We start from the raw sequence: 224,092 nt of genomic DNA on the forward strand, positions 1-224,092 counted from the left end.
TCCATCGCACCTCAAGCTGAAACGCTACGTTGTCGGCATAATGCATACATCGCAGGTGCAAGACGTCCTGCTCTTTTTTCAGGTCGAGGCGTGATGCCAGCCAGGACGGTGCGTGTTGCACCTCTCGGTCCACCAAAGAGTACCGATAGGCCGCACCGGTGGCCGTTATCTCGTCACGCACCAAAGGGATCGCAAATTGCGCTTTTCTGATGGGAGAATTCAGAACCCGCGTGCCGGCCTTGCGTTTTCTTTCCAGGTATCCTTCTTCGGCAAGCTCTCTCAACGCCCGGTTGACCGTTGTTCGTGTACTTGAGAATTCAGCGGCCAAATCCATCTCGCTTGGCAAAATGGAATCCGGGCTCCAGATACCGGTTTGGATTCGATCCAAAACCACCTGCTTGATGTCCCGAAAGCTCATGTTCCCCTGAGGTCTTGCCATAAAACTCCCCAACTCAAAAACCGGCCTTAATTGGCTTATACATACACATAAGACATCTGCAATGAAGCATGTAACTCTGCCCCGCACCTAAGACCTCTACCTAATTTGCCTCCAAGAAGGCGGCTTCGGCGCGATGCCTTTCATTATTTTGTGTACACATTATACAGTAATCAGTATACCTATTTCAGAAGCATTACAACTTGGGATCAGATTCTCATGACTGGTAAAACAACCCTTCGTGGCGCAAAAATTGCAACACAAGCCAGCCAGCAGGGCCCTTATGGGCTAATCGAGGATGGCATCATCGTAATATCAGGTGAGTTTATCGAATGGGTCGGACCCAGACGCGATCTGCCCGATGAATATACCGAGCTTGAGGCCGAGGATCTGAACGGACGCCTAGTGACGCCAGGTTTGATCGACTGCCACACCCATGTTGTATTTGGCGGCGACCGCGCCCAAGAGTTTGAAATGCGCCTGAATGGTGCAAGCTATGAACAGGTTGCGCGCGCCGGAGGCGGTATTAACGCAACCGTTCAAGCGACACGGGCCGCCAGCCTGGAAGAGCTGATAGAAAGTGCATTGCCCCGCGTCGACGCGATGATCCAAGAGGGCATGACCACTATCGAAATCAAGTCCGGCTATGGGCTAGAACAACAGACAGAGCTGAACATGCTGCGCGCCGCGCGCGAAATTGGAAAACGTCGCCCAGTTTCTGTTCAAACCACATATCTGGGCGCCCACGCGACTCCGCCAGGGTACAAGGGGCGCGATGACGCCTATATCGACGAGGTCGTCATTCCGACCTTGCGGGCCGCCCATATAGAAGGGCTGGTCGATGCGGTTGACGGATTCTGCGAAGGGATCGCCTTTCAGCCCAAACAGATCGCCCGTGTCTTTGACGCCGCCGCTGCGCTTGGCCTTCCGCTTAAACTGCATGCCGAGCAGCTTTCTAATCTGGGCGGGGCGCAGCTTGCCGCCTCCTATGGCGCATTGTCTGCGGATCATATCGAGTATCTTGACGAAGACGGCGTGATCACCATGGCCCAGGCGGGAACAGCGGGCGTAATCCTGCCCGGTGCGTTCTATACTCTGCGTGAAACGCGTCAGCCTCCGATTGAGCTGCTGCGCAAACACGATGTCCCAATGGCACTGGCAACCGATTGCAATCCGGGATCATCCCCCCTGACATCTCTTCTTCTGACCATGAATATGGGCTGCACGCTGTTCCGCATGACGCCAGAGGAAACACTTGCGGGCGTGACCTGTAACGCCGCGCGTGCCCTTGGTTTGAGTGATCGCGGTATGATCGCCGCGGGTCAGCGGGCCGATCTGGCGGTCTGGAATGTGGGCCGTCCGGCCGAGCTTTCTTATCGTATCGGGTTCAACCCGCTTCACAAACGCATCTTTGGAGGTCAAGCGTGACAACTCTCACTCTGGCGCCCGGGCAGGCTACTCTGCCTCAGCTTGAAACCATCTATTGGGATGAAGCCTCGGTCATACTTGATCCGAAGTGTCGTCCTGCGGTCGAGGCGGCCGCGAAACGGATCGCTATCGCCGCTGCGGGTGATGTACCGGTTTATGGCGTCAACACAGGTTTTGGCAAATTGGCCAGTCTCAAGATCAAATCTGAAGACACCGCCACTTTGCAGCGAAATCTGATCCTCAGCCATTGCTGCGGCGTAGGAAACGCGATGCCCCGCCGGATGGTTCGGCTTATGATGTCTCTTAAGCTATTGAGTTTTGGCCGTGGCGCATCTGGCGTCCGCTGGCAACTGATCGAGCTTATGCAAGACATGCTGGAAAAAGGCGTCACCCCTGTTGTTCCAAATCAAGGATCGGTTGGCGCGTCAGGCGATCTGGCACCTCTTTCACATATGACCGCAGTGGTGATCGGTGAGGGAGAGGCGGAATATAAAGGCGAAATTCTTCCGGGTGCCGAGGCGCTTGCAAAGGCTGGCCTGTCCCCGATCGAGCTTGGCCCCAAGGAAGGTTTGGCCTTTATCAATGGCACACAGTTTTCAACGGCCTATGCGCTTGCCGGTCTGTTCGAAGTCTGGCGTGCTGTGCGCAATGCGCTGGTCATCTCGGCCATGTCCACCGATGCCATCATGGGTTCAACGGCTCCGCTGCAGCCCGAAATCCATGCGCTGCGAGGACATCGTGGCCAGATCGAAGCGGCAGGTTCGATGCGTGAGATACTGGCGCAATCCGAAATTCGAGAAAGCCACCGGGATGATGATACACGTGTTCAGGATCCCTATTGCATCCGCTGTCAGCCGCAGGTGACTGGTGCGGCGATGGATGTCCTGCGACAGGCCGCACAGACCCTTTTGATCGAAGCGAATGCTGCAACAGACAACCCACTTGTGCTGACCGAAGCGGATATGATCGTGTCCGGTGGTAATTTTCACGCGGAACCCGTTGGGTTCGCTGCTGACATGATTGCGCTGGCATTGTCCGAGATTGGCGCGATCAGTCAACGGCGTATTGCTCTGATGGTCGATCCAACGCTCAGCTTCGATCTTCCGCCTTTCCTGACACCTGAACCCGGATTGAATTCCGGCCTGATGATTGCCGAGGTGACGACAGCCGCTTTGATGAGCGAGAACAAGCATCTGGCCAACCCATGTGTCACCGATTCAACACCCACCTCCGCCAATCAGGAAGATCACGTCTCGATGGCAGCGCATGGTGCGCGGCGGCTGGCCCGCATGGTCGAAAACCTCAACCATATCCTTGGGGTCGAGTTGCTCTGTGCCGCGCGTGGCATCGAATTCCGCGCGCCCCTCCAGACCAGCCCTTTGCTGCAACAGGCCATCGCACGGCTGCGCGAGGATGTTTCGAGCCTGCAAGAGGATCGCTATATGGCGCCCGATCTGAAAGCGGCAAAGGAATTGGTCGCGTCGGGTGCGTTGCTGAACGCACTGAACGCCTCTTTGCCGGGCCTTACCTGATGGCGGTCTTTGCCATGATGGCGCGCGACCGCAGCCGAGACACATGATTGAAAACTTCAATGCCCTTGCCCTGTCGGGCTCTATCCAATCTGAAGGGAATGATCGATGAGCGATCCTCGTAAGAACAGCCGGGACATCTATCCGCCAACCGGGACCGAACTGAATGCCAAAAGCTGGTTGACCGAAGCACCACTGCGGATGCTGATGAACAACCTGCATCCTGACGTGGCAGAAAACCCGCACGAGCTGGTAGTATATGGCGGCATTGGCCGGGCCGCGCGAACCTGGAAGGATTTCGACCTGATCGTCGACAGCCTGAAAGACCTGGAAGCGGACGAAACCCTGGTCGTGCAGTCGGGAAAGCCCGTCGCCATCGTCAAAACCCACAAGGACGCACCGCGCGTGCTGATTGCCAACTCGAACCTGGTGCCGCATTGGGCGAATTGGGATCACTTCAACGAGTTGGATAAGAAAGGTCTGGCGATGTATGGCCAGATGACTGCGGGTTCCTGGATTTACATCGGGTCGCAGGGCATCGTCCAAGGCACCTATGAGACCTTCATGGAAGCAGGACGCCAGCACTATGGTGGCAGTCTGAAAGGCCGTTGGATCCTGACCGGGGGTCTGGGTGGTATGGGCGGTGCTCAGCCACTGGCTGCTGTGATGGCGGGTGCCTGCTGTCTGGCCGTGGAGTGCGACGAGAAATCCGCCGATTTCCGACTGCGCACGCGCTATGTCGACGAGAAAACCCACAGCCTGGACGAGGCGCTGGATATGATCGAGCGTTGGACCAAAGCGGGCGAAGCCAAATCCGTGGCGCTGATCGGCAATGCCGCCGATATCTTCCCCGAGATCCACAAGCGCGGCGTCAAGCCCGACATCGTCACCGATCAGACCAGCGCGCATGACCCGATCAATGGGTACCTGCCTCAAGGTTGGACCGTAGCCGAGTGGCGATCCAAGGCTGAAACCGCTCCGAAGGAAGTGGAAAAGGCAGCCCGCACCTCGATGAAGGTGCAGGTCGCGGCGATGGTTGCCTTTCACAATGATGGTGTTCCAACCGTCGATTACGGCAACAACATCCGGCAAATGGCGCTTGAGGAAGGTCTGGAAGACGCCTTCGCCTTCCCGGGCTTTGTGCCTGCCTATATCCGTCCGCTATTCTGCCGTGGCATTGGCCCGTTCCGCTGGGCGGCCCTGTCGGGGGACCCCGAGGACATCTACAAGACCGATCAAAAGGTCAAAGAACTGCTGCCCGATAACACGCATCTGCACAATTGGCTGGATATGGCGCGCGAACGGATCGCATTCCAAGGCCTTCCTGCGCGTATCTGCTGGGTTGGTCTGGGTGACCGACATCGCCTGGGTCTGGCGTTTAACGAGATGGTCAGAACGGGCGAGCTAAGCGCGCCGGTAGTCATTGGTCGTGACCATCTGGATTCCGGTTCAGTCGCCTCGCCCAACCGCGAGACCGAAGCGATGAAGGACGGGTCTGACGCGGTCTCGGACTGGCCTCTGCTAAATGCACTAGTCAACACTGCCTCAGGCGCGACATGGGTATCTCTGCACCATGGCGGCGGCGTTGGCATGGGCTTTTCCCAGCATGCGGGTGTGGTGATCTGCGCCGACGGCACCGATGATGCTGCCAAACGCCTGGAGCGCGTTTTGTGGAACGACCCTGCCTCGGGCGTGTGGCGTCACGCCGATGCGGGTTATGACCTGGCCAAGGATTGCGCTCGTGAACACGGGCTGCGCCTGCCTGGAATTCTGGGAAACTAAGCTTGGATCAAGCGGAACAGATCCCGGCCCTTCATTTGTGAAGGCCGGGATTGAACGATCACCAAACACCGTGCGCGCCGGTTGCTTTTGGAAACGGTGATCTAATGGACAAAGCACAGCGTATTGAACGCGCGTCTCCAGGCTGAAACCTCGGAGGCAATCGGCGCGCCTTGCAGACCTTGTTTGATCAACCCCGCCAGACGATCCGCATCGCCTGCGGTCATCCCCCAGCGGACAAGCTCGGGCGTGCCAATTCGCAGACCGTTCATATCACCTTCAACCGCCGCCACAGGCAGACCGATGCCGCAGGCAAGGAACCCAGCTTGGCGTAAGGTTTTTGAGGCCGCTTGCCCACCCCCGAATGGCTCGGCCAGCACAGCGAACTGGTGAGAGTTGGTAAAGCCCTCGGCCCCAGCGAACACAGGCACATTTTGTGCATCCAAAGCCGCAGCCAATGCCTGCGCCATAGCGATCATCTCTTTCGCATAGGCCGCGCCAAAGTCTTTCCAGCCCAGCATCGTGACCGCAAGTGCGGCAGTTTTCGCCGCATCGAAATTGGCCGTCATGCCGGGAAAGGCGATAGCGTCCAGCGCTTTGGCGATTTCTGCATCATTCGAAACGATCAGCCCACCTGCAGGGCCACCAAGGCTTTTATAGGTGCTCATCGTCATGAAATGCGCGCCCTCGGCCAGCGGGTTGGACCAGGCGCGCCCGGCAATAATGCCGCATTGATGGGCCGCATCGAACATGACCTTGGCCCCGACTTCATCGGCGATGGACCGCACTTCGGACACGGGATGCTCGAACAGGTTCAGGCTGCCACCAATCGTAATCAGCTTGGGCCGCTCGGCTCGTGCCAGCGCCCGCAGTTGGTCCAGCTCAACGGTATAGCCATCGGCACTCACCGGGGCCTCTATGGTGCGCAAGCCGTATAAGCCGGCGCAGCCATCGACATGATGCGTCACATGCCCGCCTAGGGATGCGGGCGGCGCAATGATTGTGTCGCCCGGTTTGCAGGTGGCCATAAAGCCATAGAGGTTGGCAATCGCACCAGAAGGCACACGAACCTCGGCGAATTTGGCATCGAACACATCCGCGCAAAGCTGGGCCGCGATCACTTCGATTTCCTCGATCGCTTCCAGTCCCATTTCGTATTTGTCGCCGGGATACCCCAAAGAGGGGCGCGACCCGATGCCAGAGGATAATAGCGCTTCGGCTTTCGGGTTCATCACATTGGTCGCAGGGTTGAGGTTAAAGCACTCTTCCTCATGGATCACTCGGTTCTGCTCGGCCAGCTGCTCGATACGGGCCAGCAGATCGGCAGACGTTGCGGACGCCGTCGTGGCCGCTATGTCTTGAATCAGGGTTTCACTGGTGCTCGGCACCCAATCTCGTTGTGCAAGCGTCATTGGACGTCCTCCGTTTTGCAGCATGGTGGCAGCCATTCCGTGACAGCGCAAAGCAGATTTGCTATTTCTTGGCGTAGAAAAACTAAGGCTTGAAATGAGTGTCATGCCCAAACGCCCGAAAGGGCCCCCGCTGAATGCAATGCGCGCCTTTGAAGCTGCCGCACGTCATGACAGCTTTGTCGCCGCCGCTGAGGAATTGAGCGTTACGCCCGGAGCGATTTCGCAGCACATCAAGACACTGGAAGGCTGGGCAGGTACCGCGTTGTTTCGGCGCAACGCGCAGGGGGTGGAACTGACCAAGGCCGGGGCTTCGCTGGTGGCTGAATTCTCTGCGGCCTTCGACGGGTTGGCCGAGGCGACGCGTGCCCTCCGCAACCTCAAACCCAACGCCGATTTTCATATCGCCGCCTTGCCATCTGTTGCGCAGCTTTGGCTGCCGAAACGGCTAAGCCGGGTCAGGGCGCAGTTTCCGCATATCAATTTTTCGGTGACCGCGATGGAAAACCCACCCAGTCTTGATCGGGAATTGTTCGATCTGGCCATATTCATTGGCGAACCGAATGCTGAGCCCGAGCAGATTTGCATTTGCCCCGATCTTATCTCTCCAGTCGGCGCGCCTAGCCTGATCGAACGTATGAACCACTTTGGCGACACCGTCCTTCTGCATGACCAGACCTGGAACGACGATTGGACAATCTGGTCACAGAACACGGGAATTGAACTGCAAGATGCGCAGACCGGGCCGAAGTTTTCTCTGTACAGCCTGGCCGTGGAGGAAGCGAAGGCAGGTGCGGGTATTCTGATGGGGCATCTATGTTTGCTTGAGGATGCCCTGGCAAGCGGCGCTCTTAAGTCTGCAAGCGAATCCACCTGCCCAACGGGCCGCTTTCTGTTCGTCCAGATACCTGGCGCAACGCGACAAAGACTCGAAACGCAACAGGTCGTGGCATTGCTGAACGAAGATAGTGCCTAACAACCGGCCTATTCTGCGGGCTTTAGATCCAATCGCATGAAGGCACTGTTGGGGTCGGCCTCATAGCCGTAGATCGGGCCGCAATAGGAATAGCCCAGCGCTTCATACAGCCTGCGCGCGGCGTCGTAGTAGGACAGATGATCGGCGCCCGTCTCAAGAACCAGCGCCGAGGTCCCTTCGACCCGTGCGTGATCAGCAAGATGGGTCATCATCACTCGCGCCAGACCGCGGCCACGTGCGGTGGCAAGGATATGCACGGATTTGACTTCGGCGGTCCCATCCGGCAGCGCCTTTAGCGCGCCGCAGCCCAGCACCTTGTTACCCTCATACAAAGCCCAGAACCGCATTCCGGGCCCGGCCAAGGCACTGGCATCCATCGTGTGATTGCTCTCGGCTGGCCCGGCGGTTTCGCTATGGGCAAAATGCGCCTCGACCACGGGGCGCAATGCGTCGGAGGTTGGGTCAGCCTCGCGAATGTCGATCATTTAATGCGTCCAGGGTGCGCGCCGATCGGTGGCAAAATTCTCGCCATAACCGCGCGCGCGCAGGTTCGGCTTGCGTTTATGCGGTTCACTGACCTGTGCGTCGATACCGTTGTCCTTGGCGTAATCCAGCGCCTCTTCCTTGGTGTCGAAATTCAGACGCACCTGAGTCTGGGTGTCACTGGAAGACGTCCAGCCCATCAACGGATCAACCTCGCGCGTGGATGCTGGGGCATATTCCAACACCCAATGCCGGGTCTTGGCCGTACCCGATGTCATCGCATTCCGCGAAGGCTGGTAGATCCGTGCGCGCATGTCGCCTCTCCGTACTCACTTGGCTGAGGTTGTTTATGCGTCAGAGCGAGGCCTGGGACAAGGTGGCAAATGTCGCGGAGGACAAGGATGTTCTGATGACGAAAACTGTCATTAGGGGAATGGTATAATCATTCAAACGCCACAACAAGGACAGCAAGATGATCCACCACGAACGCAGCCTCGACATTGATACCCGACCCGAAGATATCTGGGCCATTCTGAGCCGGTTCATGCATATCGACGATTTCGCCCCGCAGGTGACTTCAGTAGATGCGCTAACACAAGGTGCGGATGGGGTGGGATCGAAACGACGATGCCATTTTGAAAATGGGACGTCTCTGGTCGAAGAAGTCACGGATTGGCAAATCAACCGGGGCTATCGTGTCCGCTTGTCTGAGATGTCTGCAATGCCTCTGACCCAAGCACATGCAGCAATCGCCGTTGAACCCCTTGCCAACAACCAATCCAGAGTAGTCTGGAGCATGGATTATCAAATGAAGTTTGGTCCATTGGGATGGCTTATCGGGCAGACTGTGCTGAAAGCGATGATGGGGCGTGTCCTGGGTGACAACCTGAAAGCGCTTGAAGAAAAGGTGCGTTCGGATCAAATTCCGGATCATCGGTTTGCGTATTACTGAAACTGCCGTTTCTATCTCGGATCAGGTCTTGCAGTTGGACAAAATAAGAACAAATGTAGGGGCCTGACCTGGAGCCTGCCCATGCCTTACGCCCATTCCGACAAGACTCAGCTGACTGCTGATGACGTCCGCGCCCGCCTGAAACTGGAAGGCGGTAAAGAATTCGTCATGCATACCGAGTTCTCACCGGCAGGCGACCAGCCCACCGCGATCAAAGAGCTGACCAACGGCATCTTCGACGGCGAAAGAGAACAGGTTCTGCTGGGCGCGACCGGGACGGGCAAGACCTTCACAATGGCCAAAGTGATCGAGGAAACCCAGCGACCCGCCATTATCCTTGCGCCCAACAAAACGCTCGCGGCGCAGCTCTATGGCGAATTCAAAGGCTTCTTCCCGGAAAACTCGGTCGAATATTTCGTGTCCTACTACGACTATTACCAGCCCGAGGCTTATGTCGCACGGTCGGATACCTATATCGAGAAAGAATCCCAGATCAACGAACAGATCGACCGGATGCGCCACTCGGCCACGCGGGCGCTGTTGGAACGCGACGACGTAATCATCGTCGCCTCAGTGTCGTGCATCTACGGTATCGGCTCGGTCGAAACCTATGGGGCGATGACGCAAGACCTGAAGGTTGGCGGCGAATACAACCAGCGCCAGATCATGGCCGATCTGGTCGCTCAGCAATACCGCCGAAATGATCAGGCATTCCAACGGGGCTCGTTCCGAGTGCGGGGTGACAGCCTTGAAATCTGGCCCGCCCACCTTGAAGATCGCGCTTGGAAATTCTCGTTCTTCGGTGAGGAATTGGAAACCATCACCGAGTTCGACCCGCTGACCGGTGAACGCGCCGCGAATATGGAACAGGTGCGGGTTTACGCCAACTCGCACTACGTGACCCCGAAGCCAACGATGAACCAGGCGATCATCGGCATCAAGAAGGAACTCCGCATCCGACTGGATCAACTGGTCGGAGAGGGCAAACTGCTGGAAGCGCAACGTCTGGAACAACGCACGAATTTCGATCTGGAGATGTTGGAGGCCACCGGCGTCTGTAACGGAATCGAAAACTACTCGCGCTATCTGACAGGCCGCGCACCGGGCGAGCCGCCCCCGACCCTGTTCGAATTCATCCCCGATAACGCCATCGTCTTTGCCGACGAATCCCACGTCAGCGTGCCGCAGATCGGCGGCATGTACCGGGGCGACTATCGGCGTAAATTCACCCTGGCCGAACACGGGTTCCGCCTACCATCCTGCATGGACAACCGACCCCTCAAGTTCGAGGAATGGGACGCCATGCGCCCGCAGTCCGTGTTCGTTTCTGCCACGCCTGCCAAGTGGGAGATCGAACAGACCGGCGGCGTCTTCACCGAACAGGTGATCCGCCCCACCGGCCTGCTGGATCCCGAGGTCGAAATCCGCCCTGTCGGCATGCAGGTCGACGATCTGCTGGACGAGGTGCGCAAGGTCGCCGCCGATGGCTATCGCACGCTGGTCACCACCCTGACCAAACGCATGGCCGAGGACCTGACTGAATACATGCACGAACAGGGCATCAGGGTCCGTTACATGCACTCGGATATCGACACGCTGGAACGCATCGAGATTCTGCGCGACCTGCGACTGGGCGCGTTTGACGTACTGATCGGTATCAACCTGCTGCGCGAGGGGCTCGACATCCCGGAATGCGGGCTGGTGGCCATTCTGGACGCCGACAAAGAAGGCTTCCTGCGGTCCGAGACCTCTCTGGTTCAAACCATCGGCCGCGCCGCGCGGAACGCTGACGGGCGGGTGATCATGTATGCCGACAAGATCACCGGTTCCATGGAGCGTGCGCTGAACGAAACCGATCGCCGCCGCGCCAAGCAGATCGCCTATAACGAGGAACACGGCATCACCCCAGCAACGGTGAAGAAAAACGTCGAGGATGTTCTGGCCGGTCTCTACAAGGGCGACGTCGACATGAACCGCGTCACCGCCACCATCGACAAACCGATGCACGGCGCGAACCTTGAGGCGCATCTGGACGGGCTGCGCGACAAGATGCGCAAAGCCGCCGAGAACCTGGAATTCGAAGAGGCCGCCAACATTCGGGATGAGATCAAACGCCTGGAAGCGGTCGATCTGGCCATCGCCGACGACCCCATGGCGCGGCAGTGGGCAGTCGAGAAAGCCTCCGAAGATGCGGTGAAATCGCGTGGACGGTCAACGGCTGGCAAGCCGGGCCAGCGGGGTGGGAATGTGAAGCGGAGGAAGCGGTAAGCCTTGTCAGGATACCTGTGGGTTTACCGACAAGCGCAATGCATCAGGCTAGCTGTCCTCAGGTCTGAAGCGATTTTTAGATATGTGAATGTCAAAACTCTTTGATACCAATTCGCTAATTGACTCGAGCATCTGAACCTTTCTCGCTAACTCATTGTTATTTAAAAGATTTTTTAACTCTTTACGCCCTGACCCACGAGGCAAGATTTGCACAATTAAATCTATTGGTCTCGCAACGGCTGATCCCACCTCGCTTTGATTGCAAAATCCATGCCCTACGATAAATTTGGAGACCAAACTTATGTGCAATTGGGTTATTTCTTTCCAATCGGATTCGTCCAAATCACCTCCTGGTTCACTCAATCTTTCCTCAAGTAATCGGATGAAATTCCTTAACTCCAATAACAGTTCCTGTGAACAGCGGTAAACAATCTCAGCGTGACCCTTTTCACCTTCTACATCAAATTTTTTCTGCCTCTTTATGAACAAACTGGAAAAGTCTTTGTACATTGCGTCGGTAAACATTTTCTCCTCCCGAAAGCTTTTATTTGACACTCAAATACAGCTTTTCAGCACTAGGATTAATGCATGAGGCCCAAAGCGCCGTTCACCGGGTGCGCGGCACCCGTGTGGTGCTGGCCGAGGATCTGGCACAGTTTCCTTCGCAAAAAAAGGTGGGCGGGAATATCCCGCCCGATACCTTACCCCTTATCCCAATGGGCAATCACATCATACCCAACCGGCGTTGGCGGGCTTTCCATGAACTCGGCGAAATGGCCCCACAGCTCGGCCACTTTGGGTGCGTTTGCGTTCGAGGTCGCCTCGCTTTCAACAACCGAGATCACATAGCCCGACCCGTCCTCGTTCATCACATTGGTAAAGCTGTGCATGCCGGGCATGCCCATGATTTCTGATTTCAATGCGTTCATTTTCGCCGTCGCCATCTCACGCGTGCCGGGCTTCATCTTGAATTGAGTAATACGTGCGAACATGATCTTCCTCCCTCGTCCGGCGATATCGCCATGTGGCGCGGTCGGAACGACCCCGCCGCACGCAACCTAGCACGGCAGCCCGAAATCTCACATTGATACGCGTGATTTGTGGCCATTTTCAACCATACGCCTCACTGTATTTGGGCCACTGACACGCCAGAGTTGCTGCCCAGTGCGGAAGGCTCGACATCTGAATTCACATATTGTGATTCCACAGCCGCAGCCAGATCGAACCCGAACTACCAAAGCGCTGTTCACCGTGTTTGCGGCCTGTGCTAATTGCCGGCCTGTGACAAGCCAGCTTTCAGCTTCTCCAGCGTATTCAAAAGGCGGTCTAGGTCAGGTTCGTCCAGCCCGGTATCGGCGATCATGCAGGCGGTGATCTCATGCGCCACAGACCGCAATGCCGATCCCGCCCCGGTCAGAGAAACAACAACCTGGCGTTCGTCCTCTTTGCTACGGGTTCGGTCGACAAGCCCGTCGGCCTCAAGGCGTTTCAGCAGCGGGGTCAGCGTACTGGTTTCCATCGACAACGCGTTGGCCAACTCACTGACATTTCGCCGGTCTCTCTGCCACAGCAGAGTCAGGGTGATGTATTGCGGATAGGTCAGCCCTAGCGGGCCGAGGTGTCTCTTATAAGCGCGGTTGATCACATGCCATGACGTATAGACCGCATGGCAAAACATCTCGTCGGTCTTCGGTTGGGTCGGAGAATCTGTCACGGCAGCACCTTCGCTCGCTTATATCGTGCACGATATAATTCATTGACCCACACCCACAAGGTTGTTTATATCGTGATCGATATTATCGTGCACGATATAGGAGGCAGCACATGTCCTGGCTACCAACGCTCATCACCGAGACACCCGAGGAGGGATTTGACCTGGCAATCAAACTATCACGGATGGCGGTTAAGAAGACGCAGCCCAATGACGAGATCCGTCAGCGCCTGAGGCCGATCTACGAAAACGATGCGGACAGCCTGACTATGGTGTCGCATGTCGTGGCGACAAATTACCAGACCGTGGCGGCGGCGAACAACTATTGGCGCAAGTGAGTAAAGGTGAAATGGGCTGGGTGGTGGATGGGATGACCCATTCCTATACGCCCAGTTCCGCCCGCATCTTCTTGGTCAGCTTGGCCACGACCAGATCATAGGACGTCACGATATGCTCGCGCAGCGACGTGTCGCTCATCCCGCGGTCCTCATAGACCTGCAGCCATTTCATCCCGCGCGAGGCCAGATATGGCGCAGGGCGAATTCCGGGTTCGTCGCTCAGCACCTCAAAGGCCAGTTCAGTGGCTTTGAAGGTGAAGGCGGCCTGACCGTCGTTCCAGCCGCAGATCGCAAACACCTTGCCCCCCACTTTCCACACGTCTGCATTGCCCCATTGAACCACATGAGAGCTGGCCTTCAGGCCCGCGCAGAAACTGTTGAACTCTGCTCGCGTCATCGGCTCAGCCTCTTTGTTCCGAAGTCCTTACCCACCTGTCAGGGCCTCACGAATTTGGCATTGCCAACGCGTTTTTGAGGGGCAGCGCTTTGTTCTGCATTCGGGGCAATCACTCCACAGGCCACACCATCCTGATCGGGATCGTTTTGCAGGTGATAGCCCGGCTCGCCCTCCAGAAACGGACCAGGAAGAACTGAGAGCGCAGCACCACATCCGGCAAGAGCAACAAGATGTAAAACCGCCTCATCACGCTCGAATTCGGAAGTGCGCAACCAGACGCTCAGGGCAATGATGCCTGTCGTCAGCGGCAACATGAGGACCATCAGCAGAATCCGCACCGGTGACAATGCGCGCCGGCGCAGAGCTTCGGCGCGTTGAACACGTTTGGCCGATTTCGGATCCGTGAACAGCGCCTTTGGAGTGGTCTTTTCTGGCTGCATTCCCGATCAATACACCAGTATCCGTGGGATGCCGATACCTAAGGGACAAACATATCTGTGAAACTCTGTCACGATGCAGGACGCTCTACGAGCCTGGGCCAAGCAAACAAGACAGACCGCCAAATTCTTGGCTGCTCGCTTGTGATCTGGCAGAGACCTAACGCACCACGTGCACTGAGCATGCAGCGTGGCGGACAACATGGGTAGCGGTGGAGCCCAAAAGCAGGTCCTGCATACCTGGTCGATGAGACGCGATGATGATCAGATCCGGCTTATTCACGTCGGCCCAGTCAAGGATCGTCCGACCGGAATGCCCCTCGACAACGACTCCGCGGGCGCCCGAAATATTTTCCGCCAGCGCATCCAACTCGGCCTGAACGGCCTTGCGCGCATCGTCCAGATACCCGACCGGCATATAAGCGCTGGCATAGGCCGGTATATGTTCGACCACGTGCAGCAGCGTGACCTGTGACTCGGGTGCTGCCAACAGTTGCGCCAGTTTCAATGCAGACGGCATATCACGCGCGTCGTCGAATGATATTGGTACAAGAATATTGTGATACATGGCACGCGCCTCCTTGGTTGCTCAAGTATACTGGTCGATTACCAGACGCGTGACCTTGATCCAGGTCAGGATCAGTTGAAGGTTTCCGCAACATCGTACATGACGGGCTCAAAACTCTTGCACAACTCGTTGATTTTACGGTTTCTATCACGCATTTCTGACGTACGCAGCATGGCCAGAAAATCCTCGCGACGCTCCCATTGGGAATAATTGGCAATCCGGGTCTGGGCGTCATTCACGTGCAATCCCGCTGCAACAAATCCAGGTTGCTTTGAGATGAAGCTGGCATAGGCATCCGTCAACGCCTCGAGCAGATCCTGGCAGGTGCCAGGCGTCATTTCAAATGTCGTGATTACGGTCTGCACAGTAGCGTTTTTGGAAATCTTTGGCATCTTGAAACTCCCTTGTCTGTCTCAAACCTAACACAGGATTCTGAAAGGTCTTGTGTTTCCTTTTGGCCTAGGCGCGCTCTTTTCAATTCGAAAAATGAACAAAACACTAACACTCCGTTAACCATGCTGACGGAAGCTGCAAGCATGTATCGCATTGCCCTGATATTGCACCTGTTGCTGATGGCCTCTCCTGCCTTGTCAGGTGCATGGCTGCGAGAAAAGGATGCAGCATTCACAGCCGCCTCACTGACAGCTTTTCGGCTCCCTGAGGATGGGTACGACTATAAAACCTCTCTCTATGCGGAATGGGGATACAGCCAGAACCTGACGGTCGGCTTTGATTTCGAGCAAAACCAAGACCTCTATGGCCATGCACTCATCTTTGCCCGTGTCCCAGTAGCGGATTTGGGCCAATGGGGTCGGTTCGCTGCTGAATTTGGTGCCGGTGCATATCACAAACAAGAACGGGCCTGGGCACAGTACAAAGTGACGCTGTCTTACGGCAAAGGATTCCAGAGCGCCTTGGGAAGCGGTTGGATCGCGATCGATGCCGCCATCGAAAACCGAACACATGATGACATCTATCGAAAGCTCGACCTGACAACAGGGCTTTCATCGGACAGGTTGATCAATCCCCTAATCCAAATCGAAACGGCCTACAGGTCTGGGCACTCAATATATTGGAAGGCACGCCCCTCGGTCATGATCCGAACCAAAGACAGTTCTACTACCTGGGTTCTGGGGGTGGAAAGAAACGATGCCCGCAAAAACACGGGCATCAGACTGGCTTTGTGGAACGAATTCTAAGTCCAATCCGTTCCTACATTAATTCAGGCAGACGCCCGCACCGTCAGCGCTCCATCCTCAGGATTGCTGAAACCTCGCCCTTCAGACCCTCAGGCCAGCGTAACTGGATATCAGATCCATCCACCCCGTGCTCCAGCAGGACATAGGGGTGCGAATATTTGGTTGACCCAAGCGCTGTCTTCAAAGGTCCCAGAACGGTAACCGAGTCACAACTGCGCGCCTTGCCACCGAAGGGCAACCGATCCTCAGAAGACACCGTCCAAGCCGTTGCAGCGGTGTTCTGCGTGTGCCGTACCCTCAGTGGATTTGCGGTTTTAGCAGTTACACCATGGAACGTATTGTTTTCAAACGTCACGTTCAAATGGGCTGTGTTGTTCAGATCAGCGAATGTCGTGTCCACGCGTTCGGCCCGGGCGATCCCTCCGTTGATGGACCGAAATTTGTTCCCCGTCACGACGACGCCGTTCAGGAAATGCCCGGCGCCATAGGGACGAATGACAATGCTGCTGAACCAGGGAGCGACCTCGTTCGAGTAGAAGATATTGTCGGTAATGCTCATGGCGCTGAACGAGAAGCCAGCGGTGTAAACAGGGTCTGAATCCCGCTCATTTGTCCATTCGACAAAACAGTTATCGACATAGTTCTCGGCAATGGTCGAGCTGTTGTAAGTTCCGATCATGACCAAACCGGCCGAGCGCACGCCCTGAGCGATGCTGTCTCCCTGGAAAAAATGGTTACCAAGGACCATGTTGTTGGTCCCTGCCAGCACCGCAAAATGCAGGAAACGAACCGCGCGATTGTGGCGCAACTTGATGTCATTGGCCGTTGAGTTCAACGCAATCGACTTGCGATCCGAGACGTCAAAGGACTCTTCAGAAGACAGGAACTGACAATTATCGACCAACATGCCCTGACACCCTGTACCGATCGAGGTGATACCACGATCCAAAGGTCGGCTGATAAAACAGTTCGTTATGGCAAATGTGCTGCCTGACGGCGCAAGGCGGATTGCGCTACAGCGGCCATTGCATTGAAACTCGATCTCTTCCATTCCGAACTTGCGCAACGTGCTGAAACCGCTGAAATCGAGCAGATATTTGAAAGACAAAAAGGTGAACGTTTGCGTCCCGGATGCGTTATAGATCGGGGCGTTCAAAGTGATCTCTCCCGCCCCCTCATCCTTGGACCGGACATAGATCTCGCGGCCTACGCCGCTGCCCTGCACCAGCGCGCCGACAGGAATGTTGGCCACATTCGCAACATTGGTCAAACGCGTTGGGTCCGACGGGCTGTAGCTTGCCAGAGATGTGAATGTCTCGGTGTCCCAGGCCGAACTGCTTTGAACATCGAACTGGCCATTGCGGATGATCCGCCGTGTAGAAAACCCTGTCTGTTTGTTGGGAACCGCCGCCGCCATATCAATCGGCTCGCTCACCGAAATCTTGCGTCCGCCCAAATCCAGCGATTCATGATCCGAGTTGTTCAGCAAAGCCTGAAAGGCCTTTTTGAACGCCAGATCTTCGGCGCCGAAGGCGGTGATATAGGCTGGCAGGTTAAAATCCTTGGTCAGCAAGAGCATCTTGTCATCGGGCATCGTGACCGTGCCCTCAAATTCAATCTCAGACGAGATCGTCGTGTTCTCCGTCAAAAGGTAAGTGCCATTCGAGACAAAAACACGCCGCCCATTCGCCGCCTGATCAGCCGCGACAAACGCATCCGTGTCATCTGCCACGCCATCGCCCACGGCCCCAAAATCGCGCACATCGACCAGAGAGATCATGTCGCGCAGGAACACATTGGTAACATCCGTGATTTCGATGTCGTCAACCCGGACCACAGCCCCGTTGGTGCCCTCAATATCCAACCCGAAATGCCCGTACAGGGCGGAAACACCCCAGGGCATATCCACGCCCATCCGTTGCCCCGCGCCAACAATCGCATTGATTTCATGCACGGTGCCGTACCCGGACAGCTGTGTTGCCGGGCCCTGTTCGACCACGCCCGGCACCTGAACATCACCTGCCCCGCCCGCCCAGGCGGCGATACGAACTTCGGGCAAGGGGCCGCTAATCGCTTTTATCCGGGCTTTGATCTGTAAGTAGCACCCGGGCAGCAGCGGTGTCTGACCCATATAGCGCAGCTGTTGTGTTGCGTTCACCTTCAGAATTTCCAGACATCCGCCAAAATCCGCGTCCGCCGGAACAAATACACCATTCCCCGATCCATGATAGGTTGGCGAACCCGGTGTTCCGTCACCACTTGACCATACGTTCAGACCGTTTGCGAAAGCAGGCGGCATGAACACGATGCCGTCGGTGATTGCCTTGTTCATAGAAATCCCTTTCCCATTCGCGCAGCGGCCAATCACCACGCGCATAAACCCAGTGTTCGGGGTCGGCCCCGAACGCAAAAGCCTGAGTATCGAAAAGGAATTAACCGCCGCTCATATCACCGTGACGGTGGTGTTGCGTTACGCCGCCGGATCCGAATTGCCCAAAAGCTGCACGCCATTGATTTTCCAGCTCTGTCCCTGAGGGATCATCTCGTAGTCCAGAATGTGAACCTGCCCGTCGCCATCCGTGATCATCACCTTCTGCCACAACGCCCCTGAAATTTCGCGAAGTTCCAGAAACCGCACGTCCGCAGGCCGCCAGACCATCGGATAGCCACGCCGGACCATCACCCCGAAATTCTCAGGCGTTCCGAACAGGCGCTGGATAGTGGGGCTGGCAAATGTAAAGGCGGTTGCGAAATCATCCGCCTTGAACGCCTGTATCTGCCCCGCGATATTCGCCTCGATCTCGGCGTTTTGGGCAATGGCTCCGGATGCCAGTCCGGCACTCAAAGATACAGCAAGCAATAAACGACGCATGGGGCCACCTCCTGATCGAAGGATAGCCCCACACGCGATCAGGTCAAATCAGACCAGCTCTCCAGCCAGCGCCTTGTCGATCAGCGCAATGGTTTCCGGCACGCCGTAAAGCGCGATAAACCCGCCAAATCGCGGCCCCTGGGATGCGCCCAACAACACCTCGTAGAGCGCGGTGAACCAGCCCCGCATAGGGTCAAACCGCTCGCGCCCGACAGAGTAGACCACCGATTGCAGCGCCTCATCCTCGATCGGTCCGTCATATGCCGCCAGCTCTGCTTTCAACGCCTCCAGCGCTTCGCGCTCTTGATCCGTCGGCGCCCGGTGCTGGCGGGTGGGCTTGACGAAATCGTTAAAGTAGCGGACCGCAAATCCCGCCGCCTGATCCAGATCAGGATGCGTCTCTGCCGTAGCCTCGGGCGCATAGCGGCGGATGAAGCCCCACAGCGCTTCTTTGTCTTCGGCCCCCGAAACTGACGCCAGATTCAACAGCATCGCAAACGGCACCATCAGCGTCGATTCAGGAACATCGCCACCGTGGATATGCCACACGGGATTGTTCAGCTGCGCCTTCAACTCTTGCCCCGGATAGGCCCGCAGTTGCTGATGATATTCATCATAGGCCTTGGGGATCACATCAAAATGCATCCGCTTGGCGGTCTTGGGCTTTTGATACATAAAATACGCAAGACTCTCAGTCGGTGCATAGGTCAGCCATTCGTCGATCGAGACGCCATTGCCCGAAGATTTCGAAATCTTCTGACCGTTCTCATCCAAAAACAGCTCATAACTGAAATGCTCTGGCGCACGGCCACCCAACGCCCGGCAGATCGCGTCATAGATCTTTTCGTTGGTGGCATGTTCCTTGCCATACATTTCAAAATCAACGCCCAGCGCGGCCCAGCGCGCACCGAAATCCGGCTTCCACTGCAGCTTTACGTTGCCCCCCGTGACCGGCAGCGTCCATTCCTTGCCGTCGTCGTCATCAAAGGTGACGGTATAGGTCTCGGCGCAGACCTTTTTCATCGGCACGTACAGAACCCGACCCGTTTCGGGGTGGATCGGCAGAAAGATCGAATAGGTCTGCTGCCGCTCTTCTCGCAGGCTTTTCAACATGATGGCCATTACGGCATCATAGTTGTCGACCGCCCGCTTCAGAATCTCGTCAAACTGACCCGAACGATAAAAGTCGCGCGCCGAATAGAAATCATACTCGAACCCAAAAGTGTCGAGGAACCGGCGTAACATTGCGTTGTTGTATTCGCCAAAGCTTGGGTATTCGCCGAACGGATCAGGGACCGAAGTCAGAGGACGCTGCAAATGCTCTTCAAGCGCTTCGGGATTCGGCACGTTGCCGGGAACTTTGCGCATACCGTCCAGATCGTCCGAGAAACAGATCAGCTTAGTCGGAATATCCGACAGCGCCTCAAACGCACGCTTGACCATGGTGGTCCGCGCCACCTCGCCAAATGTCCCGATATGCGGCAAGCCGGACGGGCCATAGCCCGTCTCGAACAACACATACCCCTTGTCCGGAGCCCCTTTCTGATAGCGTTTGAGCAACCGGCGCGCCTCTTCAAAAGGCCAGGCCTTGGACGACATCGCGGTTTCACGCAGTTCAGACATTTTCTTTAAGCTCCATCGGGAAAACAGCGTCGGCTTTCGTTTGCCGCCGACCGACCCCTCCTATTGTGCCGGTGCAGCATGAGTCAATAAAGCAAGCTGTTTTTCCTGTCTGGAAACTGGCCTCAGACGACTAACTGATCCAACTTGGCCGCCCAGATGAAATCATTCTCACTAAGGCCGTCAATTTCGTGGGTCGTCAGCTGAACATCCACATATCCCCATCCAAATCTGATATCGGGATGATGCCCTTGCTGATCGGCAAGCCAGGCGCAAAGGTTTGCCAGATAGGCCGCCTTGGCAAAACCTTTGAGTTTGAAATGACGGCTGAGTGTTTTTGCCTCCGCATCCAGCGACCAGTCCGGGGTCAACTGGGCCAGATGCGCGCTTGCCGCATCACGGTTCAAAGCTGGAATGCCGCCGGAACAAGGGGCACAGGTCCGATCCGATAGGGTGCAGGTTTGTTCTGATGTGGTCATATCCAGCTTACTCCGCCGCTGTTGCCTTTTCGGGAAACTTATTCGGCAACAGGCCCAGTGATTGCGCCTTATGCACATCCGCCAGCAAATCCCGATCGGCGACAGCAAACAGTTCCTCGGGGTCATCCAGCACGAAATAGCCCATCTGGTGCATATCAATCCGGTAGGGCGTGCGCAGGATCGTCAGAACGTCAAAGGGATCGCGGTCGGGTATTTCGCTTTCCACCGCGTAGACAAGTTCGGTCGGGGATGAGGCAAGCCCCGATCCCAGCGCCTTGATCACCCCATCCTGACGCCGCAGGCCAAATTCGATCGAGAACCAATACAGCCGGATCAGCCAAGCATAGTCTTTTTCACCGGCCTGCACCCCCGCCAATCCGATAGCGTGGCTGAAGGCGGCAAATCGCGGATCGCTCAGCAGTGGGGTATGGCCGAAAATCTCATGAAAGATGTCAGGCTCTTCGATGTAATCGAAATCCTCGCGGGACCGGATGAACGAGGCCGCCGGGAAAACCCGGTCGGCCAACATGTCAAAGAAGGTCTTGAACCCGATCAGCGCGGGTACAGGCTGCACTTTCCAGCCTGTCATATCCAGAAGCCTCTCAGAAATATCAGCGCATGATGGAACACGGGTTTTCGGAAGCTCCAGCCGGTCCAGCCCCTCAAGATAATCACGCGCCATATAGCGCTGTACGTTCTCTTGCTGAGCGGCATAAAGATCAGCCCAGACAGCATCCTCTTCGTCGGTATATGTGATGTGACCATTGGCATTGGCCACCTTGGCGACGTATTTTGTCGACTTTGGCATGGAAGCTCCTCCTGAAAAGAGCATAGCCAGCCATCGTGAAAAATTTCATTTGAATGTTTTTCAGGATCACACAATATGAACGAAACATTTCACAAACTCAAAAGATATGACGCAAATGCTTCAAAACGCGGATATCGCCATCCTGCAAGAGCTTCAGACCGATGGCCGTCTGTCTATGCAAGAGCTCGCGGATCGTACCGGCCTGTCTGCCTCGCAATGTTGGCGGCGGGTTCGCGATCTCGAAGCTGCCGGGGTTGTGGCAGGCTATACCGCTCGTGTGCCCGCCAAATCCGTTGGCCTGAACGCAATAGCCTATGTTCATGTTGCGCTGCGCGATCATCAGGAAGACAGCATCACTTCGTTTTTGCGGCTGGTTGAGACCGAGGCTCAGATTGTCGAGTGCGCCTCAATCACCGGGGATCATGACTTCATTCTGAAAGTCTATTCGAAAACACCCGAAGATCTTGAGGCGTTCATCATGCAAAGGCTGTTGAAATCGGGGTTAGTCCGCGACACTCGCAGCAATTTTGTACTGCGGCAGACGAAAACACGTGGCCCTTTGCCCATTCTTTGATCTATCGCTCCAAAATCCGTTGAACCTATTCCCTGCCCCACCTATCGTGCGGGATCAGAACAGTTCAATCAGGACACCCCTATGACCAACCAAGTGCCACACCCGATGTCTCCTCAAGATTGCCTCGTGGCGATTATGGTTGCGATCTCTGCATCAGATGAGACCATCCGCACCGCCGAGCTGGTCAAGATCGAGGGCGCGGTCAACATGCTGCCTGTCTTTGCAGAATATGACATCGACCGGATGTATCGCGTTTCCCAGATCGTCTTCGATCTGTTTGAACAAGAAGATGGCCTGGATGCCCTGTTTGGACTGATCCGGGACAACCTGCCCGAACGCCTGAACGAAACCTCCTATGCGCTTGCATGTGATGTTGCTGCTGCAGATGGTACGCTGGCAGAATCCGAATTGCGGCTGCTCGAGGAAATCCGTTACGAGTTGGACATCGACCGTTTGCATGCCGCTGCCATCGAGCGCGGCGCGCGGGCACGGCACACGACCTGACGTCAACTGCTGCCGGCCAGCTTCCCCCACCTTTCGATCAGTGCGCGCTGCAATTTGCGCGACCTGTTATTCCAGCTCCGCCCGCCTTCGGGCCGTTCACGATACGCTCGGGGGATCGTTGCGCGATGCTCTATGTCAGCCGTGAATATCGCAAAGGCCAGCTCTGCCCCATCCGGTGAGGTTATGAACCCGCCTAGGCCCGAGACAAAGTTCAGGGTTCCGGTTTTCGCATTCACTCTGATCGGATGATCCTTGACCGGCCGCCCCTGACTGTCGGCAAGGGTAAATTTCTTCAGCAAAGGCCGGAGGTCTCCGGCTTTCTGCGCCGCCAGCAGCGCGACCACCAAATCCTCGGGCGCTACGCGTGAATCGCCCCCAAGCCCTGAATGATCGACCATCGCAACCCCGGTCACACCATAGGTCTCTGTGGCCCATCTGTTCATCTCGGCGGCTGACTCCGCCAAAGTCTGCGGTCGCGTACCGCGCGCCCTCGAGGCAGCGAGCCCTACCATCTCGGCAGTGAGGTTGGTCGAGTATTTCAGCATGCCCTGCAATATGCTCTCGAGCGGGTCGCTTTGATGAATGACCAAAGGGGTTCCATTCGGCATCTGCCGCGTGACCTGCGTCCGCCCCAGCACAATTCCGTTGGATCGGGCCAATGTTCTGAAAACGTCACCTGCATAAAGCGCGGGCTTGCGGACAGGCAGCCACCGCGCCCCATCGCTACCTAACGCGCCTTTGGCAACAGTCCACCGGTCCTGACGGGCGCTGGGTTCGTAGGTATAGATCGGCAGGTTGCGGCCCTCGACCTTCATGGACGCCACTTCCACTGCAGGGGTATAGCGCGTGCTTCGGGCATCCATGGTCACGTCATAGCTGGCGCCCTGCTTTTTCCACTCGAAATGCACGCGATTGAAATTCAGAGAAATGCCGCTGATCGCAGGGCTGTACCCCAAATGATCTGGCTGCCCCGGATCAATGCTGAACACGTAAGGCAACGCGCCATCATAAACTTTGAACGCGCCGCGAACCTCGGTGATTCCGGCCTCGCGCAAGTTTGCCGCCATCGTGGCCAGCGCATCCGTATCCAGCAATGGATCACCACCGCCAACAAGAACAAGATCGCCGTTCAATATGCCGTTTTCTATTGGCCCCTCGGCGACCAATGCAGTCTCAAACCTGTAATCGGCACCCAGCACATTCAGCGCATAGAGCGCGGTCAGAGCCTTGCCAACGCTCGCCGGAGGAAGGCTCCGGTCGCCACCATAGGTCTCAAGCACTACGCCTGTATTGGCGTCCGCTACGGCAAAGGCGACCTCGCCGCGCAGGTTCGCGGCATCGACCAAGCGCTCAACACCTACGATCGGCTCATTACGAAGCTGAGGCCGCAGTGACGTCAGCGGGGCCTCGGCCACAACAGCTACAGGGATCAGGGCCGCACCCAGCCCTGCAATAAATCCTCGTCGCGAATAACGATCATTCATGGGTCAATTAAAATCCCAGAGATCACAGGCAAACAACCTGAGATCCGAATTATGGGCCCACAGGGGCTATTCAGGCAACACCTTGTTGCCCCAAACCCCCTGAATGCGCAACTGGGTCGAACTGACATCCAGCATCGGTACATTCACAAAGCACCATGCCGGGGCCTGTGCCCGGCCCAGTAAATGCCGCGCCTGCCCGTCAATTCGGTACTCGGCGTAGCGACGCGCCGCAGGGGACATACGTGCAGAGATGCGGTCTCCGGGACGGGCAACAACGCCAACCGGTACGGATTCAATAATCGACTGCCAATCCTGCCACTTATGGAATTGCGCCAGGTTATCCGCGCCCATCAGCCAGACAAACCTGACCTGCGGATAAAGCTTTTTCAGGGCGGCGACAGTATCCGCCGTGGCGCGCGTGCCCGTCTGGGCCTCGATATCCGTCACCTCGACACGTGGATGCTGCATCACAGCTTGCGCTGCCTTCACCCGCCGCGCCAATGGCGCAGGCCCGCGCTCTTTCAACGGATTGCCCGGAGAGACCAGCCACCACACCCGATCCAGCCCAAAGGCCTTCATTGCCTCGAGTGTCACATGCACATGGCCCTTATGCGGCGGATCAAATGACCCCCCGAACAACCCCACGACCTGCCCGGGCCGTACATATGGGATAGAGCTACGCTGCATCTCTTGCTGATGTTCAGAACTCGGCGGGGTTGTCAATCAACAGGTTGCACCGAGTCGCCCAACCTCACGCGCCCGGGCCGCACCACCTCGGCGCACCAGCCTGCTATGAGATTTCTCAGGGACATTCATCACTCCGTCAGATTACTGATTGACGCTTACACAACTATCTGTTGATTTGCCTTCAGTCAGAGCGCACTTCAAGATTGTGGGAAACCACATTCTGCGGGGCTTCCCCGCGGCTAAAAACTTAACCGCTGCATTCGGCGCATGACCGTGACTTGCCTCCGGCAAGTGCGGGTCATGCTGAACAGAGACTAGGTTGAAGGGCGGCTCTGACAAAACCAGAATTAAAGCCAATGTCATTTAAACACGCTATCCATTCTCTTGCAGCATCACTGGCACAGGCTGACTGGAACCATTTTGACGCAACACTGATCCTGCAACACCGGTTGCCGGCCAAACTGCAATACCTTGCACCAAAACTTGCGCGTCACCTGCTGTATTGCCTGCCACAGCCCTATGCACCACCAACGGCCACGATTGCCAAAAAGCTCGAAGAATGTCCAGAAATCGAGCTGATTGAGCGATATGTTCAATCCCGAAAACTGAAGATCGCTCCGCCCCTAACCTCGCAGAAATTTTCACCCGTTAGCTGCTTCCATGATCTTCCACTGCCCGATTTGTCCTGCAGTGACGATCTGGCCGACTGGCTTTCCCTCAGTCCAACCCAACTTGTCCGTTTTGCAGACCTCAATGGGTTGTCCAATTCGACAAACAATGCGTTTGCGCCGCACTACCGGTTCCATACCGTTCCCAAGAAGAACGGAGGCCTGCGCCTGATCGAAGAACCCAAGCCAGTTCTCAAACGCCTGCAAAGACGCATCCTGCACGCGATGCTGGACCTAGTCCCCAGCAGCCCGCACGCTTTCGGATTTGTCCCGGGGCGCAACTGTATTCAGGCGGCGTCCCGGCATGCAGGGGAACAAATGGTTGTCTCGTTCGATCTGAAAAGCTTTTTTCCTTCGATCAGTTATCCGCGCATTCTTGGCCTGTTTCGATGCCTTGGGTATCCAGCGGTTGTATCCCGCCAACTTGCAGGTCTCGTAACCTTGGCGACCCCATCCCATGTCCTTGTGCAGCTTGGCCCAAATGCGGAACATGGACTAAATCAACGCCACCTTCCACAAGGTACCCCGACCTCGCCCGCGCTTGCGAATTTATGCAGCTTCAACCTTGATCGCCGCCTCGCCGGGCTGGCGAAGCGCATCGATGCGAACTACACCCGATATGCCGATGACCTAACATTTTCAGGAGATGCGAGCATCGCGAAAGTTCTGCGTGGCGCAGTTCCCGACATCGCAAAGGACGAAGGTTTTACCATCAACCCAGACAAAACTCGGGTGATGCGATCGCATGGGCGCCAGATTGTGACCGGCATCGTCGTCAACCAACATGTCAATTTTCCACGCCGGGATTTTGAACGCCTTAAAGCCCAGATTCACCGCCTGCAAAATTCCGATCAAACCGACTTGGCAAACCAGACGGTTTTGAGCCAGTTGGATGGCAAAATCGCTTGGGTCGAACAACTCAACCCTCAGAAGGGTCTAAAGTTGCGAAATCTCTTTGAAAGAGCTTTGCTTTGAACTCGGCAATTCCATTGCCCCCACCCCACGCATCCGCTATCACACCGTCCAACCAAATTCCTCCGACCCAAAGGACGCGACATGGCCGCCTATCAATATGTCTACCACATGCAGGGTGTCTCCAAGACCTATCCCGGTGGCAAGAAGTGCTTTGAAAACATCCACCTGAGCTTTCTGCCCGGCGTGAAAATCGGTGTCGTCGGTGTCAACGGCGCGGGCAAATCGACCCTGATGAAGATCATGGCCGGCCTCGACAAGGATTTCACGGGTGAGGCTTGGGCGGCCGAAGGCGCCAAAGTCGGTTACCTACCGCAGGAACCGAAGCTGGACGAAAGCCTCAGCGTGCGCGAAAACGTCATGCTAGGCGTGGCCGAGAAAAAGGCGATCCTCGACCGCTATAACGAACTGGCGATGAACTACTCAGACGAAACCGCGGATGAGATGGCCAAGCTGCAGGACGAGATCGACAGCCAGAACCTCTGGGATCTCGACAGCCAGATCGACGTTTCGATGGAGGCGCTGCGCTGCCCGCCAGACGATGCCAATATCGCCAACCTCTCAGGCGGTGAAAAACGCCGCGTCGCGCTGTGCAAATTGCTGCTCGAAGCGCCCGACATGCTACTGCTCGACGAGCCGACCAACCACCTGGATGCCGAAACAATCGCCTGGCTGCAACAGCACCTGATCGATTACAAAGGCACCATCCTGATCGTCACTCACGACCGCTATTTCCTCGACAGCATCACGGGCTGGATCCTCGAACTCGACCGAGGTCGTGGTCTGCCGTATGAGGGCAACTATTCCGCGTGGCTGGAACAAAAGGCCAAGAGGCTGGAGCAGGAAGCCCGCGAGGACAAGTCTAAGCAGAAGACCCTGCAACGCGAGTTGGACTGGATGCGCCAAGGCCAGAAGGCCCGTCAGGCCAAATCCAAAGCCAGGATCAACGCCTATAATGATTTGGCGGAACAGTCCGAGCGCGAAAAGCTGACCCGCGCACAGATCGTCATCCCCAACGGCCAGCGCCTTGGTGGTAAGGTGATCGAGGTCGAAGGCCTGTCCAAACACATGGGCGATAAGCAACTGATCGAGAACCTCGACTTTTCCCTGCCCCCCGGCGGTATTGTCGGCGTCATCGGTCCCAACGGTGCCGGTAAATCGACACTGTTCAAGATGCTCACCGGTCAGGAACAGCCCGACGCAGGCACCATCACGCTTGGCGACACGGTTGAACTGTCCTATGTCGACCAGTCCCGCGATGACCTGAAGGACAACGACACCGTATGGGAGGCGATCACCGGCGGGGCCGAGATCATCCAACTGGGTGACGCACAGGTCAATTCCCGCGCCTATTGCTCCTCCTTCAACTTCAAGGGCGGCGACCAGCAGAAAAAGGTCTCGCTGCTGTCAGGGGGCGAGCGCAACCGAGTCCACATGGCCCGCCTACTGAAAGAGGGCGGCAACGTCCTGCTGCTCGATGAACCGACCAACGATTTGGACGTCGAAACCCTGCGCGCGCTGGAAGACGCGCTGGTCGATTTCGCCGGCTGCGCCGTGGTCATCAGCCACGACCGCTTCTTCCTCGACCGGATCTGCACGCATATCCTGGCGTTTGAGGGTGATGCCCGTGTCGAATGGTTCGAGGGTAACTTCGAGGATTACGAAGAGGACAAAAAGCGCCGTCTGGGACCAGACGCGCTGGAGCCGAAGCGGTTGAAGCATAAGAAGTTCGCGCGGTGACCCTGGCTGGGATCAAATTGAAAACCTATGCGCCAATTCTCAGGCTTCAAATGGTCCCAATTTTGCGTTTAGTAACTTTAGTGGTAATATCAAGAATTGATTTTTTCTTGTGAGCTGCCAATGTCACAAAAAAGTGGATTCGATAGAGAATTAGGAATTCTAAAGCAGGCCGAACGTCGCGTTCCTGCTTTGAAATATGCTTACGGTTTAATTGGGATTGCTGCAGCCTCAACAGTAGTTATCGGCTTGGTCGGAGACGATTTTAGCGCTGTAACTTCGATTGGCTTAGCAATGCTCGGAACGATGTTTGTTTTTGTTTTTGCGATGATGGTTTCGCATGGCGAAAAAGCAGCCGCGTTTGCCGGTGTCGTTCTGATTTGGTCGGTTACGCTAGCATTTGTCTTCGTTGTGGTGATTACACTGTCCGCTTTGGCTTTTGGCCAACCGGCTCGCTGGATGAACGTGGTTAAATACGTAAACAGCATGGTACAGAAAAGCCCGACTACGCCGATGGCCGCATCTACAGATAGCTATAAGCTAGATTTCCTTTCAGACTCAAACATTATTGTATTTAACGCTAGTTCCGACTTTTGGCTTCCAGATAGGTTTAGTCGCTACGTGAAGTCAAATTCCGAAGGAGCCATTGTCAATTTGGATTATGCGAATGACTGGGAGGATATGTACGAGATGTACTTTACCCGGATTTATTATATCGGCGAATCAAATCGAGAACTTGCAGAAAAACTTGATCGCAGTCTCCCCGGTGAACAGTTCTTAGTCGACTATCGCAACCAACACCTTACGGCTGATAATCCCGAATATTGGCCTGACCATGCAGAAGGTGACTATCTATGGGTAATCGACAACCTCGATCCTAGCAGAGATTTGGCAGTGTTTATTGGCAACGATATTTCCGGTCAGCTTATTAATTGACAAGCGTAACAAGCGTAGAATGGGGTTTCACCCCAACTCTCACTCAACGATCGTACCAGAAGACTCGCACGATCCATTCGCACGCACCAAACCTGTTCCAAACTCCAACTTCTCAAATGATGGGGTGAAACCCCATCCAACGGCACTCCGAACGTGCCATCGGTGACCACACCACTCCACTCCGGATCAACCCGACCCGCGCAGATATCGCGATGGAGAGACGAATGCAACCTTGCCGACGGTGATTCTTGGTCGGCGAATTCGCGTTCAAATCGCCGGCTATGCCCTGAATTCACAGAACATCCTGCTCAATCCACCCTTGTCACACGCGCAACTCAATGCCATATCAAATGTGCTACCGTTTTTCTATTTCGACCCACTGTCTCCTTCTACGGCGTTCAGTCTATCGATACAGACGACGACGCCAGGCTGCCGCAACTCCGTGGGCAGCACCAGATAAGGAGAACATGGATATGCCTTCAGGCACCGTAAAATGGTTCAACACCACCAAAGGCTACGGCTTTATTGCACCCGAAGATGGCGGCAAAGACATCTTCGTTCACATCTCGGCCGTCGAACGCTCGGGCCTGACCGGTCTGGCCGACAACCAGAAAGTCACGTACGAGCTGCGCTCGGGTCGTGACGGTCGCGAAAGCGCCGACGACATCCAGCTGGCGTAAGCCGCTGTAAGGGCAGGGTTTTCCTCTGCCCTTTTCTATTTGCGCCTGAGCGACCACCTGTAAAAGTGTGTCCCGGCGATTACATCACAATTCAGTTACTCTTCCCCGACGATTGACCGGATCGGATATCATCCGGACACTATGGTCATGATTTTTCTGTTGTATTGAAGAGAGCTGATATGTTGACACGCCGTACATTCCTGACTGCAACAGCAGCAGCAAGCCTTGTTTCGACCGCCGCGTCGGCAAAGAAAGCCGTCGAATACGACCCCACTCCACAATTTGTTCGAATCAAAAAGCAATTCCTGCCAGGCCAGCTTCTGGTGGTTCCACGCTCGTTCTATCTGTACTTCGTAACAGAACCTCGCAAGGCAATCCGTTACGGGTGCGGGGTGGGCAAAGCCGGGCTGGAGTTCACCGGAACAGCGACCATAGACGTCAAAAAGGAGTGGCCCACCTGGCGCCCCACCAATGAAATGATCGAGCGTGAACCAATTACATATGCTCGTTTCAAGGATAACGACTATGTGCAGCCTGGCGGTGACGGCAATCCGTTAGGTGCACGGGCGCTTTATCTGTTCCAGAACGGCGTTGACACTTATTTCCGAATTCACGGGACCACTCAGCCGCAGACAATAGGCCGTGCGGCCTCGAACGGATGTATACGCATGCTGAACACGCATGTCATCGACCTGTACCAGCGGGTGCCGATTGGAACAGTTGTGACGGTCGTCTGATCAATCTTCTGCTGATTTCACAAGTTCCAAAACCTTTGGTCCAAGGTCTTCAACGATGAGGGCCACACCACTGGCGTTGGGATGGATGCCATCTGCCTGCATGTGTTCCCGTACTTCTTCGGGGTTTCCTGCCGCAGTCAAACCTGTGAAAAAACTTGGCGCATATCCAGTCTGATATCGATCCGCCAGATCGGGGTAGATCGCATCAAATGCGGCTTTGTAATCTGGGCCGTAATTCCCCGGCGCCTGCATCCCGACCAACAACACGGCGACCTCAGCGCCATCTGCTGCTTTCAGGATCGTCTCAAGATTTGCGCGTGCAACTGCCGGATCAAGCCCTCGCAACAGATCGTTCCCGCCCAATGCGACGATCATCCCATCCACGTCGGGCGTCAGTGTCCAGTCCACACGCGCGGCCCCTCCGGCAGTGGTATCTCCGGATACGCCCGCGTTGATCAGGCGCACATCCGCTCCGTGATCTTTCAACCAACGATCCAGCTGCGGAACAAATCCGTCTTGCTCGGGCAGGCCGTACCCTTGAGTCAAAGAATCCCCGAGAGCTGCAATCACTACGGTTTCTGCTGTGGCCGCAAAGCCGCAACACGTGATAAGCACCGGCATCAAAGCCTTGCGCAACATCTCAACTGCTCCATATCCCATTTGATTACCTCGGTTCGGACCAACCCATGATCGCAACTGTTCTATCGCTTGAAAATGCCGCTTTATCGCTGGATGGCAATGCCGGTCAGGTAGATATCCTGCACGACATCACGCTTTCCGTACACAAGGGCGAGACACTGGGTCTGATTGGGCCGTCCGGGTCAGGAAAATCGTCGTTACTAATGCTGATGGGCGGGCTGGAACAGGCGACGGGCGGCCAGGTAACCGCACTCGGGCAAAGTCTGACCCGCATGAACGAAGACGAGCTCGCGCGATTCCGACGCAACAGCATGGGCGTTGTATTTCAGAATTTCCACCTGATCCCCACGATGACTGCCCTTGAGAACGTGGCCACACCGCTGGAGTTGGCCGGTCACAAAGATGCCTTTCAACGGGCCGAAGCCGAATTGGAGTCCGTAGGGCTGACGCATCGACGCGACCATTATCCGGCGCAGCTCTCCGGAGGAGAGCAGCAGCGCGTCGCGCTCGCCCGTGCCTCTGCCCCGCGACCACAGATCCTGCTGGCGGATGAGCCTACCGGCAATCTGGACGAAACAAACGGAGCCGCCATCATTGACCTGCTGCTTGGCCTGCGCGACAGGCATGGTGCTACTTTGGTTCTGGTGACCCATAGCCACAGCCTTGCGCGCAGATGTGACCGTGTTGTTCGGCTGCGCGATGGAAGGATTGCCGATGACACAAGGCAAGAGGCTGCCGAATGAGCCTGCGGATGGCCGGGCGGCTGGCGCGGCGGGAACTGCGCGGAGGTCTGCGCGGTTTTCGGGTGTTTCTGGCTTGTCTTGCACTTGGGGTCGCTGCCATTGCCGCTGTGGGTTCGGTCCGCCACGCCATCCAAACCGGACTGACGCAAGAAGGCGCGGCTCTGCTGGGCGGGGATGCACAGCTGGAATTCACCTATCGCTTTGCGGATGAGGCTGAGCGTGCATGGATGAACGACGCGGCCTTAGCCATCTCCGAAGTCGTCGATTTCCGGTCAATGGCAGTCGCGCAGCAGAATAGTGACCCACAGCGGGCGCTTACGCAGGTCAAATCCGTTGACGACTCCTATCCATTGTTGGGCAAGCCAATACTAGAGCCTCAGATGCCCCTGCGTGACGCCTTTACAGGCCAGCAAGGGGCGCCCGGTGCCGTAATGGCTCCTGCTCTGATCGACCGGCTTCAGCTATCGGTTGGGGATCGGTTTTCACTTGGAACTCAGGAATTTGTCCTGATGGCAGCCCTGATCCACGAACCGGACGGGGCGGCAGACGGGTTTGGATTGGGTCCGCGCACGCTGATCCGCACACAGGACTTGCTGAATTCCGGATTATTGGCACCGGGTACTCTGTTTTCCACCAAATACCGTCTGGATCTGCCGCCGGGGTCTGATCTTACAGCTCTTTCGGCGCAGGCAAGCGAAGCCCTTGAAGGCAGCGGAATGCGGTGGACCGATGCACGGAACGGTGCCCCTGGCATTTCAGAATTTGTTGCCCGGCTCAGCGCTTTTCTGGTTCTGGTTGGACTATCCGGGCTGGCTGTTGGCGGCATCGGCGTATCTGCAGCGGTGCGTGCCTATCTGGCGCAAAAGACTGAAACCATTGCTACCTTGCGTACTTTGGGTGCCGATCGGGCGACCGTGTTTCAGACTTATCTGATCCAGATCGGTATTCTCTCTGGCATCGGCATTTTTCTGGGCATCATATTGGGTGGATCGGTGCCTCTGCTGCTTGCGCCGCTGATCGAAACTCGCCTGCCTGTGCCCGCAGTGTTCTCGTTCTATCCGCAGCCTCTGGCTGAAGCCGCGCTTTACGGCGTGCTCACCGCCTTTTTATTCACACTCTGGCCCCTTGCCCGTACTGAAGAAGTCCGCGCAGCGACCCTGTTTCGCGATGCGCTGTCTTCGGCGCGCTTCCTGCCCCGTGCAAAATACATCCTAGCGACAGGCATCGGGCTTGCGGCGCTGATCGGCGCAGCTGCCTTTTTCAGCGGATCGGCGCGCCTGACCCTTTGGACCAGCGGCGGGTTGGCCGGAGCGTTGGTTCTGCTTTCGGTGGCGGCGCTGGCAATCCGCAAACTGGCACGCTTGACCACAAAACCCGCCCGAGGGAATCCGCCCCTGCGATGGGCCCTGTCAGCCATTTCCGACCCACGCGAAGGAGCCGCATCGGTTGTCCTGTCGCTGGGGCTGGGCCTGTCGGTTCTGGCCGCAGTCGGGCAGATCGACGGCACGCTGCGAAACGCGATTTCAGGAAACCTGCCCGATGTCGCCCCTTCTTATTTCTTCGTCGATATCCAGAAAGAGCAGATGCCTGGCTTTACCGAACGGCTGGAAAACGACCCTGCCGTAAGCCGGATCCAAAGCGCGCCCATGCTGCGCGGGATCATCACGCAGATTAACGGGCAGCCCGCGATTGAGGTCGCCGGGGACCACTGGGTACTGGAAGGCGACCGCGGGGTCACCTATTCCGACGCCCCGCCCTCGAACGCACGGGTCACCGCCGGGGAATGGTGGTCCGAAGACTATTCCGGAACGCCTCAGGTCAGCTTTGCCGCTGAAGAGGCCGAAGAGATGGGCCTGAAGCTGGGTGACCAACTGACCATCAACATATTGGGGCGCGACATCACCGCAGAACTCACCTCTCTGCGCGAGGTGGATTTCTCGACCGCCGGGATGGGTTTCATCATGTCCATGAACCCGTCGGCCCTGGCCGGCGCACCGCATAGCTTCATTGCCACCGTCTATGCCGAAGAGCAGGCCGAAGCCGCGATCCTTCGTGATCTGGCGGGTAAATTCCCCAATATCACCGCAATCCGTGTCCGCGATGCGATTGACCGGGTCTCGGGTCTGCTGGCCGGGTTGGCCGCTGCGACGTCTTATGGGGCTGGTGTATCGCTGCTAACCGGCTTTCTGGTTCTTATCGGCGCCGCGGCTGCGGGTGAACCAGCCCGGCGGTACGAGGCCGCAGTCCTGAAAACCATCGGCGCCGACCGGCGGCGCATATTGATCAGCTTTGCCCTTCGGGCTGTTCTGCTGGGGTCTGCCGCTGGAATTGTAGCCCTGATGGTGGGCATCCTCGGCGGCTGGGCGGTTGCGACATATATTTTCGACACCAGCTTTGACGTCATCTGGCCATCTGCCATCGGCATCGTATTGGCCGGGATCATCGTAACGCTAGGCGCGGGGCTGATCTTTGCCTTGAAACCCCTTGCCGTTCGCCCGGCGCGCATCTTGCGCGCCAGCGACTGAGTTTATCGGACGCAGGCGACGGGCTGCAAAATCGTCAGCAGATTTGCATTGTCACACACCAGCGAATCCAGCGTGATTTCGTCCAGCGAGGCATAAAAAACCTCGGCCGCGTCCCGCAGCGCAAGGCGCAGCCGGCAGGCGTTGGTGAGCGGGCATGTATTGTCGGCATCCGCAAAGCACTCGGCAATCGGCAAGTCGCCCTCGATATGTCGAAAAACCGAACCGATCCGTATCTGATCAGCAGATCTAGCGAGTACCATACCACCATTGCGACCGCGATGAGTGCTCAGATAATCTAACTGGCTGAGTTGGTTGATCACCTGCGCCAAGTGGTTTTCCGAGATATTGCAGGTCTTTGCGATCTCGGATTTGGTCACCAACCTGTCTGGATTTGCTGCACAATACATCAGTAGGCGCACAGCAATATTTGTCCGCTTGGTTATCCGCATGTTTGCCTCCCTAAGTTCAACATGCTGCCTTATTGCATGTTGGGCAAAAAAGCGGTTTGACATACATCAATTCCCGGTCAGAAGTGATCCCGCATGGCAGACCCCTATTTCTTTGGCTACGGCAGCCTCGTGAATCTCGCGACCCACGATTTCCCCGACCCGCATCCCGCGCAGTTGAAGGGATGGCGGCGGGCCTGGCGGCATACCGATTTGCGCCCGGTCGCTTTCCTGACTGCTGTTCCGGATCCCACTTCTGAAATCGACGGCATGATTGCCCATGTCCCGGGCAATGACTGGGACGCGCTGGATCAACGTGAGTGGGCCTACGACCGCGTTCCAGCGACTAAGGCCGTCACCCATTCTCTGCCACACGAGGTTGAGATCGCTGTTTATGCCGTACCTGATGACCGTCAATCCGCGACCAGCTGGCGCCACCCTCTGTTGATGAGCTATATCGACGTCGTTGTGCAAGGCTATTTGCGTGCGTTCGGGTCCGAGGGCGCCGATCGCTTTTTTGCCACCACTGATGGCTGGGACGCCCCGATCCTGAATGACCGGGCAGAGCCGCGGTATCCACGCCACCAGGCATTGAAACCGGATGAGACTTGTTTTGTGGATGATCGGCTGAAGCGAATAGCAGCCCAGATCGTAAAGACCTTATAGAAAAAAGGCGCGGCCAGCAGACCACGCCTTATCACAATCTAAGGCGCTAAGATCAGCCGCGCGCGCGGATCACCTGCAGAAGGGGCAACAGGGTGGCCATCTCGGGGCCGCGTTCCATTCCTGTCAGTGCCTTGCGCAAAGGCATGAACAGACTCTTGCCCTTGCGGCCTGTCGCGTCTTTCACCGCGCTGGTCCACTGCCCCCAGGTCGCGCCGTCGAACGGGCCTTCTGGCAACAACGCCACGGCCTCGGTGATGAACTCTCGGTCTTCATCGGCAATCAGTGGTTCGGCGCCGTTAAGGCACAGCTCCCACCACCCTCTCAGGTCTGCCAGAGTGGTGATGTTCTCGCGGGCCATGGCCCAGAACGGTTCGGCCAATTCGGCCGGTACGCCCGCATCTGCCACAGAATCCGCAACGTCGGCCAATGACAAAGATTGCAGGTGTTTTGCCGTCAACGGAAACAGGTCCTGAACGTCAAACTTGGTCGGTGCGGCACCAAAACGACCAATGTCAAATCCATCGATCAGCTCGGCCATCTCTGTCCGCAACTCAACCGGGTCGGATGAGCCCAGACGCGCCATCAAGCTGAGCAATGCTAACGGCTGTACGCCCTGCTCGCGCAGATCACGCAGAGCCAGCGTGCCCAGTCGCTTAGACAGCGCCTCGCCCTGGGGGCCGGTCAGCAGCGAATGATGTGCAAAACGCGGGCAAGTACCACCCAGCGCTTGGATGATCTGAATCTGCGTCGCGGTATTGGTCACATGGTCCGAGCCACGCACCACATCGGTCACACCCATTTCGGTATCATCGACCACCGACGCAATCGTGTACAGAACTTGACCGTCGCCCCGGATCAGAACCGGGTCAGAGACCGAGGCCGCATCAATCGAAATATCGCCCAGAATGCCGTCGGTCCACTCGATCCGTTCATGATCCAGCCTAAAGCGCCAGACTCCGTTGCCACGTTCTGCCCGCAGCGCGTCTTTCTCGGCGTCGTTAAGGTTCAATGCTGCGCGGTCATAAACCGGCGGCTTGCCCATATTCAGCTGCTTCTTGCGCTTGAGGTCCAGCTCGGTCGGGGTTTCGAAAGCCTCATAGAAACGACCCATCTCGCGCAGCTTGTCGGCTGCCTCGGCATAGCGGTCCAGACGCTCGGACTGTCGTTCGACCCGGTCCCAATGCAGGCCCAACCACTCGAGGTCCTGCTTGATGGCATCGACATATTCTTCCTTCGATCGCTCGGGGTCTGTGTCGTCGATACGCAGGATGAAGGTGCCGCCAGCCTTGCGGGCAATCAGGTAGTTCATCAGAGCTGTGCGCAGGTTGCCCACATGGATGTAACCGGTGGGTGACGGGGCGAAACGGGTGGTTGTCATAGGAGTCTCCTGTTGGCGCGGCTCTTCTCACAGGATGGGCAAATTGTCCAGCCACCGCACCGGTTCACGCCAACGTCAGGTGGCAATCCTCGGGCGATACCCTATCTTCAAAGTGCTGGCACACACAGGGAGATCTCAAAATGACCGTTACACTAACTCGTAGGGCCGCACTGGGCGCGGCGGCAGCATTGCCTTTTGCATCAGCTGCTACCCCAATCCTGGCTGCAGCAAGCGATACCAAAGCGAATTCAACCATCGCGAAATCGTTCCAGCTGGGCGATTTCACCGTAACAACTCTGTTGGATGGCAGCCTGCCGCGCGATGGCGCCAAAGAGATTTTCGGCGGCGGTGCCACGGATGAGGAATTTGCAAACGTATCGGCCCAGAATTTTATTCCTGCCGATAAAGCCCAGTTCTTTTTCACACCAACGCTGGTCAATACCGGATCTGAACTTGTGCTGTTTGATACTGGCCTTGGGCAAGGCGGCATTCAGGCGGCATTGGCAGATGCAGGCGTGAACCCGGATCAAATCGACGTCGTTGTCATCACCCATATGCACCCTGACCATATTGGCGGCATGACCACAAAAGACGCGCCGACTTTCCCGAACGCGCGCTATGTCACCGCATCGACCGAATATGACTTTTGGGCCGCACAGGATTCCGGCAATCGGGTCGGCGATCTGGTCGCCGCGAAAGTTACTCCGTTGGCCGAAAAGATGACCTTTGTCGGGGATAGTGGCCAGGTTCTTTCCGGAATAACGGCCGTTTCAGCGCACGGGCATACACCCGGACACACAGTCTTTCATCTGGAAAGCAATGGCCAACGCCTGGTTCTAACGGCCGATCTGGCCAATCACTATGTGTGGTCTTTTGCTCGTCCCGAGTGGGAGGTAAAGTTCGACATGGACAAAGCCGCAGCCGCCGCTTCTCGTCGTAATGTGTTGGGGATGCTGGCAGCAGACAAAATCCCGATGATCGGATATCACATGCCCTTCCCCGCAGCCGGTTACGTCGAGACGCGCGGCGATGGGTTCAGGTTTGTCCCGGTCAGCTATCAGATGATGGGTTAACGTCTAATACCCCGGGTCCGGCCGGATTTTCGACCCGTCCGCAAAGCGGGACAGGCGGAAAACGGCCGGATTAACACAGGGGGCATTGCCCGAGACCAGATCAGCCATCAACCGCCCGGCACCGGGCCCGATTCCGAACCCATGACCCGAGAAACCCGTAGCGATGAACAGGCCGGGCCTGTGGTCCACGTGCGAGATGATCGGGATCGCATCCGGCGTTACATCAATCATCCCTGCCCAGCTTTGAACGATTTCAGCCTGCTTTAGCGCGGGAATGCCAGTGATTGCGCTTTTCCAAGCCCGCCGCAACACCCGGCGCGATGGTTCGGGATCCAGAGTGCGGCAAAGTTCGAACGGTGTCACATCCGTGGGCAACCACCTCCGATCTTGTCGCGCCTCTTCGGCCCACCGCTTCGACACCCGAAACCGCAGAGACCGCCACTCCTGACGAAACGCAGGAAGAAATTGCCACGCCAGACGAAGGCTATCCGGCACGATATCAACGGTGTTTTCGTGCCCGGACGCAATCGTATACCCTCCGTCGTCCCGCTTGCGTATTGCAAAATCGTCCGACCACAAGGCGGCCTCAGGACCGGAAACCGGAGAGGTTCGGAATACGGTGTTCAGCACCTTCAGTTGTGGAAAATCAACTCCGGCATTCCCTGCAAACAAGCGCGACCACGCACCGCCCGCCAGTACGACATTGCCGCAGGCCACGCGACCGCGTTCTGTGAACACACCGACGACACGGTCCGCCTCTGTATCCAGACTGCGCACTGCACAGTTGGTCATCAACAGAGCCCCCCGGTCACGCGCAGCTTCGGCGATTGCGGGTGCAGCCCATTGCGGTTCCGCCCTACCGTCTTGCGGCATAAACAATGCGCAATCCAACCCCGTCCGATGGTCTGGCATTAGTTCCGCCAACAGAGCCCCGGACACCATCCTTGCCCCAGTATTCAACCCCTCCACATGGCGAAGCCAGCGTTCAAGATTGCCCTGTTCCCGCTTGCCAGAGGCGCCGAACAGGATACCTGCCTGTGTGAAACCTGTCTTGCGCCCGGTGCGTTGATCGAGCTGCGCCCAGATACGCTGTGATTCCTGCATCAGCGGGATTTCCCGAGGATCGCGCATACCCAAACGCACCCATCCCCAGTTCCGTGAACTCTGCTCGGAGGCAATTTGTCCCTTTTCGCACAGAAGGACAGACATTCCCCGCTCTGACAGTTCGAGGGCGGTTGATGCCCCAATAATTCCTCCACCAATGACAACAACATCAACGGCTTTTGGCAGCTTTAGATCGGGTTCAACAGCATTAGGCTTGGGGCCAGGCATCAACCGCTCATAATTCATTGCACGGACCGCAATGAAGGCGCGGGATCACGACAGACGCAACAGAAGAAACTTTGCGTCAATGACTATTGCTCAGGCCTGTGACCATTCGGCCAACGTGGCAAGCCAGCGCATCTAATTCAGGATTTTGAAAACTTCAGGCCGCGCCGCACAATTCAGCCAGTTTCTGACGCAAAGAGGTAGCGATACCGCCTTCCGGCACCTCGGCTTCTGTTACCAGAAACTGCGCGCCGGGGCCCACCGTCGTGGATTCCTCTTTGGGCACCTCTTCATTCAACAAATTGGCAATGGCAGCATCTACCTTTGCCTCATCCAGAGACCGACCTTCGGATTGCATAGACCGCCATTTTGGCGGTGAATGAAGCGGTTTATCGTATTCATCGTACATAATGGCACCAAATCGTTAACTCAGACATCCAATTTCGGACGCGTCGCTAAAGACCGAAGGGAAAGCTCATTAACACCTATTTCCCACAATGCGTCGCATCCGCCCCACATGGGGCAACAATCAAGCTAAAATGTGGCAAAAAAAAGACCGGGTATCAAGTGGAGCTCGGATACGCCCAAGAGAATCTAAGCCACTGCACTCAAAAATAAAAACAGTTCCAGAAGCAAGCGGTTATTGCCCATAAAATGGAAACAGTTTTCGCGTCAAAATGGTGATTCCTGTAAGGCGTCAGGTCCTGTCGCGCCAACGATTCACGATAGGATACCTGCGATCCAGCCAGAATGCCCGCTTGGTCAAACGTGTCCCCGGGGCGGACTGAAACCGTTTGTATTCGCTGATATAGACCAAATGTTCGATCCGGCGCGCAACGGCTTCTTCGAACCCGGCGGCCACGCAATCCGCGATCGACCCATCCTGATCAACCAATATATCCAGAATGGCGTCCAGAACCGGATAATCCGGCAGGCTGTCACTGTCCTTCTGGTCTTCGCGCAACTCGGCACTAGGAGGTTTGTCGATGACCGAGGGTCGGATGACCTCACCCTCGGGGCCTTTCATCCAGCCGCGATGATTGGCATTGCGCCAGCGACAGGTCTCGAACACGCGGGTTTTGTACAGGTCTTTGATCGGATTATAACCACCGTTCATATCCCCATAGATCGTGGCATATCCAACGGCGACTTCGGATTTGTTGCCTGTGGTCAGCAGCATCTCGCCGAACTTGTTCGACAGGGCCATCAGCAACAGCCCCCGCAGGCGGGACTGGATGTTTTCTTCGGTCAGATCTTCGTCTCGCCCGGCAAACAATGGGGCAAGCGTATCCGTGATCGCCGCGCGCCCCTGTGCGATAGGGACGAAATCATAGTGAACACCCAACGCCTTAGCCACCGCTTCGGCATCATCCAAAGAATCCTGGCTGGTATATTCCGACGGCAACATCACGCAGCGAACATTTTCAGCGCCAATCGCATCAACCGCTATTGCCGCGACAAGGGCTGAATCAACGCCGCCAGACAGACCCAGAACACCCTTTTTGAACCCGGTTTTGGCCATGTAATCACGCAGAGACTGGACCATCGCGCGATAGTCCTGCTCCCAAGCATCTGGCTGCGGCACAATCTCTTCCGGAATTATGCGCCAACCTGCGTCGCCGCGTTCAAGATCCACATGCGCTATCGCTTCGTCGAACACAGGCATACGGAATGCCAGTTCTCCGCCTGGATTCAACCCGAAGGTCGCCCCGTCAAAGACCTGATCGTCCTGCCCTCCGACCATGTTCAGGTAAATCAGCGGCAATCCGGTCTCAACCACGCGCGCCACCATATGGTTCAGGCGCACATCATATTTGTTTCGGAAATAAGGCGAGCCGTTGGGGATCAGCAGAAACTCGGCTCCTGTCTCCTCCAGCGTCTCGGCAACATCCGGATGCCAGCTGTCCTCGCAGATTGGGCTGCCGATCCGAGAGTTGCCAATCGAATAGGGACCGCCCAGCGGGCCGGAATCATACAGGCGCACTTCGTCAAAGACTGTCTCATTCGGCAGGTGATGTTTCAGCACTTTACTGCTGATCCTGCCGTTCTTGAGGATGAGATAGGCGTTATACAGCCGGTCATCTTCGAACCACGGCCCACCGATCGCAATCGCAGGTCCATCGGCGCAACGTTCCGCAAGCGCCTCAACAGCTTTCATTGCGGCTTTGTAGAACGCGGGCTTGATCACAAGGTCCTGCGTATTATAGCCGGTGATGAACATCTCGGGGAAAGCAACAAGTTGGGCACCAGCCTCGCGCGCCTGCTCCCACGCAGAAAAAGCCTTGGCCGCATTGCCTTCCAAATCCCCGACAATGGGATTGAGTTGCGCCAGAGTGATACGGAAACGGTCGGCCATACTGCCCTCTTGCCCTCGTCTGTCCTATTGCCATTTACCAGATCGCACCGCGAGTGAAAGACCAATAAGGCAAAAGCCGTTGCCCTGCCTGCGTCGGTATCCTAGTTTTGCGCAAAAGCACGATGCTCGCGCAGACAGGACCAAACATGAACGTTTTTCGCACTTCAATCGCCGCAGTTGCATTGACCCTGTCAGCGCTGACCGCCTTCGCGCAGAACGATCAGGTAGTCGTGGCCGATGACGAAGTGGGCGGCGTATACGAAGGCACGTTCCTAAATGGCCTGCGGCACGGAACCGGCACCTACCAGTTGCCAGATGGTTTCGAATACGAAGGCGAATGGATCGAAGGCGAAATTCAGGGTCAGGGTATCGCGCGCTATGCTAACGGGTCGATCTATCAGGGCGCCTTTGCCAACGGTCAACCCGAAGGGTTCGGAACGATCATCTATGCTGATGGTGGCAGCTATGAAGGGGAATGGGCCGATGGCTCGTTCAACGGCCAAGGAGTCGCCGTCTATGCCAACGGAGCGAAATACGAAGGTGGGTTCAAGAATGCCCGGCACCACGGCAAAGGCACTCTGACCGACCCGACCGGAGAGGTGTACGAGGGCGACTGGGTCGACGGGGTCAAGCAGGGCAAAGGCAAGATAACCTCAGCCAAAGGCAACGTGTATGAGGGCGATATCAAAGACGGCAAGCGTCATGGCACAGGTAGCCTGACGCGGCCGGAAGGTATGAGTTATACGGGTGACTGGTCCGAAAATCGCATGACCGGAAAAGGCCGTCTACTGCAAGCCAATGGCGATTTGTATGAAGGCGACTTCTTTGATGGGCGCCGACAAGGCAAGGGCAAGGCAACCTATGCCAGTGGCGCCATTTACGAAGGTGACTATCACGATGATCGCCGCCACGGCAAAGGCCGTTTTTTGGGCACGGACGGGTTTGACTATACTGGTGAATGGAAAGACGGCCAGATTGAGGGCCTCGGAGAGCTGACCTATCCTGACGGTTCGACCTATGTCGGTGATTTCAGTGCAGACCTGCCCCATGGCAAAGGAATGCACACCTATCCTGATGGCCTGATTTACGACGGCGACTGGATCGCCGGCGTCTTCGAGGGTCAGGGCAAGGCCACTTACCCGAACGGCGCCATCTACGATGGGCAGTTCAAGAACGGTCTGAACCACGGCACCGGTGTTCTGACATTTGCAAACGGGTACAAATATGAAGGCGATTGGGTCGACGGTGCGCGCCAGGGCGAGGGCACAGCCAGCTTCCCGGACGGAACGACCTACAAGGGCGATTTCAAAGATGGTCAGCGCCACGGGCAAGGATCGATAACCACACCGCGCGGCTTCACCTATACAGGCGGTTGGGTCGAGGGGAAGATCAGCGGCACCGGAACCGCTACCTATGCGACTGGTGACGTGTACGAAGGTGGGTTTTTGGACAACAAACGCCACGGTGACGGCACGATGCGCTATGCAGACGGCAAAGAAGAAACCGGCGTCTGGGAAAACGGTGTTCTGCCGGGTGAAAACACCAGCGAGCCGCAGGAGAGTGCTCCGGCAGACGACAGCGCGACAACGGCAACCAGCCCTGCCTCTGACGGTTAGCGGGTCTCACCACGGCACAGGTTTTCCAGCCCAGTCGAAGAACCCGCCAGTGTCTGCGGGCACAAGCGCCCTGGCGACGCTCAGCAGGTTACGCGCGGCTTCATCCGATTCAACGGTCGGGTGTCGCCCGACATATTTGCGCGTGAATTCTGTACGCACTGTGCCCGGATGCAGGGCCACACAGATCGCCTGTTTGTGGGTGCGGGCCAGCTCAATCGCGGATGTGCGCACAATCTGATTGGCCGCAGCTTTTGAGGCCCGATAGCTGATCCATCCCCCCAGCTGGTTATCTCCGATTGATCCGACGCGGGCGGACAACACCGCCACGACAGATCGCCTGCCCCGTGGTAGCAGCCGCGCAGCGTGTGACAGCACAAGGGCCGGACCAACCGCATTCAGGGCAAACTGGTCCATCATTGCTTGCGCTGAAATTGATCTGATGGACTTCTCTGGCTGTGCACCATTGATTTCCAAAGCACCCGTCGCAATGAAGATCATGTCAAACGGGCATTGCAATGCTTCCAGAGCCGGGCCGACAGCTTCGACATTCGTGAGGTCGAAACCATCAGCAGAACGCGACAAGGTGGTTACGTCTACGGATTGCATGGTCAACAGCCTTTGCAGCGCGGCACCGATACCACCCGAGGCACCTATGATGAGAGCTTTCTCCATTCCGGATCAACTAGCGGTCTTCATTCGGCAATCAACCGTCACGGTTCGTGCAGGTTTTGACGTCTGCATGAAATTCCTACTTTTCATTCCCCGCATGCGCTGTATAAGCTCAACCCCATGATCAACCGCGCAGATATCCTTGTTGCCGACACCGCCCCCTGCGGTGCGTCTCTGCGTGGCCTACTGATCCTAATCCGCCTCTGAGCGTGCCACCCGGCGCGCCCGCTCAGAGGAGGACGCCCGCGCGCCATAGGCTTTAGGACAGAAGAAGAAAGAGAATCCCATGACCAATGTGACCGACCAAGACCGCGTCTTGATCTTTGACACCACTTTGCGCGACGGCGAGCAGAGCCCCGGCGCGACCATGACCCATGCCGAAAAGCTGGAAATCGCGGAACTGCTGGACGAGATGGGTGTCGACATCATCGAGGCCGGTTTCCCGATCGCATCAGAAGGCGACTTCAAAGCCGTCAGCGAGATTGCCGAGCGATCACAAAACAGCCGCATCTGTGGGTTGGCCCGTGCGAATTTCGCTGATATCGACCGCTGCTGGGAGGCGATCAAACACGCTGGCAAGAACCGCATCCACACTTTCATCGGCACCTCGCCGCTGCACCGTGCCATTCCGAACCTGACCATGGACGAGATGGCCGACAAGATCCACGAAACCGTCAGCCACGCCCGCAACCTGTGCGAAAATGTACAGTGGTCGCCGATGGATGCGACCCGGACCGAGTGGGATTATCTGTGCCGTGTGATCGAGATCGCGATCAAGGCCGGTGCCACAACGATCAACATCCCCGACACTGTCGGTTACACGGCACCTGTCGAATCCGCTGACCTGATCAAGCGCCTGATCGAAACGGTTCCGGGCGCGGATGAGGTGGTGTTTGCCACCCATTGCCACAACGATCTTGGCATGGCGACGGCGAACTCACTGGCGGCTGTCGCTGGTGGTGCGCGTCAAATCGAGTGCACCATCAATGGCCTTGGCGAGCGTGCGGGCAATACTGCGCTGGAAGAAGTTGTGATGGCGCTGCGCACCCGCAATGACATCATGCCGTGGCATACCGGCATCGACACCACCAAGATCATGCATATCTCGCGCCGGGTTGCGACGGTTGCGGGCTTCCCGGTTCAGTTCAACAAAGCCATCGTCGGCAAGAATGCCTTTGCGCATGAAAGCGGAATCCATCAGGACGGCATGCTGAAGAACCGAGAGAATTTCGAGATCATGCGCCCTGAAGATATCGGTCTGTCGGGCACCTCTCTGCCGCTTGGCAAACACTCGGGCCGGGCTGCGTTGCGCGACAAGCTGGAAACGCTCGGCTTTGAGGTCGGTGACAATCAGCTCAAGGACATCTTCGTGCGGTTCAAGGATCTGGCCGACCGCAAGAAAGAGGTTTTTGACGACGACCTGATCGCGTTGATGAGCCAGGATGATGAGGCCGACGATCGCCTGCAGTTGGTTTCGATGAAAGTCACCTGCGGCACCGGCGGTCAGGCGGAATCGACGGTCGAGCTGGAAGTGGATGGCAAGGACATTGTCGCGACCGAACATGGCGACGGTCCAGTCGATGCCACCTTCAAAGCCGTTCGCCGAATCTATCCCAACACCGCCCGCCTGCAACTGTATCAGGTCCATGCTGTGACCGAGGGTACTGATGCGCAGGCAACCGTATCGGTTCGGCTGGAAGAGGACGGCATGATCGCCACCGGTCAGTCAGCGAATACCGATACGGTCGTGGCATCCGCCAAGGCCTATATCCACGCACTGAACCGCCTGATCATGCGCCGTGAAAAGGCCGGGCCAGGTGCAGACACGCGTGAAATCAGCTATAAGGACCTGACCTGACCGCCAGATGAAACTCCCAAGGGCTCCCGCACCCGCGGGTGCCCGGCTACACCGGACGCCCTTGCGGCTTTGGGCCCGGCAGCGCGCATGCGGCGCGCTGCCGGGCCCAACACGTTTGACGGCATCTTTAGATGCTGGCAGATGAGGCGGGAGAACCTTGTGGTCCGAAATCAGACTGGCGTCACAGCCCTTTGAACAGCTCTGACAGACGGTCCATTTCATCTTGGATGCCAAAGGGCGCGTTCAGCAGAAACATCCCTGATCCGACCATTCGGTGACCTTCCCGCGCAGGTGCAAACCGGACTTCATGACGGATCGCCTTGGGAAAACCCTGCGCCTTCAACGCGGCAACCATCGGGGCCTGACGTTGATCGGACAGGATCGGATACCACAGCGCGATGACGCCCACATTCCATTTACGGTGCAGTTTTGAGATCACGCCCGGTAGCCGGTCATAATCCGCCTTCACCTCATAGCTGGGATCAATCAACAGCATCCCGCGCCGCGGCGTTGGTGGCAGCAAAGACTGCGCCAGCTCATACCCGTCCTGTTTGTACTCCTTTGCCCCAAAGGGGGACATGGTCATCGACAATGCCGCGTATTCCTGCGGGTGCAGCTCTGCGAAATGCAGACTGTCCTGATCCCTCAGCAGGTTGGCCGCGATCAGCGGTGAACCGGCATAGCTGTTTTCTCCGTGCCGTTCATGGACCTTGGCCAACGCCAGAGACAAAGGATGATCAGATGGAAACCACCCTTCGCGCTGCGCTCGCTTGATACCTACGGCTGCCTCGCCTGTGCGCACGGCTTCTGCTGCGTCTAGCTGGTACAGGCCACGCCCGGAATGGGTTTCCAGATAGGTTATCGGCTTATCTTTTCGCGTCAGATAGTCCAGCACCCATGCCAAAAGAGCGTGCTTTTGAACATCAGCCAGATTCCCGGCGTGGTAAATGTGTTGATAAGAGAGCATGTTGCCTTCTAAAGTCCCTCTCAATAAGGCGGAAAGGTGCTGAGTTACGCGGAATCAGCCCTTTTACCGGGCGAGATGGCACCCTATAAGACATCCGTCCCGGAACCGTCGAGTCGCGGGCAGTAGAAATTCTGACGAACGGGATCAGTACAACATGGGCATCTTTGGCAATCTGGGCGGCTTGTTCTCAGCGGACATGGCGATCGACCTTGGAACAGCAAATACGCTTGTTTATGTCAAAGGGCGCGGTGTGATCCTGTCGGAACCTTCAGTTGTGGCTTACCACGTCAAGGATGGGGTTAAGAAAGTCCTCGCCGTCGGTGAGGATGCCAAGCTGATGCTGGGCCGAACCCCTGGTTCGATCGAAGCGATCCGCCCCATGCGCGAAGGCGTGATTGCGGATTTCGACACCGCTGAAGAAATGATCAAGCACTTTATTCGTAAGGTGCATAAACGCTCCACATTCTCAAAGCCCAAAATCATTGTCTGCGTCCCCCATGGTGCTACGCCTGTTGAAAAACGGGCCATTCGCCAATCGGTTATGTCCGCAGGCGCTCGCCGGGCGGGCCTGATCGCCGAACCCATCGCTGCGGCTATTGGTGCAGGAATGCCCATCACTGACCCGACCGGCAACATGGTCGTAGATATCGGCGGCGGTACCACCGAGGTTGCCGTTCTGTCGCTGGGTGACATTGTCTATGCCCGTTCGGTCCGCGTTGGCGGAGACCGAATGGATGAGGCGATTATCTCATACTTGCGCCGCCAGCAGAACCTGTTGGTGGGTGAATCCACCGCCGAGCGGATCAAGACCACCATCGGAACCGCCCGTATGCCGGATGACGGGCGCGGCCAGTCGATGCATATCCGTGGCCGCGATCTGTTGAATGGCGTGCCCAAAGAAATCGAGATCAGCCAGGCGCAGGTCGCCGAGGCCCTGTCGGAACCGGTTCAGGCAATCTGCGAAGCCGTTATGACCGCACTTGAAACTACGCCGCCTGATCTGGCCGCAGATATCGTGGACCGCGGCGTCATGCTGACCGGTGGCGGTGCTTTGTTGGGCGATTTGGATCTGGCACTGCGTGAACAGACAGGTCTGGCCGTATCGATTGCTGATGAAAGCCTGAACTGTGTGGCTTTGGGCACCGGCAAGGCACTGGAATACGAAAAACAGCTGCGCCACGCGATTGACTACGAAAGCTAAGGCGCGCACCCTCTAAAGGGTACATTCGGGCGCGAGCAGCACGGGAAGGAGTCCTGTGGCAAAGGACCGATCACAGCGCGATGAATACACCACCCCGCTCCGCCGTCTGCTGCTGGGGATCGTGGTTCTGTGCCTTCTGGGCATCTTTCTGGTCTGGCGCATTGACAGCCCTCGCGTCGAAAGGTTTCGGGCGCAGGTTGTCGACAACGTGGTGCCCTCGATGGATTGGGCGATGGTTCCGGTTACCGCTGCGGTCAATCTGGCACGGGATTTTCAGAGCTATCAACGCCTGAGCGAGCAGAACCAGGAATTGCGCAGCGAGTTGCGTCTGATGCGCGCCTGGAAAGAGGCCGCACTGCAACTTGAGCAGGAAAATGCCCGGCTTCTGGATCTAAACAATGTGCGTCTCGATCCGCGCCTGACCTATATTACCGGGGTCGTCATGGCCGATAGCGGTTCTCCGTTCCGGCAGTCGGTGCTGTTGAACGTGGGCGAGCGTGACGGAATTATGGATGGATGGGCCACCATGGACGGGATTGGCGTTGTCGGTCGTATCTCGGGTGTTGGTCCAGATACCGCACGGGTGATCCTGATGACCGACGCATCCAGCGCGATACCTGCCACGATTCAACCGTCGGGGCAGACCGCTCTGATTGCCGGGGACAACACCGCCGCGCCTGTGGTTGAGTTTCTGGAGAACCGCGAACTGGTACGCCCGGGCGACAGGGTTGTGACCTCGGGGGATGGCGGCGTTTTTCCTGGCGGCCTGCTGATCGGTCAGATTACCGCTGATCCGGGTGGCCGCCTGCGGGTGCGGCTGTCTGCAGATTTTGAACGGCTCAAATTTCTAAGAGTGCTGCGCTATCAGTCTGCGCCACTTATTCAGGACCCCGGAGGAATTGTCGGCCCACGCCAGCCCGAGGCGGCACTGACACCGACGGAGACCGGCGATGGATAGTGCCGCGTCCAATCTGTGGCTCAAACGTGGCCTGTATCTGCTGTTGGCGCTGCTGGTCTTGTTCCTGCACCTGCTGCCACTGGACACGCAGCCGGATCGCTGGCCGTTTCCGGATTTCCTGATTGCGTTGACCTTTGCCTGGGTTCTGCGGCGCCCCGAATACGTGCCAACCCTGCTGGTCGCCCTAATCATGCTGGCAGCCGACCTTCTGTTTCAACGTCCCCCCGGCTTGCTGGCCGCGCTTGTTGTGTTGGGTACTGCCTATCTTCGGTCCGCAACTCCCGGGTTGCGCGACGCGGGCTTTTTGGGCGAATGGACCACCGTTGCCGTCGTGATCACAGCTGTTTTTTTCCTGAATCGCGTCATTCTTGCTATTCTGTCCGTGCAACAAGCGGCATTGGGGATGGTCGTGGTGCAAGTGGTTCTGACAATCGGGATCTACCCATTGATCGTTCTGCTCAGTCAGAACGGTTTTGGTGTGCGTCGTGTCGCACCTTCTGACCCTGGCCTGTCGGGAGGGCGGTAATGAAACAGCGCAAACCTAAGTCACAGGGCCTCGCCTATAAACGTTTGCCACGCCGTGCGCTGATCCTTGGAGGCCTGCAAGCCGCTTTTATCGGGGGTCTGGCTGCCCGGATGCGGTTTATGCAGGTAGATCAGGCTGACGAATACCGCCTGTTGGCCGAGGAAAACCGGATTAACATCCGCCTGATCCCGCCCACACGTGGTCGAATATACGATCGCAATGGGCAGATCATCGGGCAAAACTCTCCGTCCTACCGTATCGTCATGGTGCGCGAAGATGCGGGCGATGTTGAAGCCGTCATCTCCAAGCTTTCTGAACTGATCCCGCTGACCGAGGATGAGGTCGAACGCGCCATGACCGAAATGCGCAGATCGGCCCCGTTCCTGCCGGTCACTCTGGCCGATCAAGTCACGTGGGAAGATATCTCGAAAGTTGCCGTCAACGCCCCCGCCCTGCCCGGTGTCACACCCGAGGTCGGGATGACCCGGCAATATCCCAGATATGAGGATTTCGCGCATATCGTCGGCTATGTCGGACCGGTCAGCGATTACGACCTCAGTCAGATAGAAGATCCGGAACCCGTTCTGCGCATTCCCCGTTTTCAGATCGGCAAGGTCGGGCTTGAGGCCAAACAGGAAATCAGTCTGCGTGGCAAAGCAGGCGCCAAACGCGTCGAAGTGAACGCCACCGGCCGCGTGATGCGTGAACTTGACCGTCAAGAAGGTTTGGCCGGGGCCGATTTGCAACTGTCGGTCGATGCCGATCTTCAACAATACGCTCAGGCCCGTTTGGCTGGTGAAAGCGCCGCAGCAGTGGTGATCGATTGTGAGACCGGTGATATCCGCGCCATCAGTTCCGCACCCAGCTTTGATCCCAACCTTTTTGTGCGCGGAATCTCGGTTGCCGATTACCGGGCTCTGACACAAGACAACTATCGCCCGTTGGCCAACAAGACAGTACAGGGCACCTATCCACCCGGCTCGACCTTTAAGATGATCACTGCCATGGCAGCGCTTGAGGCTGGGGTCATCGGTCCTGGAAACACTGTTTACTGCCCCGGCCACTTGAAAGTCGGCAGTCGCCGGTTCCATTGTTGGAAACGCGGCGGGCATGGTACGGTTGATCTTGGTCTGTCTCTGAAACGCAGCTGCGATGTGTATTATTACGACGTTGCCCTGCGCACAGGCATCGACAATATCTCCGACATGGCTCGTATCTTTGGGCTGGGCGTGAAACACGATATCCCGATGTCCGCAGTGGCTGCAGGGCTTGCCCCCAATCAGGCTTGGAAAGAGCGTGTCCACGGCGAAGAATGGCTGGTAGGTGACACTGCCAATGCCTCAATCGGTCAGGGCTTTATGCTGGCCTCACCGCTGCAACTAGCCGTCATGACAGCCCGGATTGCAACTGGGCGTGCGGTCTCGCCACGCCTTGTGCGTTCGGTCAATGGGGTTGAACAACCCTCGGGCGCGGGGGAACCGCTCGCGGTCAATCGGACTAATCTGGAATATGTCCGCAAGGCAATGTTTTCGGTCTCGAACGACCGGCGCGGCACGGCTTATCGCAGCCGTATCATCTCGGATGAGTTCCGTATGGCGGGCAAGACCGGCACCAGCCAAGTCCGCAATATCACCAAGGCAGAACGTGCGGCTGGCGTTATCCGCAACGAAGACCTGCCGTGGGAACGCCGTGACCACGCGCTGTTCGTCAGCTTTGCCCCCTATGACAACCCGAAATACGCCGTAGCCGTCGTGGTGGAACATGGCGGCGGGGGGTCGAAGGCCGCGGCACCGGTTGCACGGGATATCATGCTGCAGGCGCTGTACAACGGTACGCCACCACTCGAAGCCTATCCGGCCGCCGATCGTGAGCGTATCAAGGAACAGCAAAAACGGCTGGAGGGCGACCGCCGCCCCAAAGCGCGTCCGCCCCAGAAGGACCGCGCATGAGCTATCTTGAATATGCCGTCAAATCCACGCCATCGGGGTTCCGCAAGTTCCTGTATATGAACTGGCCCCTGACCCTGCTGCTGATCAGCGTGGCCAGCGCAGGGTTCCTGATGCTGTACTCGGTGGCGGGTGGATCATGGACCCCTTGGGCCGAACCTCAGATGGAACGCTTTGGGTTGGGCTTGATCGCGATGTTCATTGTGGCACTGGTCCCGATCTGGTTCTGGCGAAATATGTCGGTTCTGGCTTATCTGGCCGCGATCGCTCTACTTGTGGTGGTCGAGTTGTTCGGAACGGTTGGCATGGGCGCGCAACGCTGGATCGACCTGGGGTTCATGCGCCTGCAGCCATCAGAGGTGATGAAAGTAGCACTGGTGATGGTGCTTGCGGCCTATTACGACTGGCTCCCATCGCATAAAACGTCACGCCCCCTTTGGGTTCTGATCCCTGTCATCCTGATCCTGATCCCCACCTTCATGGTGTTGCGCCAGCCGGATCTCGGCACCTCGATCCTGCTGCTGGCGGCGGGGGGAGGCCTGATGTTTCTGGCCGGCGTTCACTGGGCCTATTTCGCTGCGGTTATCGCCGCGGGTGTCGGTCTGATCGCCACGGTCTTCAACAGCCGCGGAACCGAGTGGCAGTTGCTCAAGGATTACCAGTTCCGCCGCATCGACACCTTCCTTGATCCCTCCACCGATCCGCTGGGCGCGGGGTATCACATCACCCAATCCAAGATCGCGCTGGGGTCCGGAGGCTGGAACGGGCGCGGGTTCATGCAGGGCACACAATCGCGCCTGAACTTCCTGCCCGAGAAACACACAGATTTCATCTTTACGACGCTGGCCGAAGAATTCGGATTTGTCGGCGGCATCACCCTGCTGGTTCTCTATGGGCTGATCCTGATCTTTTGCCTGGTTACGGCCCTGACAACCAAGGACAGGTTCTCCTCTTTGGTCACGCTGGGTATCGCACTGAACTTCTTCCTATTCTTTGCCGTGAACATGTCGATGGTCATGGGCTTGGCCCCAGTCGTAGGAGTTCCCCTGCCGATGGTCAGCTATGGCGGTTCGGCCATGCTGGTTTTGATGGCAGCTTTCGGCATCGTCCAAAGTGCCCATATTCACCGCCCCCGCTGATCCGAAAGGCCCGTTATGACTGCAAACATCCTGTTCTCGGCACGCCCCGAACTATGGCCCGTGTATCAACCCTTGATGACACAGTACCTGACTAATGCCGGGGTCGCGTTTCAGCTAGGCACCACGTTTGAACCAGATCAGGTGGATTACGTCGTCTATGCGCCCAATAGCGGCTTACGGGATTTTGCACCTTACACCCGCCTCAAGGCCGTGCTCAGCCTATGGGCTGGGATCGAAAGCATCGTCGAGAATGACACTCTGACTGTGCCGCTGGCGCGAATGGTGGACCACGGGTTGACGCAGGGGATGACCGAATGGGTCGTCGGTCACGTGCTGCGCTATCATCTGGGTATGGACCGACACATCACGGTTCAGGATGGGGTTTGGGCCCCAGATCCACCACCGCTGGCCTCGGACAGAACCGTCTGCATCCTGGGCCTTGGCGCATTGGGAGAGGCCGCAGCCCTCGCGCTGTCTGTACTGAATTTCAACGTTACCGGCTGGAGCCGCTCGGCCAAGGCCATCCCCGGAGTCACCTGCTTTCACGGTGAGGATGGGTTGCGTGCGGCACTGACACAGGCCGAGATCGCGGTTCTATTGCTGCCCGATACACCTGCCACGGAAAACACACTGAACGGCGAAACCCTGTCCCTGATGCCCAAGGGTGCGCATATCATCAACCCGGGCCGAGGGCCGCTGATCGACGATCAAGCCTTGCTGGCAGCTCTGGATACGGGCCAGATCGGTCACGCAACGCTGGATGTTTTCCGGGTCGAGCCGCTGCCTGCGAGCCACCCGTATTGGACGCATCCAAACGTCACGGTGACGCCTCACGTTGCCTCTGAAACCCGCCCCGTTACATCGGCGCAGGTGATCTGTGAAAATATTCGCAGAGGTGAGGCGGGCGAGCCTTTCCTGCACCTCGTTGACCGCGAATTGGGATATTAGGCTGCGATAAGGCCGCGCCCCTTCAGCAGGGCCTCAACCCCCGGCAAACGACCGCGGAAGGCCAGATACAGGTCTTCGGCTTCGCGGGAACCGCCAGTGGACAGGATATTTTCCTCCAGCGCTTTTGCGCGTTCGGAATCAAAGGCGCCCCCCGCCTCTTCGAACGCGGCGAAGGCGTCTGCATCCATGACCTCGGACCACATATAGCTGTAATAGCCTGCGCTATAGCCGTCACCGGCAAACACATGCGCAAAATGCGGCGTGGCATGGCGCATCCGGATTGCCGCGGGCATTCCCAGATCCGCCAGAACTTCTGCCTGTCTCGCCATCGGATCGTCGGGCACAGCGCCCTCATGAAAGGCCAGATCAACCAGCGCCGAGGCCACATATTCTACAGTCTGGAACCCCTGATCGAAATTGGCGGCCTTGAGCACTTTCTTTAGCATCTCCTGCGGCATCGGCGCGCCGGTTTCGGCATGAGTGGCGAATTCGGCCAGAACCTCTGGGACTTTAAGCCAGTGTTCGTATAGCTGGCTGGGAAGCTCGACAAAGTCGCGCGCAACGGAAGTGCCCGAGATGCTTTCATAGGTCACATTCGACAGCATCTGATGCAACGCATGGCCAAATTCATGGAACAAGGTCCGCGCATCGTCATATGACAACAGCGCCGGATCGCCTTTGGCAAAATTACAAACGTTGATCACGACCGGAGCCTGCACCTTGGGAAACTTGGCCTGCCCGCGCATCGCACTGCACCAAGCGCCTGACCGTTTGGAGCCGCGTGCAAAGTAATCCCCGATGAACACCGCGATATGCTGCCCGTTCCGAGTCACGTCCCAGGCCCGGCAGTCCGGATGGTACAACGGCACATCCAGCTGCTTGAACTCCAACCCGAACAGGCGATTTGCGCAGGCAAAAGAGGCCTCGATCATCCGATCCAGCTGTAGATACGGTTTCAGCGCCGCCTCATCCAGATCGTGTTCCGCCTTGCGGCGTTTTTCTGCATAGTAGCGCCAGTCCCATGCCTCCAGAGGGCCATTCACTCCATCATTCTGCATCATCTGCGTCAGGATTTCAGCATCAGCATTGGCACGCGTCTTTGCAGGCTCCCAAACCTGCATCAGCAGATCACGGACGCGGTCGGGCGTGCGGGCCATTTCGGTTTCCAGTTTGAAATCGGCAAAACTTTCATAGCCCAGCAACTTTGCACGTTCCTGACGCAACTGCAGAATTTCGGCGGCAATTTCCCGGTTGTCAGTCTCGCCGCCATTTGCCCCCCGGGCAGTCCATGCACGATAGGCTTTCTGGCGCAAATCCCGGCGCGGTGAAAACTGCAGAAACGGTACGATCAGTGACCGGGACAGGGTGACAACCGGTCCTTTTGCACCCTTTTCCTCACCCGCTGCCCGGGCAGAATTGACCACAAAATCAGGAAGCCCCTGTAGGTCATCTTCGGACAATTCCATGAACCAATCGCGCTCATCGGCAAGAAGGTTCTGGGTGAAGGACGTCCCCAGCGAGGCAAGCCGCGCTTTGATCTCTTGCATCCGCGTGTCTTCGTTTCCCTCAAGCGCCGCACCAGCGCGCACAAACCCGCGATGCGACAGCATCAGAACGCGTGCCTGCTCATCCGTCAGGCCCAGTTCATCCTTGCGCACCCACAGATCGGCAACCCGCTGAAACAACGCCTTGTTGGACGAAATCCCCGAGAAATGCGCGGCCAGCTTGGGTGAAAATTCGCGCTGCAACTCCTCACGCAAGGGATTGCTGTCTGCGCCCGCGACCGTGAAGAATACCGACAGAACCTTGTCCATCATCTCTCCTGCAGCTTCCAGCGCTTCGACCGTGTTGGCAAAAGTCGGGGCCTCCGGGTTAGAGGCAATCGCGCCAATCTCAGCGTTATGGGCCTGCATGGCCGCGTCCAGGGCCGGGGCGAAATCCGTGTCGGATATCGTGTCGAACGGTGCAATTTCGAACGCGCTGGTCCAGGCGGACAGAATCGGGTTGGTCATTGAAGTCTCCTTTGTCCCCTACCTAAGAACGACGGCGCGTTCGATCCAGAGCAGGGGGGTTATCCTTTGCCACAAACGGGGCAATCTGCACGGCGAGGCAGTGTAATCTTGCGGCTTTCGCCATAGAGAGCGTCGTAAATCAGCATCTCACCCCTCAGTGCCAGACCCGCCCCGGTGATCACCTTGATCGCCTCAACAGCCATCATCGAACCGACGACGCCAGGCAAGGGGCCGATCACCCCAGCCTCGGCGCAGGACGGGGCCAGACCTGGAGTCGGAGCCTCGGGGAAAATGCACTGATAACAAGGCGCATCGTTGGCCGGGTCGAAAACGCTGAGCTGGCCTTCCCATTGCGACAGAGCCCCCGAAATCAGCGGCTTGCCCAACGCGACCGCCGTGCGATTGGCCAAATAGCGCGTGTCGAAATTATCAGTTCCGTCCAGGATGACGTCAAAATCGGAAAATAGCTCGGTGGCGACCTCTTCGGTCAGTCGGCGGTGATAGGGCAGAACAACCACATTCGGGTTTTGCGCCAGCATGGCCTGCTGGGCCGAAAAAACCTTGGGCATGCCGATATCCGCATCCTGGTGGATCACCTGACGCTGAAGATTGGCGTTCTCAACCTCATCATCATCAATCACCCCGATCGTGCCGACCCCGGCCGCAGCCAGATACTGCAAAGCGGGCGCCCCAAGCCCCCCGGCGCCGATCACAAGCACGCGGGTCTGCTTCATCTTTTTCTGCCCTGGCCCACCAATTTCGCGCAACACGATATGGCGGGCATAGCGGTCAAGCTCGGTCTCGGAGAATTTGTCTGAGGGCATGGCTGGCTCCTTGTTCGAGGCCGGCGCCGCGCGTTTTCGCAGCGCTTTCAGTCCCCTTCCATAGATCAGAACCAGAACCCCCGTACCAATCAAAATCAACCAGGTCGCAGCAGAACCACCCGTGGCCTGACGCAGGGGGTTGCCAAGGGGCAAAACCAGCTGTGCCGAGATTACCCCCAGCAACAACACCCCAACCGAAATCATCCGTGCATTGCGTGACACGCCAGCCAGATAGCCGAGCCCCCAAAGTGCTGCGGCGATGATCAGGACAAGTAACATCAGCCGCGCCCGGTCGAACCGAACCCGCCTGCACCGCGGTCAGTATCGCTGAGTGTATCCGTGGCCTCGAATGACGCCTGCACCACCGGGGCGACGACCAGTTGGGCGATACGTTCCCCATGGGTGATTTCAAAGCTCTCCTGCCCAGCGTTCAACAGGATCACCCCCAGAGGGCCGCGATAGTCGCTGTCGATCGTACCCGGCGTATTGGGCAGCGTGATCCCGTATTTCAGCGCAAGGCCCGAGCGGGGCCGGACCTGCACCTCATACCCATTTGGGATTTCAATCCGCAGTCCGGTGGGAACCAGAGCCCGCTGACCGGGCAGCAACGTGATCGGTGTCTTGCCCGGGAAGTTTGCACGCACATCCGCGCCTGCCGCTCCGGTGGTTTCATAAGATGGCAAGGGCACCGAAGGGTCGGCCCCGTCCTCACGGATCACACGAATTGCTACCATCGGATATCCTCTTGTCTAACCGGCCAACGCGTCGGAAATCTTGCGTGCCAGTTTTTCGGCCACTGCGTCTTTGCCCATGCGTGGCCATTCCTCGGCCCCATCGTCGGAAATCAGGATCACCGCGTTTTCGGCCCCTCCCATGATCCCGGTCGCAGGGCTGACATCATTGGCAACGATCCAGTCGCACTCTTTGCGCTCGCGTTTGGCGGTCGCATGTTCGATCACGTTGTCGGTTTCCGCAGCAAAGCCAACAACTAGCGCGGGGCGTCCATCGTCCAGCTTGGCGACCCGCTTCAGAATGTCCGGGTTTTCAGCAAAATCCAGCGCCGGAAGACCGTCGCGCGTCTTTTTCAGCTTGCGGTCCGACGCGCTGGCCACCCGCCAATCCGCCACGGCTGCGGCAAATACCCCGGCATCGACAGGCAATGCTGCATCCACCGCGTCTGACATCTGCTGGGCTGTTTCAACCCGCACAACCTCGACCCCATCGGGTGCGGGAACCTCAGCAGGTCCGGTCACAAACACAACCTCTGCACCCAACGCAGACAGAGCACGTGCAATCGCTGTGCCCTGCGCCCCGGATGAGCGGTTCGCGATATAGCGCACCGGGTCAATCGGCTCGTGCGTGGGACCCGAGGTCACAAGAATGCGTTTACCGCTGAGGGGTCCGCTGCCCAGCCACGCCTCAATCGCGGCGACAATCTCAAGCGGTTCCGACATGCGGCCCGGCCCAAATTCGCCACAGGCCATGTCGCCTTCGTTCGGCCCGACAAACCGAATGCTGTCCGCCTGCAACTGTTCAAAATTACGACGCGTCGCCGGGTGATCCCACATACGGACATTCATCGCAGGCGCACACAGAACCGGTGTGTCAGTCGCCATCAATAGGGTCGAGGCCAGATCATTCGCCAACCCACCTGCCATTTTGCCCATTAAATCCGCAGTCGCCGGAGCGACCACGACAAGATCGGCGGAACGGGACAGCTGGATATGCCCCATCTCGGCCTCATCGGTCAGATCGAACAGATCGCGATAGGCTTTCTCACCGGCCAGCGCGGCGACAGACAGAGGGGTCACGAATTCTTCGGCCGCGCGGGTCAGGACCGGGGTCACAGCGGCGCCGCGTTCCTTCAGTCGCCGGATCAGATCCAGCGACTTATAGGCAGCGATACCGCCACCGATGATCAGCAGAATCCGTTTCGATGCCAGCATGTTGTGCCCTTCCCGTCTCGGTCGGCCCCGACATTAGGCAAGCGCGCCCAACAGTTCCAGCGGTTAATTCTGCGGCTGAAAGGCCAGGCAGGGGTCTTCTCGGTCAGCGGTCGGGCTGTCGATGACCGCATCATACTCGCCTTGGATGCTGCCGTCTTCGGACTGACCCAGGACATAGACCTTAAGACCCGGACGCAGGCGCGACAGGAATGTCGGAATACCGCGATCCTTTCGGGCATGGCCATTTCCGGTGATTACCGCAACCGGGCCACCAGTTTCGTCAACGGCACGCAATATGGCCCGTGCCAGCACCGCATCGCGCAACCTTTGGATCGCAACCAGCTGCGGCAGAGCGCTTTCCGGCAGCGCATCGCAATGCGCCGCCATCTGGTCAGCCTCGCGCGCCGCCTGTTCCGCCTTTGACAGAGGAACGGTCAACCCAAACCGCGCTGCGTCAGCGCCCAGCGCAGTTGCAGCGCCACGTTCCATCGCTGTACGCGCTGCCTTACGCGGGACCATTGCGCCATAGACCGGCGCATCCGTGGCCTGAAAGATCGGGTAATACAGGCTGAGAGGGGGCCAGCCGGATTCCGCCCAACGCAGGATGCGTGACAGTTCTTCGGGATCGGACGCCGCTTTTTGCGCCAGGCGCTGCGCGCCTTCCTCGGTGACCATTTCCCAGACCACGGCGGAGGGGTCGATCAATGTAATCGCCCGTTCCTGAACCAGATGATGGCGGGGATTGTCATGGGTTTCGCCCAGCAAAACAACGTCTGCCATTCGCATCGCTGCCGCAACATCGTCAGGGATCAGGTCATCGGCATGACCGGACCCAGCCATAACCATCAGCGTACACATCAGAATCGCAATCTGTTTCATGCGATGAAGTGTTGCACCTCGCGCGATTGAGCTTCAAGGTTCTTACGCATTTTTACAAAAGCCGCGGCTTCAAGCTGACGCACCCTCTCTTTCGACAGGCCCAGTTCCTGACCCAGGCTTTCCAGTGTGCGCACCGGTTCACGCAGCTTGCGTTCGCGCACGATGAAGCGCTCTCGGTCGTTGAGGGCCTGCATCGCCATCACCAACCATTCGCGCAACTGTTCGGTGTCGTGCTTGTTTTCAACGGTTTCAGCGGCCTGTTCCCGGTCATCCTCTAACGCGTCGATCCATTCGCGCCCGTCTTCATCCGTGGATTGCACAGCGTTCAACGAGAAATCCGACCCTGCCAGCCGGCCTTGCATCATCTCAACGTCGCGCAACGGAACACCAATCTCGGCTGCTATCATCTGGTGCAACTGGTGACGGTCCAGCGCCATCCCATCAGTGGCCGCTTCGCGTTCAAGCCGGGCCTGGACGCGACGCATGTTGAAAAACAGGGATTTCTGGGCAGAGGTGGACCCGGTCCGAACCATTGACCAGTTTCGCATTACATAGTCCTGGATACTCGCCTTGATCCACCAGACGGCATAGGTCGAGAACCGAACCCCGCGATCCGGGTCAAATTTGTCAGCGGCCTTCATCAGACCCAATCCGGCCTCTTGGATCAGATCGTTCATCGGCGCGCCATAACGTTTGAACTTGGCCGCCATCGAAATTGCCAGTCGCATATAGGCGGTGATTAACCGGTGCAGCGCCTTTTCATCGCGCTGGTCGCGCCAGGCATAGGCCAGCTTCAACTCGGTTTCTGCATCCAGTAACTCGGCCTTCATCGCCCTGCGCGACATCGAGAAATCATTTGCGCTGTCCAGTGCCATGGAAATCTCCCTTTTTCGCTGGCGCGGCCCGGGCTTGCCTTGCCGACCCATGGTCGATACGCAGAACAACACCAGGTGGATCACTTAAAAGGTAATGATCGTGGGTTCGGATTTAACCTTTGTGCTGGGCGGAGCAGCCTCAGGAAAGTCGGCATTCGCCGAGCAACTTGTTGTTTTATCAGGGAAAAGCCGCGTTTATCTGGCCACATCACAAGTGTTTGATGATGAGATGCGCGATAAGGTTAAGCGCCATGTTTCACAGCGCGGCAGCGGTTGGGACACGATCGAGGCCCCCCTGGACCTTGGCGCAACGCTGGCCGAGCTGACCCCGGATCAGATCTGTCTGATAGATTGTGCTACCATGTGGCTAACCAATCACCTGCTGGCGGAACACGACCTGCAGCAGGCCCAGACAGCACTGCTTGATGCGTTACGAGACTGTCCTGCCCCGGTCGTCATCGTCTCGAACGAGGTTGGCCACGGGATCGTCCCGGGCAACGCCCTGTCTCGCCAATTCCGCGAGGCGCAAGGCCGCCTGAACATCGCGCTCGCCGCGCAGGCAGATCTGGTGGTTCAGGTCACCGTCGGGCTTCCTGTGGTGTTGAAAGGGCAACTGCCATGACGCGCCTGCATCTGGTCAGGCACGGTCCAACCCATGCCAAAACCATGGTCGGCTGGTCCGATCTGCCTGCTGATCTAAGCGACCACGCCGCCATTGGTCGGCTACAAAGCTACCTGCCGGCCAACGGGTTGTTGATCTCATCCGACCTGTGCCGTGCCGCTGACACGGCTTCGGCGGTACAGGGCACCCGACACCGCCTGCCCCACCACCCCGACCTGCGAGAGATCAATTTTGGCAGTTGGGAATTGCGGGGCTTCGAGGAAATCGAGGCCGAAGACCCCGAATTAACCTTCGCCTACTGGGACAATCCCGGTGAAGTTCGCCCGCCAAACGGCGAAAGCTGGAATGAAGTCCGAGCCCGCGTCAACGCGGTTATTGACAGGTTGATTGGCGATCACACCGGCCAGGACCTGATCATTGTTGCCCATTTCGGCGTCATCCTGACACAGGTCCAGCGTGCCATGGATGTGGACGCGCAAGAGGCTTTCGGCCACCGGATCGACAATCTTTCCGTGACGGAGATCACCCATCACGGCGACCGTTGGTCGGTCGGTCGGATCAATCACTGCCCGTGATCAGGCCGCGCACAAATCTCTGTTTTACGGATTGATTAGCCTGAGCCATCCTAGGCCCATGACCTATGATTTGTTTATCGGAGACCGCCTGTTTTCCAGTTGGTCCTTGCGTGGTTGGTTGATGCTGGAAAAGTTCGACCTGCCCTATCGAAACCACATGATCGGCCTTTATTCAGGCACTATGGCCGAGGATATGAAACCCCTGTTCCCGGCGCGTCTGGTGCCTGCTCTGCGCCTGCCAGACGGAACTGTGGTTGGTGAAAGCCTTGCCATGGCCGAGACCTTGGCTGAGCGCCACCCACAGGTCGGATTGTGGCCCTCTGACGCGGCTGCCCGCGCCACTGCACGGTGGCTTTGCACCGAGATGGTGGCCGGGTTTTCAGCCCTGCGCGGGGAATGCGCGATGCAGCTGCTTCATAGTTGGAAGGGGTTCGAACCGGCGGCCGAAACGCTTGCTGACCTGCGCCGGATCGAAACCCTTTGGGATCATGCGCGCCAAGTGTCTGGGGCGAACACCGGACCTTTGTTCGGTACATATTCTTTGGTGGATGTGTTTTACACGCCCGTTGCCGCGCGGATCATCGGTTATGGGCTGCCTGTTTCGGACGCCAACCGGGACTATTGCCTGACCCTCCTGTCGGATCCGGTTGTCAGGCAGTGGCGTGCGATGGGTCTGACAGTCCAGTACGACCCTTTCCCGTATTCGCTGGACCTTCAATCGGATCCCTGGCCAATCGGCGGGGCATCGTCTGCTGTGGCCGCCCAGAGCGGCCCCTCGGTCAACCAGACCTGCCCCTATTCCGGAGAGCCCGTCACAGATTTTCTGGACCTGGACGGTCAGCGCTGGGGATTCTGCAATCGGTTCTGCCGCGACAAAACCCTCGCCGATCCGGAGGCATGGCCGAAATTCACTCAGATGGTCAGCGCCGTTAACGATTCCTAAACCGGCGGCGTGCCAGTAACGACCTGTTAACCAAGCAGGTCGTTCATGGTCGCTCGTTCTCATACAGTCGCCTTTCAAGGTGTCGACGCCCGCCCGGTCGAGGTGCAATGCGCGGTTTCACCGGGGTTGCCTGCCTTTTCCATCGTCGGCCTGCCCGACAAAGCAGTTTCAGAGGCCCGCGATCGCGTCCGAAGCGCGCTAAGTTCGATGGCCATTGCCCTGCCGTCAAAGCGTATCACCATCAACCTGTCCCCCGCTGACCTGCCCAAAGAAGGCAGCCATTTCGACCTGCCCATTGCGGTGGCTCTGCTGTCAGCCCTGGAAATCATTCCCAAGGACGCGGCTGAAGGGGCCGTTTCACTGGGGGAATTGTCACTGGACGGGTCTCTTGTGCCTGTTGTCGGGGCGCTTCCTGCCGCGATGACCGCCGCGGCCGAGGACCGAACCCTGCTGTGCCCTCGGGCCTCCAGCGCCGAGGCGGCTTGGGTTGACGCTACTCAGGTGATCGGCGCTGAATCTTTGGGCGATGTTGTCCGCCACTTCTCGGGCCAAGCCCCTTTGCCCGCTGCCCTGCCCGGCGAGGTCAACCTTTCCCCCAGCACCCGCGACCTGCGCGATGTCAAAGGGCAAGAGCGGGCGAAACGCGCGTTGGAGATTGCCGCCGCAGGGCGGCACCACCTGATGATGATCGGCACGCCGGGGTCCGGGAAATCCATGTTGGCCGCGCGCCTGCCGGGGATCTTACCGCCCCTGACACCGGCCGAGGCGCTTGAAACCTCGATGATCCAATCCCTGTGCGGCCTGCTTGACGAAGGCGGCATCAGCCGCACCAGACCATTTCGCGAGCCGCATCATACGGCATCGATGGCGGCCATTGTTGGTGGAGGGAAAGGAGCCAAACCAGGAGAAATCTCATTGGCCCATAACGGGGTTTTGTTCATGGATGAATTTCCCGAATTCCCACGAACCGTTCTGGAAACCCTGCGCCAACCCATCGAAACCGGAGAGGTCATGATTGCACGTGCCAATGCGCATGTGAAATATCCCTGCCGCTTTATGCTGGTTGCCGCCGCCAACCCCTGCAAATGTGGCTACCTGACGGACCCGGCGCGAGCCTGTTCGCGTGCGCCGGTCTGCGGCGAGGATTATCTGGGACGCATTTCAGGCCCGCTGATAGATCGGTTCGACCTGAGGATCGAGGTGCCTCCGGTCGGGTTCACCGACCTTGACCTGCCTCCATCCGGGGACAGTTCGGCCACGGTAGCCGCGCGTGTCGAGCAGGCGCGTGCGGTTCAAGCGCAAAGATACACTGGAACGTCCGCGCGCCAGAATGCGGATGTTGAGGGCAATGTGCTGGAAGAAATCGCCGCGCCGGATGCCGAAGGAAAAGAGCTGCTGTTGAAAGCGGCTGAGAAATTTGGTTTGTCAGCGCGCGCCTTTCACCGCATCTTGCGGGTCGCGCGCACAATTGCCGATCTGGACGGCGCATCAGATGTCCGAAGACCCCATGTGGCCGAGGCGCTGAGCTTTCGCATCAGCGCCAATATTGCATCTTAAAGCCTGGCTTCGATGGCCTGCCAAATCTTTTCTGCGATGTTCACGCCATCAAACCGTTCCAATTCCTGAATTCCGGTTGGCGAAGTCACGTTAATCTCGGTCAGGTAATCGCCGATTACATCGATACCAACAAAAACCTGCCCTTTTTCCTTCAACAAAGGTCCAATGGCTGCGCAAATCTCAAGATCGCGATCCGTCAGACCAACCTTTTCGGGCCGTCCCCCCACATGCATGTTGGATCGTGTTTCACCTTTGGCGGGAACACGGTTGATTGCACCCACAGCCTGACCGTCCACCAGAATGACCCGTTTGTCGCCATTGCTGACATCGGGCAGGAATTTCTGAACGATCAGAGGTTCGCGCGAAAACCCGGTGAACAATTCGTGCAAAGATGTCAGGTTCCGGTCGTTGCCATCCAACCGGAACACCCCCGCACCGCCATTTCCATAAAGCGGTTTCAGGATAATATCGCCGTGCTTTTCTTTGAACGCCTTAATCGTCTGCAGATCGCGGGCGATGGTTGTCGGTGGCGTCAGATCAGGGAAATCCAGCACCAGGAGTTTTTCGGGATAGTTCCGAACCCAGAATGGATCATTTACCACCAGCGCCTGTCCCTTAAGCCGGTCCAGCAGGTGGGTAGAAGTGATATAGTGCATGTCAAACGGGGGATCCTGACGCAGCCAGACCACGTCGAACTCGGCCAGATCAACCTCGCGCTCGGGCCCCAATTCCGCCGGGTTTCCAGCCACGCGCTGCACCGTCATATCGTGGCCGCGGGCCGTGATCCGGCCCTCCTGATAAGCCAGTTTGTCAGGGCTGTAGAAGAACAGCGTATGCCCGCGCGCCTGTGCCTCTTCGGCCAGACGGAATGAGCTGTCGGCATTGATATCCACGGCCCCGATCGGGTCCATCTGAAAGGCAATTTTCATGGCGTGTCCCTCAGTTTCACGCCAGATACATGGCCCAGCCAGGCCGGGGGTTCAATGGGGTCAGACCTGATCAAAGGCGTTTTCGATGATTTGCACCGCGCCGAATGCATCCACCAAAGCCGCATCAAACCGAACATTTGTCAGCTGGCCGTTGGGTTCCCCTTCCAGAAATTGGGCGGCCGAGGCACAGATACGGTCCATCTGGCGCCGTTTGATCCGGGCAGCAGCCATCTCAAAGCTTGTGCTTTTCTTGACCTCGACGAAAACCAATCCGTCACCGTTGCGGACGATCAGATCAATCTCGCCCCCTGCCCCGCGCCAACGGCGATGTGCTATGGAATATCCCCGCCGCTCGTAATCTGCCGCAACTTGCTGTTCCGCCGCCTGACCCGCATGATAAGAAACCGAACTTCGGACAGTGCGTGAGGTCATCTTACCCTTTCCCGAGTTTCAGCGCCTTCTGATAGATCGGTCGACGCGGCAGTTTATACATCTGCGACACCAAATCCGCCGCATCGCGTACTGAATGAGTTTCCAGGGCGCGTATCAAAGCCTCTTCTATGTCTGAATCGTTAACAGTTTCCGAAGCCCCACGGTCTACCAGCAGAACAATTTCGCCTTTGACCGTCTGACTCGCCAATTCTTCTGCCAGCTCTGCCAGCGACCCGCGCCGAACTTCTTCGAATTTCTTGGTTAATTCGCGGCACATCGCGGCCTGCCTGTTTTCCCCTAGAACCTCGGCCAGATCCGACAGACAGGACGCCACACGTTTCGGAGATTCATAAAATACCAACGTTCCAGGCACATCTCGCAGCGTCTCGATCCGCGTCCGGCGCGCGCCTGAGGCATTGGGCAAAAACCCCGCAAAGAAAAAGGCATCCGTCGGCAAACCGGCCAGCGTCAGCGCCATCAGCGCGGCGGACGGCCCCGGCGCGCAGGTGACAGTGTGCCCCGCCTCGGCCGCCTGTCGTCCCAGATCGTATCCCGGGTCCGCGATCAACGGCATCCCGGCCTCAGACGCATAGGCCACCGATTTCCCCTCAGCCAGCGCGTCCAGGATTTTGCCGCGGGCGCCTGCACCGCTGTGATCGTGATAGGCAAGAATGCGGCGCCCCTCGAGCGGAACGCCGTGAATCTCCATCAACCGGCGCAGGCTGCGCGTGTCTTCGGCGGCGATCATGTCCGCCGACGCCAACACGTCTAGCGCCCTGAGCGTAATGTCGCGCGCCGCCCCGATCGGAGTGGCAACAAAATACAGGCCCGTGCCCAATTTGACTTTTTGAAAATTCAAAGCTGGACCCTCACAGCGTGACGTCTATTATCGCGGCGCAAATAATGGCAGCATCCCAAGCCGCCGGATCAGGGAGTTTTCATTTAGATGTTTACCGTTTGCAAGCCCGTTCGCAAGTTGGCGCGTGCAGCCGCCGTCTTGGCCACCGCGACCATTCTGGCGGCGTGTGACGTCAGCAGTATCGGCGGAGGCCCGTCGATCAACACCTCAAAACCTGTACCGGTTGCTTTGCTGGTTCCGGCCGGATCTGGAAATTCCGGGGATGCTGAACTGGCGCGTAGCCTTGAAAACGCAGCCCGCCTGGCGATGTCCGATCTGCAGAATGTACAGATTGATTTGCGGGTCTACGACACCCGGGGCAATTCGGGTACCGCCGCAACAGTCGCGCAGCAAGCCGTGGCAGACGGTGCAAAGATAATCATCGGTCCGGTCTACGCCCAGGCGGCAAACTCAGCTGGTCTTGCGGTACTGAACAACAAGGTCAATCTGCTGTCGTTTTCGAACAATACCAGCATCGCAGGCGGCAATGTCTTCGTGCTCGGCCCTACTTTTGAAAACACCGCCAACCGGTTGGTCAACTATGCCGGTTCGCGCGGCAAGACCGGAACGGTCATCGTGCATAGCAACGATGCTGCCGGGCGGCTTGGACAATCGGCTATTGCAACCGCGCTGAGCAACAGCCGAGTGGGTAACGCAGGCACGGTCGGCTATGACCGCTCTCAGCAGGGGGTCATCAACTCGGTGCCGACAATCAAGGCTACTGTGGCGTCCTCGGGGGCGGATTCGATCTTTCTGACTTCGACCACTGCAGGGGCGTTGCCGCTGTATTCCCAGCTTCTACCAGAAGCGGGCGTCTCCCCGGCAACCACGCAATATATGGGCCTGACCCGCTGGGACATCCCGGCCCAAACACTGGAACTGCCAGGCGTTCAGGGTGGCTGGTTCGCATTGCCGGACCCATCCAAGGCACAGGCTTATCGTCAGCGGTACAACAACACATATGGCGAGGCACCACATCCGATCAGTGGCCTAGCCTATGATGGCATAGCCGCGATTGCTGCCTTGGTCAGCCAGGGCAAATCCGACGCTCTGACCGCATCTGCCCTAACTCAGAACGCCGGTTTTCAGGGCGTTGGCGGTATCTTCCGTCTGCGACCCAACGGTACGAATGAACGTGGTCTGGCCATTGCCACGATCCAGAACAAACAGGTGGTTGTGATTGACCCTGCCCCACAAAGCTTCTCTGGCGCCGGATTCTGATCGGCTGGCTCTGACACTCATCCCAAGGGGTGACCTGATTTGCCAGCCCGAAGAAATCTTTGACAGCGCAGCCGTTATGACACTGCTGTCAGAGGCCTTCGACAAGACATCTGATAACGCCGAAAGGCGCGGCGAAACCGTGCGGATTTTGCGCAACGTCCAGAAATCCGGTCGTCAGGCAATCGCCGATGCCTTTGTCCGCGATCCATTTGACGCGCGGCGGCTGACCCATTCCTATACCTACCTGACCGACGGGCTGGTCTGCACCGCGATGCAAGTGGCCAGTCGCGAGCTTCACCCGCTGGCCACGCCGACACAGGGTGAAAAAATGGCCGTGCTGGCAGTGGGCGGCTATGGGCGTGGGGAAATGGCCCCGTCCTCGGATGTCGATCTGCTGTTTCTGACCCCCTACAAGATCACTGCCTGGGCCGAGAGTGTGATCGAATCCATGTTGTATATCCTGTGGGATCTGCGGCTGAAGGTCGGGCATTCTTCGCGCACCATCAAGGATTGCCTGCGCCTGGGATCCGAGGATTTCACCATTCGCACCGCGATGTTGGAACAGCGCTATTTGGCTGGCGACGCCGATCTGGCAAATGAGTTGGAAACGCGCCTGAAAGACGATCTGTTCAAAGGCACTGAGCGCCAGTTCATCGAGGCCAAGCTGCAGGAACGCGACGCGCGCCATCTGAAACAGGGCGAGCGGTATATGGTCGAGCCCAACGTAAAAGAGGGCAAAGGCGGATTGCGCGACCTGCAATCGCTCTACTGGATTGCCAAATATATCTACAGCGTTCAGGACGTGGCCGAGTTGGTACCACTGGGTCTGTTCACCCCCGAGGAATTCAGCACTTTTGTGGAAGCCGAAGATTTCCTGTGGGCCGTTCGCTCGCATTTGCATCTGGTGACCGGGCGCGCAACCGAACAACTGTCCTTTGACATGCAGGTCGAGGTTGCTTCCCGTATGGGATACGAAGACCGGGCCGGTCGTCGGGCGGTCGAAGTGTTTATGCAGCGCTATTTCCGCGAGGCCACGAAGGTTGGCGAGCTGACGCGCATCTTCCTGACCAAACTCGAGGCGACGCATATGAAAGGCGCGCCTCTGCTAGAGCGTATTTTCCGCCGCCGCCCCAGGATCAAAGCCGGATATAAAGTCGTCCATGGACGTCTGGATGTAGCCGACCCGAACAAGTTTCTGGCGGACAAGCTGAACCTTCTGCGCCTGTTCGAGGAAGGTCTGCGCACCGGCATGCTGATCCACCCGGACGCGATGCGGCTGGTCAGCGCCAACCTGAACTTGATTGATGACGACATGCGCGAAGACAAAGAGGCGCGGCGCATCTTTCTCGACCTGATGCTGAAACACGGCAACCCGGAACGCGCCCTGCGCCGCATGAACGAACTGGGGGTGCTGTCGGCCTTTCTGCCCGAGTTCGAACACATCGTGGCGATGATGCAGTTCAACATGTACCACAGCTATACGGTGGATGAGCACACCATTCAGTGCATCGTCAATCTGGCCCAGATTGAACGCGGAGAGTTGGGGGAATCCCTGCCGCTTGCGTCTTCAATCCTGGAAGGAGGGGTCAATCGCAAGGTTCTGTATGTTGCTCTGCTGATCCATGACATTGCTAAGGGGCGACCCGAGGATCATTCGATTTTGGGCGCACAGATGGCCCGAAAGATTGCACCTCGGCTGGGTCTGAACAAATCGGATTCAGAAACCGTGGAATGGCTGGTGCGGTATCACTTGTTGATGTCGGACATGGCGCAGAAACGCGATATTTCCGACCCGCGCACGGTGCGCGACTTTGCCAAGGCCGTGAAGACAGTCAAAAGGTTGGACCTACTGACCGTGTTGACCGTCTGCGACATTCGCGGCGTTGGACCCAACACCTGGAACAACTGGAAAGCCACCCTGCTACGCGCGCTGCATGCAGAAACCAAGCGCGCGCTTGAGACCGGGATGGAAGACCTCAACCGTGCCAATCGCGGTGCCGGTGCCAAAAAGGCGTTGCGGGCCGAGCTGGCGGAATGGACCAAAGCCGCCCTCAAAACCGAGACGGGTCGGCACTATGACCCCTATTGGCAGGGCCTGAACCTTTCGACCCATGTAGAATTTGCCGAGATGCTGAAAGAGCTGGACCGCAGCGGTGATGCTGGCGCGATGGAAATCCGTCTGCACCCGGATGAAGACCGCGACGCGACGCGGGCCTGCTTTGCCATGGGTGATCACCCCGGCATTTTTGCCCGTATCGCAGGCGCTTTGGCGCTGGTCGGGGCCAATGTGGTTGATGCCCGCAGTTATACCACCAAAGACGGCTATGTGACCGATGCGTTCTGGATTCAGGACGCCGATGGACACCCGTTCGAGGCCAGCCGTTTGCCGCGCCTGACACAGATGATCCACAAGACCATGAAAGGCGAGGTCGTGGCGCGGGATGCCCTTAAATCGCGCGACAAGATCAAGAAACGCGAACGGGCCTTTAACGTGCCGACCCATATCATCTTCGACAATGACGGGTCCGAGATCTACACAATCATCGAGGTCGATACCCGGGACAGGCCCGGTCTGCTTTATGATCTGACACGAACGCTTGCTGCAGCCAATGTCTATATCGCCAATGCGGTGATCGCGACCTATGGCGAACAGGTGGTGGACACCTTTTACGTCAAGGATATGTTTGGGTTGAAATATCACTCGGAAAGCAAGCAGCGCGGGCTTGAGGCCAAGCTGCGCAAGGCCATCTCCGAAGGCGCCGAGCGCGCGGTCTCATGAAACAGATCCGGCTGTTTTCAGGCCTGTTCACTGTCGGGTTCTGGACCCTGGCCAGCCGTATTCTGGGCTTTCTGCGGGAAATCCTGCTGACCGCATACATCGGGCCCGGGCCAGTAATGGATGCATTCGTCGCCGCCTTTCGCCTGCCCAACATGTTCCGCCGCTTCTTTGCCGAAGGTGCGTTTAACGCAGCCTTTGTGCCGATGTTTTCCAAACGGCTGGAAGGCGGGGAAAACGCGCAAGGCTTTGCACAGGACGCGTTCAACCTGCTGGCCGTGGCGGTGTTGGCGCTGGTCGGGCTGGCGATGGTTTTTATGCCTGGTCTGGTCTGGCTGACGGCTGAGGGCTTTTACGGTGACGACCGCTTCGACCTTGCCGTTGATTATGGATATGTGGTCTTTCCCTACATCTTTTTCATGTCGCTTGCGGCGCTGTTCTCGGGCGTGCTGAACGCAACCGGCCGTTTCGCGGCTGCAGCAGCCGCCCCGATTTTACTGAACATCTTTGCCTGCACAGCACTGATCGCCGGCGCTATATCAGGCGGAGAGGTCATCCGTTGGCTGATCGCCGTCATCCCCATCGCTGGAGTTGCGCAGCTAGCGCTGGTCTGGGTTGCAACCGAACGTGCGGGCATCCGTATCCGCCCGGGCCTGCCGAAACTCAGCCCTGAAATGCGCAACATGGTCCGCATTGCGGTTCCGGCCGCCTTGGCCATGGGAGTTACACAGGTCAATCTGGTGGTGGGCCAGCTGGTTGCTTCGAAAACCGAAAAGGCCGTCAGCTGGTTGTTTGCAGCGGATCGCTTGTACCAGTTGCCATTGGGCGTCGTGGGCATCGCCGTCGGCATCGTCCTGTTACCCGATCTATCTCGCCGCCTGCGCGCTGGGGACAAATCGGGCGCCCGCGATGCGTTTTCTCGCGCAGGTGAGTTTACGTTGCTGTTGACCATCCCGTCGACCGTTGCCTTTGTGCTCATCCCCACCCAGCTGGTCTCGGTTCTGTTCGAGCGCGGACAGTTCACCCCCGAAGACACCGCCGCCACCGCACTTGCCGTGGCGATCTATGGCATCGGCCTGCCCGCGTTCATGCTGCAGAAATTGTTGCAGCCTTTGTATTTCGCGCGTGAAGATACACGCTCGCCTTTTCACTATGCAGTGTTTGCGATGGTCGTGAACGCTGCACTGGCTTTCGGGCTGTATCCGTTGGTGGGATGGTTCGCACCTGCGATTGCCGCCTCGGTGGCCGGATGGGCCATGGTTGGACTGCTGGCCTTGGGCGCGCGAAAAATGGGGGAAGAAGCGCAGTTTGACAACCGGTTCAAGAACAGGGCATGGCGGATCATTGCGGCGTCCCTAGGGATGGGAGCTGTCCTGTATGCCGCTATTGAGCTGTTTGGGTGGGCCTTTGCCCTGGAAGGCTGGCGTTACCTGGCACTGCTCGGTTTGATCATCGTTGCTGCAGTCACGTATTTCCTGCTCGGCCACCTGATTGGTGCATTCAAACTTTCCGAGTTCAGAAAGGCTCTGCGTCGATCCTGATCAGTCGCGCCGAATACGCCTGACGATCCGCGCCCACCCACCCGGAGCAACCAGGAAAGACAGGGCAAAACCAGTGGCGAAACCGCCCAGATCAGCCACCCAGTCCAGCGTTCCGCCAAACAGCAGGCCGAACAACAACTGAATGCCCATCAAAACGGCGATCAGGCTGAAGGCGCGGGATTGGTTTGCGCCCACCAGCGACAGCTTGCGCCATAATATCCACGTAAACGCTCCGATCAGCCCATAGACCGGAGGGAACCCACCCACCAGCGGAAAGCGCGGATCCAGCAACAGTGCATAAGCCAGCGCACCACCCACGCCCGACAGCACAAAGATCACCAGCATCTGAACGCTGCCAAAAACCTCGGCCACCATTTTACCCATGGCCAGCACAAAGACGCAGACAAAGATGGCCTGTGTGAACGTACCGGATACAAACGGATAGGTGACAAAGCGGATCAGATGCTCGAACGGCCAGCGCCCGTTTTCCACCATCCAGTCGAAGATATCCGGCGAAAACGAATAGTGCTGCAAAGCGTCCAGGCGCCAGCCTACAGCAGTTGGCCCCCCAATGATCCCGCGCGTACCTAGAGTAAATGCCAGTTCAACCCCCATGATGAACACACACAAAGCCACCACCACGGGCGGCAGAGGGTTCACGGCGGGTGTATAATGCTCACTGCTCATTGGGCGGGCCTTTCGCGGCTGTTGACGTCCCTTTGCCTCATGGGTAAGCGACGGGGGCTGATTTTTCCAGACGGGAGTTCCCTTCGATGACCGATTCCAAGTTCACGCCGCGCGTGTTTTCCGGCATCCAGCCTTCGGGAAACCTGCACCTAGGCAACTATCTGGGTGCGCTCAAGCGCTTTGTGGATATGCAGGGTGAGGATTACGAGACCATCTATTGCATGGTCGACCTGCACGCGATCACCGTCTGGCAGGACCCCGCCAACCTACGGGAAAAGACCCGCGAGGTCTGTGCCGGCTTCATTGCGGCCGGCCTTAACCCTGAGAAATCGATCCTTTTCAATCAAAGCCAGGTGCCCGAGCACACCCAACTGGCCTGGATTTTCAACTGCATCGCCCGGATGGGCTGGATGCAGCGGATGACCCAGTTCAAGGACAAAGCGGGCAAGAATGCGCAGAACGCCTCGTTGGGGCTGCTTGCCTATCCTGCGCTGATGGCAGCGGATATTCTAACCTATCACGCCACCCATGTACCGGTTGGCGAGGACCAGAAACAGCACCTGGAACTGACCCGCGACATAGCGCTCAAGTTCAATCATGACTATGGCGTGGATTTCTTTCCTCTCACCGAACCGGTGATCGGAGGGCCCGCTCCACGTGTGATGAACCTGCGGGACGGGACGCGCAAAATGTCATCCTCCGACCCCTCTGACATGACCCGGATCAACATGACCGATGATGCCGAGACGATCGCCAAGAAAATCCGAAAGGCCAAGACCGACCCGGACGCTCTGCCTTCGGAAGTCGATGGCTTGGACAACCGCCCCGAGGCCCGCAATCTGGTGAATATCTACGCCGCCCTCAGCGATCAGACGGCGGATCAGGTTCTGGCCGACGTTGGCGGCAAGCAATTTGGCGAGTTCAAACCGATGCTGGCCGATCTGGCGGTTGCCAAACTGTCTCCGATCTCGACCGAAATGGCCCGCCTGATGGGTGAAGAGGCCGAGATTGATCGCATTCTGGCAAATGGTGCCGAAAAAGCGCGCGCGATTGCGGCCCCGATCCTGCAGCAGACCTACGACATCGTCGGCATGGTTGGTGCGAAACGGGGCTGATTGGCTCTGGACGTTGCCTTAACGCCTTCCTAGGTTTGCCTCAAAGCTTGGGAGGGCGTCATGGCAGTCGGCAAGAACATCCGCACCTATTTCAACGGGCAATGGCATGATGGGGATGCACCGATCATGCGCGCTGCGGATCATGGCACGTGGCTGGGATCATCCGTCTTTGACGGCGCGCGGTTCTTCAACGGGCTGACCCCGGATCTGGAGGCCCATTGCGCCCGCGTGAACCGCTCTGCCGAGGCGCTGATGCTGACCCCGACCGTCACCAAAGACCAGATGGTCGAGATCGTGCTGGAAGGGCTTGAAGCCTATGCGCCCGACGCGGCCGTGTATATCCGCCCGATGTATTGGGGCATCGACGGAGATGCGACAGCGATCGTACCGCAGGAAAACAGCACCGGGTTTGCTGTCTGCCTGGAAGAGATTCCGATGGCCCCTGAGACCGCCTCGGACACGCTGGGACTGACCCGATTCCGCCGTCCGGTACTGGAATCAGCAGTGGTGAATGCCAAGGCCGGGTGCCTGTATCCCAACAACGCACGGATGCTGAACGAGGTACGTGCGAACGGGTTTTCGAATGCTTTGGTGGCTGACGCATTGGGCAACGTAGCCGAAACCGCAACCGCCAATATCTTTATGGTCCGCGACGGCGAGGTCTTTACCCCCGTCCCCAACGGCACCTTCCTTGCCGGCATCACCCGTGCACGACATATCAAAAACCTGCGCGCCGACGGCGTGGCTGTGCATGAGGCGGTTCTGAGTTTCGAGGATTTCTACGGGGCCGACGAGGTATTCATGACTGGCAACATGAGCAAGATCACCCCGGTGACCGCGCTGGAGGACACCCGGTTTCAGGTCGGTCCCATCGCCCGGCGTGCACGCGACCTGTATTGGGACTGGGCCGCCAGTGGGCGTTAGGCTCTGGTTGCCAGCACGCACCTAGTCGGGCATGATCCCCGGAAATGAATGAGGACACCCATGCGCAAGTTCCTAGTGGTTCTGGATGACAGTCGCGAATGCCTGAATGCGATGCGATTCGCGGCTATGCGCGCGGCCCATACCGGCGGCGGCGTAACAATCCTGTCGGTAATCCCACCGGACGAATTCAACCATTGGATCGGCGTCGCCACAGTCATGCGTGAAGAAGCGCGCGAGCGTATCCATGCGCATTTTGAAGTTTTCGCAAAATGGATGCGCGACAAGCAAGACGTTGATCCTGAACTGGCCATCCGCGAAGGCGAGCCCGTTGCCCAGATCATCGAGCATGTGCAGTCCGATCCTGATATCGGCGTTCTGGTTCTGGGTGCAGGCACTGACAAAAAGGGACCTGGCCCATTGGTGACTCAACTGACCAAAAACTCAGGCAGCCTGCCGATCCCAATCACTATTGTTCCCGGTGATCTGAGCAAAGAAAAACTCGAAGCGATTACCTGAGGCCACACCGATGCAACGCAGCATTCAATTCTGGTTCGAATTCGCCTCGACCTATTCTTATCTCAGCGCGATGCGTATCGAAGAGGCTGCCACCCGCCAGGGCGTCTCGGTCGAATGGCAGCCTTTTCTGCTGGGGCCAATCTTTGCCGCCCAAGGGTGGGACAATTCTCCGTTCAATCTGTACCCGGCAAAAGGCCGTTACATGTGGCGGGATATGGAACGCCTGACCGCCCAGCGCGGCTTGCCGTTTTCCCGGCCCGATCCTTTTCCGCAGAACGGCCTGAAAGCGGCTAGGTTAACATTGGCGATTGAAGATCAGGGGCAAAAAGCTGCCTTTGTGCGCGCCGTCTATTCTGCCGAATTTGCCCAAGGGCAGAACATCGCGGATGAGGCTGTTTTGGCCGGATGCCTCAGCTCAGCCGGGCTTGCCGCTGATTTACTTTCCCAGACCCAGAATCCGGCGATCAAAGCAGCGCTTATCGCGCAGACAAAAACCGCTCAGGCCAAAGGGCTTTTTGGCGCGCCCAGCTTTCTGGTCGGGGACGAGCTGTTTTGGGGCGATGATCGGCTGGACGACGCGATAAGCTTAGCTGCGGAAATTTAGAATCGTTCCAATTCTTGACTTCCAGCTCGTGGACCCGCATATCAGAGACAACAGATACGGAGCCGCGCCATGTTCATCCAGACCGAATCCACACCGAACCCTGCAACCCTGAAATTCCTGCCCGGCCAGACCGTGCTGGAAGCGGGCACTGCAGATTTCCCATCGGCTGAGGCTGCGGAAAAGTCGCCGCTGGCCAACCGCATTTTCGCTGTGAGTGGCGTGACCGGGGTATTTTTCGGCAATGACTTCGTGACCGTGACCAAAGCGGACGACGTCCAGTGGGATCACATCAAACCCGCCATTCTGGGCGCGGTGATGGAGCATTACCAGTCCGGCCAGCCGATCATGGGTGCGGATGCCAATGCGGGCTCGGGCCATGCTGAACACAGCGGCGAGGACGCCGAAGTGGTCAATCAGATTAAAGACCTGCTGGACAGCCGGGTGCGCCCTGCTGTTGCACAGGACGGCGGCGACATCACGTTCCACGGCTTTGACCGCGGCGTTGTCTACCTGCACATGCAAGGGGCCTGCGCAGGCTGCCCATCCTCGACCCTGACGTTGAAGATGGGGATCGAAAACCTGCTGCGTCACTACATTCCCGAAGTGACCGAGGTGCGCCCTGTTGCCGTCTGAACCACTCATTCTGGCGTTTGACACATCGGCCGCGCATTGCGCGGCCGCTTTGTTGCGCGGTGACCGGATTGTGGCGTCTTGTGTCGAGCCCATGTCGCGGGGACAAGCCGAACGTCTGATGCCGCTGCTCGAAGAGGTGCTGTCATCAGAACAATGCTCATGGCGCGACCTGTCAGCGATCGGCGTTGGAATAGGCCCCGGTAATTTCACCGGAATACGCATCTCGGTCTCGGCCGCGCGGGGTCTGGCCTTAGGTCTGGGGATACCGGCCATTGGCGTATCGGGCTTTGACGCGCTTGCTGTCCTGGACAGCGATGCGTTGCCAGCGATCCGAGCGCCCAGAGATCAGGTCTATGTTTCGCGGCCTGATATGGAACCGGCACTGATCCAGCTTGATCAGGCAAAATCGCTGGGCACACTGATGTTCAACGACAACCCCAGCGCTCAGGTCTGCGCTATTGCCCGAGTGGCTGCAAAAAGAAGGCTGACCAAGGCCGAGGCTCCCGCCCCTCTTTACATACGCCCCGCTGATGCGGCGCCCTCCAAGGACCAACCGCCGATGTTGCTGGACGGATGACACCCGAAGAACTGGCAAATACTCACGCCGCAGCATTCACACAATCGCGCCCCTGGACCGCCACAGAGTTTGCAGAGCTGCTGCAGAATCGCTTTACCCATATCGTGGGTGACACCCAGTCCTTTGCCCTTTTCCAGGCAATCGCAGACGAAGCCGAACTGCTGACGATTGCCACCCATCCCACAGTTCAGCGGCAGGGACTGGCTAGGGAACGTATGGTCGAATGGCACGCGGCTGCCAAAAAACTGGGCGCTATCCGGGCGATTCTGGATGTTTCCATCGCCAACCAGCCCGCGATTACACTTTACAAGCATTGCGGGTATCGTGTGTGCGGCACGCGCAAGAATTACTATACGGTTGAAAATAATCAGAAAATTGATGCCATCGTCATGGAATGCAATTTAACCTGAGACAGGCCGCGAATTTTCTTGGACCAAATGGTCAAAAATCTGTTGACCGCGGCGGTTGCAAACGGCCTTAATTCCCGCCATCACAACGGTTATGCTCGCTAACAGTGGGTAAACGGGGCTATCTTGGCTCTGACCGAAAAAATAACAAACGGGAGTAACAAATGACCCTGATGAAATCCTTGATGGGCGCCGCAGCGGCGGTTGCACTGACAGCGGGTGCCGCACTGGCCGAACCGGCACTGATCTTTGATCTGGGCGGCAAGTTCGACAAATCGTTCAACGAAGCCGCGCATAACGGCGCCTCACGCTGGGCGGAAGAAACGGGCGGCACCTACCGCGAGATCGAAATGCAGTCCGAAGCGCAACGCGAACAGGCCCTGCGCCGCTTTGCCGAAGCAGGCTCGAACCCGATCATCACCATGGGTTTCGGTATGGCTGACCCGCTCAGCGCGGTTGTTGCCGACTATCCGGACACGAAATTCGTTGTTGTCGACGTAACCTGGCTGGACGCGCCCAACCTGCGTCAGGTTGGTTTCGCTGAACACGAAGGCTCGTATCTGGTTGGTATGATGGCTGCGATGGCGTCCGAATCCGGAACCGTTGGCTTCATCGGCGGCATGGATGTTCCGCTGATCCGTCACTTTGGCTGCGGCTATGCTCAGGGTGCCAAGGCGGTGAACCCCGATATCAACGTGGTTGCCAACATGACCGGCACAACGCCTGCGGCATGGAACGACCCGGTTAAGGGCTCGGAACTGACAAAGGCACAAATCAGCCAGGGTGCCGACGTGGTCTATGCCGCAGCTGGCGGCACCGGTGTTGGTGTTCTGCAAACTGCTGCTGACGAAGGCATCCTGTCAATCGGTGTCGACAGCAACCAGAACCACCTGCACCCGGGCAAAGTTCTGACCTCGATGCTGAAGCGCGTGGACGTCGCTGTTTATGAGGCGATGAGCGCAGGCGAGAACGTTGAGACCGGCGTATATATCATGGGTCTGGCCGAAGACGGCGTTGGCTATGCGATCGACGACAACAACGCTCCGCTGGTTTCGGATGATATGAAAGCAGCAGTCGACAAAGCCCGTCAGGACATCATCGACGGCAATGTTTCAGTTGTCAGCTACTACGAGAACGACAGCTGCCCAGCACTGCAGTTCTGATATCGCGCGGGTCGGGGGTGATGCTCCCGGCCCGATTCCACTTTGCTGCACCGGGATGACCGGGCAGTCCTTTCGGCAACTGAGGACAAGACATGACCGTCCCCGCCATTGAGCTCAAAGGGATATCCAAATCCTTTGGGCCGGTTCAGGCCAACAAAGACATTTCCATCAGCGTCGCCCCCGGTACGATCCATGGGATCATCGGTGAAAACGGTGCGGGCAAATCCACGCTGATGAGCATTCTCTACGGCTTTTACAAAGCCGACAAAGGTGAGATTTGGATCAACGGTCAAAAGACCGAAATCCCTGACAGCCAGGCCGCGATCGCCTCGGGCATCGGGATGGTGTTTCAGCATTTCAAACTGGTCGAGAATTTCACCGTTCTGGAAAACATCGTGCTGGGCGCCGAGGATGGCGGGCTATTGGCCCCGTCCCTGACCAAGGCCCGCAAAGAGTTGAAAGAGCTGGAAGAAGAATACGAGCTGTTCGTGGATCCCGACAAACGGATCGACGAGATCGGTGTGGGGATGCAGCAGCGGGTCGAGATCCTCAAGGCGCTGTATCGCAAGGCCGAGATCCTGATTCTGGACGAACCGACGGGTGTTCTAACCCCCTCCGAGGCGGATCAGCTATTCCGCATCCTCGACCGGCTGCGGGCCGAGGGGAAGACGATCATCGTGATCACCCACAAACTGCGCGAGATCATGGAAAACACCGACACCGTGTCGGTCATGCGCCGCGGGCAAATGACGGCCACCGTGAAAACCGCCGAGACCAGCCCCGAAGAACTGGCCGAGCTGATGGTGGGCCGCAAGGTTCTGCTGCAGGTCGACAAGGTTCCGGCGCAGCCCGGTAAGCCCATCCTCGAGATTGAAAACCTGCGTGTTTTCGACAGCGCGGGCGTCGAGCGTGTCAAAGGCATCGACTTGAACGTGCGCGCTGGTGAGATCGTGGGCATCGCAGGCGTCGCCGGCAATGGCCAATCCGAACTGCTAGAGGTTCTGGGCGGGATGCGCCCGGGCCAGGGCCAGATCAAACTGAACGGCACGCCGCTTGCGCTCAGCGGGGTGGGGTCAGATGGCCAGGCGCGGCGCGCGCAGCACATTGCGCATGTGCCCGAAGACCGCCAGCGCGAAGGCCTGATCATGGATTTCCACGCCTGGGAGAACGTGGCCTTCGGCTATCACCGAGACCCGGCTTATAAGCGTGGCCTCTTCATGGATAACGCCGCCCTGCGCGCCGATACCGAAGCCAAGATCGAAAAATTCGATGTGCGCCCGCCGAACCCCTGGCTGTCGGCTAAAAGCTTTTCGGGCGGCAATCAGCAGAAGATCGTCGTCGCGCGTGAAATCGAACGTAATCCGGACCTGCTGTTGGTCGGTCAGCCGACCCGAGGCGTGGATATCGGGGCGATCGAATTCATTCACAAACAGATCGTCGACCTGCGCGACCAGGGCAAGGCGATCCTGCTGGTCTCGGTCGAGCTGGAAGAGATATTCTCGCTGTCGGATCGGATCGCGGTCATGTTTGACGGACATATCATGGGCGAACGCCTGCCCCATGAAACTGATGAAAAAGAACTTGGCCTGTTGATGGCCGGTGTTGCGGGAGAGGCAGCGTAACATGGAAAAAATGCCCAAATGGGCCGATGTCGTTCTGATCCCGGTGATCAGTCTGCTTCTGGCCGCAATCCTGTCGGCGCTGGTGATCCTCGCCATTGGTGAAAACCCGATCGAAGCGGTGAACCTGATGGTCACCGGCGCGCTGGGATCGACCTATGGCTGGGGCTATACGCTGTATTACGCCACGAATTTCATGTTCACCGGACTCGCTGTGGCGGTCGCCTTTCATGCACGGCTGTTCAACATCGGTGGCGAAGGTCAGGCGATGCTGGGCGGGCTTGGCGTGGCCGTGGTGTGCCTTTACATCGACTGGCCGCATTGGAGCATCGCCTTGCTGGCCGCCTGTGCCGCATCGATGGTGTTCGGGGCCGCTTGGGCGGCCATTCCGGCCTATCTGCAGGCCAAACGCGGCAGCCATATCGTGATCACCACGATCATGTTCAACTTCATCGCTGCTGCCTTGCTGAACTATATGCTGGTCAACGTCATGCGCCCGCAGGGCTCGCAAGACCCGGCAACTGCACGCTTCCCCGAGGCGGTGCATCTGCCGACGTTCCAGTCGATGTTCTCGACCGCTGAAAACGTCGTATTCCGTGGCGCACCTGCCAATATCTCATTCTTTGTTGCAGTCCTGGCCTGTGTGATCGTTTGGGCGCTGATCTGGCGCACACGGCTGGGCTATGAGATCCGCGCCTATGGGCATTCGGAAACCGGTGCCGTCTATGCCGGTATTTCTCCGGTTCGGATCACCATCATCGCCATGCTGATCTCGGGCGCGCTGGCTGGTCTGATGGCCACGAACAACGTGATGGGTGAGGCAGAGCGGCTGGTTCTGAACTCGACCGAGGGCGCTGGCTTTATCGGTATCGCCGTGGCGCTGATGGGTCGGTCCCATCCGTTTGGGGTGTTTCTGGCGGCGCTGCTGTTTGGTTTCCTCTATCAGGGCGGGGCCGAGCTGGCGCTATGGACGTCGATCCCGCGCGAGCTGATCGTAGTCATTCAGGCCCTGGTGATCCTGTTCACCGGCGCGCTTGACAACATGGTCCGCATGCCGCTCGAGAAGCTGTTCCTGGCCATGCGGAAGGAGGGCTAAGCGATGGATACTTTCGTTACCCTCATCCAGGTCCTCGATTCGACCGTCCGCTTGGCCACGCCGCTGTTGCTGGCATGTCTGGCCGGTCTGTATTCCGAACGCGCCGGTATTTTCGACATCGGGCTTGAGGGCAAGATGCTGATCGCAGCGTTCTTTTCTGCCGCCGTCGCCGCCGTGACCGGATCGGTCTGGCTGGGATTGCTGGCCGGAATCGCGGCCTCGCTTGTTCTGTCCGCATTGCATGGGGTGGCCTCGATCACCTTTCGGGGCAACCAGCTGATTTCGGGCGTCGCCATCAACTTTCTGGCCTCGGGGCTGACGGTCCTGATCGCGCAAAGCTGGTTCAAGCAGGGCGGGCGTACCCCCTCGCTGTTTGGCGGAGGGCGCTTTGAACCGATCACCTTCCCTTTTGCGGATGCCGTGAGCGATGTCCCTTTTCTTGGGCCAATCTATTCCGAGCTGCTGTCCGGCCATTCAATCCTTGTCTATGTGTCATTCCTTCTGGTCCCGACAACCTGGTGGGTTTTGTACCGCACCCGCTTTGGCCTGCGCCTGCGCGCGGTGGGTGAAAACCCAGCCGCGGTGGATACGGCCGGGGTTTCTGTCGTTGGGCTGCGTTTTGCGGCCGTCGCGATCTGTGGCGTGCTTTGCGGCATTGCCGGTGCCTATCTGGCCACGGCCCTGCAAGCTGGATTCGTCAAGGAAATGACTGCCGGTCGCGGGTTCATCGCGCTGGCGGCGCTGATCTTTGCAAAATGGCGGCCATGGCACGCGATGTGGGCTTGCCTGCTGTTCGGACTGTTGCAAGCCGTTGCGTTGCGGTTCCAGAATATTGACCTAGGTGGCGTGGTGATTCCTGTGCAAGTCATGGATGCGCTGCCATATATCCTGACCGTCGTCATTTTGGCTGGCTTCGTGGGCAAGGCCGTTCCGCCGAAGGCCGGTGGCGAACCCTATGTAAAAGAGCGGTAATAGGTCCAGTTTGAAACACACGTCAGTCCTGTTCGCTGCATGGCGGCATGTAGAGTTGATTTTACATGCCGCAACGGCTCTAAAGGGGCATGGATGTGTTTCCAGTGACAGCTGATTTGAGAGAGTTTCTCGCCGGGGTGCCGGATGCTAGGTCTTGCGCTTGGTCTAAGGGGATACTCCCTGTCAAAACGCCTTCTGCGGATGCACAGTTTCAGACTGGTCCAAGCCGCCAGCCCTGCTTTACCCTGCCTCGCCAAGGGCGTGATTCTGCGCGTCAGATACGAACCCTTTCACAAATTCCAGAAGTCGAATGTGTCACATTGCGCGACGCAGCTGGCCCTAATTACTAGTACCTCATGCAAATTTACCTTCCTATCGCTGAAGTTTCCGTAAACGCCTTTCTGCTGCTGGGGTTGGGCGGCATGGTCGGCATCCTGTCAGGGATGTTCGGGGTCGGCGGCGGGTTTCTGATGACCCCGCTGTTGTTTTTCATTGGCATCCCACCAGCAGTTGCCGTAGCCACCGAAGCGAACCAGATTGTCGCCTCGTCCTTTTCTGGAGTTCTGGCCCATTTCCGCCGAAAGACGGTCGACCTGAAGATGGGCACGGTATTGCTGGTCGGGGGACTGATCGGTGCTGCGTTCGGGGTGGTGATCTTCAATTATCTCAAAAGCCTCGGACAAGTCGATTTGCTCGTAACCCTGTGTTACGTGGTCTTTCTGGGCGTCGTCGGCAGCTTGATGTTCATCGAAAGCCTGAACGCGCTGCGTAAATCCAAAAAGGGCACCGCCGCCCCTGTTGCACGTCGTCAGCGCGGCTGGATTCACGCGATGCCGTTCAAAATGCGGTTCCGTACATCGGGCCTCTATATCTCGGTCATCCCCCCCGTCCTGGTCGGGCTTAGCGTAGGTATCCTTTCTGCGATCATGGGTGTCGGAGGCGGCTTTATCATGGTTCCTGCCATGATTTACCTGCTGGGAATGCCCACCAAAGTCGTTGTCGGCACCTCCCTGTTCCAGATTATTTTCGTAACAGCGTTCACCACGATGCTGCACGCGACAACCAACTACACAGTCGACATTGTTCTGGCTGTGTTGTTGCTGGTCGGCGGCGTGATCGGGGCGCAGATCGGAACGGTGATCGGCGCACGAATGCCTGCCGAGCAGCTGCGCGTATTGCTGGCTGCACTGGTCTTGGTGGTTTGTGGCAAACTGGCGCTGGATCTGCTTCTGGAACCCTCCGAGCTCTATTCGCTCGGCGTTGCAGGGGGGCACTGATCATGCTGAGATGGTTGATCCTGCTACTCGCCCTCTGTGTCACCCCGGCCATCGCCGAGGAGGAACAGGTCGTGCTTGGCCTAAGTCAGGACCGGGTTGCCATCACGGCGAATTTCGATGGCTCGGAAATTCTTATTTTCGGTGCCGTGAAACGTGAAACGCCGATCCCTTCCGGCCCACCGCTTCAAGTTATCGTGGCCGTTGCAGGCCCCTCGAGCCCAGTGACGGTCCGGCGAAAAGAACGCAGGCTGGGTATCTGGGTCAACACCGACAGCGTCCTGGTCGACCTTGCGCCCAGTTTTTATGCGGTTGCCACCAGCGCTCCCCTTACAGAAATCCTGTCAGATACAGAAGACTTGCGGTACAGGATCTCGATTGAACGGGCCATTCGGTCAGTGGGTGCCGCGATGAATATCCGGGGCGCGCAGAATTTTGCCGAGGCCGTCGTTCGCATCCGTGAGGATGAGGGCCTGTATTCTATCCGCGAAAATACGGTTGCGGTGGACGAGCAGACATTGTTCCGAACCTCAATCGACATGCCAGCCGATTTGACCGAAGGCGCCTATTTCGCGCGCATATACCTGACCCGCGGCCGAGAGGTTGTTTCCCAGTTCGAGACCACAATCGACGTGCGGAAGGTCGGGCTGGAACGGTTCCTCTACAACATGTCCCGTCAGCAGCCGGTCTGGTATGGCCTGATGTCTTTGGTCATTGCCATCGCGGCGGGTTGGGGAGCGTCCACAGCCTTCCGACTATTGCGCGAGAACTAAAGCCCTATCCACGCCCGATATAGGGCATCGTAGTGGCCATGACGGTCATGAACTGGACGTTTGCCTCTGCAGGCAAAGACGCCATGTGCAGTACAGAACGTGCGGCATCGTCAACAGCCATCGTCGGGTCGGGCTGCTGCCCTCCCGCGATGGCGTTTTCAACCAGGTTTTGCACCATCTGTGTTCGCGCGTTGCCAATATCGATTTGACCACATGCGATACCAAAGGCGCGCCCGTCCAGTGATAGGCTGCGTGTCAGGCCTGTTATCGCGTGTTTCGTAGCGGTGTAATGGACCGAATTCGGACGCGGTACATGCGCGGCGATCGAACCGTTATTGATGATCCTTCCCCCTTGAGGGGCCTGATGCCGCATAATGCGAAAGGCTTCGCGCGCGCTTAGGAACATCCCGTTCAGGTTCACGCTGACGCTCTGGTACCAATCCTCCAACTGGATTTCGTCTATCGTGCCGCCGGGGGCAAAGATTCCGGCATTATTGAATAATACGTCAAGACGTCCCGCCTCATTCTGGAATGTCTCGAAAGCACCCGAAACAGCGGTGGGATCGGTAACATCGGTCACCAAGGGGATCGCATTCTTGTGCCTTTCAGCCAATTCGTTCAGCACATCCGCGCTGCGCGCCAGCAGCCCAACCGCCCAGCCCTCGGCCAAAAACAACTCGCCAGTTGCCCGTCCGATGCCTGAACTGGCGCCTGTGATGATGATGGATTTCATATCTCTTCCGCCTCCAGGGTCAGCGTCGCCGCCGGAGCCGCGCGCAAATCATCCACGCGCAGCGGATAAGTGGGCTTGGCCAGCCTGTTGCGCACCACCCAAATCAACCTTTCTTGCGCCCGCGTGATCGCAACATAAGCCAGACGTTTCCACAAAGGTTGCCCAGCCTCGGTTCGCCCCATCCGAGCAGCCGCATATATATCCGGCGCAAACACCTGTACCGTGTCCCACTGCGACCCCTGCGCCTTGTGAATGGTCACTGCTGCGCCATGCAAAAAGGTTGCCCCCATACGCGCTGCAAATGGAATAAACGGTTCTTCCTCATCAGGCATTTCGATTTTGACAATCGACGCTGCACTGACCTGAGGATCCTCGGCCCCCATCACATGCAGGCGCGAAAACCCCGGTTTTCGTCCTGGCCCCAGATAGATGACCTGAGCACCCTTGATTAGCCCGCGCGCCTCAAGATCCAGCCTTTTCTTGCGGTGCTTCAGCGGCAGTTCGATTCCATCGCAAATCAGCGGCTCTCCCGCCAGAAGCTCGGTGTCGGGTGCCGCGTGGACATTGCGGAAGGCCTGAATCAAGCGAATTCGGGTGGCATTTCGCCAGACCAGAACCGGGCTGCGGGCCATCAGGTCAACTTCAACACGCTGCCCCCAAACAACACGGTCATCCTGTCGGGCGGTCTGTTCGACGAGCCGTTCAAAATCCTCAAACCCCATCTGAGGGTCGGCCAGCGCATGCGCGAGGTCCAGGATCGGGTTGTCTGCCGTCTGCCTGTGGACCCTGTGCAATACCTGCTTTCGCGGCTCGGGCAGCGTCTCAAATACCATGCTGCCGGACTGATTGACCGGGGCGAGCTGCGCCGGATCGCCAAAAAGCAACAGGGTCGGAAAGATCTCTTTCAGGTCTTCGAACTGCCGGTCATCCAGCATCGAGGCCTCATCTACAAAGCCTATGTCCAGCGGTTCCTCCCGACGCTTCCAGCCGGTGATAAAGTCGGACCCACGCAGGCCCGCAGCGGCCAGCGCGCCGGGGATCGACTTGTTGTTCTGATAAAAAGCGGCCGCCCGGTCCAGCGCTTCGTCAGTCAACCCTTCAACCTCGGGGCGTTCATCGTTGCCCGCCAGCCATTCGGCAATGCGTTCATATTCCGGGTCATATACCGGCGTATAGAGGATGCGGTGGATCGTGGTCGCAGGCACACCCCGCAGGCGCAAAACACTGGCGGCCTTGTTCGTTGGCGCAAGAATGGCCAAGCTGCGTTTCTCGCGCGCTTTGCGGCTTTCGAAATCACCGGAAACAATCTGAAGACCCGCGTCAGCCAATGCTTTGTAAAGCTCTGCCAGCAGTAGCGTTTTCCCTGAACCCGCCTTACCGATCACGGCCATCACCCCGGATTCGCCATTGCCGGGCATTTTCAGCAGGGCGTCATCATCCAAGTCCACACCAGCAGATTTCAGCATCTCGGAAATGCTGTCATAGGCGGCGGCTTGATCGTCAGAAAAGGTTACTGTGGGTATAGACATGGCGCGACCCTACAGGGCCACGCCAGCTATCGCCAGATACGGAATTGGCTTTCACACCCCGTCAGGCGGACATGGCAAACCGGTGTTGCCGGGCGGTGCCAAACGCGGTTCTGAACCACATCCTGGACAGCTCACGCGGGATGCCCGCCCGTTCAGCCACGCGATAGCAATCTTGGGCCGAATAGGGCCACAGCCCGACGGAAATCTTGTCACGACCCGTCCCCTCGGACCCCAAAACGACCGGAGACGATCCGATCAGCCGGTAAATCCGAATCATCCGCGCATCAAAGACGCCCGCAATATGGGTCAGCCCGAAGCCTTCCATGATTTCGCCCCCGCTCAGCATGATGGCACCAGCGGTATGGGCGCTGGCCGTTCGGGACAGGCAAAACCGTGTCACCTCCCAGATCAGCGGGCTGTGGACGGGCTTACCCCCTGTCAGGTGCCCGAACACTTCATTCACCATGACAGGTCCTGTCGTCGGCAAAACCCGCATCGACCCCCCATGGCTGCCATCCTCTTCTTCCCAGATGACATAGAGCGGATTCAGATCATCATATTGATCCCGCTCTTCCCCATTTTCATCAACGTGGACATCCCAGCCCAGCCGGGTTTTGAACTGATCGGCGCGATCCCGGAACATCCCCTCGGCCAGATTCGGAAATTTATGTAGTTCGTCCGCAAACAAATAGCGCAACATGACTTTTCCCCTCGTCTTGTGCAAGAACGAAGGGAGTACAAAGTCGTGGTTAATTTCCCGTTTTTAGAGCGTGCGCTTGTTAAACCACTATTAATCCACGGCTGAGTGCTGTTGCGATGGCATGGGTTGTGTTTTGCGCCCCAAGCTTGGCACGCGCACTTTCAATATAGACACGCAGCGTATGTTCCGAGATTGACAATGAGTGCGCGACTTGTGCCCGGCTGTATCCAAGCGCCAGCAAGGTCATGGCATCCGTCTCACGAGGCGACAGGCCCCGGGTCGTATCCGGCTGCCTGTCGGTTTCGAACTCCAGAGCCTTTCGGTTAAAGTAATGCGCGATCAAAATCAGCTCGCGGCCATGGGCCTCGATGAAGGACTTCCATTTCTCATCATCACATGAGTGATTCACTGTGAATAAGGCAAACTGGCCGTTCGGCCCCCGGATGGGGATCGAATAACCCTGATTGCCAACTCCATGTTCAAGGGCATCTTGCAAAAAGGCTTTCGCCACTTTTCCAGACCAGTCCAGCAATTTCCAGTCAACCGGGTGGAACCGTTGGAAACACCCCAGGATCACCGGATCTATGCGGTGATAATTCCGCTCACGATATCGCTCGGCCCAAGCGTCCGGGTAAGTTGTATAGCCGTATTGATCCCCGGCACCATCAACCCAATGATAGATAAGATGTTCAACCTGCAGCCGGTCGCGCAATCGAACGGCTACATCGCCCAACTCGTCAAGCGTGTTGGTGCTTTCCAAGTCCTCTAGGACCTGACTCATGTCGAGTTGTGTTCCCATTCGCGGGCGCCTGTGCCTTATCCTGCATGGACGCAATCTCGGCCGCTGCGATCAACTTGGTATCATCAAGCTGCTCGGCAAGTGCGGTCAAACCGTTTTCAACAGCGAAGGCGTTGAGGTCCGACAAAACGTCCAGTATCCACTCATTATGCGCCATCTAAAGTCTCTCCGAAACGGTTAACGAAGGGTTAACACAAACATAACATGTGAGGTGCTTTTAAGCCTATTCACTGGTTTCTACTCCCCAAAACTAGCGGGTCACGATTTCGCAACCCACTGTAATTATTGCCTAATACCTAGAAATAGGTACACCCGCGCTCGCTCGATGCGATTCGCGGGTGCTAATATTCTTTTTTTGGGGGCTCAGCCTTTTGCGTCTAGAACCTCTTCAAGCGTGCGCAAGCCCGTCTGCGGCGCCTGAACCAGAACCGACATGTTGCCTGGTTTATGCTCATTCCGCATCATCTTCATATGCGCGTCTGGCAATTCACCCCAGGCGAACACTTCGGACATGCAGGGATCCAGACGGCGTTCGACCATCAGTTGGTTCGCGGCAGCAGCCTGCTTGAGATGCGCAAAATGCGAACCTTGCAGGCGTTTCTGATGCATCCACATATAGCGAACGTCGAAAGTCAGGTTATAGCCGGTGGTACCGGCGCAGATCACAACCATACCACCTTTTTTCACGACAAAGGTCGACACCGGAAATGTGCTTTCGCCGGGATGTTCAAACACCATGTCGACATTTTTGCCTTTCCCGGTGATTTCCCAGATCGCCTTGCCGAATTTGCGCGCCTCTTTGAACCAGTCCGCATATTCCGGTGTGTTTACTGTGGGCAACTGACCCCAGCAGTTAAAGTCTTTGCGATTCAGCACGCCCTTGGCGCCCAGCCCCATAACAAAGTCACGCTTGCTTTCGTCCGAGATCACGCCGATTGCGTTGGCGCCTGCGGTATTGATCAGCTGGATCGCATAAGAGCCCAGGCCGCCCGAGGCACCCCAGACCAGAACGTTCTGGCCCGGCTTCAGATCATGCGGCTCGTGCCCGAACAGCATCCGATACGCGGTCGCCAGCGTCAGAGTATAGCAAGCGCTTTCTTCCCAGGTCAGGTGCTTGGGGCGCGGCATCAACTGCTGGGCTTGAACGTTGGTGAACTGTGCAAAAGACCCATCCGGCGTTTCATAACCCCAGATCCGCTGGCTGTCCGAATACATCGGATCGCCACCATTACAATGTTCGTCGTCGCCATCGTCCTGGTTGCAGTGAATGACAACCTCGTCGCCCACTTTCCAGCGCGTTACTTTCGAACCCACGGCCCATACGATCCCTGAAGCGTCAGAACCGGCGATATGATACGGGGCTTTGTGGCCGTCAAAGGGCGAGATCGGCTTGCCCAGGGATGCCCAGACGCCGTTATAGTTAACGCCCGCCGCCATCACCAGAACCAACACCTCGTGGCTGTCCAGCTCTGGTACGTCCACGACTTCCTGGACCATCGCAGTATCCGGTTCCCCGTGGCGTTCCTTACGGATTGCCCATGCATACATTTTCTTAGGCACAAACCCCATCGGAGGGATTTCACCCATTTCATAGAGGTCTTTTTCCGGCGCGTCGTAAGTTGCGATACCGCTGTCGGTGTCCAGAGCCATGTTGGCCTCCCTATTTCTCATTCCTGTTTGCCGCGATGCAGAAGCGCTTGCGTTGGATGATGAGATATTGGCCTGAAGGAAATAATGCAATAGATTTTGCATCATTTTTGTAATTTTATGACCCAGCACCTGCAGAAACTTCTTTCGCTGCCGCAGCATCAGGCCAGCCGTCGCCAATCGGGGCTGAGGCTGCATAGTAATCGAGCAGATCAACCCTTTGCCCGGATTGAGATATTTTCCCACCTTCTCGTTTCAGAATTTTGCGTTCGACCAGCTGATCCAAGGCAGCTGAAACCGCAGACTCATCCTGATCACCCAAAGTTCCGTCACGTTGCAAAAACCCGGTGATCAAGCTTTTAAGCTCGTCTTCGGGCATTTCTCCTTTGGTGCGAACCAGCCAGCACGCTGCCGGAACAGGCGCCTGCGGAATCGCTTCTTTGATCCGTTGCATGAGTTCGCGCGCGAGATCAGTCATCACATCGTCATGGGCGGTGCGAAATTCCTTCAATGAGATAGGGTGACCATATCGCACCCCAGCAAATCCAAACCGCTGGTAGCGACCGGTCAGACGCCTACCTATCTGTTTCAATATCCACCCAGTTATGACCCCGATCCGGGCACGAAATTGCCTTTGATTGCCAAGTGCGGCCTTGGTCAGGATCGTATCTTCAAGAACCCGGTCATAGTTTAGCGCAACGGGAACAAACACCACATCCGCCCCATCCACCCTGGCACCATCGATTATGTATTTCAAAAGCCCCAGCTTGGGGCGTGCCATGGCCCCCGTCAGGCTCAGCCCGCCTTCAGGGAACATGGCCTGTGTAACACCGGCATCGGTGGCATGCCGGACATAGCAGGCCAATACCTGACGATAGAGTTCGCTGCCGGATTTGCGGCGAATAAAATAGGCCCCCATCGCACGAATCAACCGACTGAGCGGCCAAACACGCGCCCATTCGCCAACAGCATAAGACAAAGCCGATTGCTGGGCCGCCAGATAGGTGACCAGCACATAATCCATGTTGCTGCGGTGGTTCATCACAAAAACAACTGTCGCATTTGGATCAATATCTTTCAGGGCATCTTCATCCTGATAACTAAGCCGTACATCATAAAAGGCGTTGCTCAGAATCCGCGCCAACCGGATGGCGATACTGAAATAGGCAACGGCGGAAAAAGAAGGCACGATCTCGCGCGCATACCGCTGGGCCTGTTCAAAGGCGACCGCTTCGGGGATGCCTTCTTCACGTGCGTGCTGCTGCACGGCCTGCCCTACCTGAGGATCATAGATCAGACGTTGAATCATATCGTGGCGTCGGGCCAGCTTGAACGGCTGTATCGGGCGCTGCAGGCGCGTGTTCAGGCGTTTGACCGCGCGCTCCAACCTACGGCGAAAAAACCACCGCACAGACGGAAACAGAAAATGCGAGGCCAGTGTGACCGCGGCAAATACCAGGATCAACAAAAACAGCCAAAGCGGAAGTTCCACGGTCTGTGTCATAAATGCACCCTGCCACCAATCGCTGCATCCCACAATCGGCACAACCGGAAATGCCGCGACGCAGCGAATTGACATGTCCCGAAAATTGCGCTTTAGAACCCATGAACGTAATTTTCTTGCCCACCCGCAATACGAGGCCCAGTTATGACGCAGACGCAGAAAGATCGCCCCTGGCTCATCCGAACCTATGCCGGTCATTCCACCGCCAAAGCGTCCAACGCGCTGTATCGCGGGAATCTGGCCAAGGGTCAGACGGGTCTGTCAGTGGCCTTCGATCTGCCGACGCAAACCGGCTATGACAGCGATCACACGCTGGCACGCGGCGAGGTTGGTAAAGTGGGTGTACCGATCGGCCATCTGGGCGACATGCGGGTTTTGTTCGACCAGATCCCGTTGGAACAGATGAACACGTCGATGACGATAAACGCCACGGCTCCTTGGTTGCTAGCGCTCTATATAGCGGTTGCCGAGGAACAGGGCGCGGACGTGTCGAAACTGCAGGGCACGGTTCAGAACGATCTGATCAAGGAATACCTGAGCCGCGGCACCTATGTGTGCCCGCCGAAACCGTCGCTGAAGATGATCGCGGATGTGGCCGAGTATTGCTATTCCAATGTGCCGAAATGGAACCCGATGAATGTGTGTTCCTATCACCTGCAAGAGGCCGGCGCGACGCCGGAACAAGAGCTGGCCTATGCGCTGGCCACAGCCATCGCCGTCTTGGATGAGCTGCGCCCGCGCGTCCCAGCCGAGGATTTCCCAGCATTGTGCGGACGGATTTCGTTCTTTGTGAATGCCGGCATCCGCTTTGTCACCGAAATGTGCAAAATGCGCGCCTTTGTGGATCTTTGGGATGAAATCCTGCAACAACGTTATGACGTTGAAAACCCGAAATTCCGCCGCTTCCGCTATGGTGTGCAGGTGAACTCACTGGGCCTAACCGAGCAGCAGCCGGAAAACAACGTCTACCGTATCCTGATCGAAATGCTGGCGGTGACCTTGTCGAAAAAGGCCCGTGCCCGCGCGGTACAACTGCCAGCATGGAACGAGGCCCTTGGCCTGCCCCGCCCGTGGGATCAGCAGTGGTCGATGCGGATGCAACAGATTCTGGCCTATGAAACCGACCTGCTGGAATATGGCGATCTGTTCGACGGCAACCCGGCCGTAGACGCCAAAGTCGAAGAATTGAAAGAGGGCGCGCGGGCCGAACTGGCGAACCTGGATTCGATGGGGGGTGCTGTCGCTTCGATCGAATACATGAAGTCCCGTTTGGTCGATTCCAACGCAGAGCGCCTCAACCGGATCGAGCGCAACGAGACCATTGTGGTCGGCGTGAACAAATGGACCGAGGGCGAGCCCTCACCCCTGGAAACCGAAGACGGCGGCATCATGGTCGTTGATCCGGCAGTGGAGCAGGAACAGATCAACCGCCTGAACGAATGGCGCACCGAACGGGATGGCGCGGCAGTTGCAGCAGCGCTGGCCGCTTTGCGTGAGGCCGCACAATCCGGTGCGAATGTAATGGAGCCGTCAATCGTCGCCGCCAAGGCTGGCGTCACCACCGGCGAATGGGCCGAAGAGATGCGCAAAGTCTATGGCACATATCGCGGCCCAACCGGTGTTTCCGGCTCGGTCTCAAACAAAACCGAAGGGCTGGAGGACTTGCGCTCGGCCGTTGACGCGGTCAGCGACAAGCTGGGGCGTCGCCTGAAGTTCCTGGTCGGCAAGCCCGGCCTGGACGGTCATTCAAACGGCGCCGAACAGATCGCCTTCCGCGCCCGCGATTGCGGCATGGACATCAGCTATGACGGCATCCGTCTGACACCCGAGGAAATTGTGGCCGCCGCAATCGAGGACAAAGCCCATGTGATCGGCCTGTCGATTCTGTCCGGCAGTCACATACCGTTGGTTCAGGACGTTCTGAACCGTCTGCGCGAGGCGGGCCTGAACGATGTTCCTGTTGTTGTCGGTGGCATTATCCCTGATGACGATGCTGAAAAGCTCAAAGCGATGGGTGTGGCCAAAATCTACACACCAAAAAACTTCGAGTTGAATGCAATCATGGGCGACATAGTTTCCTTGGTTGATCCGCAAAACCTGGCCGCTGAATAACCGCCGATTTGCCACCCATTTTCCCCGTATCTATCGCCTTCGCAAAAGGGATAGATAATGGATGCTTTTAGAACTACGGTGACTCTTCGGGGACATTGTAATTCGGTAACATCAGGGGAATGTAAATGGGAATGAATCTCGAAAAGATGACGCGCAATGAACTGTTGGAATTGCGTGCCAATGTAGATGTGGCGCTGAAAGCAGCCGAAAGACGTGATAGGAAAGAGGCTTTGAAAGCCGCTCAGAAAGCCGCAGCGGAATTTGGGTTTTCCCTTTCCGAACTTTCTGATGGGCCCTCGAAATCTCTTAAGATATCGAAAACAAAAGCAAAATACCGAAATCCATCCAACCACGATCAAACCTGGTCGGGACGCGGTCGCAAGCCGCATTGGGTACACGAAGCTTTGAAAGCCGGAGCGGATATTTCGGATATGGAAATCTGAATGGAATTGATAACGAAATGACGATTCATATAGGCGCCGAAAAAGGCGAAATCGCTGAAACAGTTCTTTTACCCGGTGATCCTTACCGGGCAAAATGGGCGGCAGAAACTTTTCTGGATAACGCCAAACTGGTGAATGACGTGCGTGGCATGTTGGGCTTCACCGGAACTTGGAAAGGTAATCCGGTCACGATTCAAGGCAGCGGTATGGGAATGCCCTCGCTGTCAATTTACGTGAATGAATTGATCCGCGATTTTGGCGCCAGAACTTTGATCCGTATAGGGTCATGTGGCGGGATGCAGGACAGTGTGAACATTCGTGATGTCATTTTGGCGATGACTTCGACCACGCTCAGCACTCCGTCTCGGGGGATCATGAAAGAGCTCAACTTTGCACCTTGCGCGGATTGGAGCCTGTTGCAGGCCGCCTTTCAGGCTGCGGCAAACAAAGGAACACCAACTCATGTTGGCGGGATTTATTCCTCGGATGTATTCTACGATGAACGTCCCGATCTGAACGAACAGATGGTGCGTCACGGCATTCTGGGCGTCGAAATGGAAGCCGCCGAACTTTACATCCTGGCCGCGCGCCACAAGTGCCGGGCCCTTGCCGTGCTGACCGTTTCCGACCACTTGCTGACAGGAGAAGCTCTGCCATCGTCCGAACGTGAAAGCAGCTTTGGCGACATGGTTGAGATCGCACTTCAGGCGGCGTTTCCAAAAGCTTAGCAAACGGGTTGGGGCAGGGTCGACCCTGTCCCGCATCGGCTATCTACCGGTCGATCCCTTTAAACACTGCTTGGGGCTTTCCGCCCCATCGGTCTGAGCACCGCAAAACGAACAGACCCATTGCCCTTCTTTTCGGTGCTGGCGCCAGCGGCATTCACGCGTCAGTGACGAAGTGCGGGCGCGCCACAGAAAATAGGCGAATACGGCGGCAGCAAGAAGCAGAAGAATAACAGGCATTCTCCTGCTTTGCTGATCAGTCGGTTGTTTTCAAGCCCTGCAATCGCAGGTCAGGCAGCATTTGCGTATTCGAACAGCTCTGGCATCCGCTCTGAAGTGGGGATTACCGTTTCTGGCGTATAATAGGCCCATGCCAGTTCCAGCAATTCCAGGGCTTCGGCGGCATCAGCGGAGTTGGTTTTGGTTCTCATCGGAGTGATCCCATTGTGACATAATCACTCCTCCCTGAGCCAAACATAGGACAGGCTGCAGGCGTTCACACCACATATTCTTGCAAATGGGAATTGCACCTGCCGCAACACAGCAGACACATGGATCAAGTCCGCCTCACACCGTGCGTTCGACCATCAACTTTTTGATCTCGGCGATTGCCTTTGCAGGGTTCAGACCCTTCGGGCAGGTTTTGGCGCAGTTCATGATCGTGTGGCAACGATACAGCTTGAACGGATCTTCCAACTCATCCAGGCGCTCACCCGTTGCCTCATCTCGGCTGTCAATAATCCAACGATATGCATGCAGCAGAGCCGCCGGGCCAAGATAGCGGTCGCCATTCCACCAATAACTTGGGCACGAGGTCGAGCAGCTGGCACACATCACACATTCATAAAGACCATCCAGCTTTTTGCGGTCTTCAATGGATTGCTTCCACTCTTTCGCAGGCCGGTTGGTCTTGGTTTCTAGCCAGGGCATGATGCTTGCGTGCTGGGCATAGAAATGGGTCAGGTCCGGAATCAGGTCCTTGACCACAGGCATATGGGGCAAAGGATAGATTTTCACATCGCCCTTGATCTCATCCATGCCATAGATACAGGCCAGCGTGTTGATCCCGTCGATATTCATCGCACAGGACCCACAAATGCCCTCGCGGCAAGACCGGCGGAAGGTCAAGGTTGGGTCGATCTCATTCTTGATCTTGATCAGCGCATCCAAAATCATCGGACCGCAGCTGTCCATATCGACGAAATAGGTATCCACCCGGGGATTTTGACCGTCGTCAGGATTCCAGCGATAGATCTGGAACTTGCGCACATTCGTCGCGCCCTCTGGCTTGGGCCATGTCTTTCCGGTGGTAATCCGAGAATTTTTTGGCAGGGTGAGTTGTACCATTTCCGACCTCGCTAAATTCCCGTGTATAGATACACGCTGCAAGTGCGAAAGCCAACCATTTAGCCTTGAAAACAGTCAATAAAGATGGGTGATTTCACCTTTACATTGAGCTTATGTGCATGGAGTCTGCACCCGAGAAAGCAAAAGCTGAGTGCCGTATGCAGACACGAGTATTGAATATTCCCTATGGCACCAAAAACCCCTATCAAAACATGATGTACAGCGCATGCGAGCCAGAGTTTTCTCTAGCTGCAATGAAACAGCTGAACTTTGCAGAGATTGCGAAACCAGAATTTCAGACCGAACACGGAATCCTGCATATCCAATGGGATGACAGGCTGTTTCCGATCATGGATGGTGAAGATCCCGCGAACAACGCTCTGTTTCAAGATGCCGTGTCGGGACTTGAGCTGTATAAATCAAACGGTGGTCGCGTCATCTGGACCATTCACAATCGCGCCGCGCATTCAGCGCGTGAGGGCAACGATGGATTTCACGCGGCGCGACGCAAGTTGGCAGAGCTGGTCGATATGATCCATGTCCATACCCCAAATGCGCGACAACATATGATCGCCCAATATGACGCGGAGCCGAATAAGATTTGCCTGATCCCTCACCCAAGCTATCTAGGCGTTTATGAAAGCGCTGAAATCACGCTTGCGCGCCTGATGCAACCACGCGATCAGACCCATTTTTTGACCTTTGGCGCGATGCGCGGAAACCGCGAGTTGGACCGGCTTCATTTCGCCATCCGGAAGCTAACCAACAGGGGTTTCGACTTTCATATGTCAGTGGTCGGCCGAGTCTTTCGGCCCAGTCGGCGATTGGTACGACGGCTGGACGCCATTTCAAACGTAACCGTGATAGGCGAACGCGTAGAAGATGAGGCTATTCCGAGTGTTTTTTCCCAAGCTCACGCCTATGTTTTGCCATCTACACAAACCTTCACCTCTGGAACCGCAATGCTTGCCATGACCTTCGGCTTGCCAGTTGTCGCCCCGGACATTGAACCCCACCGGCAGACAACCCCGGAAACCTGTCACGATCTATTATATCCGGCACAAAACCCTCGAGGACTGATCCGCATGATGATGAAGGTGATGGAAATGTCCGATTCAGAACTCGCTGAAAAACGTAGGGCGTGCTTCGAATTCGCTCAGGAACGCGCGCCAGAGCGGATCAGCCGCAAGTTGGCCGAAGCGCTTACGGTTCTAAGAAATGGATAATCTTTTCAGCGCCCGCATTTCTGCTTTGTACGATCTTCTGGATTTGACCAGTATTGTACGCATTGCCGATATTGGCGCCAATCCAATGCGCCATGACGCCCCTTACCGAGACCTACTAAAGAACAAATTTTGCAATGTCGTCGGTTTCGAACCTCAGGAAAATACGATGAAAGAGGTCGTCCGCAATAAAGGTGAAAATGAAGAGTATTTCAACTTTGCAGTCGGAGACGGCAAACCGGCCTTGTTGAATATCTACAAGGGCTCGGGTTTGACATCCTTGCTGAAAATAAGGGAAAAAACACTTTTTTACCTGCGCGGCCTACGCAAAGCTGCAAGGCAAATTGGCAGTATGGAGATGCAAACCCAGCGGCTGGATGATATCGCAGGTTTGGGTCCAGTGGATTTTCTGAAAATTGACATTCAGGGCGCCGAACTTTCGGTGTTTACCTCGGCGGAAAACACGCTGAAAAATGTCGCCGCCATACAGACCGAAGTATCGTTTTTTCCATTGTACGAGAATCAGCCAGGTTTTGGCGAGGTTGACACATTTCTCAGAAAATTGGGGTTTTTGCCCCATAGTTTTGCGCATATCGAGAACAGGCTGGTCATATCGAAATGGTCAGGAGTTCTTTCGGACTTTGAATCGACACAAATGCTGGACGGGGACATTATCTATCTCAGAGACTTGTCTGATCCTGCAGAGCTGAACAGCCAGATGCTAAAGCGACTGGCAATTCTAACCGAAGGTGTTTTTGGGTTCACAGATGTCAGCCTGAAAATTCTCGATATATTGGCACAGCGTCAGGAAATCTCTGAAGCCGATGTGAATGAGTACATTGAAACATTCATCTCGCCATAGCCGATTGGCTAAGTACAGATATTACTTACCCATAGAATTTGAGCAGTCCGGTGGTTGGTCGCGGACTGCCCAATCACATCAGAAAGTCCGCGCCTTGGGCGCGATTTTCTTCAGGCTGATTCCGCCTTCTGCTTCGGTGCTCAGCGGATCGACGATCACCGGGCGATAGCTGAGGTTCACCTTATTACCGTCTACGCGGGACACCGTGTGAACGCGCCAGTTTTTGTCGTCGCGTTCGCTGAAATCCTCATGCGCATGGGCACCACGGCTTTCCTTGCGCGCTTCGGCACCGACGATGGTGGCCAGCGCACTTGGCATCAGGTTGGTCAGTTCCAGCGTTTCCATCAGATCGCTGTTCCAGACCAGCGAGCGGTCGGTGACTTTCAGGTCGTCCATTTTGGCGGCAATCGCCGTCATCTTTTCAACGCCTTCGGCCATGGTTTTGGCGGTGCGGAATACGGCCGCGTCAGCCTGCATGGTCTTTTGCATCTCAAGCCGCAGATCGGCGGTCGGGATCGCTCCGCTGGCGTTACGGACGTCGTCAAAACGATCAAAGGCTTTGTCGACCGACCCCTGGTTCAGAACCGGGTTGGCGCTATCGGCATCCACAACCTTGCCGGCCCGGATCGCCGCCGCGCGGCCAAAGACCACCAGATCGATCAGCGAGTTTGAGCCCAGACGGTTCGCCCCATGGACCGAGGCGCAGCCAGCCTCACCCACAGCCATCAGGCCCGGGACCACGGCCGTGGGGTCCTTGGCGGTGGGGTTCAGAACCTCACCCCAATAGTTGGTCGGGATACCGCCCATGTTGTAATGCACGGTTGGCAGAACCGGGATCGGCTCTTTGGTCACATCCACACCGGCAAAGATCTTGGCGCTTTCGGAAATACCGGGCAGACGTTCGGCCAATGCCTCGGCAGGCAAGTGGCTGAGGTTCAGGTGAATGTGGTCGCCCTCTGCACCCACACCACGTCCTTCGCGGATTTCCATGGTCATCGAGCGCGAGACATAGTCGCGCGGTGCCAGGTCTTTGTACTGAGGCGCATAGCGCTCCATGAACCGTTCGCCTTCGGAATTGGTCAGGTACCCGCCCTCACCCCGCGCACCTTCGGTGATCAGACAGCCCGAGCCGTAGATGCCGGTCGGGTGAAATTGAACGAACTCCATATCCTGCAGCGCCAGACCCGCGCGGGCCACCATACCGCCGCCGTCACCGGTACAGGTATGGGCCGAAGTGGCGCTGAAATACGCCCGGCCATAGCCGCCGGTCGCCAGCACCACCATCTTGGCGTTGAACACATGCATGGTGCCATCGTCCAGCTTCCAGCAGACAACGCCCTGACATTGCCCGTCCTCGGACATGATCAGGTCGATGGCGAAATACTCGATGTAGAACTCAGCGTTGTTTTTCAGCGACTGACCATAGAGCGTGTGCAAGATCGCGTGGCCGGTCCGGTCAGCAGCGGCACAGGTCCGCTGTACCGCAGGGCCTTCGCCGAATTCCGTTGTGTGGCCACCAAAGGGACGCTGATAAATCTTGCCTTCCTCGGTCCGGCTGAAGGGCACACCGTAATGCTCTAGCTCATAGACCGCCTTGGGTGCCTCACGTGCGAGGTATTCCATCGCGTCGGTGTCGCCCAGCCAGTCCGAGCCCTTGACCGTGTCGTACATATGCCACTGCCAGTGGTCAGGACCCATATTCGACAGCGACGCCGCGATGCCGCCCTGTGCGGCAACCGTGTGCGAGCGGGTCGGGAACACCTTGGTCACGCATGCCGTACGCAGACCCTGTTCCGCCATACCCAGCGTTGCGCGAAGACCTGCACCACCTGCGCCTACGACAACGACGTCGTATTCGTGGGTTTCGTATTCATATGCTGCTGTCATTGTTCTTATTCCTTACCGCGCATCATCACAGGGCGAGTTTCACCAGGGCAAACAGCCCTGCAACCATCAGCGTGTAGCCAAACGCCCACATCGCAACCAGCGTCACTTTCTCGGCGACACCATGGATATAGTCTTCGATGGCCTCCTGCGCTTCGTACATCAGCTGCAACAGGGCAACGATCAGTGTCAGCGCGCATATGATCGCCGGGAAGGGGCGACTGAAATAAGCCAGAACCTCTTCGTAGGTTCCGCCCAGACCGGCACCAAATGTGAAGATGAAGAGAGGAATCAGAACGGTCAGGATCATGGCCCGGACCATTGTGTTCCAATGTGTTTGGGTTCCGGATTTGCCCGCTCCCAGACCCTCGGCGCGTTTACGGTCAGTCAGGTATCGCATCGAACGTCTCCTTAAACCACAAGAACGGTGATGATGGTCAGGATCGTGGCACCAACGAACATGCCCCATCCCAGCTTTTCAGAGAGATCGACATCCAGGCAGTAGCCGAAATCCCAAAAGACATGACGCAACCGGCCCAATGTGTGGTACCACAGGCCCCAGGCCGCTCCGGTCATGACAAGATCACCGAACCAGCTGCGCAGAAACCCGTCTATGCCTGCAAAGGCCGCCTCAGAGGTTGCCGCCGCCAACAGCCACCACACCACAAGTGCTGCGATTGCGAACACGGCCAATCCAGTCATCCGAACCATGATCGACGACAGAGACGTCATCTGTGGGCGGTAGATGCGGATATGCGGTGAGAGCGGGCGGTTGCCCCGATTTACATCGCTCATGGCGGCTCCTTTTCGGTTGGCTTCCGAAGGTTTTACTGGTTTTTGCGACACTGTCACGTGCTGCAGCTGCAAAAAAGCTCAGAATTCGCGCAAAATGACAGATTAAGCGATAAAGTGATCACACAAAATATTCTTGTGATCACAAATCAAATAAGACGAAACAGATGTTAGCGCCTGCAGCTCCGAATCCCTGCCACACTTATTTCAGACCGGCCGTTTGCTGGGTCACTTCCCGCAACAGTTTCTTTCGGATGCGGGCCGGATAATCCTCGAACCCGGCCGCCGAAACGACAAACGCTCCCTCACCTACAATGACGTTCTCAAAGAAATAGGCCGTCAAGTCGGGTTCGCTTTCCTCGATGGCGATGGCATTTACCGTGACACCTTTCCCACGCAACACATCGTGAATCTCGGACGGTTCAACCCCTTCGTTGGAAACCCCATCACCCGAGATATCAATCAGGTGCCGTTTGCATTCGGTTACCTCGCTGAAACTGGACATTGTGGTCTCAAGCGCCTCACCGATTGCAGTCGAAAAATTGCGCCAGACTCTGGCATCTGCGGCCACCTGGTTGGCGAAACTATCTATGGCTTCAAAGCTATCCATATGTGTCCAGGGGATCGTCACCTTCTGACGAGAGGCTCCGGTCCATTGGACCAGCATCAACCGCGCATTCCCGCGCACCAGCGCCTCGGAGACGATGGGGTCACGCAATCCAGCGGCCAGGCCGTCCATTTGTATGCGGTATTCGTTCGAATCCACCGATCCCGAGACATCAACGGCCAGAGCCAAAGCAAGATCACACGCCTCGGCGGTCGGGGCCAGAAAGAAACAGGCGACGAAAGAGCGAAGCAGAGACATGGTCGCAGCCTAGCACGAATATTGCAGGCTGCGTTCAAATGAATGTGGGGTCAGACTGGCATCAAAGCCCAGTAGTCGAGGTCCAACAGAACATTGGGCAGATATCGGCCATCGTCATTTTTCAACTCGAACAGCTCTCCGCCCTTCGTGGCAACCAGCCGCAACCGGACCGCCCCAACGCCGGGGATGCCGGTTTCGGCTTTGTCCAGCACCTCTGACCAGGCCTTAATGGTATCGCCTGAGAAGCAAGGGTTGGCATGGGCGCCACCGTTCAACCCGACGATCATCTGCGCATTTGCCAATCCATTGAACGACAGGGTCCGCGCCATCGAGATCACGTGCCCGCCATAGATAAGACGGCCTTCGGGACGGAAGGTCAGATCGAAATGAACCTTGGCGGTGTTCTGCCAAAGCCGCGTGGCCAGCATATGCTCGGCTTCTTCCACGGTGACGCCGTCCACATGATCAATCTTTTCACCAATCGCGTAATCGCCCCACCGATGCGCCTCACCGGCCTGAACAAATTCATAGGAGGAAAAGTTCAGCCCTTGTGGCACTACCAGATCCTGTGGCTCCAGCACCTGTTTCAACTCGGGCACCACCGTGTCCGGGGCGGGCGCGTCAGGGTTCGATTTGCGCACCATCACCCAGCGGACATACTCAATAACCACCTCATCGCGCTGGTTCAGGCCACGGGTTCGCACCCACACCACACCGGTTTTTCCGTTCGAGTTCTGCTTGACCCCAATCACTTCGGATTCCGACCGCAGCGTATCGCCGGGATAAACCGGCTTCAGCCAACGCCCCTCAGCATAGCCCAGATTAGCCACAGCATTCAGCGATACATCAGGGACAGTCTTGCCAAACACCACGTGAAACGCCGCCAGATCATCGATCGGGCTTTGCGGCAGGCCACAATTCCGGGCGAACTCATCCGAGGAATACAGAGCATGACGCGCCGGATAGAGCGCATGATACAACGCCCGTTCGCCATCGGTCACGGTGCGAGGCACCGCGTGGTGCAGCACTTGCCCTACAGAATAATCCTCGAAGAAACGGCCCGGATTGGTTTTTGCCATTATTGCTGTCCCAGTTTCATTTCAGGGGAATAGTCGGTCGCAACCTCTTTGGTCACGGCCTGCGCACAACGCATCACGTTGTTTGCAGTGTCAAAGGCATAGGACGGGTCGCCATACAGCTCCCACCCTTTTGCCAGCGCGTCCGACACTTTGTGACAGAAGGCTGCGGTGTCTTCCTCGGTCAGCAGACGATAGAGTGTTGCCATGTTGTCAAACCTTTATGAACCAAACGGCGACGGGCCGACCAACCCGTGAATATAGCCGATAATGCCCAGCAGAACGATCGACGCGACAAAGAACATCGCATCCTTGCCGTAAGTGCCCGGCTCGCCCGGTGTCCAGTCCGGCTCGGATTTGTTGATCACGATCACTTCGACCACCGCCCAGGCCAGCAAGCCGCCGAACAGGACGATTGAGGCCAGATCACCATTGACCAGCAAATGCGCAAAGGCCCAGAGCTTCATGCCGCCCAGCATCGGGTGACGCAGCTTGTTCAGCAGACGACCCTTTTGGCCTGCGGGGCTCATCATATAGATGGCGATCAGCACCAACAGGTTGTTGACGTGGATCAGAAAGGTCGGCGGCGACCAGATTGGGATGAAATCGGTCATGCGATAACCGAAGATCATCAACAGGATTGACGCCAGCAGCGCCAGCGCCACCGCGCCCGCACCGCCTTTGCCCATCGCCGCGCGCTGGTCCGGCATCACGCGTTTGAACAGATGTGCAGCCCACCAGAGCGCCACACCAAGAATCAGAAGAACAAAGCCCATGCTGGCTTACCCCGCTTGCAAAGCTGAAATCGCCTCTGCTTTTGCCAGAATTTCACGGGCGGTTGCAACGTGCAGGTTTTCCACGATCTTGCCATCGACGACCGCGACGCCCTGCCCTTGTGCTTCGGTCTCTTCAAACGCGGTGATCTGGCGGCGGGCCAGATCGATTTCCTCATCCGATGGGGCGAAGGCGTCGTTGGTGACATCGACCTGTGCGGGATGGATCAGGGTCTTGCCGTCAAAGCCCATATCGCGGCCCTGCGCGCATTCGGCCGCCAGGCCTTCGCTGTCCTTGAAGGCGTTATAGACGCCATCGACGATGATCAGCCCCTCGGCTTTTGCGGCTAACAGGCACAGGCCCAGCGACGTCTGCAACGGCAGGCGGTCTCGGCGGAACCGTGTCTGCAATTCCTTGGCCAGATCGTTGGTGCCCATGACGAAGCCCGCCATCTGCGGATGCGCGGCAATTTCGGCGGCGTTCAGCATCCCGCGCGGCGTCTCCATCATGGCCCATATCGGCAGATCACCGGTTATTGCGGCCAATGCATCCACATCTGCGGCAGAATTCACTTTGGGCAGCAGAACCACATCCACGTCCATGTCCCGCACGGCTTGGGCATCGGCCCGGCCCCATTCGGTATCTAGGCCATTGATTCGTACGATCTTGACCCGCGCCCCATAACCGCCAGCAGCCAAGGCAGCCCCGAGCGTTTCACGCGCGTTGTTTTTTTCGTCCGCCGCGACCGCATCTTCGAGGTCAAAAATAACCGCATCAACAGGCAGGTTGCGGGCCTTGTCCAACGCCCGGTCTTTGGAACCGGGAATGTACAATACGGAACGGTAGGGTCGCTGACGGGAGTCCATTGGCTTCGGCCTCTTGAAATAATGTTGCGCAGAATGGGGCATTTTCTGCAGGAAAGTTCAAGCGCAAACTTGCCGCACCGCAGCATTAACGACGCAACGTGCGTTCCTTTAACCGTATTTCGGTCTGCAACGGTCACCGTCTTGGCAGATCGCAATCAAAAGGGTTCACCGATGAGCAAGACGCTGTTCAATATGACAATGGGGCTGGGTATCATGGTTCTGGCCGCCCAGCAGGTGCAGGCTCAAAGCTGCGCCCCCCGCGACGAGGTCATAACTCGACTGGCCGAGACTTATGGCGAAACGCGTAAGAGCATTGGCATCGCCCGACAAGGTGCGGTGATGGAAGTCTTTGCGTCTGATCAAAGCGGAAGCTGGACTATTACGGTGACATTACCGGATGGAATGACCTGCCTTGTGGCTTCGGGCCAGTCCTACGAAGATATGGCCGAAGCACTGCCGCCCAATGTCTAGCTCAGGGCCTCCCAGATCAGCTTTGTTCCGGTCAGCATCAGCAAAACGTAGGCAATACCGAAGAACAAGCGTTCGGATATCATGAAATGCGCGCGCACACCCAGCCATGCACCAAGCACGGCAAATGGAGCCAGCAACAAGTCGGCCAGCGCAGTGTGCCATGTGAACAGACCCAGATAGGCATACGGAATGAATTTAGCGACATTGATGACCCAGAAGACCAGCACAGTGCTCGCCTGAAACTCGGTTTTCGACAGACGCTGCGAGATCAGATAGACGGCGGCGGGTGGGCCGCCCGCATGACTGACAAAGCTGGTGAACCCGGCGACCAACCCCGCAAAAATTCCCGCAAATGGCGGCAGACGATTGGCAAAGCCGCGGATCCAGCCCTTTCTCTGGGCCACATGCCAGATCACGAACCCCACTGAAATTCCTCCGATCAGCAGGCGCAGAAGGTCGTCATTCGTGGCGCGATACAGCCAGGCGCCCACTGCCACACCCGGCACTGCCCCCACGATCAGCAGGCGTGAATCCGACCAGCTCCAGCGTTTCCAATAGGGGCCCAGCGTAGCGACGTCGATTACCATCAGAATTGGCAACATCAGTGCAAGCGCCTGTCCCGGTGTCAGGATCAGTGCCAGAATCGATGATGCGGCAAACGCCACACCCGAGCCAAACCCACCCTTCGAGATGCCGGCGAAGATCACAGCAGGGATCGCCACGGCAAAAAACATCAGGTCCATCTCGAACATGCGGCGTCCCGTAAATATGCATGAGTCACAGGCGGTTTAGCGCAATCGGTAGGAGACATGCAAACGGTATGCGGTGGCATGCCGCGCCGCAGAAGGCTTGCGCAGCGCCGGTTTTAGGACTAGCAAAACCGCGATTTCAATACCGACCGGAGATTTTCCAAATGGCCAGACCCAAGATCGCGCTGATCGGCGCAGGTCAGATCGGCGGCACGCTCGCCCACCTCGCAGCAATGAAGGAACTCGGTGACGTCGTGCTGTTCGACATCGCCGAAGGCACTCCGGAAGGCAAGGCGCTGGATATCGCAGAATCCGGCCCTTCCGAAGGGTTCGACGCCAAGCTGAAAGGCACCCAGTCCTATGAGGACATCGCAGGCGCCGACGTTTGCATCGTCACCGCAGGTGTCCCACGCAAGCCAGGCATGAGCCGTGATGACCTGCTGGGCATCAACCTGAAAGTCATGAAGTCGGTCGGTGAAGGCATCGCCGCCAACGCGCCCGATGCTTTTGTCATCTGCATCACCAACCCGCTGGACGCGATGGTCTGGGCTCTGCGTGAATTCTCGGGCATGCCGCACAACAAGGTCTGCGGCATGGCGGGCGTTCTGGACTCGGGCCGTTTTGCCCATTTCCTGTCAGAAGAGTTCAACGTGTCCATGCGCGACGTCACTGCCTTTGTTCTAGGTGGCCACGGCGACACCATGGTTCCTTCGGTTCGTTATTCTACGGTTGCGGGCATCCCGCTTCCCGATCTGGTCGAGATGGGCTGGACCACACAAGAGAAACTGGACGCAATCGTGCAGCGTACCCGAGACGGCGGGGCTGAAATCGTTGGCCTGCTGAAAACAGGTTCGGCTTTCTATGCGCCTGCCACATCGGCAATCGAAATGGCCGAAGCCTATCTGAAAGACCAGAAACGCGTCCTGCCCTGCGCCGCTTATTGCGACGGAGAGCTGGGTGTCGAAGGCATGTATGTCGGCGTACCCACCGTGATCGGCGCAGGCGGTATCGAGCGTATCGTCAACATCAAGCTCAACGAAGAAGAGCAGGCCGGTTTCGACAACTCGGTCAACGCCGTGAAGGGTTTGATCGAAGCGTGTAAAGGCATTGACAGCTCTCTGGCCTGATCCGCCTAATACCGTTAAACAGTGCCCGGCTCACCTTTGGTGGGCCGGGTCATTTTTTGGAAGATTGCCATGTCGCCCCAGGGATTTGTGATTGCCGCAAGCGGTAAGGATTACATCGAAACAGCGGTGGCAGCGGCTCGGTCGTTAAAGGTCGCCATGCCGGATGTACCGGTCGACCTGTTCACCGACCTCGAAAACATCCCGGGAACAGAAGTGTTTGACCAAATCCACATGCTGGACAAAAGCTGGTTCCGACCCAAGTTCGAAAGCCTTGTGCGGTCCCGGTTCGAAAAGACGGTCTATTTGGATGCCGATGTGCGCTGTCTGGCAGATATGTCGGATATCTTCACCGTCCTGGAGCAGTTTGATATCGCGATGGTCCATGACCCTTTGCGCAACTCGGCCCATGCGCAACGTATTTGGAAAACTCCCCTGCCCAACGCATTTCCCCATCTCAATGGTGGGCTGGTTGGCATTCGCACTTCGGACGCAGTGCTGGATTTCCTGCGAGATGTACAAGAGACTATCATCTCGGAAAACCTGACCTCAGATCAGGCGCTGATCCGCGAAAAGCTGTTTGCCAGCGCGTTGCGACTGGCAGTTCTGCCACCCGAGTACAACTTCCTCGATTATCGTCAGGCCGAGATGTTTGGTTTTCTGCACAGCGCCCCGCGCCTGCTGCATCACTACAAATTTCACAGCCGTCATGACAAGCGGCTGGACAGCGCTAGAACTGTCGCCGGTTTGGTAGGGCCCGATCTCGAACGTCATATCAACAGCCTTATCGAAGCCGACGCACAGCTCACGCCCGGCGCGTCGAAAAAAGTCCGACCACTGGTCGACAAAGGCTTGTTGGGCAAACTGCGCAAACTGGTGATGTCTGTGAAAAAGGGTATCGTCCGCCTCAGACGCGGATAGGTTAGCGCTAGCTTGAAAACGTCATATTCTATTGGGTGAATTTCCTGCCGAATCAACGCTCAATACCAGCTCAAGTTTTGTGATCACACCCTGAAATGCTGTGATCACAAATAATGAAAATCTTCGTGAAAAACCTACTCAACATCAAAAAAGCCTTTAAACTTACCCCTTAGACACGCCTATATCGGTCAATCGTAGTCAGACGGGACAGTTTCGATGAACATTCACGAATATCAGGCCAAAGCGCTTCTTCGCAGCTATGGCGCCCCGGTTTCCGACGGTCGCGCGGTCCTGCGCGCCGAGGAAGCTAAAACCGCAGCCGGTGAGTTGGACGGACCTCTTTGGGTCGTCAAAGCGCAGATCCACGCGGGCGGCCGCGGCAAGGGGTCTTTCAAGGAATCCGATGCCGGGGAAAAAGGCGGCGTCCGTCTGACCAAATCGGTTGAAGAGGCCGCCGAGGAAGCCAAGAAGATGCTGGGGCGCACGTTGGTCACCCATCAAACCGGCCCCGCAGGCAAACAGGTCAACCGCATCTATATCGAAGCAGGGTCCGGCATCGAAACGGAATTGTACCTGGCCCTGTTGGTAGACCGCCAGACCAGCCGCATCTCATTCGTCTGCTCGACCGAAGGCGGCATGGATATCGAAGAGGTGGCCGCAGCCACGCCTGAGAAAATCTTGTCCTTCTCGGTTGACCCAGCCACCGGTTATCAGGCCTATCACGGCCGCCGCATCGCATTCTCACTGGGTCTGCAGGGCGCACAGGTCAAACAATGCGTCAAACTGATGAGCCAGCTCTATGCCGCCTTCGTCGAGAAGGACATGGAAATGCTGGAGATCAACCCGCTGATCGTCTCCGACAGCGGCGACCTCAAGGTGCTGGACGCTAAGGTCAGTTTTGACGGCAACGCGATGTATCGCCACCCTGATATTTCAGAACTGCGCGACACGACCGAGGAAGACCCCAAGGAACTGGAAGCGTCGAAATACGACCTGAACTATATCGCACTGGATGGTGAGATTGGGTGCATGGTCAACGGTGCCGGTCTGGCCATGGCGACGATGGACATCATCAAGCTGTATGGGGCCGAACCTGCCAACTTCCTCGACGTCGGCGGCGGCGCCACCAAAGAGAAAGTCACCGAAGCGTTCAAGATCATCACCTCGGACCCGCAAGTCAAAGGCATTCTGGTCAACATCTTCGGCGGTATCATGCGCTGTGACGTCATCGCCGAGGGCGTTGTCGCCGCGGTGAAAGAGGTCGGTCTGCAGGTTCCGCTAGTCGTGCGTCTGGAAGGCACGAACGTTGAGAAGGGCAAAGAGATCATCAACACCTCTGGCCTGGACGTAATCGCGGCGGACAACCTGAAAGACGGTGCCGAGAAGATCGTGAAGGCGGTTAAGGGGTAAATTCGTGGGTCTTTTCAGTAAGCCACTGTTGTTTGCAGGCGCACTGCTTATCTTGGCCGCCTGTCAAACAACAACTGAGAGCACGTCGCCGTCGAACCCGCCAGAAATCAAGCGGTCATCAAACGCGGGTCCAGGCGCCAATCCGGTCTCGGCCGGACAAGCTACGGCGTATTTCCGCGCGCTGTGTGGTCAGGCAGAATTGGGACGCAGTGCTTTGGAAGACGCAGCGGCGGCAAATGGATTTGTCCAGAACTCGAAAACAACGACATACTTTCATCAGAAACAAGATCTTTCGGTCAAACTGACCGATACTGCCTGCTCAATTGTGTTTGTGTCCAACGAAAATCCATCAACGGTCAATGGGACTTTTAACGCTTTGCAAAGCGACTTGGGTCCGATCAGCATCCGGGACGTGGGTGTAATCGGCGGCGAACACTACTTCAGCGCACGGATCAAAGTTTGAATGGGCGTGAGCCTACAACCAATACCTTAAGGGTCACCTGACCCATCAATGGTAAAAATAGGAGAACGCCAAATGGCAGTCCTCATCGACGAAAATACCAAAGTGATCTGTCAGGGCTTTACCGGCTCGCAGGGCACATTCCACTCTGAACAGGCCATCGCCTATGGCACCAAGATGGTCGGCGGTGTGACCCCCGGCAAAGGCGGGATGACCCACCTTGACCTGCCCGTGTTCAACTCGGTCCACGAGGCCAAGCATGTGACAGAGGCCAATGCCAGCGTGATCTATGTGCCGCCGCCCTTCGCGGCTGACTCGATCCTCGAAGCGATTGATGCCGAGATGGAAGTGATCGTCTGCATCACCGAAGGCATCCCGGTTCTGGACATGATGAAGGTGAAGCGCGCGCTGGAAGGCTCAAGCTCGCGCCTGATCGGGCCGAACTGCCCCGGTGTGATCACGCCCGACGCCTGCAAGATCGGCATCATGCCCGGCCACATTCACAAACGCGGGAGCGTGGGTGTCGTTTCCCGCTCGGGTACGCTTACTTATGAAGCTGTGAAACAGACAACAGACGTAGGCCTGGGCCAGTCCACCTGTGTGGGCATCGGCGGCGACCCGATCAAAGGGACCGAGCATATCGACGTGCTGGAATGGTTCCTGGCCGATGACGAAACCCATTCGATCATCATGATCGGTGAGATTGGTGGTTCTGCCGAGGAAGAAGCCGCGCAGTTCCTGGCGGATGAGGCCAAGAAAGGCCGCTCGAAACCCACCGCTGGCTTTATCGCAGGCCGCACGGCTCCTCCGGGCCGCCGCATGGGTCACGCGGGCGCGATTGTCGCCGGTGGCAAAGGCGGAGCCGAGGACAAGATCGAAGCCATGCGCTCGGCCGGTATCGTCGTGGCCGAAAGCCCGGCGCAGCTGGGTGAGGCTGTGCTGGAAGCGATTGGGTGAGCTGTGACTCCCTGTTGCCCATATGAGCTGAGGGCGGCGCCCAACCGCGGGTGGGTGCGAAGCACCTGCCCGTCAATTCTTTGGTTTACCTTCGGCAAAACGGGGTGGACGAACGCTGCCCGGCGATGCCGCTGGGCAGGACTCGTTGTAGCGGTCGCCTGCTTAGGTAACCTAGCCAGCGCCGAAGCATCTAGTGAAGCACCGATGGATCAATTCATCGTTCGCGCCATTCCTGGCGTCACAGGTGGCTCGACAAAAACATTGGGCGATGACCGCATCTCATTTACTTATTTGAGCATTCGTGTCGACGATGAAGAGTTGCAAGCAGCTGCCGATTTTTGGTGCTCGCAATTTGAAGGATCCGCTAGACTTGTTTCCGATACTCAGGTCGGCAGCTCACTTCTGCTATTTGAACGCCGCCAGTCAGTTTTCGACTGCGCGGTCCAAAATTAGGGGCAAGGCATGAGTCAACCAACAACCATGACCTTCTCCGACGCCATCCGCACCTGTTTCTCCAAGTTTTTCACCTTCTCGGGCCGTGCCTCGCGGTCTGAATACTGGTTCTTTTTCCTGTTCATCGTGATCTGGAGCATTATTGCCGGGATCATCGACGCGCAGTTCTTCACGCAAGTCGCTGTGACTGAAACCGAGACGTCCAGATCCGTGTCCGTCACGTCTTCGCAGCCTGTGCAGGGTATTGTTGGTCTAATCGTGTTCTTCCCGCATCTGGCCGTCGCATGGCGGCGGATGCATGATACCGGGCGCAGCGGGCTGTATGCGCTGCTGCCAATCCTGCTGTTCTTTGGCGCCGGGGCCGTGATGGTCTTTGGCATCGGCCTCGCCTCGCATTTCAAGCATGGTGGCAATCTGGACATCCTATTCACCCGCGCCACGCTGCTGATCGTCATTCCGACATTTATCGTTCTGTTTGTGTCGCCCCTCCTGGTTCTGTGGTTGCTGGCCCGCCCCAGCCAACCCGGCACCAATCAATACGGCCCTAACCCATCAGAGGTCACCCTATGAACCTGCTGAGCAGAAACTCTCTAAAAGTGGTCCCGGCGGCCAGAGGGGCCATCTGACATGGTTTTGGTTTGCCATGAGCATAAGTTTGTCTACCTCAAGACGACAAAGACAGCGGGAACATCAACCGAGAAGGCGCTTCAACCCTTGTGCGAAGAACCCGGACTTCCTCGGCTTGAAAGTGGACAAACCCGTGTGTCGAAATACGGTATTGTCGGCGCACGTGGGAAAACTGCAAATTTGGCCCGACCAAAATGGCAGTTCTGGCGCAAATACGCATGGCGCAACCACATGCCTGCGAAAGAGGTTAAGGCCAATCTTGGGGCAAAGACCTTTGATACCTATACGAAGATCGCCAATGTACGAAATCCTTTCGATCGCGCTGTATCCGATTACCACTTTCGGAAACATCAGCAAGGATTGCCCTCGGAAGACCAACAGACTGAAATTGCTCAGTTCAAAGAGTTCATTCAGTCAAAGGCCTGGAGCAATGACTGGGGCATAGTCTCGATTGACAACAAGCTGATTGTGGACAGGTTAGTCCGTATGGAATGTCTTCAGTCAGACCTGAACGAGATTTATCGCTCCTTTGGGCTGCCGGAAGACAGCTTTGAATTGCCGCACGAGAAGTCGATGGCCGAACGACGAAAAGGCATTCCGGTGCCCGATTATTTCGACGCAGATACGATAGATATCGTTCGACGAAGAATGACCTGGGTATTCGAGGCCGGAAACTACCCCGAAGATCCGCAAGACTAAACCATACCAAACCCGAAATCGCATTTGAGGTCCTACAATGACCGAACATACGCCCAACTCTGCCTTCCACGCCTCAAGCTTTATGCAGGGGCATAATGCCGAATATCTGGAGCAGCTCTACGCCCAGTATACCAAGAACCCCGGCGCGGTGGATGCCGCCTGGGCCGAGTTCTTCAAGGCCATGGGCGACGCCTCGCCTGATGTCCAGCGCGAGGCCGAGGGGCCTTCGTGGGCGCGGCCCGACTGGCCGCCGATGCCGACGGATGATCTGACCGGTGCGTTGACTGGCGAATGGGCCGAGATCGACGCCAAGGCGGCGGGTAAGAAGATCAAGGAAAAAGCCGCCGACAAAGGTGTTGCCGTCAGCGAAGACCAGATTAAGCGCGCTGTTCTGGACAGTCTGCGGGCGCTGATGCTGATCCGGGCCTATCGTATTCGGGGTCATCTGGCCGCCGATCTGGACCCGTTGGGCATGCGGGCTGCCAGCACGCATCCGGAATTGGACCCCAAGACTTATGGGTTTACCGATGCCGATATGGATCGCCCGATCTTTATCGACAACGTGCTGGGCCTGCAGATGGCCAGCATGCGCCAGATCGTCGAGATCGTGAAACGCACCTATTGCGGCACCTTCGCGCTGCAATACATGCATATTTCGAACCCGGAAGAGGCCGCCTGGCTGAAAGAACGGATCGAAGGCTATGGCAAGGAAATCGCGTTCACCAAAGAGGGCCGCAAGGCCATCCTGAACAAGATGGTCGAGGCCGAAGGGTTCGAAAAGTTCCTGCACGTGAAATACATGGGCACCAAGCGCTTTGGTCTGGACGGCGGCGAAGCACTGATCCCCGCGATGGAACAGATCATCAAACGCGGCGGGGCCCTAGGCCTGAGCGATATTGTCATCGGCATGCCACACCGCGGACGTCTGAACATTCTAGCGAATGTAATGGCCAAGCCATACCGCGCCATCTTTAACGAATTCCAAGGGGGCAGCTTCAAGCCTGAGGACGTGGATGGCTCGGGCGATGTAAAATACCACCTGGGCGCCTCAAGCGACCGCGAATTTGACGGCAACAGCGTACACCTGTCATTGACCGCTAACCCAAGCCACCTTGAGGCGGTGAACCCTGTTGTTCTGGGCAAGGTCCGCGCCAAGCAGGATCAGTTGAACGACACCGACCGGACCAGAGTCATGGCCATTCTACTGCATGGCGATGCGGCCTTTGCCGGTCAGGGTGTCGTTGCCGAAGGATTCGGCCTGTCCGGCCTGCGCGGTCACAGGACCGGCGGCACCATGCATATCGTGGTGAACAACCAGATCGGCTTTACAACCGCACCGCATTTCTCGCGCTCCAGCCCTTATCCCACGGATATCGCACTGATGGTTGAAGCCCCGATCTTCCACGTGAATGGCGACGACCCCGAGGCGGTGGTACACGCAGCCAAGGTTGCGACCGAGTTTCGCCAGAAGTTCCACAAGGACGTGGTTCTGGATATATTCTGCTATCGCCGGTTCGGGCATAACGAGGGCGACGAGCCCATGTTCACCAACCCGATCATGTACAAGAAGATCAAGACCCATAAGACCACGCTATCAATATACACGGAACGGCTGGTCAAGGACGGGTTGATCCCCGAAGGCGAGATCGAAGATATGAAAGCCGCCTTCCAGGCCCATCTGAATGATGAGTTCGAAGCCGGCAAAGACTATAAGCCCAACAAGGCCGACTGGCTGGACGGGCGTTGGGCGCATCTGGATAAGAACAAAGACGAATATGTTCGCGGCGATACTGCGATTGCACCGGAAACCCTGGCCGAGGTTGGCGCATCGCTAACCCGGGCCCCCGAAGGATTTGCGCTCCATAAAACTGTCGGCCGCCTGCTGGATCACAAAAAGCAAATGTTCGAAAGCGGCAAAGGCTTTGACTGGGCCACGGGTGAGGCACTGGCCTTTGGATCATTGCTGACCGAAGGCTATCCAGTTCGCCTGTCGGGACAGGACGCGACGCGCGGTACGTTCAGCCAGCGTCATTCCGGCTTTATCAATCAGGAAACTGAAGAGCGGTACTATCCACTGAACAACATCCGGGCTGGTCAATCACAATATGAGGTGATCGACTCGATGCTGTCGGAATACGCGGTTCTGGGCTTTGAATACGGCTTTTCCCTGGCTGAACCCAACGCTCTGACCCTGTGGGAGGCGCAGTTCGGCGATTTCGCCAACGGTGCGCAGATCATGTTCGATCAGTTCATCAGCTCGGGCGAAAGCAAATGGCTGCGCATGTCCGGTCTGGTGACCCTGCTGCCGCACGGGTTCGAAGGGCAAGGGCCTGAACACTCTTCCTCGCGTCTGGAACGCTTTCTGCAGATGTGTGGTCAGGACAACTGGATCGTGGCCAACTGCACGACGCCTGCGAACTACTTCCACATCCTGCGCCGTCAGTTGCACAGAACCTTCCGCAAGCCTCTGATCCTGGTGACACCGAAATCGCTGCTGCGCCACAAGCTGGCGATCAGCACGGCCGAGGATTTCACCACCGGCTCCAGCTTCCACCGGGTGCTGTGGGACGACGCGCAAAAGGGTAACTCGGACACAACCCTGGTCAAGGATGACAAAATCAAGCGGGTCGTGATGTGTTCCGGCAAGGTCTATTTCGACCTGCTGGAAGAGCGTGACGCGCGCGGCATCGACGATGTCTATCTGATGCGGATCGAACAGTACTATCCGTTCCCCGCGCATTCGCTGATCAATGAACTGGAACGGTTCAAGGGAGCCGAAATCATCTGGTGTCAGGAAGAGCCCAAGAACCAGGGTGCATGGTCCTTTATCGAACCCAATATCGAATGGGTCCTGACCCGGATCGGCGCCAAACATACCCGCCCGGTCTATGTCGGCCGCGCCACCTCGGCCTCACCTGCGACAGGTCTGGCCAGCCAACATAAAGCCCAACAAGAAGCGCTGGTGAACGAAGCGCTGAGCATTGAAGGAAAGTAATGATGTCCATTGAAGTTCGTGTTCCCACGCTGGGCGAATCCGTTACCGAAGCCACCGTCGCCACCTGGTTCAAGAAGCCCGGTGACGCGGTCGCCGTCGATGAAATGCTGTGCGAGCTTGAGACCGATAAGGTCACGGTCGAGGTCCCCTCGCCCGCCGCTGGCGTGATGGGTGAGGTTGTCGCCGCCGAAGGCGAAACCGTTGGTGTTGATGCCCTGCTGGCGACAATCGTCGCCGGAGAAGGTGCCGCCCCGGCCCCAGCCGCCGCACCTGCGCCTGCCGCAGCACCGGCAGCCTCGGGCGGCAGCGTTGATGTGATGGTGCCCACACTGGGCGAATCCGTGACCGAAGCGACGGTCTCGACCTGGTTCAAACAGGTCGGTGACAGCGTCGCTCAGGACGAGATGCTGTGTGAGCTGGAAACCGACAAGGTATCGGTCGAGGTTCCCGCCCCTGCGGCGGGTGTTCTGGCAGAAATCGTTGCCCCTGAAGGCGCAACTGTAGACGCCGCAGCCAAGCTGGCGGTGATCTCGGGTTCAGCAGCAGGGGCAGTAGCCGCTCCGGCAGCACCTGCAGCGGGCAGCAGCGATGGTGGTGGCAAAGACATAGCCAACGCGCCTTCGGCTGAGAAAGCCATGGCCCAGGCTGGCCTGTCCGCCGATCAGGTCACGGGAACCGGACGCGACGGACGTATCATGAAGGAAGATGTGGTCAAGGCAGTCGCGGCCCCAGCGCCCGCTGTTGCGGCACCCGCACCTGCGACCCAGGCACCACGCGCACCCGTTGCTGCACAGGATGCCAGCCGCGAGGAACGTGTGCGCATGACACGCCTGCGCCAGACCATCGCCAAACGCCTGAAAGACAGCCAGAACACCGCCGCCATGCTGACCACCTATAATGAGGTGGACATGACCGAGGTGATGGCCCTGCGCAACCAGTACAAAGACCAGTTCGAGAAGAAGCACGGCGTCCGTCTGGGCTTTATGTCCTTCTTCACCAAGGCCTGCTGTCATGCACTGAAAGAAGTGCCCGAAGTGAATGCCGAGATTGATGGCACCGACATTGTCTATAAGAACTTTGTGCATATGGGTGTCGCCGCAGGCACGCCGACCGGTCTTGTTGTTCCGGTCATCCGTGATGCGGATTCGATGTCATTTGCCGCGATCGAAAAGGCCATCGCCGAAAAGGGCAGGCGCGCCCGTGACGGCAAGCTGAGCATGGAAGAGATGCAGGGCGGCACCTTCACCATCTCGAACGGCGGCGTCTATGGCTCGCTGATGTCCTCGCCGATCCTGAACCCGCCGCAGTCGGGTATTCTTGGTATGCACAAGATTCAGGACCGTCCGATGGCCATCAACGGTGAGGTCAAGATCCGCCCGATGATGTATCTGGCTCTGTCCTATGACCACCGGATCGTGGACGGCAAAGGTGCTGTTACCTTCCTAGTGCGCGTGAAAGAGGCGCTGGAAGACCCACGTCGTCTGCTGATGGATCTATGACCATGGCAACTCATGTACTCTGGCAGGCTGACGTTGCCGATTTCGATGTCTGGTTAAAGGTGTTTCGCGAAGACAAGCCAATGCGGGAGGCCGCGGGTATCCGCGACCTCCACATCTGGAAAGACCCCGATCAGCGTGATCATGCGGTTGCAATGTTTGAGGTGGTTGATCTTGAAAAGGCCCTGAGTTTCTTTGATTCCGAGGAATTGGCCATGCATCACGAACGCGGCGGGATCGCGCATATTCAGGTGAAGCTTCTGACGCCAGTCTAAACCGATTTATCGCATCCGTTCCTAGTGCCGAGGAAACAAGCTGAATGACCACGGAATTGACCGTCTTGTCGCTGGCAGCCCTTCTTTGGGTCGCTCAATTTGTCGCCTATTTGATCTCTGGCCACGGTAAGGTCGACGTGCTGCACGCGTTGGGGCCACGTGATACCCCGTTTGACAAACCTGCTGCAATGGGACGTCTGCACCGGGCGCTTAGCAACCATTCCGAAGGGTTGGTTTTATTCGCTATCGCATCTTTGGTCATTACGACCTCGGGGCAATCCAGCGCTTTTACTGCCGCCTGTAGTTGGGTCTACCTGATCGCACGCGCTTCCTATGTTCCGGCCTATGCATTTGGCTGGACACCATGGCGTACGGTGATCTGGATGATCGGGCTGCTGACGACCACTGCAATGCTGTTGGCAGCTGTGTTTTGATTCGAGCTGCCGCATAGATTATTCAATGGGGGTGCATTGCGCAGACAAGCGTATCCGACCCCACCAAATACAAGGACCGGACAAATGGCAAACTATGACGTCATCGTAATCGGAGCAGGCCCCGGCGGCTATGTCTGCGCCATCCGCTGCGCGCAGCTGGGGTTGAAAACCGCCGTGGTCGAAGGGCGTGAGACGCTGGGCGGCACCTGCCTGAACGTGGGCTGCATCCCGTCTAAGGCGTTGCTGCATGCCAGCCATCAGCTGCACGAGGCCGAGCATAACTTTGCCAAGATGGGCCTCAAGGGCAAAAGCCCTTCGGTCGATTGGAAGCAGATGCAGGCCTATAAGGACGAAGTCATTGACGGCAACACCAAGGGCATCGAATTCCTGTTCAAGAAGAACAAGATCGACTGGCTGAAAGGCTGGGGTTCGATCCCGGCCGCTGGGCAGGTCAAGGTGGGTGACGAGGTGCATGAAGCCAAGAACATCATCATCGCGTCCGGGTCCGAGCCTTCCGCGCTGCCTGGTGTCGAAGTGGATGAAAAGGTCGTCGTGACCTCAACCGGCGCGCTGGCGCTGGGCAAGATTCCGAAAAAGATGGTCGTCATCGGCGCAGGTGTGATCGGGCTTGAACTGGGCTCGGTCTACAGCCGTCTGGGTTCCGAAGTCACGGTGATCGAATTCCTCAAGGAAATCACCCCGGGCATGGACCCTGAGGTTCAGAAAACCTTCCAGCGCATCCTCAAGAAACAGGGCCTGAACTTTGTCATGGGTGCTGCGGTGCAAAAGACCGAAGCCACCAAGACCAAGGCCAAGGTGACTTATAAGCTGCTGAAGGATGACAGCGAGCATGTGATTGACGCCGATACCGTCCTTGTCGCTACTGGGCGCAAACCGTTCTCGGATGGTTTGGGGCTGGACGCTTTGGGTGTTGAAATGACACCCCGCGGTCAGATCAAGGTAGGCGCCGATTGGCAGACTAACGTGCCGGGCGTCTATGCCATCGGCGACGTGACTGAAGGCCCGATGCTGGCGCATAAGGCCGAAGACGAGGGCATGGCCGCCGCCGAACAGGTTGCGGGCAAGCATGGGCATGTGAACTATGGCGTCATTCCGGGCGTGATCTACACCTGGCCCGAGGTCGCCAATGTCGGCGAGACCGAGGCGACGCTCAAGGAACAGGGCCGTGCCTATAAGGTCGGAAAGTTCATGTTCATGGGCAATGGCCGCGCCAAGGCGAACTTTGCCTCGGATGGTTTCGTCAAGATTCTGGCAGACAAGGAAACCGACCGCATTCTGGGCGCGCATATCATTGGCCCGGCTGCGGGTGATTTGATTCACGAGGTCTGCGTGGCGATGGAATTCGGCGCCTCGGCCGAAGATCTGGCGCTGACCTGTCACGCGCATCCGACATATTCCGAAGCGGTGCGTGAGGCGGCCCTGGCCTGCGGTGACGGGCCAATTCACAGCTAACAAAAGGACCCCGGTGACTAGGTCGCCGGGGTCAACCATGCATCGAGATAGACCCTCAACCGGTCGGTAAAACCGGTCGAGGCGTGCAAGGCGCAGAACTTCAGGGACATGGCCTGAATGGCAAAGGCCTGAACACCTTCGGCCAACAGCTCGGTCGGAATGTCCTGCCGGACATCCGCAGCGTCAAGCCACATCATCACCACACGAAAGTAGCGCTCAAAGCAATATGCGATCGGTCCGATATCGGCGATAGCCGCCGCCCCCGAATATCTTATCAACAAGTCAAAGACATACCGTTCGGATGTCATGAAGCTGTGAACCGGCTGCAGGGCGGTCATGATATCATTCACCGATTTGGGCGCGGTCCCAGCCTCGGCCTGATCGAGGCAGGCATTCAGCCGATCTGCGATCAGAAGCTCCATCAAGGCATCCTTGTCGCGAAAATGCGCGAAGAACGTCCCTTTGGCGACGCCAGCGCTCTGGACGACCTCTTCTACCCTCAGCGCTTCGTATCCGCTGTTTTCAATGAGTGCCTCGGCAGCCGCCAAAAGCCGGGCCCGAGTTTTGAGAGTTCGTTTCTGGGGTGGTTTTTGCATATGGTTAGCTCGCATGTTTTTTGACCATGGTCAAATTTTTATTGACCGCGGTCGCTTTTCGATTCTATAAGTGACCACGGTCATTTTCAGGAGAGCCCCATGCAACCGAAGAAAATACTTGTCCTCGACGGACACCCCGCCGATAGCAGCCTGTCGCGGACCTTTGCCGAAACTTATGCCGACGCCGCCCGAGGCAAGGGACATGACGTGCGTCTGGTCCATCTAAGCGAGATGCAATTCGACTTTGATTTTGGTCAGGGCAACTATCACGATTTCAAACCGCTAGAACCGGTTCTTGAGCAGGTATTGCAAGATTTCGAATGGAGCGAGCACCTGGTCTTGACCACGCCAATGTGGTGGGGCGGATTGCCCGCAAAGCTCAAAGGTCTGATCGACCGGATGTTCATCCCCGGACGCACCTTTGACACGCGAAACACCACGAAGATTGGATTGCCCGCCCCGATGCTGAGCGGACGCACCGCGCGCGTCATTCTGACATCAGATACGCCGGGTTGGTTCATGCGCCTGATCTATCGCCAGGCCCTGATCCGCCAGGTACGCGATCAGATATTGGGATTTGTTGGCTTCAAGCCGACCCGGTTCACCTATTTTGCCGGGGCAAGTTATCCCAAACCGGGTCACGTGGACCGCTGGGTCAGCAAGATCGCCAAGATCGGAGCCGCCGCGGCTTGAGGGCGTTTGCGTCACTATGCCCAGCCGAAACCACCGCCAAGGCGTTGCCGGGCACAGGCGATCAGCGGATCACGTCAGGCCGGCAACCACCGCAGATGCTCGCTATTTGACCGAATGGCGACTGGCGGCATCTGCATCGGGCGCTTGGTAAGACGATGGCCGCCGTTTCTTGTTCAGAATACGCCACGCATCTCTGAACGGCAGGAAATAGAGCTTCATGCAGGTGTCCATCTCGTGCCCCTTGTCCTTCTCGGTCACGCCGAATTTCACGTCCCTGTTATCCTCGGGCATGATGTAGGTGCCGAACAACACATCCCAGAACGGAAACATGAAGGCGAAGTTTTTGTCCAGATGGTCCGGGTGGCAACTGTGATGCACGTGGTGATGCGCAGGCGAGGGAAAAACTTTCGACCACACACCCGGCCAACGCAACCAGATATGGGAATGTCGCAGATTATAGCCTCCGACATTGAACAAGAACATCAGCACCGGCACGCCCAGCAATGCCGGCATGTTCGGCTGGTACCCTAACAGTCGAAACGCAAACCCGGTTACTGCGCCAGCACCAAACCCAATCGCAACATTGTAGAGGATATTGTCTATCGGATGTTCGCGAAAATTCGACAACGGGTGCATCACCTCGGCGCTGTGATGAACTTTGTGAAATTGCCACAACAGCGGGACCTTGTGCTGCAGGTAATGGGCTGCGTAGCCGATGAAATCCATAATCAGGAATAGAATGAGCATGTAGGTGAAGGTAGCCAAAGCCCCCAACCAGCCAACCAAGGGCTCTGCCCGGGGTGAGTTATTGGGGTCAAGCCCACCGCTTGCCCATTGATAGGACAAGGCGGCTGATCCGGCCAGCAGACCCAATATCAGGAAATGCCCGATCAGTTTGTGGAAAAAGAAATAGCGGATATCGAGCCATGCCGAAGGGTGGTCCCAGACCTTGCGGGGAAACAGAAACCCCAGAAAGCTGCTCTCACCGTCGACATGTGACGCGTTTCTGCGCTTCACGGCATAGATCGCGAAGGCAATCAGCAGAGAACTGCCGACATAGACATAGAAAATCCGGTTCGTGGGATCCAAAGGAGACGTAAACACATAGCGGGCGTGGTTCAGAAAAGAATCCCAAACTGAACTAAGCTGCTCCATTGACGGCTCCTGTAACCTGTATTTGCCTCACGGTTCTCTACTTACCTACCCGTGTGACGATTCTTTGACCAAACCTTGATAAGTAAACAGGCTACCACATCGTTTTTGCGGCGCGTTGCCCCCAGGCCTCATCATATTGCGTGCCACCTTCCTCGCCGTCTGACGCTTCGGCCAGGATTTCACCCATTGTCGGCAATATGGCGGCTTCGTCCCCGCTGCTCCAAGTCCGCGCACGCATCAGCGCACGGGCACACTGAGTGTAGACCTCGGTAATGTCGATGACGATCACGGTGGCCGGAAGCCTGCCTTGTTTTTCGAACCGGGTTCGAAGGTCTTGGTCCGCTGTCAGTCGGGCCGACCCGTTGACGCGCACAACATTGTTCGACCCTGGGACCATGAACATCAAGGACACACGCGGATCGCGCACGATATTGCGCAAGCTGTCCAGCCGGTTGTTTCCGCGCCAGTCGGGCATCGCCAATGTCTTTGGATCCAGTTCCAGAACCACCGAACCATCATCGCCACGTGGGCTGCCATCGACCCCTTCGGGCCCAACCGTACTGAGTACGCATAGCCGCGAAGCCATGACCCATTGCCGGTACATAGGCGTCAACCGGTGCGCTACTTTACGCAATGATGGGGCGCCCGGTGCGCCGTAATGTCCCTCGAGCGTTTCGATATCGTCAATGAACTGCATCAGGATCAAACCCCACTTCTGTCATCAATGCGTTCGAGCGCGTCTCGATCACATCTTCCAATCGGTCCAGAAAGCGCGCACGTTCGACGCCGGGTTCGATCGGATCAAGGAAATCGACGATTGCAAGGCCGGGTTTGCGCATCACGCCGCTGCGGGGCCAGAATACTCCGGCATTTGTTGCAACAGGTACGCAAGGGATTCCCAAGCCTTCGTACAGGACGGCAGTTCCAACCTTATACGGTTTGTGAACGCCGGGCGCTACACGGGTGCCCTGCGGATAGATCACCAACTGGCCAGGTTCTGTAAATTCCTTCGCCACATCCTGGACCATCTTGGCCACAGCGGCGCCCTTCTTGCCGCGATTGACCGGGATGCACCCCAGGCGGCTTGCGTAAAGCCCAATGACTGGCGTCCACAGCAATTCGCGCTTCATAATGAACTTGCCATGCGGAATCGCGCTAAAGATCATGATGATATCGAGGAAAGACTGGTGTTTGGCCCCGATGACCACCTCGTCCACTGGCACAGTCCCGCGAATCTCGCATCGAATACCAACCATCCAACGTGCCAGCCACATGGTTGTGCGCGCATAGGTCTTGCATGCATGCAGCGCTCCGCGCTTGGTAAACATGGCGTAAGGAGCAAACACGAGGCCAAGGACCAGCATCCACATGTAGATCACGATCATGAAGACCAGTGAGCGGATCCATTGAATTGGAGTGGCCATTACGAAAGCTCCTTCAATTTGCGGTTTGCCGCAGTCCATGTGGCTAGAAAGGCCACCGCAGCACCCAGTACCGGGATGAGGGCTGGCAACAGCCACCCTGCCCCCTGAAAGCCCAGGCCCGTCAGAAAGCCGCCCTCGTCCGACGAAGCCTCGGGCAGCAACAACACACCTGTCATTCCGAACAGCACACCAACCATCGCACCAAAAAATGCGCGGTAGGTGAAGCGGTGAACAAACGCATTGGCAATAAATCGATCCCGGGCCCCGACAAGACGCAGCACTTCGATAATCTGCGCGTTGGCTGCCAGCGACGCATTGGCCGCCAATGTGATCATGGCGGCGGTCGCTCCGCCAATCAGAAGGATTGAGACCCAGCCAAGCCTCCGGAGCGAGCGGGCCGCATCAACCAAAGGTTCGCGCCAGCGCGAGTGGTCGTCCAGAACGGCTCCGGGCACCTCGGCTCCAAGACGCAGGCGCAATCCTGCTGCATCCAGACCTGGCTCACCTTCGACAATTTCGATCAACTGCGGCACGGGCAGCGTGTCCAGTGGCAAATCCGGGCCAAACCAGGGCGACAACAGCGCAATCTGCTCCTCGATAGTCAACGCCCGGGCAGAGGCGACACCGGGTGTTTGCGACAGCACCGTCAGCGCGGCTTCAGTCTGGGCGGCCATCTGGTCGGCTGGGGCATTGATCCGCACCGTGGCAGCACCGGCAAGTTCGCTTGCCCAGCGGTCTGCCACTCGCCCCGACGCCAATGACAGAGCCAGCGCGAACACCGCAAGAAAGCCCATCGCACCGGACACGAACAGTGTGAGATGTGCAGTATAGCCAGTTGGCGGAACAACTCGATCGGCACGACCATCACGTTTCAACAGGTTGCGGAAAGTTTCCACGTTCATAGATCCGCCCCCGCCAGTTGAATTTGGCGCTGCGAGATGCGCAAAACACGCGCCTGCACCTGGCTTTTCGCCGCACGGATCAGGCTAAGATCATGGGTCGCAATCAAGACTGTCTTACCCATCTTGTTCAACTCGACCAGCAGGCGCAAAAGGCGCTGAGACATTTCCCAATCCACATTGCCCGTCGGCTCATCGGCCAGCACGACATCGGGCGACAGCATCACCGCACGGGCCAGCGCCGCACGCTGGCGTTCACCGCCTGACAGCTCTGGTGGCAGCGCGTCAAGACGCGCACCCAGCCCGACCCAGTTTAACAGATCTGACAGATCTGTTTGCTCGGCAATTTCCGCCTTACCGGATACCATCAACGGCAAAGCGACATTCTCGGCCAAAGTCATGTGATCCAGAAACCGGCAATCCTGATGCACCACACCTATCCGGCGGCGCATCAGGGCCATCTGATCGCGGTTAAGGCGGGCGATTTCCTGATCGAACACGCTCAGCCTTCCCGATGTGGGCAGCAATGCGCCATAGCAGAGCTTTAACAGGGTTGTTTTGCCAGCACCGGACGGCCCGGTCAGGAAATGAAACGACCCCGGTTGAAGCTTAAGCGATACGTCGCTCAGCAATTCACCTCCACCATAGGTGTAGCTGACATGGTCCAGCTCGATCACGGGGGCCCCCAATTTTTGTGCCGCTCTTCTTGCCCCAGCGCGGTTCAGGTTTCAATGCCCGTACCGGGTCCAAATGGTGACACTTGGCCCGCGAAACCGAAAACGCGCTTTGCTGTTTGGTTCTAACGGAATATCATTCTTAAAAAAACTATTATCAGGCCAACCCCCGGCCCGGAGGCAGCATGCGTCTTACTTGTCCCAACTGCAGTGCCCAATACGAGGTGCCAGACGAGGTCATTCCAGAGGAAGGCCGCGATGTTCAGTGTTCGAATTGCGAGAAAACGTGGTTCCAGGCCAAACATCCGGCGGATCCAACCGTTGAGCAACCTGCAGATGAAACGACTGCCGAGGATAAGGCTGTTCCACCGGCGGAGCCAGAAACCGCCGACCAGACCGAGCCCGAGCCCGAAGCCCCACCAAAGGATGGTGCGCCGGTCAGCAATGTGGATCCTTCGGTCGCCGATATTCTGAAGGAAGAAGCCGCACGCGAAGCCGAATTGCGGGCCCAGGAAGGCAGCAGTCTTGAAAGCCAGCCTGATCTTGCCCTTGATCCACCTTCCGAGCCGGAACCAGACCCCGAACAGGCGGTCAAGGAACTGACAGCTACAGAAACCGCTAAAGATTCCGGGCAAGGTGACGCCCTGCCCGATGTCGAGACGATCAATTCCGGATTCCGCGGCGACGCCTCTGCAGATGCGCCCGAGGTATCAGCGCCTGCGCCCCGCAAATCCGGCGGCTTTCTGCGTGGGTTCGCTCTGATCTTGATACTTGGTGTGATCCTGTTCCTGATCTACGGCAATGCTCCGCAAATCAGTGAGGCTGTTCCTCAGGCGGATGCAGTTCTCAAACCTTATGTGTCTTTGGTGGATCAAGCCCGGCTTTGGCTGGATACTCAGGCTGGCGCTTCCCAGAACTGATCAGAACCGTTCAAGCAGGCGCTTGAGATATTCCAATTCAATCTCGGGACGTTCGGATTCACCGGTCCGGCGGCGAATTTCGTCCAGCAACTCGCGCGCACGGCGATAAACGTCCTCACCCTGCAGCAGGCTCTCATCGGTTGACATCGACCCGTTTGCCCCAGGGTTGCGGCCCAGTGGATCGCGGTTGTTGGCCTGCATATCACCTTCCTGGCTGCCTTGACCTGGTTGATTCTGCTGGTTCTGGGCCAAGGCCTCACCTAACGAGCGCATCCCTTCCCGCAGCGCATCCATCGCTTCGGACTGGTTGTCGATAGCATCGGCCAGCTCGTCATTCCGCAGAGCTTGCTCAGCCTCATTCATGGCGCGGCCAGCGCGCCCAAGCGCATCACGGGCGGCTTCGCCTTCCGGGGTACCGGCACCGGGCAGGTTTTGTTGCTGGCGGCCCAGCTCATCGCGCAGGGCCTGTTGACGATCGGCCAGCGAACCCTGACCCTGCTGACCTTCATCTGCCTGGTCCGAACCCTGCCCCTGTCCGCCCTGGCCTTCGTGGCTTTGGCCACGGCCCTGACCGCCATTGCGGCCCTGATTACCCTGGTTTTCACCAGTCTGCGCACCGGGATTGAACTGCTCTTGCAGATCGCGGAAAGCCTGATCGCTCAGCCCCTGTTGATCGCGCAATGTCTCTGCCAAACCCTCCATCGCCTGTTGGCCTTCGGATTGCTGACCTTGACCCTGACCTTGCGTGACGCGCATGTTCTCCATCATCTGCTGGAATTCCTCCAGCGCCTGCTGCGCCTCGGCCATACGGCCCTGCTCCATCAGATCCTGAATTCGATCCATCATCCGTTGCAGATCATCCTGCGTCATCTGCAAGGATTCTCCGTCTTGCCCCTGCTGACCTTCTTCACCGTTCTGCTCTGCCAACCGCTGTAACTGTTGCAGATAGTCCTGGGTGGCCTCGCGCAGCTCTTGCATCAGCTCAGCGATCTCTTCGTCGCTTGCCCCGTTCTGCATCGCCTCCGTCAGGCGCTCCTGCGCCCGGCGCATCCGCTCAAGAGCGTCGGCAAGCGTACCGTCCTCGATCAATACGGCCAGCTTCCATAGTGAGGCCGCGATTTCTTCCTGCTGCGTCGGCTTCAACCCGTATTCGGTAAATGTCTCAAGCCGCCGAAGTGTCACCCGCAGGCGTAAATAGGCCGTATCCGAGCGGAACAGGTCCTCGGGCAGATACGATACCGCCCGCAGAATCTGAGATACCCGTTTCGCGTTGTCCCGTGACCACAGCAGATCGCGCCGCTGTTCAACGATCGCAGCCGCCAGCGGATCAAAGAACCGACGCGCCGGAAGTGCTGTTGTATAGGGTTCAGACTGCCCTTGCTGATCGGCAGCATCACGCGCCATCAAAGTGATCTTTACTGGCAGATGCGCCCAGGGATGTTGTGAGAAATCCTCGATCAGATTCTCGGTGAAATCGGCCCGGTCGCCTGTAATGGGCATCGGCAACTCAACCTCGATCATCTCACGCGGTTCTGGAATCGCCATCAGACCATAGCGGCGATCAATTGCATCCAGATCCAGTTCGATCAGGGCAGAGCCTGCTATCACACCGTAATCATCTTTCGCCGCAAAGGGCAGTTTCATCTGGCCGCCTGCTTCGGATTTGGCAACGTCCGACACGGTGATCAGTGGAGACGTATCTGCGATCACTTCCAACGCCCAATCGCGCCCGGAAGGCCCGTCTATCGTCATTTGGCCCGAACGTTCGACGACAAATTCCTGTTCAGGGTCGGTGACCGCTTCCGTGCCCAGCGGTGTCGAGGTTTCGGTCAAGCTGTGCGCACCGACCTCGCCGTAGAATCGCAATGTGATGCGGCTGCCTTGCGGGACCGAAAGTGTCGGGTCGGATTGATCCGCCAGATAGAGCGTTGGCAAGCCGGTATAGCGTGGCGGCTCGACCCAGCCTTCCCAACTTGGTCCCTGCCCGGCAACAGCTGCACCCGGTGTCATCTCTGTCACGGATCCTATGCGCCAAAATGAGCCGAAAAGCACGGCAATCACCAGCGCCAGCAAAGCTATGAACCGCAGAGCATAGGGGTCGCGGTCGGCCAGTCGGAGATCGGGCTTTACCGGCGCAGCCTGTGCGGCACGTTCCGCCATACGCGCCTGATGAGCCCGCCACAGGGCCACAGAATCAGCATCCATCGCGCCGATGGCCTGTTCATCCATCAGAGCCTGGATAGGACGCCCTGGCAGGGTCTCATCCATCCGGATCAACGCTTCGTTTCGTGTCGGGATACGGAACCGCCGCGCGCCGTGGATCAGTGCAACCAACAGCCCAAACAACGCCGCCGACCCCGCGACCCAAACGGTTTCCACCCCGACATGGTCCTGCAGTCCGAGCATCAGAGCAGCCAACAGCGCCATGGAAATTGAGAAAAACGGCCAGAAAGACCGCCAAACCTGCTCGCTTAGCATCCCCACCTGCGTTAGCAGCAAAGACAATCTGGGGATCGGCAAGGTTTCTCTTGCGGTCAAGTCGGGCCTCCGTTCACCGGCCCGCGCGTCTATTGCGTCAGAGCCACTCGGGTATGGTATCGCGGTTTATGATTTCGTCAAAGCTCGGACGTTCACGAATTACGGCAAATTGATCTCCGTGCACCAGAACTTCGGGTATCAGGGGCCGCGTGTTGTATTCGCTGGACATGACCGCGCCATAGGCCCCTGCGCTGCGAAAGGCGACCAGATCACCAGCACCCAGTGGCGGCATCTGCCGTTGCTTGGCAAATGTATCGCCGCTTTCGCAAACCGGACCGACGATATCATAGGGTTGCTGTTCCGTGCCCGGCACGGGTTCGATCACCGGTACGATATCGTGATAAGCTTCGTACATGGCCGGGCGGATCAGGTCGTTCATGGCACCGTCGAGGATCAGGAAATCCCGGCCCTCGCCGGATTTCACATAAATCACTTTGCTGACCATCAAACCAGCATTACCGGCAATTAGGCGGCCCGGCTCTATTTCGATTTCGCATCCCAGATGACCCAGAGTGTCTTTGATCAGCGCACCGTATTCCAAAGGCAGCGGCGGCGCGTCGTTCGAGCGCGCATAAGGAATGCCCAACCCCCCACCCAGATCAAGGCGGCGAATATTGTGACCCTCATTGCGCAGCGTCTCAGTCAGCTCAGCAACCTTCTGATAGGCCAATGCAAAAGGCTCCAGCTCGGTCAGTTGCGAGCCGATATGGACGTCGATGCCAATGACCTCCAGCCCGGGCAGGCTGGCAGCATGGGCATAGACTTCTGACGCGCGGGCGATCGGAATGCCGAATTTATTCTCGGATTTTCCGGTGGCGATTTTGGCGTGGGTCTTGGCGTCCACATCCGGATTTACCCTAACGGTGATCGGAGCAACGACGCCCAAATCAAGCGCAACGGCGTTGATCACCTCCATCTCGGGTTCGGATTCCACGTTGAACTGACGAATGCCACCGGTCAGAGCGGTGCGAATTTCTTCGGCTGTTTTGCCTACGCCCGAAAACACGATCTTATCGCCGGGCACTCCGGCAGCTTTGGCCCGCAGGTATTCCCCACCCGAAACAACGTCCATCCCCGCGCCTGCCTCGGCCAGCGTCTTCAGGATCGCCTGATTGCTGGCGGCCTTCATCGCATAACATACGAGGTGGTCGGTCCCGTCCAACGCCTCATCGAACAGCTGGAAATGACGCAGCAGCGTCGCCGTCGAATAGACGTAAAAGGGTGTCCCAACCGCAGCTGCGATTTCGGAGATCGGGACATCCTCGGCGTAAAGCGCGCCGTCGCGGTAAAGAAAGTGATCCATAAAGACGCGCTTAGACCAAAATGCCCCGGCGGATCAATGGATTCTACGCAAACAGGGGTGTCGCGTCATTCAATATGCGAAACGCCGACCCGCCCATAACCGGATATCGAAATTCCAGATCCGCCGGATTGGGGTTCGGGATCGGGTCGCGGTTTATAGGATGGGTCGCAAGCCGCAAGAATGGCGAAGCCAAAGAACAGGCCTAAAATCTTCATATTCATTTCTTTTTCCAAGGTTTACGGCCGAGCGCCATTGATCGGTCTGAAATGGGAACTGAGTGCTGAAACTGCAACTCGGGAAACACTACCGCCCGAGAAAAACGCTCAGGGGGCCGCGTTGCAGGCCAACGCCGCCCCCGACATAGGCGCCGCTGGTGCCGACGCCGATATTGGCGCTCATCGTTGGTTGGATCGGTTCGCCATCCGCACCGCATCCGGCCAGGGTTACCCCTGCCAGCACCAACAGAGCCGCAGTCAGAATTCGCATTACACCAACGCCTTCCATCGCTTGACCTGAGCCCGCACCTGATCCGGTGCCGTGCCGCCGTAAGACTGGCGCGAGTTTACCGAATTTTGCACCGTAAGGACAGAAAAGACGTCATCGGTGATCTCCGCATGCACTGTTTGCATATCCGCAAGCGTCAGGTCCGGCAGATCGCAGCCCTTGCTCTCGGCCATCGCAACCAGCGATCCGGTGACGTGATGGGCATCGCGGAACGGCAGGCCCAGAACGCGCACCAGCCAGTCGGCCAGATCAGTCGCGGTCGAAAAACCCGACCCTGCAGCCGCAGCCAGGCTTTCGCGGTTGGCGGTCATATCCTTGACCATGCCTTCCATCGCTGCCAGCGCCAGCATCCAGTTATCGGCAGCGTCAAAAACCTGTTCCTTGTCTTCCTGCATGTCCTTGGAATAGGCCAGCGGCAAGCCCTTCATCACCATCATCAGCGCGGTGTTGGCACCATAAATGCGCCCGACCTTGGCACGGATCAGTTCTGCCGCATCCGGGTTCTTCTTTTGCGGCATGATAGACGAGCCAGTCGAAAAACGGTCAGACAGGGTGACAAAGCGGAACTGGGCAGAAGACCAGATCACCAGTTCTTCGGCAAAGCGCGACAGGTGCATTGCACAGATCGAAGCAGTTGACAGAAATTCCAGCGCAAAATCGCGGTCACTGACGGCGTCCAGCGAATTGGCAGCGGGACGGTCAAAGCCCAGCGCCTCGGCGGTCATGACCCGATCAATAGGGAACGAGGTTCCAGCCAGCGCGGCAGCCCCCAGTGGGGATTCGTTCATCCGCGCGCGGGCATCGCGGACGCGGGACAGATCACGCCCGAACATTTCGACATAAGCCATCATGTGATGACCCCAGGTCACAGGCTGGGCGGTTTGCAGATGGGTAAAGCCCGGCATGACCCAGTCCGCCCCGGCCTCTGCCTGCGCCAAAAGCGCGCGGATTAGGGCCAGCAGACCGGCATCGGCGGCATCGAACTGATCACGCACCCACAATTTGAAATCGGTCGCCACCTGGTCATTGCGCGACCGGCCTGTGTGCAAACGGCCCGCAGGTTCGCCAATGATCTCTTTCAGGCGCGCCTCGACGTTCATGTGGATGTCTTCCAGAGCTGTCGAGAACTGAAACGCGCCGTTCTGGATTTCTGACAATACGGTGAGCAGCCCTTCCCGAATAGCTTCAGCATCACTATCAGTTATAACGCCTGTGGCAGCCAACATGGCGGCATGGGCGCGCGAGCCTGCAATGTCCTGGGCTGCCATCCGCTGATCGAACCCGATCGAGGCATTGATTGCCTCCATGATCGCGTCTGGACCGGCGGCAAAGCGGCCGCCCCACATCTGGTTCGAAGATTGATCGGTCATGTAAGAAAACCCGGAGTTGATATGCGCCTATTTCGTCTGATCCCCCTTTATATGGCCCTTGCGCTAGGTGCAAACGCGGCTTTGGCCACAGATGCGGAAACTCTGGGTCCGCTGCGCGAAGGCACCCTGAAGCGGTTGATCCTGCACAAAGAGCCCAAACCGCACACCTTGGTCGAATTTCAGTTGGAAGATGACGGTGGCACCGCAACGCTTGCCGACTATCAGGGCAAATACGTTCTGCTGAACTTTTGGGCCACATGGTGCGCACCGTGCCGCAAGGAAATGCCTCAGATCGCCGAGTTGCAGGCGGAATTCGGGGGTGACAAATTCGAAGTCCTGACATTGGCCACCGGGCGCAACTCACCCGCGGGGATCAAGAAGTTTTTCGAGGAAAACAACATCGAGAACCTACCGCGCCATCAAGATCCGGGCTCGGCCGTGGCACGTGAGTTCGGTGTCATTGCCCTGCCAATCACGGTCATTCTTGACCCCGATGGCAATGAAGTCGCCCGCCTGATCGGGGATGCCGAGTGGAATTCAGACAGTGCCAAGGCGATCATTGCGGCACTGGTAGCGGAAGAAAGCTAAGGTCGTTTTCCTGAAGTCCTGAATTTATGATAGCCTCCCCGTCGTTGTAACGAGGAGGCTTTCTTTATGAAGAACGTATTCACTCTGGCCATTGCTGCCTGTCTGATTTTGGGCTCGGCATTGGTCGCCGAGGCCAAAGACATCAAGAAAGAACAAGATTTTCTGAATGCTGTCGCCGGTAAGAAACTGGTGGATGGCGGCACCTGGGTGCTTATTTCACCCGACGGGAAGATTTCCGGGCAAACCAGCGACAAGGTCATATTCTCGGGCGCATGGGCCTGGAACAAAAGGTTTTGGTGCCGAACGCTTGTTGTTGGCGGAAATCAGATCCCGCAGGATTGCCAGAAAGTAACGATAGAAGGGAACCAGGTGACCTTTACCCGCAACAAGGGCAAGGGTGATTCCGGGGGGACCTATACGATTACCAACTGACCTCTTTGCACGGGTAGCGTGATCCCCAACCGGTGCTTCAGGTCGAATTTCAGCTTACGCGACGCCACCTTTGACAGCCAAGCCTCCGCTTTGCAGTTTGTGGGTCAGGAGGAAGTCATGCCGCTGGAGATATTGTTGGTTCTGGTCGTTGGGGGGATCGGCGGAATTACTATTCTGCTGCATCTGACGGGCCGTTCGCGGCAGTTCGCCCTGACGCCTGATCTGGCCCGTGCGCAATGGTCGCGCCATTTCCCCGATGACGTGATCGCAGATGTAACCGTAGCGCATGACCAACGTTCCGCGCTGATCCGAACCACAACCGGTTCTGGCCTTTTGTGGTCGTTCGGCGCGGATACCGTGGCCCGCCACCTGCAGGATTATGACTGGATCGAGCATCCGGACGGATTCGAAGTTCAGTTTCATGATTTCGGAACCCCCTCAACCCGCATCCACCTCGATGACATCGAACGCGCCCACTGGCGACACTTGATGGAGCCCACATGACCGACCAGATTTCCTTTCCCGATGCCGTGCAATGGGCAGTCCCGTTCTTTATCGCCGCAATTCTGGCCGAGTTCGTCTGGATCGCTTTCAAAGGCCGGGGCGGGCGCTATGAAACGCGGGATGCGGTCACCTCGCTGATCATGGGCGCGGGCAATATTGCCTCGGGGTTTCTGCTGGGTTTCATCGCCTACGGGTTCTTTATGTGGTTGTGGCAGATTACTCCGCTGAACCTGGGCACCTCGATCCCGGTGATTATCCTGTGCTTTTTGCTGGACGATTTGCGTTACTATTGGGTGCATCGGTTCGGGCATCGCATCCGTTGGGTCTGGGCCAGCCATGTGAACCATCATAGCTCTCAGCATTACAACCTGACCACGGCGTTGCGTCAGACCTGGACTTATACATTCACCTTCATGATGGTCGTGCGCGCGCCGCTGATCCTACTGGGGTTTCATCCGGCAATGGTTCTGTTTGTCGGCGGTCTGAACCTGATCTATCAGTTCTGGATTCACACCGAGGCCATCGGCAAGATGCCCCGCTGGTTCGAGGCGGTTATGAACACCCCCAGCCACCACCGCGCCCATCATGGCCGCAACGCGCGCTATCTGGATTGCAACTATGCCGGCGTGTTCATCATCTGGGACAAAATGTTCGGCACCTTTGTGCCAGAGCAGATCGATGACAAAGTCGACTATGGGTTGGTTCACAATATCGGAACCTTCAACCCGTTGCGCGTCGCCTTTCACGAATGGGTCGGAATCTGGCAGGATGCCACGCAATCGGGGCTAACTTTGCGCCAGCGGTTGGCCTATTGCTTTGCCCCACCCGGTTACAGCCATGACGGCAGCCGGGATAGCTCGGAGCAGATCAAAGCCAAGCATATCTCGCGCAACCCCAGGGATCGAGGGACGCCCGGATTTGAGCATTTTGAGACCGAAACGCACAAATCCGAAGCAAAACAAGCTTGAATCCGCCTGTCACGTGCTGATTTTCTTGAAAATTAGCTCAGCCTGCACATATCCAAACGATGTGCATTACGAGTGACCGGAGATTATCATGACCCGTTGGACAACATTTTCCACAGTTTTAGGACTGATAGGCCTGCTTGTCGCAATGCTGACAGCGCTGGCCGCCGGGACCGCAACGCTGATCGCGTTTGGACTGGCCATGATGGTGCTGGGATTTACGGGCGCAGTTATTGGTGCCGCTAGATCTCTGGGACGTGTTCTGGACGCAGCCCGCTGACATTTTCATTTCCATTAACCGCAGATTCACATCTTTGCCCTGAAATTGGATCCTGACCGACGACGGTAGGGAAGCGATTTCGATCATGCGGGACAGGAAACTGGCAGATTTACCCGAAGGATCAGACAGCCCGTTAAACGCGGCCGTGCTGTCGCGCGACAACTCAACGATCCAGATGGCTACGGATGCTGTCAAACACAAACAGTGCAAACTGGCCTTTCAACCGGTCATGCAGGCTAACGCGCCACATGGTATCGCCTTCTACGAGGGCTTCATCCGGGTGCTGGATGAAACCGGTCGTGTCATCCCGGCACGCGAATTTATGCCTCAGCTTGAAAACACCCCGATTGGCCGCGAATTGGACTGCATCGCGCTTGAGATGGGCCTGCGCACATTGGCGCGCACCCCGGACATCCGCATGTCGATCAATATGTCCGCACGGTCGATCGGATATGGACGTTGGTCGCGTGTTCTTGACCGGTTCATGAAAAAAGATGCCAGTATCGGTGAAAGGCTGATCCTTGAAATTTCCGAAAGTTCGGCCATGACCGTGCCGGAACTCGTGGTCGATTTCATGGACCGGTTGCAACCACGTGGCGTTGCATTTGCGCTGGATGATTTTGGTGCCAGCAATTTCTGCTTCCGCCATTTCCGCGAGTTTCTTTTTGATGCCGCCAAGATTGATGGCCAGTTCATCCGCGGCATCAGTGAAAACCCGGATAATCAGGCGCTGGTTCGTGCCCTGATCGCAGTTGCAAGGGAATTTGAGTTTCTGGTCACGGCCGAATCGGTCGAAACCAAAGCGGATGCTGAGTTTTTGGTGGCCAATGGTGTCGATTGTCTGCAAGGATTTCTGTTCGGCGCACCTACGGTTTCTGCGCCCTGGAAAACGGAAAACGAACAGAAATCGGCGGGTTAACCCCAAAAAACCAGGGACCTTGGGTCCTGAGACAAGCTGCCCGTTGCTGCAAATGCAGCATTGCGCTATTGCAGTGATACTTGAGCGGGGGATTACGGGGCGCTCTTGTTGCGGGGGGAACCTCTCGACTTGCGCCGTCAGACATTCCGCCGGACCATGTCGGTAAAGGACTGATCATAATGACCAATGTAGTTATCGCATCCGCCGCACGTACAGGCGTCGGCAGCTTTGGTGGTTCGTTTGCGAACACCGCAGCCCATGATTTGGGCACAGCCGTTCTTGAAGCCGTAGTCGAACGCGCCGGAATCGAAAAAGGCGAAGTCAGCGAGACAATTTTGGGTCAGGTTCTGACCGCAGCCCAGGGTCAGAACCCGGCGCGTCAGGCGCATATCAACGCCGGTCTGCCGCAGGAAAGCGCGGCCTGGGGCATCAACCAGGTCTGCGGATCCGGCCTGCGCGCCGTGGCACTGGGCGCACAGCATATCCAACTGGGCGATGCTGATATCGTCGCTGCTGGCGGGCAAGAGAACATGACCCTGTCGCCCCATGCCGCCGCTCTGCGCGCCGGCCAAAAGATGGGCGACATGAAGTATATCGACACAATGATCCGCGATGGACTGTGGGATGCGTTCAACGGGTATCACATGGGTCAAACCGCCGAAAACGTTGCTGAAAAGTGGCAGATCAGCCGCGATATGCAGGATGAATTCGCCGTCGCAAGCCAGAACAAGGCCGAAGCTGCGCAGAAGGCAGGCAAATTCGCCGATGAGATCACCCCCTTTACCATCAAGACCCGCAAGGGTGACATCGTGATGGACAAAGACGAATACATCCGCTACGGCGCAACCATGGAAGCCATGGCCAAACTGCGCCCGGCTTTTGCTAAAGACGGATCGGTCACCGCCGCCAATGCCTCGGGCCTGAACGACGGCGCGGCTGCGACCCTGCTGATGTCGGCGGCAAATGCCGAAAAGCGCGGGATTGAGCCTCTGGCGCGGATTGCATCTTATGCTACCGCTGGTCTGGACCCGTCGATTATGGGCGTCGGCCCGATCTATGCCTCGCGCAAGGCGCTGGAAAAGGCGGGCTGGTCGGTTGACGATCTGGATCTGATCGAAGCCAACGAAGCCTTTGCCGCACAAGCTTGTGCCGTGAACAAAGACATGGGCTGGGACCCGTCCATCGTGAACGTCAATGGCGGCGCCATTGCCATCGGTCACCCGATCGGCGCTTCGGGCTGCCGCGTTCTGAACACTCTGTTGTTCGAAATGAAGCGGCGGGACGCGAAAAAAGGTCTGGCGACTCTGTGCATCGGTGGCGGCATGGGCGTTGCCCTATGTGTCGAGCGCGACTGATCTAACAATGCCTTCTCGGCCCACTCTTATTTCGGCCCTTGTGATTTGCTTAGCAGGGGTCGCAGACGCACAGAACCGTCAACCGCTTTCGACCAGCCTGACGGAGTGCGGCATCATCTTTACAGAGCTGGCCGAGCTGAGAGCACGCCGGAACAAGGACCAAACAACCACAGACGCCGCGCTTGCCAGCGCGGCGTTATTCGTTGTGGAAGCTCGTGATCAGGCCGCAATGGAAGGCATTAAGAACCCCTACAAACACATCCAGTCCGCGCAGGTTCGATTGTCCGAGACATGGCACGTTCGCTTTGGCAATTTGGCTCTGCTGAACGAAAATAAGGACTGGATCGACTATTGCCGTGCATTGGGTAAAGATCGTGGCCTCACACTACCCTGAGGCGAAACCAAAAACCCCAGCGCTGCGGCAACTTGCCTGCGCAATATTGTTGCGCTGGTTGGTTCGGAATAGTAACAGCATTACCAAGACGACTTAAATTGGAGGATTCCTAAATGGCACGAACAGCACTCGTCACCGGCGGTTCCCGCGGCATTGGCGCAGCAATTTCCAAGGCGCTTAAGGCCGAAGGGTACAATGTTGCAGCCACCTACGCGGGGAACGACGAAGCCGCCGCGAATTTCACCGACGAGACCGGAATCGCCACCTACAAATGGAACGTTGCGGATTATGACGAATCCAAAGCGGGCATCGAAAAGGTCGAAGCCGAGATTGGCCCGATCGACATCGTTGTTGCCAATGCCGGCATCACCAAGGACGCCCCATTCCACAAAATGACACCCGAGCAGTGGCATCAGGTGATCGACACCAACCTGACCGGCGTATTCAACACCGTTCACCCGGTTTGGCCTGGCATGCGTGAGCGCAAGTTTGGCCGTGTCATCGTCATCAGCTCGATCAACGGTCAAAAGGGTCAGTTCGCTCAGGTGAACTATGCCGCAACCAAGGCGGGTGATCTGGGAATCGTGAAGTCGCTGGCGCAGGAAGGCGCGCGCGCGGGCATCACCGCCAACGCTATCTGCCCTGGCTATATCGCAACCGAAATGGTCATGGCTGTCCCCGAGAAGGTTCGTGATTCCATTATCAGCCAGATTCCGGCGGGCCGACTGGGCGAACCGGAAGAGATCGCACGCTGCGTTGCTTTCCTGGCCTCTGAAGACTCGCAATTCATCAACGGATCGACCATCTCGGCCAATGGTGCTCAGTTCTTCGCCTAAGTTGGCTGCCAAAATGCAAGCGGGCCGGTTCTAAGCAGAACCGGCCCTTCTTTTATCCCGTAAGACCGCGCGCGCTGCGATCAGCGGGAACCGAAAATCCACTTCAACACATTCAGAACCGCTTTGCCCCGCGCCTCATGCGCGCGCAGAATCGCCGATTGTGCAGCTGGATTTGTTGTCATCTCAATCATGGCAGCCTCTCAGTTCAAAACAGTTTTCCTTGACTTATGAGCAATATGAACTCTAGTTGGCAAAGCCGCAAACGAGCTTTTTTGAACATTCAGTTAAGAATTTCTATACTATGAGCGACTACCTGCCGCCCTTGACCGCTTTGCGTGCCTTTGATGCCGCCGCCCGGCACATGTCTTTTGCCAAAGCCGCGGCAGAGCTGCATGTAACGCCTGCGGCCCTGTCCTTTCAGATCAAATCCCTTGAGGAGCATTTGGGCCACCCTCTGTTTCACCGCCTGAACCGCGCGGTGGAGCTGACAGAGGCTGGGCGCACCCTGGCCCCGGGCGCCGCGGATGGATTTGCCACGTTACAAGCCGCATGGCGCGCCGTGAGCAGACAGGGTGACGACACTAGCCTGACCGTCACAGCGGGCCCTGCCCTGACGGCCAAATGGCTGGCGCCCCGCCTGTACGAATTTGCCCGCGCACATCCCGAAATAGATCTGAAATTCTCGGCCACGTTACGCATCATCGACCTTGAACGGGATGATGTGGATGTGGCCATCCGATTTGGCGAAGGTGCGGATAAGGGGCTGTATTCCGTGCCAGTGCGCCGGGAATGGCTGACGCCGGTCATGACGCCCGAGCTCGCCCGCCAGTTCACCACGCCGGAAAGCCTGCGGGATGCACCGTTGATCCATGACGCCTCGATCCGCTTTCTGACCCCACCCAGTGATTGGCCCGCCTGGTTCAGGGCCGTGGGCATCGCACATACCCCGACCCATGGTGCCGAGTTTTCGAACGCCGATCACGCAATTGACGCGGCTGTTGCGGGCGTTGGCGTCGCGCTTGGCCGCCGGGCCATGATCCTGAAAGATCTGACCGAAGGCACGCTGGTCGCACCTTTCAAGACCGCCATCGAAACAAAGGGGCGCTTTCGCTTCCTGTGCCTCTCGGGGGCCGAGAACCGCCCTCAGATTGCGGCGTTTCGGGATTGGTTTCTGGCCGAGATTGAAAAGACCGCACATATATCCGATGAGTTCGACATCATTCCAGTCGAGGACCTGTCAGCCGCATGACCCGAAACCGCGCCACTACTATCGGTTTTGTCGCCGTTTTACTCTGGTCCCTTCTGGCCCTGTTCACCGTCGGTTCAGCACCGGTTCCTGCGCTGTTGCTGAATACGATCTGCTTCTCGATCGGGGGTACGCTGGGGCTGGTCTGGGCCTGGGCCAATGGCGGGCTGGGGCAGTTGCGGTCCGTGCGTTGGACCACCTATCTGTTTGGCACCATCGGGTTGTTTGGCTATCACGCACTCTACTTCTCGGCCCTGCGCATGGCCCCTGCAGCCGAGGCCGGGCTGATTGCCTATCTCTGGCCCCTGTTGATTGTGCTGTTCTCAGGTTTGCTACCGGGCGAGCATCTGCGTGCAGGGCACCTGATCGGAGCCTGCCTGGGCTTTGCTGGGGCCGCTGTGATCATCGCCAGGGGTGGTGGCGCAGGATTTCAGGCCAGCCACCTACCCGGTTACGGGCTGGCGCTGCTGTGTGCTCTGACCTGGTCGGGCTATTCCGTTATGTCCCGTCGTCTTGGGGATACGCCCACAAGCTCTGTCGCTGTGTTCTGCATCTTTACCGCCATCGCCTCGGGTGGTCTGCATCTAGCCATCGAAGAAACCGTTTGGCCGGGCACGGCCTTTGGCTGGGCTTCGATCGCGGCACTTGGGCTGGGGCCTGTTGGTCTGGCGTTCTATGTCTGGGACATCGGGGTCAAACAAGGCGACATTCAGATTCTTGGCACCGCGTCTTATGCAGCGCCCCTGTTGTCTACCGTCGTTTTGGTGGTTGCCGGGATCGCAGCCCCATCCTGGGGTCTGGCAATCGCAGCCATCCTGGTCACCGGCGGCGCGGCCATAGCCGCGCGCGCCAGCCTTAAAAGTTAACTGGAAAGTCGCTCTATCTCTTCCTTAAGCCTTAGCTTCTGTTTCTTGAGTTGAGCGATATGGAGATCGTCGATGCCTGGCGCGCGCTGGGCTTGTTCTACTTCGAGACCGAGAGTTTCGTGCTTCTTCTTCAGTTCCGTCAGATGTGCGCTCACGCTCATGGCGATACTCCTTCATTGGTGTCTCTGAATAACGTAGGAAGTTGAGCACATCGTTTCCAGCCTGTCACGCTGCAGACGCACAGATTCTATAATAAATCTGACAAATTCGGCTGGTTGGCGCCTATTGATCCGAAAACCCGTTCAGCGCAGCAGCGTCGCGCAAAACGGACGATATCTGAGAGGTATAGCTTTCGCCGTCTTTTTCGTGGCGCACACCCTTGTGCAAAATCAGCGGGGCATGCAGTTGAAACGCAGTCCGACCGCCTTTTCTGGCCCTAAGGATCATCAATTGAGCCTTCCGACCAGCCCGCGCGGCCAGAGGCAGAACCTCGACTGAGCCAAGCCGCCCCGCACAGGCTGACAGCATGTCTGGCAACCGATCGGCCTTTTGGATCATGTGCAGATAGCCCCGCGGTGCAAGGCGCTTTGCCGCACAATCGAACCAATCGCGCAACGGTGTATCCTCGCCCAAGGCAATTCCGCGACCCGAGTCCGCCGCAGGGCTGTGGGCACCGGCCAAGTAATAGGGCGGATTCGCAATCACATGATCGAACTGCTGTTGTTTCAGTTCAGCGGGCAGTTTGCTCAGATCGGCCTGCACCACTGTCAGCGCCTGCGCATTCTGATCCGCGTTGCGGGTGGCCAGATCGGCATAGGGCGATTGCAGCTCAACACCCGTGGCGTTCAATCCCGGCACGCGCGCCATCAGGCACAAGATGGCGGCACCAGCGCCACATCCCAGCTCCAGCACGGATTGCCCAGCCTTGGCCGGTACCGCTGCCGCCAGCAACACAGGATCGACCCCGGCGCGATAGCCGGACAGGGGCTGCCAAAGCCGAACGCGCCCATTCAGAAAGTCGTTCAAACTTAGCTCTGGGTCAGTGAATTGCGTCATCGGCCCAGCGGGATCTCGTTGTCGCGCATCACCCGTTCAGCGCGGATCAAATCATCTGCCCGCACCATAAGGCGACGCGGGAAAATACCGATGCCGCCTTCTAGGATGCTCATATTTACGTCCATCTGAAAGCAGTCTATATCCTCGCCCTGAAGTAGGGCGGATGCAAAGGCCAGGATCGTCGGATCAGTGCTGCGCAAAAGTTCTTTCATGGGGATGGATGTAAGGGCAAGGTGAGGCGGAAGTCGAGCCTTGTATCAGGAGTGTGATGAACATCAGCACAGTCTCAAAACCGCATGAGCGGCTGGCCGAGATTCTTTCGGGTGAAATGGACGCGGTCAATGACCTGATACGCACGCGCATGGCCTCAGAACACGCGCCCCGCATTCCCGAAGTCACCGCACATTTGGTCGAAGCGGGTGGCAAGCGCCTGCGTCCGATGCTGACACTGGCCGCGGCGCGGCTGTTCGACTATGCCGGGGACCATCATTTGCGTCTGGCGGCAACGGTTGAGTTCATCCACACCGCGACCCTGTTGCATGACGATGTTGTCGACGAAAGCGCACAAAGGCGCGGACGGCCAACAGCGAATCTGCTTTGGGACAACAAATCCAGCGTTCTGGTTGGGGATTACCTGTTCTCACGCAGCTTCCAGCTTATGGTCGAGACCGGGTCTCTTAGGGTTCTGGACATCCTTGCCAATGCGTCTGCAACAATCGCCGAGGGCGAAGTGCTACAGATGACTGCTGCAACCGATCTGGGCACGGATGAGGCCATCTATCTTCAGGTTGTGCGCGGCAAGACCGCAGCCTTGTTCTCAGCCGCAACCGAGGTGGGCGGGGTCATCGCCCAAGCGTCAGAGGCCCAGGTCAAGGCGCTCTTCGATTATGGCGATGCGCTGGGGATTGCCTTCCAGATCGCTGATGACCTGCTGGATTATCAGGGTGACAGCAAAGCGACCGGCAAGAATGTCGGCGACGACTTTCGCGAGCGTAAGCTGACGCTGCCAGTGATCAAGGCGGTGGCGCAGGCCACCCCCGAAGAACGCGCCTTCTGGCAGCGCACCATCGGTAAGGGTCGTCAGGAAAGCGGTGATCTCGAAACCGCTCTTGGCCTTATGGGCAAATACGGCACGCTTGCGGCGACGCGAAAAGATGCGCTTGGCTGGGCCAACAAGGCTAAGGCGTCGCTAGGCATCCTGCCCGACCATGAGATCCGCACCCTGCTGAGCGATTTGGCAGACTTCGTTGTCGCGCGCCTTAGTTAAGCTGAACCGCACGGCACCACCAGTCGGGATGGGCTGCTCCAATCTCATAGGCGGCGAAATGGGCAGCTTTCATCGTCGGATACAGCGCGAAACAGGTCGATCCTGACCCCGACATGCGCGCCAACAACGCCGCTTTTGTATCGCTCAGCGCATCCAGCACCTGCGCGACTTCGGGGGCCAGCAATGTGGTTGGACCTTCCAGGTCGTTTCGCTGTTTCCCCAGCCATTCGGCACAATCCTGAGGCCCCTCAAATACCGGGATATCCTCTGCCATGGGCGGGTTTTCCCTGCATTCCAAAGCCGCGAATATCGCAGGCGTTGGAACCTCTACACCCGGGTTGACCAGCAAGGCTGGTAGATGTGGGAGGGTGACCGGGTTCAGACACTCTCCGATCCCGCGCATACGGCTTGATCTGGCTGCCAAGCAGGCAGGGACATCCGCACCCAGGCGCAGTGCTGTTTCTGGCGGGACGTGCCCACCCTCATCTTCTATCATCCGCAAGGTTGCGGCGGCATCGGAAGAACCGCCGCCGATCCCGCCCCCATGCGGCAGCACTTTGTTCAGGTCAATATGCCCAGTCCAGCCTGCAGCCTCGGCGGCTTTCCACACCAGATTGCGACTATCGCTTGGCACACCCGCCGCATGTTCGCCGGTGACAGAGATCGACAGCGCCTCACCTGCGGTGAAATGCAGCGTATCGCCCAGATCGGCAAACACCACGAGCGAATCCAACAGGTGATAGCCGTCCACGCGCTGGCCGGTGACGTGCAAGGTAAGGTTGATCTTGGCGGGCGCGAAAGCCTTAGCCTTCATTGGCGACCTTCAGCGGCGCGGCACCTTCTTCGATCAGAACCTCGTCCAGCCCGACCTCGATCTTGCGGCGAATACGCTCGGGGTCGGCCTCACCATCGGCGTCTTCGAGGTCAATGAAAGACAATGCCCGCTTCCACTGGAACTCGGCTTCGCGTGCGCGGCCCACGGCCCAGTAAACGTCACCCAGGTGATCATTCACCACTGGGTCTACCGGCATCAGCTCGACGGCACGCTCCATATGCTCGACCGCCTCTTCATAGCGGCCCAGTCGAAACAGAACCCATCCCAAGCTGTCGACGATATAGCCGCTACCAGGGCGTGCGGCGACGGCGCGTTCGATCATGCCAAGCGCTTCGTCCAGATTTTCGCGCCGTTCTACAAGCGAATAACCCAGATAATTCAGGACCTGCGGTTGGTCGGGGTTAAGTTCTAGCGCACGGCGGAAATCGGCCTCAGCATTGTCCCACTGCTTTAGTCGCTCGTACGAGATACCACGGGCGTAGTGCAGGAACCAGTTACCGCCACCATCAGCATCAATCAATTCAATCGCTGTGCTATAGGTTTCGACAGCCGCAGCATAGTTTTCTTCACGTCTTTGCAAATCAGCCAGCGCCACGTGAACACTTGGCAGATCCGGTCTCTGCGTCGCAAGGGTCTGCAAGACTTCTTCCGCCGCATCGGTTTTGCCTGCCGTGACAAGCACCTCGGCCCGGCCCAGTTCAGCAGCGTGATAGTCACTGCTGCTCGCGGGCACTTTGCGATAGGCCTCGACGGCAAGATCGTATTGCTCCAACTCGTCCAAAAGTTCGGCACTCAACAAGATTGCGTCCACGTGATCCGGGCGCAGAAAGGCTGCGACCTGCGCATAAAGCAGGACGTAATTCTCAGCCGCCTCACTGCTGAGCGCGGCTCCCACGGAAAAGAACACTTCTGCGATACCGTCCTGCGATGTGCGGACATGAGTAAAGGGCAGCGTTTCGCCAGCGCTCAGACGCGCTTCGTACCCTTCAATCGAGGGATCAGAGCCCGACTCGAACACGTCATCCAGAAACTGCAGCGCATCCTCATTGCGGTCCAGCTGCGATAGAACCTCGGTCCGTGCCAGCGCTGCGCGGCGGGTAAATCGCGCCACAACACCGTTATCGGCCGCAAAGACTGCCTCGGCGCCTTCAAAGTCTCCGACTGAGGCCAGTGCCAAAGCTTTGTGGTAAAGCGCGAACTCGCGCAGACCTTCCTGCGCTGCAACTTGGTCAAACTGCTCCAGCGCGCTGGTCATCGCGCCCTGGCCCATATGGGCCCAGCCCAATATTAACCCGTCAACCAGCGGCCCGACGCCTTGCGTTTCGGGGTCGCGGGCCAGCAGTTCATCCAGCTTGCCTTCAGCCACCAGATTAGCGGCAATCGCCATTTTCGCGGGCTGGTTGGGCAGGCCCAACTCTTCGATGGTTTGGGCAATCGGCAAAGCGCGCTTAACCTCGCCCAGCGACAAGCGCGCAACGACGACATTCTCCAGCAACCGGTCGTTTTGAGGATCTGCGCGCAATGCTTGCGCAAAGTATTTCTCAGCCGCCGTATAGTCGTCCTGAAAAATCGCCTGACGCCCGGCAAGATACGCACCGAACCCAGTGTCGGCATAAGCCGGAATGGCGAATGACGTGGTAAACAGCACAGCTAGCGCTGTGCGACGAATGAGAAAAGTCACCAAATTCCTGCCTTGCGATTGTCGGTTGCGCAATAAGCTAGGGCTTTGACCAGAAAGAGGCAATGGCAGAGCCTTCACGACGCCGCCATTGCCCATTTTTCGCTTACATATTGGGATAGTTCGGACCATCCCCTCCCTGTGGCGTGGTCCAGGTGATATTCTGGCTGGGATCTTTGATGTCGCAGGTCTTGCAGTGAACGCAGTTCTGAAAGTTGATCACGAATCGCGGACCATTTTCATCCTCGACCATCTCATACACGCCCGCCGGGCAATAGCGCTGCGCCGGTTCGTCGAATTCGGGCAGATTGACACTGACCGGAATCGCCGGGTCCGACAGTTTTAGATGGCAAGGCTGACTTTCCTCGTGGTTCGTCATCGCGAACGAGACGTTGGTCAGGCGGTCGAAGGACAGCGTGCCATCCGGCTTTGGATAGTCGATCGGTTTATGTTTACTGGCTTCTTCAGTCGATTCCGCGTCGTTCTTGCCGTGGCCCAGAGTGCCAAACAGCGAAAAGCCCAGAGTGTTTGTCCACATGTCCAAACCGCCCAGCGCCAGCGAGGGCATCAGACCCCACTTTGACCACATCGGTTTGACATTGCGCACTTTCTTGAGGTCTTTTCCGATGGCACCTTCGCGAACATCTGCTTCATAGACAGTCAATTCATCGCCCGAACGCTCGGCTTTGATGGCATCAAATGCCGCCTCGGCCGCAGCTTTGCCGGACAGCATCGCGTTGTGGTTGCCCTTGATGCGCGGCACATTGACCATGCCCGCCGAACAGCCCAGCAGCGCCACGCCTGGCGCGACCAGCTTGGGCATCGATTGATATCCACCCTCAGTAATCGCACGAGCGCCATAAGCCACGCGTTTGCCGCCTTTCAGCAGCTCGGCCACCATCGGATGATGCTTAAAGCGCTGGAATTCCATATAGGGGTACAGGTGCGGGTTCTTGTAATTCAGGTGAACCACAAACCCGACATAGACCTGATTGTTTTCCAGGTGATAGATGAAAGACCCGCCGCCCGCGTTGCTGCCCAGGGGCCAGCCCATCGTATGGGTGACGGTGCCTTCCTTGTGCTTGGCCGGGTCGATCTCCCAGATCTCTTTCATGCCGACGCCGTATTTCTGGACTTCTTTTCCGGCTTGCAGATCGTATTTCGCGATCACTTCCTTGGACAGCGACCCGCGCACACCTTCGGACAAGAAGACATATTTGCCGTGCAGCTCCATGCCCGGCTCGGTGTTCGGGCCGTAGGAGCCATCGGCCTCAAGGCCGAAGACACCGGCAACAACGCCTTTGACTTCGCCATTGTCGCCATAGACCAGCTCGGAACAGGCCATGCCGGGGAAGATTTCCACGCCCAGCTCTTCGGCCTGTTCAGCCATCCAGCGGCAGACATTGCCCATCGACACGATATAGTTGCCGTGGTTGTTCATCAGCGGCGGCATCGGGAAGTTCGGAATGCGGATTTTTCCGGCCTCACCCAGCATATAGAAGTTATCTTCGGTAACCGGCGTGTTCAGCGGCGCACCTTTTTCCTTCCAGTCCGGTATCAGCGCATCCAGGCCGCACGGGTCCAGCACCGCACCTGACAAGATATGCGCACCGACCTCCGAGCCCTTTTCCAGAACGACGACGTTCAGATCGGCATCCAGCTGTTTCAGACGGATGGCCGCCGACAGTCCCGCGGGGCCGGCGCCCACGATCACCACGTCATATTCCATCGCTTCGCGTTCAATCTCGGCCATTGCGGGCTCCTTCGCTAACTTTCCGAATTGGCGCATCTAACGCACGGTCGGCGCAATTTTGTTTCACGGCTGATTACATGCTGGGAAAGCCACAGGTCAATCGAAACACGGCGTAACTATGCCGCTATGCGGCAGATCACGTGTCCGGAGTGTCACCCATCAGGTATCTGGGGCCACTTCCCTTGGATTTGGCACGGTCATCAGGATTGTAAAGAGCACATTTGGGCAAACTAAGGCACCCACAGCCAATGCATCCGTCCAGATTGTCACGTAGGCGCATCAACGTATCGATTCGCTGATCCAGATGCGACCGCAGATCCTTGCTGATGTTTTTCCAATCCTGCGGCGTTGGTGTGCGATTTCCGGGCAAGCCGGACAGGACTTCTCGGATTTCGGGCAGGGTTAATCCGAATTGCTGCGCTATCATCACAAAACTCAACCGTCTTATGTCGGCGCGCTGATATCGCCGCTGCCCACCCGCATTGCGCCATGGGGCAATCAGACCCTGCGCCTCGTAATATCGGATCGCTGAAACCGCCAGCCCGGTGCGCTGGGCCAAAGCGCCTATTGCCAGCCCCTCTGAAATCGCCATCTCGCCCTCAAAAAATTCCTTGACCTAAAGTTAGGTTTAGAAATTACGGTGGGTCGGGACAAGCCTCAAATTGAATAGGAGATCCCATGATGGCGACACTTGAACACACCAATTTCACCGTCCGCGACCCGCAGGCTTCAGCCAAATGGATGCAGGACGTCTTCGGTTGGAAAACCCGCTGGGAAGGCCCTGCAATCGCGGGTGGCTATACCGTGCATGTCGGTAGCGCACATACCTACTTGGCGCTTTATGCACCCAGCGATCCCAGACCATCGGGTGAAAGCAGCTATGACATCATCGGGGGGCTGAATCATGTCGGCGTTCTGGTCGAAGACATCGACGCAACCGAAGACAAGGTGGTCAAAGCAGGTTTCACCCCCAAGTCGCATGCAGATTACGAGCCCGGCAGGCGGTTCTATTTCGATGATGAGAACGGCATCGAGTTTGAGGTGGTGCAATATGCTTGAAACACTCTGGATGGCCTCAACCACCTGGAAATGGCAGCGCGGTCAGCTGTTTGGACAGCGTAACAGGTGCCCACGGCGCCCAATTCAACGGCGTTAAGTCGCAAATCCAGCTTGCTGTCTTCTTTGACCTCTTGCATTTCACGCATCATTTGGGTCAGGTATTTGCCAACCCATCAAATCGCCCCGACGCTGGTTCCATGCGGCGGGGCGTTACAATTTCAGCGTGGACGACAAGAATATGGAAAAAATTCCCATGACGCCTGCGGGCAATGCTGCGCTTCAGGCCGAACTCAAGAACCTAAAATCCGTCGAGCGGCCAGCTATTATCGAAGCCATCGCCTCGGCCAGGGAACTGGGTGACCTGAAAGAAAACGCCGAATATCATTCGGCCCGGGAAAAGCAGGGTTTTATCGAAGGTCGCATCAAAGAGTTGGAAGGCATCCTTTCACTGACCGATGTGATCGACCCTGCCAAACTGTCCGGTGCTATCAAATTTGGCGCCAAGGTCACGCTTGTTGACGAAGACACTGACGAGGAAAAGACCTGGCAGATTGTAGGGGAATATGAGGCCAATATCGAAGCCGGCCTGCTGAACATCAAATCCCCTATTGCCCGCGCCCTGATTGGAAAGGACGAAGGCGACAGTGTCGAGGTACGCACACCTGGCGGCGTACGTTCTTATGAAGTCCTGAGCATCACCTACGCCTGAGCCCCGGAGCGTTCCCAATGTCCGAGCCCACGCCAGAGCAGGAAGCCAATCGGCCAACCTCACTGGGTATATATGATAGGCCAACCAAGCCTTCGATAACCGAGATCGAAATTGCAGCCGTCGCCCTCAGCGTGATCTGGCTGATCGTCTCGGTTGTTTTTCTGGTGCTGCCCGACGAGGTCGACGGCGGAGGCTTTGTCGTGACCTTGCTGGCGGTCTTTATGCCGGTGGCGATGATCTGGGTCGCAGCAATGGCCATGCGCGCCAGCCGGATCATGCGCGAGGAAAGCGCACGACTACAAACCTCGATTGACGCCATCCGAAACGCATATATCGCTCAGCAACAGCGATCTTCCAGCACCTATGAGCCAGCCGTATCCAAAAAGCTGGATCAGATCGCGGAAACGGCCAAGAAAGCCGAAAGCGCGCTGGCCACGTTTTCAACCAAGCGCAGGGAACCCGCACAGCAACCGACAGCCGTGGGGAACGGCGATCAGACTTCGCTGGAACTGGGTACACAAGCTGGGGATATCGTGCCCCCGCTTGGCACCGACATCTTTATCCGTGCGCTGAATTTTCCGGAAACACAGGAAGATACCGAAGGCTTTGATGCCCTACGGCTGGCGCTCAAGGACCGCAAGACAGCCAAGCTTGTACAGGCCTCTCAGGACGTGCTGACCCTGCTCAGCCAAGAGGGCATCTATATGGATGACCTGCGCCCTGACATGGCCCGCCCCGAGATCTGGCGGCAATTTGCGCAGGGTGGGCGCGGACGGGCTGTCGCGGCCTTGGGCGGCATTCGCGACCGCTCCTCGCTGGCGCTGACTTCGGCCCGGATGAAGCAGGATCCCATTTTCCGGGACGCCGCCCATCACTTTCTACGCCGGTTCGATCACATGATCATCGAGTTTGAACCCCGTGCCAGCGATGCAGAGCTGACCGCTTTGGGTGATACAAGAACCGCGCGGGCCTTCATGTTGCTGGGGCGTGTGGCCGGAACCTTCGACTAGATTCCGAAACTTCCATAGGGGATGAACCGGACAAGATCACCCGGTTGGATGTGGCGCGCGCCGTCTTCGATCTCGACCAGCCCTTCGGCCCAGCTTAGCCCGCTGATCCGCCCGGACCCTTCCGAGTTGAAAACTTCGGCTTTTCCGTCTCGGATACGGGCCCGCAGATATTCCCGCCGCCCGGGTTTCTTGCGCTTATCAAAGGCGGCAGGCAGATCGAACCCCCGCGGGTCCCGCCAGCCCTCGCCAGCCATCAGGCCCAGCGCCGGGCGGGCAAAGATTAGGGTGCAGACCAATGCCGCTACTGGATTGCCGGGCAGTCCGAAAACCGGCACTCCATCCCAAATCCCCAAAGCCAGAGGTCGCCCCGGTTTCAGGGCAATACGCCATTCCTGCATCGCTCCGGCCTGCCGCAACAGAGCGGAGACATGATCTTCGTCCCCTGCCGACGCGCCGCCGCTAGTCAGAACAACATCCGCCTCTTTCGCAGCTTCGTTCAGCCGCTCGCGCAGGGTTTCACGATCATCGGCAACGCGGCCCATATCCAGTGGCTGGAATCCCATCCGCTGGATCAGAGCCAGCAACATTGGGCGATTGGCATCGTAGATTTGCCCTGGCTCAGCAACCTCGCCGGCCTCGACCAGCTCATCCCCCGTTGACAGGACGGCCACCCGCAGAGCTTTGCGAACCAGCAGATCACCAGCACCCGTCGCGGAGAGAAGGGCCAGATCGGCAGGTGTCAACCGGCGTCCAGCGGGCAAAGCCAGATCACCTCCAACCACATCTTCGCCCGCATTGCGGGTATTGGCACCCTGTTTCAGGGGGCCGCGAAAGGCGATATACCCATCCTGAACTGTCACGTCCTCTTCCAGAATAACGGTGTCCACCCCATCGGGCAGGGCCGCACCAGTCAGAATCCGTATGGCGTGGCCGGGCGCAAGCTGACCATCAAAGGGAACACCAGCCGCCGCACGCCCGTCTTGCAGCGGCATCACCTGCGGCCCATCCGGAACCGGACCGGCAAAGCCATAGCCATCTACCGCCGTATTTGCCTGCGGCGGGTTCGATCGTTGGGCATATACATCGGCGGCCAAAATCCGACCTGCGGCTTGTGCCAACGGAACGGTTTCAGCCCCCATCACGACCGAAAGGCGGTCGCGCAGCAGGGCCAACGCCTCGTCAACCGGAGTCCAGCTCACGCCCGCAGGCAAGGCAAAACAATCGTTGCGCAGGGGCGGTGGGGCAATGTCCGGTTTGCTCATAATCCTACCTCTTGCAGAATGAACCCTGCGATGGCTGCGGTGTCGTCCAGATCAAAAACCGGACGGTCGAAGTTCAGCTCTGTGTCACTGGCAACCGCGCGCACAGTTTCGTTCTCGGCCGCGATCAACGGATTTCCAGCGGCCACCCGATACGCCTCGACCTTGGGGTGGGCTTCGCGTTTGAACCCCTCGATCAGCACAAGATCAACCGGAGCCAAGCGTGCCAGCAGATCAGAGAGAGGCGGCTCGGGTGCGCCGCGCAGTTCCTGCATCATCGCAATGCGCTTGCCGGACGCCAACAGCACCTCGGACGCACCGGCTTCTCGATGGCGGAAACTGTCCGTGCCGGGCTGGTCGACATCGGCGGCGTGATGGGCATGTTTGACGGTCGAAACCGAAAAGCCGCGCGCGGTGATCTCGGCCACCAAACGCTCCATCAGGCCGGTCTTGCCCGCGTTTTTCCAGCCGGTGACGCCATAGACCTTCATGCCTGCTCCAGCAGCTTTTGCGCCCGCGCCAGATCGTCGGGCGTGTTGACATTGAAGAAGGGGTCAAACGGCTCCGCCGGAAACAGCGCCTCACGGCCATCATGTTTATCTGTCCACAGCACAACCTTGCGTAGCCCGTCATTCAAGGCGTCCCGCAAATCATCTCGCAACGCGACAGGCCAGAGGCCAAATGTCGGATGCCGGTTGACCCGTTTACCGCCGCCGGATTTCAGTGCTTCATCCCCGGTTCGAGGCGTAGTCGCCAGCACCAGCGGATGGGTTTGCCCTTGAGCAGCATCCGTTAGGCGCGCCACAAGATCGCGCGGAAAAAACGGCGTGTCGGCAGCGGCGGTGACGATACTGTCGGCGCCCTGTTCTGCTGCCCAATCGAGCCCCGCCAGCACACCCGCCAGAGGCCCGGCGAAACCTTCAATCGTGTCGGGAAGAACCGGCAGGTTCAGGTCGGCGAACCGTTCGGGATCACCATTGGCATTCAGCGCCAGACCGACCACCTGCGGGCCAAACCGGTCAATGACATGAGACAGCAGGCTCTGCCCACCGACTGTCAGCAAGCCTTTGTCGCCACCACCCATCCGAGTGGCAAGGCCTCCTGCGAGGATGATGCCGAGAGGGCGGGTCATTTGATCTCCTCAAGCGCGGGCCATTTCCTGAATTTCTGGGTGGGCAGGAAAAGCAATGGACAGACGGCCAATCCGAATGCTGTAAACCAAATAATTGCAGGCCACCCCGTCAATTCGGCCGCCTTGTAACTCAGGCTATAGTGGGCTGGCAAAAACACTAAGACGGCCCCAACAGCAAAGATAAGACCAAAACAGCACCGATACGTGCGCACCGCCTTTCTGACCTCATCTGGTATCCCGGCAAACTCTGGCAGACCGTGCATCAAAACCCGCTGAAGCACGAGTGCTTGTTTTTGAGACAACTCCCCCCATGCCTGCCAACCAAGCCGAAAGGGGGCAGCGATGTTCCAAATGCTGATGTATTCCTCTGGCGCCCACCCCAGACGGTTACGCAGGTTGACGTCCAATTGCGCCATACCCTCAATGATCGCGCGTTTCGACCGCTCAAGGAGCCAGAACACATAGACCATCAATGGCAGCAAGCCCAATGTCGCGACGAATAAAATAAATAAACCAAAGACTTCCAAAATCATTCCGCACTCTTCCGTCTATGCTTTTTATCTTCGACCGCCACTGTCGACGGGTCGACGTCGCGCACCAACCGGTCCTCGCCCGCAAGACACACGAACCGCTGCCCCCGCATGCGGCCGATCAGGGTCAGGCCAACCTCACGCGCGATTTCGACACCCCAGGCGGTGAAGCCTGACCGTGACGCCAGCACCGGGATGCCCATCATCGCGGTCTTGATCACCATTTCCGAGGTCAAACGACCTGTGGTGTAGAGAATCTTGTCCTCGGCCCCCACGTTTTCGGACAGCATCCAGCCGGCGATCTTGTCGACCGCGTTGTGGCGTCCCACGTCCTCCATGTAGACCAACGGTCGGTTTTCCCGACACAGGACCGTGCCGTGAATTGCACCAGCCTCAAGATACAATGAAGGGGTTCGGTTGATCTTGGCCGCCAGATCATACAGCCACGATGTGCGGACCTGAACCTGCGGCAGGCGCACGTCCTCCAGCCCCTCCATCATGTCACCAAACACAGTGCCTACCGCACAACCGCTGGTCCGGGTCTTTTTCTTCAGCTTGTCCTCATATGAGGTTTCGCGCGCGGTGCGCACCACCACGGTTTCCAGATCGTCATCGTAATCCACGCCGGTAATGTCATCATCGGCCAACAGCATCCCCTGATTGCGCAGGAACCCCAGCGCCAGATATTCAGGGTAATCGCCGATTGTCATTGCAGTCACGATTTCCTGCGCGTTGAGGAAAATCGTCAGGGGGCGTTCCTCAACGACCGAGATCCGGCTGACCGCGCCATTCTGGTCGATGCCTTCAACCGCACGGGTCAGGCGAACCGCGCCGGGATCAGGGGCGATGATGTAGTCGGTGGCATCCGGTTTCGTGGCCAATTGCAACCCTTTCCCAAGATCGCTACTGCTGTTGGCGATACCATAGGAATTTGCCATGGCTTACACCACATCCAAGTCATACTTCTGGAAGGGTTTTCGTGATGGAGCGCCGTTTATCTTTGTGGCAATTCCGTTCGGCACCCTTTTCGGCGTATTTGCGACCGAGGCTGGGCTGGATATTATCCAGACAATCGCCTTTTCGGCGGCTGTCTTTGCCGGGGCGGCCCAGTTCACCGCCCTGCAGCTGTTGCAGGACAACACACCCAGCCTGATCGTTCTGGCATCGGCCCTGGCGGTTAACCTACGCGTGGCAATGTATTCGGCCTCACTGACGCCTTATCTTGGGGCGGCCCCCCTGTGGCAACGGGCCTGCGCCGCCTATCTGACGGTCGATCAGTCCTATGCCTGCTCCATTGTACAGTTCGAAAAAAAGCCCGATATGACCGTGCCGCAGCGCATGGCCTATTTCTTTGGCTCGGTCACGCCGATCACGCCGCTTTGGATTTTGGCAACTTATCTGGGCGCAGTTTTGGGCGCACAGATTCCAGAAAGCTGGGCGCTGGATTTTGCACTTCCGATCACATTCCTGGCAATGATCGGGCCGATGATGAGGACGCTTGCCCATGTCATCGCCGCCTTAGTCGCCATAACCGTTGCTCTGTTGACCGTAGGCGTGCCGTTCAACCTGGGCCTGCTGATCGCCGGGACCGCCGGGATGATCGCAGGGGCGCAGGCCGAATTGATGTTAGAGCGGAATAGGCCATGACACAGATTGATCCGGTGACCATGTGGAGCATTATCGTTGGCTTGGCGATTGGCAGCTTTGCCCTACGCTTTACCTTTATCGGCATAGTCGGAGACCGCCCGATGCCACCCTGGTTGTTACGCCACCTGCGCTATACCGCCGTTGCCATCGTCCCGGCCCTGATTGCGCCGCTGGTGGTCTGGCCAACCGCGACGGGTGGTCAGCCCGACGTGCCGCGCATGGCCGCCGCAGCGGTTGCTTTGTCGGTTGGTGTCATCACAAAAAACGTGGTCATTGCCATCTTTGCCGGGGCGGGCACGCTCTATGGCTTGCTGTACCTATTGGGTTGAGGCCGCTTCCAACTGGTTCAGGCGCGCATTGTTCGAGGCCAAGCCGGCCTGCAGGTCAGCATCGTCATTCTCGCGGTATTCGGTGGTCACGACGCCGGGGAGTTCACCGAACTGATCGGACAGCTTGACCGGGTAGAAGGTCGTATTGATCTGCTCGAAACCCGGCACCTGCTGCAATAGCTGCGAGGTTGAGTTGGCGCAAAACGCTTCGGATACAGGGCCCATCTGCTTGGCCAGTTGCAGGGCAATTTCGGCCTGCTGTGGTGTCACCTGAATCGTCTGGATACGCGCATAATGCGTTTCGCGCGCGTGGCTGCTGCGATAAGCGCGTTCGACATTCGGCGTGATGCCATACAGAACATCGTTTCGGATCGGCACTACATCGGCGCGAAACGATCCGGCGGGGTCAAAGATCACCCTCTCGCTGCCGCTTATCATCAGCGAGGTATGCGCCCCCGAACCGGTCCGGGTGCTGATCATGGTATAGAGCGTCAGTGTTGATGGTCCCGGATCACGATAGGAACGGGCCACAACTTCGGTCTGATCGGCCTGCGGACGCTGCGAACCGGCACAGCCAGCCACTGTTGCTGCCAGCAGGCAGGCAATCACAAATCTGATCACGGCGGTCAGCCTCGCCCGGGATTAAGCGGCGAAAACCGCCAGAAACAGGCAAAGGAAAGCAATCGCCACCACGCACCATGTGGTCGCTTTTACGAAACCGTTGAAGGTTTTGGTTTGAACGGTGATGTCCATTTCGCCGTGCTTATGTTCAGCCATGATTTTCAGAATCCTAATTCGCGTGTTTGATACGTTGGATAATCGAAAATCCTGGGCCTGTCACCACGTCATTCGGGCGCAGGTGACACGGAATCAAAGACCGAACACCCGCGATATCCGAACCCCCACCGCCAGGGCAGGCCCGAACAGGGCGCCCCGCCCAATCGCACCGCGCCATACATGGCCTCGGCGGTTATGGCATGGGCGGATCGTATCTGATCCGAAGTCATGTCATAGCGTTCGGCGTAAATTTCGGCGTTCTCATCCCCGTGTTGCCGCACGCAGGCTCTCAGGCTGTCATCGGCTGACAGGCGCGCGTCATAACTGTCTTCGGGGCGCAGGCCTCCGCCCGCGTGGTGATAGGCCCGGTCATGGCTGACACAGCAACTCTCCCATGGGGGATGCGCCTCGAACAGGGCCTGAAAGCTGGGAAACGTGTCGGCCACAAAGCGCCAACTGGCTGACAACCCGCCCGAGCAGCCATCCGTTTCAAATGGCGTCAATTCCGCAGCGCCCCGCTGTGCGATCAGCGCGCGATGGGCGGGCATCTCAAGACTGCGCATAAAGTCCTGCGCCCCGACTGGCGCCGCGATCAGCGCCAGAGAAACGGCCAGATTACGGGCTTTCATCGCGCATCGCATCGGTATCAACGGCCATGCCGAGCACCGTTGCCAGCCACAGCATCAGACGTTCTGCCGGCCCCATTTCAGCGCGGATACGCAAAACTTCTTTGGCCATTGCCGGTCGGTCCGTGATCAGCCCATCCACCCCCATCGAGGCCATGGCCGACATCTGCAAAGGGTCATTCACCGTCCAGACATAGATATCCTTGTCCGCGGCCTGCACCGAACGTACCAGCCCCGGCGTGGCCATAGCGGCGTTGACAGCCACAAAATCCCCTTCGAGACCCGACAGATCGCCCACAGCGGTTGCCGCCAAAACCCCCGCTCGCCATTCAGGGCGCAGTGCCTTCATCTTTTGCACAGCTGGATATTTCAACGACATGGTGGCGATGTCATCCTCCATGCCGAATTCCTCGACCAAGGCCGCAACGCGGTTTTCCAGATCGACGTCATGACCGTAATATTTCAACTCGATGATCACCTTGGCCCTATCTTTGGCCGCAGCCAGCACGTCGCGCAGCGTTGGCGTGCGTTCATCGGCATATTCCGGGCCATACCAACTGCCGATATCGATCTCGGCCACGTCTTCCATCGTGGCATCCCAGACCTTCAGGTTCACCCCGGCCAGCTTCATGAAATCGCTATCATGGGCGACGATTATCTCATCATCCGCCGTTTCCTGCACGTCGATTTCAACCCAGTCCGCCCCGTCCTCAATCGCCTTCAGAACCGAGGCCATGGTGTTTTCCGGCCGTAACGCAGCGGCACCACGGTGGCCGATCACCTCGGCCCTGTCAGGGGCCTGAACGCGTTCCAGCAGGGATTGACCGAACCAGAGCCCGACCAATACCGCCACCGCCGCAATGCCAACAGCACTCAGCAGACCAATGCGCAGATTGCCTGGCGCGGGATGTGGTGGTTCAGAGGTCCGGATCTCGAAAAAACCGTCCAGCAAAACCGCCAGTGCTCCCAGCGCGGTGGCTGCCAAAACCAGCCCGGCCAACGACCAGAGCCCGGCGACCAGAAGGCTGTAAACTAGCGCCAGCCGCAGATGCTCTGCCCCCTGCAGGGGCACCAATGCGAATAATGATCCCGCGCCCCAAGCGATCAGCGCGGCAAGAACTGCCCTCAGCCCCAGCCAGAACACCAGTGCGATCTTGAGCCGCCCGCGCTTGCCCTCCATCCGATCCGCGCTGACCTGGAAAGCATCAGCCGGTGGCAGGTTTTCGAACAGAACCAGATGCAGTCCCAGCGCCCATGCGGACAGCTTGCGGATCAGCACCCATGCCATGACCAGCACCACAGCTCCGATCAGCGCAACGGCGATCCAGAAAGACGGCGGATGGAAGGTCAGGTAATAGTTGATGTCATACTCGGTCAGCGTCCACCAGGCGATCAGAGCAGCGATAGCGGCGAAAGGCAGGATCAACAGGATGATCCGCAGAACCAGGCGTGCAGCAAATCCAAACAGCGCAGGCAGGCGCGACAGGATCAACTTGATCGCCGCGCTCCCCGCGCGCCACGGATCGCTTTCGCCCATCCTCAGCGACCCGGCCATGACCGAGAAGACAAAGACCTCGGCCAGCAGGAACAGGCTGAGCATTGCGATTGCGACCGCAAACCCCAGCGGAGACAGGATGAACGCGGCAATATCCTGATCCGTCAGGGCGGTCTGGCTGGAGAGCGAAACTGCTAGGTTCACCGCAATCGCCACGCCCGGCGCAATCAGCGCAATCAGCAACAGGCGCACGGCGACATAGATCGGCACAAAGACCCGGCGGCGTGCCCACGCGCCCTTGTATGCTTTTGTAACGGCAGAGAAAGTGGCCACGTTGCGCCCCCCAAATGATTGATTCATTCAAGGCTGCGCGGACGTGAATTGCAAGTCAGGCTATCAGTTTTCTTCGAGATCAGCCGCCAGCCGGAATCCGATGCGATTGGCGGGCTTATCCTCGACCGATTTGGGCAGCGCTCGCAGCATTACATTCAACTGGCTGACATGCTGCACGAGTTGGGTTCGCGCCCCGGACCCATCTGCGCCGTAAAAAGTGATGATATCAGGGTCGAAATAGCCCATTCCTTCGATCCGCATTACCCCGGCATCACCGCCAGTAAATCCCATGGCGACCTCATGATCCGCATCCAGCGTATTCTCGAAATTCTGGATATACAGGATCAACCGTTCATAGGCCCATTGCGCCGAGCTTTTGGTGGCTACGGGCTTTTGCAACTGGCCGGGCAGGTCCTTGGCGCCGGATTTCGCATCCGGGTTGGCATGCACCTCGTAACATCGGGGCAATGCTGCTGATTCCGCTGCCTCGGCTGAGGTTTCGATCTTGTCCATGCCTTCTACCCTTTGCGCTGAAACTCCCACGCCCCGTCCGCGCGCCGCGTTCGGGTAACAGCACCAATGTGGTAGAGATGGTTCAGATGTGCAACTGCTTCGACCAGAGCAAGCCCATACTCTCCTTCACCGATCTGGCGTTTGAACAAGGGCACAAAGCACTCAGCAGCGGTTTTGGGCTGGTCCAGATAATTCTGCAGACGGTCCAGCGCGCTGTGGTGATTGTCGATCAACTGCCTCATCCTGACCGGCAGGCCGGTAAAGGGCAGTTTGTGCCCGCCCAGCGCCATATGATCCGGGCGCGCCAGGTCTTGCAGGCGCTCGCAGGCTTCCATCCACTCCGCCACGGGATCCGCCATGGGCTCGGTAACATAGACGCCCAGATTGGGGCTGATCGAGCTGAGAACCTGGTCGCCCGTGATCACCAGATTATCGTCACGGCTCCAAAAAGTTGCATGTTCGGGAGCGTGGCCATTGCCCATATGAACATCCCAGTCGCGCCCACCCATACGAATGACGCTGCCCTGTTTGATCCGGGTAAAGCCCAGCGGCATCGGATAGACCGTGTCGCAGAAATTGAAGGGCCGTTCTGTCATCCTTTTGGCAAGGAAATCGGCATCCATCCCGGCGCTTCGGTAGTAATCCAGCGTTTCCTGCGGCCAGTTTTCCTGCACATCCAGCGTCAGCATCCGTGCAAACAGCCATGCGGTACGCGACGTGACCAGCTCGGCCCCGTGTTCAGATTGAAACCAACCAGCATTGCCAACGTGATCGGGATGGTGATGTGTCACCACCACGCGCGTCACGGGTTTGCCCCCCAACGGTCCCGCCATCAGGTCCGCCCAAATACGGCGCGTCTTGTTCGAGGACATGCCAGTGTCGATCACCGTCCATCCGTCACCATCATCCAGCGCATAGATATTGACGTGATCCAGCGCCATAGGCAGCGGCAACCGCATCCAAAGCACGCCTTCGGCAATTTCAACGGCCTCGCCCAGGGCCGGAGCCTCGGGCCAAGGATAGCGGATCGTCAAATGTGTATCACCGTCCATCAGGCAGCTACCATTTCCTCGGCGCTGAGAGCAAAGACGTCATCCGCACCGTTCTGCGCCTGAACCAAAAGCCCCGAAAACTCAGGCAACAGCGCATTGATATAAAAGCGTGCCAGCTTGAAACGGGTGCCGTTTGGCTCGGCCAGGGCCGCCTTGAGGTGATAGTGACCGCCCAGAACGCGGGCGAATGCCTTCAGATAGGGCACGGCGCCGGCAAATCGCGTGTTCATGTCGGACTGCGATATCAGCCACTCGGTCGTTTCACGCAGGCTTTCCGTGGCCTCCCAGACAGGACCCGCCAGTTCCGGCATCGACCCACGCGCGCGTTCGGCGTGATCCTCGATTTCGTCCAGCAAACGGGACGCCGCTTCGCCGCCATCCATCATCTTGCGTGCGACAAGGTCCATGGCCTGAATGCCGTTGGTGCCCTCGTATATCGCGGTCACACGGACGTCGCGATAGAACTGTGCCGCGCCGGTCTCCTCGATAAAGCCCATACCGCCATGGACCTGCACGCCTTCTTCCGAAACCCGCATACCGGTTTCGGTACCGAAGGCCTTGTTTATCGGCGTCAACAAGGCCGCGCGCGAAACCCAGTCCGCGTCGCCTGTTGCATTGGCCATATCAATCGCGGCTGCGTTTGCAAGCATGATCGCGCGCGCAGCAAAAGTATCCGCACGCATACTCATTAGCATCCGGCGTACATCGGCGTGATCGAGGATTGTGCCCGAAGGTGTCTTGCCTTGCTTCCGCTCAAGCGCATATTCCAGGGCCTGCTGATAGGCGCCTTCGGCGGCACCGATACCCTGTCCGCCGACGCCTAGTCGCGCGTTGTTCATCATGGTGAACATCGCAGCCATTCCGCCATGTTCCTTACCCACAAGCCAGCCTTTGGCACCATCATACTGCATCACGCAAGTTGGCGAACCATGCAGGCCCATCTTGTGCTCGAGCGAAACCACTTTCAGGTCATTTGCCACACCCGGATTGCCATTCTCGTCCGGCAAGTATTTGGGCACCAGAAACAGCGATATTCCCTTGGTTCCGGGAACAGCATCGGGCAGGCGTGCCAACACCAGATGGCACACGTTTTCAGCAAAATCGTTATCACCCCAGGAAATGAAGATCTTCTGACCAGACACCGAATAGGTGCCATCTCCATTCGGTTCTGCCTTCGACGTCAGCGCACCCACATCCGATCCCGCCTGCGGCTCGGTCAGGTTCATCGTGCCCGACCATTCACCAGCGATCATTTTGGGCAGGTACAGGTTTTTCAGCTCATCACTTGCGTGGTGCTCTAGTGCTTCGATCTGGCCCTGCGTCATGAGCGGCGCCAGTTGCAGTGACAGGCAGGCCGCAGACATCATCTCGTTGACGGCAGTGGTCAAGGTCATCGGCAGCCCCATACCGCCATACTCGGGATCGGCACTCATGCCGATCCAGCCCCCCTCGGCAATAGCGTTCCAACCGTCGCTAAATCCTGGCGAGGTACGCAACACGCCGTTTTCCAGACGCGCGGGCTCCAGGTCTCCGTTTCGCTGAAGCGGCGCCATAACCTCTTCGCAGAGCTTTCCAGCCTCGGTCAGGATCGCGCTTACGACGTCTTCGCTTGCTTCCGCGAACTTGTCGGTCGCTGCAATACGATCAAAATCAACCGCATGACGGAACAGAAATTCGTAATCTGCAACTGGTGCGCGATAGGGCATAATATTACCTCGGGGCTGTCTTGAACGGTCCGCGACGCCGGGGTTGGAAATCCGCTGACTCGCCGTTATTCATCTGGGTTTGAACGATTACGTACCCATCCTTATGCTACAAGCAATCAAAACGCGGCGTCACTCACAATGATCTCTAACGGTACACTCGAACTGTCAGCCGACCCGGCGGGAATTGCTCAGGCTGCGGATCTTTTGAGGCAGGGACAGCTGGTCGCTTTCCCGACTGAAACGGTCTATGGGCTGGGTGGGGATGCCCGCAACGGAGAGGCTGTCGCCAGCATCTATGCCGCCAAGGGCCGACCCAGTTTCAACCCTCTGATTGCGCATGTCGCATCGGTAGAGTCCGCGCGCAAGTTTGTTGAATGGTCAGATCAGGCCGAGGCGTTGGCACAGGCGTTCTGGCCCGGCCCGCTGACTCTGGTTCTGCCGCTGCGGGAAGGGCACGGTGTATCGTCGCTTGTCACTGCCGGGCTGGATACATTGGCGGTTCGGGTGCCTGCGCATCCTTCTGCCCGGGCTATTCTCGAGATGTTCGACGGGCCGGTCGCTGCGCCCTCGGCCAACCCTTCGGGACAGATCAGCCCGACAACAGCCGCGCATGTCCGCGCCGGTCTGGACGGGCGCATCGCTGCCATTCTGGATGATGGTCCCTGTGGTGTCGGGCTGGAATCCACCATTGTCGGCCTCGCTGGAGAACCTGCACTGCTACGCCCCGGCGGGGTGGCTTTGGACCAGATCGAAGCAGCTCTCGGCTCGGCATTGCATCTACACCAATCCGGCGACACGCTAACAGCACCCGGACAGATGCTGTCGCATTACGCGCCGGACGAGGCGGTCCGGTTGCACGCGCAGACTACATATGGTGACGAGATTCTCTTGGGATTTGGGCCGGTCGAATGCGACCTGAACCTGTCCGCTGATGGCAACCTGACCGAGGCGGCGGCCAATCTGTTTGCGGCTTTGCACAAGCTCAACAGCACCGGACGCCCGATTGCCGTGTCCCCTATTCCGGACCACGGATTGGGTGCCGCTATCAACGACCGGTTGCGCCGGGCCGCAGCGCCACGTGACAGTTGATCAGGCGCGCCCTGCGCTGGCCGACAAAGTCAGAGGATCGACACCCAGCGTTGCCAGCGCCGCCTCCCATTTCTGATCATCGGGGACATCGAACACCAGCTTCGAATCCGCCTCGGTTGTGAGCCATCCGTTCATCGCGATCTCATCCTCAAGCTGCCCGGGTCCCCAGCCTGAATACCCTAGCGTCAGCATAGAATTCAGCGGCCCTTGCCCCGAGGCCAGGTCTTCAAGCACGTCCAACGTTGCAGTCATGCTGAAATCGTCCGAAATCTGCAGGGAATGGAGGTTCGCGTCATAATCGGCGCTGTGCAGGACGAATCCGCGCGACATCTCGACCGGGCCGCCGAAATGCACCAGACGCTCACCCACGATCGGGATACGGCAAGCGATATTCAACTGACCCAGCAGCGTCTTTATGCGTAAATCCGAAGGTTTGTTGATGATCAGACCCATCGCGCCATCGTCGCCATGGCTGCAAATATAGACAACCGAATGATCGAAACGCGGATCGCCCATCCCAGGCATCGCAATCAACAGTTTACCGGTCAGATCCATAAGACGACATCTCTTGCTGAGCTCCCATCAACAATGCCCCCGCAGTCCCGGTATTGGCAAGGGACGAGCGGCGATTTCGCTAGATTTCATTCGAGTGACCCGAACGTGACTTGGAATTCGCCTCGAGACCACGCATTTATAGGGTATGAGCATTCACAAGACATTTCTGGCAGCCGCCCTTGCCGTGACCGTTGGCGCGATTGGACCGGCATCTGCACAAGTGGTCGGCTCGGTGGCCGAATTGGATATCCTGGACGGCGGGCGCACAGCAAATGGAGCCTATCTTGGGGCGCTGCGGGTGACCCTGCAGGACGGCTGGAAGACCTATTGGCGGGCGCCGGGCGATGCAGGTATTCCGCCACAGTTCGACTGGAATAGATCAACCAATGTCGGCAGCGTGTCGATCACATGGCCCGCGCCGGATGTCTTTGATCAGAATGGCCTGCAGTCGATTGGATACCAAAATCAAATGGTCCTCCCTGTCGAAATTTTGCCGAAGAACCCGGCCAAACCCGTGCGGCTGAAAGGCACGGTGGATCTGGGGGTCTGCAAAGACGTCTGCATCCCGGAACGTTTGGGCTTCGATCATACCCTGAACGCCGAAGCAGAGCGCAACCCGACGATCGCGGCGGCACTGGCCAAGCGTCCCTATTCCGCCAAAGAAGCCCGGGTCGCCAACGCGCGGTGCCACCTGACCCCGACGTCTGACGGAATGCAGATCGAGGCGCGCGTCACCATGCCTTCCGCCGGTGGCCTCGAGGTTGCCGTGATCGAGCCCGGCAACCCCGAGCTGTGGGCCTCGCAAACCGACGCCAAACGGCAGGGCGGTACTCTGGTCGCCACATCCGAGGTGATCAACGCCTCGGGCGGTCCGTTTGCGCTGGATCGCTCAAAGATCCGGATCACTGTTCTGGGTGCCAATCACGCGGTGGACATTCTGGGGTGCAGCGCTGGCTGACCCCATGATGCAAACTCCGAAAATCGGTGCGCTTGCGGTCGTCATTCATGACGGGCACGTCCTTCTGGTTCAGCGTAGCAAGCAACCGGATAAGGGGCTATGGGGCTTTCCCGGCGGCCATGTGGAATGGGGCGAAACCGTCCTGCAGGCAGCACAGCGGGAACTGCGCGAAGAAACCTCGGTGATTGCCGAGCCGTTGCGGTATCTGGACAATCTGGACCTGTTGCGCCGCGACGCTCATGGCGCGGTTCTGTCTCATTACCTGTTGGTTGGCGTGGCCTGCCAGTATCAGACCGGGCAACCGGTTGCGGGGGATGACGCAATGGATGCACGCTGGTTCCCACTGGACTTGATCCGACAAGGCGCACTGCCCATGAGTGACCGGGTCACAAACCTGTTGGAAACCGCACTACGTCAGGGCTAGGCGGTGCGTCCTTTGAGACGGGCGTACAACAGGCCCGACAAAACAATGCTCACCACCAGAATCACCGTGGCGCCGGCAGTAAAAGCTCCAAACCCCATCCGCAGGATTGAGGGGCCCTCTGGCCCGGCATAAAGCCCCGAAACAAGGCCCGGTGGAGACCCGGTCACCGCAGGCCAGATCATCGTCAACGCAAACCAGAGCATCAAGGCAAACCCGGTGACAACAAGCGCCCCCTGCACCACACGATCCGGCGCCCGAATTGCGCGACGCATGGCCGTCATTGGCCGCGACAGATCGTTCAGGATCCCCAGCAGGGCAGGAACGAGTAGCAATACCAGCACCATCCCAAACGCCAACCCATAGACCAGCGTGATCACAGTCGGTTTGAGGAACTGTGCCTGCTGCGATCCTTCGTACAACAGTGGGGTCAGGCCCAGAACCGTGGTCAGCGTCGTCAGCATTACTGGCCGCAATCTGTCCGATGTCCCCTCGACGATGGAGGGCATCAGCCCACGAGTCTGCTGATACTCGTCAATCGTCGTCACCAGAACAATCGAGTCGTTGATGATGATTCCGGTCATCCCAAGCAGGCCAACGACCGTGAACATGCTGAGCGGAACCTCCCAGATATAATGACCCCAAATGGTTCCGACCAAACCAAACGGAATGATCGCCATCACCACCAATGGTCGGGTCCAACTGGCAAAGACCCAGGCCAGCACCAGATAGATGCCCGTCAGGCACAGGATCAGACCGGTACGGGCTTCGGACAGAAACTCTTCTTCCTGCTCGCTCAGACCTGCCATAGTCCACTCGACCTGACGTGTGGCTGCGATATTGGGCAGAATTTCCTCGCTCATCGCACGGGCGATCTCGGCCGCGCGTGTTGGATCATCCTCGGAGATATCGCCATAGACCGAAATCACCCGCAGCCCGTTTTCACGCCGCACGGTCGAGAATCCGGATTTACGCTGAACCGAAACGATATCGGCCAACGGGACATAGACTCCATCGGGCGTGCGCATCAGTGTGCGTTCCAGGAAATCGGCGGTCAGTTCTCCTTCAGGCAATTCAACCCGGATCTCGGCACTGCGCGGGCCATCAGGAAAGGTCGCGGCCTCGATCCCGTTCAGACGGTCCCGCAGCACCCGGCCCAATGTTTCGATCCGAAAGCCCAGCGCCTGTCCCTGCGCGGTCAGATCCAAAATGTATTCTTCCTTGTCATAGGCCAGATTGTCTTCCAGCGCTGAAACCTCAGGGTATTTCGAAAGCGCGACCTGCAAGTCCTCGGAAGCCGTTTTAAGCGTGTTCACATCGGCGCCGTAGAGCTGCACGTCAATCGCATCTCCTCCCGGACCAGACCGCCAGCCCCTGAAGCTGAGCAGCTCAAGTTTGGGATGGCTTGGCGCCATTTCCTGCAACTCTCCGACAAACTCGAAGCTCGAATAGGGGCGCAGGTCGGCATCTATCAACTCGATCGAAATCCCGCCCAGCAAATCCGTGTCCTTGCCATCCGCTGCCGAAAGTGCACGGCCCGCGGATCCCCCGATCTCGGCCAGCACGTAATCAATGGGGTTGCGCCCGTGCCGCTCTTCATAGCGTTGGCCAAGCGCCTCTACCGAGGTCTGTAGTTGGTGCATCATGGCCAACGTATCCGCGCGGCCTGCGCCCTCGGCCATGATAAAATTGCCTGTAACCGATCCACGCTCGGGCGCATTGAAGAACCGCCAGTTCACGTCCCCGCGGATGAACAGGGAAATCTGGCTGGCCAGAATGACGATCATCGCCGACACCACCACATAGCGTGCCCAGATTACCCAGGCGATCAGCGGTCGGAACAGCGTATCGCGCACCCAGCGAAACCCCTTGTTCACCACACGGTTCGGCAGGTCATACCAATGTTCCTTGGCAGAGTGCGCAATCGCGTGGGCCATATGGTTGGGCAGGATCAGAAAGCATTCGATCAGCGAAGCGATCAATACCGCTATCACCGTGAAGGGGATATCGCGGATTAACTCTCCGAAACGTCCACCAATCGCAGTCAGGCCAAAAAAGGCAATAACCGTGGTCAGCGTCGCAGCAAAGACCGGCATCGCCATGCGACGTGCGGCGCGTTCGGCGGCCACCATTGGTGGCTCACCCAGCCGTCGCGCGCGAAAATCGGCATGTTCACCCACAACGATGGCGTCATCCACGACAATACCCAGAGTGATAATCAAGCCGAACAACGACACCATGTTGATCGACAGGCCACCAATATACATGAACGCAATCGCCGCCGACATTGCCACCGGAATACCCGCGGCAACCCAAAAGGCAATCCGCGCATTCAGAAACAGAAACAGAAGGCAGACCACAAGACCCAGCCCAACCAGCCCGTTATCGACCAGAATATCCAGCCGGTCGGTGATCGCTTGCGCCCGTGTCCGGATCAGCTCGGCCTTTACGCCCTCGGGCAGGCTGGCTTGCATCTGCGAGACGACATCTTCGACCGTGTGTTGAATTTCAATCGCGTCCCCCAGATTTGACCGGTCCACACGGACGGACATTGCCGGGTTCTTGCCAACAAAATAGCTGCGGTTTCGGGTAACCCCCTCGATCCGGATCTGCGCCACATCACCGATCAACAGCTTTGAGCCATCGGTGAAATTGCGCAGCGTAATCCCTTCGATCTCTTCCGGGCTGCGCTTTTCGGTGCCCGTGCGAATGCGCGCATTGGCCCCTGTCACATCCCCTGCCGGATTGGCGTTGACCTCGGCAGCGATGGCTAAGGCGATCTCGGATAGGGTGATGTCGTTGGCGATCAGCTGTGCTGTGGGCACCTCGACTACAACGCGCGGCGCGGCGAGGCCCCGGATCGTGGTGCGGGTCACGCCAACAGCGAACAAACGGTTGATCAGCTCATCGGTGAACTTGGCCAGCTGTTCAGGATCGACAGGGCCAGTGACGACAACATCCGTGACGCGATCGCGCCAGGCGCCGCGTCGGATGGTCGGCTCATCAGCGTCGTCTGGCAGGTTGGTGACACTGTCGACCGCTGTTCTGACCTCTTCGACCGCGCGCGACATATCCCAGTTCGGCTCGAACTCCATCCGGATCTGGGCTGTGCCCTCGCGCGAAGTCGAAGAGGTGCTGGACACGCCTTCAACGGCCAGAAGGGCCGGCTCCAACAACTGAACGATGCCATTATCGACATCTTCAGGGCCAGCTCCATCCCAGCTAACGCTGACATCCACCCGTTCAAGGATCACATCGGGAAAGAACTGCGCCCGCATATTCGGGATGGCAGCCGCGCCCAGCACCAGCATAACTAGCAGCAGCAGGTTGGCGACCGTCCTGTGGCGCGTGAAATAGCTGAGTATCCCCCCAGCCGCGCCGGGAATTTCGCGCATCATCGCGCCTAACCTCCGGCTCGGTTTTCGATGCTGCGCACCAACGACGCGGGAACCTTGGCTTCGCCCAGTTGGCCCAGCACGCGGGCTTTGACATCTTGAGGCAATGCATCACTGGCTTCGACCTGCGCCACCAGCTGGGCACGCTGTTCCTCGGACAGCTCGACCATATCCGTCTGGCCCCCTGCATTGGCCTCATCCCGCAGCGGTCTGACCCGGACACCGGCCCCAAGCAGAGGCGTTCGACCAATGACAACCTCGCGACTTTCCAACCCCCGCCCGCGCAGCAGCACCTCATCACCCTGACGGCGGATTAACTGCACTGGTAGAACCTCAAGCCGGTCATCCTTGCCCAGAATCAGAACCGTCCCTGCTGAATCCAGAACCGAGGACGGCAGGCGCACCACGTTCTCAAGCGGCTGTTCCTGAACCGAGACTGTCACGAAATCACCGGGCTTGAATCCCGAAGTATCCTCGAGCAAGGCATAAAGCAGGCGACCGGTTTGCCCTTCTCCGGCCGAGCCGCTATCGCGGCTTATGCGGCCCTGTGCCGCAAGATCTGCTCCTGTGACCTCTAGCGATACAGTGACCGGGGAATTGATCAGATCCCCTTCAGCATCCAGCAGGCGCACGAATTGCGCGGTCGAGACGCGAAAGGCCACCTCAAGTGCTTTAGGATCAACCAATTCGGCCAGTTTTTCGTTGGCTGACACCAGGCGACCCTCGACCAAAGTTACGTCGGTCAATGTGCCCCCGAACCGGGCATGGATGGTCATGTCTTCCAAATCACGTTCGGCGGCGGCCAGTGCGATACGGGCACGCGACAGCAACGTCGTCGCCTGATCGACGCGCGATTCCGCCTGTGCCAGCGCGATCCTCCGGGCCAAAACAGATTGCTGTGCCGATGCCTCGGCCAGTTCCGCCTCTTCCACGGATGCCGCCGCGCCTACTCCCCGGCTTTTCAAGTCTTTTTGACGCTGTAGGGCACGGCCCCGCAATTCGGCCTGCGCCTCGGCCGAGTTCAGCTCATCCTGCGCCAGCAGCAGCGACCGTTCGGCATCGCGTTCCTCAAACTGAGCATCCAGCAGGTCCGACTTGGCGCGGTCCAGCGCCGATTGTGCATCCGCCGGATCAAGCTCGACCAGAACCTCTCCTGCAGTGACAGCACCGCCATCTTCGAAATCTTCGGACAAGGTTATCACACGGCCACCAAGCGCTGCACGCAGTTCCAGGCGGCGTCGGCTTTGCACCTCACCAAATGCTTCAAGATAAGGCGTTACGGTTTCCACTTCGGCATGCCGGACAGTAACCGCAAAAATCCGCTCCCGCGCCTGCGGAGCGGCATCCTCGCGCGTCAGAACATCCTGCACTGCACCCGCGATCATCTGAACCGCCACAAACAAGAGTGCCAACGTCAAGGACGTCAGGAAAACTCCGGCAAGGCTCTGCCTCAGAAAGCGCATTTACTATCACCCCGTTCGCATCAGGCTAGCATTTCAGAAGGTAGCTTTGCCCCGAAAAATGCCAAGCCACAAAGCGGTAATACACATTTGAACGTGTAACCAGCTTACTTCCGTCGCAGATGTTCGTCCAATCTGGGCATAATTTCCACGAAATTGCAGGGCCGGTGACGATAATCGAACTGTTTTAGCAATATTCCATCCCAGGCATCCTTGCAGGCACCGGGGCTGCCGGGCAATGCAAACAGATAGGTGCCCCCGGCGACGCCACCTGTGGCGCGCGACTGGACGGCAGAGGTGCCGATCTTTTGCAACGACAGGATTGTAAAAACCGTGCCGAACGCGTCGATTTCCTTCTCGTAGACATCCCGATGCGCCTCGACTGTAACGTCGCGCCCTGTCAGGCCGGTACCCCCGGTCGAGATGACGGCATCTATTTCAGGATCTGCGATCCACACGCGCAGCTGTTCTGAAATCTGGGCGCGCTCATCCGGAAGGATCTTGCGGTCCGCGACCAAATGGCCCGCCGCCTGAATCCGATCCACCAAAGTCTGTCCCGATCGGTCCTCGGGCAGCGTCCGCGTATCCGAGACAGTGAGGACGGCGATCCGAACTGGAATGAATTTTTTGCTTTCGTCGATGCGTGACATATGACGTCAGGCCCTTTCCATAATCGCAAGCCGAATGGCGAGCGCCGTAAAAATCCCTCCGGTCACCCAGCCCATGAAACGCGAGGCACGCGGGTTCGAGACCAAGACTCGGCCCGCGCCACCGGCAAACATGCCGACCATCCCGTTCACCACAAAGCCGCCCACCGCGATGATGAGGCCAAGGGTCAGGAACTGCGGCAAGATTGGCCCCAAGGTCGGGTCCACAAATTGCGGGATGAAGGCCAGCACGAACAGGATGACCTTTGGATTGGTGAGATTGACCAGCAGCCCATCACGAAACGCAAGTTTCCCGCTATGTGCCGGTGCCTCGGCCGGCACGGCACCGTTTTGGATCGAACGCCAGGCCAGATACAGCAGATAGGCCACCCCCAACCAACGGATCACATCAAACAGCCAGGGCAGCGTCGATACCACCGCGCCAAACCCAAGCCCAGCCAGCAGGACATGCACCATCGACCCTGCAGAAATACCGGCGCTGGCCGCAAGCGCGGGCCGTGCGCCTTTGCGCAGGCCCTGCCCAAAGCAGAACATCATATCAGCTCCGGGTGTGAGGTTCAGAGCGAGCGCAGCCGGGATAAACGCCAGAAGGGTCACAGTTTCGATCATCAATGCAGCTCAAACCAATTTGGTCTGGGCCCCAGATTGGCCACCTGGGTGCGCCCGATTGCCCCGCGATACCCCCAGCTGTCATGGATATGGCCATGCAGAGAAAGCTGCGGCTGCACCCGCTCGATCGCGTCGCGCACCGCGACCGAACCGACAGCGCCACCCATCGACGTGACATCGCCATGCCCTTTGGGCGGAGAATGCGTAATCAGAATATCGGCAGCGTCGCACCGATCCAGCAACTCGGCGGCCTCGGCCTCGGTCAGATCGCAGGACCAACCGCCAAAAGGCGTCACGGGCACACCATATCCCAGACCAAACAGGCGCACCCCGTCCACAGTCATCCCGGTGCCATGCAGCACGTGGACACCTTCGGGCACAGCCGCTGTCAGCTCTTGGACGCTTTCGGCATTGCCGGGGGTTAGGACCAGAGGGGCCAAAATGCCCGCAAGCATCTCCATCGCCTGATCCAGCCCTTGCCGCATATTGCAGAAATCACCAGCACCGATCACCAGATCCGCCTCGGCGCTGGCGGCAACCAATTCTACCGCCCGACTGCGCGCCATATGCAGGTCGGAAAAGGCCAGGATGCGCATCACTTGCCCTCCAGCCGGGCCTTCAACTCCAACAGATCTGCCCAGGCCTGCCGTTTCATTGGCGGTTGCCGCAGCAAGTAAGCAGGGTGAAACATCGGGATGACCGGCAGCCCCCAAGCCTGATCCCACTGGCCGCGCAACCGAGTTATACCGCGTTTGCCCAGCACCGCCTGACAGCTGATATTGCCCATCACGACCAGAACCTCGGGCTTGGCCAATGCGACGTGGCGCTCCAGAAACGGCTTCATCATGCCGATCTCTTCGGGTTTGGGATCCCGGTTCTGCGGGGGCCGCCAGGGCAGAACATTGGTGATATAGACGTTTTCGGCACGGTTCAGCTCAATCGCGGACAACATCCTGTCCAGCAACTGCCCGGCCCGGCCAACAAAAGGCTTGCCCTCACGGTCTTCATCCCGGCCCGGAGCCTCGCCTATAATCATCACCCGAGCACCCGGCGTCCCGTCGGCAAACACCAACTGGCGCGCGCCACGTTTCAACTCGCAATGATCAAACGCATCCATCGCAGCGCGCAACTGGTCAAGCGATCCAGCAGTCTTGGCAACTGAATCGGCAATCGCCAACGCATCGACCGGCTTGGGCTTTTCCGGCGCCGTTTGTACCGCTGTGGGCTTTTTGGATTTGGGCGCAGTGTCGGGCAACGTGTAGCGGTCCACCGGGGCATCCCCGATCGCATCCGTCGCGCCCAGTTCAATCTGCCAATCCAGCAGAGCCCGCGCTGTGTGAAAGTCCAAAGCCGATTCCATGACACTCAATCTAACCTCCTTTTGACCGAGGGAAAGCGAATTGGCCTTGATTGCGCGCTCGGTCGCACTGACCATTGGGGCAATCATGCTGATCCTGTTTCGATTCCTTTCAATTTGGGCGCTACTGGCCTTGGTCAGCGGGCCTGTCTCGGCGCAGTTGTTTGACCGAAACGATCAGTGCCGGGCGGGGCAGTTCGCCTGTGGCAGTCGGTGCTGTTCCGGTGGGCAAAGATGTAGTTTCGACAATCATTGCATCCCGCTGGGCGGCACCTATTGCGGCGGCGGCCGCAGCTGCGGGCCGTTCGAGCGCTGCGTGGCAGGCGGTCTACGCTGCGCACCCAAAGGGGCCAACGCATGCACCACGCGTCTGGACTGCCCCGGCGACAGCTTTTGCAACGCGCGCGGGGAATGCCAGCGAAACACCCCTGAATTCGACCCGAATTCAGCAACCGACGGCAGCCCCATCACCTGTGAGGACGGGCTGACCTGTGCGGCCGGATCATCCTGCCTGCCAGGCGGAGGATGCGCACAGCCCGGTTGGTTCTTGTGCGAGAAAACCGGATCACAATGCCGCCCCGGATTCAAATGTTCGAACCATCAAGGATGTGTGCCGGTTAAGGCGATCGACTGCGGCTATGGCAAATGGTGCAAACCCGGCGAACAGTGCTTGCCCGAGGGGGGGTGCGAGAAACTGCCCTAACGCCTTGATCCCAAGGTTGCCTTGCGCGGCGCGGCTTTCTATAAGCGGGCCGATTGTCAGACAGGAGTCCGCCCATGCGTTTCGCCCATCGTCACCTTCTTGGCATCGAGCACCTATCCCAATCCGATATTACCGCCATTCTTGATCTGGCCGAGACCTATGTCGACATGAACCGGCAACCGAACAAGCACTCAGATGTGCTGGCCGGGCTGACGCAAATCAACATGTTCTTTGAGAACTCGACCCGTACTCAGGCCAGTTTCGAACTGGCGGGCAAGCGGCTGGGTGCGGATGTGATGAATATGGCGATGCAAGCCAGCTCGATCAAAAAGGGCGAGACGCTGATCGACACGGCGATGACACTGAACGCTATGCATCCTGACCTTTTGGTGGTGCGTCACCCGCATTCAGGCGCGGTTGATCTGTTGGCGCAGAAGGTGAATTGCGCCGTGCTGAACGCAGGCGACGGGCGGCATGAACACCCGACGCAGGCGCTGCTGGATGCGCTGACCATTCGTCGCGCCAAGGGCCGCCTGCACCGGCTGAACATCGCGATCTGCGGCGATGTCGCCCATTCCCGCGTGGCGCGGTCGAACTTGATCCTGCTCGGCAAGATGGAAAACCGCATTCGCCTGATTGGCCCGCCAACGCTGGTCCCCAGCCAATTTGCCGAGTTTGGAGCCGAGATCTATGACGATATGAACGAAGGCCTTCAAGACGTCGATGTCGTGATGATGCTGCGCCTTCAGAGAGAGCGGATGGATGGCGGGTTCATCCCCACGGAACGTGAATACTATCATCGCTACGGGCTGGATGCCGCCAAACTGGCGCAGGCCAAACCCGATGCCATTGTAATGCATCCCGGCCCAATGAACCGCGGGGTCGAGATTGACGGAACGCTAGCCGATGATATCAACCGCTCGGTCATTCAGGAGCAAGTTGAGATGGGTGTCGCCGTCCGCATGGCTGCGATGGAACTGCTGGCCCGCAATCTGCGCGAGGCCGCATGAGCGATCTGGTCGTCGCATCCCCTGAACACGGCGTTATCCGCCTGTTCGCACTCGACATGCGCCCGGAAGAGGCCAAGTTTCTGCGCGAACCCGGAGCCGCCGATCAGATTCTAGGGGTAGCGGGGCTGGATCCCGAACAGGTTGACGTCTTTCCCGTCTCGGACCTCGAAGACCTTGGCCTCTATGGCTATCTGACCGAGGGCTGCGACGTGTCCGCAGATCAGCTGGACCACACAGCGCTGGATGCGATTGACGGCTGGGTTCTGGTGGTCCGCAGCGCCGCATTTCGCGGTCGTGCAGCCGCTTTGCGCCCCGACCGCAGGCTGCGCCTGATCGGCCTCTACACCGAAGAAGCAACAAGCTGGACAGGTGGCCGGATTGAGACGGAAAGCGCGAAACCGTATTCGGCGCCGCAATCCGCACCGCAAAATGACAGGCCGCGTCGCATGGGCTCTGCGGTTCTGGTGCTGCTGATCCTTCTGGTTATCGGAGGTGCCCTATGGCTGATCCTGTGACTTTCCCACCCGACAAAGGGGCCTATATCCGCACCAACACGTGGATGGCAGCCGCGGCTATGGCAGGGGCCATGATCATCCTTTGGCTGATCGGTAATCCCTATGTGTGGACCGGCGCGCCAGCGGGCCTTGCTGCAATCGGCATTCGTGCGTGGTATCTGGCCTCAGAAGAGCTGACGGCCGCGTGGGAAATGACAGACACTACTCTGACCGGCCCTGGCCCGCGCAAAGTGGCGCTGAACCAGATCGAGGCTGTTAAAACCATGGGTAGCTTTGTTCAAATCGTCACAAAAGGCGGGGACAAGCACCTGATCAAGTATCAGGCAGATCCCGCCGCTACCAAAGCCGCTATTGAAAGGGCCATGGCATGAGCAATCTGATCTTCACCAACGCCCGCCTGATCGACCCCGAAACTGGCGCGGACGCACCGGGATGGGTGCATGCGGCTGATGGCCGTATCGTGGCCAAGGGCGAAGGTGCGGCCCCGTCGATTGACGCGCAGGTCATAGACTGCGGCGGGCATTGCCTGGCACCGGGCATCGTCGATCTCGGCGTCAAGGTTTGCGAGCCGGGCGAGCGGCACAAGGAAAGCTATAAATCCGCAGGCCTGGCGGCGGCGGCAGGGGGTGTGACGACGATCGTGACGCGCCCCGATACCTTACCCGCCGTGGACACGCCGGAAACGCTGGAATTTGCGACCCGGCGCGCACAGGCGGATGCCCCGGTCAACGTGCTGCCCATGGCGGCCCTGACCAAAGGGCGCGAAGGGCGCGAGATGACCGAGATCGGATTTCTGCTGGATGCCGGTGCCGTCGCCTTTACCGACTGTGATCATGTCATTGCAGATACCAAAGTGTTCACCCGCGCGCTGACCTATGCGAAATCCTGCGGTGCGCTGGTAATCGCCCACCCTCAGGAACCGGGGCTGAGCGCTGGCGCCGCCGCCACCAGCGGCAAATTCGCCGCCTTGCGCGGATTGCCCGCCGTTTCCCCAATGGCCGAGCGTATGGGGCTGGACCGCGACATTGCGTTGCTGGAAATGACCGGTGCGGCCTATCACGCCGATCAGATTACCACCGCCCGCGCCCTGCCCGCGTTGGACCGGGCCAAGCGGAACGGGCTGGACATCACAGCTGGAACCTCGATCCACCATCTGACGCTGAATGAGCTGGACGTGGCCGACTATCGCACCTTCTTCAAGGTCAAACCTCCGCTGCGGTCGGAAGATGACCGGCAGGCTGTCATCGAAGCGGTGCGGGCAGGTCTGATCGACACGATCAGTTCCATGCACACGCCACAGGACGAAGAAAGCAAACGCCTCCCGTTTGAAGAGGCGGCCTCGGGCGCGGTGGCGCTGGAGACATTGCTGCCTGCGGCTTTGCGCCTGTACCATGCTGATCAACTGGACTTGCCGACTCTGTTCCGCGCGATGGCTCTGAACCCGGCTAAACGACTGGGTCTGGACAGCGGTCGCCTGTCTGAGGGCGCGCCGGCCGACCTGGTTCTGTTCGACCCGGATGTGCCCTTTGTGCTGGACCGGTTCACGCTTAGATCCAAATCGCAGAATACGCCATTTGACGGCCAGAGGATGCAAGGTAAGGTCACCGCAACCTATGTGGCAGGCCAAGAAGTTTACCGGAGACCCTGATGCCCCTGATCGACAGTACGATGACCCAGCTGATCCTCTGGGCCGCGATTGGATACCTGATGGGGTCGATCCCCTTTGGTATGATCATCGCCAAGGTGATGGGACTGGGAAATCTGCGCGATATCGGGTCGGGCAATATTGGGGCGACCAATGTACTTCGCACCGGCAACAAGGCCGCCGCCGCGCTGACTCTGATCTTTGACGCCGGGAAAGGGGCCGCTGCCGTCTTGCTCGCCCGTGCCATGGCCGGGGAAGACGCCGTACAGGTCGCCGCATTGGCCGCGTTTCTGGGCCACTGTTTTCCAGTCTGGTTGGGCTTCAAAGGTGGCAAGGGTGTCGCGACCTTTCTGGGCCTCTGGCTAGCGCTTGACTGGGGCGTGGGCATTGCCTGCTGCATAACTTGGCTGGTGGCCGCTGCCATCTGGCGGATTTCGTCGCTTGGGGCCCTTGCAGCAGCGTCCCTGTCTACAACCTGGGTCATGGTTTTGAGTGACGGGTCGACGTTTATTCTGGGAATCGTCCTGACATTGCTTGTGTACTGGCGCCATGCCGCCAATATCTCGCGCATCAAAGCTGGCACCGAACCCAGGATCGGGTCCAAGACCTGATATCCGCCTGAGTTAATTGGCTCTTGATCGAATCATTTCCATCTGTAATTTCTGTCATTACAGAAATTACTGGATACAATCATGCACCTTACTGAATCCATGCGCGGCTTTATCCTCCATTGGGGGGAAATGGGTACCAAGTGGGGTGTGAGCCGCTCGGTCGCGCAAATCCACGCGCTATTGCACATCTCGCCCGAACCGATGACTGCAGATGAGATCTGTGAAACGCTCGGGCTGGCCCGCTCGAACGTCTCGACCGGGCTGAAGGAACTGCAAGGCTGGAAGCTGATCAAAGCCAGCCGAAACCTGGGTGACCGGCGCGATCACTTTCATTCGATCCGGGACATGTTTGACCTGACCAAAGCTGTGGTTGAAGGCCGCCGCGAACGTGAATATGCGCCCACTCTGGCCGCGCTGCGTATCGTTGCCCAAGAGGCTCAGAATGACGGCACCTCGCCCAAAGTGCGCCAGCGGATTGATGAGACGCTAGAGACCATGCAAATGTTCGACGACTGGTATGTCGATGTGAACCGTCTACCTCGCCGCGTTCAACTGGCAATCGTCAAACTTGGCGGACGCATCGCCCGGCTGCTGCCAAAGGGACAAGGAGACAAGTCGCCCTAAAAATTTTGCCTCCAAATTTCTCTCGATACAGAAATCTCAGAATATGACGTAAGAAGGAGCATGACATGATCCAGCCCAAACGCCCGCCCGAACGCGCCCCGAAAGGCATCCAATGGGCCGACCTGGTTCCCCTGAACCGCTGGGACAAGATCAAGGAACTGATGCTACCGCTGCCTTGGCTGCTGCTTTCTCTGACGCTCTACAGTACTGCCCTCTGGCCACTTGGTGCTATGGCCAGCTTTCTGTTCTTTCTGTGCGCCCTGCGCCTGAACCACGAAGCGATCCATGGCAATCTCGGGCTGTCGCGGCGGCAGGATTCCTTGGTGATGCATGTGCTCAGCGCGCTTATGTTGGGTTCTAATCACGCTTTCTGCCAATGCCACCTGCTGCATCACAAACACGCCATGGGTCCGGGCGATTGCGAGGGGAATTGCGGGCACATGACCCTGGCGCAGGTCTTGGTATACGGACCCCGGTTTCCCTTCGACATCAACCGTGCGGCCTGGCGGGTCGCCAACGCCAAGGCCCGTCGCCGCATCCTGATCGACTGGGGGCTGGTGCTTGCCGTGATCGCCACTGCTGTGCTGAGCGGATCGCAAACCCTGCTACTGCACGTGGCTGCGATGAGCACAGCCCAATGCCTTGCCGCCCTGTTTGCGGTCTGGATAACCCATCAGGGCACGCATGACAGTGGCGTTGCCGCGCGCAGTCAGCGCGGGGTGCTGGCGCGGCTGGCCTATCTGATGTTCTACCACCGCGAACACCATCTGTTCCCGAAGGTTCCTGTCAGCCGGTTGCCCGTTCTTGCGGATCGGCTGGAACGTTCGGTTGCAGGATATGCCGCAAGTCGCAAGCCGGTCATCGGCTGGCTGGAACCCCGCCGGTTCCGGGTTGAACCCTAATCCTTACTGATACGCGCACCCAAGGATCCTGAGCGGAAACGCACAGGATCCGTTTGCCAGCACACAATCACCTTTAGTTGTTTTGAACGTGATCAATACGCTGCCCACTTCGGGGTCGTGGCGGCCAATTACCGACCGCACGGAACAAAACAATCAGGGTTGCCCAGACTCAATTACGGAATCCCCCGGCAGCTCGATTCACGAAAGGTGAAAACAATGAACAAGATCAAATCCCTTATCGGCGGCGTCGCGCTGTCTGTTGCCATCGCAAGCTCAACCCTGGCTGCAGGCGTCGAACTGAACGCAAGTTCGACCGGTCTGGCGCTGCAGGGCTATGACCCGGTCGCTTACTTCACCGCTGGCGAAGCCACCAAGGGCGATTACCGCATCACTGCGCTGCACAACGAAGCCTTGTACCGCTTTGCCTCGGAAGAAAACAAAGTCGCGTTTGAAGAAAACCCCGATGCCTACCTGCCTGCATATGGTGGCTATTGCGCATTCGGCACCGCGATGGGCTTCAAGTTTGACGGCGACCCGAACTACTGGAGAATCGTCGACAACAAGCTGTACCTGAATCTGTCCGCAGATATTCAGGAACGTTGGGAAGGCGACATCCCCGGCTTTAACGAGCGCGCCGACACCAACTGGAAAGATATCGCCGACAAGAGCCCTTCGGAATTGCAGGCGCAATAATCCGCCCAAGAAAAACACCGGATCGGCGGCAGTTCACCCTGCCGCCGATTACCATTTGAAACCGCCATTTTTCACCCTAGTTGTTCAAGCAGGAACGAGCCCAAAAAACGTGGGCCAGTGCCCCGAAGCGGCGGCACAGAGATCAGGTACGGAAACAGCCAAAAAACAGCGATCCGGTCGTCAGACCGGGCCCTGGCAATACCACGTACAAATGAGCAGCACAGGTTTGCTGAAGACCAATTCGAAAGAAAGGTTAACAGAATGACAGGTAGATTTTTTATTGCGGCCTTTATCGCCTCTATTGCGGCCGGAGGCGCCTCGGCGCAATCCTCGGGCAACTGGACGGGCTTTTACGGCGGCCTTCAGGTCGGCTATGCCGATATCGACACCAATGTTTCGGGCGTCGACGGTGATGGCGCGATTGGCGGTATCGTGTTGGGATATGATTATGATCTGGGGGATTGGGTTGTCGGTGGCGGTTTTGACTATGACTGGACCAGCATTGAACTGACCCCCGGCGTCGAGGTCGAAGACGTTTGGCGCCTGAAAGCACGCGCCGGATACAAAGTGACTCCGGTGGGGCTGCTATATGGTATCGGGGGCTATGCCGAGGCGAGTACGGACAATCTTGGCAGTGACGATGGTTGGTTCATCGGCGCTGGGTATGAACAAATTGTCGCCCCCAATGTCAGCGTTGGAGGCGAAATCCTGTATCACGAATTCAACGATTTCGATTCGACCGGAATTGATGTGGACGCGACCACAATCCAGGCCCGCGCCACCTACCGGTTCTAAGAAAACAGTGACGGAACCCGGCACAAACGCCGGGTTCCTTTCATTTACAGCTCAAGAACAGTGCTGCCTGTGGTTTGGCGCGCCTCAAGTGCGCGATGGGCCTCGGCCACCTGATCCAGCGGGAACCTCTGATCAATGTGGATTTTGACCTCGCCGCCTTCGACCTTGTTGAACAGGCGCCGCGCCATGGCCTGACAGACCGCGTGGTCCGAAATATGTGTGAAGAGCGTTGGCCGCGTTATCTTGAGCGATCCTTTCTTGGCCAGAATGCCAATGTCGATCAGAGGCACCGGGCCAGAGGCATTGCCGAACGAGATCATCATGCCAAGCGGTTTCAGGCTGTCGAGCGATCCGTCAAACGTGTCCGACCCGATGGAATCCATCACCGCGTCTACGCCTTTGCCTTTGGTGATCTGCGCGACGCGCTCGGCAAAGTTCTCGGTCCGGTAATTGATGCAATGCGCGGCACCGTTGAACTGCGCCAGACTGCATTTTTCATCGGTTCCGGCAGTACCGATCAACGTGATCCCCTCGGATTTGGCCCATTGGCAGGCAATCAAGCCAACACCCCCGGCAGCTGCATGAAACAGCACGGTATCCCCGCGTTTCAGCGGTGTGGTTCGATGAAACAGATATTCGACTGTCATCCCCTTGAGCATCATCGCCGCCGCCGCATCAAAAGAAATTCCATCCGGAAGCGGGCACACCTGTGCGGCGGGCATGACCCGTGCCTCGCAATAGGCACCGGGCGGAGAGGCAGCATAGGCCGCGCGCTGCCCGGGTTCCAGATGCGTTACACCTTCCCCGACGGCATCGATCACGCCAGCGGCCTCCATGCCCAAAGCCTGAGGCAGATCCAGCGGATACAGCCCAGTGCGCTGATATACATCAATGAAATTCAGCCCGCAGGCATGATGACGAATACGAACCTCACCGGGGCCGGGTTCACCAAGTGGGCGATCTTCGATCTTCAGAACCTCCGGGCCGCCGTGTTCATGGATGACGACGGTTCGTGCCGTTTTCTGCATGTTGTCCTCCTCTAGCCTCAGGCCAAGCTAACATGCCTGTGACGCAGGGCAATCGACACGATTACGCGAGGCGCAACCCAAACGCGAAAAATTGTGCTATACTATGCCCAAGGCGTTGCTGGCTGGTCCGGCCAAAAGCAACAAGTCGCCGGATTGACCCCGCTGCGCAACATCGCAAAGCAGGAGGGGACGGCAATGGACAAAACGATTGGCAATCCGATCACCTGGGCGGCACGGAACATAGGTGCAACCGGGGATCACCTAGCTGAAAATATCAGCCATATCGGCAGCGCGGATACACGGCACCTGCCAGTGGTTCGTACGCTGACGATGGATGATCTTTGGGCCTGCCTGAGGGCAGGATACAGCGATTTTCTGGATACAAGGGCCGATGCGATATTCGTGGTGCTCATCTATCCGATCGCAGGTTTTCTGATGTTCGGAATTGGGCTGAACACAAACATGGTTCCACTGCTGGCACCGCTGGTTGGTGGTTTTGCGCTTGTGGGTCCGGTAGCCGCCCTTGGCCTGTACGAAATCAGCCGCAAACGAGAACAAGGTGGCGAGGCTGGATGGCTGGATGCGTTTGGCGTGTTCCGGTCCCCTTCCCTGGGTGCAATTCTGGCTTTGGCGTTTTACATGGTCATGCTGTTTCTGGTCTGGCTGATGGTCGCGCAGAGCATCTATGTTCAGACACTCGGCCCTGACCTGCCCGCGTCGCTGGGTGCCTTTCTAACCCAAGTGTTCACCACCGCCGCTGGATGGACCATGATCTTGTTCGGGAACGCTGTTGGGTTTCTGTTTGCCCTCGTCGCTCTGGCAATCAGCGTCGTCAGCTTTCCGCTGCTGCTGGACCGCAAAGTGGGCGTTCCGGTCGCCGTGGTGACATCCGTACGGGTGTTGCGTCGCAATCCGGGCGTCATCCTGAGCTGGGGATTCATCGTTGCCGCGCTGCTGGTCATCGGAGCGATCCCGATGTTGCTGGGCCTGATCGTCGTGATGCCGGTACTGGGCCACGCCACCTGGCATCTCTATCGGCGTGCTGTGGCCTGAAACATAGCTTTATCCCGCAACTTTCAGAACAATCTTGCCAATATGGCCAGAGCTTTCCATCCGGGCATGGGCCGCCGCCGCATCAGCCAGATCAAACTCACTATCCATGACAGGGGCAACTTTTCCCGCCTCAAGCAATGGCCAGACCGCTTCGTGCAGATCCGAAGCAATTTTTGCCTTGGCCAGATCGCTTTGCGGGCGCAGGGTACTGCCAGTCAAGGTCAGCCGTTTGACCATCATAAGCGCAAAATTCAGCTCGACCACGGGCCCCTGAAGGAAGGCTATCTGCACCAGCCGTCCATCCTCGGCCAGCGCCTTGACGTTGCGTGGGATATAGTCGCCGCCCACCATGTCCAGTATCAGGTTCGCCCCGCCCTCGGCCCGCATCGCGGCTACGAAATCCGCGTCACGGTAGTTGATCGCCTGTTCGGCACCCAGCTTTTCACAGGCCTCACATTTTTCAGCCGAGCCTGCAGTAGCAAAAACCCGCGCTCCAAAGGCGTTCGCCAGCTGAATCGCCGTTGTGCCGATACCACTGGAACCACCATGCACCAGAAACCGCTCACCGGCCTTCAGGCTGCCGCGCATAAAGACATTGGACCAGACGGTAAAGAAGGTCTCGGGCAGGCAGGCGGCTTCTTTCAGGCCCATCCCCGCTGGCACCGGCAAACAATGCGCCGCAGGTGTGGCCACATATTCGGCATAGCCGCCGCCCGGCAGCAAGGCACAGACCTGATCGCCAACGGATAGGTCTTCGACCCCCGCCCCGACGGCCACGACCTCGCCCGCGGCCTCAAGACCCGGCAGATCACTGGCACCCGGAGGTGGATTATAGGCACCGGCGCGCTGCAGAGCGTCCGGGCGGTTCACCCCCGCATAGGCGACTTTGAGGATCACTTGACCGGCCAAAGCTTGGGGCATCGGGCGTTCTGTCAGTTGCAGAACATCCGGACCGCCGGGTTCGGTGATTTCAATGGCGCGCATCATCTGAGTCATGGGTAGATCTCCTTTGGCCAATGCCTAGCAGGCTGAAACGTCAAGGCCCAGTAGCAAGAGGACTACTTGCGCGGTGTCAGGAATCCGGGAAGCGTGCCGTGGGTTTTAGTCGGAGCCTTCACCTGCCCGGCCAGCCAATTCGGAACAGCAAGAAACGGTCTGAACAGAGGATTGTCCCTCACCTGCCCCTTAAGCTTTTCGAACTGCATGACATTGTCGATACGACGGTCCAGAAACTCCCACGTTTTCTGATTCCCGGGCGAATCGTCCCCCAACCAGAACAACAGGGTCGAGGAATAGACCCCCGACAATGTCGCCCGCTTGGTGTACCAGTTCACATCTTCCGAGGTATCCCCCAGCGTGTCCCAGATCAGATCACAGGTTTGCCATACTGCCCTTGCGCCATCAGCCGCGTGGCTTGGCAGCGAAAACATGGTCATACCCCGGCGCACGAGTTCCTTATCCGGCACGGCCTGCAGCCGGAACCGGACGGCAGCAGCGATCCGGTCACGGAATTTGATATCGCCCAAATCCTCAGTTTTAAGGCGATCTGCCATCACCGCGTCCCCGCGCGCATGAAATGCCAACGCCAGGTCAACGGCACCACGCGGACAAATCGCCCGCACCAGAACGTCATCCATTCCACATTCTTCAATCGCCGCGCGAAAGCTGGTATCCGACCAGCCATCGAAGGGAACATGTGTCAGCATCGCATCCAAAAGCTGCTGCTTGGCGTCTTCATAGGTGGTGGTCATGGCGGTTCTCCGGTTATCAGGACCAGTACTAGACAAGATAGAGGCGCTTTGCTATACGGCCAATTCCTGCAATTTCCTTGCAACTCTATCTAGAAAGGTGGTGACAACCACATGCAGGTTAGTGTTCGCGACAATAACGTCGATCAGGCGCTTCGTGCCCTGAAGAAAAAGCTGCAGCGCGAAGGCGTGTTCCGCGAGATGAAGCTTAAGCAACATTTCGAGAAACCGTCCGAGAAAAAAGCGCGCGAGAAAGCTGAAGCGATCCGCCGTGCCCGTAAACTGGCACGTAAGAAAGCACAGCGCGAAGGTTTGCTCTAAGCACCTTCCTCGTCCAGTTTTGGATGACACTATTTGACGACCCCCGAGGCATCGCCCGGGGGTTTGTCGTTTTCAGGGTGACGTTGCGCGCTTTTTCGCGACTGGCTGACGCAACCCAGCGTCAATGCGCGATAAATCGCGAACTCAGATTCAACTTCCGGTGGCGATCTGCCCACCAACCGCGAGCGGCACGATTGTGTCTTCTCGTCGCCAAGTTCTCGCCACTAATGTCCCGCCAAAATAACGCAATCTATTGGAGGCAGAATCATGTCAACGGCCAGCGATCTAGAACGGCAGATGCTCGCATTGATCAATGCAGAGCGGGCGAAGGCGGGCTTACAACCGGTCAAGCTTGAGCTTCGGCTGAACGCAGCGGCGGAAGATCACAGCGAGTGGATGCTGAACGTCGATAAGTTCAGCCATACCGGCGCCGGAGGGTCGCGACCATCGGACAGAATGGAAGATGCGGGCTTCGAATTCTCCGGAAGCTGGCGTGCAACTGAAAACATCGCATGGCAGAGTGTCCGCGGTGCGCCGGGGCTGTCGGATGACGTTCAGGATCTGCACAACAGCCTGATGAACAGTTCCGGCCATCGCGCGAATATTCTGGACGCCAACGTGACCGTTATCGGAATTGGGATTGAGGTCGGAAACTATGACGGCTGGAACGCCATCATGGTGACCCAGAACTTTGCACGGACCTCTGCGCCTTTGCAGCTTGATACCAGCAGTTCGGGTGGTTCCGGTGGTTCCACACCTCCACCGCCCTCGGGGCAGTTGGACGTCAGGGCTGGCAAGATCGGCACTGCTGCGGATGACTGGTTCGTTTTGAAATCCGGACAGTCTGGCCTTTTGGATGGGCGCGGTGGTGATGATACCCTGGTTGGTGGCGGCGGCCGAGATAAGCTGCTTGGCCGCTCCGGCGACGACACCCTGAACGGCGAAGGCGGAAATGACACTCTGGTTGGCGGTGCTGATAATGACGACCTGAATGGGGGGGATGGCAAAGACCTTCTGAAAGGCGGCTATGGCATTGACCAGCTGGACGGTGGCGGCGGAAAAGATGTGCTTAAAGGCGGAGGAGGCAACGACATTCTTGTCGGCGGCGCGGGCAACGACAAACTGATTGGCGGCAATGGCGCAGATGTCATGACCGGTGGCACCGGAGTGGATCAATTCTACTTCACCAAGGGCGCGGATACTGTAACGGATTTCACTGACGAGGATATCGTCAACCTCCGGCAGGCCAAGTCTATCGTTGGGTATAACGATCTGATGAAGAACCACATTTCGCAATCCGGAAATGACGTCATCATCGATGCCGGTAACGGCCACACCCTGACACTAGAAGATACCTTGTTATCAGACCTGGCCAGAGACGACTTTGTGTTCTGAAGGCCGGACAAGCGAAAACTAAAGCCACGCCCCCGGAATCCGGGGGCGTTTATCGTGATCAGTAAATCTTGGGCACGTACAGCTCGTCCGGCAAAACACGCCGTTCGTATTCCGGATTATACTTGCGATCCGGGAGGTCGACTTTTTCCTGCGGTACATCCGTATAGGGGATCTTGGTCAGAAGATGCTCAATACAGTTCAGGCGCTCACGCTTTTTGTCGTTGCCTTCGACGATGTACCAGGGCGCCTCTCGGATGTTGGTACGGAACAGCATGTCCTCTTTGGCTTTGGTATAGGCCTCCCAGCGGATACGGGATTCCAGATCCATGGGGGACAGTTTCCACTGTTTCATAGGATCGTGAATCCGCATAAGGAATCGCAGCTGCTGTTCCTCATCCGTGATCGAGAACCAGTATTTCAGCAAGATGATCCCGGATCGAACCAACATCCGTTCGAATTCGGGAACGTCCTGAAAGAACTGATCAACCTGATCTTTGCTGGCAAACCCCATCACCCTTTCGACCCCGGCACGGTTATACCAGGACCGATCGAACAGAACGATCTCACCGGCGGCGGGCAGATGCGGAACGTAACGCTGGAAATACCACTGGCTCTGCTCACGACGACTGGGCGCCGGCAGAGCTACCACCCGGGCAACACGCGGATTCAGACGCTGCGTAATCCGCTTAATCACCCCACCCTTGCCAGCACTGTCCCGGCCTTCAAACAAGATACAGACCTTGGCACCGGTATGTTGCACCCAGTCCTGCACCTTGATCAGTTCAGCCTGAAGTCGCAGCAAGTTACGGAAATAGACCTTGCGATCCAGCATGTCGGGATGCTGATCCTTGTAGATCTTCCGCACTTCCACCGACAGCATGGGCTCGCTGAATTCGATCTCAAAATCTTCGTCCAGCGCGTCTTCCAACTCGGCTTCGAGCCAGTCTTTTGGTGCATGGTTAAACTCGTCGGTCAAGGTCTGCTCCTTATCAATTGTCGGGTCAGGACCCTATCAGGCGCGTGTAACCGCCTGATGTCATCACAGAGGTAGATGAAAGCCTTTTTCTAAGCTTATCTGCCGGGGTCAGCAAGATCACTGCCCTAGGAATTCGGAAACTTGGCATTTCCGCTCGGCTGGATCATTCAATCGCCAGAGCCACTCCTACTTCAGTTTGTATGAAACCTGTTAACACGACTTGCCAGCCCGAGTGTTCTGAGGGCATCAAAGCACAGGTCATTTCAGAGAGGGGCCGTGGCGCATTTCATATCTGTTCTGCCGGTTGTTTGGCCCTGGTTTATCCTGATCGCCGCGCAGATATGCGCTGTTTCGGGGAAATGGTCTTTGGGGATCGTTCTGCTGACCTGTTTTGGCCTGATTGCCCTGACCTTGGGTCTGGTCACGCCCTTTGCCGCAGCTATTTCGTCAGCAGGTCTTGCCGGGGCGTTGATGCTACGCGGTTTGAACGGTGCGTTTTCCTTTGTTGGACATATCGCCTTGATCCTGTGGTGCTTGGCCATGGGCGCACATCTGGTTCCGGGCTTTCATAACCTTCTGGTACTGGACCGGGTTCATTCCGGTCCGGGCAGCACCGATTTCACAATGTACCTGAACCTGGACAAGCCTCTGATCCTGTTCGCCGTCCTTCTGGCGTGGCCACGCATGAATGATGGGGTAGCGTATATACGCAAATCGCCGCTGGCGGTCGGGCTGGTCGCATTGCCGGCCCTGTTTCTACTGGGCCTCTCAGTTGGTGCCATCCGGCCAGAGTTCACCCTTCCCCATTGGTGGATGATCTTTGCACTTTCCAACCTGTTTCTGACCTGCCTCACGGAAGAGGTCTTTTTCCGTGGCTATCTGCAATCAGCACTTTCCAAACGCCTGGGGGCTGCTGCGGGGATTGCTGCGGCCAGCCTGCTTTTCGGGCTTGCACATTTTGCAGGTGGACCTGCATTGGTTTTCTTTGCAGCCCTTCTTGGCGCGGCATGTGGCCTGGGATATTACGCGACAGGACGTCTTTGGGTTCCGGTTCTGATGCATTTCGCCTTTAACGCGGCGCATCTGGTGATTTTCACCTATCCCGGCCCAGCCTAGGTTAAACCGGCAACGCCGTCGTCTTGAACACAGTCCGAAGCGCGAATGAACTTTGCATCTGCGCCACGCCTGGAAGTCGAGACAGATATTGGCGGTGGATGCGGGCGAAATCCTCGGTGTTTTCGGCAACGACCTTCAGGATGTAGTCCGCAGTTCCTGCCATCAGGTGGCATTCCAAAACATCCGGGATCCGCGCAACGGCTTTCTCAAAAGCCTCCAGTACTTCCTCGGCCTGGCCCTGCAAGGTGATCTCGACAAACACCGTTGTTGGCACATTCATCTTGCGCGCGTCCAACAAGGCAACGTAGTTGCGGATATAGCCATCGGCCTCAAGCCTCTGTACCCGCCTGTGGCAGGCCGAAGGCGACAAATTCACCTGCTCGGACAATTCGGCATTCGACATACGACCATTCCGCTGCAAGGCGGCCAGAATCTTTCTATCTGTCGTATCAAGGCTCATCCACGCAATTCCTTTGCGGGTTTTACCCATTGTAGCGAAGATTTTCCCGAAGAAAAGCCGGAATGCGGGCAGAGTTTCACAGAAATTGCACCCGAAACCGCCCATTATTTAGGCAGTTTAGGAACGGAGAGACCTAATGAAAATCGGTTGCCCCAAAGAAATCAAGCCGCAGGAATTCCGTGTCGGCATGACGCCCAACGCCGCACAAGAGGCGGTGTCTCGTGGCCATGACGTGATAATCGAAAACGGAGCTGGCATTGGCGCCGGGTTTGATAACGATGATTACGTCGCCGCAGGTGCCCGCATCGTGGACAGTGCAGAAGAAGTTTTTGCCACCGCAGATATGATTGTCAAAGTCAAAGAACCCCAGGCGGGCGAACGCAAGATGCTGCGTGAAGGGCAGCTTTTGTTCACCTACCTGCATCTGGCCCCGGATCCGGATCAGACCAATGACCTGCTGGAATCGGGCTGTACGGCTATCGCCTATGAGACAGTGACCGATGCAAATGGAGGTCTGCCCCTGCTTGCACCCATGTCCGAGGTTGCGGGCCGTCTGGCACCACAGGTCGGATCTTGGACGCTGCAAAAGGCCAATGGCGGCCGCGGAGTTCTGATGGGTGGCGTCCCCGGCGTTGGTCCAGCAAAAGTTGTGGTTATCGGTGGAGGCGTCGTCGGCACCCATGCCGCCAAGATCGCCGCAGGTATGGGCGCGGATGTGACGGTACTGGACCGGTCCCTGCCCCGGTTGCGTTATCTGGACGACGTGTTCGGCGGTCAGTTCAAGAACCAGTATTCAACTGCAGGTGCGACCGCGGAGCTGATCCAGACCGCCGACATGGTGATTGGCGCTGTGCTGATCCCGGGTGCGGCAGCACCGAAACTGGTGACGCGCACGCAGCTGTCCACCATGAAGCCCGGCGCGGTTCTGGTGGATGTTGCCATCGACCAGGGCGGCTGTTTTGAAACCTCAAGGGCCACAACCCATGCGGACCCGATCTATGAAGTTGACGGCGTCATGCATTACTGCGTGGCCAACATGCCCGGCGCGGTTGCAAGAACGTCAACAATAGCACTGGGCAACGCCACAATGCCGTTCATGCTGGCGCTGGCGGATAAAGGATGGAAACAGGCCTGTCAGGATGATCCGCACCTGCTGGCTGGCTTGAACGTTCACGCCGGCCAACTCACCTATTATGCGGTTGGCAAAGCGCTTGGGATTGACGTGGTATCCCCCAACGTCGTCATCAAATCCTGACGAAAGCCTCCAGCCCCTGAAGCGCCCTCACCCGAGGGCGTTTGCAGCGTTGGGCATAGCGCCGCCTTTTCGAAGCGGCGTGACCTGTTTACAGCGTTGAACGGGGCACCAAAAACAACGACGCCGCGCGATTAGCGCGGCGCCGGGCCCAACCGGAGGAGGGTATTTCAATGCCCGAGCGACGGGCGGGAGCATCATCCCTGTTTCTGGATCTCGACCGAATGCGGGTATGGAATCGAAACGCCTTTTGCATCAAACGCTTCTTTGACTGCTTTGGTCATTTCAAATTTGACATCCCAATAATCGACAGCGGCACACCACAAGCGCGCCGTCAGATCGACCGAGCTGTCCCCCAGATTTGTGACCCGCACCCAGGGCTCGGGATCGCCGTGGATGCGCTCGTCAGCCATTGCGAGGTCCAGAATGATTTTCATCGCCTCATCCGCGCTATCGCCATAGTCGATACCAAACACCAAATCTACACGACGCGTCTCGTGTGCCGAGTAGTTGGTGATAACTGACCCCCAAGCCTGGCCATTGGGTACAATGATCTGCACATTGTCGGGGGTCACGAGTTCGGTCGTGAACAGATTCAGATCTTTGACAGTTCCGGCTGTTCCGCCGATGTCGACATATTGACCAAGCTTATACGGCCGGAAGACAACCAACATCACGCCTGCCGCCAGATCACTAAGTGTACCCTGCAGCGCCAGGCCTATGGCCAGCGAAGCAGCGCCCAAAATGGCAACGATACTGGTTGCTTCGATCCCGAAGATGCCCAGAACAGCCACAATTACCATGGCCAGAATGGCCCATTTGATCATGCTGGCGGCAAAATTGCCCAGCGTCGGATCAATATGGGGCGTTTTGTTGATACGGCGGCGAACAACCCCAGCGATCATACCTGCCGCAATCCAGCCCAATATCAGAACAATCAGAGCCTTGCCCGCACTCATCAAGATTGGCACATAGCCGTTTGCCATATCCATGGCTTGATTTGCCATTTCCATCGTCTGCTCCAATTCGGGTTTCCTTCTGCTTTCAGATCGTTAATTGAATCCCACCTATCTGGTGGGCTCCTCTTCTGCCGTAACTGCAGGAGTCACTTTTTCAGTGCGTCGCGGATTTCCATCAGGATGTCCAGCTCGCTTGGCCCGGCTGGCGCTTCTTCTTCCGCCGGTGCTTCCTCTTCTGCCGCCTCTTTGACCCGGTTCACCATTTTGACCAGCATGAAAACCACCCAGGCGATGATCAGAAAGTTGATGATCGCCATGATGAACGCACCATATGCAAAAACAGAAGCACCGGTTTCCCGCGCCGCTTCCAGGCTCGCCCCTTCGGCGACATCACCGGCCAGAACGGAGTAGTTGTTGGTGAAATCAACCCCACCCGTGAACAGGCCAATCAATGGATTGATCAGATCGCCAACAAGAGACGTAACAATTGCGGTAAATGCGGCTCCAATGATGATACCCACCGCCATATCCATAACATTGCCTTTGGCAATGAATGTCTTGAACTCCTGGAACATAACTTCCCTCTTTCCCTGTTGTCATTTTTATGCGCCTAAACGCACGGCAACTGTGCGCTAATTGCACTATAAAATGTATGTTTTTATGGGAAATCGTGACTATTTTTCCCCAATCGGCTTATTCAGGAGACCCCATGACACATTTTGCGTCTTATTCCATTACAGACAAATGGCCCGCCAAAGACCCTTCGGTCATTCAGCTCTATTCTTATCCGACGCCTAATGGCGTCAAAGCCTCGATCATGCTTGAGGAAACCGGCCTGCCCTACGAGGCGCATCTGGTCACGCTTGCGGATGCGGATGTCAAAAGCTCCGAGTTCCTGTCGCTGAACCCAAACAACAAAATCCCTGCAATCATTGACCCGAACGGTCCTGATGGACATCCCCTGGGCCTGTTCGAAAGCGGTGCGATCCTGTTGTATCTGGCCGAGAAGTCAGGGAAATTCATGGGCCAGACACAAAGCGACAGACATCGCATTACCCAATGGCTCATGTTCCAGATGGGTGGAATTGGTCCCATGCTTGGGCAACTTGGCTTTTTCCACAAATTCGCCGGGAAAGAGATCGAAGATCCGCGCCCCCGTGAGCGTTATCTCAACGAGGCAAAGCGGCTTTTGAATGTCGTGAACAATCAACTTGATGGCCAGGAATGGATCTCCGGGGATTACTCGATCGCCGACATTGCAATCGTCCCCTGGCTGCGCGGGTTGGATTTTTATGGTGCCCGAGACATTGTTGGCTGGGATGAGTACGCAAATCTCCAACCTTATCTTGATCGGTTTCTTGCGCGTCCCGCCGTTCAGCGCGGGCTGCAGATTCCTTCCCCAGGTTAACACGTGTGGGGTGAGGCAATACCTCACCCCATCCATTTAACTTGGAAGCTTGCCCGTCAGAACATACCGCAACACATCCACCACCTGCGAGGGATGTTCAGCAACAGCCAGGGCGGCTGCATCCACCTCTTTCAACGCGTGCTGATGATCTGGCCCGTGCACTACGATGATCGACTTGCCCAAAGCCGCCGCATATCCCGCGTCAAAGGCTGCGTTCCATTGCTTGTATTGATCGCCAAAGCGGACGACCACGACATCCGCGTCTGAAATGCCCTTGCGGGTTCGGATCGCATTGACCATCGCACCCTTGTGGTCATGCCAATACTTGTTTGGCTCGGACCCCAAAATTGCAACGCCGCAATCGTCGCTAGCTTCGTGAACCGTGACAGGGCTGTTGAACGAAATGTCCAACCCTTTCGCCCTGTCAATGATCTGCTCGCGCCAGTCGGTGTGTATCTCTCCGGACAGGTAGACGTTCAGGCCCATTGATTTCTCCTTTGATTTTATTGGCGACCCTAAAGACAAAATGGACCTGACCCAAGGGGGGCTCAGAAAGCTAGCCTCCAAAACACCGGCTGCCCGTTGGGAACTGCCCTACGGGCCGCGCTGCGCTGCTTGCTTCCCAGAAACCCCGGCATCTCGGATGTTGGCTCGAACCCGAAACTGCGGGGTAAACGGGTATAGATCGACCGCGGCGGCAACCGCCCCCAGGTGATCCCTTTCAGCTGCGCGCCCGGTTCTGGCTGGTGCATCCAGACTTCGCGAATGGCGAATTCGTCGCGCAGCAGCACCAACACTGCCAACATCATGACCTCGGCCCATATTTTCGCGTATTTCTGCTGCAGCGCCTGCTCGTATTCACGCGTCAAACGCAACTCACGCGACCGGGGCGCCCGGCATTGCAGTCGACGCCGGGCATGGCCGACAAAGCGCAACCAGTCGGACTGAATTTCTTCAATCAGACAATAGCCACTTGTTAAATCTATATCCAAGCGGCACCAGGCCAGAGTCGGACGGCCATGCGTGCGTACCGGGTGCCAACAGCTTTGGAACGCACCTACCGCCGCGCGCTGTTCGAATTTCCACAACAGCTCGGCATGCTCGGTCGGGAAGCCCAACTGCACCACAAGATTATGCGCCTTGCGCGTGGTTTGTTCACCAGACCAGCGCTCAAAGCTCAGGCAGAAATCCAGCCATTCGGACTGATAGACCGCTTCTAAACCATGGAACGCCGCAGGGCTTAGCCCCTTCAGACGCACGGCGCGATCCGCATGGGCCACGGCCAGCACATCGTGCCGCCGCAAAACCCCGCCGCACCGCGCGATCATGGGTTTCAGCAAAGGACGCGCCAGCAAACGGGACAGCCCCGATTGCTTTAGATCCGAAACCGACATTTCGGCCTCCATCGACTGGCACAGCAACCAGGGGCTTTGCCGGTCGGTATAATAGTAGAATGGCATCTCTTCCGGCAGAATCTGCCGGATCATCGAGATGTCTTGGCGTTTCATGACAACTCTCCAACGGGAAAAAGGCCCGCCGGTCAGTTGGCGGGCAATCAGGGTTTGGGCATTGCTTTTGCGAGGCTGGGATCTGGCATTGGGCCGACTCCGGATTGTAATTGCATCAGGGGGCTGGGCTTACGGCCAGGGGGTGATTCCACTCAACCCCTGGATTTTCAGGACGCAGGGACGTTGCAGCACGGCAACACTGGCGTCTGAGAAACGAGAAAAGCGCGCCGAAGGGCGCGCTTTGCATTTGGATTACTATGGCGTTAGCCGCGCAAAACGCCGCCTGTTGCCTTGGACACCTTGGCGATGATCTTTTCAGCCACCGCTTCGATATCTTTTTCCTTCAGCGTCGCATCTGTCGGCTGCAGCCGAACGGTGATGGCCAGAGATTTCTTGCCCTCACCCAGGCTGCCGCCAATGAATTCATCAAAGACGCGCACATCTTCGATCAGCGCCTTGTCGGCCCCGGCAGCGGCATTCACCAGCGTCAGTGCCTCGACGCCTTCATCGACGACAAAGGCAAAGTCACGCTCGACCGCCTGCAGATCGCGCAGTTCCAGCGCCGCGCGGGTCGCCCCGGATTTACGCGGCAGAGGCACCTCATCCGGCCAGATAGTGAAAGCCACCGCCGGGCCCTTGATGTCCATCGCCTGCAACACACGCGGATGCAACTCGCCGAAAACGCCCAGTACCTTTTTCGGACCCAGACAAATTTTGCCGTGCCGACCCGGATGCCACCAGGCGTCGCCCTCGCGTAGGATCTGAACCTTGGCGGGTGCGCCGATGGCGGCCAAAACGGCCTCGGCATCTGCCTTGGCGTCGAACACATCCGCCGGGCGTGTGGCGCTATGCACATCCTTGGGGCCGTCGCGACCGACCAGCAGGCCGGTAATCTGGATTTTCTGATCGCCTGGCTCGCCGTCGTGAAAAACTGGGCCAACTTCAAACAGCGCCACATCCGCATAGCCGCGTGCCTGATTGCGGGCGGCAGCTTGCAGCAGACCGGGCAACAGATCGGGGCGCATATGGCTCATCTCGGACGAAATCGGGTTTTCCAGCTGCGTCGCCTCATCGCCACCGCCAAACAGCGCAGCGGCGGCCTGATCAATGAAGGTATAGCTGACGCATTCGTTATAACCCAATGCGGCACAGGTGCGGCGCGCCATCGACTGGCGGCGCTGAGTGGGAGTCATAACCGGTTTCGGAATGCCATCAGTGACCCTCGGCAGCGGCTTGCCCTGAAGCTTGGTCAGGGAGGCAATTCGTGCGACCTCTTCCACCAGATCAGCCTCGCCCATGACATCTGGGCGCCAGCTGGGGACATGGGCCATCTCGCCTTCAAGGCGGAAACCCAGACGGGTCAGGGTCTGGCGCTGCTCGCTTTCGGGAATGACCATCCCGACCAGCGATTGCACCCGGGCCGAGTCCAACTTGTAGGATCGCGCATGGTTTGGCGCTTTGCCTGCCTCAACCACTTTAGAGACCTCGCCACCGCAGATATCCAGGATCATCTGCGTTGCATGTTCCAATCCTTCCAGCGTGTATTCCGGGTCGACGCCGCGCTCGAATCGGTACCGCGCATCCGAGTTGATTTTCAACGCCCGGCCTGTCAGTGCAATTTGCACATGATCCCAAAACGCGCTTTCGAGGAAGACGTTCACGGTACCCTCGGTACAGCCGGTTTCTTCGCCGCCCATGATCCCTGCAATGGATTCCGGGCCGTTGTCGTCCGAAATCACCATCATGCCCGGTTGCAGCGTGTATTCCTTTTCGTCCAACGCCACCAGCTTTTCGCCGCCCTTGGCCCTATGTACGCGCAGGTTGCCCTGAACCTTGTCCGCATCAAAGACATGCAGCGGACGGTTCTGGTCGAAGGTCATATAGTTGGTGATATCCACCAAGGCCGAGATCGGACGCAGGCCGATCGCCTTCAACTGATCCTGCAGCCACTGCGGGCTGGGGCCGTTCTTGACACCCTTGATCAGACGCCCGGTGAAATGCGGTGCTCCGTCCAGCGTGTCATCATCAATCGTCACCTTGATCGGGCTGACGAAATCGCCCGGCACCGGCACATAGTCGCGCTCTTTCAGCGTGCCGACCCCGCGTGCCGCCAGATCGCGCGCGATCCCGGCGACGCCCAGCGCATCGGGGCGGTTCGGGGTGATCGCAATCTCGATCATCGGATCGACCTTTGCGGGATCATTCTCGGCCAGCCAGTCAACGAACTGATCGCCGACCTCACCCGAGGGCAGCTCGATGATGCCGTCATGCTCTTCCGACAGCTCCAGCTCGCGCTCCGAGGCCATCATGCCAAAGCTTTCGACACCGCGGATCTTGCCGACGCTGATGGTGATGTCCAGGCCCGGAATATACATGCCCGGTTTGCAGACCACGACAGTGATACCTTCGCGCGCATTGGGCGCGCCGCAGATGATCTGCAGATCACCCTCATCCGTCGCAACCGTACAGACCCGCAGCTTGTCGGCATCAGGGTGCTGTTCGGCATGGGTCACTTTTCCCAGCGTAAAGCCCGCCAGTCGGTCCGCCGGATTGACGATCTCTTCGACTTCGAGCCCCAGATCGGTCAGCGTTTCGGCGATCTCATCGACCGACGCGTCAGTGTCCAGGTGATCCTTGAGCCAGGAAAGGGTGAATTTCATCGGTCGTATTCCGCATAATCTTGGGTCAGCCCGCGTGTAACGGATATTCAGACAAGGGGAAAGAGGCCGTGTGCCACATGATCACCTACTGTTCGGCAACTGTGTTGGCGACGCTATCCGATCCGGCAAACACCGCCAAAATCCGCGCGATGCTTTCGCCTGTATTCGCCCCCACATGCGGGGATCGGAACGCTTCGACAAAGGCATCACCGGTTTTGTAGGTCTTTACCCCCGCCGCGCCGTAATCGACAGTGATTTCCCCTTCCAGCACATAGGCCATCAGCGGAGCATTATGCCGGTGACTACCGGTCACCTGACCCGGCTGCATGGTGATGATGGCCATGGTGATCTGCGGCGTCCCGTCCGGGTATTCCAGCGCCTCTCCGATCACGGATTTGTCCGTTTGCAGCAACACATCAACAGGCGGATAGGCATCACGCGCCAGGGCAGAGGTTGCGGTCAGGATCGCGGCGGTCACCAGCAGGGGTTTCATCGGGCAAGGCTCCTTGGTCAGATGGCCTGCGCAGATGACCCCGGATGTAGGGGGCTGTCAAACGGGTCAGGGATAGGCTGGTGTGCGCCCGGCCAGCTCATCCAACTGCCAGCCGATCCAGCCATGCGGGATGAAATGCCCGCCCGGATGCGTGTCCAACGTAACTTGCCCCAGCGCGCAATCGGTCCACTCCACGCGGCTGAGGGTCAGGAAAGGCTTCACGCTCCAATCGCCACGCGGGGTTGCACCGTTGCAGTCGAACTTCGCCTTCCACAACGCCACCGGATAGGTCGTGTCCCCGCCCGGACCCAAGGGAAAACCCATCACCGTGTCGTCCAACCCATGCACATGGCGCACCTGGCGCGGGGCCTGCGGGCAGTCCTCGGTCTGGCGAATGCTGCCAGCCACCGCCAGCAGGGCCGCAACGTCATCGCCGGACTGACAGGCATAGCGCCACGCCATCGCACCGCCATAGGAATAGCCCGAGACATAGATGCGATCCGGGTCGATGGGATAGCGCGTCGCCACATCCTCTAGCACCCGATCGGCAAAGGGGACATCGCGCGTGTCCGAGGTCCAGAAATCCCAGCTATTGCCGCGCCCGTTCGGGGCCACCAACAGCACGCCGCGCAGTTTCGTGGCCCCGGCGATCCTTTCGTGGTTGACCACCACATCCCCCTGCCGCGCCCATCCGTGGAAATGCAGCAATACCGGCAGAGTCGTTTCGCCATCCCAGCCATCGGGTTCAAGCACATGATAGGAACGGTCGCCCAGCGGGCAGGCTGTGTCGCCGTGGCAGCCATTTGCTACAGCTTGGAGCGGGATCAGGAAAAACAGGCAGGTCAGAATCCGAAACATAACTCGGAGCCTACCCGGCCAGCGCACGAAGTCACGTCACAACCCCGTGGGAGGTTGTAACAAGCAGCGCCATTTTCAATTAGAAAGACAACAATTAGCTGTTCGCCTCAATCATTAATTCTCTAATTCTGTCTGCAATTTCGTCAGAGGAAAATTCAGAAGTGATTTCGGTTCCGAGGTGCATGTCTTGGCGCATTCTATCAATACATTGAATGAACATGCGTTCTGTTTCCGCATTAGCCTTAACAATGCGGTTTTTATCCTTGGAAGCATGTGCCTCCATAAAACGCATTACTTCTGATCTGGTTGCATTTACGACTTCGATTACATCATCCACGCCCGAAACGAGGACCTTCGCATAACTCATTTCGAATTGACGAAACAGTAAGCCGATTTCCTGAGCTACTGCATTGTATCGAAGAGCTAGAATTACATCTCTTAGTGCGACCACCGTTTCTTGATAGACTTCTAGGCGGCGCGCTCTCAATGACTCTGAACGATCACTTTTCCTCTGTAAGAAAAACAATACGATACCGCCGAGAAACGCTATCGCTGGGCCGAAGTTATTAATCCACTCACCTACGTGACTTAGGAAAGTGAAGTCACGGCAGATATTCTCGCATGCCGTGATTACTTCGACTTCACTCACCGCGACAAACCACCATGCAGGTTCGGCATATCCAGCGCTGCAAACCCGTAGTGGCGCAGCCACCGCAGATCGCTGTCAAAGAACGCCCGCAGATCCGGAATGCCGTATTTCAGCATCGCCAGACGGTCGATGCCAATCCCAAAGGCAAAGCCCTGATAGACCTCGGGATCAATGCCACCGGCGGCGATCACTTTGGGGTGGACCATGCCGGAACCCAGAATCTCCATCCAGTCGTCGCCCTCGCCGATCTTCAGCTGGCCGTTGTCCCAGGAACAGCGGATATCGACCTCGGCCGAGGGCTCAGTGAAGGGGAAGTGCGAGGCGCGGAAGCGCAGTTCGACATCGTCGACCTCAAAGAACGCCTTCACGAACTCTTCCAGAACCCATTTCAAGTTTGCCATCGAGATGTCTTTGTCGATGGCCAGCCCTTCGACCTGATGGAACATCGGCGTGTGGGTCTGGTCATAATCAGCGCGGTACACACCACCCGGACAAATGATGCGGATCGGCGCGCCCTGCAGCTCCATCGAGCGGATCTGGACCGGCGAAGTATGGGTGCGCAGCACATGCGGCGGGCGCTCGTCGCCCTCGGCACGGTGCATATAGAACGTGTCCATCTCGGCGCGCGCGGGGTGGTGGCCGGGGATGTTCAGGGCGTCGAAATTGTGCCAGTCGGTCTCGATCCGCGGCCCTTCAGCCACCGAGAAACCCAGTTCGGCAAAGATCGCAGTCAGTTCCTCGGTCGCCTGGCTGACCGGGTGGATCGAGCCTTGGCGGCGCGCGCGCGTCGGCAGGGTAACGTCCAGCCATTCGGTGCGTAGACGTTCGTCCAGCGCGGCATCGGCAAGACCGGCTTTCTTGGCGGCCAGGGCCGAGTTGATCTCATCCTTCAGGGCGTTCAGCGCGGGGCCAGCGACCTGACGTTCCTCGGGGGTCATCTTGCCCAGCTCGCGCATCTTCAGCGCGACCTCGCCCTTTTTGCCCACGGCGGCGACGCGGATCGCCTCAAGCGCGTTCTCATCGCCCGCCTCGGCGATCTGCCCCAGATATTTTGCCTTAAGATCGTCCATGACGCCCTCTGAATTTGGTCGCCAACCTGCTATCGGCCCCGCCCCGCGAATGCAAGCGGGACGCGGTGGGTCAATAGCTGTATTCGGGATAAATTCGAGTCAGATCGCCGTTCCAGTCGCCATTGTAGTGTTCCAGCAACTCATCCGCCGGAACCTTGCCGGTATCGAGGCTTTCCTTCAGAGCGTTCAGGAAATGCGTCTCATCGGGAACCAGACCACCTGCGCCGGGATAGGCCCGGGCCTTGAGACCACTTTCCGAGATCGCAACCACTTCGCGGGCAAGATCATGCATGTTGATGTCGCCAACCTGCGCCTGCAGGCCATTGACGGCCGCCTGAACGCGCAGTTCCTCGCGCGTTTCGGCATCCCAGCCCTTGACCAGATCCCAGGCCGCATCCAGCGCGCCCTGATCATAGGTCAGGCCAACCCAGAAGGCAGGCAGCGCGCACAGACGCCGCCACGGGCCACCATCCGCGCCGCGCATCTCCATGAATTTCTTGATCCGCGCCTCGGGGAAGGCGGTGGTCAGGTGATCGGCCCAATCAGACAGGGTAGGTGTTTCACCCGGCAGCGCGGGCAGTTTGCCCTGCAGGAAATCGCGGAAGGACATGCCCAGCGCGTTGATATACTGGCCATCGCGATAGACAAAGTACATCGGCACATCCAACGCGTATTGCACGTAGCGCTCGAACCCAAAGCCCTCTTCGAACACGAAGGGCAGCATGCCGGTGCGCGCATCGTCCAGGTGCCGCCAGATATGGCTGCGCCAGCTTTTCTGGCCGTTGGGCTTGCCCTCAAAGAAGGGCGAATTGGCGAACAGCGCGGTGGCCACCGGCTGCAAAGCCAGCGCCACGCGCAGTTTCTGCACCATGTCGGCCTCGGACCCAAAGTCGATATTGACCTGAACCGTGCAAGTGCGCCGCATCATGGCGCGGCCCATGGAGCCTACTTTTTCCATGTAATCGTTCATCAGCCGATAACGGCCTTTGGGCATCAGAGGCATCTGCTCATGGGTCCAGATCGGAGCCGCGCCCAGACCGATAAAGCCCACGCCGATTTCATCAGCGATATCCTTAACCTCGCGCAGGTGGGTGTTCACCTCGTCGCAGGTCTCGTGGATCGTCTCCAACGGCGCACCCGACAGCTCTAGTGCACCGCCCGGTTCAAGGCTGACATTGGCCCCGTCTTTTTCCAGACCGATCAGGTGGCCCGCTTCGCGCACCTCGGCCCAGCCGTGCCGGTCACGCAGCCCTTCAAGCACCGCCACAATCGACCGCGTGCCTTCGAATGGCAGCGGTTTCAGTGAGTCTTTACAATAGCCGAACTTTTCATGTTCGGTTCCGATACGCCAATCGGCTTTGGGCTTGCAGCCCGCTTCCAGATATTCGGCAAGTTGCTCGTGGCGTTCGATCGGTCCGCCGCCGGACTGGGGGATGGACATGAACCGTGCTCCGATCCTGATGTGTCTGTCTTGTTGGTCAGTCGTGGTCGCAAACGACAGCGGTGTCAATGCAACCGCATATGCGCAGGGCGCATCGGCTGACGCTCCCAAATTACTACGGGATGTACGGCCCCACCGTTCAATTCCGACAACATGTGTTCTGTTTTCAACCCCGGCAGCGCCGAGAACACGTCAAACAGCGCTTCGGCCCCTTCGGCATTCACAGGAATGTGAAGCGTCGGCTGGCCAGGCTGTTCCAACACCCAATGCGCCGGGTTCGAGGATGGGTCCAACGCCAACCGCTCGATTTCCCGTGTCGCGACCATGCCACCGTCCAGCGGGCCAAAATAGGATATCTGGCCTTCGTCGATGGTCACAACTCCGGGGCCACCGACGCCGGTGCGAAACCTGGCGCGCTGAACCCCGATCACGGCCAGTGCAAGCGACACCGCCACCAAAACCCAGCCCAACCAGCCCAGCAACCCACCCGGGCCGCTGATCCAGCTGAAGCCAACCAACAGAATGACACCGGCAACCAGCACTTCGCGCCAGCGCCACAGGGCCAGTTTCGCTTCGGGTCGGATGAAACTCATGCGGTATCCTCTGGGTTTATGAACAGGATGAGCGAGTACTGCCCCGCGGATTGAAAACCGATACCGATATAAGCACGCGCAGCGGAATCGGAAGCCGCAAACAAAACCGCGCGTTTCGCACCCGTACGGCGCGCCTCCTCCAGATGCAGCGCGACGGCCAGACGCGCATATCCACGGCCGCGCATTTCACGAGGTGTAAAGACCCCACCAATCTGCACAACTTCGTGCAAGCGCGCGTTAAAACCAGTCATGGCGACAGGCCGATCGTTGACTAGCAACACACGATGAGAATCGCGTTCGATATAGGCGTCGTAATCCAAGCCAGCCTGTTTTTGCGCTCGTGACGAATTGAATTCCATTGCTTCGATCAGGTAGTCAGACCGCCACCTTTCGACGATTTCACGATCAAACGCACCCAAAGGCACCAATTCTGCGCTTGTAGCATCCGGAATAGTAAGCTGTTCCAAATCCAGCGTGAAACCCGGTTCATCGCTGTTCAGCGTTGCCGGCCGATCCTCCCACCCCGCAAGACGCATGATCCGGCGGGCCTGTGTTGCCTCAGCCGCCATTCCAAACAAGGCACGCCCCCGGATCAGATCAATCGCAGCGGCCAGTTCTTCATCTGTGCAATCGGGACATTGCGGTAAAACCATGCCCTCATTCGTGATGGAGAACGCCGCACGGGGATCGTCGCCCAACACCCAGATATTAACGGCACGTCGGTCCGTGCCCCGCAATCCAAAATCACGCAGATTGGCCAAGGGGAACATCGACGTCTGAATGTGGCGCATTAGAAACTGGTCGATCTTCGGTACATCCGCCTCCTGCGCGAGACGCCAAATCATGACCAGTCCCCCAACGCCTGCTGCCACATGGTCAGAGCCGCAACGGCTGCAGTATCCGCGCGCAGGATACGCGGGCCAAGACTGACGACATGGGCATAGGGTAAGGCGGTCAGCCGGGCACGTTCACGTTGGGAAAAGCCGCCCTCGGGTCCGATAAGGATCGCCCATGGCAACCCCTTTTCATTCGCCGCCAGGCGCAGGGCCGAGCCGACCTCGGCCTCGTTACAAAACATCAGTTGACGCCCCTCGGGCCAGCCATCCAGAACTCGGTCCAGCCGCTGCAGATCGGCGACCTCGGGCACAAAGGTACCTCCGCATTGCTCGGCGGCCTCGACCGCGTGGGCTTGCAAGCGGTCCTGGCGGATACGTTCGGAATTGGTGAATTCTGTCTGCACCGGCATGATCCGCGCCGCACCCATTTCCGCCGCCTTTTCAACGATGAAATCGGTGCGTGCCTTTTTGATTGGGGCGAACAGGAACCACAGGTCGGGTGGCCGTTGCAGCGGTTTGGTCTGTTCGACACAGGTCAGTACACCGCCACGCTTTCCCGCTTCGGCCACTTTGGCCTGCCATTCTCCGTCCTGTCCGTTAAACAAGGCAACCTGCCCCCCCAAAGCCAGGCGCATGACACCGAACAGGTAATGTGCCTGCTCGCGCGTCAATTCTACCGATTGCCCCGGACCCAAAGGGTGCTCTACATACAGTCTGATCTTTGCACTCATGAGACCTTACATATGCAAGGCAATGCGCCAACACCAGACGGTCAGGTCGCTGATGCGGTCAGCGGCAACTGGGTCGACACCTATGCGCCGGAATTCTCGCGCCCTTACCTGCGGCTGAGCCGGGCCGATCGGCCTATCGGCACATGGCTGCTGCTGATCCCCTGCTGGTGGGGGCTGGCGCTGGCCATCCTCAGCGACGGCACCCCGCGGTGGGAGGACCTCTGGATCGCCATCGGTTGTGCCATCGGTGCCTTTTTGATGCGCGGCGCGGGCTGCACTTGGAATGACATTTCGGACCGCGACTTTGATGCAAAAGTGGAACGGACCCGGTCGCGCCCGATCCCTTCCGGGCAGGTCAGTGTTCGGCAGGCCGCGATCTGGATGGTGCTGCAATGCCTGCTGGCACTGTTGGTTCTGCTGAGCTTCAACCAGGCCGCCATCGCCATGGGCGTGCTGTCCCTGTTGCCCGTCGCTGTCTACCCCTTCGCCAAAAGGTTCACCTGGTGGCCACAGGTATTTCTAGGACTGGCCTTCAACTGGGGCATCCTGCTGACCTGGGCCGCGCATACTGGAACGGTCGGCGGCCCGGCTATCACTCTGTACCTGGCCGGCATCGCCTGGACGCTGTTCTACGACACGATCTATGCGCATCAGGACGCCGAGGATGACGAGCTGATCGGTATCAAATCCACCGCCCGCCTGTTCGGGACAAATACTGCGCATTGGTTAAAGTATTTCCTGGTCGCCACTGTATCCCTAATGGCGCTGGCCATTATCGACGCCATGACAGGGCAGGAGCCGATTACAGCCATGTTCGTGGCACTTGCCGGACCTTGGGCGATGGGATGGCACATGACGTGGCAACTGCGTGGGCTGGACACTGAAGACAACGCCAAATTACTGCAACTTTTCCGCGCCAATCGTGACACCGGCCTTATTCCGCTGATCTTCCTTTGCATTGCTGTGCTGCTCTGATTGCACCTCGGCGCGGGCCTCTGTAAGAGTCCTGCTCAATAACTTCAGGAGTCGTCTGCCCGCACATGCGCCTGCCCTATTTCCTAGCTGCCTCCCTGATATTCCTCGTTTCGGCCAGCCTTTCGCTCGTGGCCGCAGGATATGCGGTAACCAAAGTCGAAGAAGCGTCGGAACTCGCCGTGCGGCGTGCGCTTGACCTAAAAGGGCATGACTGGGCCGAAGTCGAATCCGATGGCCTGCGCGTTGTCCTGACCGGCACAGCCATTGACGAAGCAACGCGGTTCAATGCGCTGACCGCAGCCGGGACCGAGGTTGATACCTCACGCGTTATTGATGACATGCAGGTCGCCCCCACCCGGCAACTGGCAGCACCGCGCTTTTCCGCTGAAATTTTGCGAAACGACAGCGGTATTTCGATTATTGGTCTGATACCCGCAAGCCAAGACCGCAGCGAGCTGATCGAAAGGTTGCGCCGGATGGACGGCGACACCGTTTCGGACCTGATGGAAACGGCGGATTACCCTATACCCGAAGGCTGGGACGACGCGTTGAACTATGCGCTCGAAGCGTTGACCCGCCTGCCGCGCGCCAAAATATCGGCCAGCCCCGGTTTGGTGAAAATCACCGCCATTGCAGACAGCCTGCGGGAAAAAGAACGACTGGAACAGAGCCTGACCCGCGCAGCACCTCCCAGTTTGCGAATCGGGTTGTCGATCTCGGCTCCGCGCCCCGTAATCACCCCCTTTACACTGCGCTACCTGATTGATGCCAACGGCGGCCAGTTCGATGCCTGCTCGGCCCAGAATGAAAAAGCGCGGGATGCCATCGTCGCTGCTGCCAAAGAGGCAGGCCTTGCTGGCCCGTTTAACTGTACAATCGGTTTGGGCGTGCCCTCACCCCGTTGGCCCGAAGCGGCAACGCTCAGCATTCGTGCCCTGTCCAAGATTGGTCAGGGTTCGGTCACGATTTCGGATGCGGATATCACGCTGGTGGCGGCGCAGGGAACAGAGGCTGGGGTCTTTGACCGTGTGGTAGGCGAGCTGGAAAATGCGCTGCCCGAGGTTTTCGCCCTGCACGCCGTCCTGCCCGAACCCGAAACCGACGACTCCACCGGCCCCCCCGAGTTCTCGACCACGCGCAGCCCCGAAGGGCTGGTCCAAATGCGCGGTCGTCTGAGCAATGAGACATCGCGCGACATGGCCGACAGTTTTGCCCGCGCGGCATTTGGATCGGAACAGGTTTATACCGCCACCCGCATCGCCTCCGACTTACCCGCAGACTGGCCGGTGCGCGTTCTGGCGGGGCTGGAAGCGTTGTCTCTGCTGCATAACGGCGCTCTGACTGTTACCCCTGACGACGTTTCTCTCAGCGGGGTCAGCTACGACCCGGACGCCAAAGCCCGTATCGCCGGATTGCTGTCGGAAAAGCTGGGGGATGCCAAAGGTTTCACCCTTTCGATCACCTATCAAGAGCCGCCGAAACCCGCAGACAGCCTGCCCGACCCAGAGCTGTGCGAAGACCAGCTTGCTGAGGTTCAGGCCAGCAGCAAAATCGCATTCGAACCGGGATCGGCCACGGTTGCAGCGGATTCGCGCGATACCGTCAATCAGATCGCCGAGATTCTGCGCGAATGCGGCCCCATCCGGATTGAAATTCAGGGCCATACAGATAGTCAGGGCCGCGAAGAGATGAACCAGCAACTCAGCCAGGCGCGGGCTCAGTCGATCCTGAATGAGTTGCGCGGACGCCGCATCCCAACGTCAAGCTACTCGGCCGTGGGATATGGTGAAACGCAACCGATCGCAGACAACGATACCGAGGCAGGCCGAGAAGAAAACCGTCGCATTGAATTCCGCCTGATCCGGCCCGAGCCCATTGCCAATTCCGAGACCGGGCTTGAGGCGCTGGAGGCCGAGACAGAGACGCCAGAAGACGCCGTAGATACCGGCGCAGAGGATCAGTAAGTTGAACAGAATAGAATTCATCATTGCCACCGCCATCATCCTGTTCGCAGCCTTCTGCATGGGGTGGTTCGCCAACTGGCTGGCCCATCGTCTGTCTCGTGTTCGCCAAAGCGACGTCGCCGATCTGGATCGCATGAGCCAGGAATTGCATGAGGCCGAAGAAACCCGCGATCAGGCCATCACCTATCTGCAACAGCGTGAGGCCGAGCTAACCAATCAGCTCACCCAGACCGAGGCGGAACTGGGCGCTGCCATGGACGGGTTGCGCGCCGCGCGGCAGGAGGCCGAAGAATTACGCGGCCGGATCAACAACGCGGACTAAGAGAACCAGAGGAATCGGCAACTTGCGACACCCGCAAATATAGGGCGCCGTTGTGTGTTTCAGACACCTGCCAAACCGGGCCCGAAAATCCCCTCAGCTTGATGAAGCTTGGGCACAGCTCAATTCATGATCATGTCTCAGAGGTTGTCTCTGCCTCGTCCAGAACCTTGCGCGCGACACGAAAGCATTCCAGCGCCTGCGGCACCCCACAATAGATGCCGATCACGTGAATAATGGCCCGGATTTCTTCTTTGCTGACGCCGTTGCTGATGGCGCCGCGACAGTGGAGTTCCCATTCGTGCATCTTGCCCAGCGCGCCGATCATGGACAGGTTCATCATTGACCGGGTCTTGGCGTCAATCACATCGTCGCCCCAGCCGAAACCCCAGCACCAAGCGGTCATTGCCTCTTGAAACGGCCGGGTAAAATCGTCGGCGGCAGCCAGGTTTTTCTCAACATATTCCGCGCCCAGGGTGCTTTTGCGTTGCTCCAGCCCTCTGAGGAACAGATCTTCGTCGAAAGTCTCGGCCATTTTGGTCTCCGGTAATCGTCACAATGAAGCGGTGCGCTGATGCACTCTACGCCTCTTACAGGTACTATCAACGCTTGCACTTTACGCCGGATAAGAAAATGCGACGGATTTTCTAGCCCCTTGGCACGAGGATCATTCCACTGCCCCGCGCATCCAGTCTTGAAGACAGGCAATTATATGTACTGACATCGCTTCACCAGCGGGCTGCGATTGTGCAAGCGGTTCAAGACGTCGCGGCTATTTGAGACACCCAAAAGTAAACGGGCCGCCGTCTTAATGAGACAGCGGCCCTTACTGACTGAATGTCGGGGTTTGGTCTCGCCCCCTCGAATACCACTTAAAAATGGACAGACTAACAAAAACTTTCGACTTCTTCGAGACCAACCCGATTTCTCAATCGGTGTGCATCCTTAATGCCTGATCTTTGAGAGCGCGACAGTGAACTAGTTCACATTAAATAAATTTATCTTCAATTCATCCAATCAAAGAACCCGGGGCCGGCCTTTGTCAGTAGTTTTTCGGCCATTGCGCGCGCCATTTCTGCACCATCACCAATCACGCCAGTGGCGTCTTCGGCGATAGAATCAGACCCGTCCGGGCGCAGGACTTCTCCGCGCAGGCGCAGAATGCCACCGCTGATATCAGCCAGCCCGGCAATCGGAGTCTCGCAGGACCCGTCAAGCGCGGCCAGCAAGGCGCGCTCGGCCAAAAGTCGATACCCGGTTTCGCTATGATGAATTGCCTCCAACATCCCTGCAGCACGGGGATCGTCACTGCGACGTTCGATACCGATTGTACCTTGTGCAATGGCGGGCAGCATATCCTCGGGCGAGATAGCAGTTGCGGGAACGTCGTCCATATTCAGGCGCCGGATACCTGCCATCGCCAGAAACGTGCAATCCGCTACGCCATCGGTCAGTTTCTTCAGGCGCGTTTGCACGTTGCCACGGAACTCGACCACATTCAGGTCAGGGCGCCGGTTCAACAGCTGAGCCCGGCGGCGCAAAGACGAGGTGCCGACCACTGCGCCATACGGCAGGTCATGAATAGAATTCAGGCTGGGCGAAATAAAAGCGTCGCGCACATCTTCGCGCGGCAGGAACGTGTCCAACACAAGACCCGCGGGCTGTTCGACCGGCATGTCCTTGGTCGAATGCACAGCAATGTCGATATCACCTCGCAGCATCGCTTCTTCGATTTCCTTGGTGAACAGGCCTTTGTTGCCGATCTCCTTCAGCGGGCGGTCGGCGTCGATCATCGCGCGATTGTCGCCGGTGGTCTTGATCACCACGATTTCGAATGCATCTTCGGGCAGATCAAAGGCTGTGCCTAACCGCTGCCGGGTTTCATAGGCTTGCGCCAGCGCCAGAGGCGATCCACGGGTGCCAATTTTCAGCGGTGAGTCGGGGGAAGGCAGGGTCAGTGTCATGGACACAGCTTTAGTCGCGTCACATTGCCCTGACAATGGGGGCACACCTTGACAAATTGCCGCCGAAGGATGACCCGTTGCGACAAACCAGACGATTGGGGACAAACATGGCCGAGACAAAGAAGCTGCTGCGGGCGCTGGCGGGTGAGGTGCAAGATGTGCCGCCGATCTGGATGATGCGCCAGGCCGGGCGGTATCTGCCAGAATATCGTGCAACGCGCGCGCAGGCCGGGGATTTCCTGTCGCTGTGCTACAATCCCGAGCTTGCGGCCGAGGTCACATTGCAGCCGATCCGTCGCTATGGGTTCGATGCAGCTATCATGTTTGCGGATATCCTGCTGGTACCACAGGCGCTGGGTGCGGATCTTTGGTTTGTCACCGGTGAAGGCCCGCGTTTGTCGACTATCACGCAACAATCCGAGTTTGATGCGCTGAAATCGGTCGAGGATATCCACGAAACACTCTCGCCAGTCTATGAGACAGTGCGCATCCTGTCACGGGAATTGCCATCCGAGACAACCTTGATCGGTTTTGCTGGCGCCCCGTGGACAGTGGCGACCTACATGATCGCCGGACGCGGCACCCCGGATCAAGGCCCCGCCCATGCGCTGCGCGAGGGGAATACTGCGCTGTTCGAAGCGTTGCTGGACCGGATCTCGCTGGCCACGATCGAATATCTTTCAGCCCAGATCGAGGCCGGGGCCGAGGTAGTCAAGATATTCGACAGCTGGGCCGGATCGCTGAAGGGTGAGGCGTTCCGCAAATATGCGGTCGAGCCGTGCCGCGTAATCACCCAGGCCATCAAGGAACGTCACCCCGGCATCCCGGTGATCGGATTCCCGCGAGAGGCTGGAGATGGCTATATCGGGTTCGCCAAAACCACGGGGGTTGATTGCGTCGCGCTGGACAATTCGGTCTCGCCGGAATGGGGCGCCGAGCATGTCCAGGTGGATGGTTGCGTACAGGGCAATCTGGCGTCGTCGCATATGGTGACCGGCGGTCAAGCGCTGGTGGACGAGACCCGGCGGATTGTCGATGCATTCTCCAAAGGGCCGCATATCTTCAATCTGGGTCATGGCATCACGCCCGATGCCGATCCCGACAACGTTCAGCGTATGATCGACGCAGTGCGCAACCGCTAGGCTTTGGGTCGGGCGTCCAGCTCGGCCAGTATGTCTTGTGTATGATCTCCGCGGCGCGGGCTGGGTCTGGGCTTCCACTCCCGCTCGGAAAACCGCGGCGCGGCGGCGGCCTGTAGCATACCGTCGGGGGCAAGCCAGGTCTGGCGTGCTGTGTTCATGGCATGGTTCTGCGCCTCGGACGGGTTGAGCACCGGTGCAACACAGGCGTCACTTGCTGCAAACAGCGCCGCCCAATGATCACGTGGATTGCCAGCAAAGATTTCAGCCAGCCGCCGGGTCAGCGCGGGCCAGGTGGAAGCATCATATTGCTGCCGAAATTCGGGATCGCCAGACAGGTCCAATATCTGCAGGAACTCGGCATAAAATTTCGGCTCCAGGCACTGCACCGCCACAAATCCACCATCAGAGCAGGCATAGGTTCGGCTCCAATGGGGACCGTCCAGAAGGCTGTGTCCGCGAGTATCTGACAGGTTTCCGGTTTGGCGCAGGCTCATCAGCAGGTTCATCATATGGGCCGAGCCATCATAGATGGCGGCGTCCACGACCGAGCCCTTTCCTGTGCGTGCCGCATTCAGCAATCCGGCCAGAATGCCCGCGACCAGATACATGGCACCGCCACCGATATCACCCACCAAAGTGGCCGGGGTTTGCGGCGGTTGGTCCGGTTGCGACGCATACCAAAGCGCCCCGGACAGTGCGATGTAGTTCAGATCGTGCCCGGCATTCTTGGACAAGGGGCTGTTCTGTCCCCAACCCGTCATACGGCCATAAATCAGCTTTGGGTTCAGATCGCGACAGATATCAGGGCCAAGGCCCAGCTTTTCCATCACACCGGGTCGAAACCCTTCGATCAGTGCATCAGCCGTGGCGATCAGGCGCCGGGCCACATCCAGATCGGCCGGGTCTTTGAGGTTCAGGCTGATCGACCGCTTGCCCCGATCCAGAACTGACTGTTCGGGCATGCCCGGAGTCGCGGCCTGACCCTTGCGGTGGATGGTGATCACATCTGCACCAAGATCGGCCAACAGCATGGCGGCAAAGGGACCGGGGCCCAAGCCCTCGATTTCGATGATCCGAATTCCACTTAACATACCAGTCCTCCTGCCCGCGCAGGGTTTCGGGGCCAGCCAGGAAATGCAAGCCCGGACTGGAAAGGCCAATTGGAAAGCTGAGCAAAATGTGTGAATTGGGCCTGTTCTGTGGCTAACTCGCAGGGTAGTGTCGCCGCCAGAACGGGGGAGGCGCATGACAACAATTCTGTCCATCAGGGATTTGCGAAAGTCCTATGCCGGAGGTTTTGAGGCGCTAAAGGGCGTGTCTCTGGACATTGAGCAGGGAGAAATCCTGGCTCTTCTGGGTCCCAACGGTGCAGGCAAGACCACGCTGATTTCGACGGTGTGTGGAATAACGACGCCAACCTCAGGAAGCGTGACCGTCGGCGGCCACGATATCCAGACTGATTTTCGCGCAGCACGCCGGATGATCGGTTTGGTTCCGCAGGAGATCGCGCTCGAACCCTTTGAAAAGGTCTGGAACACTGTGCGATTGTCGCGCGGGCTGTTCGGGCTTGGGCAGAACAACGCACGTATCGAAGAAATTCTGCGCAAATTGTCTTTGTGGGAAAAACGCAAAAACGCGATCAAAGAACTATCGGGCGGTATGAAACGTCGGGTTCTGATCGCAAAAGCGCTGGCACACGAGCCGCGTGTTCTGTTTCTGGACGAGCCGACCGCAGGTGTTGATGTCGAACTGCGCAAAGACATGTGGGAAATCGTGGCCGAGTTGAAGCAGGCCGGTGTCACCATCATTCTAACCACCCACTATATCGAAGAGGCCGAGGCCATTGCCGACCGTGTCGGCGTCATCGACAAGGGTGAACTGCTACTGGTTCAGGACAAAGACACTTTGATGGCGCAGATGGGAAAGAAGCAGATCGAAGTCATGCTGACCCAGCCCATTCAAACCGTCCCCGACAGTCTGGCCGCACACAATCTCAAACTGAATGGCAAGGGTGACGCGCTGGTTTATACCTACGACACAAACGCCGACCGCACTGGCATCACCACCCTGTTGAACGATGTGGCCGAGGCCGGACTGATTTTACGCGATGTACAAACGCGTCAGTCCAGCCTTGAAGAGATCTTTGTCAATATGGTGTCGGGAGAAGCCACATGAACTGGTCCGCCATTACTGCCATCTACCGGTTCGAAATGGCCCGGTTCTTCCGCACCCTTGCGCAAAGCTTCATATCTCCGGTCCTGTCGACATCGCTGTATTTCGTTGTCTTTGGCACGGCGATTGGCAGCCGCATACAAGAGGTCGAAGGCGTATCCTATGGGGCGTTCATCGTTCCGGGGCTGGTCATGTTATCTGTTGTGACGCTGTCGATCTCGAACGCCTCTTTCGGGATCTATTTCCCAAAGTTTCTGGGAACGATATATGAGCTTCTTTCGGCGCCGGTGAATTTCATCGAGATCGTCATCGGCTATGTCGGAGCGGCAGCGACAAAATCGCTGTTTGTGGGTGTCGTGATCCTTGTGACCTCTGCATTCTTTGTGGATTTGCGTATTGAACACCCGCTTGCCATGGCGACATTTCTAGTCCTGACCTGCCTCAGCTTTTCCTTGCTGGGCTTCATCATCGGCATCTGGGCCAGCAATTTCGAGCAGATGTCTTTGGTTCCGCAACTCGTGGTGACACCGCTGATCTTTCTGGGCGGTACCTTTTATTCGATTTCGATGCTGCCCCCGCTGTGGCAGACCATCACCCTGTTCAACCCGGTCGTCTATCTGATCTCAGGCTTTCGCTGGTCGTTTTACGGCCTGGCCGATGTGCCGATCATGTTCAGCCTTTTGGCCATACTGGCGTTTACCGGCGTGTGTCTGGGCATCATCGGATGGATCTTCAAAACTGGCTGGCGCATCCGGAGTTAGGCCATGGACGGCGTTGCATTTTTGCCCATCACCTTCAGTAAATACGTTCACGCGACCGATAACGGTCAGCCGCTCCCTTGTTTACCGCGTGGGCGCACTCTACATCGGCACCCATGAAGGTCAGCCTGCCGTTTCTCAAAAAACAGCCAACCGTTTCGGTCGTGCGCTTGTCGGGTGCAATCGGCATGTCCGGGCGCGGGTCGATGTCTGACACAACTCTGGCACCGGTTCTCGAAAAAGCATTTCGCAAAGGCAAACCTGCCGCCGTCGCGCTTGAGGTCAACTCGCCCGGCGGATCCCCGGTCCAAAGTTCATTGATCGGTGCGCGCATTCAGCGTCTTTCGAAAGAACTGGATGTTCCCGTCTTCGCATTTGTCGAGGATGTGGCAGCTTCGGGTGGCTATTGGTTGGCAGCGGCAGCTGATGAGATTTACGCCGATGACAGTTCGGTACTGGGTTCGATTGGCGTGATCTCTTCGGGGTTCGGCGCACATCTTTTCCTTGAGAGGCAAGGTTTCGAACGGCGAGTGCACACGGCGGGTCATTCGAAATCCATGTTGGATCCCTTTGCCCCGGAAAAACCCGAAGATGTCGCAAGGCTTGAAGGCCTGCTACGCGATATCCACGAAAACTTCACTGCTCATGTCAAAGCACGACGCGGGGCAAAGCTTGAAACGGGTGCTGATCTGTTCACTGGCGAAGTCTGGCTGGCACGCCGCGCGCATGAACTTGGCCTGATCGACGGCATCGCGCATCTCAAACCCAAAATGCAGGACCGGTTTGGCGATAAAGTGAAATTCCGCCGTTACGGGCTGCGCAAGCCATTCTGGTCACGGTTCGGCGCCTCCTTGGCACAGGACGCGGTTGCCGGACTTGAGGAGCGTGCCGCATACGCACGTTTCGGTTTGTAACGTGATTATCAAGATCGTGACCCTCTTTTTGATTGCCATGGGCGTCCTGGCAATGTTCGGCAAACTGCGGTTCCCGGGGCAGAAAAAACTGCAATCCGCAAGATGCCCGCGCTGTCATCGGTTCAGGATCGGTAAAGGTCCCTGTGCCTGCGAAAAAGGAGGCCGCGCATGACGGCATGGCTGTTATCCGGTCTCGGTTTGTTGATCCTGTTGCTGGCGGGTGATGCGCTGGTACGCGGTGCCGTGAACCTCAGCCTGCGGATTGGAGTACCGGCGTTGATCGTTAGTTTGACGATCGTGGCATTCGGCACCTCGGCGCCAGAACTTCTGATTGCAATCAGTGCAATTAAGGAAAACGCACCGGGCATCGCCCTGGGTAACGTTGTGGGGTCGAACACGGCCAATATCCTGCTGGTGCTGGGCCTGCCTGCGCTGCTTGCCACGCTGCACACCAGCGAATGCGACAGCCGCAAGAACTATGTGTTCATGTTGCTGGCAACCGTTCTGTTCATCGGCCTTGCCTTCTGCGGCGTGTTCAACCTGTTCAGCGGCGCGATTTTGCTGGCTGCTCTCAGCTTTGTTCTATGGACCGCCTTCCGAGAAGCCCATGCCCATCGTAAGGCCTGTGGCAAAGCCTGCGCCGAGGATGACGATTTTGATGGCCTCGAAGAAGCCGATCCAGACATGCCCTATTGGAAGATTTCAGTCTACCTGGTGCTCGGACTGATAGGCCTGCCGATGGGCGCACATCTTCTGGTCGACAACGCTACAATCATTGCCCGCACTTACGGCGTCAGCGAGACTGTAATCGGATTGACACTTATAGCGGTGGGAACTTCTCTGCCGGAACTGGCGACCACTGTTATGGCTGCACTGCGCCGACAAGCCGATGTCGCATTGGGCAATGTTATCGGGTCCAACATGTTCAATCTGTTGGCCATCGTCGGCATTGCAACCCTGTTTGGGCGCATTCCTGTTGATCCAGAATTCCTGCGATTTGATCTTTGGGTCATGCTGGGCGCATCACTCCTTTTGGTCCCCTTTGTATTTTTCAAACGGGATATCACCCGCGGATGGGGAATTCTGTTGACAAGCCTTTACGCGGTTTACGTTATTTCCTTGTTGGTGTGACACAAAGAGAGGCCGCATGACCCGAGCCCTAGTTACCGGTGCCGGAATTCGCCTTGGTAGGGCAATGGCCCTTTATCTGGCCGGGCGTGGGTACGACGTGGCGGTCCATTACGCCTCCTCTGAACAAGAGGCATCTAAGGTTGTCGCTGAAATCAGGGCCCTAGGCCGCAATGCGGTAGCTCTGCAGGCCGACCTGTTAGAAGAAGCAAGCGTGGCTGCCCTGCTGCCACGCGCATCCGAGGCGCTGGGCGGACCCATTACCTGCCTGGTCAACAACGCTTCGATATTTGAATACGACAACATCCACACGGCCACCCGGCAAAGCTGGGACCGCCACATGAACAGCAACCTGCGGGCGCCATTCGTTTTGACTCAGGCGATGGCTGAACAGGGTCTGGAACCTGAAACCGATGATACGGGCGAGCCGCTGGCAACGGGCCTGATTGTAAATATGGTCGACATGCGGGTCCGCAAACTGACGCCCGAATTCATGTCCTACACCGTCGCCAAAATGGGGCTATGGGCGTTGACCCGTACTGCAGCTCAGGCGCTAACCCCGGCGATCCGCGTCAATGCCATCGGACCGGGACCGACGATGCAGGGTCACAGGCAATCCGAAGATCACTTCAAAGCACAGCGCGCCAACACCATTCTGGAACGTGGGTCAAACCCCTCTGACATCACCGCTGCACTTGGGTATTTCCTGGATGCTCATGCGGTCACCGGCCAGATTCTCTGCGTGGATGGCGGACAGCATTTGGGATGGCAGACACCGGATGTTCTGGGCGTGGAATAACGTTTGGTGCTGGAAGTTTTGCACCGCTCTCATTTCTGTTATCAATCCGTTACAAAAATGTCTTTTTTTTCATACACTTGCCATGTGTAGAAATTTTTACTGTTTAAATTCAATAGATTACATATGTGCCTATTTTTTAAGCAAATCAAGGAATCCTTAATGAAACAAGGGAAAATTCAAGCCCCACAAAAGTTATCTGCACAGTTATCCACAGAATACGTGGATTTGTTTTCCCTTGATCTGAAGCGCTCAAGATTGCAGCCATGGTCAAAGAATCACATATTTTGGCCATGACCTCTCAAGACGACACCAACAGCTCTCAGAATGACGCCCAGTCGACAGGATACGCCTGCATCCAGCGATATGCGAAAACGCTCGACAGTTCACCTGGCGTGTACAGGATGCTGGATGCGGACAGCCGGGTTCTTTACATCGGCAAGGCGCGCAATCTGAAGGCACGGGTGTCGAACTATACAAGACCGGGACACTCTGGCCGGATCGAGCGGATGATTGCGGCCACGGCCTCGATGATGTTCCTGACGACCCGGACCGAGACCGAGGCGCTGCTGCTTGAACAGAACCTGATCAAGCAGCTCAAACCGAAATACAACGTGCTGCTGCGCGACGACAAAAGCTTTCCCAATATTCTGGTGGCAAAGGACCATGTCTTTCCACAGATCAAAAAGCATCGGGGAGCAAAAAAGGAAAAGGGCGCGTATTTCGGCCCCTTCGCCAGCGCGGGTGCCGTGAACCGAACCCTGAACCAACTGCAAAAGGCCTTCCTGCTGCGCAACTGTTCTGACTCGATGTTCGAAAGCCGCACCCGTCCCTGCCTGCTCTATCAGATCAAGCGGTGTTCTGGGCCTTGTGTCGGGTTGATCTCGGATCAGGATTACCGTGAAAGCGTCAAGGATGCGGAACGATTCCTGTCAGGCCGGTCGACCAAAGTGCAAGAGGAGCTGGCCGAACAGATGATGGCCGCGTCTGAGGCGATGGAGTTTGAACGCGCCGCTGGCCTGCGCGATCGCATCCGGGCGCTGACGCAGGTGCAGACCTCGCAAGGCATTAACCCGCGCGGTGTGGCCGAGGCGGACGTGATCGGCCTGTATATGGACAGTGGGCAGGCTTGCGTTCAGGTGTTCTTCATCCGCGCCAATCAGAACTGGGGCAACAAGGACTTCTATCCCCGCGTCGGGGCAGATGTGTCAGCCGCCGAGGTGATGGAGGCGTTTCTGGGTCAGTTCTACGACAACAAGGAACCACCCCGTCAGTTGATCCTGTCAGATTCCATTGAAAACGCCGATCTGATGCAAGAGGCGCTGACCGAAAAAGCCGGTCGCAAGGTAGAAATCCTTGTGCCCCAGCGTGGTGAGAAACAAGAACTTGTCGCAGGGGCCATACGCAACGCGCGTGAATCCCTGGCCCGGCGGATGTCGGAAAGTGCCACGCAGGCCAAACTGTTGCGCGGGATCGCCGAGGCATTTAATCTGGATGCCCCGCCAAACCGGATCGAAGTCTACGACAACTCCCATATTCAAGGCACCAATGCCGTGGGCGGCATGATCGTGGCCGGCCCCGAAGGTTTCATGAAAAATGCCTATCGCAAGTTCAACATTCGTGGAGATGACCTGACCCCCGGTGACGACTTTGGCATGATGAAAGAGGTGCTGACCCGCCGCTTTACCCGCCTGCAAAAAGAAGATCCCGACCGTGACAAGGGAATGTGGCCCGATCTGCTGCTGATTGACGGTGGCGCCGGGCAAGTGAGCGCCGTCCATGAGATTATGGCGCAGCACGGGGTCGAGGAGATTCCCATGATAGGTGTCGCCAAAGGCGTTGACCGCGACCATGGTAAGGAAGAATTTCACCGCACCGGCCAAAGGCCCTTTGCGCTGAAACGCAACGACCCGGTGCTCTATTTCATTCAGCGCCTAAGAGACGAGGCCCACCGGTTTGCCATCGGCACCCATCGAGCCAAGCGTGCCAAGGCCGTGGGGGCCACACCGCTGGATGAAATCCCCGGCGTGGGGGCCGCGCGCAAACGTGCCCTGTTGGCTCATTTCGGCAGCGCCAAAGCAGTTGGCCGGGCCAACCTGGCCGATCTGAAAGCGGTCGAAGGGATTTCGGCCGGCTTGGCGCAAAAGGTCTATGATTTCTTCCACGACAAGGGCTAGGCCCGCCGCCCGCGCCACAGGATGTACAGCCCCGAGGCCACAATCAGCGCGCTGCCGATCCACATGGTCTGGTCTAGTTGCTCGCCGAACAGGAACACGCCCAGACCGATACCGAACAGCAGACGCGTATAGCGGAACGGCGTCACGGCCGAGACCTCTCCGATCCGCATCGCCTTCATAAGCGAGGCATAGGCCATCACACCCATAAGCACCGCACCGGTCAGAAACAGACCGTTGTACAGATCGAGCGGGACGATTGGCACGCCCTCCCACAGGCGATAGGCCAAACCGGCAACGATGATGCTGAGGAAGCCGTAAAAGCCCAAAACCTCAGTCCCCAGTGTCGCCGGGGCTGCGCGGCTGGCCAGATCGCGACCGGCAAAGCCCAACATGCCCAGCACCGCCAGAATGGACAGCGCCGAAAAGCTGTCTCCGGTCGGTTGCAGGATGACTACAACGCCAATCAGACCGATCAGAATCGCGCCCCACCGTCGCCAGCCAACTGTTTCGCCAAAGATCAGCGCAGCGCCAGCGACCACGACCAACGGAGTCGCCTGCAAAATCACAGTAGCTGAGGACAAAGGCGTCAGCACAATGGCTAAGACATAGAATAACCGTCCGAATACCTCGAAGAGCACGCGCACTTTCATCGGGCGCGACAGGACATCCGGCTGAAACAGTTGCGTGCCGCGCGCCAGTGCAACCGCCGCAAAGACCAGCGCCCCACCCACCCCGAACAGAACCATCACCTGCCAGATCGGTACGGCACCCGAAGCCGCTTTCAACAGCGCGTCTTCCAGCGCAAACCCCGCCATTGCAGCGATCATCCACAGGCTGCCGGTCAGATTTGACCGGGCATCGGTTTGTATATGAGCTGTCATGATGTGCCTTCTGTCCCGGAAACGTGCGGTGAACCTGACCGCAAAAAGAACAAACTCCAAGGGGCATGGACGCACCACGCCCTGCCTGCGGCGCTTTGACCAAGTTCATGGGACAAGTACGGTTTTTTGACTGTCTATCTTTTCTGTTGGATTTTAGCGATGTAGGGTCCGCTGCATGAAGTGGAACCTACCCAATATTCTGACCGTCCTGCGTCTGCTGGCAGCCCCGGGGCTGGCCGTGATGTTTTTGTATTTCACCCGGCCCTATGCCGACTGGTTCGCGTTGATCCTGTTCCTGACAGCCGCCTTAACCGACTGGTTCGATGGCTATCTGGCACGAGCGTGGAAGCAGGAAACAAAAATTGGCGCCATGTTGGACCCGATTGCCGACAAGGCGATGGTGGTGATCGCGCTGATGATCTTGGTCGGGTATTCGGCCGAACACTGGACGCCGTGGCTGGTCCTGCCTGCCACTGTGATCCTGTTCCGAGAGGTCTTTGTGTCAGGCCTGCGCGAATATCTGGGTGATACGGCTGGAACGCTGAAAGTTACCAAACTTGCCAAATGGAAAACCACGGCTCAGATGGTGGCGATAGCCGTCTTGTTTTCACAGGGCATCTTCGAGCATTACTTTGTGATGGCCAGCTTCGGCATGGACCCAACGCTGATCGACCAGATTCTGACCGGGCAGGAAGACGACCTGAACGGCCTGCGCTGGCATCTTGAAGGGATGTTCTGGTCCAGTCGGATCGGCCTGTGGCTGCTGTGGATCGCAGCAGCGCTGACATTGATCACCGGCTGTGACTACCTACGTAAAGCCATGCCACACCTGAAGGAGAACTAAGGGATGGATGTGCTGTATTTCGCATGGGTCCGCGAACGGATTGGCCTGCCGAAAGAACGGGTTGAAACCGAGGCCGCCACCGTATCCGATCTGGTCGCAGAACTTAGCGCGCGCGAGGATCGCTATGCAGCGGCCTTTGCGGATCTGTCGGCCTTACGTGTTGCGCTGGATCAGGAGCTGTCGGATTTTGACGCCCCGTTGGCGGGCGTTCGTGAGGTTGCCTTTTTCCCACCAATGACAGGTGGCTGAGGTCATGCGCATCGTGGTGCAGGAAGACCCGTTTGACCTAGGTACCGAGGCAAATGACTTTGCGGCGGGCGATGCTGCAAATGGCGCAATCGTGACCTTTACCGGTGTTGTGCGTGATCTGGCCACGGGCGATTTGGACGTGATGGAGATTGAGCATTATCCGGGCATGACGGAACGGGCCTTGACCCAGATTGCGCAAGAAGCAATAGACCGCTGGTCGCTGGGCAATGTGCTGGTGATCCATCGGCATGGCAGGCTCGCTCCGGGGGATCGGATCATGATGGTGGCCACTGCCGCACCGCATCGTAAGGATGCGTTCGAGGCGGCCGAATATCTGATGGACTACTTAAAATCCCGCGCCCCCTTCTGGAAGAAAGAAATCACCACCGCTGGTGCGGTGTGGGTTTCGGCCAAGGACGAAGACGAAGATGCGCTGACCCGGTGGTAAACACGGGTCCCTGGATATAAGCCTTTGCACCATGCTGTTCGTATTCGGCGCTCACATGCTTATCATCGCTTGCTGCATATTTGGATCCGCCAATACTATGCTGGATAAAGGTGTTGGTTTCAGGCAGCCGCTCAGCTTCGGTCAACTCTAGAACCGTAAGCAAAACATCCCGCATGTGGGCAAAGATGTTGAGACAATCTTCCTCCGCCGAAGCCGCAAAAGAAATGACTATCGACAGGAAAGCGGTAATTAGCTCTGTCAGAATGCCGGTTCCAATTAGATAGTCGTTGAACGGATTTTTGACATCGTAGAAGCCCCTAAAGGTTAGAGTTTCCCATTCGATTTCAACCTTAAGTACAGACGGAAGATGCCGACTGGAACTTGACGGCATATCACCTCAGCTGCGTGGACCCAGCAAGCATCAAAACCAGCTTGTTTTGAAGTTCTGGATTACCTGACGTTGCACAAGGCCCTTATCCGCAAACAAGGAATCGTGTTCACGGGATCGATGCGCATGTCCTAGCCTGAATAAAGAAGCACGTTCTCGGGGCTCTTTGGCGCACCCGGCAAAGCACCGGCCAATAAATTCGGTCACTTTTCGGAGGGGTCACTTTCTGCATAGTCTCTCAGTACTTGAATGTCCGAGAGCAGGGCATGTGTCCGGTCAATTTTAACGCCAAACGGCTTTAGCCGGGAAAAAGCGCGGCTCAGGCTTTCGGGCTTCATGCCCAGCCGCCCGGCAATCAACATCTTGTCATAGGGCAGCTCGACAACGCAGTCCCCCATCTCGGCTTCGCAGAGAGTCAGAAGAAATTCTGCCACCCGCTGTGCGCCGGTCTGGGCCTTAAGCTGCTCAAGCTGGGCGACCAGAGAATGCAGATGGGTAAAGGTAGCTGCCAGAATTGACACCCCAATTTCCGGGTCCTCTCGCATAAGGGACAAAAGGACCGGACTTGGAATGTGCATGATCTCACAGGCCGAAACTGCCTCGGCCGAAACCGGATAGGGAACGTTACGCAAGGCGACCGCTTCGCCAAAGCTTTCGCCGCGGGTGAAAACGCTGACAACTGCTTCGGCACCGGTAGGGGACATGCGAAACAGCTTTACCCAGCCCGACAGAACCACATGAATGGCCTGGGCTTTTTCTTCCTGTAGAAAAATCGTCTCTCCGCGATCATATTTCCGCCAGATCGCGTGACTTAACAGCGTGTCGATATGATGCTCGGGAAAGCTCTTGAGCAATAGTGACTGCTTGGCGATCGCTTTAAGTGCCTCATGCGCCACGAAGCTTTCCCCTCTTTTCTAGTTGCGTACCCGATCAGTACGTCCGTCCTCTTAAGGCTATGCCAAACCTTCGGCTTCCAAGCCAGCCTTTCCTTTCTGCGGCTTGACATTTGTCATGTTGCGTAGCGGGCCCGGCACATAGTCTTGCTGGAAAGCCAGTATTCCCGGGAGTGTTCGAGATGGACTACGAGCGTTTTTTCAGCCAAAGCCTTGAGCATCTGCGCGACGAAGGCAACTACCGCATCTTCATTGATCTACAGCGCCGCTGTGGCGCGTTCCCGAATGCACGCCAGACGGACGGCGCTTTACAGCGCGACGTACGAATTTGGTGTTCCAACGACTATCTGGGAATGGGCCAGCATCCTGATGTAGTCGGGGCAATACACAAGGCACTCGACCGTTGCGGCGCGGGCGCAGGGGGCACACGCAATATCTCGGGCACGACACATGACCACGTTTTGCTGGAACAGGAACTGGCCGACCTCCACGGGAAAGAAGCCGCCCTTCTGTTCACCTCTGGCTATGTGTCGAACTGGGCGGCACTTGGGACGCTGGCTGCGAAGATCCCAGGTCTGATCGTATTCTCGGACGCTTTGAACCATGCCTCCATGATTGAAGGCATCCGCCATTCGCGGGCACAAAAAGTGATCTGGAAGCACAATGATCTGGCGGACCTCGAGGCAAAGCTGGCCGCAGCCGATCCAGATGCGCCCAAGATGATCGCCTTCGAATCTGTCTATTCGATGGATGGGGATATCGCTCCGATCAAAGAGATTTGCGACCTGGCGGATAGATATGGTGCGATGACCTATCTGGACGAGGTCCACGCCGTTGGCCTTTATGGCTCGCGCGGTGGTGGCATCGCCGAACGCGAAGGGTTGATGGATCGCCTGACTGTCATCGAAGGGACGCTGGGCAAGGCCTTCGGCGTGGTTGGCGGTTACATCGCGGCATCCGCTGCCTTGTGTGACTTTGTCCGCAGCTTTGCCAGCGGGTTCATATTTACCACCGCCCTCCCGCCCGCAATAGCAGCAGGCGCTGCCGCCTCGATCCGACACCTCAAGCAATCCAATACCGAGCGCGATCTGCAGAAAACCCGCGTTGCGCAGGTGCGCGCCAAACTGGACGCCGAAGGCATCCCGCATTTGCCCAATCCCAGCCACATCATCCCGGTGATGGTAGGTGACCCGGTGAAATGCAAATTCATCTCGGATACGCTGCTGGAAGAATTCGGGATCTATATTCAGCCGATCAACTATCCGACCGTTCCCAAAGGCACCGAACGCCTGAGAATTACCCCTTCTCCGGTTCATACGAACGAAGATATCGACCATCTGGTCGGTGCCTTATCGGCCCTGTGGCAACGGTGTCAGATCGCGCGAATGCCGATGGCCGCACAATAACTGAGGCGTCCCTGCGCTTGGAGAACTGCCGCCCCACGGGGGCGGCTTTTTTCATGTCAAAACAGTGAGAGGCCGAAGATCACCATCGCAAATCCGGTCAGTACATTGGTGAAACCGCTAAGCCAGGCCGGGCTGTGCGTCAGGTCCAGATATCGTGCAAGGATAATGCGGGCTTTGGACAGGGCCAGGATCAAAATGCCTGCGCTCAACACCGGTGAGGACAGGGGGAGTATCGTCAGCAGGGCCGAAGCGGTGCTCAGAACCAACAGGCTGAGCCATGCGCGGGTGAGCGGGTTTGAGAGCATCCAGCGGGAGCTTTTTGGATCCGATGAGGTTTGGGTCATGTCCGTCATCCCAACAGGTAGATCACGGGGAACAGCATGATCCAGACGAGATCGACCATGTGCCAAAACTGGGCGCCGGCCTCGATGTTGCGGGGATTGTCCCGCCAGGCGACCAGCAGCAGGATAACAACCCCAGCCAACACATGTGCCGCGTGGAAGCCGGTGAGCAGATAGTAGAACAGGAAGAACGGATGGGTCTCGTAGGTAATTCCTTGTGCAGCCTTGTCCGCGTATTCCATGCCTTTGATAATCAGGAATACAACGCCCAGCGCGGCAGCTGCGATTAACGCCAGGCGGGCAGCAGTCCGACGCGCAATCTGCCGCCAATGCAAGGCTTGCGCGGCCAGATAGCCGGAGGTGACCAGAACCGCAGTGTTCAGCGCGGCTCCGGTGCGGTGCAGATGCGATTGCGCCTCGGCAAAGCCCGCCGGATCGGTCAGGCGCACGCCCATGAAAGCGATCAGGCCCGCACCAAAGACCAGCAGCTCCGAAATGATCAGAACCCACATCAGTAATTCGCCGGGCAACTCGTCGATAAGGGACGCGTCGCTCATGCGCCGACCAGTTGGCGGTAGATTTGCGGCAGCGCCATAGTCAGGCGATGCGGGTCCGGGATGACGGCAAAGCCGCCCTGCCCGAACATCCGCGGGAACCAGCTTTTACCTGTCTTGTCGATGGTGACGCCAAAGACCGATTGCCCGGCTCGGCGCGCCTCGCGCACGGCCATGTGGGTGTCTTCGATTCCGTGGCGGCCTTCGTAGTGGTCAAGATCATTGGGTTTGCCATCGGTGATCACCAGTAACAACCGGCGCTTACGCGTTTGGGTGGCCAGATCGGCCGAGCAATGGCGGATCGCGGCACCCAGCCTTGTATAGTGCCCCGGGCGTAACGATGCGATGCGCTGTTCAACCTGGCTGCCCATCACCTCATCAAACCGTTTGCAGCGTTGCACATAGACCCGCTGTCGTTTCAGTGAACTGAAGGCGTGAATGGCGAAATCGTCACCACAGGCGTTCAGGCCCCAGGCCAGCGCTGCCAGCGCCTCGCGTTCGATGTCGATCACGGCGCGGCCAGTCACGGCACTTTCGGTCGAGCGGCTGACATCCAGCAGGATAGATACCGCCAGATCGCGTGCCTCGGGGCGGGATTGTTGCCAGATGCGTTCGGTACCTTCACCGTTTGCACAGCGGTCAACCTGCGCCCGAACGGCGGCTTCTATGTCAAGTTGATCGCCGTCCAGATGGCCTCGGGTCATCACGCGGCCCGGGCGCAGCGCTTCGAACTGGCGTTTGACGGCGCGGATACGGCGGGCGGTGGCGGGGTCTTTTCCAAACTCGGCGGCATCCTCACGAATATCGGCGTCCGAGGTTAGAACGTTGACGTGATCGGGCAGGTATTGCCCGGTGCGCACGTCCCATTCCGGATAGAGAATACGGCCCGACAGACGTTCGCGATTCACATCCTCGGGTGCCAGGTCCAGATGCAATTTCAGCTTGGTCGGTGGCGCCTTGGAAATCTGGCCCAAACCGATCTCATCCTGATCATCGGCGGCCTTTTTGGCATTGTCGAGATCATCGTCATCAATGCGACGGTTGATGTTCAGAAACTCGGCCCAGCTGAGGATCGCCTCGAATTTATGAAGGATAAAACTGTCACTGCGTTCAGCCTGATCGGATTTGCGCCGCCGGGCACGGTGGGTTTTCTCACCCGATTCCTCGGGCGGGCCTTCGGTATCGGGGTTTTCGACATCGTTATGCTCTGAAAAACCAACAGCGCGTAATTCCGGCCACAGAGGGACAGGGCGGAAATGTTGATATCCGCGTGGGGCAGTCAGGTCATCGTCAAATGACATGAATTGCCTAGCCTTCGGGGATAAAGGCGCGGGGTCGCCCAGCCGATGGCGGATCAGTTCTTCAACCGCTGTTTCCACAGGCGGGAGGCCGGATTTGTTGCGGTCATGCAGAACACCTTTGCAAAGCTCGGTGTAAAGCGGTCGCAAGCCGGGGGCGTTGTCCAAGGTTGCATTAACCATGGTTTGTGCAGCGCTCAGCGCGTGCAGATCGGCGCGCAACGGATCACCTTCGACGATCCGGGTTCCCGCATGGGCCGCTGCGGCGGCCAGCCAAACATACAGCGCTCCGTTCGCCTCGCGCGCGGGAAACACCGCCAGACGGTCCGGGAGGCGCAGCACTTCGCCATCGAACGAAGCGCGCGGCATCAGTTCAACTTCGGTACCCAACCGACGGCGCCAGCTTAGGCGATGGTGTGAAACCTCGGGCGAGACCGGGCGCAATTCAACGCCCGGGCTGCCCCCAAGCCCGCGAAAAAGGACTGCCAGCCGCCCCGCGACCTCAGAAAGGTCGACCGCGGCTCCAACATGCACCTGGGGTGCATCGAGACGGCTGGCAAGGGAGTGCCACAGTTTCCCGATCGTTTCTTCGGGTTCCCATGGCTCAAAATCGATCCTGACCATCGGCCGGCCTCACCCAAAGACAGCCGTGACAAGATCGAGGAGCCCGCGTTTGATGTCCTCGTCATCTGTCAGAGGTTCGATCATGGCGGCAAGGATCGCGCGGTCGGTGGACATGCCCTGCGCGATCAGCGTGGCGGCATAGACGACCAGACGGGTGGAAACGCCCTCTTCAAGATCCTGCCCCCTGAGCCCGCGCAGTTTACCTGCCAAGCGGATCAGCGGCTTGCAGCGTTCCAGCGCCAGCCCGCTTTCCTTAGCGACGACCTTTGCCTCCATCTCGGGCGACGGAAAGTCGAACTCCAGTGAGATGAACCGCTGCCGGGTCGAGGGTTTCAGGGTTTTCAGGATATTCTGATATCCCGGGTTATATGAGGCGACCAGCATGAAACCGGGCGCGGCCACAAGCTCCTCACCGGTGCGGTCGATCGGCAGGATGCGCCTGTCGTCAGTCAGCGGGTGCAGCACGACGGTCACGTCCTTGCGCGCCTCGACCACTTCATCCAGATAGCAGATCGCGCCTTCGCGCACCGCGCGGGTCAGGGGGCCATCGACCCAGATCGTTTCCCCGCCTTTCAGCAGGTAGCGCCCGATCAGGTCCGCAGCGGCAAGGTCATCGTGACAGGCCACCGTGTAAAGCGGGCGGCCAAGGCTGGCGGCCATATGCGCCACAAACCGGGTCTTGCCGCAACCTGTCGGGCCTTTCAGCAGGACCGGCAGGTTGTTGGTATAGGCAGCAGCGAACACGTCACATTCATCACCCTGTGGCAGGTAGAAGGGGGCGTCAGCCGCCCCCGTTCTCAGTTTCATGGAGCCATCCATATCCATCACTCCGCTGGGGTTTCGGCCGCGCCGGCTTCAATGATCTCTTTCCGGGGAACCCAGATCGAGTAGATGAACAGCAGCGCACCCAAGACCACGACGATGCCAGAGCCAAGGCGCATCCAATAGAAGATCGCGACCTGATCCTGCACATCCATGAAGTAGTCTCCGACCACCCGCTGCATGTGCGTCTGCACTGTTCCAGCGAAGGTCAGCACAAAGGTCATGAAAACCATACCGCTGGACATCAGCCAGAAGCTGCCCATGTTCAGAACCTGATTATAAGGATCGCGGTTCTTCAGGATCGGCATTGCATAGCTGAAGATTGCCAGGTTGAGGCAGACATACGCTCCATAGAAGGCCAGGTGTCCGTGAGCCGCAGTGATCTGCGTACCGTGGGTATAGTAGTTCACCCCATGCAGCGTGTGCAGGAAGCCCCAGACACCGGCACCGAAAAAGGCCAATGTGGCACAGCCCAGCGACCACAGCAGCGCCGCTTTGTTCGGGTGGTCCCGACGGCCCTTCCAGACCATCACAAAGGCAAAGGCCATCATCGCAAAGAAGGGGATCACTTCGAGGCTTGAGAAGATCGAGCCGATCCACTGCCAGTACCCTGGTGTGCCTATCCAATAGTAGTGGTGACCTGTACCAAGGATACCCGAAAACAACGCGGCGGCGACAATGACATAGAGCCATTTCTCGACAACCTCACGGTCTACCCCGGTCAGCTTCAGCATCAGATAGGCCAGGATCGAGGCCATGATCAGTTCCCAGACACCT

General features: G+C 57.8%; 236 protein-coding genes (2 of these 236 only partly in view). 118 read left to right on the forward strand and 118 right to left on the reverse strand.

The annotated features are described in order from the left end of the window. Positions 1-439: the 5' portion of a histidine utilization transcriptional repressor HutC gene (hutC, locus tag AC2FLB_RS09740; RefSeq protein ID WP_496709158.1), read on the reverse strand. The gene continues 266 nt to the left of window position 1, outside the view; 439 of the gene's 705 nt are visible here — the first part of the coding sequence; it begins with the start codon at positions 437-439; the stop codon falls past the left edge of the window. A gap of 216 nt (positions 440-655) precedes the next feature. On the opposite strand from hutC, the gene hutI reads away from it, so the two are divergent. The 3 genes from hutI to hutU all read left to right on the forward strand — a co-directional run bounded on the left by hutI (position 656) and on the right by hutU (position 5,175). Continuing rightward, a complete protein-coding gene (gene hutI, locus AC2FLB_RS09745) occupies positions 656-1,864 on the forward strand; it encodes an imidazolonepropionase (RefSeq protein ID WP_496709159.1) in 1,209 nt (402 codons plus the stop codon). Then, a complete protein-coding gene (hutH, locus tag AC2FLB_RS09750; RefSeq protein ID WP_496709160.1) occupies positions 1,861-3,396 on the forward strand; it encodes a histidine ammonia-lyase in 1,536 nt (511 codons plus the stop codon). Before hutI ends, hutH begins: the two co-directional genes overlap by 4 nt. A 105-nt stretch (positions 3,397-3,501) precedes the next feature. After that, the gene (gene hutU / locus AC2FLB_RS09755) at positions 3,502-5,175 is read left to right on the forward strand and encodes a urocanate hydratase (RefSeq protein ID WP_496709161.1); all 1,674 of its coding nucleotides are present in this window, start codon (positions 3,502-3,504) and stop codon (positions 5,173-5,175) included. Positions 5,176-5,276: 101 nt separating this feature from the next. Here the strand turns inward: hutU and glyA are convergent, their stop codons facing one another. Beyond that, complete coding sequence (gene glyA, locus AC2FLB_RS09760) at positions 5,277-6,584, reverse strand: serine hydroxymethyltransferase (RefSeq protein WP_496709162.1); 1,308 nt, start codon at positions 6,582-6,584, stop codon at positions 5,277-5,279. 103 nt (positions 6,585-6,687) lie between these two features. On the opposite strand from glyA, the gene AC2FLB_RS09765 reads away from it, so the two are divergent. Further along, entirely contained in the window at positions 6,688-7,557 is an 870-nt protein-coding gene (locus AC2FLB_RS09765) for a LysR family transcriptional regulator (RefSeq protein ID WP_496691739.1), read from the forward strand. Between the two features lie 8 nt (positions 7,558-7,565). On the opposite strand, the gene AC2FLB_RS09770 is transcribed toward AC2FLB_RS09765, so the two are convergent. Both AC2FLB_RS09770 and AC2FLB_RS09775 read right to left on the reverse strand, forming a co-directional pair. Next, on the reverse strand, positions 7,566-8,042 hold the full coding sequence (locus AC2FLB_RS09770) for a GNAT family N-acetyltransferase (protein ID WP_142635670.1): 477 nt from the start codon (positions 8,040-8,042) through the stop codon (positions 7,566-7,568). After that, positions 8,043-8,354 carry an ETC complex I subunit gene (locus AC2FLB_RS09775; protein ID WP_142635668.1) on the reverse strand — a complete coding sequence of 104 codons (312 nt, stop codon included), beginning with the start codon at positions 8,352-8,354 and terminating at the stop codon, positions 8,043-8,045. A gap of 158 nt (positions 8,355-8,512) precedes the next feature. On the opposite strand from AC2FLB_RS09775, the gene AC2FLB_RS09780 reads away from it, so the two are divergent. Continuing rightward, a complete protein-coding gene (locus AC2FLB_RS09780) occupies positions 8,513-8,992 on the forward strand; it encodes an SRPBCC family protein (protein ID WP_496691740.1) in 480 nt (159 codons plus the stop codon). Positions 8,993-9,073: 81 nt separating this feature from the next. Continuing rightward, positions 9,074-11,260, forward strand: coding sequence for an excinuclease ABC subunit UvrB (gene uvrB, locus AC2FLB_RS09785; RefSeq protein WP_271948307.1), 2,187 nt, complete (start codon positions 9,074-9,076; stop codon positions 11,258-11,260). Positions 11,261-11,308: 48 nt separating this feature from the next. Here uvrB and AC2FLB_RS09790 read toward each other — a convergent pair whose 3' ends face one another. From AC2FLB_RS09790 to AC2FLB_RS09800, 3 genes are all read right to left on the reverse strand, one after another. Then, a complete protein-coding gene (locus AC2FLB_RS09790) occupies positions 11,309-11,785 on the reverse strand; it encodes a hypothetical protein (protein WP_496709163.1) in 477 nt (158 codons plus the stop codon). Between the two features lie 176 nt (positions 11,786-11,961). Continuing rightward, positions 11,962-12,252: a hypothetical protein gene (locus tag AC2FLB_RS09795; protein ID WP_496709164.1), complete on the reverse strand. Its 291-nt coding sequence runs from the start codon at positions 12,250-12,252 to the stop codon at positions 11,962-11,964. A 275-nt stretch (positions 12,253-12,527) separates the two neighbouring features. Further along, positions 12,528-12,974: a MarR family winged helix-turn-helix transcriptional regulator gene (locus AC2FLB_RS09800; RefSeq protein WP_271948315.1), complete on the reverse strand. Its 447-nt coding sequence runs from the start codon at positions 12,972-12,974 to the stop codon at positions 12,528-12,530. A gap of 110 nt (positions 12,975-13,084) precedes the next feature. Between AC2FLB_RS09800 and AC2FLB_RS09805 the strand changes: the two genes are divergently transcribed. Then, positions 13,085-13,309, forward strand: a complete 225-nt coding sequence (locus AC2FLB_RS09805; protein ID WP_142635660.1) for a hexameric tyrosine-coordinated heme protein — start codon at positions 13,085-13,087, stop codon at positions 13,307-13,309. A gap of 43 nt (positions 13,310-13,352) precedes the next feature. Here the strand turns inward: AC2FLB_RS09805 and AC2FLB_RS09810 are convergent, their stop codons facing one another. The 4 genes from AC2FLB_RS09810 to AC2FLB_RS09825 all read right to left on the reverse strand — a co-directional run bounded on the left by AC2FLB_RS09810 (position 13,353) and on the right by AC2FLB_RS09825 (position 15,103). Further along, the gene (locus tag AC2FLB_RS09810; protein ID WP_496700813.1) at positions 13,353-13,706 is read right to left on the reverse strand and encodes an MmcQ/YjbR family DNA-binding protein; all 354 of its coding nucleotides are present in this window, start codon (positions 13,704-13,706) and stop codon (positions 13,353-13,355) included. Positions 13,707-13,744: 38 nt separating this feature from the next. Then, the gene (locus AC2FLB_RS09815) at positions 13,745-14,146 is read right to left on the reverse strand and encodes an excalibur calcium-binding domain-containing protein (RefSeq protein WP_246097187.1); all 402 of its coding nucleotides are present in this window, start codon (positions 14,144-14,146) and stop codon (positions 13,745-13,747) included. A gap of 157 nt (positions 14,147-14,303) precedes the next feature. Further along, entirely contained in the window at positions 14,304-14,711 is a 408-nt protein-coding gene (locus tag AC2FLB_RS09820; RefSeq protein WP_281972496.1) for a universal stress protein, read from the reverse strand. 71 nt (positions 14,712-14,782) lie between these two features. Continuing rightward, complete coding sequence (locus AC2FLB_RS09825) at positions 14,783-15,103, reverse strand: antibiotic biosynthesis monooxygenase family protein (protein WP_142635654.1); 321 nt, start codon at positions 15,101-15,103, stop codon at positions 14,783-14,785. A gap of 123 nt (positions 15,104-15,226) precedes the next feature. Here AC2FLB_RS09825 and AC2FLB_RS09830 point away from each other — a divergent pair, with 123 nt between their 5' ends. Continuing rightward, positions 15,227-15,910 carry a hypothetical protein gene (locus AC2FLB_RS09830; RefSeq protein WP_496709165.1) on the forward strand — a complete coding sequence of 228 codons (684 nt, stop codon included), beginning with the start codon at positions 15,227-15,229 and terminating at the stop codon, positions 15,908-15,910. A gap of 43 nt (positions 15,911-15,953) precedes the next feature. Here the strand turns inward: AC2FLB_RS09830 and AC2FLB_RS09835 are convergent, their stop codons facing one another. The 5 genes from AC2FLB_RS09835 to phhA form a co-directional block, all read right to left on the reverse strand. Then, complete coding sequence (locus AC2FLB_RS09835) at positions 15,954-18,242, reverse strand: glycosyl hydrolase family 28-related protein (protein WP_496691744.1); 2,289 nt, start codon at positions 18,240-18,242, stop codon at positions 15,954-15,956. A 138-nt stretch (positions 18,243-18,380) separates the two neighbouring features. Continuing rightward, positions 18,381-18,782, reverse strand: a complete 402-nt coding sequence (locus AC2FLB_RS09840) for a DUF4864 domain-containing protein (RefSeq protein ID WP_496691745.1) — start codon at positions 18,780-18,782, stop codon at positions 18,381-18,383. Between the two features lie 48 nt (positions 18,783-18,830). After that, positions 18,831-20,405 carry a lysine--tRNA ligase gene (locus tag AC2FLB_RS09845; RefSeq protein WP_496691746.1) on the reverse strand — a complete coding sequence of 525 codons (1,575 nt, stop codon included), beginning with the start codon at positions 20,403-20,405 and terminating at the stop codon, positions 18,831-18,833. 122 nt (positions 20,406-20,527) lie between these two features. Next, on the reverse strand, positions 20,528-20,881 hold the full coding sequence (locus AC2FLB_RS09850; protein ID WP_496709166.1) for a 4a-hydroxytetrahydrobiopterin dehydratase: 354 nt from the start codon (positions 20,879-20,881) through the stop codon (positions 20,528-20,530). A 7-nt stretch (positions 20,882-20,888) separates the two neighbouring features. Further along, positions 20,889-21,689 (reverse strand): phenylalanine 4-monooxygenase, encoded by an 801-nt coding sequence (gene phhA / locus AC2FLB_RS09855; RefSeq protein WP_496709167.1) that lies wholly within the window; start codon positions 21,687-21,689, stop codon positions 20,889-20,891. Between the two features lie 106 nt (positions 21,690-21,795). Here phhA and AC2FLB_RS09860 point away from each other — a divergent pair, with 106 nt between their 5' ends. Together AC2FLB_RS09860 and AC2FLB_RS09865 are read left to right on the forward strand one after the other, a co-directional pair. Next, positions 21,796-22,263, forward strand: coding sequence for an Lrp/AsnC family transcriptional regulator (locus tag AC2FLB_RS09860; RefSeq protein ID WP_246097185.1), 468 nt, complete (start codon positions 21,796-21,798; stop codon positions 22,261-22,263). Between the two features lie 81 nt (positions 22,264-22,344). Further along, positions 22,345-22,767, forward strand: a complete 423-nt coding sequence (locus AC2FLB_RS09865; protein ID WP_142635642.1) for a tellurite resistance TerB family protein — start codon at positions 22,345-22,347, stop codon at positions 22,765-22,767. A 2-nt stretch (positions 22,768-22,769) separates the two neighbouring features. On the opposite strand, the gene dacB is transcribed toward AC2FLB_RS09865, so the two are convergent. Beyond that, positions 22,770-24,251: a D-alanyl-D-alanine carboxypeptidase/D-alanyl-D-alanine endopeptidase gene (dacB, locus tag AC2FLB_RS09870; RefSeq protein ID WP_496709168.1), complete on the reverse strand. Its 1,482-nt coding sequence runs from the start codon at positions 24,249-24,251 to the stop codon at positions 22,770-22,772. Between the two features lie 66 nt (positions 24,252-24,317). Then, positions 24,318-24,938: a nicotinate-nucleotide adenylyltransferase gene (locus AC2FLB_RS09875; RefSeq protein ID WP_496709169.1), complete on the reverse strand. Its 621-nt coding sequence runs from the start codon at positions 24,936-24,938 to the stop codon at positions 24,318-24,320. Positions 24,939-25,294: 356 nt separating this feature from the next. On the opposite strand from AC2FLB_RS09875, the gene AC2FLB_RS09880 reads away from it, so the two are divergent. From AC2FLB_RS09880 to AC2FLB_RS09900, 5 genes are all read left to right on the forward strand, one after another. Beyond that, a complete protein-coding gene (locus AC2FLB_RS09880; RefSeq protein WP_496709170.1) occupies positions 25,295-26,581 on the forward strand; it encodes a reverse transcriptase family protein in 1,287 nt (428 codons plus the stop codon). 81 nt (positions 26,582-26,662) lie between these two features. Continuing rightward, positions 26,663-28,318 carry an energy-dependent translational throttle protein EttA gene (gene ettA, locus AC2FLB_RS09885; protein WP_496709171.1) on the forward strand — a complete coding sequence of 552 codons (1,656 nt, stop codon included), beginning with the start codon at positions 26,663-26,665 and terminating at the stop codon, positions 28,316-28,318. Between the two features lie 120 nt (positions 28,319-28,438). After that, positions 28,439-29,251 carry a hypothetical protein gene (locus AC2FLB_RS09890; RefSeq protein WP_496709172.1) on the forward strand — a complete coding sequence of 271 codons (813 nt, stop codon included), beginning with the start codon at positions 28,439-28,441 and terminating at the stop codon, positions 29,249-29,251. Between the two features lie 473 nt (positions 29,252-29,724). Further along, a complete protein-coding gene (locus AC2FLB_RS09895; RefSeq protein WP_142635630.1) occupies positions 29,725-29,931 on the forward strand; it encodes a cold-shock protein in 207 nt (68 codons plus the stop codon). A gap of 179 nt (positions 29,932-30,110) precedes the next feature. Then, positions 30,111-30,668 carry a L,D-transpeptidase gene (locus AC2FLB_RS09900; protein WP_142635628.1) on the forward strand — a complete coding sequence of 186 codons (558 nt, stop codon included), beginning with the start codon at positions 30,111-30,113 and terminating at the stop codon, positions 30,666-30,668. Here the strand turns inward: AC2FLB_RS09900 and AC2FLB_RS09905 are convergent, their stop codons facing one another. Further along, the gene (locus AC2FLB_RS09905; protein ID WP_425595584.1) at positions 30,669-31,328 is read right to left on the reverse strand and encodes an arylesterase; all 660 of its coding nucleotides are present in this window, start codon (positions 31,326-31,328) and stop codon (positions 30,669-30,671) included. A gap of 26 nt (positions 31,329-31,354) precedes the next feature. Between AC2FLB_RS09905 and AC2FLB_RS09910 the strand changes: the two genes are divergently transcribed. Both AC2FLB_RS09910 and AC2FLB_RS09915 read left to right on the forward strand, forming a co-directional pair. Next, a complete protein-coding gene (locus tag AC2FLB_RS09910; RefSeq protein ID WP_496706259.1) occupies positions 31,355-32,050 on the forward strand; it encodes an ABC transporter ATP-binding protein in 696 nt (231 codons plus the stop codon). Further along, complete coding sequence (locus AC2FLB_RS09915) at positions 32,047-34,575, forward strand: ABC transporter permease (protein WP_496709173.1); 2,529 nt, start codon at positions 32,047-32,049, stop codon at positions 34,573-34,575. The genes AC2FLB_RS09910 and AC2FLB_RS09915 overlap by 4 nt, the downstream gene beginning before the upstream one ends. Before the next feature lie 2 nt (positions 34,576-34,577). On the opposite strand, the gene AC2FLB_RS09920 is transcribed toward AC2FLB_RS09915, so the two are convergent. Beyond that, a complete protein-coding gene (locus AC2FLB_RS09920; protein ID WP_496691756.1) occupies positions 34,578-35,024 on the reverse strand; it encodes an RrF2 family transcriptional regulator in 447 nt (148 codons plus the stop codon). Positions 35,025-35,117: 93 nt separating this feature from the next. On the opposite strand from AC2FLB_RS09920, the gene AC2FLB_RS09925 reads away from it, so the two are divergent. Further along, on the forward strand, positions 35,118-35,687 hold the full coding sequence (locus AC2FLB_RS09925) for a gamma-glutamylcyclotransferase family protein (protein ID WP_496709174.1): 570 nt from the start codon (positions 35,118-35,120) through the stop codon (positions 35,685-35,687). Positions 35,688-35,739: 52 nt separating this feature from the next. Here the strand turns inward: AC2FLB_RS09925 and gltX are convergent, their stop codons facing one another. Continuing rightward, on the reverse strand, positions 35,740-37,065 hold the full coding sequence (gltX, locus tag AC2FLB_RS09930) for a glutamate--tRNA ligase (protein ID WP_496709175.1): 1,326 nt from the start codon (positions 37,063-37,065) through the stop codon (positions 35,740-35,742). A gap of 140 nt (positions 37,066-37,205) precedes the next feature. On the opposite strand from gltX, the gene AC2FLB_RS09935 reads away from it, so the two are divergent. After that, on the forward strand, positions 37,206-38,138 hold the full coding sequence (locus AC2FLB_RS09935) for an MBL fold metallo-hydrolase (protein ID WP_496709176.1): 933 nt from the start codon (positions 37,206-37,208) through the stop codon (positions 38,136-38,138). Between the two features lie 3 nt (positions 38,139-38,141). Here the strand turns inward: AC2FLB_RS09935 and AC2FLB_RS09940 are convergent, their stop codons facing one another. The 3 genes from AC2FLB_RS09940 to AC2FLB_RS09950 form a co-directional block, all read right to left on the reverse strand. Next, positions 38,142-39,470: an NAD(P)/FAD-dependent oxidoreductase gene (locus AC2FLB_RS09940; RefSeq protein WP_496709177.1), complete on the reverse strand. Its 1,329-nt coding sequence runs from the start codon at positions 39,468-39,470 to the stop codon at positions 38,142-38,144. Positions 39,471-39,624: 154 nt separating this feature from the next. Further along, a complete protein-coding gene (locus tag AC2FLB_RS09945) occupies positions 39,625-39,876 on the reverse strand; it encodes a hypothetical protein (protein WP_142635612.1) in 252 nt (83 codons plus the stop codon). A 288-nt stretch (positions 39,877-40,164) separates the two neighbouring features. Beyond that, positions 40,165-41,823, reverse strand: coding sequence for an NAD+ synthase (locus tag AC2FLB_RS09950; RefSeq protein WP_496709178.1), 1,659 nt, complete (start codon positions 41,821-41,823; stop codon positions 40,165-40,167). A 146-nt stretch (positions 41,824-41,969) separates the two neighbouring features. Between AC2FLB_RS09950 and AC2FLB_RS09955 the strand changes: the two genes are divergently transcribed. Beyond that, entirely contained in the window at positions 41,970-43,439 is a 1,470-nt protein-coding gene (locus AC2FLB_RS09955) for an MORN repeat-containing protein (RefSeq protein WP_142635608.1), read from the forward strand. Between the two features lie 6 nt (positions 43,440-43,445). Here AC2FLB_RS09955 and AC2FLB_RS09960 read toward each other — a convergent pair whose 3' ends face one another. Beyond that, complete coding sequence (locus AC2FLB_RS09960; protein WP_496691762.1) at positions 43,446-44,111, reverse strand: SDR family NAD(P)-dependent oxidoreductase; 666 nt, start codon at positions 44,109-44,111, stop codon at positions 43,446-43,448. A 283-nt stretch (positions 44,112-44,394) separates the two neighbouring features. Here AC2FLB_RS09960 and AC2FLB_RS09965 point away from each other — a divergent pair, with 283 nt between their 5' ends. Next, positions 44,395-45,966 carry a 2-isopropylmalate synthase gene (locus tag AC2FLB_RS09965; RefSeq protein WP_142635603.1) on the forward strand — a complete coding sequence of 524 codons (1,572 nt, stop codon included), beginning with the start codon at positions 44,395-44,397 and terminating at the stop codon, positions 45,964-45,966. Between the two features lie 181 nt (positions 45,967-46,147). On the opposite strand, the gene rlmJ is transcribed toward AC2FLB_RS09965, so the two are convergent. Then, complete coding sequence (gene rlmJ / locus AC2FLB_RS09970) at positions 46,148-46,933, reverse strand: 23S rRNA (adenine(2030)-N(6))-methyltransferase RlmJ (RefSeq protein ID WP_496700847.1); 786 nt, start codon at positions 46,931-46,933, stop codon at positions 46,148-46,150. Between the two features lie 154 nt (positions 46,934-47,087). Here rlmJ and AC2FLB_RS09975 point away from each other — a divergent pair, with 154 nt between their 5' ends. Genes AC2FLB_RS09975 through AC2FLB_RS10000 form a run of 6 tightly spaced genes read left to right on the forward strand, consistent with a single transcriptional unit; the run spans position 47,088 to position 53,651 of the window. Further along, positions 47,088-48,134 (forward strand): rod shape-determining protein, encoded by a 1,047-nt coding sequence (locus AC2FLB_RS09975; RefSeq protein WP_142635599.1) that lies wholly within the window; start codon positions 47,088-47,090, stop codon positions 48,132-48,134. 55 nt (positions 48,135-48,189) lie between these two features. Continuing rightward, on the forward strand, positions 48,190-49,092 hold the full coding sequence (gene mreC, locus AC2FLB_RS09980) for a rod shape-determining protein MreC (RefSeq protein WP_281972515.1): 903 nt from the start codon (positions 48,190-48,192) through the stop codon (positions 49,090-49,092). Further along, positions 49,085-49,618: a rod shape-determining protein MreD gene (locus AC2FLB_RS09985; protein WP_142635595.1), complete on the forward strand. Its 534-nt coding sequence runs from the start codon at positions 49,085-49,087 to the stop codon at positions 49,616-49,618. Before mreC ends, AC2FLB_RS09985 begins: the two co-directional genes overlap by 8 nt. Beyond that, positions 49,618-51,567, forward strand: a complete 1,950-nt coding sequence (gene mrdA / locus AC2FLB_RS09990) for a penicillin-binding protein 2 (protein WP_496688933.1) — start codon at positions 49,618-49,620, stop codon at positions 51,565-51,567. The genes AC2FLB_RS09985 and mrdA overlap by 1 nt, the downstream gene beginning before the upstream one ends. After that, positions 51,564-52,703, forward strand: a complete 1,140-nt coding sequence (rodA, locus tag AC2FLB_RS09995; protein WP_271948355.1) for a rod shape-determining protein RodA — start codon at positions 51,564-51,566, stop codon at positions 52,701-52,703. Before mrdA ends, rodA begins: the two co-directional genes overlap by 4 nt. A 15-nt stretch (positions 52,704-52,718) precedes the next feature. Next, positions 52,719-53,651 (forward strand): 2-hydroxyacid dehydrogenase, encoded by a 933-nt coding sequence (locus AC2FLB_RS10000; protein ID WP_496709179.1) that lies wholly within the window; start codon positions 52,719-52,721, stop codon positions 53,649-53,651. Here AC2FLB_RS10000 and AC2FLB_RS10005 read toward each other — a convergent pair. From AC2FLB_RS10005 to AC2FLB_RS10030, 6 genes are all read right to left on the reverse strand, one after another. Continuing rightward, complete coding sequence (locus tag AC2FLB_RS10005; RefSeq protein ID WP_496709180.1) at positions 53,648-55,663, reverse strand: M3 family metallopeptidase; 2,016 nt, start codon at positions 55,661-55,663, stop codon at positions 53,648-53,650. The two genes, AC2FLB_RS10000 and AC2FLB_RS10005, sit on opposite strands and share 4 nt — an antisense overlap. Positions 55,664-55,722: 59 nt before the next feature. Further along, the gene (locus tag AC2FLB_RS10010) at positions 55,723-56,766 is read right to left on the reverse strand and encodes a HesA/MoeB/ThiF family protein (protein ID WP_496709181.1); all 1,044 of its coding nucleotides are present in this window, start codon (positions 56,764-56,766) and stop codon (positions 55,723-55,725) included. Further along, positions 56,766-57,221, reverse strand: coding sequence for a dUTP diphosphatase (dut, locus tag AC2FLB_RS10015; RefSeq protein ID WP_496691767.1), 456 nt, complete (start codon positions 57,219-57,221; stop codon positions 56,766-56,768). Before dut ends, AC2FLB_RS10010 begins: the two co-directional genes overlap by 1 nt. Positions 57,222-57,236: 15 nt before the next feature. Further along, positions 57,237-58,433, reverse strand: a complete 1,197-nt coding sequence (coaBC, locus tag AC2FLB_RS10020) for a bifunctional phosphopantothenoylcysteine decarboxylase/phosphopantothenate--cysteine ligase CoaBC (protein WP_496709182.1) — start codon at positions 58,431-58,433, stop codon at positions 57,237-57,239. Between the two features lie 63 nt (positions 58,434-58,496). Beyond that, positions 58,497-59,312 (reverse strand): ChaN family lipoprotein, encoded by an 816-nt coding sequence (locus AC2FLB_RS10025; protein ID WP_496691769.1) that lies wholly within the window; start codon positions 59,310-59,312, stop codon positions 58,497-58,499. Beyond that, positions 59,309-60,187, reverse strand: a complete 879-nt coding sequence (locus tag AC2FLB_RS10030) for an RNA polymerase factor sigma-32 (RefSeq protein ID WP_142635576.1) — start codon at positions 60,185-60,187, stop codon at positions 59,309-59,311. The genes AC2FLB_RS10025 and AC2FLB_RS10030 overlap by 4 nt, the downstream gene beginning before the upstream one ends. Positions 60,188-60,287: 100 nt before the next feature. On the opposite strand from AC2FLB_RS10030, the gene cobU reads away from it, so the two are divergent. From cobU to AC2FLB_RS10050, 4 genes are read left to right on the forward strand one after another with little or no spacing between them, the layout of a single operon-like run. Then, positions 60,288-60,809 carry a bifunctional adenosylcobinamide kinase/adenosylcobinamide-phosphate guanylyltransferase gene (gene cobU, locus AC2FLB_RS10035; RefSeq protein ID WP_496709183.1) on the forward strand — a complete coding sequence of 174 codons (522 nt, stop codon included), beginning with the start codon at positions 60,288-60,290 and terminating at the stop codon, positions 60,807-60,809. Further along, positions 60,806-61,384, forward strand: a complete 579-nt coding sequence (locus tag AC2FLB_RS10040; protein WP_496691771.1) for a histidine phosphatase family protein — start codon at positions 60,806-60,808, stop codon at positions 61,382-61,384. Before cobU ends, AC2FLB_RS10040 begins: the two co-directional genes overlap by 4 nt. A 58-nt stretch (positions 61,385-61,442) precedes the next feature. Further along, on the forward strand, positions 61,443-62,327 hold the full coding sequence (locus tag AC2FLB_RS10045) for a glutathione S-transferase (RefSeq protein ID WP_142635570.1): 885 nt from the start codon (positions 61,443-61,445) through the stop codon (positions 62,325-62,327). A gap of 45 nt (positions 62,328-62,372) precedes the next feature. After that, positions 62,373-63,884, forward strand: coding sequence for a YifB family Mg chelatase-like AAA ATPase (locus tag AC2FLB_RS10050; RefSeq protein ID WP_496691773.1), 1,512 nt, complete (start codon positions 62,373-62,375; stop codon positions 63,882-63,884). Here the strand turns inward: AC2FLB_RS10050 and gshB are convergent. Genes gshB through rsmI form a run of 3 tightly spaced genes read right to left on the reverse strand, consistent with a single transcriptional unit; the run spans position 63,881 to position 66,104 of the window. Next, positions 63,881-64,813, reverse strand: a complete 933-nt coding sequence (gshB, locus tag AC2FLB_RS10055) for a glutathione synthase (RefSeq protein WP_281995201.1) — start codon at positions 64,811-64,813, stop codon at positions 63,881-63,883. The two genes, AC2FLB_RS10050 and gshB, sit on opposite strands and share 4 nt — an antisense overlap. 60 nt (positions 64,814-64,873) lie before the next feature. Beyond that, positions 64,874-65,245 (reverse strand): YraN family protein, encoded by a 372-nt coding sequence (locus AC2FLB_RS10060; RefSeq protein WP_281995202.1) that lies wholly within the window; start codon positions 65,243-65,245, stop codon positions 64,874-64,876. A 1-nt stretch (position 65,246) separates the two neighbouring features. Next, positions 65,247-66,104, reverse strand: a complete 858-nt coding sequence (gene rsmI / locus AC2FLB_RS10065) for a 16S rRNA (cytidine(1402)-2'-O)-methyltransferase (protein ID WP_496691774.1) — start codon at positions 66,102-66,104, stop codon at positions 65,247-65,249. Positions 66,105-66,191: 87 nt separating this feature from the next. Here rsmI and AC2FLB_RS10070 point away from each other — a divergent pair, with 87 nt between their 5' ends. The 3 genes from AC2FLB_RS10070 to murJ are packed head-to-tail and all read left to right on the forward strand — an operon-like array spanning position 66,192 to position 71,681. Next, positions 66,192-67,364, forward strand: a complete 1,173-nt coding sequence (locus AC2FLB_RS10070; RefSeq protein WP_282021626.1) for a penicillin-binding protein activator — start codon at positions 66,192-66,194, stop codon at positions 67,362-67,364. After that, entirely contained in the window at positions 67,324-70,143 is a 2,820-nt protein-coding gene (locus AC2FLB_RS10075) for a [protein-PII] uridylyltransferase (RefSeq protein ID WP_496709184.1), read from the forward strand. Before AC2FLB_RS10070 ends, AC2FLB_RS10075 begins: the two co-directional genes overlap by 41 nt. Then, positions 70,140-71,681 carry a murein biosynthesis integral membrane protein MurJ gene (gene murJ / locus AC2FLB_RS10080; RefSeq protein ID WP_281995205.1) on the forward strand — a complete coding sequence of 514 codons (1,542 nt, stop codon included), beginning with the start codon at positions 70,140-70,142 and terminating at the stop codon, positions 71,679-71,681. The genes AC2FLB_RS10075 and murJ overlap by 4 nt, the downstream gene beginning before the upstream one ends. On the opposite strand, the gene AC2FLB_RS10085 is transcribed toward murJ, so the two are convergent. Beyond that, entirely contained in the window at positions 71,682-72,368 is a 687-nt protein-coding gene (locus AC2FLB_RS10085; RefSeq protein WP_281995206.1) for a rhomboid family intramembrane serine protease, read from the reverse strand. An 86-nt stretch (positions 72,369-72,454) separates the two neighbouring features. Here AC2FLB_RS10085 and trpS point away from each other — a divergent pair, with 86 nt between their 5' ends. The 13 genes from trpS to AC2FLB_RS10150 all read left to right on the forward strand — a co-directional run bounded on the left by trpS (position 72,455) and on the right by AC2FLB_RS10150 (position 84,041). Further along, positions 72,455-73,483, forward strand: coding sequence for a tryptophan--tRNA ligase (gene trpS / locus AC2FLB_RS10090; protein WP_496709185.1), 1,029 nt, complete (start codon positions 72,455-72,457; stop codon positions 73,481-73,483). 60 nt (positions 73,484-73,543) lie between these two features. Further along, on the forward strand, positions 73,544-74,407 hold the full coding sequence (locus tag AC2FLB_RS10095) for a branched-chain amino acid aminotransferase (protein WP_496709186.1): 864 nt from the start codon (positions 73,544-73,546) through the stop codon (positions 74,405-74,407). Positions 74,408-74,467: 60 nt separating this feature from the next. After that, on the forward strand, positions 74,468-74,923 hold the full coding sequence (locus AC2FLB_RS10100; protein WP_142635548.1) for a universal stress protein: 456 nt from the start codon (positions 74,468-74,470) through the stop codon (positions 74,921-74,923). 10 nt (positions 74,924-74,933) lie between these two features. After that, a complete protein-coding gene (locus tag AC2FLB_RS10105) occupies positions 74,934-75,527 on the forward strand; it encodes a 2-hydroxychromene-2-carboxylate isomerase (RefSeq protein WP_496709187.1) in 594 nt (197 codons plus the stop codon). A gap of 69 nt (positions 75,528-75,596) precedes the next feature. Further along, a complete protein-coding gene (locus AC2FLB_RS10110; protein WP_271948391.1) occupies positions 75,597-76,160 on the forward strand; it encodes a NifU family protein in 564 nt (187 codons plus the stop codon). Continuing rightward, a complete protein-coding gene (gene tsaB, locus AC2FLB_RS10115; RefSeq protein ID WP_282021629.1) occupies positions 76,150-76,737 on the forward strand; it encodes a tRNA (adenosine(37)-N6)-threonylcarbamoyltransferase complex dimerization subunit type 1 TsaB in 588 nt (195 codons plus the stop codon). Before AC2FLB_RS10110 ends, tsaB begins: the two co-directional genes overlap by 11 nt. Beyond that, positions 76,734-77,147 carry a GNAT family N-acetyltransferase gene (locus AC2FLB_RS10120; RefSeq protein ID WP_496691778.1) on the forward strand — a complete coding sequence of 138 codons (414 nt, stop codon included), beginning with the start codon at positions 76,734-76,736 and terminating at the stop codon, positions 77,145-77,147. The genes tsaB and AC2FLB_RS10120 overlap by 4 nt, the downstream gene beginning before the upstream one ends. A 161-nt stretch (positions 77,148-77,308) precedes the next feature. Then, positions 77,309-78,307 (forward strand): BMP family lipoprotein, encoded by a 999-nt coding sequence (locus AC2FLB_RS10125; protein WP_142635539.1) that lies wholly within the window; start codon positions 77,309-77,311, stop codon positions 78,305-78,307. A 92-nt stretch (positions 78,308-78,399) separates the two neighbouring features. Next, positions 78,400-79,929, forward strand: a complete 1,530-nt coding sequence (locus tag AC2FLB_RS10130) for an ABC transporter ATP-binding protein (protein WP_496709188.1) — start codon at positions 78,400-78,402, stop codon at positions 79,927-79,929. Position 79,930: 1 nt separating this feature from the next. Next, positions 79,931-81,022 carry an ABC transporter permease gene (locus tag AC2FLB_RS10135; RefSeq protein ID WP_142635535.1) on the forward strand — a complete coding sequence of 364 codons (1,092 nt, stop codon included), beginning with the start codon at positions 79,931-79,933 and terminating at the stop codon, positions 81,020-81,022. Between the two features lie 3 nt (positions 81,023-81,025). Continuing rightward, positions 81,026-81,994, forward strand: a complete 969-nt coding sequence (locus AC2FLB_RS10140; protein ID WP_142635533.1) for an ABC transporter permease — start codon at positions 81,026-81,028, stop codon at positions 81,992-81,994. 356 nt (positions 81,995-82,350) lie between these two features. Continuing rightward, positions 82,351-83,271, forward strand: coding sequence for a sulfite exporter TauE/SafE family protein (locus tag AC2FLB_RS10145; RefSeq protein ID WP_142635531.1), 921 nt, complete (start codon positions 82,351-82,353; stop codon positions 83,269-83,271). Between the two features lie 2 nt (positions 83,272-83,273). Then, positions 83,274-84,041: a TIGR02186 family protein gene (locus AC2FLB_RS10150; protein ID WP_496709189.1), complete on the forward strand. Its 768-nt coding sequence runs from the start codon at positions 83,274-83,276 to the stop codon at positions 84,039-84,041. A 4-nt stretch (positions 84,042-84,045) separates the two neighbouring features. Here AC2FLB_RS10150 and AC2FLB_RS10155 read toward each other — a convergent pair whose 3' ends face one another. The 6 genes from AC2FLB_RS10155 to AC2FLB_RS10180 form a co-directional block, all read right to left on the reverse strand. Next, the gene (locus tag AC2FLB_RS10155; protein ID WP_496709190.1) at positions 84,046-84,774 is read right to left on the reverse strand and encodes an SDR family oxidoreductase; all 729 of its coding nucleotides are present in this window, start codon (positions 84,772-84,774) and stop codon (positions 84,046-84,048) included. Next, positions 84,771-86,303, reverse strand: coding sequence for an ATP-dependent DNA helicase (locus AC2FLB_RS10160; protein ID WP_142635525.1), 1,533 nt, complete (start codon positions 86,301-86,303; stop codon positions 84,771-84,773). Before AC2FLB_RS10160 ends, AC2FLB_RS10155 begins: the two co-directional genes overlap by 4 nt. 61 nt (positions 86,304-86,364) lie before the next feature. Then, positions 86,365-87,003 carry an acyl-homoserine-lactone synthase gene (locus tag AC2FLB_RS10165; protein ID WP_496691780.1) on the reverse strand — a complete coding sequence of 213 codons (639 nt, stop codon included), beginning with the start codon at positions 87,001-87,003 and terminating at the stop codon, positions 86,365-86,367. Between the two features lie 79 nt (positions 87,004-87,082). After that, complete coding sequence (locus AC2FLB_RS10170; RefSeq protein WP_496691781.1) at positions 87,083-87,802, reverse strand: helix-turn-helix transcriptional regulator; 720 nt, start codon at positions 87,800-87,802, stop codon at positions 87,083-87,085. A 363-nt stretch (positions 87,803-88,165) separates the two neighbouring features. Continuing rightward, complete coding sequence (gene ccrA, locus AC2FLB_RS10175; RefSeq protein ID WP_142635517.1) at positions 88,166-89,452, reverse strand: crotonyl-CoA carboxylase/reductase; 1,287 nt, start codon at positions 89,450-89,452, stop codon at positions 88,166-88,168. 115 nt (positions 89,453-89,567) lie between these two features. Beyond that, positions 89,568-90,953 carry a 1-acyl-sn-glycerol-3-phosphate acyltransferase gene (locus AC2FLB_RS10180; RefSeq protein ID WP_496691782.1) on the reverse strand — a complete coding sequence of 462 codons (1,386 nt, stop codon included), beginning with the start codon at positions 90,951-90,953 and terminating at the stop codon, positions 89,568-89,570. A gap of 129 nt (positions 90,954-91,082) precedes the next feature. Between AC2FLB_RS10180 and AC2FLB_RS10185 the strand changes: the two genes are divergently transcribed. The 3 genes from AC2FLB_RS10185 to deoD all read left to right on the forward strand — a co-directional run bounded on the left by AC2FLB_RS10185 (position 91,083) and on the right by deoD (position 94,236). After that, positions 91,083-93,065 (forward strand): protein meaA, encoded by a 1,983-nt coding sequence (locus tag AC2FLB_RS10185; RefSeq protein ID WP_496709258.1) that lies wholly within the window; start codon positions 91,083-91,085, stop codon positions 93,063-93,065. A 125-nt stretch (positions 93,066-93,190) separates the two neighbouring features. Further along, positions 93,191-93,508 (forward strand): H-NS histone family protein, encoded by a 318-nt coding sequence (locus tag AC2FLB_RS10190; protein WP_496709191.1) that lies wholly within the window; start codon positions 93,191-93,193, stop codon positions 93,506-93,508. Between the two features lie 17 nt (positions 93,509-93,525). Next, positions 93,526-94,236: a purine-nucleoside phosphorylase gene (gene deoD, locus AC2FLB_RS10195; RefSeq protein ID WP_496691783.1), complete on the forward strand. Its 711-nt coding sequence runs from the start codon at positions 93,526-93,528 to the stop codon at positions 94,234-94,236. Positions 94,237-94,523: 287 nt separating this feature from the next. Here deoD and AC2FLB_RS10200 read toward each other — a convergent pair whose 3' ends face one another. Together AC2FLB_RS10200 and AC2FLB_RS10205 are read right to left on the reverse strand one after the other, a co-directional pair. Then, a complete protein-coding gene (locus tag AC2FLB_RS10200) occupies positions 94,524-94,664 on the reverse strand; it encodes a hypothetical protein (RefSeq protein WP_496691784.1) in 141 nt (46 codons plus the stop codon). Between the two features lie 136 nt (positions 94,665-94,800). Further along, positions 94,801-95,580, reverse strand: coding sequence for a succinate dehydrogenase iron-sulfur subunit (locus AC2FLB_RS10205; protein WP_496693580.1), 780 nt, complete (start codon positions 95,578-95,580; stop codon positions 94,801-94,803). A gap of 158 nt (positions 95,581-95,738) precedes the next feature. Here AC2FLB_RS10205 and AC2FLB_RS10210 point away from each other — a divergent pair, with 158 nt between their 5' ends. Both AC2FLB_RS10210 and AC2FLB_RS10215 read left to right on the forward strand, forming a co-directional pair. Continuing rightward, positions 95,739-96,806 carry a glycosyltransferase family 4 protein gene (locus AC2FLB_RS10210; protein ID WP_496709192.1) on the forward strand — a complete coding sequence of 356 codons (1,068 nt, stop codon included), beginning with the start codon at positions 95,739-95,741 and terminating at the stop codon, positions 96,804-96,806. After that, positions 96,799-97,665: an FkbM family methyltransferase gene (locus AC2FLB_RS10215; protein WP_496709193.1), complete on the forward strand. Its 867-nt coding sequence runs from the start codon at positions 96,799-96,801 to the stop codon at positions 97,663-97,665. Before AC2FLB_RS10210 ends, AC2FLB_RS10215 begins: the two co-directional genes overlap by 8 nt. Before the next feature lie 78 nt (positions 97,666-97,743). Here AC2FLB_RS10215 and sdhA read toward each other — a convergent pair whose 3' ends face one another. The 8 genes from sdhA to AC2FLB_RS10255 form a co-directional block, all read right to left on the reverse strand. Next, entirely contained in the window at positions 97,744-99,552 is a 1,809-nt protein-coding gene (gene sdhA, locus AC2FLB_RS10220; protein ID WP_496709194.1) for a succinate dehydrogenase flavoprotein subunit, read from the reverse strand. 25 nt (positions 99,553-99,577) lie between these two features. Next, positions 99,578-99,949: a succinate dehydrogenase, hydrophobic membrane anchor protein gene (locus tag AC2FLB_RS10225; protein WP_496700894.1), complete on the reverse strand. Its 372-nt coding sequence runs from the start codon at positions 99,947-99,949 to the stop codon at positions 99,578-99,580. An 11-nt stretch (positions 99,950-99,960) separates the two neighbouring features. Next, entirely contained in the window at positions 99,961-100,344 is a 384-nt protein-coding gene (gene sdhC, locus AC2FLB_RS10230; protein ID WP_142635496.1) for a succinate dehydrogenase, cytochrome b556 subunit, read from the reverse strand. A 199-nt stretch (positions 100,345-100,543) separates the two neighbouring features. After that, positions 100,544-101,206: a DUF1194 domain-containing protein gene (locus AC2FLB_RS10235; RefSeq protein WP_496700896.1), complete on the reverse strand. Its 663-nt coding sequence runs from the start codon at positions 101,204-101,206 to the stop codon at positions 100,544-100,546. Positions 101,207-101,256: 50 nt separating this feature from the next. Further along, a complete protein-coding gene (locus AC2FLB_RS10240) occupies positions 101,257-102,285 on the reverse strand; it encodes a MaoC family dehydratase (RefSeq protein WP_496709195.1) in 1,029 nt (342 codons plus the stop codon). Continuing rightward, positions 102,285-102,491, reverse strand: a complete 207-nt coding sequence (locus tag AC2FLB_RS10245; protein ID WP_142635490.1) for a DUF1737 domain-containing protein — start codon at positions 102,489-102,491, stop codon at positions 102,285-102,287. Before AC2FLB_RS10245 ends, AC2FLB_RS10240 begins: the two co-directional genes overlap by 1 nt. Before the next feature lie 12 nt (positions 102,492-102,503). After that, complete coding sequence (locus tag AC2FLB_RS10250; RefSeq protein ID WP_496688977.1) at positions 102,504-103,058, reverse strand: NnrU family protein; 555 nt, start codon at positions 103,056-103,058, stop codon at positions 102,504-102,506. 6 nt (positions 103,059-103,064) lie between these two features. Further along, positions 103,065-103,922 (reverse strand): HpcH/HpaI aldolase/citrate lyase family protein, encoded by an 858-nt coding sequence (locus AC2FLB_RS10255; protein ID WP_271948424.1) that lies wholly within the window; start codon positions 103,920-103,922, stop codon positions 103,065-103,067. Between the two features lie 171 nt (positions 103,923-104,093). Between AC2FLB_RS10255 and AC2FLB_RS10260 the strand changes: the two genes are divergently transcribed. After that, entirely contained in the window at positions 104,094-104,393 is a 300-nt protein-coding gene (locus AC2FLB_RS10260; protein WP_271948426.1) for a hypothetical protein, read from the forward strand. On the opposite strand, the gene AC2FLB_RS10265 is transcribed toward AC2FLB_RS10260, so the two are convergent. Further along, positions 104,390-105,145, reverse strand: a complete 756-nt coding sequence (locus tag AC2FLB_RS10265; protein ID WP_496709197.1) for a sulfite exporter TauE/SafE family protein — start codon at positions 105,143-105,145, stop codon at positions 104,390-104,392. The genes AC2FLB_RS10260 and AC2FLB_RS10265 overlap by 4 nt on opposite strands. Positions 105,146-105,306: 161 nt before the next feature. On the opposite strand from AC2FLB_RS10265, the gene mdh reads away from it, so the two are divergent. The 13 genes from mdh (at position 105,307) to lpdA (ending at position 118,466) form a co-directional block, all read left to right on the forward strand. Next, positions 105,307-106,269, forward strand: a complete 963-nt coding sequence (gene mdh / locus AC2FLB_RS10270) for a malate dehydrogenase (RefSeq protein WP_142635480.1) — start codon at positions 105,307-105,309, stop codon at positions 106,267-106,269. 69 nt (positions 106,270-106,338) lie between these two features. Next, positions 106,339-107,187, forward strand: coding sequence for a putative nucleotide-diphospho-sugar transferase (locus tag AC2FLB_RS10275; RefSeq protein ID WP_496691796.1), 849 nt, complete (start codon positions 106,339-106,341; stop codon positions 107,185-107,187). Between the two features lie 216 nt (positions 107,188-107,403). Beyond that, positions 107,404-108,597 (forward strand): ADP-forming succinate--CoA ligase subunit beta, encoded by a 1,194-nt coding sequence (gene sucC, locus AC2FLB_RS10280; protein ID WP_496696438.1) that lies wholly within the window; start codon positions 107,404-107,406, stop codon positions 108,595-108,597. Between the two features lie 4 nt (positions 108,598-108,601). Beyond that, entirely contained in the window at positions 108,602-109,060 is a 459-nt protein-coding gene (locus AC2FLB_RS10285) for a lipoprotein (protein WP_185956639.1), read from the forward strand. Between the two features lie 72 nt (positions 109,061-109,132). Further along, positions 109,133-110,014: a succinate--CoA ligase subunit alpha gene (gene sucD, locus AC2FLB_RS10290; RefSeq protein ID WP_109312903.1), complete on the forward strand. Its 882-nt coding sequence runs from the start codon at positions 109,133-109,135 to the stop codon at positions 110,012-110,014. Positions 110,015-110,218: 204 nt separating this feature from the next. Beyond that, positions 110,219-110,467, forward strand: coding sequence for a hypothetical protein (locus AC2FLB_RS10295; protein WP_496696442.1), 249 nt, complete (start codon positions 110,219-110,221; stop codon positions 110,465-110,467). Positions 110,468-110,476: 9 nt separating this feature from the next. Next, positions 110,477-111,037 (forward strand): DUF805 domain-containing protein, encoded by a 561-nt coding sequence (locus AC2FLB_RS10300; protein WP_496709199.1) that lies wholly within the window; start codon positions 110,477-110,479, stop codon positions 111,035-111,037. 57 nt (positions 111,038-111,094) lie between these two features. Continuing rightward, complete coding sequence (locus AC2FLB_RS10305) at positions 111,095-111,793, forward strand: sulfotransferase family 2 domain-containing protein (RefSeq protein ID WP_496709200.1); 699 nt, start codon at positions 111,095-111,097, stop codon at positions 111,791-111,793. A gap of 37 nt (positions 111,794-111,830) precedes the next feature. Then, entirely contained in the window at positions 111,831-114,788 is a 2,958-nt protein-coding gene (locus AC2FLB_RS10310) for a 2-oxoglutarate dehydrogenase E1 component (protein ID WP_496709201.1), read from the forward strand. Between the two features lie 2 nt (positions 114,789-114,790). Further along, complete coding sequence (gene odhB / locus AC2FLB_RS10315) at positions 114,791-116,287, forward strand: 2-oxoglutarate dehydrogenase complex dihydrolipoyllysine-residue succinyltransferase (RefSeq protein ID WP_496709202.1); 1,497 nt, start codon at positions 114,791-114,793, stop codon at positions 116,285-116,287. Between the two features lie 2 nt (positions 116,288-116,289). Next, positions 116,290-116,559: a hypothetical protein gene (locus AC2FLB_RS10320; RefSeq protein WP_142635953.1), complete on the forward strand. Its 270-nt coding sequence runs from the start codon at positions 116,290-116,292 to the stop codon at positions 116,557-116,559. 44 nt (positions 116,560-116,603) lie between these two features. After that, entirely contained in the window at positions 116,604-116,993 is a 390-nt protein-coding gene (locus AC2FLB_RS10325; RefSeq protein ID WP_496709203.1) for an MAPEG family protein, read from the forward strand. An 84-nt stretch (positions 116,994-117,077) separates the two neighbouring features. After that, entirely contained in the window at positions 117,078-118,466 is a 1,389-nt protein-coding gene (gene lpdA / locus AC2FLB_RS10330) for a dihydrolipoyl dehydrogenase (protein WP_496691804.1), read from the forward strand. A 17-nt stretch (positions 118,467-118,483) separates the two neighbouring features. On the opposite strand, the gene AC2FLB_RS10335 is transcribed toward lpdA, so the two are convergent. Beyond that, positions 118,484-119,062, reverse strand: a complete 579-nt coding sequence (locus AC2FLB_RS10335) for a TetR/AcrR family transcriptional regulator (protein WP_496706203.1) — start codon at positions 119,060-119,062, stop codon at positions 118,484-118,486. Between the two features lie 99 nt (positions 119,063-119,161). Between AC2FLB_RS10335 and AC2FLB_RS10340 the strand changes: the two genes are divergently transcribed. Next, entirely contained in the window at positions 119,162-119,755 is a 594-nt protein-coding gene (locus AC2FLB_RS10340; protein ID WP_142635456.1) for an NAD(P)H-dependent oxidoreductase, read from the forward strand. Positions 119,756-119,857: 102 nt separating this feature from the next. Here the strand turns inward: AC2FLB_RS10340 and AC2FLB_RS10345 are convergent, their stop codons facing one another. The 5 genes from AC2FLB_RS10345 to AC2FLB_RS10365 form a co-directional block, all read right to left on the reverse strand. Further along, a complete protein-coding gene (locus AC2FLB_RS10345; protein WP_271948450.1) occupies positions 119,858-120,910 on the reverse strand; it encodes a sterol desaturase family protein in 1,053 nt (350 codons plus the stop codon). 91 nt (positions 120,911-121,001) lie between these two features. Continuing rightward, complete coding sequence (locus tag AC2FLB_RS10350) at positions 121,002-121,607, reverse strand: pyridoxamine 5'-phosphate oxidase family protein (protein WP_496709204.1); 606 nt, start codon at positions 121,605-121,607, stop codon at positions 121,002-121,004. Then, positions 121,594-122,334, reverse strand: coding sequence for a lysophospholipid acyltransferase family protein (locus AC2FLB_RS10355; protein ID WP_496709205.1), 741 nt, complete (start codon positions 122,332-122,334; stop codon positions 121,594-121,596). The genes AC2FLB_RS10350 and AC2FLB_RS10355 overlap by 14 nt, the downstream gene beginning before the upstream one ends. Further along, positions 122,334-123,236, reverse strand: coding sequence for a cell division protein FtsX (locus AC2FLB_RS10360; RefSeq protein WP_496709206.1), 903 nt, complete (start codon positions 123,234-123,236; stop codon positions 122,334-122,336). Before AC2FLB_RS10360 ends, AC2FLB_RS10355 begins: the two co-directional genes overlap by 1 nt. Continuing rightward, positions 123,233-123,910 carry a cell division ATP-binding protein FtsE gene (locus AC2FLB_RS10365; protein ID WP_496709207.1) on the reverse strand — a complete coding sequence of 226 codons (678 nt, stop codon included), beginning with the start codon at positions 123,908-123,910 and terminating at the stop codon, positions 123,233-123,235. Before AC2FLB_RS10365 ends, AC2FLB_RS10360 begins: the two co-directional genes overlap by 4 nt. 182 nt (positions 123,911-124,092) lie before the next feature. Between AC2FLB_RS10365 and AC2FLB_RS10370 the strand changes: the two genes are divergently transcribed. Further along, entirely contained in the window at positions 124,093-124,827 is a 735-nt protein-coding gene (locus AC2FLB_RS10370; protein WP_496709208.1) for a zinc-ribbon domain-containing protein, read from the forward strand. On the opposite strand, the gene AC2FLB_RS10375 is transcribed toward AC2FLB_RS10370, so the two are convergent. From AC2FLB_RS10375 to argH, 5 genes are all read right to left on the reverse strand, one after another. Next, positions 124,828-127,365: a TIGR02302 family protein gene (locus AC2FLB_RS10375; protein ID WP_496709209.1), complete on the reverse strand. Its 2,538-nt coding sequence runs from the start codon at positions 127,363-127,365 to the stop codon at positions 124,828-124,830. Positions 127,366-127,402: 37 nt separating this feature from the next. Then, positions 127,403-128,668, reverse strand: coding sequence for a diaminopimelate decarboxylase (lysA, locus tag AC2FLB_RS10380; protein WP_496689007.1), 1,266 nt, complete (start codon positions 128,666-128,668; stop codon positions 127,403-127,405). A gap of 65 nt (positions 128,669-128,733) precedes the next feature. Next, positions 128,734-128,889 (reverse strand): hypothetical protein, encoded by a 156-nt coding sequence (locus tag AC2FLB_RS10385; RefSeq protein ID WP_496706195.1) that lies wholly within the window; start codon positions 128,887-128,889, stop codon positions 128,734-128,736. 82 nt (positions 128,890-128,971) lie between these two features. Then, entirely contained in the window at positions 128,972-129,154 is a 183-nt protein-coding gene (locus tag AC2FLB_RS10390) for an argininosuccinate lyase (RefSeq protein WP_496691811.1), read from the reverse strand. After that, the gene (gene argH, locus AC2FLB_RS10395; RefSeq protein ID WP_496709210.1) at positions 129,154-130,542 is read right to left on the reverse strand and encodes an argininosuccinate lyase; all 1,389 of its coding nucleotides are present in this window, start codon (positions 130,540-130,542) and stop codon (positions 129,154-129,156) included. The genes AC2FLB_RS10390 and argH overlap by 1 nt, the downstream gene beginning before the upstream one ends. A gap of 21 nt (positions 130,543-130,563) precedes the next feature. On the opposite strand from argH, the gene AC2FLB_RS10400 reads away from it, so the two are divergent. The 11 genes from AC2FLB_RS10400 to yddG all read left to right on the forward strand — a co-directional run bounded on the left by AC2FLB_RS10400 (position 130,564) and on the right by yddG (position 138,927). Beyond that, entirely contained in the window at positions 130,564-131,130 is a 567-nt protein-coding gene (locus AC2FLB_RS10400; RefSeq protein WP_271948463.1) for a TlpA disulfide reductase family protein, read from the forward strand. A gap of 66 nt (positions 131,131-131,196) precedes the next feature. After that, the gene (locus AC2FLB_RS10405) at positions 131,197-131,562 is read left to right on the forward strand and encodes a hypothetical protein (RefSeq protein WP_496709211.1); all 366 of its coding nucleotides are present in this window, start codon (positions 131,197-131,199) and stop codon (positions 131,560-131,562) included. Positions 131,563-131,679: 117 nt separating this feature from the next. Continuing rightward, a complete protein-coding gene (locus AC2FLB_RS10410; protein ID WP_496709212.1) occupies positions 131,680-132,066 on the forward strand; it encodes a hypothetical protein in 387 nt (128 codons plus the stop codon). Further along, a complete protein-coding gene (locus AC2FLB_RS10415) occupies positions 132,063-133,034 on the forward strand; it encodes a sterol desaturase family protein (protein WP_271948469.1) in 972 nt (323 codons plus the stop codon). The genes AC2FLB_RS10410 and AC2FLB_RS10415 overlap by 4 nt, the downstream gene beginning before the upstream one ends. Before the next feature lie 88 nt (positions 133,035-133,122). Then, the gene (locus AC2FLB_RS10420) at positions 133,123-133,311 is read left to right on the forward strand and encodes a hypothetical protein (protein ID WP_281995235.1); all 189 of its coding nucleotides are present in this window, start codon (positions 133,123-133,125) and stop codon (positions 133,309-133,311) included. An 85-nt stretch (positions 133,312-133,396) separates the two neighbouring features. Beyond that, positions 133,397-134,230 (forward strand): EAL domain-containing protein, encoded by an 834-nt coding sequence (locus AC2FLB_RS10425; RefSeq protein WP_496709213.1) that lies wholly within the window; start codon positions 133,397-133,399, stop codon positions 134,228-134,230. Between the two features lie 179 nt (positions 134,231-134,409). Then, positions 134,410-135,585, forward strand: a complete 1,176-nt coding sequence (locus AC2FLB_RS10430) for an acetyl-CoA C-acetyltransferase (protein WP_496709214.1) — start codon at positions 134,410-134,412, stop codon at positions 135,583-135,585. Positions 135,586-135,592: 7 nt separating this feature from the next. Continuing rightward, positions 135,593-135,979, forward strand: a complete 387-nt coding sequence (locus AC2FLB_RS10435) for a hypothetical protein (protein WP_496709215.1) — start codon at positions 135,593-135,595, stop codon at positions 135,977-135,979. A 113-nt stretch (positions 135,980-136,092) separates the two neighbouring features. Then, a complete protein-coding gene (phbB, locus tag AC2FLB_RS10440; protein WP_271948478.1) occupies positions 136,093-136,815 on the forward strand; it encodes an acetoacetyl-CoA reductase in 723 nt (240 codons plus the stop codon). Between the two features lie 301 nt (positions 136,816-137,116). After that, entirely contained in the window at positions 137,117-138,064 is a 948-nt protein-coding gene (locus AC2FLB_RS10445; protein ID WP_496709216.1) for a transcriptional regulator GcvA, read from the forward strand. Beyond that, the gene (gene yddG / locus AC2FLB_RS10450) at positions 138,061-138,927 is read left to right on the forward strand and encodes an aromatic amino acid exporter YddG (protein WP_496709217.1); all 867 of its coding nucleotides are present in this window, start codon (positions 138,061-138,063) and stop codon (positions 138,925-138,927) included. Before AC2FLB_RS10445 ends, yddG begins: the two co-directional genes overlap by 4 nt. Here the strand turns inward: yddG and AC2FLB_RS10455 are convergent. From AC2FLB_RS10455 to AC2FLB_RS10465, 3 genes are all read right to left on the reverse strand, one after another. Then, positions 138,924-139,088, reverse strand: a complete 165-nt coding sequence (locus AC2FLB_RS10455; RefSeq protein ID WP_142635414.1) for a YdcH family protein — start codon at positions 139,086-139,088, stop codon at positions 138,924-138,926. The genes yddG and AC2FLB_RS10455 overlap by 4 nt on opposite strands. Before the next feature lie 121 nt (positions 139,089-139,209). Next, a complete protein-coding gene (locus tag AC2FLB_RS10460; RefSeq protein ID WP_496709218.1) occupies positions 139,210-139,983 on the reverse strand; it encodes a tRNA1(Val) (adenine(37)-N6)-methyltransferase in 774 nt (257 codons plus the stop codon). Then, positions 139,980-140,195: a putative signal transducing protein gene (locus tag AC2FLB_RS10465; protein ID WP_496676622.1), complete on the reverse strand. Its 216-nt coding sequence runs from the start codon at positions 140,193-140,195 to the stop codon at positions 139,980-139,982. Before AC2FLB_RS10465 ends, AC2FLB_RS10460 begins: the two co-directional genes overlap by 4 nt. Before the next feature lie 56 nt (positions 140,196-140,251). Here AC2FLB_RS10465 and AC2FLB_RS10470 point away from each other — a divergent pair, with 56 nt between their 5' ends. Next, positions 140,252-141,250: a polyprenyl synthetase family protein gene (locus AC2FLB_RS10470; protein ID WP_496709219.1), complete on the forward strand. Its 999-nt coding sequence runs from the start codon at positions 140,252-140,254 to the stop codon at positions 141,248-141,250. Here the strand turns inward: AC2FLB_RS10470 and AC2FLB_RS10475 are convergent. From AC2FLB_RS10475 to soxR, 4 genes are all read right to left on the reverse strand, one after another. Further along, positions 141,243-142,064, reverse strand: coding sequence for a 4-(cytidine 5'-diphospho)-2-C-methyl-D-erythritol kinase (locus AC2FLB_RS10475; protein WP_496691819.1), 822 nt, complete (start codon positions 142,062-142,064; stop codon positions 141,243-141,245). The two genes, AC2FLB_RS10470 and AC2FLB_RS10475, sit on opposite strands and share 8 nt — an antisense overlap. Continuing rightward, positions 142,054-143,862: a tetratricopeptide repeat protein gene (locus AC2FLB_RS10480; RefSeq protein ID WP_416383915.1), complete on the reverse strand. Its 1,809-nt coding sequence runs from the start codon at positions 143,860-143,862 to the stop codon at positions 142,054-142,056. The genes AC2FLB_RS10475 and AC2FLB_RS10480 overlap by 11 nt, the downstream gene beginning before the upstream one ends. Positions 143,863-143,869: 7 nt before the next feature. Next, entirely contained in the window at positions 143,870-145,516 is a 1,647-nt protein-coding gene (locus tag AC2FLB_RS10485) for an electron transfer flavoprotein-ubiquinone oxidoreductase (protein ID WP_271948491.1), read from the reverse strand. A 136-nt stretch (positions 145,517-145,652) separates the two neighbouring features. Then, entirely contained in the window at positions 145,653-146,108 is a 456-nt protein-coding gene (gene soxR / locus AC2FLB_RS10490; RefSeq protein ID WP_142635400.1) for a redox-sensitive transcriptional activator SoxR, read from the reverse strand. Positions 146,109-146,194: 86 nt separating this feature from the next. On the opposite strand from soxR, the gene AC2FLB_RS10495 reads away from it, so the two are divergent. The 3 genes from AC2FLB_RS10495 (at position 146,195) to AC2FLB_RS10505 (ending at position 148,294) form a co-directional block, all read left to right on the forward strand. Continuing rightward, positions 146,195-146,575 (forward strand): VOC family protein, encoded by a 381-nt coding sequence (locus AC2FLB_RS10495; RefSeq protein WP_496709220.1) that lies wholly within the window; start codon positions 146,195-146,197, stop codon positions 146,573-146,575. 238 nt (positions 146,576-146,813) lie between these two features. Beyond that, entirely contained in the window at positions 146,814-147,284 is a 471-nt protein-coding gene (gene greA, locus AC2FLB_RS10500; protein ID WP_142635396.1) for a transcription elongation factor GreA, read from the forward strand. A gap of 17 nt (positions 147,285-147,301) precedes the next feature. Further along, positions 147,302-148,294, forward strand: a complete 993-nt coding sequence (locus AC2FLB_RS10505; RefSeq protein ID WP_142635394.1) for a hypothetical protein — start codon at positions 147,302-147,304, stop codon at positions 148,292-148,294. Here the strand turns inward: AC2FLB_RS10505 and AC2FLB_RS10510 are convergent. The 5 genes from AC2FLB_RS10510 to AC2FLB_RS10530 are packed head-to-tail and all read right to left on the reverse strand — an operon-like array spanning position 148,291 to position 152,102. Next, on the reverse strand, positions 148,291-149,556 hold the full coding sequence (locus AC2FLB_RS10510) for a molybdenum cofactor synthesis domain-containing protein (RefSeq protein WP_496709221.1): 1,266 nt from the start codon (positions 149,554-149,556) through the stop codon (positions 148,291-148,293). The two genes, AC2FLB_RS10505 and AC2FLB_RS10510, sit on opposite strands and share 4 nt — an antisense overlap. Beyond that, positions 149,553-150,044: a molybdopterin-guanine dinucleotide biosynthesis protein B gene (gene mobB, locus AC2FLB_RS10515; RefSeq protein ID WP_142635390.1), complete on the reverse strand. Its 492-nt coding sequence runs from the start codon at positions 150,042-150,044 to the stop codon at positions 149,553-149,555. Before mobB ends, AC2FLB_RS10510 begins: the two co-directional genes overlap by 4 nt. Continuing rightward, entirely contained in the window at positions 150,041-150,685 is a 645-nt protein-coding gene (mobA, locus tag AC2FLB_RS10520) for a molybdenum cofactor guanylyltransferase MobA (protein WP_496706179.1), read from the reverse strand. The genes mobB and mobA overlap by 4 nt, the downstream gene beginning before the upstream one ends. Further along, positions 150,682-151,218, reverse strand: a complete 537-nt coding sequence (locus tag AC2FLB_RS10525; RefSeq protein ID WP_496676638.1) for a hypothetical protein — start codon at positions 151,216-151,218, stop codon at positions 150,682-150,684. The genes mobA and AC2FLB_RS10525 overlap by 4 nt, the downstream gene beginning before the upstream one ends. Then, positions 151,215-152,102, reverse strand: a complete 888-nt coding sequence (locus AC2FLB_RS10530; RefSeq protein ID WP_496676784.1) for a formate dehydrogenase accessory sulfurtransferase FdhD — start codon at positions 152,100-152,102, stop codon at positions 151,215-151,217. The genes AC2FLB_RS10525 and AC2FLB_RS10530 overlap by 4 nt, the downstream gene beginning before the upstream one ends. 49 nt (positions 152,103-152,151) lie before the next feature. On the opposite strand from AC2FLB_RS10530, the gene AC2FLB_RS10535 reads away from it, so the two are divergent. Continuing rightward, positions 152,152-152,862, forward strand: a complete 711-nt coding sequence (locus tag AC2FLB_RS10535) for an AzlC family ABC transporter permease (RefSeq protein WP_496709222.1) — start codon at positions 152,152-152,154, stop codon at positions 152,860-152,862. Next, positions 152,859-153,191, forward strand: coding sequence for an AzlD domain-containing protein (locus AC2FLB_RS10540; protein WP_282021651.1), 333 nt, complete (start codon positions 152,859-152,861; stop codon positions 153,189-153,191). Before AC2FLB_RS10535 ends, AC2FLB_RS10540 begins: the two co-directional genes overlap by 4 nt. On the opposite strand, the gene AC2FLB_RS10545 is transcribed toward AC2FLB_RS10540, so the two are convergent. The 7 genes from AC2FLB_RS10545 to AC2FLB_RS10575 all read right to left on the reverse strand — a co-directional run bounded on the left by AC2FLB_RS10545 (position 153,180) and on the right by AC2FLB_RS10575 (position 159,693). Further along, positions 153,180-153,812: a hypothetical protein gene (locus AC2FLB_RS10545; protein ID WP_271948503.1), complete on the reverse strand. Its 633-nt coding sequence runs from the start codon at positions 153,810-153,812 to the stop codon at positions 153,180-153,182. The genes AC2FLB_RS10540 and AC2FLB_RS10545 overlap by 12 nt on opposite strands. A gap of 21 nt (positions 153,813-153,833) precedes the next feature. Further along, positions 153,834-153,968: an aa3-type cytochrome c oxidase subunit IV gene (locus tag AC2FLB_RS10550; protein WP_142635378.1), complete on the reverse strand. Its 135-nt coding sequence runs from the start codon at positions 153,966-153,968 to the stop codon at positions 153,834-153,836. A gap of 68 nt (positions 153,969-154,036) precedes the next feature. Beyond that, on the reverse strand, positions 154,037-154,597 hold the full coding sequence (locus AC2FLB_RS10555; RefSeq protein ID WP_142635376.1) for a hypothetical protein: 561 nt from the start codon (positions 154,595-154,597) through the stop codon (positions 154,037-154,039). Then, positions 154,584-156,449 (reverse strand): glycerophosphodiester phosphodiesterase family protein, encoded by a 1,866-nt coding sequence (locus tag AC2FLB_RS10560; protein ID WP_496709223.1) that lies wholly within the window; start codon positions 156,447-156,449, stop codon positions 154,584-154,586. The genes AC2FLB_RS10555 and AC2FLB_RS10560 overlap by 14 nt, the downstream gene beginning before the upstream one ends. Before the next feature lie 36 nt (positions 156,450-156,485). Next, positions 156,486-156,935: a DUF6173 family protein gene (locus AC2FLB_RS10565; protein WP_142635374.1), complete on the reverse strand. Its 450-nt coding sequence runs from the start codon at positions 156,933-156,935 to the stop codon at positions 156,486-156,488. Between the two features lie 5 nt (positions 156,936-156,940). Beyond that, positions 156,941-157,987, reverse strand: coding sequence for an MBL fold metallo-hydrolase (locus tag AC2FLB_RS10570; protein ID WP_142635372.1), 1,047 nt, complete (start codon positions 157,985-157,987; stop codon positions 156,941-156,943). After that, the gene (locus AC2FLB_RS10575) at positions 157,987-159,693 is read right to left on the reverse strand and encodes an acyl-CoA dehydrogenase (RefSeq protein ID WP_271948509.1); all 1,707 of its coding nucleotides are present in this window, start codon (positions 159,691-159,693) and stop codon (positions 157,987-157,989) included. The genes AC2FLB_RS10570 and AC2FLB_RS10575 overlap by 1 nt, the downstream gene beginning before the upstream one ends. A 138-nt stretch (positions 159,694-159,831) precedes the next feature. Between AC2FLB_RS10575 and AC2FLB_RS10580 the strand changes: the two genes are divergently transcribed. Further along, on the forward strand, positions 159,832-160,782 hold the full coding sequence (locus tag AC2FLB_RS10580) for an L-threonylcarbamoyladenylate synthase (protein ID WP_496691827.1): 951 nt from the start codon (positions 159,832-159,834) through the stop codon (positions 160,780-160,782). Here the strand turns inward: AC2FLB_RS10580 and AC2FLB_RS10585 are convergent, their stop codons facing one another. Next, positions 160,783-161,337: a YqgE/AlgH family protein gene (locus AC2FLB_RS10585; RefSeq protein WP_142635367.1), complete on the reverse strand. Its 555-nt coding sequence runs from the start codon at positions 161,335-161,337 to the stop codon at positions 160,783-160,785. Between the two features lie 145 nt (positions 161,338-161,482). On the opposite strand from AC2FLB_RS10585, the gene AC2FLB_RS10590 reads away from it, so the two are divergent. Both AC2FLB_RS10590 and AC2FLB_RS10595 read left to right on the forward strand, forming a co-directional pair. Continuing rightward, positions 161,483-162,295: a protein-disulfide reductase DsbD domain-containing protein gene (locus AC2FLB_RS10590; RefSeq protein ID WP_496709224.1), complete on the forward strand. Its 813-nt coding sequence runs from the start codon at positions 161,483-161,485 to the stop codon at positions 162,293-162,295. Between the two features lie 7 nt (positions 162,296-162,302). Further along, positions 162,303-162,719, forward strand: a complete 417-nt coding sequence (locus tag AC2FLB_RS10595; protein WP_496696497.1) for an NUDIX hydrolase — start codon at positions 162,303-162,305, stop codon at positions 162,717-162,719. Here the strand turns inward: AC2FLB_RS10595 and AC2FLB_RS10600 are convergent. The 6 genes from AC2FLB_RS10600 to AC2FLB_RS10625 all read right to left on the reverse strand — a co-directional run bounded on the left by AC2FLB_RS10600 (position 162,716) and on the right by AC2FLB_RS10625 (position 170,208). Beyond that, positions 162,716-166,114, reverse strand: coding sequence for an efflux RND transporter permease subunit (locus tag AC2FLB_RS10600; RefSeq protein ID WP_496709225.1), 3,399 nt, complete (start codon positions 166,112-166,114; stop codon positions 162,716-162,718). The genes AC2FLB_RS10595 and AC2FLB_RS10600 overlap by 4 nt on opposite strands. Before the next feature lie 5 nt (positions 166,115-166,119). Next, entirely contained in the window at positions 166,120-167,574 is a 1,455-nt protein-coding gene (locus tag AC2FLB_RS10605; protein ID WP_496709226.1) for an efflux RND transporter periplasmic adaptor subunit, read from the reverse strand. Positions 167,575-167,678: 104 nt separating this feature from the next. Beyond that, complete coding sequence (moaB, locus tag AC2FLB_RS10610; protein ID WP_281972584.1) at positions 167,679-168,221, reverse strand: molybdenum cofactor biosynthesis protein B; 543 nt, start codon at positions 168,219-168,221, stop codon at positions 167,679-167,681. A gap of 6 nt (positions 168,222-168,227) precedes the next feature. Next, positions 168,228-168,848: a LysE family translocator gene (locus AC2FLB_RS10615; protein WP_281972585.1), complete on the reverse strand. Its 621-nt coding sequence runs from the start codon at positions 168,846-168,848 to the stop codon at positions 168,228-168,230. Next, complete coding sequence (locus AC2FLB_RS10620) at positions 168,848-169,444, reverse strand: metallophosphoesterase family protein (RefSeq protein ID WP_496700976.1); 597 nt, start codon at positions 169,442-169,444, stop codon at positions 168,848-168,850. The genes AC2FLB_RS10615 and AC2FLB_RS10620 overlap by 1 nt, the downstream gene beginning before the upstream one ends. Further along, positions 169,444-170,208, reverse strand: a complete 765-nt coding sequence (locus AC2FLB_RS10625) for a uracil-DNA glycosylase (protein ID WP_496709259.1) — start codon at positions 170,206-170,208, stop codon at positions 169,444-169,446. The genes AC2FLB_RS10620 and AC2FLB_RS10625 overlap by 1 nt, the downstream gene beginning before the upstream one ends. A gap of 40 nt (positions 170,209-170,248) precedes the next feature. On the opposite strand from AC2FLB_RS10625, the gene AC2FLB_RS10630 reads away from it, so the two are divergent. The 10 genes from AC2FLB_RS10630 (at position 170,249) to AC2FLB_RS10675 (ending at position 177,703) form a co-directional block, all read left to right on the forward strand. Further along, positions 170,249-170,908: a scavenger receptor class F, member 2 gene (locus AC2FLB_RS10630; RefSeq protein ID WP_496709227.1), complete on the forward strand. Its 660-nt coding sequence runs from the start codon at positions 170,249-170,251 to the stop codon at positions 170,906-170,908. Positions 170,909-170,982: 74 nt separating this feature from the next. Next, positions 170,983-171,918: an aspartate carbamoyltransferase catalytic subunit gene (locus AC2FLB_RS10635; protein WP_496709228.1), complete on the forward strand. Its 936-nt coding sequence runs from the start codon at positions 170,983-170,985 to the stop codon at positions 171,916-171,918. Further along, a complete protein-coding gene (locus AC2FLB_RS10640) occupies positions 171,915-172,433 on the forward strand; it encodes a hypothetical protein (protein WP_496709229.1) in 519 nt (172 codons plus the stop codon). The genes AC2FLB_RS10635 and AC2FLB_RS10640 overlap by 4 nt, the downstream gene beginning before the upstream one ends. Beyond that, the gene (locus tag AC2FLB_RS10645; protein ID WP_496700982.1) at positions 172,418-172,804 is read left to right on the forward strand and encodes a hypothetical protein; all 387 of its coding nucleotides are present in this window, start codon (positions 172,418-172,420) and stop codon (positions 172,802-172,804) included. The genes AC2FLB_RS10640 and AC2FLB_RS10645 overlap by 16 nt, the downstream gene beginning before the upstream one ends. Continuing rightward, the gene (gene pyrC, locus AC2FLB_RS10650) at positions 172,801-174,081 is read left to right on the forward strand and encodes a dihydroorotase (RefSeq protein WP_496709230.1); all 1,281 of its coding nucleotides are present in this window, start codon (positions 172,801-172,803) and stop codon (positions 174,079-174,081) included. The genes AC2FLB_RS10645 and pyrC overlap by 4 nt, the downstream gene beginning before the upstream one ends. Continuing rightward, a complete protein-coding gene (plsY, locus tag AC2FLB_RS10655) occupies positions 174,081-174,689 on the forward strand; it encodes a glycerol-3-phosphate 1-O-acyltransferase PlsY (RefSeq protein ID WP_142635346.1) in 609 nt (202 codons plus the stop codon). The genes pyrC and plsY overlap by 1 nt, the downstream gene beginning before the upstream one ends. Positions 174,690-174,770: 81 nt before the next feature. Then, positions 174,771-175,313, forward strand: a complete 543-nt coding sequence (locus AC2FLB_RS10660; RefSeq protein ID WP_496691839.1) for a GbsR/MarR family transcriptional regulator — start codon at positions 174,771-174,773, stop codon at positions 175,311-175,313. A gap of 65 nt (positions 175,314-175,378) precedes the next feature. Next, positions 175,379-176,215, forward strand: coding sequence for a fatty acid desaturase (locus tag AC2FLB_RS10665; protein ID WP_496709231.1), 837 nt, complete (start codon positions 175,379-175,381; stop codon positions 176,213-176,215). Positions 176,216-176,431: 216 nt separating this feature from the next. Next, positions 176,432-176,908 (forward strand): YHS domain-containing (seleno)protein, encoded by a 477-nt coding sequence (locus AC2FLB_RS10670; protein WP_142635340.1) that lies wholly within the window; start codon positions 176,432-176,434, stop codon positions 176,906-176,908. 261 nt (positions 176,909-177,169) lie between these two features. Continuing rightward, positions 177,170-177,703 carry an outer membrane protein gene (locus AC2FLB_RS10675; RefSeq protein ID WP_271948532.1) on the forward strand — a complete coding sequence of 178 codons (534 nt, stop codon included), beginning with the start codon at positions 177,170-177,172 and terminating at the stop codon, positions 177,701-177,703. 44 nt (positions 177,704-177,747) lie between these two features. Here AC2FLB_RS10675 and AC2FLB_RS10680 read toward each other — a convergent pair whose 3' ends face one another. Then, on the reverse strand, positions 177,748-178,731 hold the full coding sequence (locus AC2FLB_RS10680; RefSeq protein WP_271948533.1) for a quinone oxidoreductase family protein: 984 nt from the start codon (positions 178,729-178,731) through the stop codon (positions 177,748-177,750). A 195-nt stretch (positions 178,732-178,926) separates the two neighbouring features. Between AC2FLB_RS10680 and AC2FLB_RS10685 the strand changes: the two genes are divergently transcribed. Next, on the forward strand, positions 178,927-179,784 hold the full coding sequence (locus tag AC2FLB_RS10685) for a DUF2189 domain-containing protein (RefSeq protein WP_496707992.1): 858 nt from the start codon (positions 178,927-178,929) through the stop codon (positions 179,782-179,784). Between the two features lie 9 nt (positions 179,785-179,793). Here AC2FLB_RS10685 and AC2FLB_RS10690 read toward each other — a convergent pair whose 3' ends face one another. Together AC2FLB_RS10690 and AC2FLB_RS10695 are read right to left on the reverse strand one after the other, a co-directional pair. Continuing rightward, a complete protein-coding gene (locus AC2FLB_RS10690) occupies positions 179,794-180,780 on the reverse strand; it encodes an NAD(P)H-quinone oxidoreductase (protein ID WP_496676680.1) in 987 nt (328 codons plus the stop codon). A gap of 62 nt (positions 180,781-180,842) precedes the next feature. Then, positions 180,843-181,535, reverse strand: coding sequence for a COQ9 family protein (locus tag AC2FLB_RS10695; RefSeq protein ID WP_496709232.1), 693 nt, complete (start codon positions 181,533-181,535; stop codon positions 180,843-180,845). A gap of 111 nt (positions 181,536-181,646) precedes the next feature. Between AC2FLB_RS10695 and rpsU the strand changes: the two genes are divergently transcribed. Both rpsU and AC2FLB_RS10705 read left to right on the forward strand, forming a co-directional pair. Next, positions 181,647-181,853, forward strand: a complete 207-nt coding sequence (rpsU, locus tag AC2FLB_RS10700) for a 30S ribosomal protein S21 (RefSeq protein WP_005614280.1) — start codon at positions 181,647-181,649, stop codon at positions 181,851-181,853. A gap of 267 nt (positions 181,854-182,120) precedes the next feature. Then, complete coding sequence (locus tag AC2FLB_RS10705; protein WP_496691845.1) at positions 182,121-183,248, forward strand: CAP domain-containing protein; 1,128 nt, start codon at positions 182,121-182,123, stop codon at positions 183,246-183,248. Between the two features lie 58 nt (positions 183,249-183,306). Here the strand turns inward: AC2FLB_RS10705 and ppk2 are convergent, their stop codons facing one another. Further along, positions 183,307-184,224 carry a polyphosphate kinase 2 gene (ppk2, locus tag AC2FLB_RS10710; protein ID WP_496689073.1) on the reverse strand — a complete coding sequence of 306 codons (918 nt, stop codon included), beginning with the start codon at positions 184,222-184,224 and terminating at the stop codon, positions 183,307-183,309. A 276-nt stretch (positions 184,225-184,500) separates the two neighbouring features. On the opposite strand from ppk2, the gene AC2FLB_RS10715 reads away from it, so the two are divergent. Then, positions 184,501-185,340 (forward strand): CPBP family intramembrane glutamic endopeptidase, encoded by an 840-nt coding sequence (locus AC2FLB_RS10715; RefSeq protein WP_496691846.1) that lies wholly within the window; start codon positions 184,501-184,503, stop codon positions 185,338-185,340. A 1-nt stretch (position 185,341) separates the two neighbouring features. Here AC2FLB_RS10715 and AC2FLB_RS10720 read toward each other — a convergent pair whose 3' ends face one another. Continuing rightward, entirely contained in the window at positions 185,342-185,800 is a 459-nt protein-coding gene (locus AC2FLB_RS10720; protein ID WP_142635322.1) for an Lrp/AsnC family transcriptional regulator, read from the reverse strand. A 136-nt stretch (positions 185,801-185,936) separates the two neighbouring features. Here AC2FLB_RS10720 and ald point away from each other — a divergent pair, with 136 nt between their 5' ends. Next, on the forward strand, positions 185,937-187,055 hold the full coding sequence (gene ald, locus AC2FLB_RS10725; protein WP_496709233.1) for an alanine dehydrogenase: 1,119 nt from the start codon (positions 185,937-185,939) through the stop codon (positions 187,053-187,055). Positions 187,056-187,249: 194 nt separating this feature from the next. On the opposite strand, the gene AC2FLB_RS10730 is transcribed toward ald, so the two are convergent. Together AC2FLB_RS10730 and mscL are read right to left on the reverse strand one after the other, a co-directional pair. Then, the gene (locus AC2FLB_RS10730) at positions 187,250-188,059 is read right to left on the reverse strand and encodes a mechanosensitive ion channel family protein (RefSeq protein WP_496709260.1); all 810 of its coding nucleotides are present in this window, start codon (positions 188,057-188,059) and stop codon (positions 187,250-187,252) included. A gap of 98 nt (positions 188,060-188,157) precedes the next feature. Further along, on the reverse strand, positions 188,158-188,586 hold the full coding sequence (gene mscL, locus AC2FLB_RS10735) for a large conductance mechanosensitive channel protein MscL (protein WP_142635318.1): 429 nt from the start codon (positions 188,584-188,586) through the stop codon (positions 188,158-188,160). Positions 188,587-188,720: 134 nt separating this feature from the next. On the opposite strand from mscL, the gene AC2FLB_RS10740 reads away from it, so the two are divergent. Then, entirely contained in the window at positions 188,721-189,419 is a 699-nt protein-coding gene (locus tag AC2FLB_RS10740; protein ID WP_496691849.1) for a glutathione S-transferase family protein, read from the forward strand. A 36-nt stretch (positions 189,420-189,455) separates the two neighbouring features. Here AC2FLB_RS10740 and AC2FLB_RS10745 read toward each other — a convergent pair whose 3' ends face one another. The 11 genes from AC2FLB_RS10745 to AC2FLB_RS10795 all read right to left on the reverse strand — a co-directional run bounded on the left by AC2FLB_RS10745 (position 189,456) and on the right by AC2FLB_RS10795 (position 200,258). Then, positions 189,456-189,905 carry a YtoQ family protein gene (locus tag AC2FLB_RS10745; RefSeq protein ID WP_496709234.1) on the reverse strand — a complete coding sequence of 150 codons (450 nt, stop codon included), beginning with the start codon at positions 189,903-189,905 and terminating at the stop codon, positions 189,456-189,458. A 62-nt stretch (positions 189,906-189,967) separates the two neighbouring features. Beyond that, positions 189,968-190,927 (reverse strand): hypothetical protein, encoded by a 960-nt coding sequence (locus AC2FLB_RS10750; RefSeq protein ID WP_496709235.1) that lies wholly within the window; start codon positions 190,925-190,927, stop codon positions 189,968-189,970. A 263-nt stretch (positions 190,928-191,190) separates the two neighbouring features. Next, positions 191,191-193,587, reverse strand: coding sequence for a phenylalanine--tRNA ligase subunit beta (pheT, locus tag AC2FLB_RS10755; protein WP_496709236.1), 2,397 nt, complete (start codon positions 193,585-193,587; stop codon positions 191,191-191,193). An 85-nt stretch (positions 193,588-193,672) separates the two neighbouring features. After that, complete coding sequence (locus AC2FLB_RS10760; RefSeq protein ID WP_496709237.1) at positions 193,673-194,080, reverse strand: cupin domain-containing protein; 408 nt, start codon at positions 194,078-194,080, stop codon at positions 193,673-193,675. 66 nt (positions 194,081-194,146) lie between these two features. After that, positions 194,147-194,938 carry a CE1 family esterase gene (locus tag AC2FLB_RS10765; RefSeq protein ID WP_496709238.1) on the reverse strand — a complete coding sequence of 264 codons (792 nt, stop codon included), beginning with the start codon at positions 194,936-194,938 and terminating at the stop codon, positions 194,147-194,149. A gap of 94 nt (positions 194,939-195,032) precedes the next feature. Then, positions 195,033-195,587, reverse strand: coding sequence for a hypothetical protein (locus AC2FLB_RS10770; RefSeq protein ID WP_496709239.1), 555 nt, complete (start codon positions 195,585-195,587; stop codon positions 195,033-195,035). Continuing rightward, positions 195,584-196,657 (reverse strand): phenylalanine--tRNA ligase subunit alpha, encoded by a 1,074-nt coding sequence (gene pheS / locus AC2FLB_RS10775; RefSeq protein ID WP_281972601.1) that lies wholly within the window; start codon positions 196,655-196,657, stop codon positions 195,584-195,586. Before pheS ends, AC2FLB_RS10770 begins: the two co-directional genes overlap by 4 nt. Before the next feature lie 70 nt (positions 196,658-196,727). Further along, entirely contained in the window at positions 196,728-198,098 is a 1,371-nt protein-coding gene (locus AC2FLB_RS10780; protein ID WP_281995270.1) for a glutamate--cysteine ligase, read from the reverse strand. A 65-nt stretch (positions 198,099-198,163) separates the two neighbouring features. Beyond that, positions 198,164-198,691, reverse strand: a complete 528-nt coding sequence (locus AC2FLB_RS10785; RefSeq protein WP_496709240.1) for a hypothetical protein — start codon at positions 198,689-198,691, stop codon at positions 198,164-198,166. Beyond that, complete coding sequence (locus AC2FLB_RS10790; RefSeq protein ID WP_496709241.1) at positions 198,688-199,536, reverse strand: GNAT family N-acetyltransferase; 849 nt, start codon at positions 199,534-199,536, stop codon at positions 198,688-198,690. The genes AC2FLB_RS10785 and AC2FLB_RS10790 overlap by 4 nt, the downstream gene beginning before the upstream one ends. Next, entirely contained in the window at positions 199,533-200,258 is a 726-nt protein-coding gene (locus tag AC2FLB_RS10795) for a 16S rRNA (uracil(1498)-N(3))-methyltransferase (RefSeq protein ID WP_496709242.1), read from the reverse strand. The genes AC2FLB_RS10790 and AC2FLB_RS10795 overlap by 4 nt, the downstream gene beginning before the upstream one ends. Positions 200,259-200,270: 12 nt before the next feature. On the opposite strand from AC2FLB_RS10795, the gene ubiA reads away from it, so the two are divergent. From ubiA to AC2FLB_RS10810, 3 genes are all read left to right on the forward strand, one after another. Beyond that, complete coding sequence (ubiA, locus tag AC2FLB_RS10800; RefSeq protein WP_496701006.1) at positions 200,271-201,233, forward strand: 4-hydroxybenzoate octaprenyltransferase; 963 nt, start codon at positions 200,271-200,273, stop codon at positions 201,231-201,233. A 65-nt stretch (positions 201,234-201,298) separates the two neighbouring features. After that, positions 201,299-203,197 (forward strand): OmpA family protein, encoded by a 1,899-nt coding sequence (locus AC2FLB_RS10805; protein WP_496709243.1) that lies wholly within the window; start codon positions 201,299-201,301, stop codon positions 203,195-203,197. A 1-nt stretch (position 203,198) separates the two neighbouring features. Then, positions 203,199-203,519: a hypothetical protein gene (locus AC2FLB_RS10810; RefSeq protein WP_142635291.1), complete on the forward strand. Its 321-nt coding sequence runs from the start codon at positions 203,199-203,201 to the stop codon at positions 203,517-203,519. 130 nt (positions 203,520-203,649) lie between these two features. Here AC2FLB_RS10810 and AC2FLB_RS10815 read toward each other — a convergent pair whose 3' ends face one another. Further along, on the reverse strand, positions 203,650-204,051 hold the full coding sequence (locus AC2FLB_RS10815) for a carboxymuconolactone decarboxylase family protein (protein ID WP_142635290.1): 402 nt from the start codon (positions 204,049-204,051) through the stop codon (positions 203,650-203,652). A gap of 469 nt (positions 204,052-204,520) precedes the next feature. Beyond that, positions 204,521-205,480, reverse strand: a complete 960-nt coding sequence (gene hemC / locus AC2FLB_RS10820) for a hydroxymethylbilane synthase (RefSeq protein WP_496709244.1) — start codon at positions 205,478-205,480, stop codon at positions 204,521-204,523. Positions 205,481-205,587: 107 nt separating this feature from the next. On the opposite strand from hemC, the gene hemE reads away from it, so the two are divergent. Next, on the forward strand, positions 205,588-206,622 hold the full coding sequence (hemE, locus tag AC2FLB_RS10825) for a uroporphyrinogen decarboxylase (protein WP_496709245.1): 1,035 nt from the start codon (positions 205,588-205,590) through the stop codon (positions 206,620-206,622). Here the strand turns inward: hemE and AC2FLB_RS10830 are convergent. Next, complete coding sequence (locus AC2FLB_RS10830) at positions 206,619-207,713, reverse strand: CaiB/BaiF CoA transferase family protein (RefSeq protein WP_496709246.1); 1,095 nt, start codon at positions 207,711-207,713, stop codon at positions 206,619-206,621. The two genes, hemE and AC2FLB_RS10830, sit on opposite strands and share 4 nt — an antisense overlap. 154 nt (positions 207,714-207,867) lie before the next feature. Here AC2FLB_RS10830 and AC2FLB_RS10835 point away from each other — a divergent pair, with 154 nt between their 5' ends. The 6 genes from AC2FLB_RS10835 to uvrC all read left to right on the forward strand — a co-directional run bounded on the left by AC2FLB_RS10835 (position 207,868) and on the right by uvrC (position 214,567). Further along, complete coding sequence (locus AC2FLB_RS10835; RefSeq protein WP_142635285.1) at positions 207,868-208,797, forward strand: ABC transporter ATP-binding protein; 930 nt, start codon at positions 207,868-207,870, stop codon at positions 208,795-208,797. Further along, positions 208,794-209,555, forward strand: coding sequence for an ABC transporter permease (locus tag AC2FLB_RS10840; RefSeq protein ID WP_142635283.1), 762 nt, complete (start codon positions 208,794-208,796; stop codon positions 209,553-209,555). Before AC2FLB_RS10835 ends, AC2FLB_RS10840 begins: the two co-directional genes overlap by 4 nt. 113 nt (positions 209,556-209,668) lie before the next feature. Then, positions 209,669-210,466, forward strand: a complete 798-nt coding sequence (locus AC2FLB_RS10845; RefSeq protein ID WP_142635281.1) for a S49 family peptidase — start codon at positions 209,669-209,671, stop codon at positions 210,464-210,466. Between the two features lie 168 nt (positions 210,467-210,634). Continuing rightward, a complete protein-coding gene (locus AC2FLB_RS10850) occupies positions 210,635-211,597 on the forward strand; it encodes a calcium/sodium antiporter (protein WP_142635277.1) in 963 nt (320 codons plus the stop codon). 16 nt (positions 211,598-211,613) lie between these two features. Beyond that, positions 211,614-212,393 (forward strand): SDR family oxidoreductase, encoded by a 780-nt coding sequence (locus AC2FLB_RS10855; protein WP_496701012.1) that lies wholly within the window; start codon positions 211,614-211,616, stop codon positions 212,391-212,393. 290 nt (positions 212,394-212,683) lie between these two features. Continuing rightward, on the forward strand, positions 212,684-214,567 hold the full coding sequence (uvrC, locus tag AC2FLB_RS10860) for an excinuclease ABC subunit UvrC (protein WP_496709247.1): 1,884 nt from the start codon (positions 212,684-212,686) through the stop codon (positions 214,565-214,567). Here uvrC and AC2FLB_RS10865 read toward each other — a convergent pair. Then, positions 214,564-215,448 carry a DMT family transporter gene (locus tag AC2FLB_RS10865; protein ID WP_496709248.1) on the reverse strand — a complete coding sequence of 295 codons (885 nt, stop codon included), beginning with the start codon at positions 215,446-215,448 and terminating at the stop codon, positions 214,564-214,566. The genes uvrC and AC2FLB_RS10865 overlap by 4 nt on opposite strands. Before the next feature lie 175 nt (positions 215,449-215,623). Between AC2FLB_RS10865 and pgsA the strand changes: the two genes are divergently transcribed. The 3 genes from pgsA to AC2FLB_RS10880 are packed head-to-tail and all read left to right on the forward strand — an operon-like array spanning position 215,624 to position 216,989. Next, positions 215,624-216,292 (forward strand): CDP-diacylglycerol--glycerol-3-phosphate 3-phosphatidyltransferase, encoded by a 669-nt coding sequence (gene pgsA / locus AC2FLB_RS10870; protein ID WP_496691866.1) that lies wholly within the window; start codon positions 215,624-215,626, stop codon positions 216,290-216,292. Between the two features lie 3 nt (positions 216,293-216,295). Beyond that, complete coding sequence (moaD, locus tag AC2FLB_RS10875) at positions 216,296-216,541, forward strand: molybdopterin converting factor subunit 1 (protein WP_142635267.1); 246 nt, start codon at positions 216,296-216,298, stop codon at positions 216,539-216,541. 4 nt (positions 216,542-216,545) lie between these two features. Then, entirely contained in the window at positions 216,546-216,989 is a 444-nt protein-coding gene (locus AC2FLB_RS10880) for a molybdenum cofactor biosynthesis protein MoaE (protein WP_282021673.1), read from the forward strand. A 591-nt stretch (positions 216,990-217,580) separates the two neighbouring features. On the opposite strand, the gene AC2FLB_RS10885 is transcribed toward AC2FLB_RS10880, so the two are convergent. Continuing rightward, entirely contained in the window at positions 217,581-218,273 is a 693-nt protein-coding gene (locus AC2FLB_RS10885) for a Crp/Fnr family transcriptional regulator (RefSeq protein ID WP_142635263.1), read from the reverse strand. 179 nt (positions 218,274-218,452) lie between these two features. On the opposite strand from AC2FLB_RS10885, the gene hemA reads away from it, so the two are divergent. Continuing rightward, positions 218,453-219,676 (forward strand): 5-aminolevulinate synthase, encoded by a 1,224-nt coding sequence (gene hemA, locus AC2FLB_RS10890; protein WP_496691867.1) that lies wholly within the window; start codon positions 218,453-218,455, stop codon positions 219,674-219,676. A 56-nt stretch (positions 219,677-219,732) separates the two neighbouring features. Here the strand turns inward: hemA and AC2FLB_RS10895 are convergent, their stop codons facing one another. The 5 genes in view from AC2FLB_RS10895 to AC2FLB_RS10915 are tightly spaced (at most 9 nt apart) and all read right to left on the reverse strand, a layout consistent with a single transcriptional unit that may run on beyond the window. Continuing rightward, entirely contained in the window at positions 219,733-220,020 is a 288-nt protein-coding gene (locus AC2FLB_RS10895; RefSeq protein ID WP_496691868.1) for a cytochrome C oxidase subunit IV family protein, read from the reverse strand. A gap of 5 nt (positions 220,021-220,025) precedes the next feature. Next, the gene (locus tag AC2FLB_RS10900; protein ID WP_142635259.1) at positions 220,026-220,574 is read right to left on the reverse strand and encodes a cytochrome c oxidase subunit 3; all 549 of its coding nucleotides are present in this window, start codon (positions 220,572-220,574) and stop codon (positions 220,026-220,028) included. Then, positions 220,571-222,493 carry a nitric oxide reductase activation protein NorD gene (locus tag AC2FLB_RS10905; RefSeq protein WP_496709249.1) on the reverse strand — a complete coding sequence of 641 codons (1,923 nt, stop codon included), beginning with the start codon at positions 222,491-222,493 and terminating at the stop codon, positions 220,571-220,573. Before AC2FLB_RS10905 ends, AC2FLB_RS10900 begins: the two co-directional genes overlap by 4 nt. A gap of 9 nt (positions 222,494-222,502) precedes the next feature. Beyond that, a complete protein-coding gene (locus tag AC2FLB_RS10910; RefSeq protein WP_416383916.1) occupies positions 222,503-223,312 on the reverse strand; it encodes a CbbQ/NirQ/NorQ/GpvN family protein in 810 nt (269 codons plus the stop codon). 5 nt (positions 223,313-223,317) lie between these two features. Then, positions 223,318-224,092, reverse strand: the 3' portion of a protein-coding gene (locus AC2FLB_RS10915) for a cbb3-type cytochrome c oxidase subunit I (RefSeq protein WP_496676741.1). It continues 593 nt past the right edge of the window; 775 of the gene's 1,368 nt are visible here — the last part of the coding sequence; its start codon lies beyond the right edge, outside the window; it ends in the stop codon at positions 223,318-223,320.

Source organism: Ruegeria sp. CDSA236, from assembly GCF_059611285.1.

Excerpts from the sequence above, each read along its gene's own strand:
- hutI (WP_496709159.1), top strand. The coding sequence starts at position 656 with ATGACTGGTAAAACAACCCTTCGTGGCGCAAAAATTGCAACACAAGCC.
- hutU (WP_496709161.1), top strand. The coding sequence starts at position 3,502 with ATGAGCGATCCTCGTAAGAACAGCCGGGACATCTATCCGCCAACCGGG.
- glyA (WP_496709162.1), bottom strand. The coding sequence starts at position 6,584 with ATGACGCTTGCACAACGAGATTGGGTGCCGAGCACCAGTGAAACCCTG.
- AC2FLB_RS09765 (WP_496691739.1), top strand. The coding sequence starts at position 6,688 with ATGCCCAAACGCCCGAAAGGGCCCCCGCTGAATGCAATGCGCGCCTTT.
- AC2FLB_RS09770 (WP_142635670.1), bottom strand. The coding sequence starts at position 8,042 with ATGATCGACATTCGCGAGGCTGACCCAACCTCCGACGCATTGCGCCCC.
- AC2FLB_RS09775 (WP_142635668.1), bottom strand. The coding sequence starts at position 8,354 with ATGCGCGCACGGATCTACCAGCCTTCGCGGAATGCGATGACATCGGGT.
- AC2FLB_RS09780 (WP_496691740.1), top strand. The coding sequence starts at position 8,513 with ATGATCCACCACGAACGCAGCCTCGACATTGATACCCGACCCGAAGAT.
- uvrB (WP_271948307.1), top strand. The coding sequence starts at position 9,074 with ATGCCTTACGCCCATTCCGACAAGACTCAGCTGACTGCTGATGACGTC.
- AC2FLB_RS09790 (WP_496709163.1), bottom strand. The coding sequence starts at position 11,785 with ATGTTTACCGACGCAATGTACAAAGACTTTTCCAGTTTGTTCATAAAG.
- AC2FLB_RS09795 (WP_496709164.1), bottom strand. The coding sequence starts at position 12,252 with ATGTTCGCACGTATTACTCAATTCAAGATGAAGCCCGGCACGCGTGAG.
- AC2FLB_RS09805 (WP_142635660.1), top strand. The coding sequence starts at position 13,085 with ATGTCCTGGCTACCAACGCTCATCACCGAGACACCCGAGGAGGGATTT.
- AC2FLB_RS09810 (WP_496700813.1), bottom strand. The coding sequence starts at position 13,706 with ATGACGCGAGCAGAGTTCAACAGTTTCTGCGCGGGCCTGAAGGCCAGC.
- AC2FLB_RS09815 (WP_246097187.1), bottom strand. The coding sequence starts at position 14,146 with ATGCAGCCAGAAAAGACCACTCCAAAGGCGCTGTTCACGGATCCGAAA.
- AC2FLB_RS09820 (WP_281972496.1), bottom strand. The coding sequence starts at position 14,711 with ATGTATCACAATATTCTTGTACCAATATCATTCGACGACGCGCGTGAT.
- AC2FLB_RS09825 (WP_142635654.1), bottom strand. The coding sequence starts at position 15,103 with ATGCCAAAGATTTCCAAAAACGCTACTGTGCAGACCGTAATCACGACA.
- AC2FLB_RS09830 (WP_496709165.1), top strand. The coding sequence starts at position 15,227 with ATGCTGACGGAAGCTGCAAGCATGTATCGCATTGCCCTGATATTGCAC.
- AC2FLB_RS09835 (WP_496691744.1), bottom strand. The coding sequence starts at position 18,242 with ATGAACAAGGCAATCACCGACGGCATCGTGTTCATGCCGCCTGCTTTC.
- AC2FLB_RS09840 (WP_496691745.1), bottom strand. The coding sequence starts at position 18,782 with ATGCGTCGTTTATTGCTTGCTGTATCTTTGAGTGCCGGACTGGCATCC.
- AC2FLB_RS09845 (WP_496691746.1), bottom strand. The coding sequence starts at position 20,405 with ATGTCTGAACTGCGTGAAACCGCGATGTCGTCCAAGGCCTGGCCTTTT.
- AC2FLB_RS09850 (WP_496709166.1), bottom strand. The coding sequence starts at position 20,881 with ATGACCACATCAGAACAAACCTGCACCCTATCGGATCGGACCTGTGCC.
- phhA (WP_496709167.1), bottom strand. The coding sequence starts at position 21,689 with ATGCCAAAGTCGACAAAATACGTCGCCAAGGTGGCCAATGCCAATGGT.
- AC2FLB_RS09860 (WP_246097185.1), top strand. The coding sequence starts at position 21,796 with ATGACGCAAATGCTTCAAAACGCGGATATCGCCATCCTGCAAGAGCTT.
- AC2FLB_RS09865 (WP_142635642.1), top strand. The coding sequence starts at position 22,345 with ATGACCAACCAAGTGCCACACCCGATGTCTCCTCAAGATTGCCTCGTG.
- dacB (WP_496709168.1), bottom strand. The coding sequence starts at position 24,251 with ATGAATGATCGTTATTCGCGACGAGGATTTATTGCAGGGCTGGGTGCG.
- AC2FLB_RS09875 (WP_496709169.1), bottom strand. The coding sequence starts at position 24,938 with ATGCAGCGTAGCTCTATCCCATATGTACGGCCCGGGCAGGTCGTGGGG.
- AC2FLB_RS09880 (WP_496709170.1), top strand. The coding sequence starts at position 25,295 with ATGTCATTTAAACACGCTATCCATTCTCTTGCAGCATCACTGGCACAG.
- ettA (WP_496709171.1), top strand. The coding sequence starts at position 26,663 with ATGGCCGCCTATCAATATGTCTACCACATGCAGGGTGTCTCCAAGACC.
- AC2FLB_RS09890 (WP_496709172.1), top strand. The coding sequence starts at position 28,439 with ATGTCACAAAAAAGTGGATTCGATAGAGAATTAGGAATTCTAAAGCAG.
- AC2FLB_RS09895 (WP_142635630.1), top strand. The coding sequence starts at position 29,725 with ATGCCTTCAGGCACCGTAAAATGGTTCAACACCACCAAAGGCTACGGC.
- AC2FLB_RS09900 (WP_142635628.1), top strand. The coding sequence starts at position 30,111 with ATGTTGACACGCCGTACATTCCTGACTGCAACAGCAGCAGCAAGCCTT.
- AC2FLB_RS09905 (WP_425595584.1), bottom strand. The coding sequence starts at position 31,328 with ATGGGATATGGAGCAGTTGAGATGTTGCGCAAGGCTTTGATGCCGGTG.
- AC2FLB_RS09910 (WP_496706259.1), top strand. The coding sequence starts at position 31,355 with ATGATCGCAACTGTTCTATCGCTTGAAAATGCCGCTTTATCGCTGGAT.
- AC2FLB_RS09915 (WP_496709173.1), top strand. The coding sequence starts at position 32,047 with ATGAGCCTGCGGATGGCCGGGCGGCTGGCGCGGCGGGAACTGCGCGGA.
- AC2FLB_RS09920 (WP_496691756.1), bottom strand. The coding sequence starts at position 35,024 with ATGCGGATAACCAAGCGGACAAATATTGCTGTGCGCCTACTGATGTAT.
- AC2FLB_RS09925 (WP_496709174.1), top strand. The coding sequence starts at position 35,118 with ATGGCAGACCCCTATTTCTTTGGCTACGGCAGCCTCGTGAATCTCGCG.
- gltX (WP_496709175.1), bottom strand. The coding sequence starts at position 37,065 with ATGACAACCACCCGTTTCGCCCCGTCACCCACCGGTTACATCCATGTG.
- AC2FLB_RS09935 (WP_496709176.1), top strand. The coding sequence starts at position 37,206 with ATGACCGTTACACTAACTCGTAGGGCCGCACTGGGCGCGGCGGCAGCA.
- AC2FLB_RS09940 (WP_496709177.1), bottom strand. The coding sequence starts at position 39,470 with ATGCCTGGCCCCAAGCCTAATGCTGTTGAACCCGATCTAAAGCTGCCA.
- AC2FLB_RS09945 (WP_142635612.1), bottom strand. The coding sequence starts at position 39,876 with ATGTACGATGAATACGATAAACCGCTTCATTCACCGCCAAAATGGCGG.
- AC2FLB_RS09950 (WP_496709178.1), bottom strand. The coding sequence starts at position 41,823 with ATGGCCGACCGTTTCCGTATCACTCTGGCGCAACTCAATCCCATTGTC.
- AC2FLB_RS09955 (WP_142635608.1), top strand. The coding sequence starts at position 41,970 with ATGAACGTTTTTCGCACTTCAATCGCCGCAGTTGCATTGACCCTGTCA.
- AC2FLB_RS09960 (WP_496691762.1), bottom strand. The coding sequence starts at position 44,111 with ATGGAGAAAGCTCTCATCATAGGTGCCTCGGGTGGTATCGGTGCCGCG.
- AC2FLB_RS09965 (WP_142635603.1), top strand. The coding sequence starts at position 44,395 with ATGACCAATGTGACCGACCAAGACCGCGTCTTGATCTTTGACACCACT.
- rlmJ (WP_496700847.1), bottom strand. The coding sequence starts at position 46,933 with ATGCTCTCTTATCAACACATTTACCACGCCGGGAATCTGGCTGATGTT.
- AC2FLB_RS09975 (WP_142635599.1), top strand. The coding sequence starts at position 47,088 with ATGGGCATCTTTGGCAATCTGGGCGGCTTGTTCTCAGCGGACATGGCG.
- AC2FLB_RS09985 (WP_142635595.1), top strand. The coding sequence starts at position 49,085 with ATGGATAGTGCCGCGTCCAATCTGTGGCTCAAACGTGGCCTGTATCTG.
- mrdA (WP_496688933.1), top strand. The coding sequence starts at position 49,618 with ATGAAACAGCGCAAACCTAAGTCACAGGGCCTCGCCTATAAACGTTTG.
- rodA (WP_271948355.1), top strand. The coding sequence starts at position 51,564 with ATGAGCTATCTTGAATATGCCGTCAAATCCACGCCATCGGGGTTCCGC.
- AC2FLB_RS10000 (WP_496709179.1), top strand. The coding sequence starts at position 52,719 with ATGACTGCAAACATCCTGTTCTCGGCACGCCCCGAACTATGGCCCGTG.
- AC2FLB_RS10005 (WP_496709180.1), bottom strand. The coding sequence starts at position 55,663 with ATGACCAACCCGATTCTGTCCGCCTGGACCAGCGCGTTCGAAATTGCA.
- AC2FLB_RS10010 (WP_496709181.1), bottom strand. The coding sequence starts at position 56,766 with ATGTTACTTGTCCTGATCATCGCCGCAGCACTTTGGGGGCTCGGCTAT.
- dut (WP_496691767.1), bottom strand. The coding sequence starts at position 57,221 with ATGGTAGCAATTCGTGTGATCCGTGAGGACGGGGCCGACCCTTCGGTG.
- coaBC (WP_496709182.1), bottom strand. The coding sequence starts at position 58,433 with ATGCTGGCATCGAAACGGATTCTGCTGATCATCGGTGGCGGTATCGCT.
- AC2FLB_RS10025 (WP_496691769.1), bottom strand. The coding sequence starts at position 59,312 with ATGAAACAGATTGCGATTCTGATGTGTACGCTGATGGTTATGGCTGGG.
- AC2FLB_RS10030 (WP_142635576.1), bottom strand. The coding sequence starts at position 60,187 with ATGGCACTGGACAGCGCAAATGATTTCTCGATGTCGCGCAGGGCGATG.
- AC2FLB_RS10040 (WP_496691771.1), top strand. The coding sequence starts at position 60,806 with ATGACGCGCCTGCATCTGGTCAGGCACGGTCCAACCCATGCCAAAACC.
- AC2FLB_RS10045 (WP_142635570.1), top strand. The coding sequence starts at position 61,443 with ATGACCTATGATTTGTTTATCGGAGACCGCCTGTTTTCCAGTTGGTCC.
- AC2FLB_RS10050 (WP_496691773.1), top strand. The coding sequence starts at position 62,373 with ATGGTCGCTCGTTCTCATACAGTCGCCTTTCAAGGTGTCGACGCCCGC.
- gshB (WP_281995201.1), bottom strand. The coding sequence starts at position 64,813 with ATGAAAATTGCCTTTCAGATGGACCCGATCGGGGCCGTGGATATCAAT.
- AC2FLB_RS10060 (WP_281995202.1), bottom strand. The coding sequence starts at position 65,245 with ATGACCTCACGCACTGTCCGAAGTTCGGTTTCTTATCATGCGGGTCAG.
- AC2FLB_RS10070 (WP_282021626.1), top strand. The coding sequence starts at position 66,192 with ATGTTTACCGTTTGCAAGCCCGTTCGCAAGTTGGCGCGTGCAGCCGCC.
- murJ (WP_281995205.1), top strand. The coding sequence starts at position 70,140 with ATGAAACAGATCCGGCTGTTTTCAGGCCTGTTCACTGTCGGGTTCTGG.
- AC2FLB_RS10085 (WP_281995206.1), bottom strand. The coding sequence starts at position 72,368 with ATGAGCAGTGAGCATTATACACCCGCCGTGAACCCTCTGCCGCCCGTG.
- trpS (WP_496709185.1), top strand. The coding sequence starts at position 72,455 with ATGACCGATTCCAAGTTCACGCCGCGCGTGTTTTCCGGCATCCAGCCT.
- AC2FLB_RS10095 (WP_496709186.1), top strand. The coding sequence starts at position 73,544 with ATGGCAGTCGGCAAGAACATCCGCACCTATTTCAACGGGCAATGGCAT.
- AC2FLB_RS10100 (WP_142635548.1), top strand. The coding sequence starts at position 74,468 with ATGCGCAAGTTCCTAGTGGTTCTGGATGACAGTCGCGAATGCCTGAAT.
- AC2FLB_RS10105 (WP_496709187.1), top strand. The coding sequence starts at position 74,934 with ATGCAACGCAGCATTCAATTCTGGTTCGAATTCGCCTCGACCTATTCT.
- AC2FLB_RS10110 (WP_271948391.1), top strand. The coding sequence starts at position 75,597 with ATGTTCATCCAGACCGAATCCACACCGAACCCTGCAACCCTGAAATTC.
- AC2FLB_RS10120 (WP_496691778.1), top strand. The coding sequence starts at position 76,734 with ATGACACCCGAAGAACTGGCAAATACTCACGCCGCAGCATTCACACAA.
- AC2FLB_RS10125 (WP_142635539.1), top strand. The coding sequence starts at position 77,309 with ATGACCCTGATGAAATCCTTGATGGGCGCCGCAGCGGCGGTTGCACTG.
- AC2FLB_RS10130 (WP_496709188.1), top strand. The coding sequence starts at position 78,400 with ATGACCGTCCCCGCCATTGAGCTCAAAGGGATATCCAAATCCTTTGGG.
- AC2FLB_RS10135 (WP_142635535.1), top strand. The coding sequence starts at position 79,931 with ATGGAAAAAATGCCCAAATGGGCCGATGTCGTTCTGATCCCGGTGATC.
- AC2FLB_RS10140 (WP_142635533.1), top strand. The coding sequence starts at position 81,026 with ATGGATACTTTCGTTACCCTCATCCAGGTCCTCGATTCGACCGTCCGC.
- AC2FLB_RS10145 (WP_142635531.1), top strand. The coding sequence starts at position 82,351 with ATGCAAATTTACCTTCCTATCGCTGAAGTTTCCGTAAACGCCTTTCTG.
- AC2FLB_RS10150 (WP_496709189.1), top strand. The coding sequence starts at position 83,274 with ATGCTGAGATGGTTGATCCTGCTACTCGCCCTCTGTGTCACCCCGGCC.
- AC2FLB_RS10155 (WP_496709190.1), bottom strand. The coding sequence starts at position 84,774 with ATGAAATCCATCATCATCACAGGCGCCAGTTCAGGCATCGGACGGGCA.
- AC2FLB_RS10160 (WP_142635525.1), bottom strand. The coding sequence starts at position 86,303 with ATGTCTATACCCACAGTAACCTTTTCTGACGATCAAGCCGCCGCCTAT.
- AC2FLB_RS10165 (WP_496691780.1), bottom strand. The coding sequence starts at position 87,003 with ATGTTGCGCTATTTGTTTGCGGACGAACTACATAAATTTCCGAATCTG.
- AC2FLB_RS10170 (WP_496691781.1), bottom strand. The coding sequence starts at position 87,802 with ATGGGAACACAACTCGACATGAGTCAGGTCCTAGAGGACTTGGAAAGC.
- ccrA (WP_142635517.1), bottom strand. The coding sequence starts at position 89,452 with ATGGCTCTGGACACCGACAGCGGTATCGCAACTTACGACGCGCCGGAA.
- AC2FLB_RS10180 (WP_496691782.1), bottom strand. The coding sequence starts at position 90,953 with ATGACACAGACCGTGGAACTTCCGCTTTGGCTGTTTTTGTTGATCCTG.
- AC2FLB_RS10190 (WP_496709191.1), top strand. The coding sequence starts at position 93,191 with ATGGGAATGAATCTCGAAAAGATGACGCGCAATGAACTGTTGGAATTG.
- deoD (WP_496691783.1), top strand. The coding sequence starts at position 93,526 with ATGACGATTCATATAGGCGCCGAAAAAGGCGAAATCGCTGAAACAGTT.
- AC2FLB_RS10200 (WP_496691784.1), bottom strand. The coding sequence starts at position 94,664 with ATGAGAACCAAAACCAACTCCGCTGATGCCGCCGAAGCCCTGGAATTG.
- AC2FLB_RS10205 (WP_496693580.1), bottom strand. The coding sequence starts at position 95,580 with ATGGTACAACTCACCCTGCCAAAAAATTCTCGGATTACCACCGGAAAG.
- AC2FLB_RS10210 (WP_496709192.1), top strand. The coding sequence starts at position 95,739 with ATGCAGACACGAGTATTGAATATTCCCTATGGCACCAAAAACCCCTAT.
- AC2FLB_RS10215 (WP_496709193.1), top strand. The coding sequence starts at position 96,799 with ATGGATAATCTTTTCAGCGCCCGCATTTCTGCTTTGTACGATCTTCTG.
- sdhA (WP_496709194.1), bottom strand. The coding sequence starts at position 99,552 with ATGACAGCAGCATATGAATACGAAACCCACGAATACGACGTCGTTGTC.
- AC2FLB_RS10225 (WP_496700894.1), bottom strand. The coding sequence starts at position 99,949 with ATGCGATACCTGACTGACCGTAAACGCGCCGAGGGTCTGGGAGCGGGC.
- sdhC (WP_142635496.1), bottom strand. The coding sequence starts at position 100,344 with ATGAGCGATGTAAATCGGGGCAACCGCCCGCTCTCACCGCATATCCGC.
- AC2FLB_RS10235 (WP_496700896.1), bottom strand. The coding sequence starts at position 101,206 with ATGTCTCTGCTTCGCTCTTTCGTCGCCTGTTTCTTTCTGGCCCCGACC.
- AC2FLB_RS10240 (WP_496709195.1), bottom strand. The coding sequence starts at position 102,285 with ATGGCAAAAACCAATCCGGGCCGTTTCTTCGAGGATTATTCTGTAGGG.
- AC2FLB_RS10245 (WP_142635490.1), bottom strand. The coding sequence starts at position 102,491 with ATGGCAACACTCTATCGTCTGCTGACCGAGGAAGACACCGCAGCCTTC.
- AC2FLB_RS10250 (WP_496688977.1), bottom strand. The coding sequence starts at position 103,058 with ATGGGCTTTGTTCTTCTGATTCTTGGTGTGGCGCTCTGGTGGGCTGCA.
- AC2FLB_RS10255 (WP_271948424.1), bottom strand. The coding sequence starts at position 103,922 with ATGGACTCCCGTCAGCGACCCTACCGTTCCGTATTGTACATTCCCGGT.
- AC2FLB_RS10260 (WP_271948426.1), top strand. The coding sequence starts at position 104,094 with ATGAGCAAGACGCTGTTCAATATGACAATGGGGCTGGGTATCATGGTT.
- AC2FLB_RS10265 (WP_496709197.1), bottom strand. The coding sequence starts at position 105,145 with ATGTTCGAGATGGACCTGATGTTTTTTGCCGTGGCGATCCCTGCTGTG.
- mdh (WP_142635480.1), top strand. The coding sequence starts at position 105,307 with ATGGCCAGACCCAAGATCGCGCTGATCGGCGCAGGTCAGATCGGCGGC.
- AC2FLB_RS10275 (WP_496691796.1), top strand. The coding sequence starts at position 106,339 with ATGTCGCCCCAGGGATTTGTGATTGCCGCAAGCGGTAAGGATTACATC.
- sucC (WP_496696438.1), top strand. The coding sequence starts at position 107,404 with ATGAACATTCACGAATATCAGGCCAAAGCGCTTCTTCGCAGCTATGGC.
- sucD (WP_109312903.1), top strand. The coding sequence starts at position 109,133 with ATGGCAGTCCTCATCGACGAAAATACCAAAGTGATCTGTCAGGGCTTT.
- AC2FLB_RS10295 (WP_496696442.1), top strand. The coding sequence starts at position 110,219 with ATGGATCAATTCATCGTTCGCGCCATTCCTGGCGTCACAGGTGGCTCG.
- AC2FLB_RS10300 (WP_496709199.1), top strand. The coding sequence starts at position 110,477 with ATGAGTCAACCAACAACCATGACCTTCTCCGACGCCATCCGCACCTGT.
- AC2FLB_RS10305 (WP_496709200.1), top strand. The coding sequence starts at position 111,095 with ATGGTTTTGGTTTGCCATGAGCATAAGTTTGTCTACCTCAAGACGACA.
- AC2FLB_RS10310 (WP_496709201.1), top strand. The coding sequence starts at position 111,831 with ATGACCGAACATACGCCCAACTCTGCCTTCCACGCCTCAAGCTTTATG.
- odhB (WP_496709202.1), top strand. The coding sequence starts at position 114,791 with ATGTCCATTGAAGTTCGTGTTCCCACGCTGGGCGAATCCGTTACCGAA.
- AC2FLB_RS10320 (WP_142635953.1), top strand. The coding sequence starts at position 116,290 with ATGGCAACTCATGTACTCTGGCAGGCTGACGTTGCCGATTTCGATGTC.
- AC2FLB_RS10325 (WP_496709203.1), top strand. The coding sequence starts at position 116,604 with ATGACCACGGAATTGACCGTCTTGTCGCTGGCAGCCCTTCTTTGGGTC.
- lpdA (WP_496691804.1), top strand. The coding sequence starts at position 117,078 with ATGGCAAACTATGACGTCATCGTAATCGGAGCAGGCCCCGGCGGCTAT.
- AC2FLB_RS10335 (WP_496706203.1), bottom strand. The coding sequence starts at position 119,062 with ATGCAAAAACCACCCCAGAAACGAACTCTCAAAACTCGGGCCCGGCTT.
- AC2FLB_RS10340 (WP_142635456.1), top strand. The coding sequence starts at position 119,162 with ATGCAACCGAAGAAAATACTTGTCCTCGACGGACACCCCGCCGATAGC.
- AC2FLB_RS10345 (WP_271948450.1), bottom strand. The coding sequence starts at position 120,910 with ATGGAGCAGCTTAGTTCAGTTTGGGATTCTTTTCTGAACCACGCCCGC.
- AC2FLB_RS10350 (WP_496709204.1), bottom strand. The coding sequence starts at position 121,607 with ATGCAGTTCATTGACGATATCGAAACGCTCGAGGGACATTACGGCGCA.
- AC2FLB_RS10355 (WP_496709205.1), bottom strand. The coding sequence starts at position 122,334 with ATGGCCACTCCAATTCAATGGATCCGCTCACTGGTCTTCATGATCGTG.
- AC2FLB_RS10360 (WP_496709206.1), bottom strand. The coding sequence starts at position 123,236 with ATGAACGTGGAAACTTTCCGCAACCTGTTGAAACGTGATGGTCGTGCC.
- AC2FLB_RS10370 (WP_496709208.1), top strand. The coding sequence starts at position 124,093 with ATGCGTCTTACTTGTCCCAACTGCAGTGCCCAATACGAGGTGCCAGAC.
- lysA (WP_496689007.1), bottom strand. The coding sequence starts at position 128,668 with ATGGATCACTTTCTTTACCGCGACGGCGCGCTTTACGCCGAGGATGTC.
- AC2FLB_RS10385 (WP_496706195.1), bottom strand. The coding sequence starts at position 128,889 with ATGAATATGAAGATTTTAGGCCTGTTCTTTGGCTTCGCCATTCTTGCG.
- AC2FLB_RS10390 (WP_496691811.1), bottom strand. The coding sequence starts at position 129,154 with ATGCGAATTCTGACTGCGGCTCTGTTGGTGCTGGCAGGGGTAACCCTG.
- argH (WP_496709210.1), bottom strand. The coding sequence starts at position 130,542 with ATGACCGATCAATCTTCGAACCAGATGTGGGGCGGCCGCTTTGCCGCC.
- AC2FLB_RS10400 (WP_271948463.1), top strand. The coding sequence starts at position 130,564 with ATGCGCCTATTTCGTCTGATCCCCCTTTATATGGCCCTTGCGCTAGGT.
- AC2FLB_RS10405 (WP_496709211.1), top strand. The coding sequence starts at position 131,197 with ATGAAGAACGTATTCACTCTGGCCATTGCTGCCTGTCTGATTTTGGGC.
- AC2FLB_RS10410 (WP_496709212.1), top strand. The coding sequence starts at position 131,680 with ATGCCGCTGGAGATATTGTTGGTTCTGGTCGTTGGGGGGATCGGCGGA.
- AC2FLB_RS10415 (WP_271948469.1), top strand. The coding sequence starts at position 132,063 with ATGACCGACCAGATTTCCTTTCCCGATGCCGTGCAATGGGCAGTCCCG.
- AC2FLB_RS10420 (WP_281995235.1), top strand. The coding sequence starts at position 133,123 with ATGACCCGTTGGACAACATTTTCCACAGTTTTAGGACTGATAGGCCTG.
- AC2FLB_RS10425 (WP_496709213.1), top strand. The coding sequence starts at position 133,397 with ATGCGGGACAGGAAACTGGCAGATTTACCCGAAGGATCAGACAGCCCG.
- AC2FLB_RS10430 (WP_496709214.1), top strand. The coding sequence starts at position 134,410 with ATGACCAATGTAGTTATCGCATCCGCCGCACGTACAGGCGTCGGCAGC.
- AC2FLB_RS10435 (WP_496709215.1), top strand. The coding sequence starts at position 135,593 with ATGCCTTCTCGGCCCACTCTTATTTCGGCCCTTGTGATTTGCTTAGCA.
- phbB (WP_271948478.1), top strand. The coding sequence starts at position 136,093 with ATGGCACGAACAGCACTCGTCACCGGCGGTTCCCGCGGCATTGGCGCA.
- AC2FLB_RS10445 (WP_496709216.1), top strand. The coding sequence starts at position 137,117 with ATGAGCGACTACCTGCCGCCCTTGACCGCTTTGCGTGCCTTTGATGCC.
- yddG (WP_496709217.1), top strand. The coding sequence starts at position 138,061 with ATGACCCGAAACCGCGCCACTACTATCGGTTTTGTCGCCGTTTTACTC.
- AC2FLB_RS10455 (WP_142635414.1), bottom strand. The coding sequence starts at position 139,088 with ATGAGCGTGAGCGCACATCTGACGGAACTGAAGAAGAAGCACGAAACT.
- AC2FLB_RS10460 (WP_496709218.1), bottom strand. The coding sequence starts at position 139,983 with ATGACGCAATTCACTGACCCAGAGCTAAGTTTGAACGACTTTCTGAAT.
- AC2FLB_RS10465 (WP_496676622.1), bottom strand. The coding sequence starts at position 140,195 with ATGAAAGAACTTTTGCGCAGCACTGATCCGACGATCCTGGCCTTTGCA.
- AC2FLB_RS10470 (WP_496709219.1), top strand. The coding sequence starts at position 140,252 with ATGAACATCAGCACAGTCTCAAAACCGCATGAGCGGCTGGCCGAGATT.
- AC2FLB_RS10475 (WP_496691819.1), bottom strand. The coding sequence starts at position 142,064 with ATGAAGGCTAAGGCTTTCGCGCCCGCCAAGATCAACCTTACCTTGCAC.
- AC2FLB_RS10480 (WP_416383915.1), bottom strand. The coding sequence starts at position 143,862 with ATGGGCAATGGCGGCGTCGTGAAGGCTCTGCCATTGCCTCTTTCTGGT.
- AC2FLB_RS10485 (WP_271948491.1), bottom strand. The coding sequence starts at position 145,516 with ATGGCCGAGATTGAACGCGAAGCGATGGAATATGACGTGGTGATCGTG.
- soxR (WP_142635400.1), bottom strand. The coding sequence starts at position 146,108 with ATGGCGATTTCAGAGGGGCTGGCAATAGGCGCTTTGGCCCAGCGCACC.
- AC2FLB_RS10495 (WP_496709220.1), top strand. The coding sequence starts at position 146,195 with ATGATGGCGACACTTGAACACACCAATTTCACCGTCCGCGACCCGCAG.
- greA (WP_142635396.1), top strand. The coding sequence starts at position 146,814 with ATGGAAAAAATTCCCATGACGCCTGCGGGCAATGCTGCGCTTCAGGCC.
- AC2FLB_RS10505 (WP_142635394.1), top strand. The coding sequence starts at position 147,302 with ATGTCCGAGCCCACGCCAGAGCAGGAAGCCAATCGGCCAACCTCACTG.
- AC2FLB_RS10510 (WP_496709221.1), bottom strand. The coding sequence starts at position 149,556 with ATGAGCAAACCGGACATTGCCCCACCGCCCCTGCGCAACGATTGTTTT.
- mobB (WP_142635390.1), bottom strand. The coding sequence starts at position 150,044 with ATGAAGGTCTATGGCGTCACCGGCTGGAAAAACGCGGGCAAGACCGGC.
- mobA (WP_496706179.1), bottom strand. The coding sequence starts at position 150,685 with ATGACCCGCCCTCTCGGCATCATCCTCGCAGGAGGCCTTGCCACTCGG.
- AC2FLB_RS10525 (WP_496676638.1), bottom strand. The coding sequence starts at position 151,218 with ATGATTTTGGAAGTCTTTGGTTTATTTATTTTATTCGTCGCGACATTG.
- AC2FLB_RS10535 (WP_496709222.1), top strand. The coding sequence starts at position 152,152 with ATGGCTTACACCACATCCAAGTCATACTTCTGGAAGGGTTTTCGTGAT.
- AC2FLB_RS10540 (WP_282021651.1), top strand. The coding sequence starts at position 152,859 with ATGACACAGATTGATCCGGTGACCATGTGGAGCATTATCGTTGGCTTG.
- AC2FLB_RS10550 (WP_142635378.1), bottom strand. The coding sequence starts at position 153,968 with ATGGCTGAACATAAGCACGGCGAAATGGACATCACCGTTCAAACCAAA.
- AC2FLB_RS10555 (WP_142635376.1), bottom strand. The coding sequence starts at position 154,597 with ATGAAAGCCCGTAATCTGGCCGTTTCTCTGGCGCTGATCGCGGCGCCA.
- AC2FLB_RS10560 (WP_496709223.1), bottom strand. The coding sequence starts at position 156,449 with ATGAATCAATCATTTGGGGGGCGCAACGTGGCCACTTTCTCTGCCGTT.
- AC2FLB_RS10565 (WP_142635374.1), bottom strand. The coding sequence starts at position 156,935 with ATGGACAAGATCGAAACCTCAGCCGAGGCAGCGGAATCAGCAGCATTG.
- AC2FLB_RS10570 (WP_142635372.1), bottom strand. The coding sequence starts at position 157,987 with ATGGACGGTGATACACATTTGACGATCCGCTATCCTTGGCCCGAGGCT.
- AC2FLB_RS10575 (WP_271948509.1), bottom strand. The coding sequence starts at position 159,693 with ATGCCCTATCGCGCACCAGTTGCAGATTACGAATTTCTGTTCCGTCAT.
- AC2FLB_RS10580 (WP_496691827.1), top strand. The coding sequence starts at position 159,832 with ATGATCTCTAACGGTACACTCGAACTGTCAGCCGACCCGGCGGGAATT.
- AC2FLB_RS10585 (WP_142635367.1), bottom strand. The coding sequence starts at position 161,337 with ATGGATCTGACCGGTAAACTGTTGATTGCGATGCCTGGGATGGGCGAT.
- AC2FLB_RS10590 (WP_496709224.1), top strand. The coding sequence starts at position 161,483 with ATGAGCATTCACAAGACATTTCTGGCAGCCGCCCTTGCCGTGACCGTT.
- AC2FLB_RS10595 (WP_496696497.1), top strand. The coding sequence starts at position 162,303 with ATGCAAACTCCGAAAATCGGTGCGCTTGCGGTCGTCATTCATGACGGG.
- AC2FLB_RS10600 (WP_496709225.1), bottom strand. The coding sequence starts at position 166,114 with ATGATGCGCGAAATTCCCGGCGCGGCTGGGGGGATACTCAGCTATTTC.
- AC2FLB_RS10605 (WP_496709226.1), bottom strand. The coding sequence starts at position 167,574 with ATGCGCTTTCTGAGGCAGAGCCTTGCCGGAGTTTTCCTGACGTCCTTG.
- moaB (WP_281972584.1), bottom strand. The coding sequence starts at position 168,221 with ATGTCACGCATCGACGAAAGCAAAAAATTCATTCCAGTTCGGATCGCC.
- AC2FLB_RS10615 (WP_281972585.1), bottom strand. The coding sequence starts at position 168,848 with ATGATCGAAACTGTGACCCTTCTGGCGTTTATCCCGGCTGCGCTCGCT.
- AC2FLB_RS10620 (WP_496700976.1), bottom strand. The coding sequence starts at position 169,444 with ATGCGCATCCTGGCCTTTTCCGACCTGCATATGGCGCGCAGTCGGGCG.
- AC2FLB_RS10625 (WP_496709259.1), bottom strand. The coding sequence starts at position 170,208 with ATGGAATCGGCTTTGGACTTTCACACAGCGCGGGCTCTGCTGGATTGG.
- AC2FLB_RS10635 (WP_496709228.1), top strand. The coding sequence starts at position 170,983 with ATGCGTTTCGCCCATCGTCACCTTCTTGGCATCGAGCACCTATCCCAA.
- AC2FLB_RS10640 (WP_496709229.1), top strand. The coding sequence starts at position 171,915 with ATGAGCGATCTGGTCGTCGCATCCCCTGAACACGGCGTTATCCGCCTG.
- AC2FLB_RS10645 (WP_496700982.1), top strand. The coding sequence starts at position 172,418 with ATGGCTGATCCTGTGACTTTCCCACCCGACAAAGGGGCCTATATCCGC.
- pyrC (WP_496709230.1), top strand. The coding sequence starts at position 172,801 with ATGAGCAATCTGATCTTCACCAACGCCCGCCTGATCGACCCCGAAACT.
- plsY (WP_142635346.1), top strand. The coding sequence starts at position 174,081 with ATGCCCCTGATCGACAGTACGATGACCCAGCTGATCCTCTGGGCCGCG.
- AC2FLB_RS10660 (WP_496691839.1), top strand. The coding sequence starts at position 174,771 with ATGCACCTTACTGAATCCATGCGCGGCTTTATCCTCCATTGGGGGGAA.
- AC2FLB_RS10665 (WP_496709231.1), top strand. The coding sequence starts at position 175,379 with ATGATCCAGCCCAAACGCCCGCCCGAACGCGCCCCGAAAGGCATCCAA.
- AC2FLB_RS10670 (WP_142635340.1), top strand. The coding sequence starts at position 176,432 with ATGAACAAGATCAAATCCCTTATCGGCGGCGTCGCGCTGTCTGTTGCC.
- AC2FLB_RS10675 (WP_271948532.1), top strand. The coding sequence starts at position 177,170 with ATGACAGGTAGATTTTTTATTGCGGCCTTTATCGCCTCTATTGCGGCC.
- AC2FLB_RS10680 (WP_271948533.1), bottom strand. The coding sequence starts at position 178,731 with ATGCAGAAAACGGCACGAACCGTCGTCATCCATGAACACGGCGGCCCG.
- AC2FLB_RS10685 (WP_496707992.1), top strand. The coding sequence starts at position 178,927 with ATGGACAAAACGATTGGCAATCCGATCACCTGGGCGGCACGGAACATA.
- AC2FLB_RS10690 (WP_496676680.1), bottom strand. The coding sequence starts at position 180,780 with ATGACTCAGATGATGCGCGCCATTGAAATCACCGAACCCGGCGGTCCG.
- AC2FLB_RS10695 (WP_496709232.1), bottom strand. The coding sequence starts at position 181,535 with ATGACCACCACCTATGAAGACGCCAAGCAGCAGCTTTTGGATGCGATG.
- rpsU (WP_005614280.1), top strand. The coding sequence starts at position 181,647 with ATGCAGGTTAGTGTTCGCGACAATAACGTCGATCAGGCGCTTCGTGCC.
- AC2FLB_RS10705 (WP_496691845.1), top strand. The coding sequence starts at position 182,121 with ATGTCAACGGCCAGCGATCTAGAACGGCAGATGCTCGCATTGATCAAT.
- AC2FLB_RS10720 (WP_142635322.1), bottom strand. The coding sequence starts at position 185,800 with ATGAGCCTTGATACGACAGATAGAAAGATTCTGGCCGCCTTGCAGCGG.
- ald (WP_496709233.1), top strand. The coding sequence starts at position 185,937 with ATGAAAATCGGTTGCCCCAAAGAAATCAAGCCGCAGGAATTCCGTGTC.
- AC2FLB_RS10730 (WP_496709260.1), bottom strand. The coding sequence starts at position 188,059 with ATGGCAAATCAAGCCATGGATATGGCAAACGGCTATGTGCCAATCTTG.
- mscL (WP_142635318.1), bottom strand. The coding sequence starts at position 188,586 with ATGTTCCAGGAGTTCAAGACATTCATTGCCAAAGGCAATGTTATGGAT.
- AC2FLB_RS10740 (WP_496691849.1), top strand. The coding sequence starts at position 188,721 with ATGACACATTTTGCGTCTTATTCCATTACAGACAAATGGCCCGCCAAA.
- AC2FLB_RS10745 (WP_496709234.1), bottom strand. The coding sequence starts at position 189,905 with ATGGGCCTGAACGTCTACCTGTCCGGAGAGATACACACCGACTGGCGC.
- AC2FLB_RS10750 (WP_496709235.1), bottom strand. The coding sequence starts at position 190,927 with ATGAAACGCCAAGACATCTCGATGATCCGGCAGATTCTGCCGGAAGAG.
- pheT (WP_496709236.1), bottom strand. The coding sequence starts at position 193,587 with ATGAAATTCACCCTTTCCTGGCTCAAGGATCACCTGGACACTGACGCG.
- AC2FLB_RS10760 (WP_496709237.1), bottom strand. The coding sequence starts at position 194,080 with ATGAAACCCCTGCTGGTGACCGCCGCGATCCTGACCGCAACCTCTGCC.
- AC2FLB_RS10765 (WP_496709238.1), bottom strand. The coding sequence starts at position 194,938 with ATGTTTCGGATTCTGACCTGCCTGTTTTTCCTGATCCCGCTCCAAGCT.
- pheS (WP_281972601.1), bottom strand. The coding sequence starts at position 196,657 with ATGGACGATCTTAAGGCAAAATATCTGGGGCAGATCGCCGAGGCGGGC.
- AC2FLB_RS10780 (WP_281995270.1), bottom strand. The coding sequence starts at position 198,098 with ATGTCCATCCCCCAGTCCGGCGGCGGACCGATCGAACGCCACGAGCAA.
- AC2FLB_RS10785 (WP_496709240.1), bottom strand. The coding sequence starts at position 198,691 with ATGAGTTTCATCCGACCCGAAGCGAAACTGGCCCTGTGGCGCTGGCGC.
- AC2FLB_RS10790 (WP_496709241.1), bottom strand. The coding sequence starts at position 199,536 with ATGATTTGGCGTCTCGCGCAGGAGGCGGATGTACCGAAGATCGACCAG.
- AC2FLB_RS10795 (WP_496709242.1), bottom strand. The coding sequence starts at position 200,258 with ATGAGTGCAAAGATCAGACTGTATGTAGAGCACCCTTTGGGTCCGGGG.
- ubiA (WP_496701006.1), top strand. The coding sequence starts at position 200,271 with ATGCAAGGCAATGCGCCAACACCAGACGGTCAGGTCGCTGATGCGGTC.
- AC2FLB_RS10805 (WP_496709243.1), top strand. The coding sequence starts at position 201,299 with ATGCGCCTGCCCTATTTCCTAGCTGCCTCCCTGATATTCCTCGTTTCG.
- AC2FLB_RS10815 (WP_142635290.1), bottom strand. The coding sequence starts at position 204,051 with ATGGCCGAGACTTTCGACGAAGATCTGTTCCTCAGAGGGCTGGAGCAA.
- hemC (WP_496709244.1), bottom strand. The coding sequence starts at position 205,480 with ATGACACTGACCCTGCCTTCCCCCGACTCACCGCTGAAAATTGGCACC.
- hemE (WP_496709245.1), top strand. The coding sequence starts at position 205,588 with ATGGCCGAGACAAAGAAGCTGCTGCGGGCGCTGGCGGGTGAGGTGCAA.
- AC2FLB_RS10830 (WP_496709246.1), bottom strand. The coding sequence starts at position 207,713 with ATGTTAAGTGGAATTCGGATCATCGAAATCGAGGGCTTGGGCCCCGGT.
- AC2FLB_RS10835 (WP_142635285.1), top strand. The coding sequence starts at position 207,868 with ATGACAACAATTCTGTCCATCAGGGATTTGCGAAAGTCCTATGCCGGA.
- AC2FLB_RS10840 (WP_142635283.1), top strand. The coding sequence starts at position 208,794 with ATGAACTGGTCCGCCATTACTGCCATCTACCGGTTCGAAATGGCCCGG.
- AC2FLB_RS10845 (WP_142635281.1), top strand. The coding sequence starts at position 209,669 with ATGAAGGTCAGCCTGCCGTTTCTCAAAAAACAGCCAACCGTTTCGGTC.
- AC2FLB_RS10850 (WP_142635277.1), top strand. The coding sequence starts at position 210,635 with ATGACGGCATGGCTGTTATCCGGTCTCGGTTTGTTGATCCTGTTGCTG.
- AC2FLB_RS10855 (WP_496701012.1), top strand. The coding sequence starts at position 211,614 with ATGACCCGAGCCCTAGTTACCGGTGCCGGAATTCGCCTTGGTAGGGCA.
- uvrC (WP_496709247.1), top strand. The coding sequence starts at position 212,684 with ATGACCTCTCAAGACGACACCAACAGCTCTCAGAATGACGCCCAGTCG.
- AC2FLB_RS10865 (WP_496709248.1), bottom strand. The coding sequence starts at position 215,448 with ATGACAGCTCATATACAAACCGATGCCCGGTCAAATCTGACCGGCAGC.
- pgsA (WP_496691866.1), top strand. The coding sequence starts at position 215,624 with ATGAAGTGGAACCTACCCAATATTCTGACCGTCCTGCGTCTGCTGGCA.
- moaD (WP_142635267.1), top strand. The coding sequence starts at position 216,296 with ATGGATGTGCTGTATTTCGCATGGGTCCGCGAACGGATTGGCCTGCCG.
- AC2FLB_RS10880 (WP_282021673.1), top strand. The coding sequence starts at position 216,546 with ATGCGCATCGTGGTGCAGGAAGACCCGTTTGACCTAGGTACCGAGGCA.
- hemA (WP_496691867.1), top strand. The coding sequence starts at position 218,453 with ATGGACTACGAGCGTTTTTTCAGCCAAAGCCTTGAGCATCTGCGCGAC.
- AC2FLB_RS10895 (WP_496691868.1), bottom strand. The coding sequence starts at position 220,020 with ATGACCCAAACCTCATCGGATCCAAAAAGCTCCCGCTGGATGCTCTCA.
- AC2FLB_RS10900 (WP_142635259.1), bottom strand. The coding sequence starts at position 220,574 with ATGAGCGACGCGTCCCTTATCGACGAGTTGCCCGGCGAATTACTGATG.
- AC2FLB_RS10905 (WP_496709249.1), bottom strand. The coding sequence starts at position 222,493 with ATGGTCAGGATCGATTTTGAGCCATGGGAACCCGAAGAAACGATCGGG.
- AC2FLB_RS10910 (WP_416383916.1), bottom strand. The coding sequence starts at position 223,312 with ATGGATGGCTCCATGAAACTGAGAACGGGGGCGGCTGACGCCCCCTTC.